Source organism: Streptomyces sp. NBC_00038, assembly GCF_026343635.1.
Lineage (GTDB): Bacteria > Actinomycetota > Actinomycetes > Streptomycetales > Streptomycetaceae > Streptomyces.
The window spans coordinates 5,834,173-6,064,858 of sequence record NZ_JAPELQ010000001.1 but is presented as its reverse complement, the minus strand read 5'-3'; the positions used below and the strand labels follow the sequence as shown (position 1 = coordinate 6,064,858).

Annotated in this window: 190 protein-coding genes, 1 tRNA gene, 3 rRNA genes and 5 pseudogenes (2 of these 199 running past the window's edge); 70 read left to right on the top strand and 129 right to left on the bottom strand. The window is 69.4% G+C overall.

Going from position 1 to position 230,686, the window contains the following annotated elements:
- Window positions 1–1,094: the 3' portion of an amino acid transporter gene (locus OG219_RS27425; protein WP_266830775.1), read on the top strand. Its footprint begins 874 nt before the window's first position; 1,094 of the gene's 1,968 nt are visible here — the last part of the coding sequence; the start codon falls outside the window, past its left edge; its stop codon occupies window positions 1,092–1,094.
- Between the two features lie 139 nt (window positions 1,095–1,233).
- Here the strand turns inward: OG219_RS27425 and OG219_RS27420 are convergent, their stop codons facing one another.
- The 4 genes from OG219_RS27420 to OG219_RS27405 form a co-directional block, all read right to left on the bottom strand.
- Window positions 1,234–2,649, bottom strand: coding sequence for a HAMP domain-containing sensor histidine kinase (locus OG219_RS27420; protein ID WP_323183303.1), 1,416 nt, complete (start codon window positions 2,647–2,649; stop codon window positions 1,234–1,236).
- A gap of 62 nt (window positions 2,650–2,711) precedes the next feature.
- Window positions 2,712–3,443: a response regulator transcription factor gene (locus OG219_RS27415; RefSeq protein WP_266830771.1), complete on the bottom strand. Its 732-nt coding sequence runs from the start codon at window positions 3,441–3,443 to the stop codon at window positions 2,712–2,714.
- A 298-nt stretch (window positions 3,444–3,741) separates the two neighbouring features.
- A complete protein-coding gene (locus OG219_RS27410) occupies window positions 3,742–4,464 on the bottom strand; it encodes a CE1759 family FMN reductase (RefSeq protein ID WP_266830769.1) in 723 nt (240 codons plus the stop codon).
- Window positions 4,461–5,564 (bottom strand): LLM class flavin-dependent oxidoreductase, encoded by a 1,104-nt coding sequence (locus tag OG219_RS27405; protein ID WP_266830767.1) that lies wholly within the window; start codon window positions 5,562–5,564, stop codon window positions 4,461–4,463. The genes OG219_RS27410 and OG219_RS27405 overlap by 4 nt, the downstream gene beginning before the upstream one ends.
- Window positions 5,565–5,692: 128 nt before the next feature.
- Here OG219_RS27405 and OG219_RS27400 point away from each other — a divergent pair, with 128 nt between their 5' ends.
- A complete protein-coding gene (locus OG219_RS27400; RefSeq protein ID WP_266830765.1) occupies window positions 5,693–6,502 on the top strand; it encodes an AraC family transcriptional regulator in 810 nt (269 codons plus the stop codon).
- 122 nt (window positions 6,503–6,624) lie between these two features.
- Here OG219_RS27400 and OG219_RS27395 read toward each other — a convergent pair.
- A pseudogene (locus OG219_RS27395) lies at window positions 6,625–7,520 on the bottom strand (zinc-binding dehydrogenase).
- Between the two features lie 134 nt (window positions 7,521–7,654).
- Between OG219_RS27395 and OG219_RS27390 the strand changes: the two are divergent.
- Complete coding sequence (locus OG219_RS27390) at window positions 7,655–8,056, top strand: helix-turn-helix domain-containing protein (protein WP_266830763.1); 402 nt, start codon at window positions 7,655–7,657, stop codon at window positions 8,054–8,056.
- Between the two features lie 195 nt (window positions 8,057–8,251).
- Here the strand turns inward: OG219_RS27390 and OG219_RS27385 are convergent, their stop codons facing one another.
- Window positions 8,252–8,734 (bottom strand): hypothetical protein, encoded by a 483-nt coding sequence (locus tag OG219_RS27385; RefSeq protein ID WP_266836252.1) that lies wholly within the window; start codon window positions 8,732–8,734, stop codon window positions 8,252–8,254.
- A 156-nt stretch (window positions 8,735–8,890) separates the two neighbouring features.
- On the opposite strand from OG219_RS27385, the gene OG219_RS27380 reads away from it, so the two are divergent.
- The gene (locus OG219_RS27380) at window positions 8,891–9,226 is read left to right on the top strand and encodes a YnfA family protein (protein WP_266456809.1); all 336 of its coding nucleotides are present in this window, start codon (window positions 8,891–8,893) and stop codon (window positions 9,224–9,226) included.
- Between the two features lie 45 nt (window positions 9,227–9,271).
- Here OG219_RS27380 and OG219_RS27375 read toward each other — a convergent pair whose 3' ends face one another.
- Window positions 9,272–9,712, bottom strand: coding sequence for an ester cyclase (locus OG219_RS27375; protein ID WP_266830761.1), 441 nt, complete (start codon window positions 9,710–9,712; stop codon window positions 9,272–9,274).
- 187 nt (window positions 9,713–9,899) lie between these two features.
- Here OG219_RS27375 and OG219_RS27370 point away from each other — a divergent pair, with 187 nt between their 5' ends.
- The 4 genes from OG219_RS27370 (at window position 9,900) to OG219_RS27355 (ending at window position 12,683) form a co-directional block, all read left to right on the top strand.
- Window positions 9,900–10,667 carry an SDR family NAD(P)-dependent oxidoreductase gene (locus OG219_RS27370; RefSeq protein WP_266830759.1) on the top strand — a complete coding sequence of 256 codons (768 nt, stop codon included), beginning with the start codon at window positions 9,900–9,902 and terminating at the stop codon, window positions 10,665–10,667.
- Complete coding sequence (locus OG219_RS27365) at window positions 10,667–10,849, top strand: hypothetical protein (RefSeq protein ID WP_266830757.1); 183 nt, start codon at window positions 10,667–10,669, stop codon at window positions 10,847–10,849. Before OG219_RS27370 ends, OG219_RS27365 begins: the two co-directional genes overlap by 1 nt.
- A gap of 53 nt (window positions 10,850–10,902) precedes the next feature.
- Entirely contained in the window at window positions 10,903–11,664 is a 762-nt protein-coding gene (locus OG219_RS27360; RefSeq protein WP_266830755.1) for a tyrosine-protein phosphatase, read from the top strand.
- A 218-nt stretch (window positions 11,665–11,882) separates the two neighbouring features.
- Complete coding sequence (locus tag OG219_RS27355) at window positions 11,883–12,683, top strand: hypothetical protein (RefSeq protein ID WP_266836251.1); 801 nt, start codon at window positions 11,883–11,885, stop codon at window positions 12,681–12,683.
- A 44-nt stretch (window positions 12,684–12,727) separates the two neighbouring features.
- Here OG219_RS27355 and OG219_RS27350 read toward each other — a convergent pair whose 3' ends face one another.
- Window positions 12,728–13,921, bottom strand: coding sequence for an RtcB family protein (locus tag OG219_RS27350; RefSeq protein ID WP_266836250.1), 1,194 nt, complete (start codon window positions 13,919–13,921; stop codon window positions 12,728–12,730).
- Window positions 13,922–14,090: 169 nt separating this feature from the next.
- Between OG219_RS27350 and OG219_RS27345 the strand changes: the two genes are divergently transcribed.
- From OG219_RS27345 to OG219_RS27335, 3 genes are all read left to right on the top strand, one after another.
- Entirely contained in the window at window positions 14,091–14,945 is an 855-nt protein-coding gene (locus tag OG219_RS27345) for a DUF3558 domain-containing protein (protein ID WP_266830753.1), read from the top strand.
- Window positions 14,946–15,092: 147 nt separating this feature from the next.
- Entirely contained in the window at window positions 15,093–15,953 is an 861-nt protein-coding gene (locus OG219_RS27340) for a DUF3558 domain-containing protein (protein WP_266830751.1), read from the top strand.
- A 164-nt stretch (window positions 15,954–16,117) separates the two neighbouring features.
- Window positions 16,118–17,527, top strand: a complete 1,410-nt coding sequence (locus OG219_RS27335; RefSeq protein ID WP_266830749.1) for a DUF2637 domain-containing protein — start codon at window positions 16,118–16,120, stop codon at window positions 17,525–17,527.
- A 102-nt stretch (window positions 17,528–17,629) separates the two neighbouring features.
- Here OG219_RS27335 and lysS read toward each other — a convergent pair whose 3' ends face one another.
- On the bottom strand, window positions 17,630–19,369 hold the full coding sequence (lysS, locus tag OG219_RS27330) for a lysine--tRNA ligase (protein ID WP_266830747.1): 1,740 nt from the start codon (window positions 19,367–19,369) through the stop codon (window positions 17,630–17,632).
- 177 nt (window positions 19,370–19,546) lie between these two features.
- Between lysS and argS the strand changes: the two genes are divergently transcribed.
- The gene (gene argS / locus OG219_RS27325; protein WP_266830745.1) at window positions 19,547–21,310 is read left to right on the top strand and encodes an arginine--tRNA ligase; all 1,764 of its coding nucleotides are present in this window, start codon (window positions 19,547–19,549) and stop codon (window positions 21,308–21,310) included.
- 40 nt (window positions 21,311–21,350) lie between these two features.
- Window positions 21,351–22,274 carry a DUF4253 domain-containing protein gene (locus OG219_RS27320; protein ID WP_266830743.1) on the top strand — a complete coding sequence of 308 codons (924 nt, stop codon included), beginning with the start codon at window positions 21,351–21,353 and terminating at the stop codon, window positions 22,272–22,274.
- Between the two features lie 24 nt (window positions 22,275–22,298).
- Here the strand turns inward: OG219_RS27320 and OG219_RS27315 are convergent, their stop codons facing one another.
- Together OG219_RS27315 and OG219_RS27310 are read right to left on the bottom strand one after the other, a co-directional pair.
- Entirely contained in the window at window positions 22,299–23,201 is a 903-nt protein-coding gene (locus OG219_RS27315) for an SAM-dependent methyltransferase (RefSeq protein WP_266830741.1), read from the bottom strand.
- 137 nt (window positions 23,202–23,338) lie between these two features.
- A complete protein-coding gene (locus OG219_RS27310) occupies window positions 23,339–24,634 on the bottom strand; it encodes a helix-turn-helix transcriptional regulator (protein ID WP_266830739.1) in 1,296 nt (431 codons plus the stop codon).
- Between the two features lie 215 nt (window positions 24,635–24,849).
- Here OG219_RS27310 and OG219_RS27305 point away from each other — a divergent pair, with 215 nt between their 5' ends.
- Window positions 24,850–25,560: a DUF4232 domain-containing protein gene (locus tag OG219_RS27305; protein ID WP_266830737.1), complete on the top strand. Its 711-nt coding sequence runs from the start codon at window positions 24,850–24,852 to the stop codon at window positions 25,558–25,560.
- Window positions 25,561–25,570: 10 nt separating this feature from the next.
- Here the strand turns inward: OG219_RS27305 and OG219_RS27300 are convergent, their stop codons facing one another.
- Together OG219_RS27300 and hemB are read right to left on the bottom strand one after the other, a co-directional pair.
- Window positions 25,571–26,785: a PLP-dependent aminotransferase family protein gene (locus OG219_RS27300; protein ID WP_266830735.1), complete on the bottom strand. Its 1,215-nt coding sequence runs from the start codon at window positions 26,783–26,785 to the stop codon at window positions 25,571–25,573.
- Window positions 26,786–26,920: 135 nt separating this feature from the next.
- Complete coding sequence (gene hemB / locus OG219_RS27295; protein ID WP_266830733.1) at window positions 26,921–27,913, bottom strand: porphobilinogen synthase; 993 nt, start codon at window positions 27,911–27,913, stop codon at window positions 26,921–26,923.
- A gap of 454 nt (window positions 27,914–28,367) precedes the next feature.
- On the opposite strand from hemB, the gene OG219_RS27290 reads away from it, so the two are divergent.
- Entirely contained in the window at window positions 28,368–29,777 is a 1,410-nt protein-coding gene (locus OG219_RS27290; protein ID WP_266830731.1) for an FAD-binding oxidoreductase, read from the top strand.
- 79 nt (window positions 29,778–29,856) lie between these two features.
- On the opposite strand, the gene OG219_RS27285 is transcribed toward OG219_RS27290, so the two are convergent.
- The 5 genes from OG219_RS27285 to OG219_RS27265 form a co-directional block, all read right to left on the bottom strand.
- Window positions 29,857–31,599, bottom strand: a complete 1,743-nt coding sequence (locus tag OG219_RS27285; RefSeq protein ID WP_266830729.1) for a bifunctional uroporphyrinogen-III C-methyltransferase/uroporphyrinogen-III synthase — start codon at window positions 31,597–31,599, stop codon at window positions 29,857–29,859.
- Complete coding sequence (gene hemC / locus OG219_RS27280; RefSeq protein ID WP_266830727.1) at window positions 31,596–32,555, bottom strand: hydroxymethylbilane synthase; 960 nt, start codon at window positions 32,553–32,555, stop codon at window positions 31,596–31,598. Before hemC ends, OG219_RS27285 begins: the two co-directional genes overlap by 4 nt.
- Window positions 32,552–34,483, bottom strand: a complete 1,932-nt coding sequence (locus tag OG219_RS27275) for a glutamyl-tRNA reductase (RefSeq protein ID WP_266830725.1) — start codon at window positions 34,481–34,483, stop codon at window positions 32,552–32,554. The genes hemC and OG219_RS27275 overlap by 4 nt, the downstream gene beginning before the upstream one ends.
- Window positions 34,480–35,241, bottom strand: a complete 762-nt coding sequence (locus OG219_RS27270) for a redox-sensing transcriptional repressor Rex (RefSeq protein WP_266830723.1) — start codon at window positions 35,239–35,241, stop codon at window positions 34,480–34,482. The genes OG219_RS27275 and OG219_RS27270 overlap by 4 nt, the downstream gene beginning before the upstream one ends.
- A gap of 325 nt (window positions 35,242–35,566) precedes the next feature.
- Window positions 35,567–35,875, bottom strand: a complete 309-nt coding sequence (locus OG219_RS27265; RefSeq protein ID WP_266830721.1) for a glutaredoxin family protein — start codon at window positions 35,873–35,875, stop codon at window positions 35,567–35,569.
- Window positions 35,876–36,034: 159 nt separating this feature from the next.
- On the opposite strand from OG219_RS27265, the gene OG219_RS27260 reads away from it, so the two are divergent.
- The 3 genes from OG219_RS27260 to OG219_RS27250 all read left to right on the top strand — a co-directional run bounded on the left by OG219_RS27260 (window position 36,035) and on the right by OG219_RS27250 (window position 40,061).
- The gene (locus OG219_RS27260; RefSeq protein WP_266830719.1) at window positions 36,035–36,976 is read left to right on the top strand and encodes an HAD family phosphatase; all 942 of its coding nucleotides are present in this window, start codon (window positions 36,035–36,037) and stop codon (window positions 36,974–36,976) included.
- Between the two features lie 820 nt (window positions 36,977–37,796).
- Window positions 37,797–38,567, top strand: a complete 771-nt coding sequence (locus OG219_RS27255) for an ECF subfamily RNA polymerase sigma factor, BldN family (RefSeq protein WP_266456870.1) — start codon at window positions 37,797–37,799, stop codon at window positions 38,565–38,567.
- A gap of 264 nt (window positions 38,568–38,831) precedes the next feature.
- Window positions 38,832–40,061, top strand: a complete 1,230-nt coding sequence (locus OG219_RS27250) for a DUF5667 domain-containing protein (RefSeq protein ID WP_266830716.1) — start codon at window positions 38,832–38,834, stop codon at window positions 40,059–40,061.
- A 127-nt stretch (window positions 40,062–40,188) separates the two neighbouring features.
- On the opposite strand, the gene OG219_RS27245 is transcribed toward OG219_RS27250, so the two are convergent.
- The 11 genes from OG219_RS27245 to OG219_RS27195 form a co-directional block, all read right to left on the bottom strand.
- The gene (locus OG219_RS27245; protein WP_266830714.1) at window positions 40,189–41,238 is read right to left on the bottom strand and encodes a lysophospholipid acyltransferase family protein; all 1,050 of its coding nucleotides are present in this window, start codon (window positions 41,236–41,238) and stop codon (window positions 40,189–40,191) included.
- 14 nt (window positions 41,239–41,252) lie between these two features.
- On the bottom strand, window positions 41,253–42,314 hold the full coding sequence (locus OG219_RS27240) for an NAD-dependent epimerase/dehydratase family protein (RefSeq protein WP_266830712.1): 1,062 nt from the start codon (window positions 42,312–42,314) through the stop codon (window positions 41,253–41,255).
- A 322-nt stretch (window positions 42,315–42,636) separates the two neighbouring features.
- Window positions 42,637–42,735, bottom strand: a complete 99-nt coding sequence (locus OG219_RS27235; protein WP_003948845.1) for an AURKAIP1/COX24 domain-containing protein — start codon at window positions 42,733–42,735, stop codon at window positions 42,637–42,639.
- 184 nt (window positions 42,736–42,919) lie between these two features.
- On the bottom strand, window positions 42,920–43,132 hold the full coding sequence (locus OG219_RS27230; protein ID WP_004984898.1) for a helix-turn-helix domain-containing protein: 213 nt from the start codon (window positions 43,130–43,132) through the stop codon (window positions 42,920–42,922).
- A gap of 129 nt (window positions 43,133–43,261) precedes the next feature.
- Window positions 43,262–44,077: a phosphatase gene (locus OG219_RS27225; protein WP_266830710.1), complete on the bottom strand. Its 816-nt coding sequence runs from the start codon at window positions 44,075–44,077 to the stop codon at window positions 43,262–43,264.
- Window positions 44,078–44,306: 229 nt separating this feature from the next.
- The gene (locus OG219_RS27220; RefSeq protein WP_266830708.1) at window positions 44,307–45,479 is read right to left on the bottom strand and encodes an acetoin utilization protein AcuC; all 1,173 of its coding nucleotides are present in this window, start codon (window positions 45,477–45,479) and stop codon (window positions 44,307–44,309) included.
- Window positions 45,430–46,662: an MFS transporter gene (locus OG219_RS27215; protein WP_266830706.1), complete on the bottom strand. Its 1,233-nt coding sequence runs from the start codon at window positions 46,660–46,662 to the stop codon at window positions 45,430–45,432. Before OG219_RS27215 ends, OG219_RS27220 begins: the two co-directional genes overlap by 50 nt.
- A gap of 135 nt (window positions 46,663–46,797) precedes the next feature.
- On the bottom strand, window positions 46,798–47,442 hold the full coding sequence (locus tag OG219_RS27210; RefSeq protein ID WP_266830704.1) for an HAD family phosphatase: 645 nt from the start codon (window positions 47,440–47,442) through the stop codon (window positions 46,798–46,800).
- Window positions 47,443–47,524: 82 nt separating this feature from the next.
- Window positions 47,525–47,641 (bottom strand): 5S ribosomal RNA (gene rrf, locus OG219_RS27205).
- 88 nt (window positions 47,642–47,729) lie between these two features.
- A 23S ribosomal RNA gene (locus OG219_RS27200) occupies window positions 47,730–50,852 on the bottom strand.
- Between the two features lie 317 nt (window positions 50,853–51,169).
- Window positions 51,170–52,697 (bottom strand): 16S ribosomal RNA (locus tag OG219_RS27195).
- Together the 16S, 23S and 5S rRNA genes form the textbook arrangement of a ribosomal RNA operon.
- Before the next feature lie 830 nt (window positions 52,698–53,527).
- On the opposite strand from OG219_RS27195, the gene trpS reads away from it, so the two are divergent.
- A complete protein-coding gene (trpS, locus tag OG219_RS27190) occupies window positions 53,528–54,526 on the top strand; it encodes a tryptophan--tRNA ligase (protein WP_266830702.1) in 999 nt (332 codons plus the stop codon).
- A 53-nt stretch (window positions 54,527–54,579) separates the two neighbouring features.
- On the opposite strand, the gene proC is transcribed toward trpS, so the two are convergent.
- The 3 genes from proC to OG219_RS27175 form a co-directional block, all read right to left on the bottom strand.
- Complete coding sequence (gene proC, locus OG219_RS27185) at window positions 54,580–55,389, bottom strand: pyrroline-5-carboxylate reductase (protein WP_266830700.1); 810 nt, start codon at window positions 55,387–55,389, stop codon at window positions 54,580–54,582.
- A gap of 110 nt (window positions 55,390–55,499) precedes the next feature.
- Window positions 55,500–56,309 (bottom strand): ABC transporter permease, encoded by an 810-nt coding sequence (locus OG219_RS27180; RefSeq protein ID WP_266830698.1) that lies wholly within the window; start codon window positions 56,307–56,309, stop codon window positions 55,500–55,502.
- Window positions 56,306–57,196, bottom strand: coding sequence for an ABC transporter ATP-binding protein (locus OG219_RS27175; RefSeq protein WP_266830696.1), 891 nt, complete (start codon window positions 57,194–57,196; stop codon window positions 56,306–56,308). Before OG219_RS27175 ends, OG219_RS27180 begins: the two co-directional genes overlap by 4 nt.
- Window positions 57,197–57,464: 268 nt before the next feature.
- On the opposite strand from OG219_RS27175, the gene OG219_RS27170 reads away from it, so the two are divergent.
- Entirely contained in the window at window positions 57,465–58,904 is a 1,440-nt protein-coding gene (locus OG219_RS27170) for a SulP family inorganic anion transporter (protein ID WP_266830694.1), read from the top strand.
- On the opposite strand, the gene OG219_RS27165 is transcribed toward OG219_RS27170, so the two are convergent.
- From OG219_RS27165 to OG219_RS27145, 5 genes are all read right to left on the bottom strand, one after another.
- Window positions 58,868–59,650 (bottom strand): class I SAM-dependent methyltransferase, encoded by a 783-nt coding sequence (locus OG219_RS27165; protein WP_266830692.1) that lies wholly within the window; start codon window positions 59,648–59,650, stop codon window positions 58,868–58,870. The genes OG219_RS27170 and OG219_RS27165 overlap by 37 nt on opposite strands.
- 195 nt (window positions 59,651–59,845) lie before the next feature.
- Window positions 59,846–60,334, bottom strand: a complete 489-nt coding sequence (locus OG219_RS27160; protein ID WP_266830690.1) for an EamA/RhaT family transporter — start codon at window positions 60,332–60,334, stop codon at window positions 59,846–59,848.
- Between the two features lie 49 nt (window positions 60,335–60,383).
- Window positions 60,384–60,665, bottom strand: a complete 282-nt coding sequence (locus OG219_RS27155; RefSeq protein WP_266836249.1) for an SH3 domain-containing protein — start codon at window positions 60,663–60,665, stop codon at window positions 60,384–60,386.
- An 89-nt stretch (window positions 60,666–60,754) separates the two neighbouring features.
- Window positions 60,755–61,033: a peptidase gene (locus tag OG219_RS27150; RefSeq protein ID WP_266836248.1), complete on the bottom strand. Its 279-nt coding sequence runs from the start codon at window positions 61,031–61,033 to the stop codon at window positions 60,755–60,757.
- Window positions 61,034–61,129: 96 nt separating this feature from the next.
- Window positions 61,130–61,468, bottom strand: coding sequence for an SH3 domain-containing protein (locus OG219_RS27145; RefSeq protein ID WP_266830688.1), 339 nt, complete (start codon window positions 61,466–61,468; stop codon window positions 61,130–61,132).
- 180 nt (window positions 61,469–61,648) lie between these two features.
- Between OG219_RS27145 and OG219_RS27140 the strand changes: the two genes are divergently transcribed.
- Window positions 61,649–63,751 carry a serine/threonine-protein kinase gene (locus OG219_RS27140; protein ID WP_266830686.1) on the top strand — a complete coding sequence of 701 codons (2,103 nt, stop codon included), beginning with the start codon at window positions 61,649–61,651 and terminating at the stop codon, window positions 63,749–63,751.
- A gap of 45 nt (window positions 63,752–63,796) precedes the next feature.
- Here the strand turns inward: OG219_RS27140 and ilvD are convergent, their stop codons facing one another.
- From ilvD to OG219_RS27120, 4 genes are all read right to left on the bottom strand, one after another.
- On the bottom strand, window positions 63,797–65,650 hold the full coding sequence (gene ilvD, locus OG219_RS27135) for a dihydroxy-acid dehydratase (protein WP_266830684.1): 1,854 nt from the start codon (window positions 65,648–65,650) through the stop codon (window positions 63,797–63,799).
- A gap of 247 nt (window positions 65,651–65,897) precedes the next feature.
- Entirely contained in the window at window positions 65,898–66,530 is a 633-nt protein-coding gene (locus OG219_RS27130) for a TetR/AcrR family transcriptional regulator (protein WP_266830682.1), read from the bottom strand.
- A complete protein-coding gene (locus tag OG219_RS27125) occupies window positions 66,527–67,351 on the bottom strand; it encodes a sugar phosphate isomerase/epimerase (RefSeq protein ID WP_266830680.1) in 825 nt (274 codons plus the stop codon). The genes OG219_RS27130 and OG219_RS27125 overlap by 4 nt, the downstream gene beginning before the upstream one ends.
- Window positions 67,352–67,553: 202 nt before the next feature.
- A complete protein-coding gene (locus tag OG219_RS27120) occupies window positions 67,554–68,486 on the bottom strand; it encodes a Ppx/GppA phosphatase family protein (RefSeq protein ID WP_266830678.1) in 933 nt (310 codons plus the stop codon).
- Window positions 68,487–68,557: 71 nt separating this feature from the next.
- On the opposite strand from OG219_RS27120, the gene OG219_RS27115 reads away from it, so the two are divergent.
- Complete coding sequence (locus OG219_RS27115; protein ID WP_266830676.1) at window positions 68,558–69,406, top strand: hypothetical protein; 849 nt, start codon at window positions 68,558–68,560, stop codon at window positions 69,404–69,406.
- Between the two features lie 33 nt (window positions 69,407–69,439).
- Here OG219_RS27115 and OG219_RS27110 read toward each other — a convergent pair whose 3' ends face one another.
- Window positions 69,440–71,284 carry a hypothetical protein gene (locus tag OG219_RS27110; protein WP_266830674.1) on the bottom strand — a complete coding sequence of 615 codons (1,845 nt, stop codon included), beginning with the start codon at window positions 71,282–71,284 and terminating at the stop codon, window positions 69,440–69,442.
- Window positions 71,285–71,513: 229 nt separating this feature from the next.
- On the opposite strand from OG219_RS27110, the gene radA reads away from it, so the two are divergent.
- Together radA and disA are read left to right on the top strand one after the other, a co-directional pair.
- A complete protein-coding gene (radA, locus tag OG219_RS27105) occupies window positions 71,514–72,923 on the top strand; it encodes a DNA repair protein RadA (RefSeq protein ID WP_266830672.1) in 1,410 nt (469 codons plus the stop codon).
- A gap of 71 nt (window positions 72,924–72,994) precedes the next feature.
- Entirely contained in the window at window positions 72,995–74,119 is a 1,125-nt protein-coding gene (gene disA / locus OG219_RS27100) for a DNA integrity scanning diadenylate cyclase DisA (RefSeq protein WP_266830670.1), read from the top strand.
- Between the two features lie 78 nt (window positions 74,120–74,197).
- On the opposite strand, the gene OG219_RS27095 is transcribed toward disA, so the two are convergent.
- Window positions 74,198–75,025, bottom strand: a complete 828-nt coding sequence (locus OG219_RS27095) for a hypothetical protein (protein ID WP_266830668.1) — start codon at window positions 75,023–75,025, stop codon at window positions 74,198–74,200.
- Between the two features lie 401 nt (window positions 75,026–75,426).
- On the opposite strand from OG219_RS27095, the gene OG219_RS27090 reads away from it, so the two are divergent.
- The 5 genes from OG219_RS27090 (at window position 75,427) to cseC (ending at window position 79,973) form a co-directional block, all read left to right on the top strand.
- Complete coding sequence (locus OG219_RS27090; RefSeq protein ID WP_266830666.1) at window positions 75,427–76,341, top strand: A/G-specific adenine glycosylase; 915 nt, start codon at window positions 75,427–75,429, stop codon at window positions 76,339–76,341.
- A 244-nt stretch (window positions 76,342–76,585) separates the two neighbouring features.
- The gene (locus tag OG219_RS27085) at window positions 76,586–77,137 is read left to right on the top strand and encodes a SigE family RNA polymerase sigma factor (protein ID WP_266456951.1); all 552 of its coding nucleotides are present in this window, start codon (window positions 76,586–76,588) and stop codon (window positions 77,135–77,137) included.
- 137 nt (window positions 77,138–77,274) lie between these two features.
- A complete protein-coding gene (locus OG219_RS27080; RefSeq protein WP_266836247.1) occupies window positions 77,275–77,838 on the top strand; it encodes a hypothetical protein in 564 nt (187 codons plus the stop codon).
- A 39-nt stretch (window positions 77,839–77,877) separates the two neighbouring features.
- A complete protein-coding gene (gene cseB, locus OG219_RS27075) occupies window positions 77,878–78,594 on the top strand; it encodes a two-component system response regulator CseB (RefSeq protein WP_266830663.1) in 717 nt (238 codons plus the stop codon).
- Window positions 78,595–78,602: 8 nt separating this feature from the next.
- The gene (gene cseC / locus OG219_RS27070) at window positions 78,603–79,973 is read left to right on the top strand and encodes a two-component system sensor histidine kinase CseC (RefSeq protein ID WP_266830661.1); all 1,371 of its coding nucleotides are present in this window, start codon (window positions 78,603–78,605) and stop codon (window positions 79,971–79,973) included.
- A gap of 245 nt (window positions 79,974–80,218) precedes the next feature.
- On the opposite strand, the gene OG219_RS27065 is transcribed toward cseC, so the two are convergent.
- Window positions 80,219–81,808: an MDR family MFS transporter gene (locus tag OG219_RS27065; protein WP_266830659.1), complete on the bottom strand. Its 1,590-nt coding sequence runs from the start codon at window positions 81,806–81,808 to the stop codon at window positions 80,219–80,221.
- A 184-nt stretch (window positions 81,809–81,992) separates the two neighbouring features.
- Between OG219_RS27065 and OG219_RS27060 the strand changes: the two genes are divergently transcribed.
- On the top strand, window positions 81,993–82,589 hold the full coding sequence (locus OG219_RS27060) for a TetR/AcrR family transcriptional regulator (protein ID WP_266830657.1): 597 nt from the start codon (window positions 81,993–81,995) through the stop codon (window positions 82,587–82,589).
- Window positions 82,590–82,595: 6 nt separating this feature from the next.
- Here OG219_RS27060 and OG219_RS27055 read toward each other — a convergent pair whose 3' ends face one another.
- Window positions 82,596–83,201 carry a M23 family metallopeptidase gene (locus tag OG219_RS27055; RefSeq protein WP_266830655.1) on the bottom strand — a complete coding sequence of 202 codons (606 nt, stop codon included), beginning with the start codon at window positions 83,199–83,201 and terminating at the stop codon, window positions 82,596–82,598.
- A gap of 555 nt (window positions 83,202–83,756) precedes the next feature.
- Between OG219_RS27055 and OG219_RS27050 the strand changes: the two genes are divergently transcribed.
- A complete protein-coding gene (locus tag OG219_RS27050; RefSeq protein ID WP_266830653.1) occupies window positions 83,757–84,131 on the top strand; it encodes a trypco2 family protein in 375 nt (124 codons plus the stop codon).
- Window positions 84,128–87,409, top strand: a complete 3,282-nt coding sequence (locus tag OG219_RS27045) for an NACHT domain-containing NTPase (protein WP_266830651.1) — start codon at window positions 84,128–84,130, stop codon at window positions 87,407–87,409. The genes OG219_RS27050 and OG219_RS27045 overlap by 4 nt, the downstream gene beginning before the upstream one ends.
- 76 nt (window positions 87,410–87,485) lie before the next feature.
- Here OG219_RS27045 and OG219_RS27040 read toward each other — a convergent pair whose 3' ends face one another.
- The gene (locus OG219_RS27040) at window positions 87,486–90,011 is read right to left on the bottom strand and encodes an ATP-dependent Clp protease ATP-binding subunit (protein WP_266830649.1); all 2,526 of its coding nucleotides are present in this window, start codon (window positions 90,009–90,011) and stop codon (window positions 87,486–87,488) included.
- Between the two features lie 430 nt (window positions 90,012–90,441).
- On the opposite strand from OG219_RS27040, the gene OG219_RS27035 reads away from it, so the two are divergent.
- Window positions 90,442–91,170 carry an SCO3374 family protein gene (locus tag OG219_RS27035; RefSeq protein ID WP_266830647.1) on the top strand — a complete coding sequence of 243 codons (729 nt, stop codon included), beginning with the start codon at window positions 90,442–90,444 and terminating at the stop codon, window positions 91,168–91,170.
- On the opposite strand, the gene OG219_RS27030 is transcribed toward OG219_RS27035, so the two are convergent.
- The 10 genes from OG219_RS27030 to OG219_RS26985 all read right to left on the bottom strand — a co-directional run bounded on the left by OG219_RS27030 (window position 91,149) and on the right by OG219_RS26985 (window position 99,447).
- Window positions 91,149–91,484, bottom strand: coding sequence for an Lsr2 family protein (locus OG219_RS27030; RefSeq protein WP_266830645.1), 336 nt, complete (start codon window positions 91,482–91,484; stop codon window positions 91,149–91,151). The genes OG219_RS27035 and OG219_RS27030 overlap by 22 nt on opposite strands.
- A gap of 228 nt (window positions 91,485–91,712) precedes the next feature.
- Window positions 91,713–92,282 carry an amino-acid N-acetyltransferase gene (locus tag OG219_RS27025; RefSeq protein ID WP_266830643.1) on the bottom strand — a complete coding sequence of 190 codons (570 nt, stop codon included), beginning with the start codon at window positions 92,280–92,282 and terminating at the stop codon, window positions 91,713–91,715.
- 9 nt (window positions 92,283–92,291) lie between these two features.
- Window positions 92,292–92,708: a BlaI/MecI/CopY family transcriptional regulator gene (locus OG219_RS27020; RefSeq protein ID WP_266830641.1), complete on the bottom strand. Its 417-nt coding sequence runs from the start codon at window positions 92,706–92,708 to the stop codon at window positions 92,292–92,294.
- A 112-nt stretch (window positions 92,709–92,820) separates the two neighbouring features.
- Window positions 92,821–93,000 (bottom strand): hypothetical protein, encoded by a 180-nt coding sequence (locus OG219_RS27015; RefSeq protein ID WP_266830639.1) that lies wholly within the window; start codon window positions 92,998–93,000, stop codon window positions 92,821–92,823.
- A 13-nt stretch (window positions 93,001–93,013) separates the two neighbouring features.
- Complete coding sequence (locus OG219_RS27010) at window positions 93,014–93,613, bottom strand: hypothetical protein (protein ID WP_266836246.1); 600 nt, start codon at window positions 93,611–93,613, stop codon at window positions 93,014–93,016.
- 336 nt (window positions 93,614–93,949) lie between these two features.
- A complete protein-coding gene (locus tag OG219_RS27005; protein ID WP_266456992.1) occupies window positions 93,950–94,747 on the bottom strand; it encodes a type III pantothenate kinase in 798 nt (265 codons plus the stop codon).
- A 5-nt stretch (window positions 94,748–94,752) separates the two neighbouring features.
- Window positions 94,753–95,745, bottom strand: a complete 993-nt coding sequence (nadC, locus tag OG219_RS27000; protein ID WP_266836245.1) for a carboxylating nicotinate-nucleotide diphosphorylase — start codon at window positions 95,743–95,745, stop codon at window positions 94,753–94,755.
- A 5-nt stretch (window positions 95,746–95,750) separates the two neighbouring features.
- Window positions 95,751–97,529: an L-aspartate oxidase gene (locus tag OG219_RS26995; protein WP_266830636.1), complete on the bottom strand. Its 1,779-nt coding sequence runs from the start codon at window positions 97,527–97,529 to the stop codon at window positions 95,751–95,753.
- The gene (gene panC / locus OG219_RS26990; protein ID WP_266830634.1) at window positions 97,526–98,518 is read right to left on the bottom strand and encodes a pantoate--beta-alanine ligase; all 993 of its coding nucleotides are present in this window, start codon (window positions 98,516–98,518) and stop codon (window positions 97,526–97,528) included. Before panC ends, OG219_RS26995 begins: the two co-directional genes overlap by 4 nt.
- Window positions 98,515–99,447 (bottom strand): Rossmann-like and DUF2520 domain-containing protein, encoded by a 933-nt coding sequence (locus OG219_RS26985; RefSeq protein ID WP_266830632.1) that lies wholly within the window; start codon window positions 99,445–99,447, stop codon window positions 98,515–98,517. The genes panC and OG219_RS26985 overlap by 4 nt, the downstream gene beginning before the upstream one ends.
- Before the next feature lie 185 nt (window positions 99,448–99,632).
- On the opposite strand from OG219_RS26985, the gene OG219_RS26980 reads away from it, so the two are divergent.
- Complete coding sequence (locus tag OG219_RS26980; protein WP_266830630.1) at window positions 99,633–100,820, top strand: low specificity L-threonine aldolase; 1,188 nt, start codon at window positions 99,633–99,635, stop codon at window positions 100,818–100,820.
- Between the two features lie 7 nt (window positions 100,821–100,827).
- Here OG219_RS26980 and OG219_RS26975 read toward each other — a convergent pair whose 3' ends face one another.
- Window positions 100,828–101,031, bottom strand: a complete 204-nt coding sequence (locus tag OG219_RS26975; protein ID WP_266830628.1) for a hypothetical protein — start codon at window positions 101,029–101,031, stop codon at window positions 100,828–100,830.
- A gap of 158 nt (window positions 101,032–101,189) precedes the next feature.
- Between OG219_RS26975 and OG219_RS26970 the strand changes: the two genes are divergently transcribed.
- On the top strand, window positions 101,190–102,296 hold the full coding sequence (locus OG219_RS26970; protein ID WP_266830626.1) for a DUF5937 family protein: 1,107 nt from the start codon (window positions 101,190–101,192) through the stop codon (window positions 102,294–102,296).
- A 184-nt stretch (window positions 102,297–102,480) separates the two neighbouring features.
- On the opposite strand, the gene OG219_RS26965 is transcribed toward OG219_RS26970, so the two are convergent.
- From OG219_RS26965 to OG219_RS26955, 3 genes are all read right to left on the bottom strand, one after another.
- The gene (locus tag OG219_RS26965) at window positions 102,481–103,113 is read right to left on the bottom strand and encodes an AAA family ATPase (RefSeq protein WP_266830624.1); all 633 of its coding nucleotides are present in this window, start codon (window positions 103,111–103,113) and stop codon (window positions 102,481–102,483) included.
- A gap of 58 nt (window positions 103,114–103,171) precedes the next feature.
- Window positions 103,172–103,843, bottom strand: coding sequence for a response regulator transcription factor (locus OG219_RS26960; RefSeq protein WP_266830622.1), 672 nt, complete (start codon window positions 103,841–103,843; stop codon window positions 103,172–103,174).
- A 78-nt stretch (window positions 103,844–103,921) separates the two neighbouring features.
- Entirely contained in the window at window positions 103,922–105,127 is a 1,206-nt protein-coding gene (locus tag OG219_RS26955) for a sensor histidine kinase (protein ID WP_266830620.1), read from the bottom strand.
- 386 nt (window positions 105,128–105,513) lie between these two features.
- Here OG219_RS26955 and OG219_RS26950 point away from each other — a divergent pair, with 386 nt between their 5' ends.
- Entirely contained in the window at window positions 105,514–106,593 is a 1,080-nt protein-coding gene (locus OG219_RS26950; protein ID WP_266836244.1) for an SAM-dependent methyltransferase, read from the top strand.
- On the opposite strand, the gene OG219_RS26945 is transcribed toward OG219_RS26950, so the two are convergent.
- Complete coding sequence (locus OG219_RS26945; RefSeq protein WP_266830618.1) at window positions 106,558–107,709, bottom strand: NADH-quinone oxidoreductase subunit D; 1,152 nt, start codon at window positions 107,707–107,709, stop codon at window positions 106,558–106,560. The genes OG219_RS26950 and OG219_RS26945 overlap by 36 nt on opposite strands.
- A gap of 31 nt (window positions 107,710–107,740) precedes the next feature.
- Here OG219_RS26945 and OG219_RS26940 point away from each other — a divergent pair, with 31 nt between their 5' ends.
- Together OG219_RS26940 and OG219_RS26935 are read left to right on the top strand one after the other, a co-directional pair.
- Window positions 107,741–108,244, top strand: a complete 504-nt coding sequence (locus tag OG219_RS26940; RefSeq protein ID WP_266830616.1) for a PH domain-containing protein — start codon at window positions 107,741–107,743, stop codon at window positions 108,242–108,244.
- A gap of 107 nt (window positions 108,245–108,351) precedes the next feature.
- The gene (locus tag OG219_RS26935; RefSeq protein ID WP_266836243.1) at window positions 108,352–109,632 is read left to right on the top strand and encodes a PH domain-containing protein; all 1,281 of its coding nucleotides are present in this window, start codon (window positions 108,352–108,354) and stop codon (window positions 109,630–109,632) included.
- Between the two features lie 111 nt (window positions 109,633–109,743).
- Here OG219_RS26935 and OG219_RS26930 read toward each other — a convergent pair whose 3' ends face one another.
- Together OG219_RS26930 and OG219_RS26925 are read right to left on the bottom strand one after the other, a co-directional pair.
- Window positions 109,744–111,174, bottom strand: coding sequence for a hypothetical protein (locus OG219_RS26930; RefSeq protein ID WP_266830614.1), 1,431 nt, complete (start codon window positions 111,172–111,174; stop codon window positions 109,744–109,746).
- A 127-nt stretch (window positions 111,175–111,301) separates the two neighbouring features.
- Window positions 111,302–112,423, bottom strand: a complete 1,122-nt coding sequence (locus OG219_RS26925; RefSeq protein ID WP_266830612.1) for an esterase family protein — start codon at window positions 112,421–112,423, stop codon at window positions 111,302–111,304.
- Window positions 112,424–112,648: 225 nt separating this feature from the next.
- Here OG219_RS26925 and OG219_RS26920 point away from each other — a divergent pair, with 225 nt between their 5' ends.
- The 6 genes from OG219_RS26920 (at window position 112,649) to OG219_RS26895 (ending at window position 117,942) form a co-directional block, all read left to right on the top strand.
- Window positions 112,649–114,580, top strand: a complete 1,932-nt coding sequence (locus OG219_RS26920; protein ID WP_266830610.1) for a phosphatidylglycerol lysyltransferase domain-containing protein — start codon at window positions 112,649–112,651, stop codon at window positions 114,578–114,580.
- A gap of 70 nt (window positions 114,581–114,650) precedes the next feature.
- Entirely contained in the window at window positions 114,651–115,634 is a 984-nt protein-coding gene (gene folP / locus OG219_RS26915) for a dihydropteroate synthase (protein WP_266830608.1), read from the top strand.
- On the top strand, window positions 115,631–116,155 hold the full coding sequence (locus tag OG219_RS26910; RefSeq protein WP_266830606.1) for a nuclear transport factor 2 family protein: 525 nt from the start codon (window positions 115,631–115,633) through the stop codon (window positions 116,153–116,155). Before folP ends, OG219_RS26910 begins: the two co-directional genes overlap by 4 nt.
- Window positions 116,156–116,441: 286 nt before the next feature.
- Complete coding sequence (gene folB, locus OG219_RS26905; RefSeq protein WP_266830604.1) at window positions 116,442–116,801, top strand: dihydroneopterin aldolase; 360 nt, start codon at window positions 116,442–116,444, stop codon at window positions 116,799–116,801.
- Entirely contained in the window at window positions 116,798–117,409 is a 612-nt protein-coding gene (gene folK / locus OG219_RS26900) for a 2-amino-4-hydroxy-6-hydroxymethyldihydropteridine diphosphokinase (RefSeq protein WP_266830602.1), read from the top strand. The genes folB and folK overlap by 4 nt, the downstream gene beginning before the upstream one ends.
- 47 nt (window positions 117,410–117,456) lie before the next feature.
- A complete protein-coding gene (locus tag OG219_RS26895) occupies window positions 117,457–117,942 on the top strand; it encodes a DUF3180 domain-containing protein (RefSeq protein ID WP_266830600.1) in 486 nt (161 codons plus the stop codon).
- Between the two features lie 119 nt (window positions 117,943–118,061).
- Here the strand turns inward: OG219_RS26895 and folE are convergent, their stop codons facing one another.
- From folE to dacB, 6 genes are all read right to left on the bottom strand, one after another.
- Window positions 118,062–118,667, bottom strand: coding sequence for a GTP cyclohydrolase I FolE (gene folE / locus OG219_RS26890; RefSeq protein ID WP_266830598.1), 606 nt, complete (start codon window positions 118,665–118,667; stop codon window positions 118,062–118,064).
- A gap of 145 nt (window positions 118,668–118,812) precedes the next feature.
- Window positions 118,813–120,840, bottom strand: a complete 2,028-nt coding sequence (gene ftsH, locus OG219_RS26885) for an ATP-dependent zinc metalloprotease FtsH (protein ID WP_266836242.1) — start codon at window positions 120,838–120,840, stop codon at window positions 118,813–118,815.
- 187 nt (window positions 120,841–121,027) lie between these two features.
- Window positions 121,028–121,588, bottom strand: coding sequence for a hypoxanthine phosphoribosyltransferase (gene hpt / locus OG219_RS26880; RefSeq protein ID WP_266830596.1), 561 nt, complete (start codon window positions 121,586–121,588; stop codon window positions 121,028–121,030).
- 108 nt (window positions 121,589–121,696) lie between these two features.
- Window positions 121,697–122,821 (bottom strand): tRNA lysidine(34) synthetase TilS, encoded by a 1,125-nt coding sequence (gene tilS / locus OG219_RS26875; protein WP_266830594.1) that lies wholly within the window; start codon window positions 122,819–122,821, stop codon window positions 121,697–121,699.
- Window positions 122,822–123,012: 191 nt separating this feature from the next.
- Entirely contained in the window at window positions 123,013–124,137 is a 1,125-nt protein-coding gene (locus OG219_RS26870; protein WP_266830592.1) for a zinc-dependent metalloprotease, read from the bottom strand.
- A 257-nt stretch (window positions 124,138–124,394) separates the two neighbouring features.
- Window positions 124,395–125,963, bottom strand: coding sequence for a D-alanyl-D-alanine carboxypeptidase/D-alanyl-D-alanine-endopeptidase (gene dacB, locus OG219_RS26865; RefSeq protein ID WP_266830590.1), 1,569 nt, complete (start codon window positions 125,961–125,963; stop codon window positions 124,395–124,397).
- A 79-nt stretch (window positions 125,964–126,042) separates the two neighbouring features.
- On the opposite strand from dacB, the gene OG219_RS26860 reads away from it, so the two are divergent.
- Both OG219_RS26860 and OG219_RS26855 read left to right on the top strand, forming a co-directional pair.
- Complete coding sequence (locus tag OG219_RS26860; RefSeq protein ID WP_266761211.1) at window positions 126,043–126,534, top strand: inorganic diphosphatase; 492 nt, start codon at window positions 126,043–126,045, stop codon at window positions 126,532–126,534.
- 132 nt (window positions 126,535–126,666) lie between these two features.
- The gene (locus OG219_RS26855; RefSeq protein WP_266830586.1) at window positions 126,667–128,328 is read left to right on the top strand and encodes a threonine/serine exporter ThrE family protein; all 1,662 of its coding nucleotides are present in this window, start codon (window positions 126,667–126,669) and stop codon (window positions 128,326–128,328) included.
- Window positions 128,329–128,343: 15 nt separating this feature from the next.
- Here the strand turns inward: OG219_RS26855 and OG219_RS26850 are convergent, their stop codons facing one another.
- Window positions 128,344–129,150, bottom strand: a complete 807-nt coding sequence (locus OG219_RS26850) for a VTT domain-containing protein (RefSeq protein WP_266830584.1) — start codon at window positions 129,148–129,150, stop codon at window positions 128,344–128,346.
- Between the two features lie 158 nt (window positions 129,151–129,308).
- Here OG219_RS26850 and OG219_RS26845 point away from each other — a divergent pair, with 158 nt between their 5' ends.
- Window positions 129,309–129,674: a YbjQ family protein gene (locus tag OG219_RS26845; protein WP_266830582.1), complete on the top strand. Its 366-nt coding sequence runs from the start codon at window positions 129,309–129,311 to the stop codon at window positions 129,672–129,674.
- A 131-nt stretch (window positions 129,675–129,805) separates the two neighbouring features.
- Here the strand turns inward: OG219_RS26845 and OG219_RS26840 are convergent, their stop codons facing one another.
- Window positions 129,806–130,573 (bottom strand): MerR family transcriptional regulator, encoded by a 768-nt coding sequence (locus tag OG219_RS26840; RefSeq protein WP_266830580.1) that lies wholly within the window; start codon window positions 130,571–130,573, stop codon window positions 129,806–129,808.
- Between the two features lie 132 nt (window positions 130,574–130,705).
- On the opposite strand from OG219_RS26840, the gene OG219_RS26835 reads away from it, so the two are divergent.
- Together OG219_RS26835 and OG219_RS26830 are read left to right on the top strand one after the other, a co-directional pair.
- On the top strand, window positions 130,706–131,980 hold the full coding sequence (locus OG219_RS26835; protein ID WP_266830578.1) for an ion channel protein: 1,275 nt from the start codon (window positions 130,706–130,708) through the stop codon (window positions 131,978–131,980).
- An 8-nt stretch (window positions 131,981–131,988) separates the two neighbouring features.
- Complete coding sequence (locus tag OG219_RS26830) at window positions 131,989–133,395, top strand: glutamate decarboxylase (protein WP_266830576.1); 1,407 nt, start codon at window positions 131,989–131,991, stop codon at window positions 133,393–133,395.
- 47 nt (window positions 133,396–133,442) lie between these two features.
- Here the strand turns inward: OG219_RS26830 and OG219_RS26825 are convergent, their stop codons facing one another.
- The 7 genes from OG219_RS26825 to OG219_RS26795 form a co-directional block, all read right to left on the bottom strand.
- Window positions 133,443–134,675, bottom strand: coding sequence for a sialidase family protein (locus OG219_RS26825; RefSeq protein WP_266830574.1), 1,233 nt, complete (start codon window positions 134,673–134,675; stop codon window positions 133,443–133,445).
- Between the two features lie 125 nt (window positions 134,676–134,800).
- On the bottom strand, window positions 134,801–135,604 hold the full coding sequence (locus tag OG219_RS26820; RefSeq protein ID WP_266830572.1) for an ABC transporter permease: 804 nt from the start codon (window positions 135,602–135,604) through the stop codon (window positions 134,801–134,803).
- Window positions 135,601–136,584 (bottom strand): ATP-binding cassette domain-containing protein, encoded by a 984-nt coding sequence (locus OG219_RS26815; protein WP_266830570.1) that lies wholly within the window; start codon window positions 136,582–136,584, stop codon window positions 135,601–135,603. Before OG219_RS26815 ends, OG219_RS26820 begins: the two co-directional genes overlap by 4 nt.
- Window positions 136,585–136,690: 106 nt before the next feature.
- A complete protein-coding gene (locus OG219_RS26810) occupies window positions 136,691–137,332 on the bottom strand; it encodes a PadR family transcriptional regulator (protein WP_266830568.1) in 642 nt (213 codons plus the stop codon).
- 25 nt (window positions 137,333–137,357) lie between these two features.
- Complete coding sequence (locus OG219_RS26805; protein ID WP_266830566.1) at window positions 137,358–137,903, bottom strand: DinB family protein; 546 nt, start codon at window positions 137,901–137,903, stop codon at window positions 137,358–137,360.
- A gap of 100 nt (window positions 137,904–138,003) precedes the next feature.
- Window positions 138,004–139,464: an aldehyde dehydrogenase family protein gene (locus OG219_RS26800; protein WP_266830564.1), complete on the bottom strand. Its 1,461-nt coding sequence runs from the start codon at window positions 139,462–139,464 to the stop codon at window positions 138,004–138,006.
- 180 nt (window positions 139,465–139,644) lie between these two features.
- On the bottom strand, window positions 139,645–140,469 hold the full coding sequence (locus OG219_RS26795; RefSeq protein WP_266836241.1) for a helix-turn-helix transcriptional regulator: 825 nt from the start codon (window positions 140,467–140,469) through the stop codon (window positions 139,645–139,647).
- Between the two features lie 337 nt (window positions 140,470–140,806).
- Here OG219_RS26795 and OG219_RS26790 point away from each other — a divergent pair, with 337 nt between their 5' ends.
- Window positions 140,807–141,334 carry an ATP-binding protein gene (locus OG219_RS26790; protein ID WP_266830562.1) on the top strand — a complete coding sequence of 176 codons (528 nt, stop codon included), beginning with the start codon at window positions 140,807–140,809 and terminating at the stop codon, window positions 141,332–141,334.
- A gap of 78 nt (window positions 141,335–141,412) precedes the next feature.
- Here OG219_RS26790 and OG219_RS26785 read toward each other — a convergent pair whose 3' ends face one another.
- From OG219_RS26785 to rpmG, 5 genes are all read right to left on the bottom strand, one after another.
- The gene (locus tag OG219_RS26785; RefSeq protein ID WP_266457112.1) at window positions 141,413–141,685 is read right to left on the bottom strand and encodes a DUF397 domain-containing protein; all 273 of its coding nucleotides are present in this window, start codon (window positions 141,683–141,685) and stop codon (window positions 141,413–141,415) included.
- Between the two features lie 319 nt (window positions 141,686–142,004).
- Window positions 142,005–142,238: a 30S ribosomal protein S18 gene (gene rpsR / locus OG219_RS26780; RefSeq protein WP_266830559.1), complete on the bottom strand. Its 234-nt coding sequence runs from the start codon at window positions 142,236–142,238 to the stop codon at window positions 142,005–142,007.
- 4 nt (window positions 142,239–142,242) lie between these two features.
- Window positions 142,243–143,412: a GTP-binding protein gene (locus tag OG219_RS26775; protein WP_266830557.1), complete on the bottom strand. Its 1,170-nt coding sequence runs from the start codon at window positions 143,410–143,412 to the stop codon at window positions 142,243–142,245.
- Complete coding sequence (locus OG219_RS26770; protein WP_266457120.1) at window positions 143,412–143,675, bottom strand: type B 50S ribosomal protein L31; 264 nt, start codon at window positions 143,673–143,675, stop codon at window positions 143,412–143,414. The genes OG219_RS26775 and OG219_RS26770 overlap by 1 nt, the downstream gene beginning before the upstream one ends.
- Before the next feature lie 5 nt (window positions 143,676–143,680).
- Window positions 143,681–143,845, bottom strand: a complete 165-nt coding sequence (gene rpmG, locus OG219_RS26765; RefSeq protein ID WP_266830554.1) for a 50S ribosomal protein L33 — start codon at window positions 143,843–143,845, stop codon at window positions 143,681–143,683.
- 62 nt (window positions 143,846–143,907) lie between these two features.
- On the opposite strand from rpmG, the gene rpmB reads away from it, so the two are divergent.
- From rpmB to OG219_RS26750, 3 genes are read left to right on the top strand one after another with little or no spacing between them, the layout of a single operon-like run.
- The gene (gene rpmB, locus OG219_RS26760) at window positions 143,908–144,144 is read left to right on the top strand and encodes a 50S ribosomal protein L28 (RefSeq protein WP_266830552.1); all 237 of its coding nucleotides are present in this window, start codon (window positions 143,908–143,910) and stop codon (window positions 144,142–144,144) included.
- Window positions 144,144–144,449, top strand: a complete 306-nt coding sequence (gene rpsN / locus OG219_RS26755) for a 30S ribosomal protein S14 (RefSeq protein ID WP_266830550.1) — start codon at window positions 144,144–144,146, stop codon at window positions 144,447–144,449. Before rpmB ends, rpsN begins: the two co-directional genes overlap by 1 nt.
- A gap of 53 nt (window positions 144,450–144,502) precedes the next feature.
- Window positions 144,503–145,012 carry a hypothetical protein gene (locus OG219_RS26750; protein ID WP_266830548.1) on the top strand — a complete coding sequence of 170 codons (510 nt, stop codon included), beginning with the start codon at window positions 144,503–144,505 and terminating at the stop codon, window positions 145,010–145,012.
- A gap of 7 nt (window positions 145,013–145,019) precedes the next feature.
- Here the strand turns inward: OG219_RS26750 and OG219_RS26745 are convergent, their stop codons facing one another.
- Window positions 145,020–147,395, bottom strand: a complete 2,376-nt coding sequence (locus OG219_RS26745) for an FUSC family protein (protein WP_266830546.1) — start codon at window positions 147,393–147,395, stop codon at window positions 145,020–145,022.
- Window positions 147,396–147,553: 158 nt separating this feature from the next.
- Here OG219_RS26745 and OG219_RS26740 point away from each other — a divergent pair, with 158 nt between their 5' ends.
- Window positions 147,554–148,105 (top strand): DUF4232 domain-containing protein, encoded by a 552-nt coding sequence (locus tag OG219_RS26740; protein ID WP_266830544.1) that lies wholly within the window; start codon window positions 147,554–147,556, stop codon window positions 148,103–148,105.
- A gap of 19 nt (window positions 148,106–148,124) precedes the next feature.
- Here the strand turns inward: OG219_RS26740 and OG219_RS26735 are convergent, their stop codons facing one another.
- Complete coding sequence (locus OG219_RS26735) at window positions 148,125–149,249, bottom strand: DUF2786 domain-containing protein (protein WP_266830542.1); 1,125 nt, start codon at window positions 149,247–149,249, stop codon at window positions 148,125–148,127.
- 157 nt (window positions 149,250–149,406) lie between these two features.
- On the opposite strand from OG219_RS26735, the gene OG219_RS26730 reads away from it, so the two are divergent.
- The 4 genes from OG219_RS26730 to OG219_RS26715 all read left to right on the top strand — a co-directional run bounded on the left by OG219_RS26730 (window position 149,407) and on the right by OG219_RS26715 (window position 155,023).
- Entirely contained in the window at window positions 149,407–150,132 is a 726-nt protein-coding gene (locus OG219_RS26730; RefSeq protein ID WP_266830540.1) for an ABC transporter ATP-binding protein, read from the top strand.
- Complete coding sequence (locus tag OG219_RS26725) at window positions 150,126–152,267, top strand: ABC transporter permease (RefSeq protein WP_266830538.1); 2,142 nt, start codon at window positions 150,126–150,128, stop codon at window positions 152,265–152,267. Before OG219_RS26730 ends, OG219_RS26725 begins: the two co-directional genes overlap by 7 nt.
- Before the next feature lie 230 nt (window positions 152,268–152,497).
- Complete coding sequence (locus OG219_RS26720; protein ID WP_266830536.1) at window positions 152,498–153,238, top strand: Clp protease N-terminal domain-containing protein; 741 nt, start codon at window positions 152,498–152,500, stop codon at window positions 153,236–153,238.
- Between the two features lie 78 nt (window positions 153,239–153,316).
- The gene (locus OG219_RS26715) at window positions 153,317–155,023 is read left to right on the top strand and encodes a bifunctional 3'-5' exonuclease/DNA polymerase (RefSeq protein ID WP_266830533.1); all 1,707 of its coding nucleotides are present in this window, start codon (window positions 153,317–153,319) and stop codon (window positions 155,021–155,023) included.
- A 43-nt stretch (window positions 155,024–155,066) separates the two neighbouring features.
- Here the strand turns inward: OG219_RS26715 and OG219_RS26710 are convergent, their stop codons facing one another.
- Together OG219_RS26710 and OG219_RS26705 are read right to left on the bottom strand one after the other, a co-directional pair.
- Window positions 155,067–158,834: a BTAD domain-containing putative transcriptional regulator gene (locus OG219_RS26710; RefSeq protein ID WP_266830531.1), complete on the bottom strand. Its 3,768-nt coding sequence runs from the start codon at window positions 158,832–158,834 to the stop codon at window positions 155,067–155,069.
- A gap of 352 nt (window positions 158,835–159,186) precedes the next feature.
- Window positions 159,187–159,966 carry an SDR family NAD(P)-dependent oxidoreductase gene (locus tag OG219_RS26705; protein ID WP_266830529.1) on the bottom strand — a complete coding sequence of 260 codons (780 nt, stop codon included), beginning with the start codon at window positions 159,964–159,966 and terminating at the stop codon, window positions 159,187–159,189.
- A gap of 210 nt (window positions 159,967–160,176) precedes the next feature.
- Here OG219_RS26705 and OG219_RS26700 point away from each other — a divergent pair, with 210 nt between their 5' ends.
- The 5 genes from OG219_RS26700 to OG219_RS26680 all read left to right on the top strand — a co-directional run bounded on the left by OG219_RS26700 (window position 160,177) and on the right by OG219_RS26680 (window position 167,641).
- Window positions 160,177–161,802: an oleate hydratase gene (locus OG219_RS26700; RefSeq protein WP_266836240.1), complete on the top strand. Its 1,626-nt coding sequence runs from the start codon at window positions 160,177–160,179 to the stop codon at window positions 161,800–161,802.
- Window positions 161,803–162,036: 234 nt separating this feature from the next.
- The gene (locus OG219_RS26695) at window positions 162,037–163,359 is read left to right on the top strand and encodes an extracellular solute-binding protein (RefSeq protein ID WP_266830527.1); all 1,323 of its coding nucleotides are present in this window, start codon (window positions 162,037–162,039) and stop codon (window positions 163,357–163,359) included.
- Window positions 163,360–163,415: 56 nt separating this feature from the next.
- The gene (locus OG219_RS26690) at window positions 163,416–164,267 is read left to right on the top strand and encodes a carbohydrate ABC transporter permease (RefSeq protein ID WP_266836239.1); all 852 of its coding nucleotides are present in this window, start codon (window positions 163,416–163,418) and stop codon (window positions 164,265–164,267) included.
- Complete coding sequence (locus OG219_RS26685) at window positions 164,264–165,187, top strand: carbohydrate ABC transporter permease (RefSeq protein WP_266830525.1); 924 nt, start codon at window positions 164,264–164,266, stop codon at window positions 165,185–165,187. Before OG219_RS26690 ends, OG219_RS26685 begins: the two co-directional genes overlap by 4 nt.
- 96 nt (window positions 165,188–165,283) lie before the next feature.
- Window positions 165,284–167,641 carry a glycoside hydrolase family 3 N-terminal domain-containing protein gene (locus OG219_RS26680; protein ID WP_266830523.1) on the top strand — a complete coding sequence of 786 codons (2,358 nt, stop codon included), beginning with the start codon at window positions 165,284–165,286 and terminating at the stop codon, window positions 167,639–167,641.
- A gap of 57 nt (window positions 167,642–167,698) precedes the next feature.
- Here OG219_RS26680 and OG219_RS26675 read toward each other — a convergent pair whose 3' ends face one another.
- The 4 genes from OG219_RS26675 to OG219_RS26660 form a co-directional block, all read right to left on the bottom strand.
- Window positions 167,699–169,867, bottom strand: a complete 2,169-nt coding sequence (locus OG219_RS26675; protein WP_266830521.1) for an RICIN domain-containing protein — start codon at window positions 169,865–169,867, stop codon at window positions 167,699–167,701.
- Between the two features lie 210 nt (window positions 169,868–170,077).
- A complete protein-coding gene (locus OG219_RS26670) occupies window positions 170,078–171,178 on the bottom strand; it encodes a substrate-binding domain-containing protein (RefSeq protein ID WP_266830519.1) in 1,101 nt (366 codons plus the stop codon).
- Window positions 171,179–171,296: 118 nt separating this feature from the next.
- On the bottom strand, window positions 171,297–172,682 hold the full coding sequence (locus OG219_RS26665; protein ID WP_266830517.1) for a HupE/UreJ family protein: 1,386 nt from the start codon (window positions 172,680–172,682) through the stop codon (window positions 171,297–171,299).
- Window positions 172,679–173,950 carry a DUF3500 domain-containing protein gene (locus tag OG219_RS26660; RefSeq protein ID WP_266830515.1) on the bottom strand — a complete coding sequence of 424 codons (1,272 nt, stop codon included), beginning with the start codon at window positions 173,948–173,950 and terminating at the stop codon, window positions 172,679–172,681. The genes OG219_RS26665 and OG219_RS26660 overlap by 4 nt, the downstream gene beginning before the upstream one ends.
- A 1,159-nt stretch (window positions 173,951–175,109) precedes the next feature.
- Here OG219_RS26660 and OG219_RS48175 point away from each other — a divergent pair.
- Window positions 175,110–175,367 carry a hypothetical protein gene (locus OG219_RS48175; RefSeq protein ID WP_323183302.1) on the top strand — a complete coding sequence of 86 codons (258 nt, stop codon included), beginning with the start codon at window positions 175,110–175,112 and terminating at the stop codon, window positions 175,365–175,367.
- An 11-nt stretch (window positions 175,368–175,378) separates the two neighbouring features.
- On the opposite strand, the gene OG219_RS26650 is transcribed toward OG219_RS48175, so the two are convergent.
- A complete protein-coding gene (locus tag OG219_RS26650) occupies window positions 175,379–177,553 on the bottom strand; it encodes a tetratricopeptide repeat protein (RefSeq protein WP_266830511.1) in 2,175 nt (724 codons plus the stop codon).
- 140 nt (window positions 177,554–177,693) lie between these two features.
- Between OG219_RS26650 and OG219_RS26645 the strand changes: the two genes are divergently transcribed.
- Window positions 177,694–178,263 (top strand): GNAT family N-acetyltransferase, encoded by a 570-nt coding sequence (locus tag OG219_RS26645; RefSeq protein WP_266830509.1) that lies wholly within the window; start codon window positions 177,694–177,696, stop codon window positions 178,261–178,263.
- Between the two features lie 671 nt (window positions 178,264–178,934).
- Here OG219_RS26645 and OG219_RS26640 read toward each other — a convergent pair.
- Entirely contained in the window at window positions 178,935–179,594 is a 660-nt protein-coding gene (locus tag OG219_RS26640; RefSeq protein ID WP_323183301.1) for a 3'-5' exonuclease, read from the bottom strand.
- An 85-nt stretch (window positions 179,595–179,679) separates the two neighbouring features.
- Here OG219_RS26640 and OG219_RS26635 point away from each other — a divergent pair, with 85 nt between their 5' ends.
- A complete protein-coding gene (locus OG219_RS26635) occupies window positions 179,680–179,910 on the top strand; it encodes an antitoxin (RefSeq protein WP_266830507.1) in 231 nt (76 codons plus the stop codon).
- Window positions 179,907–180,329 carry a type II toxin-antitoxin system VapC family toxin gene (locus tag OG219_RS26630; protein WP_266830505.1) on the top strand — a complete coding sequence of 141 codons (423 nt, stop codon included), beginning with the start codon at window positions 179,907–179,909 and terminating at the stop codon, window positions 180,327–180,329. Before OG219_RS26635 ends, OG219_RS26630 begins: the two co-directional genes overlap by 4 nt.
- A gap of 314 nt (window positions 180,330–180,643) precedes the next feature.
- Here the strand turns inward: OG219_RS26630 and OG219_RS26625 are convergent, their stop codons facing one another.
- From OG219_RS26625 to bldG, 18 genes are all read right to left on the bottom strand, one after another.
- Window positions 180,644–180,976: a hypothetical protein gene (locus OG219_RS26625; RefSeq protein WP_266830503.1), complete on the bottom strand. Its 333-nt coding sequence runs from the start codon at window positions 180,974–180,976 to the stop codon at window positions 180,644–180,646.
- Between the two features lie 65 nt (window positions 180,977–181,041).
- Window positions 181,042–181,509, bottom strand: coding sequence for an SRPBCC family protein (locus OG219_RS26620; protein WP_266830501.1), 468 nt, complete (start codon window positions 181,507–181,509; stop codon window positions 181,042–181,044).
- Between the two features lie 1,362 nt (window positions 181,510–182,871).
- A complete protein-coding gene (locus OG219_RS26615; RefSeq protein ID WP_266830499.1) occupies window positions 182,872–183,183 on the bottom strand; it encodes a hypothetical protein in 312 nt (103 codons plus the stop codon).
- A 56-nt stretch (window positions 183,184–183,239) separates the two neighbouring features.
- Window positions 183,240–184,964 carry a SulP family inorganic anion transporter gene (locus OG219_RS26610; RefSeq protein ID WP_266836238.1) on the bottom strand — a complete coding sequence of 575 codons (1,725 nt, stop codon included), beginning with the start codon at window positions 184,962–184,964 and terminating at the stop codon, window positions 183,240–183,242.
- Window positions 184,965–185,111: 147 nt separating this feature from the next.
- The gene (locus tag OG219_RS26605; protein ID WP_266830497.1) at window positions 185,112–185,714 is read right to left on the bottom strand and encodes a carbonic anhydrase; all 603 of its coding nucleotides are present in this window, start codon (window positions 185,712–185,714) and stop codon (window positions 185,112–185,114) included.
- 144 nt (window positions 185,715–185,858) lie between these two features.
- Window positions 185,859–186,518 (bottom strand): response regulator transcription factor, encoded by a 660-nt coding sequence (locus OG219_RS26600; RefSeq protein WP_266830495.1) that lies wholly within the window; start codon window positions 186,516–186,518, stop codon window positions 185,859–185,861.
- The gene (locus OG219_RS26595; protein ID WP_266830493.1) at window positions 186,421–187,944 is read right to left on the bottom strand and encodes a HAMP domain-containing sensor histidine kinase; all 1,524 of its coding nucleotides are present in this window, start codon (window positions 187,942–187,944) and stop codon (window positions 186,421–186,423) included. Before OG219_RS26595 ends, OG219_RS26600 begins: the two co-directional genes overlap by 98 nt.
- A gap of 1,613 nt (window positions 187,945–189,557) precedes the next feature.
- Window positions 189,558–189,631, bottom strand: a tRNA-Thr gene (locus OG219_RS26590).
- A 106-nt stretch (window positions 189,632–189,737) separates the two neighbouring features.
- A complete protein-coding gene (locus tag OG219_RS26585) occupies window positions 189,738–191,366 on the bottom strand; it encodes an alpha/beta hydrolase (protein ID WP_266830491.1) in 1,629 nt (542 codons plus the stop codon).
- A gap of 139 nt (window positions 191,367–191,505) precedes the next feature.
- A complete protein-coding gene (locus tag OG219_RS26580; RefSeq protein ID WP_266830489.1) occupies window positions 191,506–192,711 on the bottom strand; it encodes a DNA polymerase III subunit delta' in 1,206 nt (401 codons plus the stop codon).
- A gap of 368 nt (window positions 192,712–193,079) precedes the next feature.
- On the bottom strand, window positions 193,080–196,466 hold the full coding sequence (gene tmk, locus OG219_RS26575) for a dTMP kinase (protein ID WP_266830487.1): 3,387 nt from the start codon (window positions 196,464–196,466) through the stop codon (window positions 193,080–193,082).
- A gap of 104 nt (window positions 196,467–196,570) precedes the next feature.
- Window positions 196,571–199,396, bottom strand: a complete 2,826-nt coding sequence (gene topA / locus OG219_RS26570; protein WP_266830485.1) for a type I DNA topoisomerase — start codon at window positions 199,394–199,396, stop codon at window positions 196,571–196,573.
- 237 nt (window positions 199,397–199,633) lie between these two features.
- A complete protein-coding gene (locus OG219_RS26565; RefSeq protein ID WP_266830483.1) occupies window positions 199,634–199,831 on the bottom strand; it encodes a hypothetical protein in 198 nt (65 codons plus the stop codon).
- A gap of 293 nt (window positions 199,832–200,124) precedes the next feature.
- Complete coding sequence (locus tag OG219_RS26560) at window positions 200,125–201,651, bottom strand: methyltransferase (RefSeq protein WP_266830481.1); 1,527 nt, start codon at window positions 201,649–201,651, stop codon at window positions 200,125–200,127.
- 194 nt (window positions 201,652–201,845) lie between these two features.
- Window positions 201,846–202,442, bottom strand: a complete 597-nt coding sequence (locus OG219_RS26555) for a small secreted protein (RefSeq protein WP_266830479.1) — start codon at window positions 202,440–202,442, stop codon at window positions 201,846–201,848.
- Between the two features lie 224 nt (window positions 202,443–202,666).
- Entirely contained in the window at window positions 202,667–205,072 is a 2,406-nt protein-coding gene (locus OG219_RS26550) for a sodium-translocating pyrophosphatase (RefSeq protein WP_266830477.1), read from the bottom strand.
- Between the two features lie 354 nt (window positions 205,073–205,426).
- Window positions 205,427–205,864: an ATP-binding protein gene (locus tag OG219_RS26545; protein WP_266830475.1), complete on the bottom strand. Its 438-nt coding sequence runs from the start codon at window positions 205,862–205,864 to the stop codon at window positions 205,427–205,429.
- A 125-nt stretch (window positions 205,865–205,989) separates the two neighbouring features.
- Window positions 205,990–206,343, bottom strand: a complete 354-nt coding sequence (gene bldG / locus OG219_RS26540) for an anti-sigma factor antagonist BldG (RefSeq protein ID WP_266457251.1) — start codon at window positions 206,341–206,343, stop codon at window positions 205,990–205,992.
- A gap of 80 nt (window positions 206,344–206,423) precedes the next feature.
- On the opposite strand from bldG, the gene OG219_RS26535 reads away from it, so the two are divergent.
- Window positions 206,424–208,877: a DEAD/DEAH box helicase gene (locus OG219_RS26535; protein WP_266830472.1), complete on the top strand. Its 2,454-nt coding sequence runs from the start codon at window positions 206,424–206,426 to the stop codon at window positions 208,875–208,877.
- A 224-nt stretch (window positions 208,878–209,101) separates the two neighbouring features.
- Here OG219_RS26535 and OG219_RS26530 read toward each other — a convergent pair.
- The 6 genes and pseudogenes from OG219_RS26530 to OG219_RS26505 form a co-directional block, all read right to left on the bottom strand.
- Window positions 209,102–209,500 (bottom strand): annotated as a pseudogene (locus OG219_RS26530) (Rv3654c family TadE-like protein); the annotation flags it as partial.
- Window positions 209,501–209,682: 182 nt separating this feature from the next.
- Complete coding sequence (locus OG219_RS26525) at window positions 209,683–210,084, bottom strand: TadE family type IV pilus minor pilin (protein ID WP_266830470.1); 402 nt, start codon at window positions 210,082–210,084, stop codon at window positions 209,683–209,685.
- Window positions 210,085–210,118: 34 nt separating this feature from the next.
- Window positions 210,119–210,328, bottom strand: a complete 210-nt coding sequence (locus tag OG219_RS26520; protein ID WP_266830468.1) for a DUF4244 domain-containing protein — start codon at window positions 210,326–210,328, stop codon at window positions 210,119–210,121.
- Between the two features lie 73 nt (window positions 210,329–210,401).
- Complete coding sequence (locus tag OG219_RS26515; protein ID WP_266830465.1) at window positions 210,402–211,184, bottom strand: type II secretion system F family protein; 783 nt, start codon at window positions 211,182–211,184, stop codon at window positions 210,402–210,404.
- Window positions 211,181–212,056, bottom strand: coding sequence for a type II secretion system F family protein (locus OG219_RS26510; protein ID WP_266830463.1), 876 nt, complete (start codon window positions 212,054–212,056; stop codon window positions 211,181–211,183). Before OG219_RS26510 ends, OG219_RS26515 begins: the two co-directional genes overlap by 4 nt.
- Window positions 211,984–212,407, bottom strand: a pseudogene (locus tag OG219_RS26505) (hypothetical protein); the annotation flags it as partial. The gene OG219_RS26510 and the pseudogene OG219_RS26505, both read right to left, overlap by 73 nt.
- A gap of 186 nt (window positions 212,408–212,593) precedes the next feature.
- On the opposite strand from OG219_RS26505, the gene OG219_RS48280 reads away from it, so the two are divergent.
- A complete protein-coding gene (locus OG219_RS48280; protein ID WP_353962408.1) occupies window positions 212,594–213,280 on the top strand; it encodes a trypco2 family protein in 687 nt (228 codons plus the stop codon).
- Between the two features lie 117 nt (window positions 213,281–213,397).
- Complete coding sequence (locus OG219_RS26500) at window positions 213,398–217,447, top strand: trypsin-like peptidase domain-containing protein (protein ID WP_266830460.1); 4,050 nt, start codon at window positions 213,398–213,400, stop codon at window positions 217,445–217,447.
- Window positions 217,448–217,736: 289 nt separating this feature from the next.
- Here the strand turns inward: OG219_RS26500 and OG219_RS26495 are convergent, their stop codons facing one another.
- The 12 genes and pseudogenes from OG219_RS26495 to fxsT form a co-directional block, all read right to left on the bottom strand.
- Entirely contained in the window at window positions 217,737–218,876 is a 1,140-nt protein-coding gene (locus OG219_RS26495; protein WP_266830458.1) for a hypothetical protein, read from the bottom strand.
- Between the two features lie 185 nt (window positions 218,877–219,061).
- Window positions 219,062–219,160 (bottom strand): annotated as a pseudogene (locus tag OG219_RS48275) (TniQ family protein); the annotation flags it as partial.
- A gap of 784 nt (window positions 219,161–219,944) precedes the next feature.
- Window positions 219,945–223,583: an Hsp70 family protein gene (locus tag OG219_RS26490; RefSeq protein ID WP_266830456.1), complete on the bottom strand. Its 3,639-nt coding sequence runs from the start codon at window positions 223,581–223,583 to the stop codon at window positions 219,945–219,947.
- Entirely contained in the window at window positions 223,580–224,416 is an 837-nt protein-coding gene (locus tag OG219_RS26485) for a serine protease (protein ID WP_266830454.1), read from the bottom strand. The genes OG219_RS26490 and OG219_RS26485 overlap by 4 nt, the downstream gene beginning before the upstream one ends.
- Window positions 224,413–224,724, bottom strand: coding sequence for a CU044_2847 family protein (locus OG219_RS26480; RefSeq protein WP_266830452.1), 312 nt, complete (start codon window positions 224,722–224,724; stop codon window positions 224,413–224,415). The genes OG219_RS26485 and OG219_RS26480 overlap by 4 nt, the downstream gene beginning before the upstream one ends.
- Window positions 224,725–224,993: 269 nt before the next feature.
- Window positions 224,994–225,785 (bottom strand): transposase, encoded by a 792-nt coding sequence (locus tag OG219_RS26475; protein ID WP_266830450.1) that lies wholly within the window; start codon window positions 225,783–225,785, stop codon window positions 224,994–224,996.
- Window positions 225,786–225,878: 93 nt separating this feature from the next.
- A pseudogene (locus OG219_RS26470) lies at window positions 225,879–225,983 on the bottom strand (transposase); the annotation flags it as partial.
- Between the two features lie 12 nt (window positions 225,984–225,995).
- Complete coding sequence (locus OG219_RS26465; protein ID WP_266836237.1) at window positions 225,996–226,496, bottom strand: transposase family protein; 501 nt, start codon at window positions 226,494–226,496, stop codon at window positions 225,996–225,998.
- Window positions 226,497–226,732: 236 nt separating this feature from the next.
- Window positions 226,733–227,071, bottom strand: coding sequence for a hypothetical protein (locus OG219_RS26460; protein WP_266830448.1), 339 nt, complete (start codon window positions 227,069–227,071; stop codon window positions 226,733–226,735).
- 528 nt (window positions 227,072–227,599) lie between these two features.
- On the bottom strand, window positions 227,600–228,718 hold the full coding sequence (locus OG219_RS26455; RefSeq protein WP_266830446.1) for a hypothetical protein: 1,119 nt from the start codon (window positions 228,716–228,718) through the stop codon (window positions 227,600–227,602).
- Entirely contained in the window at window positions 228,715–229,278 is a 564-nt protein-coding gene (locus tag OG219_RS26450; protein ID WP_266830444.1) for a hypothetical protein, read from the bottom strand. The genes OG219_RS26455 and OG219_RS26450 overlap by 4 nt, the downstream gene beginning before the upstream one ends.
- Before the next feature lie 393 nt (window positions 229,279–229,671).
- Window positions 229,672–230,686, bottom strand: the final stretch of a protein-coding gene (gene fxsT, locus OG219_RS26445; protein ID WP_266830442.1) for an FxSxx-COOH system tetratricopeptide repeat protein. 1,862 nt of this gene lie beyond the right edge of the window; only the last 1,015 of its 2,877 coding nucleotides appear in the window; its start codon lies beyond the right edge, outside the window; it ends in the stop codon at window positions 229,672–229,674.

Sequence of the window (230,686 nt, the reverse complement as noted above, 5' to 3'; positions counted from 1 at the left end):
TCGCCGCCGTGATCATGAGCGTGTTCCTGATCGCGACCAGCTTCATCACCACGCTGCTCATCCCGGAGAAGGAGTTCGAGTCGGGCGGCGAGGCCAACGGCCGCGCGCTGGCGTACCTGGCGCACGAATACCTCGGCAACGCCTTCGGCACGGTCTACGACGTCTCGACCATCGCCATCCTGTGGTTCGCCGGCGCCTCCGCCATGGCGGGCCTGCTCAACCTCATGCCGCGCTACCTCCCCCGCTACGGCATGGCCCCGCACTGGGCACGCGCCGTCCGCCCCATGGTGATCGTCTTCACCCTCGTCGCGTTCCTGGTCACCTGGATCTTCGACGCCGACGTCGATGCCCAGGGCGGCGCGTACGCCACCGGTGTCCTCGTCCTCATCAGCTCCGCCGCCATCGCGGTCACCATCGCCGCGCGCAAGGCCGGCCAGCGCAACTGGACGATCGCCTTCGCCGTCATCTCGGCGGTCTTCCTCTACACGACCGTCGTGAACATCATCGAACGCCCCGACGGCGTCAAGATCGGCGCCTGCTTCATCGCCGCGATCATCCTCGTCTCGCTCCTCTCCCGACTCGCCCGCGCCTTCGAACTGCGCGTCACCCACGTGACCCTGGACACCATGGCGGAGCGGTTCGTACGGGACATCGCGAGCCGCCGGGCCCGCTTCATCGCCAACGAGCCCGACAACCGCGACATCACCGAGTACCGCGAGAAGATCGAGCAGATCCGGGCCGACAACGACGTCCCCTCCCAAGAGGACTTCGTCTTCGTCGAGGTCACCGTCCTCGACGCCTCGGAGTTCGAGGCGGGCCTGAACGTACGAGGCGAAGTCATGCACGGCCGCTACCGCGTCCTGACCCTGGAGTCCTCCTCCATCCCCAACGCCCTCGCGGCCCTCCTCCTCTACGTCCGCGACACCACAGGCCAGACCCCCCACATCTACTTCGAATGGACCGAGGGCAACCCCTTCACCAACTTCCTCCGCTTCTTCCTCTTCGGCCAGGGCGAGGTGGCCCCGGTAACCAGAGAGGTCCTGAGGGAGGCAGAACCGGACAGGGCACGGCGGCCGAAGGTCCACGTCGGCTAGAGACAAGGTTTCAGCCCGGCCGCAGATCTTTCAGCCCGTCCGGCGTTTGAGGACGAGCGCGCAAGCGCGACAGGGGGGTCTGGGGGCGCAGCCCCCAGGAACGGGACGGGAAGGGGCGGAGGGGGCGAACCCACCCCCGTCACCCCCCACCTCCCGCACCCTCCCCGTCCTCCCCACCCACCGTGAACCCGATAACCACCCCACCCCCGTCCCGCCGATAGGCGAACGGCACTCCCCCATGCCCCGCAGCAACCTCCCGCACGATGGAAAGCCCCAGCCCGGACCCAGGCAGACTCCGCGCATCAGCGGCCCGATAGAACCGGTCGAACACCCGCTCCAGATCCCCCTCACCGATCCCGGGCCCCCGGTCGAGAACCTCAACCCGAACACCCCCAGCCCCAGCCAAGCCCCCAGCGACGACGACCTCGATCACCGCCTCCCCACCCCGATCGAACTTGACCGCGTTCTCCACCAGGTTGGACACCGCCCGCTGCAGCGCGGTGGGCCGCCCGTCCACCTCCACGTCCCCACTCACCCGCACAACGATGTCCCGCCCACTACGCCGCCGCGCAACGACCGCAACATCCTCGGCAAGCTCCCCCAGATCAACCCGCCGCACCGGCTCGGTGTCGGACCGCCCCGCCGCGAGAGCCACCAACTCATTGACGAGATCGGTAAGTTCACGGGACTCGAGGGCAAGGTCGGCGACGAGTTCCTCACGCGCGGCGGGAGGGAGTTCGTCGATGCGCCGGAGCATGGAGATGTTCGTACGGAGCGAGGTCAGCGGCGTACGAAGCTCATGCCCCGCGTCCTGGACCAGCCGCCGCTGATCCTCCTCGGACTGCGCGAGCCGCCCGAGCATCCGGTCGAAGGACCGCCCGAGCCGGGCCACCTCGTCGTACCCGGCGACCGGCACCTGGATCCCCAGCCGCCCGGTCCGCGCCACGTCCTCCGCGGCCCCCGCGAGCCGCACCAGCCGCCGGGTGATCCGCCGGGCCAGCCACCACCCGAACAAACCGGAGGCGATCACGACGGCGGCGACGAGCAGCACGGTCCGCTGCTGAAGCTCGTTCAGGAGGTCCTCGGTGTCACTGAACTCCTGCGCGACCTGGACAGCTCCACGCCCGCCCCCGAGCGCGACGGTCGCGACCCGGTACCAGTTGCCGCCGACCTCGACCTCCTTGTGCTCGGCCAGCGTCCCCGCGGCCGAGGCGTCGGCGGCCTGCCGGTCGACGGCGGCGACGGGCAGCGCAGGATGCCCGCGGTCGACGACGGCACCGCCCGGCCCGAGCACCTGTACGTCCGTACGGCTGGGCCGCACGATCTTGTCGAGCGCCCCGGCATGACCGGGATCGGACTGAGCGAAGTCCCCCGGCTCCAACACCTGCTCGCGCACCTCGACCTGCAGGTCCTGCACGACCCCGGCGAAGACCGTCTGCTGGTCCACGCGTACGAGCCGGGCGGCGGCGTCGTAACTCAGAAACCCGACGAGAACGGTGACGGCGGCGGCCACGGCCGCGAAGGACAGCGTGAAGGTGGCCCGCAGAGAGGACACCCGCCGAAGGCGAACCCGGGACAGCCATGCGGGGATTCGCCCGGGGAATCTCCGAGGCACCCTCAGTCCTCCCTCAGGACGTACCCCACACCCCGCACCGTGTGGATCAGCCCCGGCGCCCCCGGCTCCTCCAGCTTGCGCCGCAGATACCCCACGTACACGGCGAGATTCTTCGAGCCGGGCCCGAAGTCGTACCCCCAGATCCGGTCGTAGATCGTGGAGTGGTCAAGGACTATCCCCGCGTTACGGACGAGCAGCTCAAGCAGCTCGAACTCGGTCCGCGTCAGGTCCACCTCCCGCGCCCCGCGCCAGACCCGCCGCGCCTGAACGTCCATCCGCAGCCCGGCCGCGACGACCTGCCCGGAAGTCACCAGCGGCTCCTGGGGTCCCTTCGCGGCCGGTACGTCCATGAGGGGACCGTCTCCGCCACCCGTACGGCGCAGAAGCGCCCGCAAGCGTGCGAAGACCTCCTCCACGTCGAAAGGCTTGACCACGTAGTCGTCGGCCCCCGCGTCCAGCCCCGCGATACGGTCCGCGGTCTCCACAAGCGCGGTGAGCATCAGAATCGGCGTCCGGTTCCCCTCCGCACGCAGCACCCGGCACACCTGCAGCCCGTCGATCCCGGGCATCATCACGTCAAGAACCAGCACGTCGGGCGGCGTCCGATGGGCCTGCGCAAGAGCCGCCACCCCATCGGCGACGGCCGTCACCTCATACCCCTCCAGCGCGAGCGCCCTCTCCAGCGCATGACGGATGGCACGATCGTCCTCGGCAAGCAGCACATTCTGGGGCACCCCACCAGTCTGCCTGGCACCTGGCCACGCACCACCTGATGAGGGAGGGCAGGGGCCCCTTCTTACCGGCCTCTCACCACGCCGTTCCAGCCCGTCCGGCGTTTGAGGACGAGACGGTGCCATCCCGATCCCCCACCCGCCCGTGGGGGCTGCGCTCTTCAGCGCGGGGTCGGGGAAGGTCCTTTCAGCCCGTCCGGCGTTTGAGGACGAGGCCGTCAGGCCGAATGCGGGGGTCTGGGGGCGCAGCCCCCAGGTACGGGACGGGAAGGGGCGGAGGGGGCGAAAAACCCAGACTTCCCTACGCCCGCAGCGCCGCAAGCTGCTGCTCGAAGGGCACGACTTCGAACCCGCCCCCACTCACACCGGGGCCCGCAGCCCGGACGCCCCCGCTCTGGGCCGGCACTTCCGGGACGGAGGCGGACGCGGACACGGACGCGGACGCAGGCTCGGACTCGGGCGCACCCGCAGCCTCCCCCCGCTCCCCACGCACAGCGCCCCCCGCCAGCCCCACCATCAGCCCCGCCAACTCCCCCGCAGCCCTCTCGATCCGCGAGGCCAGCCCCTCCGCACCCCAGTCCTCCGAAGCCGCATACACAGCGGTCGGCACGACCACGGCCCGCAGATAGGCGAAGAGCGGACGAAGCGCGTGCTCCAGCACGAGCGAATGCCGCGCCGAACCCCCGGTGGCCGCGATCAGCACCGGCTTCCCGGCGAGCGCGTCCTTGTCGCTGACGCTCAGCACATCGAAGAAGGACTTGAACAGCCCGCTGTAGGAGGCGGAGAAGACGGGCGTGACGACAATGACCCCGTCCGCCGCCGACACCGCGTCGAACGCGGCGGCCAGCGCCCGCCCAGGGAACCCGTTCGTGAAGTTGTGGGCGATCTCGACGGCCAGGTCGCGCAGTTCGACGACCTGGACGTCGGCGGAGGTCTCACGAACCGTAGCGGCGGCCAGCCGATCGGCAAGGAGCCGCGTGGAGGACGGAACACTCAGCCCCGCAGAAACAACAACGAGCTTCATACGACACTCACCCCTTCCGAGGTCTCCGAAGCGGCGGCGGCCAGCAGCGACTGGTGGGTCGGCGCGTCCGGCACCCCGGCCGGACGCCCCTTCGCGAACTCCTCGCGCAGCACGGGCACGACCTCCTCGCCCAGCATGTCGAGCTGCTCAAGCACGGACTTCAGCGGCAGCCCCGCGTGGTCCACCAGGAACAACTGCCGCTGGTAGTCACCGGCGTACTCCCGGAAGGCCAGCGTCTTCTCGATCACCTGCTGCGGCGAACCGACGGTCAGCGGCGTCTGGTCGGTGAAGTCCTCGAGGGACGGCCCGTGCCCGTACACCGGTGCGTTGTCGAAGTACGGCCGGAACTCCCGTACCGCGTCCTGCGAGTTGTGCCGCATGAACACCTGACCGCCGAGCCCCACGATCGCCTGCTCGGCCGTCCCGTGCCCGTAGTGCGCGTACCGCTCCCGGTACAGCTCGACCATCCTCTTCGTGTGGTCGGCCGGCCAGAAGATGTTGTTGTGGAAGAAGCCGTCGCCGTAGTACGCGGCCTGCTCGGCGATCTCCGGCGAGCGGATGGAACCGTGCCAGACGAACGGCGGTACGCCGTCCAGCGGCCGCGGGGTCGCGGTGAAGGACTGCAGCGGCGTACGGAACTTGCCCTCCCAGGTCACCACGTCCTCGCGCCAGAGCCTGTGCAGCAGCGCGTAGTTCTCGATGGCGAGGTTGATGCCCTGGCGGATGTCCTTGCCGAACCACGGGTAGACCGGGCCGGTGTTGCCGCGCCCCATCATCAGGTCGACCCGGCCGTCCGCGAGATGCTGGAGCATCGCGAAGTCCTCGGCGATCTTCACCGGGTCGTTGGTGGTGATGAGGGTGGTGGAGGTGGAGAGGATCAGCTTCTCGGTCTTCGCCGCGACATAGCCGAGCATCGTGGTGGGGGACGACGGCACGAACGGCGGGTTGTGGTGCTCACCGGTCGCGAAGACGTCCAGGCCGACCTCCTCGGCCTTCTGCGCGATGGCGACCATGGCCTTGATGCGCTCGTGCTCGGTCGGCGTCCGTCCCGTCGTCGGGTCCGGTGTCACATCGCCGACGCTGAAGATCCCGAACTGCATGGTCGCTCACCCTCCGCAGGTTGTTTACGATTCAACTATACCCGCTAACGGCACCCGCCACCGCCGTATTCCCGCCTCACCCATCCCCTATCAGCATCAATGTCAGTGCCCGGCCCTACGATCCCGACATGGCCGCCCCACGCCGCGACACCAGAGGCATCGTCGACGCCACGGAACTCTTCTCCCGGGTCCACTTCCGGCGCCGCGAACCCGCACCGCCCCTGCGCCCATACCTGGAGCACTACTGGCTGATCGACTGGGACCTGCCCCAGCCGTACGCCTCGCACGTCGTCCCGCACCCGTCCGTGAACATCGTCTTCCAGAAGTACGCAGGTCAGGACCCCTTCTCCGAAGTCGCCGGGATCGGCCTCGACCTGTTCACACAGAAGCTGGAAGGGCGCGGCAGGGTGTGCGGAATCCAGTTCAGGCCGGGCGGTTTCCGCCCCTTCGCACCGGAGCGGCCGGTGACGTCGCTCACGGGACAGCGGATCCGCCTCCCGGAGGTGCTCCCCGACTCCAAGGGCGCCGTCGAGGACGTACTCACCCCGGACGACGAGGAAGCACGCGTGGCCGCACTCGACGCGTTCCTCCTGAGCATGAACCCCCGGCCGGACCCCCAGGCCGACCTCGCCATGGCCCTCGTCGACCACATCCGCGCCGACCGCACGATCCGCCAGGTCGGCGACTTCGCCCACGCCCAGGGCATGACCGTACGCAGCCTGCAACGCCTCTTCGCCGCGTACGTGGGGGTCGGTCCGAAGTGGATCATCCTGCGGTACCGCATCCACGAAGCGCTCGAACAGGCGGAGGCCTCCGACACGGTCGACTGGGCGGGCCTGGCCGCCGACCTGGGCTACGCCGACCAGGCCCACCTGGTCCGGGACTTCACGTCGACGGTGGGGGTGCCGCCGACGGCTTATGCGCGGGGGGTTCGCTGAGGGGTGGGGGGGCGCGCCATGGGGTTTTTCGCCCCCTCCGCCCCTACCCGTCCCGTCCCGTCCTCCTGGGGCTCCGCCCCAGACCCCGCTCCTCAAACGCCGGAGGGGCTGAAATCAGAGGTCTACGGCACGAGAACCAACCGCCCCCGCACCCCACCCTCCGCCAACCGCGCATGCGCCTTCGCCGCGTCCTCCAGCGGAAACGTCTCCGCGACCCGAGTCGTCAGCACCCCCTCATCCACGAGCGCCACCAGCTCCGCGAGCCGAGCCCCATCGGGGGCCACCTCGACGGCATCGGTCCGCACCCCTCGCACGGACGCCGGCTGAGCATGTGGAATGACGCCCACGAAAACGCCCCCGTCCCGCACCCACTCCAACGCCGTCTCCCCCAGAATCGCCGCGTCCAGCACAGCATTCACGCTCCCGGCCGCAAGCTCACCCTCACCCGACACGAAACGGCCCGCCCCCAACGACCGTACGAACTCCTCATCGCCCTCCCGGGCCAGCGCGGTCACGGCCAGCCCCCGCCGGACGGCGAGCTGAACGGCGTAACCGCCCACCGCCCCCGCCGCACCCGTGACGAGCAGGCTCTGCCCCGCTTCCAGGGCCAGCAGATCGAGCGCCTGCACGGCGGTGAGGGCGTTCAACGGCACGGTCGCCGCGTGCGCCGCGTCGACGGAGACAGGCGCGACAGCCACCGCGTCCGCGTCAACGACGACGTAATCAGCATGCGCACCAAGGGACTTGGAAACCCCGTACGAAAGCGCCACCACCTCCTCCCCCACCGTCCACGCCACCGCGACACCCGCCGCGTCGACGGTCCCGGCGACATCCCAGCCGAGCCCGAGCCGCTTGCCCGCACCCCGAAAACGCCCGCGCGCACCCCCGCGTCGGCCGGGTTGAGCGCGGCGGCCGCGACCTTGATCCGTATCTGGCCGGCACCCGGCTCCGGGACGGCCGTCTCGACGATCTCCACGACCTCCGGCCCACCGAACGCCGTAACAACTGCTGCACGCATGTCAACTCTCCCCACCAACAGGCGATTTACCCGGGTAGCTTCCGATATCCACCCGGCAGCAAGAACCCTAGGAAGAGTTACTCTCTTTCAGTAAGTAGGCACTTCAAGGTGCGTACGTCACCCGGAGGTGAGCCATGGCGACCACGACCGCGGCCCAGCGGCGCGAACAGGCACGCGTCGAATACGACGCGTTCATCAAGAGCTGCCCCACCAACCAGCTCCTCGACCGCATCAGTGACAAGTGGGTCAGCCTCGTCGTCTGCGCCCTCACCACCGGCTCGATGCGCTACAGCGACCTCACCCGCAAGATCGCAGGCGTCAGCCCCAAAATGCTCACGCAGACCCTGCGCTCACTGGAACGCGACGGCATCGTGACCCGCACGGTCACCCCGTCCGTACCGGTCCGAGTCGACTACGAACTAACCCCCCTGGGCACCAGCCTCAGCCACCTACTAGCCGCCGTGAAGGCCTGGGCAGAACTACACATCGAGCAGGTCAACAAGGCCAGAGACCAATACGACACCGCCCCGTCCTGACTGCGCGCCCCCACCGCCCCGCACCCGCGACACGACGGAAGGGGTCGTGCCGGTACATCAAATGCCCGTCGCATACGTGGTCACAGCCAACCCAGCCATGCAAGCAACAGAAGTGTCCATCACGCGACGGGCGGATGTACCGGCACGACCCCGACCCCCCACAGACCCGCAGGCGCCCCCGCACAAAGCGCCCCGCTAGAACACGTACGAGTCCCCCGTATCCAGCACCAACACCCGCTGCCGGTCATTCCCGGAATTACGATCCACCGCACCCCCACCCCACACCGTGTCGAACTCCACGGTCACCTCGGCCGGCGCCCCCCGCAGCCGTACCCCCAGCCTGATCTCCTCCCCCAGCCCGTCCGCCGCCAACGCCCCCGTCCGGCACACCACAGCCCGCGCCTCGGCCCGCGCACACCCGTCCGGCAGACTCTGCCGATCCGCGAGAGGGACCGACCAGCGCAGCCGAACGGTCGCATCCGGGACAGCGCTGGGCCCGTGGTTCCGCGGAGTCAGCCGTACGTCGACACGGCCGTCCGCCATGGACACGTCCCCGTGGTAGGCGAGATCGGCCTCCGGAGCGAGGCCCACGGAACCGGCGGCAGCAGCCCAGCCCGCCCCCACCACCAGCCCCGCACCGGCACTCACCGCACACAGCACCCGCGTCAGCGTTCGCATCCCCATGAGATCATTTCCTTCACTCGACCGGTCACCCGTCACGGGATGTATCCCACCTCTGCCCGCTGCCAGGCGCCGTCCATCAGGTGACGTAACCCCCCGCGAACCCACGCGGACCCCGCGAACCTCCGCACACGCCCATGCAAAAGTGACCGCATGCTGATCGCCCGCTCCGCCGCCCTCTTCGTCCTCGCCGCACTCTTCGAGATCGGCGGCGCATGGCTGGTCTGGCAGGGCGTACGCGAGCACCGCGGCTGGCTGTGGATCGGCGCGGGCGTGATGGCCCTAGGCGTGTACGGCTTCGTGGCCACACTCCAGCCGGACGCCGAGTTCGGACGCATCCTCGCCGCGTACGGCGGCATCTTCGTCGCGGGGTCCATCGCATGGGGGATGGTCGCGGACGGCTACCGGCCGGACCGCTGGGACGTCACAGGCGCACTGATCTGCCTCGCGGGCATGGCAGTGATCATGTACGCACCGCGGGGCAACTGAGGAGGCGCCCCTTCACAGATCGCAGGTCTTCAGCGCCCCCAGACCTCAGGACGACGAAGTCAGCTCGGGCAACAACCCCAGCTGCCCCAGGAAATCCATCTGATCGAAGTAGAGCCGATAGCTGACGATCCGACCGTCCTCGACGGTCGCGATGTCGCAGCCGCGGATCCTGACCCTCTTCCCCGTAGCGGGCAGCGACTCCCCGGAGGGCAACGGCAGCGGACCCGTGTTCGTCCCGTTGTAGTACCCCTCGTCGATGGCGGTGTCGCCGACCTCGACCGCGTACACCGACTCGTACGAGGCACCGGTGACCGAGTCCGTCATCTGACGCCAGTAGTCGACGATGTTGTCGCGCCCGTGGATCTCTCCGGCGTCGGGTGTGAAGGCGACCGCGTCCACCGCGTACAACTCGGCGACGGCCTTGAGATCCGGGGTCGAGGTGAGCGCCTCGGTGAGCCGGTCCATGACCTCACGTGCCTGTCCCATGATCCACCTCCTGAGCAGGGGATCACCCACTCCAGTTTCCCACGCGGGGCAGTTCCGGGCCCGTCCGAGAACCGGGCCACCAACCGCCCGGACACCCGGCCCGCCTATCCTGATCCGGGGCGCCCGATCCGCCCCACCTTCACCCCGCCCAGCCAGCCCCACCCCGCACCGCCCGAGGAGCAGCCGTATGAGCCCCGCCGCCGCGTCCCGTATCGCCGTCGTCACCGGTGCCAGCAGCGGCATCGGCGCCGCGACGGCCCGGCAGCTGGCGGCCGCGGGCTACCGCGTCGTCCTGACCGCCCGCCGCAAGGACCGCATCGAGGCGCTCGCGGAGGAGCTCAACGCGACGGGCCACCAGGCGGCGGCATACGCCCTGGACGTCACGGACCGCGCGGCGGTCGACGAGTTCGCCGGCGCCTTCAAGACGATCGGCGTCCTGGTCAACAACGCCGGCGGCGCGCTCGGCGCCGACCCCGTCGCGACGGGCGACCCGGCCGACTGGCGCCAGATGTACGAGACGAACGTCATCGGCACGCTGAACGTCACCCAGGCCCTGCTCCCCGCCCTGACGGCGAGCGGCGACGGAACGGTGGTCGTACTCTCCTCGACCGCCGGATTCAGCACGTACGAGGGCGGCGGCGGCTACGTCGCCGCCAAGCACGCCGAACACGTCCTCGCCGAGACCCTCCGCCTGGAGATCGTCGGCACCCCGGTCCGGGTCATCGAGGTCGCACCCGGCATGGTCAAGACGGACGAGTTCGCCCTGACCCGCTTCGGCGGCGACGAGGAGAAGGCCGCCAAGGTCTACGCGGGCGTAGCCCAGCCCCTCACCGCCGAGGACGTGGCCGACACCATCACCTGGGCCATCACCCGCCCCAGCCACGTCAACATCGACCTCCTCGTGGTCCGCCCCCGCGCCCAGGCATCAAACGCCAAGGTCCACCGGGAGTTGTGATGCCGGACACCCCCTCCAAGGACCAGGAACCAACACAGACCGAGGCCCATGCCCAGGAACAACGCCGCCTGACCCAGGAGAAAAAAGACGAACGCTACGTCTGGTGGTACCTCGCGTACTTCCTCTTCGGCATCCACATCGTGGCCTTCGTAATGATCTACGCGGTCATGCACGCGAAGTAGGCGACACCCGTGAAGTGATCACCGCTGGAGTGCGCCCGACGTACGCTCCCGCGGTGACCAGAACGAACAGACACATACCGTTCCATCGTCTGCACAACTTCCGTGACCTGGGCGGATACGCGACCTCGGACGGCCGAACAGTCCGCCGGGGACTCCTGTTCCGAGCGGACTCGCTGGGCAAACTGACCCCGGGCACGGAGGACTGGGACCGCTTCCTGGACCTCGGCATCCGCACAGTCGTCGACCTCCGCTACCCGTGGGAGATCGAGGCGAAGGGCCGAGTCCCGGAACACCCCTCCCTCAGCTACCACAACCAGAGCATCGAACACCGCCCGTACGACCAGGCGGCGTTGGGGCCGGACGTGACGACCGGCCCGTACCTGGCAGCCCGCTACATGGAGGTGGCCGGGGACGGCACGAAGGAAATCCGCGAGACGCTGGAGCTCATCGCGGAGGCGGCCGATTCGGCGGCCCCCCTCGTCTTCCACTGCGCCTCGGGCAAGGACCGTACGGGCCTGGTGGCAGCCCTGGTCCTGACCCTTCTGGGCGTCCCGGAACCCACAGTCGTCGAGGACTTCACCCTCACGGAGCTCGCCACCGCCCGCCTGATCACGGACTGGAAGACCACCAACCCGGACCGCGAACTCACATGGCCGGGCTACGGCCGGGCTCCCGCCGAGGTCATGACCGGGTTCCTCACCCACCTCAAGAACCGCTACGGCTCACCACAGTCCTACGTCACCAACACTCTCGGCCTGGACGCCACGTTCACGGAATCCCTCCGCGCAACGCTCCTTGAGAAGCAGCCCAAGTAACTCACAAGGGTGAACCGGATAGATCACCCATACGGCACCAGAACTCGCGATCTAGGCTCGCACCACAACATCAAAAACGACGGCCCTCGGCCGGGACTGCCATCCCGACCGAGGGCCTGACCAGCAAGGAAGGGACAAGCTTCCTCATGGCTTACTGCGAGCCTAACGCTCACCAGCTCACGCTGGACGACGCCCTCGGCGCCGACACAACGGGGTTCATGGACCTCGAAGACCCCAACTACGCCTACATGTTCGGTTTCTTGCAGGCCGATGGGCATCTCTCCCAGCAGTCCAGGCAACGAGGGCGCCTGACCGTGGAGATCAACGCGCGGGACATCGAGCTACTACGCGAGTTCCAGCGGCTGACGCCGTACAACAGCAGCATTACCGAGCGAGTCAGGTCCACGAACTTCGCCAAGAACGCCCGCTCGGCAACCTGGAGCCTGTGCTCCCTCGAAGCCAGGACCAAGATCAACCAACTCGGCCTGCCGTACGGCCGTAAGTCGAAGACGATCACGCCGCCTCGGGGCGAGTTCTCACGCCGCGACTACCTCCGGGGCGTCATCGACGCCGACGGTTCGGTGGGCTACACCGGGAAGGGCTTCCCCTTCGTCTCCCTCACCACAGCGAGCACGGCCATCGGCGCCTACCTCTGCCGCTACGCGAAGGGGGTCACGGGTGCCGAGCGGATCATCAAGCGAAATACCCGAGATGACATCTACAACGTCCTCTACACAATGGAGGTGGCCCAGAGCCTGGCAGCCCACCTCTACTACCCCGGCTGCCTATCCTTGGAGCGCAAGCGCACAGCCGCCGACTCGCTCACGACCTGGGTGCGCCCTGCCGACATGAGGGCCGCCTACACAAAGCGAACCTGGAATGAGCGCGAGGACCGCATTCTGCTGGAGCTCAACAGCCCGAAGGCCGCGGCAGAAGCGCTCGGCCGAACTACCCAGAGCTGCAACCTCCGCCTCTGGCGCCTGCGCACTGGTCAGGTACTCAAGCCGCGCGTTCAATGACCCAATGAGCGAGGTCCCCGGCCTCTGACCGGGGACCTCGTGCGTCAGCCCTTCACACAGACAACCTGCTTCAGCTTGGCCACGACCTCCACGAGGTCGCTCTGCTGCTCCATAACCTGCTCGATCGGCTTGTACGCACCTGGAATCTCGTCCACGACGCCCGAGTCCTTGCGGCACTCGACACCCCGCGTCTGCACTTCCAGATCCTTCGTCGAGAAGCGACGCTTGGCCGCGCTGCGGCTCATACGCCGACCCGCGCCGTGCGATGCCGAGTTGAAGGCCTTCTCGTTCCCGAGTCCCTTCACGATGTACGTCGCCGTACCCATGGAACCCGGGATGATCCCGAGGTCACCGGCACCCGCCCGAATCGCGCCCTTGCGCGTCACGAGCAGGTCCATCCCGTCGTAGCGCTCCTCGGAAACGTAATTGTGGTGACAGCTGACCTCCTTCTCGAAAGTCGGCTTCGCCTTCTTGAACTCCTTGCGGATAACGTCCTTCAGGAGCGCCATCATGATCGAGCGGTTGTACTTCGCGTACTCCTGCGCCCAGTAGAGGTCATTCCTGTACGCGGCCATCTGCGGAGTGTCCGAGACGAAGACCGCGAGGTCACGGTCGACCAGGCCCTGATTGTGCGGGAGCTTCTGCGCGACGCCAATGTGGTACTCGGCGAGTTCCTTGCCGATGTTGCGGGACCCGGAGTGGAGCGTCAACCAGATCGAACTGTCCGAATCAACCGATACTTCACAATGGTGATTCCCGGCTCCGAGTGTCCCCATCTGCAAAACGGCCCGCCCCCGCCGGAACTTCACCGCCTCCGCAACCCCATCGAACCGCCCCCAAAAGTCATCCCACCCCGCGGTGGCCAGCCCATGGAACCGCCCGGGCTCGACGGCAGAGTCATGCATCCCCCGCCCCACCGGAATGGCCCGCTCAACCTCCGACCGAAGCCGCGAAAGATCCCCCGGCAGGTCGTTGGCGGTGAGCGACGTCTTGACGGCAGACATCCCGCACCCGATGTCCACCCCCACCGCCGCAGGACACACCGCATCCCGCATGGCGATGACGGACCCGACCGTCGCGCCCTTCCCGTAATGCACATCCGGCATCACGGCGAGCCCCTTGATCCACGGCAGGGTCGCCACGTTCTGGAGCTGACGCAGCGCCACGTCCTCGACCGACGCCGGGTCGGTCCACATGCGGATGGGGACCTTGGCGCCCGGTACCTCTACGTACGACATTTCGTTCTCTTTCCCCCGGAAACAAACAGAAGTCTCAAAACGCAAAACCGGCGCCAAGGTCTACGTATGGGACAACGGACCGGCGTTCACGGCAGTGCGTGCGATACACATTGTCTCCAGGGGCCGCCCCCACGCGGCAACCGAATAACCACAGGAGAGGAGCCTGACCGTGCAGCGGAAGGCGTATGTACCCGGCGTCGCCGTGCTCCTCGCGGCGCTGCTGGCCGGCTGCACGGGCAGTTCGAGCGACGGCGGCGCGACGGACGATTCGAAGCCGGGCGACTCCAGTACGACGGCACCGGCGGCCCAGCCCGGCAGGTACCGCACGCTCCCCGAGGCCTGCGCCGCCGTCGATCACGGCACCCTCGACTCGCTGCTCCCCGGCATCAAGCAGATCAGCGACGAGGAGCAGCGCGACACGGCGTACGAGGGCACGCCGACGCTCACGTACGACACCGACCGGCGCGTCGGCTGCCGTTGGAAGGTGGAGTCGACGGACGCCACCGATCACCTCTTCGTCGATTTCGAGCGCGTGGTCTCGTACGACTCGGTGAGCGACGACAGCAAGGCTTCGGGTCTGTACGCGGGCAAGGAGACGGCGGCGGACCTCCCCGAGCCCTCCGCTTCCGAGAGCTCGGAGAGTGAGGAGAGCGGGGAGAGTCCGGACGCCGGCAGTTCCGCGTCCCCGTCTGACTCCGCCTCCGGCAGCGCGAGCGCGACCCCCTCTTCGACGTCCTCTTCGACGTCCTCCGCCTCGCCCTCCGCGAGCGCGACCCCCACCTCTCTCCAGCCCCGCACCCTCGACGGTCTCGGCGACGAGGCGTACCTGAACGACACGCTCAGCTCCGCTGGCTCGACGGCTCAGCAGCGCACGGTGACTGTGGTGTTCCGCACGTCGAATGTGATCGTGACGATCCAGTACGACGAGCAGCCGGCGGTCACGGGCGAGGTGCCGGACAGCAAGGAAATGCAGGACAGGGCGCGGAATCTGGCGGCGAAGCTGGCTGACACGCTCGACGGTTAGCGGGTCGGGAGGGGGGTTCGGGCCCCGGGCGCAAAGCCCGCGAAGCGGGACCGTCCACCTTGCTCACCGCGTACCGTGGCCCCTCGGACCCGACCGGTCGCACGTTCCATGTGCGGCCGCACCACGAGCGCCACGAGTGAAGGAACCATGCACCGACCAGTACAGCGAGTAGGCCGAGTACCGCGACTCACCCGCATCCTTGTCAGCGCAGCCGCCGTCCCGGTGATGCTTGTCGCCGCGGGCTGTTCGTCGGATTCCGGCTCTGATTCCGCCTCCGGTGACGCGAACAACAGCTCCGGTTCGAGCCCTGACGCGCAGGCGTCCGCGAGTGCTTCGGCGAATGCCGTGCAGGCTGCCGCGTACGCGACGTTGCCCGAGTCCTGCTCGGTGTTGTCGGACAAGACGCTGGGCTCATTGGTCCCGAAGGCGGCCAAGTCGGGCAAGAAGGGCACATCGGACGATGTGTCCGAGCGTGGCAACTGCTACTGGACGAGCCTCGACAGCAACGGCGTGGACGGCTCGCAGTACCGCTGGCTGAACGTGGCTCTGCTGCGTTTCGAGTCGGACTCGCGTGGCTCGGGCGACGAGCAGGCGCACACGTACTTCGAGAAGCAGGTCACGGCCGCGAAGGCGGTGACGGGCGCGAAGAACACGAAGTCGGCGCCGGTGTCCGGTACGGGCGACGAGGCGACGGCCGTGAGCTACGACCTGAAGAAGAAGGAAGGCGCCTTCAAGCAGCAGACGATCGTGGCGCGCGTGGAGAACGTCGTCGTCACGCTCGACTACAACGGTGCCGGTCTGGCGGGCGAGAAGCCCCCGTCCGCCGCCACTCTGCTGAAGTCGGCGGAGAAGGCCGCGAAGGAGGCGGTGGCGGCGGTGACCGCCGCGAACAAGGAGGGCGGCGCCGGGGCGAGCGCGTCCCCCTCGGGGTCGGCCACGAAGTCCGCATCCCCGTCGAAGTCGGCCTCGAAGAGCGCGTCACCTTCCAAGTCGGCTACGAAGAGCTGACCCGGCGAGAGCCGGTCCTGCTGCTCAACTCGTAGTCCCACCAGGCCATTTGCAGGAGCCCGGCCCCTTACAGGGACCGGGCTCGTGCCGTACCGGGCATCCGGGCGACGCACACATGTGCCACCCTGTTGCGCGCAACGACAAGTAAGGGGAGGGAAGTACGGGTGTCCGCGCCGATTCAGCTCACACGCACGCACCGGATTCTCATCGGCGTGGTTGTCGCCGGTGCGGTCGTCATCGCGGGCATCGGCTTCGCCGGCTCGTACGCGGCCGTCCGCGAGCTCGCGATCCAGAAGGGCTTCGGGAACTTCAGTTACGTGTTCCCGATCGGCATCGACGCGGGCATCTGCGTCCTGCTCGCCCTCGACCTTCTCCTGACGTGGATCAGGATCCCCTTCCCGCTGCTGCGCCAGACGGCGTGGCTGCTGACCGTCGCGACGATCGCGTTCAACGGCGCGGCGGCCTGGCCGGACCCGCTGGGTGTCGGCATGCACGCCGTGATCCCGGTGCTCTTCGTGGTCTCGGTGGAGGCGGCCCGGCACGCGATCGGCCGCATAGCGGACATCACGGCGGACAAGCACATGGAGGGGGTCCGCCTCACGCGCTGGCTGCTCTCTCCGATCCCGACGTTCCTCCTGTGGCGCCGTATGAAGCTGTGGGAGCTGCGCTCCTACGAGCAGGTCATCAAGCTGGAGCAGGACCGCCTCGTCTACCAGGCGCGGCTCCATTCCCGCTTCGGGCGCGCGTGGCGCCGCAAGGCCCCGGTGGAGTCCCTGATGCCGCTGCGGCTCGCGAAGTACGGTGTTCCGCTGGCGCAGACGGCCCCCTCGGGTCTCGCTGCGGCGGGCATCGAACCCGTACTGCTGCCCCCCGCGCCGGAGTTGGAGGTAGCCCGCGAGCCGGAGCCGACGGCTCCGGCCCTGGGGAGCAACGGGGCACCTGCCCGGGAACAGCTTCCCGCCGCCGAGGCGAACGAGCCCCCCGAGCAGCTGGACGACTACGCCGAGGCGCAGAGTCAGTGGCTTCAGGCGCGGGACCCCCAGTCCGTCGCGTACGAGGGCGGCTACGACCCGACGTACGACCCGAATGCCGCGGACGAGCAGTGGTACGCGGAGCAGCAGCAGGCCGAGCAGTTCGGGGAACAGCAGCAGTACCAGGCTCGGCAACAGTTCCAGGCACGGCAGCAGTTCGAGGAACAGCAGCAGTTCCAGGCGCGCCAACAGTTCGAGCAGCAGCAGTTCGAGCAGCAGCAGGCGTTCCCGCAGCAGCGGTACGAGGAGCAGCCTGCCCCCGCCCCGGAGCCCTCTCCGGAGGACACCGGTACCTTCCCGATCCCGTCCGGTCCGGGCCGGACCCGTGAGATGGGTGCGGGCGGCGGCTCGGAGCCGACGGAGGAGGACTACTACCTGGTCTTCAAGAAGTCGATAGACGGCAGCTATCCGACCTCGGGCCAGTTCAGGGGTGACGTGGAGGCGACGTTCGGCACCACGCTCCCGCAGCGCGAGGCCGACCGCTTGGTCAAGCGCTTCACGAACCGTCACACGGCGGATCTCCAGGAAGAGCACATCGCGTAAGCGGGTCACAGCAGGTGAGTGCGTACGCCGATGGGGGCGCCCGGTGACTGATCACCGGGCGCCCCCATCCTCGTAGAACCGTAGAGCCGTAGAGCCGTAGCCCTACGCCCCGAGCAGCTTGCGCACCCGGTCCTGGCCCACGGCGAGCAGCAGCGTGGGCAGGCGCGGACCGGTGTCACGCCCGACCAGCAGGTGGTAGAGCAGGGCGAAGAAGGTGCGCTGGGCGACCTTGATCTCGGACGGGAGTTCCTTGGCGGTGGCGTCGGCGGGGAAGCCGGCCTGGACCTTGGGGACGCCGTAGACGAGGTGGGTCAGGCCGTCCAGGGACCAGTTGGCGTCGAGTCCGTCGAGGAGCAGGCGCAGGGATTCGCGGCCCTGGTCGTCGAGGGACTTCAGGAGCTCCGTGTCGGGCTCCTCACGGACGACGGTGCGCTCCTCGGCCGGGACCTGGGTGTTGATCCAGGTCTCGGCCTTGTCGAGCCGCGGCCGGACCTCGTCCAGTGAGCCGAGCGGGTTCTCGGGGTCGAGTTCGCTCAGGATCCGCAGGGTCTGGTCCTCGGCGCCGGCGGTGATGTCGGCGACGGAGGCGAGGGTGCGGTACGGCATCGGGCGGGGTGTCCTGGGGAGCTCACCGGCCGCCGTACCCACGGCTCGCGCGTACGCGGCGGCGTCCGCCGGAAGCACGGAGGCGTCGGTCACCTTGCCCGCGAGCTTGTCCCACTCGTCGTAGAGCCGCTGGATCTCCTGGTCGAAGGCGATCTTGAAGGACTGGTTGGGGCGGCGGCGGGCGTAGAGCCAGCGCAGCAGTTGCGGCTCCATGATCTGGAGGGCGTCGGCCGGGGTGGGGACCCCGCCCTTGCTGCTGGACATCTTGGCCATGCCGCTGATGCCGACGAAGGCGTACATGGGCCCGATGGGCTGCTTGCCGCCGAAGATCCCGACGATCTGGCCGCCGACCTGGAAGCTGGAGCCCGGGGACGAGTGGTCGACTCCGCTCGGCTCGAAGACGACCCCTTCGTACGCCCAGCGCATGGGCCAGTCGACCTTCCAGACCAGCTTGCCGCGGTTGAACTCGTTCAGCCGGACGGTCTCGGAGAAACCGCAGGCCGAGCAGGTGTACGTCAGCTCGGTGCTGTCCTCGTCGTAGGCGGTGACGGTCGTCAGGTCCTTCTCGCAACGCCCGCAGTAGGGCTTGTACGGGAAGTACCCGGCGTCCGAGCTGCCGTCGTCCTCGGCGGCGGCGCCGGAGCCCTCGGCGGCCTCCAGCTCGGCCTCGTCGAGGGGCTTCTGCCCCTGCTTCTTCGCCGGGCCCTTCTTGGTCCGGTACTGCTCGAGGATCGCGTCGATGTCCCCGCGGTGCTTCATCGCGAAGAGAACCTGCTCGCGATAGGTGCCGGAGGTGTACTGCTCGGTCTGACTGATCCCGTCGTACTCCACGCCCAGCTCGGCGAGCGAGGTGGTCATCGCGGCCTTGAAGTGCTCGGCCCAGTTCGGGTACGAGGAGCCGGCGGGCGCGGGGACCGAGGTGAGCGGCTTGCCGATGTGCTCGGCCCAGGAGTCGTCGACGCCGGGGACGCCGGCCGGGACCTTGCGGTAGCGGTCGTAGTCGTCCCAGGAGATCAGGTGGCGTACGACGTGGCCGCGCCGCCGGATCTCGTCGGCGACGAGGTGCGGCGTCATGACCTCGCGGAGGTTCCCGAGGTGGATCGGGCCGGAGGGGGAGAGACCGGACGCGACGACAACGGGTTTGCCCGGGGCCCGACGCTCCGACTCCTCGATGACCTCATCCGCGTAACGGGAGACCCAGTCGGTGGTCTCGGTGCTCTGAGCCACGATCGGCACGTCCTCTTTTTCTGGAGTTCCTTCGGGAGCAGCCGGTACGGTCACACGGCTGACGGGCTCATTCTCCCAGCTCGGCCCTGAACCGCGAAAACGGCTTTTCAGCACATGGGATACTGGGGTTTCGTAGCTCTCTCAGCTGTCGAAACTCCGGAACCCGAGCAGAACGGCACCCACTCCATGGCCTCGGTCACGTCCCTCACCGCTTCCGTCCATCAGCGCCTCGCGGACGCCCTCTCGGCAGCTCTGCCGGAGGCCGGTTCCGCCGACCCGCTGCTGCGCCGAAGCGACCGGGCGGACTTCCAGGCCAACGGGATCCTGGCCCTCGCGAAGAAGGCGAAGGCGAACCCGCGGGAGCTGGCGACGCAGGTCGTGGCGCAGGTGGCGGCCGGTGACGTGATCAAGGACATCGAGGTCTCGGGACCCGGCTTCCTGAACATCACGATCACCGACAAGGCGATCATCGAGACCCTCGCCGCCCGGTACGACGACGACCGGCTCGGCGTACCGCTGAAGGAGAAGCCGGGCGTCACGGTCATCGACTACGCCCAGCCGAACGTCGCGAAGGAGATGCACGTCGGTCATCTGCGCTCGGCCGTCATCGGCGACGCACTGCGCGGCATGCTCGACTTCACCGGCGAGCAGACGATCGGCCGGCACCACATCGGCGACTGGGGCACCCAGTTCGGCATGCTCATCCAGTACCTGATCGAGAACCCGGGCGAGCTGGCCCCCGCCGAAGAGGTCGACGGCGAGCAGGCCATGTCGAACCTGAACCGGGTCTACAAGGCCTCGCGCGCCGTCTTCGACGCCGACGAGGACTTCAAGGAGCGGGCCCGGAAGCGGGTCGTCGCCCTCCAGTCCGGGGACAAGGAAACCCTCGACCTGTGGCAGCAGTTCGTGGACGAGTCGAAGGTCTACTTCAACTCGGTCTTCGAGAAGCTCGACATGGAGATCAGGGACGAGGAGATCGTCGGCGAGTCCGCGTACAACGACCTGATGCCCGAGACAGCGCGACTCCTGGAGGAGTCCGGCGTCGCCGTGCGCTCCGAGGGCGCGCTCGTGGTCTTCTTCGACGAGATCCGGGGCAAGGACGACCAGCCGGTGCCGCTGATCGTGCAGAAGGCGGACGGCGGCTTCGGCTACGCGGCGTCCGACCTCTCCGCGATCCGCAACCGTGTCACCGACCTGAACGCGACGACGCTGATCTACGTCGTGGACGTCCGCCAGTCCCTGCACTTCAAGATGGTCTTCGAGACGGCACGCCGGGCGGGCTGGCTGACCGACGAGGTCACCGCGCACAACATGGGCTACGGCACGGTGCTCGGCGCGGACGGCAAGCCGTTCAAGACCCGTGAGGGCGAGACGGTCAAGCTCGAGGACCTCCTCGACGAGGCCGTCGAGCGGGCCACGGCGGTCGTGCGTGAGAAGGCCCAGAAGGTGGGCCTGACCGAGGAGGAGATCGTCGAGAACGGCCGGTACGTCGGGATCGGCGCCGTGAAGTACGCGGACCTGTCGACGTCGGCGAACCGGGACTACAAGTTCGACCTGGACCAGATGGTCTCGCTCAACGGCGACACGAGCGTGTACCTGCAGTACGCGTACGCCCGGAACAGGTCGATCCTGCGCAAGGCGGAGGGCGCGTCCCCGGTCGCGCACCCGGAGCTGGAACTCGCCCCGGCCGAGCGGGCGTTGGGCCTGCACCTGGACGGGTTCGGCGATCTGCTCACGGAGGCGACGGCAGAGTACGCACCGCACAAGGTGACCGCGTACCTGTACCAACTGGCGTCGCTGTACACGACGTTCTTCGACCAGTGCCCGGTGATCAAGCCCCGCCCGGCACAGGAGATCGCCGAGAACCGCCTGTTCCTCTGCGACCTGACGGCCCGCACGCTCCACCAGGGCATGGCTCTGCTGGGCATCAGGACGCCTGAGCGACTCTGACCCGACCCCGTTGTCAGTGGCTCCCCCTAAAGTCACTGGCATGGCAACACTCCCCAACCCGCTGCCGAAGCTGGCGGCCGACCCGAGCGGCCGCACGCTCGGGCTTGAACTCCCGCCCGGGAAACTGATCGACGCTGGGGGCACCTCCCACGCCCTTAAGGCAGTGGGGGAGGGCGAGGGCGCCTGGCCCGAGCCGCTGCTCTGGCACGCCGACGCACCGGCGGCCCCCGGAGCCTGGTCGGCGCTGGAGCCCGCCCGGCGGACCTCCGGCCTGCTCCCCCTCCTCGTGGACGTCGGCGGCGCCCAAGGCGGCCTGGAGGAGTGGTTGTTGAGGCCGGCCGACGTGTCGTACCCCGGGGATCACGACGCCGAGGAGGTGCTGGCGGAGTTCTGGGAGGAGTACGCGGCGGACGAGCTCGGCGCCGACGAGGACTACCCCGGCAGGCAAGCCGTCGTCGAAGTCTTCGGCGAGCCCAACACCTACGACGAGACGATCGCCCCGCACGGCCCGGAGTGGCCGGGCCTCGCCCCCGCCACCACGCCGGCCACACCCACCACCGACCCCGACGCCCGCGCCGCCGAGATCGCCGACTCGCTCACGGACAGCGGCTCCTGGCTGAAGGAACCGCGCCTCGCCCTGGTCCCCGCCCGCCGCAGCGCGGACATCCCGGCGGCGATCGGCTGGTCCGGTCCCGTGAACTACGAGGGTGACGTCGCGCGCCTGTGCGCAGTACTCCGCTCCTGGGAGGACCGCTTCGGCATACGCGTGGTCGCCCTCACCTTCGACCAGCTCGTCCTGTCGGTGGCCGCCCCGCCGACCACCACGGCGGAGGCGGAGGCGGTCGCCGCCGAGCACTTCGCGTTCTGCCCGGACAACATCACCCAGGGCGACTACGAGGCCCTGCGGGCGTATGCGGCCCACGAGATCCTCGACCAGCAGGTGTGGTCCTTCTGGTGGGACTGACACCGGCCGGCCAGGAGTCCCTACCTAAGCCTTGCGCCCCATCGCCGCGTACACGTTGATGTCCGCGTCCGTGACGTCGTTGATGTCGCGGTAGCGGACCTTCTCGATGTCGTCGAGGGTGGCGAGGTGGGCGGGATCGGCCCGTTCGGGGAGCGGGGCCGCGCCGTCGGGGCGCCAGTGGTGGGCGGGGACGACGCCCGGGTCGTCCGGTTCCAGGCCGTTCTCGGTGAAGAAGCGCTCGACCTCCGCCCTGGAGCGCAGCACGAAGGTGAATCCGCGCTCGGTGTAGGTCCGTTGGACCGCGCGGACGTTCTCGGGGTTGAGGTCCTCGGTGAGGTGGCTGAGGACGAGCCGGCTTCCGGACGACAGCGCGTCGACGAGCTCGCGGACGATCGGGTAGGCCTCCGCGTCCTCGACGAAGTGCAGGGTCGCCACGAGTCCGAGTGCGATCGGCTGGTCGAAGTCGAGGGTCTTGGCGGCCTCTTCGAGGATCTGCGCGGGCTGCTTCAGGTCGGCGTCGAGGTAGTCCGTGAGGCCCTCGGGCCCGCTGGTGAGCAGAGCGCGCGAGTGAGCCAGAACCACCGGGTCGTTGTCGACGTACACGACCCGCGAGTCCGGGATGATCCGCTGGGCGATCTGGTGGACGTTCTCCTGCGTCGGCAGCCCGGTGCCGATGTCCAGGAACTGGCGGATGCCCTCTTCCCTGGCCAGCGTGGTCACGGCGCGCCGCAGGAAGTCGCGGTTGTGCCGGACGTCGAGGTAGCCGCGCGGATTGGCGGCGAGGGCGGCAGCGGCGGCGGCCCGGTCGACCTCGTAGTTGTCCTTGCCGCCGAGGAAGACGTCGTAGACGCGCGCGGGGTGCGCCTTGGTGGTGTCGATCCTCTTTCTCAACTCGGCGGAGTCCTGGCCGAGAGCGTCACCGGGCATGGGCCTCTCCCTGGGGAGTCGCGTCATTCAACGGGCAACAACCCAACTCCCAGGGGGACTTGATAGTGCCCGGAACTCGATCCGCGAACCCGATCCGGGACCGCAGGCCTCAGCCCTCGACCGATCCGCCGGCGTTCTCAGCCCTTGATGTTGGGCTCGTACTCGTCCCTCCACCACTCGGAGTCGCCCAGCGGGTACGCGTACGCGGGCCGCCCCACGTTCCCGCTCGTCCGGAACGGATTGCCGTTGTCGTCGATGCGCACCGTGCCCTTCTCCGTCCCGCTGGACCAGTCCAGCTCCAGGTACCAGCTCACGTCGTGGGCCTTCGAGTCCGCGAACACGTAGAAGACCTCGGGGTCGGACTCACTGACCTTGTAAGGGAAGTCGCGCTGCCCCGCCTTGGCCGCGACCGCGGGACTTCCGGCATCCAGGTCCACGACGAACGACTTCGTCTCCACGCCGCCGCCGCAACCGATGCCCATCGCGAAGTCGTTCCAGGCGAGCGGCGCGCTCTTCGTCACCACGCGCACATGCAGCGCGTCCAGTACGACGGTGGCCTCCCCGGTGCCCTGCACGGTCAGCGCGACCATCTGCTCCCCGGCGGCGACACCGCCGAGCGCGGTGACCCACCCACGCGCCTCCGACTCGCTCGGCGGCGGGGGCACCCGCTCGGCCTTCCGGTTCACCAGGTAGTGCTGGCTGCACGGGCCGTCCCACTTGTACGGGTTGGTGGCGACCGCGGGCGCGGTGGCGCCGTCCATGGAGCCGCCGTTCTGGGCGGCTGCTCCACCGCTCGCCGACGCGGACACCGCAGGACCCGTGGGACTGCCGCTGCGCGAGGCGGACGGCGAGGCCGACTTCCCCTTCGAGCCCTGCGAATCACCGGTATCGGCGCCACTGGGACTGTCGGCGACGGACTCCGAGGCGGCGACCCCCACGGACTGCTTCTTCCCCTGATCGTCATCGCCCTTGCCGGGCACAAGATTCACCACAAGCGCGACCGACACGACGGCCGCTGCCACGGCGGCACCGGCGAGGACGGCGGTACGCCGACGCCGCACCACCGGCGCGTCCGGCACGACCCCGCGCTCGATCTCCGGGACGGCCTCGGACTCCGGCTCAACCCCCGCTCCGGATCCGGCAACCGCCACCGGCGCAGCGACTGCGGAGGCTCCCTTCTGCCCCCGCCGCGCATCCGCCAGCACCCACCGCCGATGCAGCTCCACCAGCTCATCGGGGGTCGCCTTGCACACCCGGGCGAACCGTTCCACGGGCGCGTAATCCGTCGGTACGGCGTCCCCGTTGACGTACCGGTGAAGCGTCGACGCACTCATGTGGAGCCGCTTCCCCAGCACTCCGTAGCTGAGCCCGGACCGCTGCTTCAACTGCCCCAGGAGCTCCGAGAACTCGTCCCCCGCCACGTCCCCCGCCACCGTTCCTCACTTCCCCACGTCCCAGATCCGCGTTCCAGGGGACCATCGTTCCACCAGGTCAGAGGCACTGTGAGCGTTCCAGCGTCCCGGAAACACCGGCAGCTGTGGCGGCTGGGACGGATCACCGCACAAGCTGTGGCCATCAAAGCACGCCGCTCCCGGCACCCGGTCGAGCGGCCTGCATCAACACCCGTTCCACACCAGGGGGATCAGCCATGTCCGCACGCACCACCCGCAACCGCATGCTCGCCGCAGCCGCGATCACGTTCGCCACACTGACACTGGCGGCGTGCAACGACGGAGGGGGCGTCCGCGAGGAGGGCACGTCGACGCAGTCACCCATCACCTCAGCCACCCCATCGTCCCCGTCGTCCCCGTCGGACAAGACGAACGAGGGAACGTCCACGGGAGCCGACCAGGCCGCCAACGGCACGACGGGCTCAAGCGGGGCCACAAACTCCACCGGATCCACCGGATCCACCGGCTCGAACGACTCGAACGACTCGGCCCCCACCTCCGCCCGCTGCTCCAGCACCACCACCCGCACGACCGCCACAGAGGTCTCCCGCCCCCTGAACCACCTGCTCCTCACCGTCACCAACATCGGCTCGGGGAACTGCAACCTCATCGGCTACCCGGCCGTCCGCTTCGAAGAGGCCCAGTCGGTCCCGCCTGCCTTCGAGGACTCCAAGCCGCAGGCGGTGGTCACGCTGGCCCCGGGTGAGTCCGGCTACGCGAGCGTGCTCCTCTCGGCAGCCGACGGCAGCGGCTCCAACGGCTACACGGCCAAGTCCCTCTCGGTCCTCCTCAACAACAGCACGGGGGACGCGTCCCACCCGTCGCTCCCCGCGAAGGGCGTGTACGTCGACGACTCGATCGGCGTCTCGTACTGGCAGTCGACCATGGCCGACGCCCTCACCTGGTGACTCAGCGGGCTCAACCGGCAAGCGCCAGCCCGGCCCCCAGCCGCCGCAGCCCCTCCCCGATCTTCTCCGGCGTCTGCGTCACGAAGCACAGCCGCAGCGTCGACCGGTCGGGCTCGGCCGCGTAGAACGGCGCACCGGGGACGTACGCCACCTCCTGCCGCACCACGGTCGGCAGCAGCGCGGTGGTGTCGTACGTCTCCGGAAGTCGTGCCCAGAGGAACATGCCGCCCTCGGGCCGGTCCCAGACCGAGCCTTCGGGGAGGGCGTCGGCGAGGCCGGCGAGCATGGCGTCCCGGCGTTCGCGGTAGACCGCCGCGACCCGCGTGACGTGCCCGTCCAGGTCGTTGTCCGCCAGGTAGCGGGCCGCGGCGAGCTGGTTGACGGTCGGGGTGTGCAGGTCGGCGGCCTGTTTGGCCACGGCGCACGCGCGGCGCAGTTCGGCCGGGGCGCGCAGCCAGCCGAGCCGCATACCGGGTGCCATGACCTTGGAGAAGGAGCCGAGCAGGACCGTACGGTCCTCGGCGCCGGCGTACGACGCGATCCACGGCACGCGTTCGCCCTCGAAGCGCAGCTCGCCGTACGGGTCGTCCTCGACGATCCACAGCCCGTGCCGGGCGGCGACGGAGGCGACGGCGGCCCGCCGCTCACCCGGCAGCGTACGGCCCGTCGGGTTCTGGAAGGTGGGCACGGTGTAGAGCAGCTTGGGGCGTTCGCGCACCACCAGCTCCTCCAGCGCCTCGGGGTCGACGCCGTGTCCGTCCCCCGGTACGGCCACCACCCGCGCGCCCGCGAAGCCGAAGACCTGGAGGGCCGCCAGATAGCAGGGGTTCTCGACGAGGACCGTGTCCCCGGGTTCGAGCAACGCGGTGGCGAGCAGGGAAAGGGCCTGCTGGGAGCCGGTGGTGACGAGCAGGTCGTCGGGGCCGGTGGCCGGCCCGCGTGCCGAGGTCCGCGCGGCGAGCGCGGCCCGCAGCTCCGGCTCGCCCTCCGTCGTGGAGTACTGCAGCGCCTGCGCGGGCACCTCGGCGAGGACCGCCCGGTAGGCGGCGGCGATCCCGTCGACGTCGAAGAGCTCCGGCGCCGGCAGCCCGCCCGCGAAGTTGATCACCTCGGGCCGCGCGGTGACGGCGAGGATGTCCCGTACCGGCGAACCGCCGATCGAGCGGGCCCGGGCGGCGAGCGGCGGCACGGGGGCAAGGGCAGGGGCGGGCTCGACGACGGTCATGACTCGGCTCCTTCGGCTGCGACAGCGACTCCTGCCGCAGCCTAGGGATGTACGTGCCGTCTACAAGCGGGTTTCCGGGATACGGACGCGGCCACCGGCGGGAAGCAAGAGGAGGCCCCCTCGACATCGGCCGCCTCAGCGCAGCTTCTGCGCGACCTCCGTCGCCCAGTACGTGAGGATGTTCCGCGCCCCGGCCCGCTTGATCCCCGTCAGCGTCTCCAGAATGGCCCTGTCGCGGTCGATCCAGCCCTTCTCAGCGGCGGCCTCGATCATCGAGTACTCGCCGGAGATCTGGTACGCGACCACGGGCACGTCGACCGCGTCCGCGACCCGCGCGAGGATGTCCAGATACGGACCCGCCGGCTTCACCATCACCATGTCGGCGCCCTCTTCGAGGTCGAGCGCCAACTCCCGCATGGATTCCCGGACGTTCGCCGGGTCCTGCTGGTACGTCTTGCGGTCGCCCTTCAGGGACGAGCCCACGGCCTCCCGGAACGGGCCGTAGAAGGCGGAGGAGTACTTGGCGGTGTAGGCGAGGATCGAGACGTCCTCGCGGCCGATCTGGTCCAGGGCGTCACGGACGACGCCGATCTGGCCGTCCATCATCCCGCTCGGCCCGACGACGTGCGCCCCCGCGTCGGCCTGCACCTGGGCCATCTCGGCGTACCGCTCGAGCGTGGCGTCGTTGTCGACGCGCCCCTGCTCGTCGAGCACACCGCAGTGACCGTGGTCGGTGGTCTCGTCCAGACACAGGTCGGACATCACAAGGAGCTCGTCACCGACCTCGGCACGCACATCACGCAACGCGACCTGGAGAATCCCGTCGGGATCGGTACCCGGCGTACCGACCGCGTCCTTCTTCGACTCCTCCGGCACCCCAAAGAGCATGATCCCGGAGACCCCGGCCGCCACCGCGTCCGCGGCCGCCTTCTTCAGACTGTCCCGGGTGTGCTGCACGACGCCCGGCATCGCCGCGATCGGCACAGGCTCACCGATGCCCTCGCGCACGAAGGCCGGAAGAATGAAGTCGGCGGGATGCAGCCGGGTCTCGGCGACCATCCGCCGCATGGCGGGAGTGGTCCGCAGACGCCGCGGCCGCGTACCGGGAAAGGATCCGTACGTCGTCATACACACACGCTACGCCCGCCCCGACACCCCCTTTGCCGACGCGACGTCGGCGCGAACACCTCCCACGTGCAACCCGGAAACCTGGGCCGACACCCCCCGGACACCCCACACCCCACACCCCACACCCCGCAGCCGCCCACCGGCGGGAGGGGGCGTGCCGGTACGTCCAAAGCCCGTCGCGTACGCCCGCGTCACCGGACGTTCCACCACTCGCCCAACGTCTGATCCGGCGGCGACGGGCGGACGTACCGGCACGCCCCCGACCCACCCACCCGGCGCCAGCCCCCACCTACACCCCCGCATGCGAGCCGACCACCACAGGTCCATGCTGGAAATAAGGCCCCCAACGACGGGCCGCAACCAGGACCCCGCAGGCACTGACGCCGGCATCAGACCAGAACCGCCGCCGTCCCTCCCCCGCGCACCCGCCCGGCCCGCGCTCAAGGAGGACGCGATGACCGCCCCCGCACCTCACCACCCGCACGCCACCCCCGACCTCTTCGCCCTCTCCGACATCCGCGGCCCAGTGCTGCGCCCCGGCGACCCGGACTACGCCGCCGAAGTCACCGGCTTCAACCTGGCCGCCCGCCACACCCCCGAAGTGGTCGTCGGCGCGACCGGTGCCGACGACGTCGTGGCCGCGATGCGCTGGGCGACAGCCACCGGCACCCCCGTCGCCGTACAGGCCACCGGCCACGGCGCGAACTTCCCCGTCGAGAACGGCCTGTTGATCAACACCTCGCGCATGACGGACGTACGGATCGACGTGACCGCACGCACCGCGACGGTCGCCGCCGGAGCGAAGTGGCGCCACGTCCTGGAGGCGGCCGCGCCACACGGGTTCGCCGCCCTCAACGGCTCGTCGACGGACGTCGGCGTCATCGGCTACACACTGGGCGGCGGGCTCCCGGTGCTCGGCCGGGCGTACGGCTACGCGGCGGACCACGTCCGCTCGTTCCAGGTCGTGACGCCCGACGGAACGCTGCACGAGGCGGACGCCGACCACGAACCGGAACTCTTCTGGGCCCTGCGCGGCGGCAAGGGCAACGTCGGCGTGGTGACGGCACTGGTCTGCGACCTGCTCCCGCTCTCCCGCGTCCTCGGCGGCGGAATCTACTGCCCCGGCGAGCACGCGGAGGCCCTCCTCAACGCCTTCGCGGCGTGGACCCCCACCCTGCCCCCGCAGATGTGCACGGCGTTCACGATCCTGCGCCTGCCCCCACTCCCACAGATCCCCGAACCCCTGCGCGGCGGCTTCTGGGCCCGGGTCGCGGCGATCTGGACCGGCGACCCCGCGGAGGGCGAGCGCCTGCTCGCGCCGATCCGCGAGGCGGCGCCGGTGGTGGTCGACACGGTGGCGGAGATGGACTACACGGCCGTGGACCAGGTGTACGCGGAGCCCCAGGACCCGCTCCCCGCAAGGGAGTCGTGCGCCCTGATGCGCGACCTGACCCCCGAAGCCGTACGGACCTTCCTGGACCAGGTGGGCCCGGCAGCCCCCACCGACTACCCGCTGCTGTTGGTCGAGCTGCGCCACATGGGCGGCGAACTGGCCCGCCCCGCCGCCGTCGAGGACGCGGTCTGCGCGCGCGACGCGGGGTACCTGCTGGAGACGGTCGGTGTGCTCGCGGGACCGGAGGCCGCCGCGGCGGTCGAGACGGCCACGGTCGCACTGAACGCCGCGATGGCGCCGTACGGCACGGGCAGGACCATGGTCAACATCCACGGCGCCCCGGGCGACGAGGCCGACCGCGCACGAGCCTGGACCCCCGAGGTCTACGCCCGCCTCCGCCGGACGAAGGCCACCTACGACCCGGCGAACCTCCTGCGCTTCGGCCACGCGGTGACGCCCGCAGCCGCATGACCGCGAACGCAGTGACGCCCGCAGCCGCCTAAGCAGCTACGGGCGTCCCCTACTCGAATACGCAAATACGCAAAGGTGCTTACGTCGTACGCCGCCGCCGCGACCCCGGCCGCCGCTCACTCGGCCGCGTAACGGGATCCCCCGCCTCCGTGGCCGCCGCACGACGCCGCAGCCCGAAGTCCGCGAGCGCCTCGGCCAGCTTGAGCACGGACGGCTCGGGAGCCATCACGTCCACCCGGAGACCGTGCTCCTCGGCCGTCTTCGCGGTGGCGGGCCCGATACAGGCGATCACCGTCACGTTGTGCGGCTTGCCCGCGATGCCCACCAGGTTCCGCACGGTGGACGACGAGGTGAAGAGCACGGCGTCGAAACCGCCGCCCTTGATCGCCTCACGCGTCTCGACCGGCGGCGGAGACGCCCGCACGGTCCGGTAGGCCGTGACGTCGTCGACCTCCCAGCCCAGCTCGATCAGCCCGGCGACCAGCGTCTCGGTGGCGATGTCGGCCCGCGGCAGGAACACCCGGTCGATCGGGTCGAACACCGGGTCGTACGGCGGCCAGTCGTCAAGGAGCCCGGCGGCGGACTGCTCCCCGCTCGGCACCAGATCCGGCTTCACACCGAAGGCGATCAGCGCGTTCGCGGTCTGCTCGCCCACCGCCGCCACCTTGATGCCGGCGAATGCGCGCGCGTCGAGCCCGTACTCCTCGAACTTCTCCCGCACCGCCTTCACGGCGTTGACCGAGGTGAAGGCGATCCACTCGTAGCGGCCGGTGACGAGCCCCTTGACCGCACGCTCCATCTGCTGAGGCGTCCGCGGCGGCTCGACGGCGATCGTCGGAACCTCGTGCGGCACGGCCCCGTAGGACCGCAACTGGTCGGAGAGCGAGACCGCCTGCTCCTTCGTACGCGGTACGAGGACCTTCCAGCCGAACAGCGGCTTGGACTCGAACCACGACAACTGGTCGCGCTGGGCGGCGGCGGAACGCTCACCGACCACGGCTATCACCGGGCGGTGACCCTCCGGGGAGGGCAGCACCTTCGCCTGCTTCAGCGTCTGCGCGATGGTGCCGAGGGTGGCGGCCCAGGTCCGCTGCCGCGTCGTCGTTCCGGCGACGGTGACGGTCATCGGCGTATCGGGCTTGCGGCCCGCGGCGACCAGCTCACCGGCCGCCGCACCGACCGAGTCGAGCGTCGAGGAGACGACGACCGTCCCGTCCGATGCCCCGACCTCGGTCCAGCACCGGTCGGAGGCCGTCCGCGCGTCGACGAACCGCACATCCGCGCCCTGCGCGTCCCGCAGCGGCACACCCGCGTACGCGGGCACACCGACGGCGGCCGCGACACCGGGTACGACCTCGAACGGCACACCCGCGGCGACACAGGCGAGCATTTCCTCGGCGGCGTACGTATCTAGTCCGGGGTCCCCGGACACCGCACGCACGACCCGCTTGCCGCCCCGTGCGGCCGTCATGACAAGATTGGCAGCGTCCCTCAACACGGGGTCACCAACGGTTGTTGACGAACCGTCAACAACCGTTAGCTGAGGCGTGCCCGTACCCGAGTACGCACTCACGGATGAAGGCGTGCCCACGGGCGACGCATTACTACCTGTACCAGTTTCGGTATCCGTATTCAGTACGGCGACGCCTGGTCTGGCGTGAGCGCGGACGACGTCGAGCACCTCGTGCTCGGCGACGAGAACATCCGCGTTCGCCAGCGCCTCTACGGCGCGCAGTGTCAGTAGTCCCGGATCCCCGGGTCCGGCACCAAGGAAGGTGACGTGCCCGTGGTCCGGACCGGCGGGAAGGTTGGTGGGGCTCAAAGTGCTCGCTCCCCCATCAGACCGGCCGCGCCCTTGGCAAGCATCTCGGCAGCGAGTTCACGGCCGAGCGCCATTGCTTGGTCGTACGTCTCGGGCACGGGACCGGTGGTGGACAACTGCACCAGCGTCGAGCCGTCGGTCGTGCCGACGACGCCGCGCAGGCGCATTTCCTTGACAATCTGCCCGTCGGCCAGCAGGTCGGCGAGCGCACCCACAGGTGCGCTGCAGCCGGCCTCCAGGGCGGCGAGCAGGGACCGTTCGGCGGTCACGGCGGCCCGGCTGAGCGGGTCGTCGAGTTCACCGAGCGCTGCGACGAGGTCCGCGTTGTCCGCGGCACACTCGATCGCCAGTGCCCCCTGGCCGGGGGCGGGCAAAACAGTGTCGACGGACAGGAAGTCCGTCACTTCCTCGATCCGGCCGAGGCGGCTGAGTCCGGCGGCGGCGAGCACGACAGCGTCCAGCTCGCCCTTCCGCACGTATCCGATCCGGGTGTCGACGTTCCCCCGGATCGCGACCGTCTCGATCGTCATCCCGTGATTGCGCGCGTACGCGTTCAACTGGGCCATGCGGCGCGGCGAACCGGTGCCGACGCGGGCCCCGTTCGGCAGCTGCTCGAAGATGAGCCCGTCGCGGGCGACGAGCACGTCACGCGGGTCCTCGCGCAGCGGTACGGCGGCCAGCGCGAGGCCCTCGGGCTGCGCGGTCGGCAGATCCTTGAGGGAGTGCACGGCGAAGTCGATGTCTCCGGCGAGGAGTGCGTCGCGCAGCGCGGTCACGAACACCCCCGTGCCGCCGATCTGCGCGAGGTTCTCGCGGGAGGTGTCGCCGTACGTCGTGATCTCAACGAGCTCGACTGGCCGTCCGGTCACCTGCCTCACGGCGTCCGCCACCTGCCCGGACTGGGCCATGGCGAGTTTGCTTCGCCTGGTCCCCAGTCTCAAAGCCTGCTCACTCATGCTCGCCCTCGGTTCTCGGCGCTCTCGGCGTTCTCTGTGTTCTCAGCGTTGTCGATGTTGTCGGTGTTGCTTTCCTCGGCCCGTGAGACGGAGGCAACCGTCTCGGGGTCCAGGTCGAACAGGGTCCGCAGCGCGTCCGCGTACCCGGCGCCGCCGGGTTCGGCGGCGAGTTGCTTGACCCGTACGGTCGGCGCGTGCAGCAGCTTGTCGACCACACGTCGCACGGTCTGGGTGATCTCCCCGCGCTGCTTCTCGTCGAGGCCGGGCAGCCGCCCGTCGAGGCGCGCGATCTCGTTCGCGACGACATCGGCGGCCATGGTCCGCAGCGCCACGACGGTGGGGGTGATGTGCGCGGCCCGCAGGGCGGCGCCGAAGGCGGCCACCTCGTCGGAGACGATCCGTTTCACCTGGTCCACATCGGCGGCCATCGGCGCGTCCGCGGACGCGTCGGCGAGCGACTCGATGTCGACGAGCCGCACCCCGAGCAGCCGGTGCACGGCCGCGTCGATGTCGCGGGGCATCGCCAGGTCGAGGAGTGCGAGCACGGGAGCGGGCCGGGGGACCTCGGCGACGGGCTCGGGCTTGCGGCGCTCGGGCACCCGGCCGACGGTGGCCGCGGTGGCGGCGAGCGCGGTGATGAGCTCGGCGTCGAGCGCGACTCCGAAGGTCGCGGCGGTGGCGCCCTGCGGAGCGGTGGCGATGGCACCCGCCGCTTCCGGCGCCCCGGCGAGGCCGGTGGCGTCCAGGCCGCGCGCCCGCTCGGCCGCGGTCTCCGACGTGGCGGCGAGGGCCGCCGTGGAGCCGGCGCCCGTTTCGCGCTGCCCGCGTCCCTGTCCGGCGGCACGTGCCGTGCCCTTGTCCACCCACGCCGCGTGCTGTTCCAGCTCGGCCGCGGCCATTCCGGCCACCGCCGCCTCGCCGAGGACCGAGAAGCCGGCGGTGCCCTGCACGGCGGACAGGTCGAGCGGGCAGCCCTCTTCGCTTCCGACACTGGTCGGCGCGAGGCCGTCCCGTACGCCGACGGAGGCGGCCGTACGACCGGATCCCGCGCCCGGAGCCGCGCGCCGGGAGTCCGCGACCGGAGCCGTACGCCCCTCGATCGCGGTGGCGACGGACTCGGCCGACAGGACAAGCCCCGTCGCGCCCGTACAGGAGACGGCGATGTCGGCACGTGTCAGCTCGACCGGCACCGAGTCGATCGGTACCGCGCGGGCCAGCACGTCCGTTTCGTCGCTGTCGGTCAGGATCTGGGCGAGGCGCTCGGCGCGGTCGAGGGTGCGGTTGGCGACGACGACCTCGGCGACCCCGGCACGCGCGAGCGTCGCGGCGGCCAGCGAGGACATGGAACCGGCACCGAGGACCAGCGCCCGCTTGCCCTTGAGCCAGACGTCGACCGGAGCACCGGACGCCAGCTGCTCCAGGCCGAAGGTGACCAGGGACTGGCCCGCGCGGTCGATGCCGGTCTCGGAGTGGGCGCGCTTGCCGACCCGCAGGGCCTGCTGGAACAGGTCGTTCAGTAGCCGGCCCGCGCTGTGCAGTTCCTGCCCGGTCGCGAGGGCGTCCTTGATCTGGCCGAGGATCTGCCCCTCGCCCACGACCATCGAGTCGAGGCCGCAGGCCACGGAGAACAGATGGTGGACGGCCCGGTCCTCGTAATGCACGTACAGGTAAGGAGTGAGCTCCTCGAGCCCCACCCCGCTGTGCTGGGCGAGCAGCGTGGACAGCTCGGCGACGCCCGCGTGGAACTTGTCCACGTCGGCGTACAGCTCGATGCGGTTGCAGGTCGCGAGTACCGCGGCCTCGGCAGCCGGTTCCGCGGCGATGGTGTCCTGCAACAGCTTGACCTGCGCGTCCGCGGACAGCGTGGCCCGCTCCAGGACGCTGACCGGAGCACTGCGGTGACTCAGCCCCACTACGAGGAGACTCATGCCGGCATCACGGCGGGGACATCCCCGTCAGGCCCTTTGCCGGAGTTCTCCTGGGCGGCCGGATGAACGGCGGCCGCGGCCTGCGCCTCGGCCTCCTCGCCGGCCTTGCGCTGCTCGTGGAAGGCGAGGATCTGCAGCTCGATGGAGAGATCGACCTTGCGTACGTCGACACCGTCCGGGACGGACAGGACGGTCGGCGCGAAGTTGAGGATGGAGGTGACCCCGGCGGCGACGAGCCGGTCGCACACCGCCTGGGCGACGCCCGGCGGGGTCGTGATGACCCCGATGGAGACGCCGTTCTCGTCGATGATCTTCTCCAGGCCGTCGCTGTGCTGCACGGCGATCCCGGCGACCTGCTTGCCCGACATCTCGGGATCGGCGTCGATCAGCGCGGCGACCCGGAACCCACGGGAGGCGAACCCGCCGTAGTTGGCCAGCGCGGCGCCGAGGTTACCGATACCGACGATCACGACCGGCCAGTCCTGGGTCAGGCCCAGCTCGCGGGAGATCTGGTAGACGAGATACTCGACGTCGTACCCCACACCACGTGTCCCGTAGGAGCCGAGGTAGGAGAAATCCTTGCGCAGCTTCGCGGAGTTGACCCCCGCGGCGGCCGCGAGCTCCTCGGAGGAGACCGTGGGTACCGAGCGCTCCGACAGTGCGGTGAGGGCTCGGAGGTACAGCGGAAGCCGGGCGACGGTGGCCTCGGGAATCCCTCGGCTGCGGGTCGCCGGTCGGTGAGTTCGGCCAGTTGCCACGGTGCTCCTGCGGGTAGCGCGGGGCTGCAGGCGGTCACACTTACCTAGACCGCCCCGTCGAATGCAGGCTATGTCTTTGTGAACGCGTGCACAAAGATGGTGTCCGATTTGCCCGGCCAACGTGACCGGGGTCACGCACGCCCGGCGCGTGGTTATGGAACCGGCGCGCGGACGCTTTCGTTCCTCGCCTGAAGGGGGCAAAACCGCACACTCTCCTCAACGCATCCCGCCCCCGAGACCAATCGCCGTCGATCCTAGGCGACTTTCCGGACCACTTGGACTACTCAGTCAGGCCACGATGGGGCCACGATCTCGCCTCCCGTCACTATGTGAGGGCTTTGCGAAGGCGCTCCTCGTTCACCCTCCAGAACGTGTGCTGTGCACCATCGACCAGCACGACCGGGATCTGCTCCCAGTACGCGCGGTACAACTCCTCGTCCGTACTGATGTCCTTCTGCTCCCAGACGACCCCGAGCTCGTCGCAGACCCTCGCGACCACCTCCTGTGCGTCATCGCACAGATGACATCCGGGCTTCCTGATCAGCGTGACCAGCCGCTGTTCGCCAGGAACCCCGGCCTCCGCCTTCTCCGTACGACGCCCACCGCGCCGGAACATGGGACTCATACCTGCCATTCTCCCGCCGCCCGGGAGCTGCGTGACCCCATCGGCGCCCCCACCGCCCCGCCCGACACACCGCCCAGATCACTTCTTTAACGACTCGGTCGCGGAGAGTTCACAGCCTCGAATCCTCACGACTCCGGAACCACCGAACAAACTGGCTATGCTCACGACATGGCCGCTCTCGGATGGCTCACTCCCCGTAGGCGCTCCGCCACCGCGCGGAGCGTGTTGGCAGGCGAGGCCTCGGCGGAGGCAGCGCGCAAAACCTCCCAGGAGCAGGAGGAACTCGCGCACGAAGCCGCGCCCGACGTCCCCGCCGAACCGGACTTCCCGGTGCTCGGCGACGACAAGGCAGCCGCCTTCTTCGACCTCGACAACACCGTGATGCAGGGCGCCGCGCTCTTCCACTTCGGCCGCGGCCTGCACAAGCGGAAGTTCTTCGAGACGCGCGACCTCGCCAAATTCGCCTGGCAGCAGGCGTGGTTCAGACTGGCGGGCGTCGAGGACCCGGAGCACATGCAGGAGGCCCGCGACTCCGCCCTGTCGATCGTGAAGGGCCACCGTGTCGCCGAGCTGATGTCCATCGGCGAGGAGATCTACGACGAGTACATGGCCGAGCGCATCTGGCCGGGTACGCGCGCACTGGCCGAAGCGCACCTGGACGCCGGCCAGAAGGTGTGGCTCGTCACAGCCGCCCCGGTCGAGATCGCGACGGTGATCGCCCGCCGCCTGGGCCTGACCGGCGCGCTCGGCACGGTCGCCGAGTCGGTCAACGGCGTCTACACCGGCAAGCTCGTCGGCGAACCGCTGCACGGCCCCGCCAAGGCAGAGGCAGTACGCGCCCTGGCCGCCGCAGAGGGCCTAGACCTCTCCCGCTGCGCCGCCTACAGCGACTCCCACAACGACATCCCCATGCTCTCCCTGGTAGGCCACCCCTACGCCATCAACCCGGACACCAAACTCCGCAAACACGCCCGCAACCTGGAATGGCGCCTACGCGACTACCGCACAGGCCGCAAAGCAGCCAAGGTAGGCATCCCAGCCGCAGCAGGAGTCGGCGCAGTAGCAGGCGGCACAGCAGCAGCAATCGCCTTGCACCGCCGCCGCCGCTGAAGCGGCGTAGAGCGTCCGGCATTTGAGGAGCGGGGCGGTGCCGCCCGCTTACCCGCGGTGCTGCACTCGCCAACCCCGGCCGAAGACCCAACAGCGCACCGGGCATTTGAGGACGGTGCGACGCCACCCCAATCCCCCACCCACCCGCCGGGGCTGCACTCTTCAGCCCGACCCGGCAACACCCGCGTCCGACTTTTGAGTACAAGACGGTGCCGCCCCGCTCCTCCACGGTGCTGCACTCGCCAACCCCGGCCAGAGATCCATCAGCCCGTCCGGTGTTCGACGACGAGGCGACGCCATCCCGACCCCCCACCCACCCCCGGGGGGCTGCGCTCTCCAGCCCCGGGCCGGGGAAGGTCTTTTCAGCCCGTCCGGCGTTTGAGGACGAGCGCGTCAGCGCGATGCGGGGGTCTGGGGGCGGCAGCCCCCAGGGGCAAGGGACGGGTAGGGGCGGAGGGGGCGAACAACCCACGCCCCAGCCCACGCGCCTCCGGATGCTCATGACACGGCCGAAACCCGGCAATCCCACGTTCCTACCCGCACAACGCCCCCGCCAGTCCCGTTAACCGCAGACGACCACAACACGCCCCGCACTCAAACGGAACCCGGACCAAAACGATCAACAAACGGTCACCGTCCGGCACTTGAACCGGCGTCAATAGGCAACAGAAGCGACGCAACCGGTGATTTGAGCAACTCGGTGTAGCGCTGCCTGTACGAAGCGTTATTCTCCTCAGACGCAAACCGCCACCCCTCCGTCGCTACGACGGGTGAACGGTTCCGCACTGAACGTGATGGAAGCTCTGCCTCTGGGAGTCCCGTGTACTCACACGTCGGGGTTGACGCCTCGGGCCTGGCTACGCTGCGCGCAACGGTCCTGGACCGCTTGCGCGGCTTCGTCCCCACCGCGTACGCCGTCCCCGCCTTCGCCGGCCCCGCGCCCGTCGGCCCTTGCTACGCCCTGGCCGACGGAAGCGCGGCGGTCGGCAGACGGGGCCGCTCGAGCTCGGCCACCACCGCACGCCGCCCGGCCGCAGACAGTGACAGCGCCCGGATGATGGAACTCGTGGAGCGCGCCCAAGCGGGCGAGGCCGATGCCTTCGGCCGTCTCTACGACCAGTACAGCGACACCGTGTACCGCTACATCTACTACCGCGTCGGCGGAAAGGCGACCGCGGAAGACCTCACCAGCGAGACGTTCCTGCGCGCCCTGCGCCGCATCGGAACCTTCACCTGGCAGGGCCGCGACTTCGGCGCCTGGCTGGTGACCATCGCCCGCAACCTGGTCGCCGACCACTTCAAGTCCAGCCGCTTCCGACTGGAAGTGACCACCGGCGACATGCTCGACTCGAACGATGTCGAGCGCAGCCCCGAGGACTCCGTCCTGGAGTCACTGTCGAACGCGGCACTGCTGGATGCCGTACGGCGCCTCAATCCCCAGCAGCAGGAGTGCGTCACCCTGCGCTTCCTCCAGGGGCTCTCGGTCGCCGAGACCGCCCGCGTGATGGGCAAGAACGAGGGCGCGATCAAGACCCTCCAGTACCGGGCGGTCCGCACGCTGGCCAGACTCCTCCCGGACGACGCTCGCTGAAGCCCGTACACCGGTACAAACGCCATAGCGATCCCACACGCTCAGCGACGCTCAACTCACCTTCCGTAAAAGTCTGTTGACTTCGCGGTCCGATCATCCGTCGTCCGTAACCCAAGTGCCGCGACGCTCGTTGTGCGGGATACAGGCTCCCTGTGGTCACTCCTTGGCCACCACCGATCACTCGATCGTGTGGATGTGGTCAGGGAGTGCAACCCTCAGGACCCCCTGGGGAGTCGACCGTCATGATGAGAGGAGGTGCCGCCAGTGATCGCGAACGTATCGGCACACCGGCGGGCGAACGCCTTCGCCCTGGCCCTGGAGGACCAGTCCGACCAGGGCACGGCGGCCGAGCAGCCCGATGGGTCGGCACCGTCCCAGGCTGCGTCGGAACAGACCGAGCAGGGCCTGCTGTTGGCCCTCGCCACCGGTCTCGGCGAGCTGCCCAAACCGGGGCTGGACCCCGGAGTCAAAGTCGTACAGCGAGCCCAGCTCGTGGCCGCGATGGAGGCGATGCTGCTGGAGGGCACCGCGTCGGGAGGCGAGGGTTTGGGGCCTTCGGTGCCCGAGCAGCGCTCCCGGCGGGGCGCGCACCGGGCGACCGGGCTGGGGAAGTTGCGGCCCCGTTCCCGGCTGTCGAAGGGCCTCGCCGCGGGCGGGCTCACCGTCGGTGTGGCCGCGGGAGCCTTCGGCGGCGTGGCCGCTGCCAGCTCCGACGCCCTCCCCGGTGACTCGCTCTACGGGCTGAAGCGCGGCATGGAGGACGTCAAGCTGGGCCTGGCCCACGGGGACAGCGACCGGGGCGAGGTCTACCTCGACCAGGCCTCGACCCGGCTCAGCGAGGCACGCCGCCTGATGGAGCGCGACCGTTCCGGGCAGCTCGACCACGAGTCCCTGGGCGAGATCCGCCGCGCCCTGTCGGGCATGCAGCACGACGCGGCCGAGGGCCACCGCCTGCTGCACGAGGCGTACGAGCGGGACGGCTCACTGGGCCCCATCCAGGCCCTGTCCGCCTTCTCGCAGTCCCACCGCGAAGCCTGGGGTGTGCTGCGTGACCGGCTGCCCGTGCAGCTCGGCGACGTGAGCAGCCAGGTCTCGTCGGTCTTCGACGCCATAGACGACGAGGTCGACCCGCTGCGCTCGCTGCTCCCACAGCCGCCCGTGCAGGAGGGCACGGGCCGCCACCGCGGCTCCAGTTCCGACTCCACCGGCTCCTCCGGTACGGACCGTCCGGCGCCCAGCGCCACCAGCGGCGGTTCCTCCACCGGCGGCCAGAGCAGCGGCAAACCCAAGCCGTCCACCTCGGACAGCCAGGACGAGGGCCTGCTCGGCGGCAACACGGGCGGCCTCCTGGATCCGCCCGAGGACACCACCGGCTCCGCCTCCCCGTCCACCGGCAACGGCACTCCGTCCGTCGACGAACCGGACGTCACCCTGCCACCGCTCCTCCCGGGCCTGCTCCCGGGCCTGGGCATCGACAGCGAGGATGCGGGCTAGACGCAGATGCTGTACGGCGGTGGGGGCGCCCTTCTCAGGAAGGGCGCCCCCACCGCCGTACAGGCGCGTAATCAGAAGAAACGTATGTGCATGATCAGAAGAACGCTGGCCGGTTCAACTGGCCGGCTCAGAAGAACACTGATCGCCGCTGCACCAGCAGCTTGTACAGCGTGTGCTGGATCTGCTCCCGCACCTGATCCGTCAGGTTGAACATCAGCATCGGATCCTCCGCCGCCTCCGGCGGATAGCCGTCCGTCCGGATCGGCTCGCCGAACTGGATCGTCCACTTCGTGGGGAGCGGGACCGCGCCGAGCGGGCCCAGCCACGGGAAGGTCGGGGTGATCGGGAAGTACGGGATGCCCAGCACACGCGCCAGAGTCTTCGCGTTGCCGATCATCGGGTAGATCTCCTCCGCGCCGACGATCGAGCACGGGATGATCGGGGTGCCCTGCTTCAGGGCCGTGGAGACGAAGCCGCCGCGGCCGAAGCGCTGGAGCTTGTAGCGCTCACTGAAGGGCTTGCCGATGCCCTTGAAGCCCTCGGGCATCACACCGACCAGTTCGCCGCGTTCGAGCAGGCGCTCCGCGTCCTCGGCGCAGGCGAGGGTGTGACCGGCCTTGCGGGCCAGCTCGTTGACGACCGGCAGCATGAAGACCAGGTCGGCCGCCAGGAGCCGGAGGTGGCGGCCAGCGGGATGGTTGTCGTGGACGGCGACCTGCATCATCAGGCCGTCCAGCGGCAGCGTCCCGGAGTGGTTGGCGACGATCAGCGCCCCGCCCTCGGCCGAGATGTTCTCGATGCCCTTCACCTCGACCCGGAAGTACTTCTCGTAGACCGGGCGGACCAGGGACATCAGTACCTGGTCGGTGAGTTCGGCGTCGTAACCGAAGTCGTCGACCTCGTAGTCGCCCGTGAGCCGCCGGCGCAGGAAGGCCAGGCCCCCGGCGATACGCCGTTCCAGACCACCGCTCTCCTGCGGCTCCTGGGGCGGCTGTTCCTCACGCGTCACGGGAACATCATCCCGCTGTACGGCCCGGCCGGGCAGGGGCTGGACCTCACGTACCACCACGGGATCGCCCGTGCGCCGGCTACCCGCGCTCCGGCGACGCGGCGGGCGCTGCACCGCACCCCCGCGCGACCGGTCGTCGTCGAACGGAATGACCTTGGCGTCCGCCATCGTTGATGCGCTCCTCAGTTGGCGCTCTGCGTCGGGGGGTGGCCGCCGCCCAGGTAGGGCAGCGCGGCGATCCGGTCGACCGCTCCCGCAACGGCCTCGGGGGGCAGGAGTCCGGGCCCCCGGCTGCGGGCGAAGTCCGCGAAGGTCTCCGCCGTCGTGAACTTCGGCTGGAATCCAAGCGTCTCGCGCATCTGCTTCGTCGCCACGACCCGGCCGTGCGTGAGCAGCCGCAGCTGCTCCGGCGAGAAGTCCGTCACGCCCAGGGTACGCACCGCCGTGCCCGCCCAGGTGAGCGCGGGCAGCAGCAGCGGCACCGTCGGGCGCCCGAGGCGCCGCGAGCACTGGGAGAGCAACAGGACGCCGTCGCCCGCGATGTTGAACGTGCCGCTGTTGAGCGTCCCGCGCTCCGGCTCGTGCGAGGCGATCCGCAGCACCTCGATCACGTCGTCCTCGTGCACGAACTGCAGCCGCGGGTCGTAGCCGAACACGGTCGGCAGCACCGGCAGCGAGAAGTACGAGGCGAGCGGCGAATCCGCGCTCGGCCCCAGGATGTTCGCGAACCGCAGCACACACACGGCGACGTCGGGCCGCCGGCGCGCGAACCCTCGTACGTACCCCTCGACCTCGACCGTGTCCTTCGCGAAGCCGCCGCTGGGCAGCGACTTGGGCGGGGTGTTCTCGGTGAAGACGGCCGGATCGCGCGGCGCGGACCCGTACACGTTCGTACTGGACTTCACGACGAGCCGCTTGACCGTCGGGGACTTCTGGCAGGCGCCCAGGAGCTGCATGGTGCCGATGACGTTGGTCTCCTTGACCGTCGTCCGGCTGCCGCTGCCCAGCGCGGTGCCCGTCACATCCATGTGCACGACCGTGTCGGCGTTCGTCTCGGCGAGCACGCGCGCGATGGTGGGGTGCCGGATGTCGGCCTGGATGAAGTCGGCACCGCCGAGATGATGCTCGGGCGGGACCGCGTCCACGGCGATCACCCGGTCCACCTGTGGGTCACGCTGGATCCGCCGTACGAACCGGCCGCCCAGCCGACGGGCCACCCCGGTCACGAGCACGACCTTCCCCAAGATCAGCGCCTTCCTTCCAGACCTGCAACGTAGCTCTGCTCGTACCCTGCCGTGTTCCCCGTGTGCCGCCAACCTAGCGGGTTGATGTTGCGCTGTGATGACCGCCCGATGCACGAAGTGACGACAGCCACAGACGTACGACCAGACCAAGCCATTCGGCGCACAGACATACGCTCATACACGCTCAGCAATGAAAAGGCTTTCTGCCGCCGGCGACGGGCTGAATTCGGCCCGGAAATGGCAAAGCCTTTCGTGGCCGGATACGCCTGTGGCCCCCCACCAGTCGGTGGAGGGCCACAGTACGCGCTTCTAGCGGCGCCGCTTACTTCTTGTTGCGACGCTGAACGCGAGTGCGCTTGAGCAGCTTGCGGTGCTTCTTCTTCGCCATCCGCTTGCGCCGCTTCTTGATAACAGAGCCCACGACTACCCTCGCTCACTTCTCTTTACTCGCTGCTGGGCTGCATGGGCCCACACGACTATGAGGGGCCAGCCTACCCGTCCGAGCGCTGAGGTCGTAATCGAGGGGATCCGGGAGATCTCCAGGCGATCTCCGGGTGATCCCTGAGGATCTCCCGGAGCCTCCCGGCCGGTCTCCCGGACCGCCGTCAGGCTGTCTCCACCCCCACGTAGCTCTCGCGGAGGTACTCGTGAACCGCTTGCTCCGGCACCCGGAAGGACCTCCCCACCCGGATCGCCGGCAGATGACCGCTGTGCACCAAGCGGTACACGGTCATCTTCGACACTCGCATCACCGAGGCGACTTCCGCCACGGTCAGGAACTGAACCTCGTTCAGAGGCCTCTCGCCAGCTGCAGCCATGACACACCTGAACCTTCCGCACTCGACGGTCACCGGCTTCCCCTTCCGGTGACACTTCGTCGTTGCGTGCTCACTCCCCAGAGTAGGGGCGGGTGATGCGAGTGGGGAAGAGGAGCTGCCATCGGCCGCCTACTGTGACAGACACGCTCGATTGAGTACATAGCGAGTAAGCGGTCGGTAGTAATCAGACCGCACAGCGTCATCAAGCGGAACGACGACGGACACCCGCCCCTCTGCCTCCCCGACGAAGAGCGCAGGATCGTCCGTATCCGCCAGCCCCATCGCCTCGAACCCCAGCTGACCTGCTCCGCAGACCCATCCGTGGTCCCCGATCACCAGCTCCGGGAGCGGTCCGCCGGCCTCCGCAGCGGCGGCCAGAACGGTACGAACCGGGAGGGGTGAGTGGGAGTGTGCGCCGGTCGCACTACCGGGGGCTCGCGCGCCGGGTTCGCGCACCAGCGCGACGCCTTGTACGTAGTCAAGGTTGTACGTGCGTAGACCGAACCGGGTCGTTATGTCGACAGAGCTACCCTGCGCGGGGGTGAGGACGGCACACCCCGCCGCCGACAGCGCGTCCGCGAGGGCGGCGTAGAAACTGATCAGGCGGTGCGGGTGCCCGGTACCGAGAAGCACCGGTTCGCGGTTCCGGGCCGCCTCTCCGAGCCGCGCCGCGAAGGCGTCGAGGGCCGCCAGCGTCCGCTCGGGATCGATCACATCATGCCCCGAAGTGTGCGCCGGGTCGGCAGAAACCCCGCACTTGTCCGCCATCAACTCGATCAAGTCCCGCTGCCGCCAGCTCCATTCGGGATCAAGCCCGAGCAGAACGCGAGGATCACGGGCGGCGAAGAGCCGATAACTGCGCAGGCTCTCCTCACGCGAGGTGGCCACAGGCCCGGCCAACCGGGCAGCCAACAGGTGTGCACGCAACGCTCCGGTGCTCAACACACCAGCGATGCTGACGCATTTGCCGGGTCTTCACCCCGAAAATCCCGAAAAGGCCGCACAGTTGGCGTAATGGGTGCCATCGGGCTCCGGCCGGGAAGGTCTTTCAGCCCGTCCGGCGTTTGAGGACGAGCCCTTCGGGCGACCGGGGGTCTGGGGGCGGAGCCCCCAGAAGCAAGGGACGGGCAGGGGCGGAGGGGGCGAAAAACCCTCACGGCCACCCCACCCCCACCTACGGCAACAACCCCCGCAACGGAAACACGGCCCGCCGAGTAGCCAAAACCGCCTGATCAAGCCGATCCGCCGGGTCGTACCCGGCGTCCCACCCCTTCCAGGACACAGGCCACCGCCCATCAGTCATCCGCCCCGGCGCCAACTGCCGCGCACGAGCGAACACTTCCTGCCGCCACCCCTCAGGAACAACCGTCTCGGGCGCAATCTCCCGCCCCGCCGCGATGGCGACCAGATGCGTCCACGACCGAGGCACCACATCCACCACCGCGTACCCACCCCCACCCAGCGCGACCCACCGCCCCTCGGCGTACTCGTGCGCCAGCTCATGACAAGCAACCTGCACAGCCCGCTGCGCGTCCAGCGACACCGCGAGATGCGCGAGCGGATCCTCGAAATGCGTGTCGGCCCCGTGCTGAGTCACCAGCACCTGCGGCCGAAAGTCGGCGATCAGCTCAGGCACCACGGAATGAAAGGCCCGCAGCCACCCCGCATCCCCGGTCCCCGCAGGCAGCGCGACATTGACGGCGGACCCCTCCGCGCTGTCGGCCCCCGTCTCCTCCGGCCACCCGGTCTGCGGGAACAAGGTCCGCGGATGCTCATGCAGCGAGATCGTCAGAACCCGCGGATCCTCCCAGAACGCCGCCTGCACCCCGTCCCCGTGATGCACATCCACATCGATGTAGGCGACCCGCTCGGCCCCCAGCTCCAGCAGCCGCGCGATGGCCAGCGAAGCGTCGTTGTAGATACAGAACCCGGACGCACTCCCGGGCATCGCATGATGCAGCCCACCCGCGAAGTTCACGGCGTGCACGGCGTCCCCGCGCCACACCGCCTCCGCCGCCCCCACCGACTGCCCGGCGATCATCGCGGACACCTCATGCATCCCGGCGAAGGCGGGATCGTCCATGGTCCCGAGCCCGTACGAGGTGTCGGCAGCCTCCGGATCCACGGAAGCGGCCTTCACCGCCTCCACGTAGTCCTCGCGATGCACGAGCCGCAACGTCGACTCCCCGGCCGGCTTCGCCGCAACCACATCAACGTCGCGATCAAGCCCGAAAGCGTCGACGAGCTTCCTCGTCAACACCAGCCGGACCGGATCCATCGGATGGTCCGGACCGAAGTCATAGCCCGTTACTGCCTCGTCCCACATCAGCTGTGCGCGGCCGCTCATGACCATCACCGTATCGGTCCGGTTCAACGGCGAACGACTGGGCGTACCTCAGGATCAGCAGAACCAGCACCATGGGTACGAGCATGGCGCCCCGGTAGTTCCAGGCGTCCCCCAGCGCCCCCACCAAGGGCGAACCGATCAGGAACCCCACATAGTTGAAGATATTGAGCCGCGCGATGGCCGTATCCGAAGCCCCGGGGAAGAGCCGCCCGGCAGCCGCGAAGGTCTGCGGCACGATCACACACAACCCCAGCCCCAGCAGGGTGAACCCGAGCATCCCCACCCAAGCACCAGGCGCCACCGCCACCACACCGAACCCCAGCGCCGCGACCATCGCCCCCAGCCGCACAACCGCCACGGCCCCGAACCGCCGCACCCCGAAGTCCCCGATGGCCCGCCCCAGCAGCGTCGTGACCATATACACGTTGTACGGAACGGTCGCGAGCTGCTCCGAACTGCCCAGCACGTCCTGCAGATACTTCGCACTCCAGTTGGAGACGGTCGAGTCCCCGATGTAGGCGAAGGTCATCACCAGACACAGCGGCAGCAGCAACTTGAAGACGACGGGCGAGGCCTCGCCCACCTCCCCCTTCGCGGGAGAAGCGTCAGCCACACCGACGCCGGCACCCCCGTCGACGTACCACCGACTCCCGACAAGCGCCGCCGGCACCAGCACCACCACGACCGGCAGATACGACACGAACAGCGACAGATGCCAGTGCGCCCCCGCCCACGCGAGCGAGGCCCCCAGGATCCCGCCCAAGCTGTACGCGGCATGAAACCCGAGCATGATGCTGCGCCCGTACGTCCGCTGAAGGCTCACCCCCAGCATGTTCATGGAGGCGTCGAGCGCACCGACAGCGAGCCCGAAGGCGCCGAGCGAGACAGCCACCTCGGCCACATGGTCACCGGACCCGACACCCAGCAGGGCAAGGAGTACGACGGGCTGAGACCACCTCAGTACGCGGCTGGGGGGTATTCGCTTGACCAACTTCTCGGTGGCCACGCTCCCCACCCCGGCCAGGACCGGCACGGCGGCGAGGAACACCGGCAGCAACGCGTCGGAGATGCCGTAGCGGTCCTGGATCGCGGGTATACGCGTCACGAGCAGCGCGAAGGCGACGCCCTGGGCGAAGAAACTGAAGGCGAGCGAGGCCCTACCGCGCCGCAGCACATCTGTCATGGCGGCGAGCGTAGAGCCCCGGCTTACCCGTGGGTAGATCCAACCGAAGATGAATTTTGCTCAGCTCTCCAGCTCAGCACGCCCCGGCTGATGCCGAACAAGAAGATCGAGCCGGAAACGCACCAGGCGCCCAGGTCATACGAGCAGGTCAGCCAACTCCCCCATGTCGGAGAAGAGTCGAGTGGCCCCGGCCAGCCGGTCGGCGGGCGTCATGGCCGTGAACCCGTACACATCCATCCCGGCCGCGACTGCCGCCTGCACCCCCAGCGGACTGTCCTCCACGACGACACACTTCTCCGGCGCTACGCCCATCCGCTCGGCCGCGTACAGAAACAGATCCGGCGCCGGCTTTCCCCGCCCCACATCCTGCGAACTGAAGACGCGCCCCTCGTCGAACCACCGGTCGAGCCCGGTCTTCCGATGCCCCACACGAATCCGCTCATGACTCCCGGAAGAGGCCACGCAGTACGGCACCCGGTCCGCAGCCAGCTTCTCCAGCACCTGCACAGCGCCGGGTACCGGCTCCAACTCCCGCTCGAAGGCGGCGAAGACGCGAGCATGGAAAACCTCGTCGAAGTCCGCGGGCAACCGCTGCCCGGTCCGCTCCTCGACAAGATCGTGTACGCGATGCATGGCGGCCCCCATGTAGTCGCGGAGCGACTCCTCGTACGAGGTGGGGTGCCCGAGCTCGGTGAGGTACGCGGCAAGGAGCGCGTTGGAGATCGGCTCACTGTCCACGAGGACACCGTCGTTGTCGAAGATGATCAATTCGTAGCGCATACTGCGACATTAGAACGAAGAGACCCTAAACGCAGAAAACCCCTGTACCGGATTCCCGGTACAGGGGTTTTCTCTACAATTAGTTCGGCGGCGTCCTACTCTCCCACAGGGTCCCCCCTGCAGTACCATCGGCGCTGTGAGGCTTAGCTTCCGGGTTCGGAATGTAACCGGGCGTTTCCCTCACGCTATGACCACCGAAACACGGTGAAACTTCTCAAACCGGAGCCGTGGCATGGCTACAACGGTTGTTCGTGGTTTCAGAACCAACACAGTGGACGCGAGCAACTGAGGACAAGCCCTCGGCCTATTAGTACCAGTCAGCTTCGCCCATTACTGGGCTTCCACATCTGGCCTATCAACCCAGTCGTCTACTGGGAGCCTTAACCCATCTAGTGGGTGGGAATACTCATCTCGAAGCAGGCTTCCCGCTTAGATGCTTTCAGCGGTTATCCCTCCCGAACGTAGCCAACCAGCCATGCCCTTGGCAGGACAACTGGCACACCAGAGGTTCGTCCGTCCCGGTCCTCTCGTACTAGGGACAGCCCTTCTCAATATTCCTGCGCGCGCAGCGGATAGGGACCGAACTGTCTCACGACGTTCTAAACCCAGCTCGCGTACCGCTTTAATGGGCGAACAGCCCAACCCTTGGGACCGACTCCAGCCCCAGGATGCGACGAGCCGACATCGAGGTGCCAAACCATCCCGTCGATATGGACTCTTGGGGAAGATCAGCCTGTTATCCCCGGGGTACCTTTTATCCGTTGAGCGACGGCGCTTCCACAAGCCACCGCCGGATCACTAGTCCCGACTTTCGTCCCTGCTCGACCCGTCGGTCTCACAGTCAAGCTCCCTTGTGCACTTACACTCAACACCTGATTACCAACCAGGCTGAGGGAACCTTTGGGCGCCTCCGTTACTCTTTAGGAGGCAACCGCCCCAGTTAAACTACCCATCAGACACTGTCCCTGATCCGGATCACGGACCCAGGTTAGACATCCAGCACGACCAGACTGGTATTTCAACGACGACTCCACCCGAGCTGGCGCTCGAACTTCACAGTCTCCCAGCTATCCTACACAAGCCGAACCGAACACCAATATCAAACTGTAGTAAAGGTCCCGGGGTCTTTCCGTCCTGCTGCGCGAAACGAGCATCTTTACTCGTAGTGCAATTTCACCGGGCCTATGGTTGAGACAGTCGAGAAGTCGTTACGCCATTCGTGCAGGTCGGAACTTACCCGACAAGGAATTTCGCTACCTTAGGATGGTTATAGTTACCACCGCCGTTTACTGGCGCTTAAGTTCTCAGCTTCGCCACCCCGAAGAGTGACTAACCGGTCCCCTTAACGTTCCAGCACCGGGCAGGCGTCAGTCCGTATACATCGCCTTACGGCTTCGCACGGACCTGTGTTTTTAGTAAACAGTCGCTTCTCGCTGGTCTCTGCGGCCACCCCCAGCTCAAGCAGCAAGTGCTATCACCGGTGATGGCCCCCCTTCTCCCGAAGTTACGGGGGCATTTTGCCGAGTTCCTTAACCATAGTTCACCCGAACGCCTCGGTATTCTCTACCTGACCACCTGAGTCGGTTTAGGGTACGGGCCGCCATGAAACTCGCTAGAGGCTTTTCTCGACAGCATAGGATCATCCACTTCACCACAATCGGCTCGGCATCAGGTCTCACCCTCGTGTCATCCGGATTTGCCTAGATGACGGGCTACACCCTTACCCCGGGACAACCACCGCCCGGGATGGACTACCTTCCTGCGTCACCCCATCACTCACCTACTGCAGGTCTGGTCCGTCGGCTCCACCACTTCCCTTTCCCCGAAGGGTCCGGGACGGCTTCACGGACTTAGCATCGCCTGGTTCAATGTTTGACGCTTCACAGCGGGTACCGGAATATCAACCGGTTATCCATCGACTACGCCTGTCGGCCTCGCCTTAGGTCCCGACTTACCCTGGGCAGATCAGCTTGACCCAGGAACCCTTAGTCAATCGGCGCACACGTTTCTCACGTGTGTATCGCTACTCATGCCTGCATTCTCACTCGTGAACCGTCCACCACTAGCTTCCGCTGCGGCTTCACCCGGCACACGACGCTCCCCTACCCATCCCAGCCCCCGTTGGGGGTATGTGCTGGAATGACACGACTTCGGCGGTACGCTTGAGCCCCGCTACATTGTCGGCGCGGAATCACTAGACCAGTGAGCTATTACGCACTCTTTCAAGGGTGGCTGCTTCTAAGCCAACCTCCTGGTTGTCTGTGCGACTCCACATCCTTTCCCACTTAGCGTACGCTTAGGGGCCTTAGTCGATGCTCTGGGCTGTTTCCCTCTCGACCATGGAGCTTATCCCCCACAGTCTCACTGCCGCGCTCTCACTTACCGGCATTCGGAGTTTGGCTAAGGTCAGTAACCCGGTAGGGCCCATCGCCTATCCAGTGCTCTACCTCCGGCAAGAAACACACGACGCTGCACCTAAATGCATTTCGGGGAGAACCAGCTATCACGGAGTTTGATTGGCCTTTCACCCCTAACCACAGGTCATCCCCCAGGTTTTCAACCCTGGTGGGTTCGGTCCTCCACGACCTCTTACAGCCGCTTCAACCTGCCCATGGCTAGATCACTCCGCTTCGGGTCTTGAGCGCGCTACTAAAACGCCCTATTCGGACTCGCTTTCGCTACGGCTTCCCCACACGGGTTAACCTCGCAACACACCGCAAACTCGCAGGCTCATTCTTCAAAAGGCACGCAGTCACGAGAACAAGAGCAAGCTCTTGTTCCGACGCTCCCACGGCTTGTAGGCACACGGTTTCAGGTACTATTTCACTCCGCTCCCGCGGTACTTTTCACCATTCCCTCACGGTACTATCCGCTATCGGTCACCAGGGAATATTTAGGCTTAGCGGGTGGTCCCGCCAGATTCACACGGGATTTCTCGGGCCCCGTGCTACTTGGGTGTTTCTCAAACGAGCCGTTGACGTTTCGACTACGGGGGTCTTACCCTCTACGCCGGACCTTTCGCATGTCCTTCGCCTACATCAACGGTTTCTGACTCGTCTCACGATCGGCAGACCGTGAAAGAGAAATCCCACAACCCCACATACGCAACCCCTGCCGGGTCTCACACGCATATGGTTTAGCCTCATCCAGTTTCGCTCGCCACTACTCCCGGAATCACGGTTGTTTTCTCTTCCTGCGGGTACTGAGATGTTTCACTTCCCCGCGTTCCCTCCACATACCCTATGTGTTCAGGTATGGGTGACAGCCCATGACGACTGCCGGGTTTCCCCATTCGGAAACCCCCGGATCAAAGCCTGGTTGACGGCTCCCCGGGGACTATCGTGGCCTCCCACGTCCTTCATCGGTTCCTGGTGCCAAGGCATCCACCGTGCGCCCTTAAAAACTTGGCCACAGATGCTCGCGTCCACTGTGCAGTTCTCAAACAACGACCAACCACCCACCACCCCACCCTCACGGGCGAGTTCACTGGGGCCGGCAACTGAAGATCCAGACTCAAAGTCCGTACCCTCAGATACCCAACAGCGTGCCCGACACCCCTCGCCGCTTCCCTCAACGATCCACACTCTTGCGAGCAGTACTGGAAGGAGAAGACGATCAAGTGTGCCGAATAATCAACGTTCCACCCATGAGCAACCAGCACCGGACGTGTGCCGATGTACTGGCCTCTGACCTCACCCCGGAGGGATCGGTAAGAAGTGCTCCTTAGAAAGGAGGTGATCCAGCCGCACCTTCCGGTACGGCTACCTTGTTACGACTTCGTCCCAATCGCCAGTCCCACCTTCGACAGCTCCCTCCCCACAAGGGGGTTGGGCCACCGGCTTCGGGTGTTACCGACTTTCGTGACGTGACGGGCGGTGTGTACAAGGCCCGGGAACGTATTCACCGCAGCAATGCTGATCTGCGATTACTAGCAACTCCGACTTCATGGGGTCGAGTTGCAGACCCCAATCCGAACTGAGACAGGCTTTTTGAGATTCGCTCCGCCTCGCGGCATCGCAGCTCATTGTACCTGCCATTGTAGCACGTGTGCAGCCCAAGACATAAGGGGCATGATGACTTGACGTCGTCCCCACCTTCCTCCGAGTTGACCCCGGCAGTCTCCTGTGAGTCCCCATCACCCCGAAGGGCATGCTGGCAACACAGAACAAGGGTTGCGCTCGTTGCGGGACTTAACCCAACATCTCACGACACGAGCTGACGACAGCCATGCACCACCTGTACACCGACCACAAGGGGGGCACCATCTCTGATGCTTTCCGGCGTATGTCAAGCCTTGGTAAGGTTCTTCGCGTTGCGTCGAATTAAGCCACATGCTCCGCTGCTTGTGCGGGCCCCCGTCAATTCCTTTGAGTTTTAGCCTTGCGGCCGTACTCCCCAGGCGGGGAACTTAATGCGTTAGCTGCGGCACCGACGACGTGGAATGTCGCCAACACCTAGTTCCCACCGTTTACGGCGTGGACTACCAGGGTATCTAATCCTGTTCGCTCCCCACGCTTTCGCTCCTCAGCGTCAGTAATGGCCCAGAGATCCGCCTTCGCCACCGGTGTTCCTCCTGATATCTGCGCATTTCACCGCTACACCAGGAATTCCGATCTCCCCTACCACACTCTAGCCTGCCCGTATCGACTGCAGACCCGGGGTTAAGCCCCGGGCTTTCACAACCGACGCGACAAGCCGCCTACGAGCTCTTTACGCCCAATAATTCCGGACAACGCTTGCGCCCTACGTATTACCGCGGCTGCTGGCACGTAGTTAGCCGGCGCTTCTTCTGCAGGTACCGTCACTTTCGCTTCTTCCCTGCTGAAAGAGGTTTACAACCCGAAGGCCGTCATCCCTCACGCGGCGTCGCTGCATCAGGCTTTCGCCCATTGTGCAATATTCCCCACTGCTGCCTCCCGTAGGAGTCTGGGCCGTGTCTCAGTCCCAGTGTGGCCGGTCGCCCTCTCAGGCCGGCTACCCGTCGTCGCCTTGGTGAGCCACTACCTCACCAACAAGCTGATAGGCCGCGGGCTCATCCTTCACCGCCGGAGCTTTCAACCCCCCTGGATGCCCAGAGGAGTGTTATCCGGTATTAGACCCCGTTTCCAGGGCTTGTCCCAGAGTGAAGGGCAGATTGCCCACGTGTTACTCACCCGTTCGCCACTAATCCACCCCGAAAGGCTTCATCGTTCGACTTGCATGTGTTAAGCACGCCGCCAGCGTTCGTCCTGAGCCAGGATCAAACTCTCCGTGAATGTGTACCGGTAATCCGGTGCGACATCACGAGAGCGGAACCGAAGGGAGGAATAATCCCCACGGTCCACAGCGTCCTCGCTGATGTTTTTCTTCAAAGGAACCTCGCCCCGGCCGATCGGCCGGAGACGGGGTATCAACAAACTTGGCGTTGATTTTTGGCACGCTGTTGAGTTCTCAAGGAACGGACGCTTCCTTTGTACTCACCCGAGAGACTCTCTCAGGCTTTCCTCCGGGCAGTTTCCCTTCGGTCTTGCGTTTCCGACTCTATCAGACCGTTTCCGATCCGATTTCCTCGGCGCTTTCCAGGTTTCCGCTTTCGCGTTTCCCTTTCCTGCGGTTCCGACTCTATCAGATCCTTTCGGGCCTGATTCCCAGTCAGTGGGGCTTGTCTTCCCGGCTGTTGGGCCGTTCCGACGAGTGAGACTTTAGCGGAATCTCGGCTCCCGAGCTAATCGGGGTGGCGTCCTTTCGAACGCGGATTCCTCATTTCACAAACGCGCACGAAAACGATCCGACGACAGGTCGTCGTTCGTTGAGTGCTTGTTGCGGAATGGCCATCCGGGGACCGACCGGAGTCGGCACTCACGTCGGACAGCTCGGAGAACATTACGTACGAGGTGGAGGTGTGTCAACTTCGCTCCAGGAGGCGCCTGGGAGGCGTAGCTTGGAGGCGTGACTACGCATACGTGCACCCAGCAGTGGTGGGCCGCCTGACGGCGGCCGTACTCACGTATGTAATCAACGGCCGCCGCCCTCGGCGGCCGTTTCTGTATCTCCCTCCTGGAGAGCCGGCCGGCGGGTGCGGCGGCCTCGACCAGGAGGTTGAGAGATGACGCGGATCTTCAGTGGGGTCAAGCCGACCGGGCATCTGACGCTGGGGAACTATCTGGGGGCCGTACGACGGTGGGCCGACGTCGATCAGCACCGGGCCGATGCCCTGTTCTGCATCGTCGATCTGCACGCACTGACCGTGGACCACGATCCGGGGCGGGTGCGCAGGCTCAGTCGGCAGGCGGCGACGTTGTTGCTGGCGTCGGGGCTCGACCCGGAGCTGTGCACCGTGTTCGTACAGAGTCATGTGGACGAGCACGCGCGGCTGTCGTATCTGCTGGAGTGCGTCGCTACCGACGGGGAGATGCGGCGGATGATCCAGTACAAGGAGAAGTCCGTGCGGGAGCGGGAGCGGGGCGGGAGTGTGCGGCTGTCGTTGCTGACGTATCCCGTGCTGATGGCGGCGGACATCCTGGCGTACGGGACCGATGAGGTGCCGGTGGGTGATGACCAGACACAGCATGTGGAGCTGACTCGGGATCTGGCCGAGCGGTTCAACCAGCGGTACGGGCACACGTTCGTGGTGCCTCGGGCCACGCGTCCGGAGGTTGCCGCGCGGGTCATGAATCTGCAGGAGCCGACGTCGAAGATGGGGAAGACCGATGACGTCGGGCCGGGGGTCGTCTATCTGCTCGACGAGCCGGATGTCGTGCGGAAGAAGATCATGCGGGCCGTGACCGACAGTGGGCTGGACGTCGTGTACGACCGGGAGGCCCGGCCGGGGATCTCGAATCTGCTGGAGATTCTCGCGGCCTGTGAGGGTGGGAACCCCGAGGCCTTGGGCGGTGTATATGAGTCGTACGGAGCTTTGAAGAAGGACACCGCCGAGGCCGTGGTCGAGCTCCTCAGGCCCGTACAGGAGAGGCACAAGGAGTTGTGCGCGGATCCTGCGTACGTGGAGGGGGTGTTGCGGGACGGTGCGGAGAAGGCCAGAGGGATGGCGCGGCCGAGGGTGGACGCGGCTTATCGGGCGATCGGTTTGCTGGCGGCGGGCTGAGGGCTGATGGCTGAAGGACGGTGGGGCCGGGGGTGGGCCCGGCCCCGGTTCTTCTAGCTGTTGCCGGAGGCGAGTTCGCGGCTGCGGTCGCGGGCTGCTTCCAGCGCGGCGATCAGTGCGGCGCGCACGCCGTGGTTCTCCAGTTCGCGGATGGCGTTGATCGTGGTGCCCGCGGGGGACGTGACGTTCTCGCGGAGCTTCACGGGGTGCTCGCCGCTGTCGCGGAGCATCACTGCGGCGCCGATCGCGGACTGGACGATGAGGTCGTGGGCCTTGTCGCGGGGCAGGCCGAGGAGGATGCCCGCGTCCGTCATGGCCTCGACGAGGTAGAAGAAGTACGCCGGTCCCGAGCCGGAGAGGGCGGTGCAGGCGTCCTGCTGGGACTCGGGGACGCGGAGCGTCTTGCCGACGGCGCCGAAGATCTCCTCGGCGTGGGCGAGGTGCTCGGCGGTGGCGTGGCTGCCGGCGGAGATGACGGACATGGCCTCGTCGACGAGGGCGGGGGTGTTCGTCATGACACGGACGACGGGGGTGCCCGCGGACAGGCGCTCCTCGATGAAGGAGGTGGGGATGCCTGCCGCGCCGCTGATGACCAGGCGGTCGGCGGGGATGTGCGGGGCGAGTTCGTCGAGGAGGGTGCCCATGTCCTGCGGCTTGACCGTGAGGATCAGGGTGTCGGCGGTCTTGGCGGCTTCGGCGTTGGTGACCGCTGTGACTCCGTGGCGCTCCTGGAGTTCCTTGGCGCGTTCGGGGCGGCGGGCGGTGACCAGCAGGTCGGAGAGGGGCCAGCCGGCCCTGATCACTCCGCTGAGCAGGGCTTCGCCGATCTTGCCGGTGCCGAGGACTGCGACTTTCTGGGTCATGGTGCGGTGCCCTCCGGGGGTTGCGTCGTCCGGTGTCCATCCTCGCACCGGGGGTGCGGGACGGGGTGGGCTGTCCGTTGGGCGGGACGCTGCCCAGGGGTACGGCGGTTCTACGCCGTCCTGCGCCTCAGGGTCGCCGCGCCGAGGGTCAGGACCAGCAGTGCGCAGCCCGCGACGATCAGGGCGTCGCGGACGAAGGTGGCTGTCATGTCGGTGTGTTTGAGGACTTCGTTCATGCCGTCGACCGCGTAGGACATGGGGAGGACGTTGGAGATCGCTTCGAGGACCGGGTGCATGTTGGAGCGGGGGGTGAAGAGGCCGCAGAGGAGGAGTTGGGGGAAGATCACGGCCGGCATGAACTGGACGGCCTGGAATTCCGAGGACGCGAAGGCCGAGACGAAGAGGCCGAGGGCTGTGCCCAGGAGGGCGTCCAGGAGGGCGACCAGGAGGAGCAGCCAGGGGGAGCCGGTGACGTCGAGGCCGAGGAACCAGATCGCCAGGCCGGTGGCCAGGGCCGACTGGACGATGGCGAGGGCTCCGAAGGCCAGGGCGTAGCCGGCGATGAGATCGCCCTTGCCGAGGGGCATGGCGAGGAGGCGTTCCAGGGTGCCGGATGTGCGTTCGCGGAGGGTGGCGATGGAGGTGACCAGGAACATCGTGATCAGCGGGAAGATCCCGAGGAGGGAGGCGCCGATGGAGTCGAAGGTGCGTGGGCTGCCGTCGAAGACGTAGCGGAGCAGTACGAGCATCACGCACGGGATGAGGATCATCAGCGCGATGGAGCGCGGGTCGTGGCGGAGCTGGCGTAGTACGCGGGCGGCGGTGGCGGTCGTGCGGGCGAGGTTGATCGCGCTCGGGCGTGGGCCCGTGTGGGTGCTGGTGGGCCGGGGTGCGGTGGTGGGTGTGGTCGTCGTGCTCATCGGACGGTCTCCTTGCGGGGCTGGTCGCCGGACGGGGACTCGTTGTCGGCCGGTTCGCCCGTCGCGGACCGGTTGTGCGCGGCGATCGCCTCGTCGACCAGGTGGAGGAAGGCGGCCTCGACGGTGTCGGAGCCGGTGCGTTCGCGCAGGGCGTCGGGGGTGTCGTCGGCGAGGATCTCGCCCTCGCGCATCAGGAGGAGGCGGTGGCAGCGCTCGGCCTCGTCCATGACGTGGGAGGAGACCAGCAGGGTGGCCTCGCGTTCGGCGGCGATGGCGTGGAAGAGGTTCCAGAGGTCGCGGCGCAGGACCGGGTCGAGGCCGACGGTCGGTTCGTCGAGGACGAGGAGTTCCGGGGTGCCGAGGAGGGCCACGGCGAGGGAGACGCGGCTGCGCTGGCCGCCAGAGAGGTTGCCGGCGAGGGAGTCGGCGTGGGAGGTGAGGTCGACGTCGGTGATGGCCTGGGTGACGTTGGTGTGGCGGCGTTCGGAGGAGGCGTGGCCGGGGTCGAGGATCGCGGCGAAGTAGTCGAGGTTCTGGCGGACGGTCAGGTCGTCGTAGACGGAGGGGGCTTGGGTGACGTAACCGATGCGGGAGCGGAGTGCGGCGTCGCTTGAGGGGCGGCCGAGGACTTCGAGCGTGCCGGTCACCTTGGCCTGGGTGCCGACGATCGAGCGCATCAGGGTCGACTTGCCGCAGCCGGAGGGGCCGAGCAGTCCGGTGATCTGGCCGCGCGGTACGGCGAAGTCGAGTCCGCGCAGAACGGTGCGGGTGCCGCGTACGACGGTGAGTCCCTCGGCGCGGATGGCGGGCTGCCCCGTGGGGTCGGGTGGCTCCGTGGCGCCGGGAGGTTCTGCGGCTGCGGGTGAGCCGGGAAGAATATTCATCATGTGATGAATATTGCTCCTGCGGGGTGGGCTCGTCAAGCCCCGTCGCATCCGGCGGCGCAGGCGCACGGCGGCGTGATCGGAACGGGGCGGTCCGGGGCTGCGCGCTTCCGTGTTCACGCGGTGGTTACGCAAAAGGGGTGCGTGTCCAACTCCCCTTCCTGACAATGGATTTCAGTGCACGGTCATATGCCGCGCCAGTTGGTCCGCCGTGCCCTCCCCCGGCTCGGCGCCCACGCATCTCCCGCTTGTCACCGGAGGTGCTGCTGTCATGCGTAAAGCGGATCTGCTCGCGTCCTTTGTCGTGTTTCTCGTCGCGCTGCCCCTGTGCGTGGGGGTCGCCATAGCCTCCGGGGTGCCCGCCGAGCTGGGGCTGGTGACCGGGATCGTCGGCGGTCTTGTGGCCGGAGTGATGCCTGGCAGCAGCCTGCAGGTGAGCGGGCCCGCGGCGGGGCTGACGGTGCTGGTGTACGAGGCGGTGCAGTCGTACGGGGTCCAGGCGCTGGGGGTGCTGGTGCTCGGGGCCGGGCTGGTGCAGCTTGCGCTCGGGGCGCTGCGGCTCGGGCGGTGGTTCCGGGCCGTGTCCGTGGCCGTGGTGCAGGGGATGCTGGCCGGGATCGGGCTCGTGCTGATCGCGGGGCAGGTGTACGCGATGGGGGACGCGGCCGCGCCCGCGAGCGGGGTCGGGAAGGTCGCCGGGCTCGGCTCGCTGGTGACGGACGCCGACCCGGTGGCCCTGGTGATCGGGGGCGCCACCATGGTCGTACTCCTGCTGTGGCCGCGTTGGCGGCGGGGGGCGCGGCTGGTGCCCGCGCCGCTCCTTGCGGTGGGGCTCGCGTCGGTCGTGACCGGGGTGTTCGATCTGTCCGTGCGGCGGGTCGAGGTGCGCGGGCTGCTGGATGCCGTACGGCCCCCGGGGTTGCAGGATTTCGGGCGGCTCACGGAAGTGGGCGTGATCGGGACGGTGTTGGCGTTCGCGCTGATCGCCTCGGCCGAGTCACTCTTCAGCGCGGCGGCGGTGGACCGGCTGCATCGGGGACGGCGTACCGACTACGACCGGGAGTTGATCGCGCAGGGCGCCGGGAATGCCGTGTGCGGAGTGCTGGGTGCGTTGCCGATGACCGCGGTGATCGTGCGGAGTGCGGCTGGGGGCACCCCCTCTGGGGGAGTGGGGGCGGGGGCGCGTACGAAGGTGTCGCGGGTGCTGCACGGGGTGTGGTTGCTGGTCTTCACCGCGGTGCTGCCCGGGGTGCTCGGGGTGATTCCGGTGGCCGCACTGGCCGGGCTGCTGGTGCACGCGGGCTGCAAGCTCGTGCCCGTACGGGAGTTGGGGCCGCTGTGGCGGGAGCATCGCGGGGAGCTGGTGGTGCTCGTCGTGACGGCGGTGGCGATCGCGGTCGGGAGTCTGTTCGAGGGGGTGCTGGTGGGGCTCGCGCTTGCCGTCGCCAAGACCGCGTGGGACATCAGCCATGTGCAGGTGGAGACAGAGGACCGGGGGGACGCGGGGATGGTCGTACGGGTCGTCGGGCATGCGACGTTCCTACGGCTGCCGAAGTTGCTGGACGCGTTGGAGGCGTTGCCTCACGACCGGGACGTACGGCTGGAGTTGGGCGGGTTGCGGCACCTGGATCACGCGTGTGCGGCGGCCCTTGAGGGGTGGGCCGCCGGGCGGGATCACGAACGTGTGGCGACGATCAGTTCGACGTCGTAGACCTCCTCGACCACACCGTCAGGGAAGGCGCCGAGCAGATGCGCGCGCTCCTCGGTGAGGAAGGCCTTCGCGCCCTTCTCACCGAGGACCAGGAAGGCCGAGTGGCTTCCGAGGTTGGCGAGGTGGGTGTCGACGGGGACGCGGCGGCTCCAGCGGACCTGGTCGCGGTCGACGTGCAAGGGGCCGGCCGGGGTGGTGGAGAGGGTTGCTGCGGCACTGGCGCCGCTGCCGTTCTTCGCCACGACCGCGTCCAGGCCGAGGAAGCGTTCCACCCGGTCGGCTGCCGACGCGATCCAGGGGATGTCCAGGGCTTCGGTGTTCCACCAGAGGGCGAGTGCGCCGGTGTCCGGGCGCAGCACGCGGAACGCCTCCGGGATGGAGTGGGCCGGGTCGGTCCAGTGCCAGGACTGGGCGTACGTGAGGAAGTCGGCGGAGGCGGTGGCCAGGGGGAGGGTGTTGCCGTTGCCCCGGACGACGGGGGTGTCGGGGAGCGTGCGGCGGAACTCGGCCGCCATGCCCTCGCCGGGTTCGACGGCCAGCACGTTCGCGCCCCTTGCCTTGAGGAGGGCGGTCGCGATGCCGGTGCCGGCGCCTACGTCGACGACCCTTGCGCCGGTGAGGGGGCGGTGCGCGAGGTTTTCGATCGCGTCGAAGAGGGTGGAGGGGTACGAGGGGCGGTTCGCGGCGTACTGGGCTGCGGCGGTGTTGAATGAGTGGGCTCGGGTGGTGTGGGAGTGGGGCGGCATACGGTCATGGTGGCGGGTGGGGGCGGGGGTAGGGGCTGGGGGTGGGTGGTTTGGTGAGAGGTTGGGGTGGGTGACTGGGGAGGTTTTCGCCCCCTCCGCCCCTGCCCGTCCCGTTTCTGGGGGCTGCCGCCCCCAGACCCCCGCTTCGGCCTGGACGGCCTCGTCCTCAAACGCCGGACGGGCTGAAAATACTGGTTACGAGTTGCGGCGCTTCTTCGAAGGGTTGCCCGTGCGGCGCTTGCTGCGGCGCTCGTACTGTTCGCGGGCCGCCTCGTACTCCTCGCGGTTCAGCTTCTCGCCCGGGGCCTCGACCAGGGCACGGAAAAAGTAGGCGAGGAGGGAGCCGATGAAGCCGATCGCGAGGAGGCCGCGGAGGGAGGACTGGCGGTCCGGGTCGGGGCGCTTGGTGAACGCGCCCGAGGTGTGGCGGAACGCGAGGGCGCTGCACACCGCGAACATCACGACGACCATGAGGTTCACCAGCCCGCCCACGTCTGCGACCTCCAGGCCCTCGTAGGCGAAGCGGAGGACGAAGCAGGCGGCCACCGCGGCGGCCAGCGAACCGACGGCCACGGCGGCTCGGCGGGCCGCGTAGCCGGCGGTGTGGTCCACCCAGGTCGTGCCGAAGAAGCGGATGGGTTCGGGCTGGGGCCCCGCGGGGGTGCCGGTGGTTTCGTCGCTCACGGGTTGATTATCGCTCCGGGGTGGCGCGGGGTTCCTTGTCGGTGGTTGGTCAGGCGCAGAGGGGGGCGATGTAGCCGTCGCTGCCTGTGTTCACGTAGGCGTCCGAGACGTACTCGCCGTTGGCGATCCCGTCCCAGATGTTCGACGTGCCGTACGGGCCGGTGACCGACTGCCCCGCCTTCTGGCAGAAGATCGGCACCTGGGAACCCTCGGGCAGGACACGGACGATGCGGTAGGTGGTGCTCGGGCCGCTGCGGACGTTGAGACTGACACCCGGCGCGACTGGGTAGTAGCGCACAGCCGCCTCGGCCGAAGGCGAGCTCATCACCATGAGAAGTGCCCCTGTGGCACCGGCGAGCAGGATGGATCTGCGTCTTGGGGATGTCATTTCTGTCCTCTCGGAAGCAGCTCTCGGGTGGGTCAGGCGCAGCGCGCGGCTACGTAGCCGTCGCTGCCGGTATTCACGTAGGCGTCCGAGACGTATTCGCCATTGGCGACGTTGTCCCAGATGTTCGACGTGCCGTACGGGCCTGTCACCGTCGTACCCGGGCGCTGGCAGAAGATCGGAACCATTGAGCCCTCGGGCAGGACACGGACGACCCCATAGCCCGTACCCGGACCGCTGCGGACGTTGAGACTGACACCCGGCGCGATCGAGTAGTAGTGCAGCGAGGCCGCCTCGGCCGCAGGCGAACTCATCACCGTGAGAAGGGCTGCTGTGGCACCCGCGAGCAGGATGGATCTGCGTCTCCGGAGTGTCATTTCTGTCCTCTCGGTAGCCGTACGTGTGCAGGGTCAGGCACAGCGCGGTGCGACATAGCCGTCGCTGCCCGTCTTCACATAGGCGTCCGAGACGTACTCGCCGACGCCGATGTTGTCCCAGATGTTCGACGTGCCGTACGGGCCCGTGACCGACTCCCCCGGCTTCTGGCAGAAGATCGGGACGTAGGCCCCCTTGGGCAGGACGCGGACGATGCGGTAGCCGGTGCCGGGGCCGCTGCGGACATTCAAATTGACGCCGGGTGCGACCGGGTAATAGGTCTGGGCCGCCGTCGCAGTTGCGCTCACGGCCGCCTTCGCTGCGACGGTTTCCTCGTCGCTGCTCTCGACTTCCTCAGTTCGGTCAACAGACATGAAAAGCCTCCCCCGTTGAACCCCATGACTGCCATGAGGCCCCTTTGATTCCCCTGAAACGCGCCACGCACACATGTACGTAACTCGCACTCGGAGGCTAGCAAGCCGCCTCCGTCCCGTACGAGTCATCGACTAGGCTCCGTGCGTCGCGCGCGGCGGACGAACAGCACGGGGGTTCCCATGGCGCCACAGCGGAACAACGGAGCGGGCGCGGAAGCGGAACTTCCCGAGTACGCCGGTCACTACCGGCTGGAGTCGTGCCTGGGCTCCGGCGGCATGGGTGTCGTGCATCTTGCCCGGAGTACGTCGGGGATGCGGGTGGCCGTGAAGGTCGTGCACGCCCAGTACGCCAGGGATCCCGAGTTCAGGGGACGCTTCCGGCAGGAGGTGGCGGCGGCTCGACGAGTGAGCGGTGCCTTTACCGCGTCCGTCGTCGACGCCGATCCCGAGGCCGAACGTCCTTGGATGGCAACGCTCTTCATTCCGGGGCCCACTCTCGCCGACCAGGTGAAGCGGAACGGGGCCATGCCTTCCGGGGAGTTGCGCCGCCTGATGGCCGGGCTCGCCGAAGCGCTGCGCGACATACATCGCGTGGGAGTCGTGCACCGGGATCTGAAGCCGAGCAACGTCCTGCTCGCCGAGGATGGCCCGAAGGTCATCGACTTCGGCATTTCCCGGCCAAAAGACAGCGAACTACGCACCGAGACAGGCAAATTGATCGGTACGCCACCATTCATGGCGCCCGAGCAGTTCCGACGGCCGCGAGAGGTGGGACCCGCCGCCGACATCTTCGCGCTCGGTTCGGTGATGGTGCACGCCGCCACCGGGCGCGGGCCGTTCGACTCCGACAGTCCGTACGTCGTCGCCTATCAAGTCGTGCACGACGAGCCTGACTTGACCGGCGTACCGGAGAATCTCGCGCCGCTCGTGCTGCGTTGTCTCGCCAAGGAGCCCGAGGACCGGCCCACTCCCGACGAGTTGATGCGGGAACTGCGGTCGGTGGCGGCCTCGTACGACACCCAGGCGTTCATTCCGGCCCAGCGGACCACCGGTGATCCGAAGCCGGGCGGCGGCGCCCGGTCAGCCGGTCCGCGTCCCGCGAGAGCCATGAGCCGCCTCCGTAAGCGGGGGGCCCTCGCGGCCGGAGCGCTCCTCCTCACCGCGGGCGCGGCTTTCGCATCGGTTCAACTGCTCGACGGCAGCGGCGGCATACCCGAGGACAGCAGCACACGGTCCGCACCGGCAGGGTTCGACGCCTGGGACGCCAAGCCCGGCTCCGGCAGCCAAGGCATGCCCCAATGCTCGTACGGTGCAGGGAAGTTGCTCTGCGCCCAGGTGGGGCTGCTCTCCGCGCTGGACCCTGCCGACGGCACGGTGTCGTGGCGGCGCACCCTTGCTGGTCGAGATGCTCCGGACGGACCGCCGGTCGCGGCGGGCGGGTTGGTGCACGCTCTGACGAACGGGGGAAAGGATCTGGTGGCTCTCGACCCCGCCTCGGACGCAACGCGCTGGACGATGGACATCTCCGCGTACGGGCGAGTTCAGTACGCGGGCGGCATGGTGCTCCTCACCGGCACCGACGGAACAGCCACCGGGGTGGACGGCGCGTCGGGCAAGCAGGTCTGGAGCCATCGGATCGCCGGCCAGAGCGCACCGAAATTCTCCTCGTTCGGCGCGGACGGACTGACCTACGCCACGAGTAAGACTGAGGACGACTCGCATACACGGGTGAGCGCGGTGGACCCGCAAACCGGTGACGTGCGGTGGGACGCCCAGCTGAAGGGCCTGCTCGAGCCGGTCGGCGAGAACGACGGCACACTCTTCTTCACATCGGTCGACGTCTACAGCAAGACTGACGCGCTGGTCCAGTACGACCCGGAGAGCACTGTGACGCAGCGCGTGGCGCTCACGACGGCCCTCCCCCAGGCCGTAGCCGCCTCACACGGAAGCGTCGTCTACCTTCTGGCCGCCGGCGGCGGCCTGGTGGCCATGGACATGGAGCACCGGGTGGAGAAGTGGCGGCTTGAGACATCCGTCAGCCGAGGTTCCGCGCCCGTCGCCGACGACAAACACGTGTACTTCACTGCCCCCGACGGCCGACTGCTGGCGGTGGACGCCTCCAATGGAAAACTCGTCGGGCAGACGCCTGCACGACTCGGGTCGGACTCCGATCGCGTGGTGGCCGAGTTGCCCGCACCCATGCTCATCGACGGTCACGTCCACGCCGCCGCCCCCGACGGAACCGTCTTCGCAGTAGACAGCCGCAACCCGACAGCCTGGTGACAAGCAAAGAGGCCGCCCCCGAAGGAGCGGCCCCGCGCACAAACCTCAGCCCAGCAGCGAAACGTCCCGCACCGCACCCTTGTCCGCGCTGGTCGCCATCGCGGCGTACGCGCGAAGGGCGGCCGAGACCTTGCGGTCGCGGTTCGCGGGAGCGTAGACGCCGTTCAGGGCGTCGCGGCGGGTGGCCAGCTCGTCGTCGGAGACGAGGAGCTCGATCGTGCGGTTCGGGATGTCGATGCGGATGCGGTCGCCGTCCTTGACCAGGGCGATCGTGCCGCCGGAGGCCGCTTCCGGGGAGGCGTGGCCGATGGACAGGCCGGAGGTGCCGCCGGAGAAGCGGCCGTCGGTGACCAGGGCGCAGGTCTTGCCGAGGCCTCGGCCCTTGAGGAAGGAGGTCGGGTAGAGCATCTCCTGCATGCCGGGGCCGCCCTTGGGGCCCTCGTAGCGGATGACGACGACGTCGCCGTGGGTGATCTCCTTGCGGAGGATCTTGTCGACGGCCTCGTCCTGGGACTCGCAGACGACCGCGGGACCCTCGAAGGTCCAGATCGACTCGTCGACGCCGGCCGTCTTCACGACGCAGCCGTCGACGGCCAGGTTGCCCTTGAGGACGGCCAGGCCGCCGTCCTTGGAGTACGCGTGCTCGGCGGAGCGGATGCAGCCGCCCTCCGCGTCCTCGTCGAGGGCCTCCCAGCGCTCGGACTGGGAGAAGGCCTCGGAGGAGCGGACGCCGCCGGGGGCCGCGTACCACAGTTCGAGGGCCTCGGGGGACGGGGAGCCGGCGCGCACGTCCCAGGTCTTCAGCCAGTCGGAGAGGGACGGGCTGTGCACCGAGTGGACGTCCTCGTTCAGGTGGCCGCCGCGGTGCAGTTCGCCAAGGAGGGCCGGGATGCCGCCCGCGCGGTGCACGTCCTCCATGTAGTACGTGCGGTCCTTGGCGACGTTCGGCGCGACCTTGGCGAGGCAGGGCACACGGCGCGAGACCTCGTTGATCTCGTCCAGGCCGAAGGGGACGCCCGCTTCCTGGGCGGCGGCCAGCAGGTGCAGGATCGTGTTGGTGGAGCCGCCCATCGCGATGTCCAGGGCCATGGCGTTCTCGAAGGCCGCGATGGTGGCGATGTTGCGGGGCAGGACCGACTCGTCGTCCTGGTCGTAGTAGCGGCGCGTGATGTCCACGACCGTGCGGGCCGCGTCCTCGTACAGGCCCTTGCGGGCCGTGTGGGTGGCGAGGACCGAGCCGTTGCCGGGGAGGGACAGGCCGATGGCCTCGGTCAGGCAGTTCATGGAGTTGGCCGTGAACATGCCGGAGCAGGAGCCACAGGTCGGACAGGCGTTCTCCTCGATACGGAGGATGTCCTCGTCCGAGATCTTGTCGTTCACGGCGTCGGAGATCGCGTCGACCAGGTCGAGCGTGCGGACCGTGCCGTCGACCAGCGTGGCCCGGCCGGACTCCATGGGGCCGCCGGAGACGAAGACCGTCGGGATGTTGAGGCGCAGGGCCGCCATCAGCATGCCGGGGGTGATCTTGTCGCAGTTCGAGATGCAGATCAGGGCGTCGGCGCAGTGGGCCTCCACCATGTACTCGACCGAGTCCGCGATCAGGTCGCGGGAGGGCAGGGAGTACAGCATTCCGCCGTGGCCCATCGCGATGCCGTCGTCGACCGCGATCGTGTTGAACTCGCGCGCGATGCCTCCGGCGGCGGTGATCGCCTCGCTGACGATCCGGCCGACCGGCTGAAGGTGGGTGTGACCCGGCACGAACTCCGTGAAGGAGTTGGCGACCGCGATGATCGGCTTGCGGCCGATGTCCGCGCCCGGTACACCGGAGGCGCGCATAAGGGCGCGTGCGCCCGCCATGTTGCGGCCGTGGGTGACTGTGCGGGACCTCAGCTCGGGCATCGTCGCTCGCTCCTTCGGAGGGATACCGGCTCGTACGGGCCGGCAGTCGTGACTGCTGGTCGTGACTGATTCGAGCGTACGCCGGTGCTCCAAGGGCCGGACAGGGTGTCCGGTATTCGGGACAGGTGTCTCGGTCGGCGGGCACACACGGGCGGCGGGCAAGCAGTCGTCCCACGGTCGCCCAACGGTCGTCCAAGCGGACACGTAAACGCTTGCGTAAGCGTTTACGCAGACACCTGCGTCGCCGTCACGGCGCCGTGAGATGCCCCTGCACCACCGGCGCCACCCGCTCGATGATCCGCTCCACGTCCGCCGAGGCCAGCGGCTCCAGCTTGATCACGTACCGCAGCATCGCGACCCCCACCAGCTGGGCCGCCGCAAGTTCGGCACGCAGTTCCGCGTCGGGAAAGTCGAGCTGCTGCGCGATGCGGCGCATCAGCTGGGCGACGAGAAGGCGGCGGAAGACGGCGGCCGCGGCCTCGTTGTTGAAGGCGGAGCGGACGATCGCGAGCAACGGCGTACGGGTCGTCGGGTTCTCCCAGACCCCGAACAGGAAGCGGGTCAGGCGCTCCCCCACACCGTCGAGCGGGCCGTCCCCCACCGCCGTCGACGCGGCCAGGGCGGGCGCGACGGCGATCTCGATGGCCGCCTCGAAGACCTGCTCCTTGGTGCCGAAGTAGTGGTGCACGAGCGCCGAGTCCACACCCGCGGCCTTGGCGATACCGCGCACCGACGTCTTCTCGTACCCCCGCTCGGAGAACTCCTCGCGGGCCGCGTCGAGGATGCGGTCGCGGGTGGCGGGGGCCGCCTCCGTCTGCGTACGGGAAGGGCGTCCCCTGCGTCGCGGGGCGGCCGCGTCCCGGGGGCCGGCGGCCGTCACCGGCGTGGCACCTTCACCGCGGAGGCGAGGTGGAGCCGGGTGAAGGCCAGGGCCTCCGCCAGGTCGGCCTCGCGTTCGGCGCTGGACATGGCGCGGCGGGTGTTGACCTCGATGACGACATGGCCGTCGAAGCCGGTGAGTGCGAGGCGTTCGAGCAGTTCGGCGCATGGCTGGGTGCCGCGGCCGGGGACCAGGTGCTCGTCCTTGTTGGAGCCGTTGCCGTCGGCGAGGTGGACGTGGCCGAGTCGGTCGCCCATGCGGTCGATCATGTGCAGGGCGTCGGTGCGGGCCGTCGCCGTGTGACTGAGGTCGATCGTGAAGTGACGGTAGTCCTCCTTCGTCACGTCCCAGTCGGGGGCGTACGCCAGCATCTCGCGGTCGCGGTACCGCCAGGGGTACATGTTTTCGACAGCGAACCGTACGTCCGTCTCGTTCGCCATCCGCCATATCCCGGTGACGAAGTCGCGGGCGTACTGGCGCTGCCAGCGGAAGGGGGGATGCACGACGACCGTGCTCGCGCCGAGCTTCTCCGCCGCCGCCTGTGCGCGCTGGAGCTTGATCCACGGGTCGGTGGACCACACGCGCTGGGTGATCAGCAGGCAGGGAGCGTGGACGGCGAGGATCGGGACCTGGTGGTAGTCGCTGAGCCTGCGCAGCGCCTCGATGTCCTGGCTGACGGGGTCGGTCCACACCATGACCTCGACGCCGTCGTACCCGAGGCGCGCGGCGATCTCGAAGGCCGTCGCCGTCGACTCCGGATACACGGACGCCGTGGACAGCGCGACCTTCGCATCCGGGATGCGCACAACTGGTTCTGCCACGAGGGACAGCGTACGGGTTGCCTCCGGCGGTTTGCGGGGGGTGGTGGACGTTGGCTGGGGGCCACCGGGTCCCCGGCCCTCGCGCCTGTTCGCCGTTTTTGGGAGCCCCGTGGGCGGGTGCGGGTTCCATGTGGCTGAGCGCGCAGTTCCCCGCGCCCCTAGCGGGACGTGCCCCTGGCGGGGCGCGGTCCCGATGGCCGGCTTACGTCGATGCCATCTGGTCCAGGCGGCGCAGGATCACGCCCTCTCGGAGTGCCCAGGGGCAGATTTCCAGGGTTTCGACGCCGAAGAGGTCCATCGCGCCCTCGGCCACCAGGGCGCCTGCTAGGAGCTGGCCCGCGCGGCCCTCGGAGACTCCGGGGAGTTCGCCGCGTTCGTCGGTGGTCATCGCGGCGAGGCGGGGGACCCAGTCCTGCAGGGAGCGGCGCTTGAGTTCGCGCTGTACGTAGAGGCCGTCGGCGGAGCGGGCGGCGCCGGCGATACGGGCCAGCTGCCGGAAGGTCTTGGACGTGGCGACCACGTGGTCGGGCGCCCCGAAGCGGCTGAACTCCCCGACCGTACGGGCGATCTGGGCCCGCACATGGCGGCGTAGCGCCCTGACGTCGGCGGGATCGGCGGGGTCGTTCGGCAGCCAGCCCGCGGTCAGCCGGCCCGCGCCGAGCGGCAGCGACGCGACGGCGTCCGGTTCCTCGTCGATGCCGTACGCGATCTCCAGGGAGCCGCCGCCGATGTCGAGGACGAGGAGCTTGCCCGCCGACCACCCGAACCAGCGGCGGACGGCGAGGAAGGTGAGCCGGGCCTCCTCGGCGCCGGTGAGAACCTGGAGCTCGACGCCGGTCTCGGCCTGCACACGGGCGAGTACGTCGTCGGCGTTGCTGGCCTCGCGCACGGCGGAGGTCGCGAAGGGCAGCAGGGCCTCGACGCCCTTGTCCTCGGCCGCCTCCAGCGCGGCCTGGACGGTCTCGATCAGTTTGTCGACGCCTTCGCGGTCGATCGCCCCGCTCGTGTCGAGCAGTTGAGCGAGCCGCAAATCGGCCTTGTGCGAGTGCGCGGGCAGCGGTCGTGCACCGGGGTGCGCGTCCACCACCAGCAGATGCACCGTGTTCGAACCCACGTCGAGGACACCGAGTCTCATGTACGGAACGCTACTGCGCGTTCGACGCTCGGCCGTCCCCGGAGCGGCCTTGGGCGACTTACCCTGGACAAGTGCCAAAGACGAAAAAGGCGAAGCCCGACAAATCGGCCAAGGGTTCTTCGCAGGCGAAGGCCACCAAGCCCCCGAAGTCTCTGAAGTCTCCGGACAAGAGCGACGAGAAGGGGATCGACTTCGCTCGTGCGTGGGTGGAGTTCCCTGATCCCGCAGACGACGAGCAGCTCTTCCGGTGCGATCTGACATGGCTGACCTCTCGCTGGAACTGCATCTTCGGAAGCGGCTGCCAGGGCATCCAGGCGGGTCGCGCCGACGACGGCTGCTGCACGCTAGGGGCCCACTTCTCGGACGAGGACGACGAGAAGCGGGTGGCCGGGCATGTGGCGAGGCTCACGCCGGACGTCTGGCAGCACCATGACGTGGGCACCAAGACCGGCTGGGTCTCGGAGGACGAGGACGGGGAGCGGCAGACCCGTCCGTACAAGGGGTCCTGCATCTTCCAGAACCGGCCCGGCTTCGAGGGTGGCGCGGGCTGCTCGCTGCACATCCTCGCCGTGAAGGAGGGCCGCGAACCGCTGGAGACCAAGCCGGACGTCTGCTGGCAGCTGCCCGTGCGACGGACGTACGAGTGGATCGACCGGCCCGACGACACCCGCGTGCTCCAGGTCTCCATCGGTGAGTACGACCGCCGCGGCTGGGGTCCTGGCGGCCACGACCTGCACTGGTGGTGCACGTCGGCGACCTCGGCGCACGGCGCGGGCGACCCGGTGTACGTCTCGTACCGCCCGGAGCTCGTCGAGCTGATGGGCAAGGCGGGGTACGACCGGTTGGTCGAGCTCTGCGAGGAGCGGCTGTCCTCGCAGCTGCCCCTGCTGGCGCCGCATCCGGCCGACCCGGTCCACTGAGGCACCGACACCGAAGTCCGGCGGACGCCGGGGTTACGAGGACGGGCTCGGGTCGCCGCTGTCGCCGGGCGGCGGGGTCGAGCCCCCGGGGTCGGAGGGCGCCGGGTCGGTGGGCGTGGGTTCGGGGTCGGACGGGGTCGGGTCGGTGGGCGTGGGATCCGGGTCGGACGGAGTCGGGTCGCTCGGCGTGGGTTCGGGGTCGGACGGGGTCGGGGTGGTGGGACGCGGGCCGGGGTGGTGGCTTCCGGGCCCCCCGGGGTTGGTCGGGCGCGCCGTCCCGTACCCCTCGATCGTGACCATGGAGCCCGCCGGTGCGATCGACACCCGTGCGCTCCAGGGGCCCACCGGCTCGCGAAGATGGTCGACGTACACCTTGATCGTCAACGATTCGCCGGGTTCGAGGGTTCCCGAGGACTGGCTCAGATAGAGCCAGTGGGCGCCGGTGTGCGCGGACCAGTGAACCGGTGAACTCCCGGACGCGGTCAGCGTGATGAGGGTCGTGTCGCCGCTGTTGCCGGCCAGTACGGAGAGCCGTCCCGCGCCCGGGGCCTGGCTGCTCCCGGGGGCGCTGACGACCTCCACGGAGACGTCGGGCGAGCGGCTGCCCTTGGTGAAGCGGCCTTCGGGTTCGGTGCTGGCGTTGCCCGCGTTCTCGTAACCGCCCGTCTCCTCGCCGTCGATGCCGTCGGCGTCCTGCGCCTCGCTCGCGGTGACCGGGCGGCCGTCCGTGCCCTCGCCGGTGAGGGGCGCGCCCCGGTAGGCCGCCCAGAGGGCGAGTACGGGGGCGGCGACGACGGTCGCGACGACGGTGGTCGTGACGGCACGCGCGCGTAGCCGGTCCCTTCGGGCGGCACGGTCCTTGGGGTCCATCGGGAAACCGCGCCGGTCGAAGCGCGGAGCGCTGCCCCGCGCGCGTGGGACGTGCGCCATCGCGACGTGCAGGGCCGCGCGGGGGGCTTCCAGGACGGGGAGCGCGGCGGGCGTGACGCTGGTGCCGGGCCAGGTGCCGGGGACCGCGCGCTCGGCGGTACGGCGGCAGCGCGGGCAGTCGTCGACATGCCGGACCAGCTCCCGGCGCAGGGCGGTGCCGAGCACGAGCTGGTTGTCGCCGGTGAGGCGGGCGACGCTCGGGCAGGTGCCGGTCTCCACGACGGCGAGCGCGGCACGGGTGCGTTCGACCTCGCAGGCGGCGGAGCCGAGCAGCTCACGCGCGGAGGCGAGGTCCATGCCGAGGACGGCGGCCACTTCGTGGGCGGCGAGCTGGTGGCGCACGGCGAGTTCGAGCGCCTCGCGCTGCTCGGGGGTGGTGCCGGCGGCCTCCGGCCAAGCCAGCAGGGCGAGTTCACGCCGACGCTGCGCCTGGGTCTCTTCGGAGACGGGGGCGCTCAGCGCCTCGGCCGCGCGCCGGTCGGCGGCGTCCTTGTCCGCCGCCTTGTGCCGCGTCCTGCCCGCCGTCTTGTGCGCGGGCTTGGAGTCGCTCTCGTGGGCCCCTTTGTGACTCGCACGCCCCCGGACGGAGGCGTGTGCTCCCTGACGCCTGCGCCTCGTCTCGGCGAGCTTGCGCAGACAGGCCCAGCGCGCCAGCGCATACAGCCAGGCCCTGCGGTCGTCCGCGGCCTCCGGGGCGCGCGCGCCCCGGCGCTCGGCCAGCGCGAGAACATCTCCGAGGGCGGCGGTCGCCGCGTCGTGGTCGCACAGGACGGACAGGCAGTAGGTGAACAGGCCGTCCAGATAGGGCTCGTAGCGCGCGGGTGGGCGCTGAGCCATGGTGGTGCGGGTCGACGCGCCACGGGGCGCGGCCGCCCGCTTGCGCGCGTCTCCGTGCGCCCGGTGTGCGCCGGTGGTGTGCGTGGAGGTCTCCGGACTGCTGCTCATCACCCGTGCGACCGTAGGTGCCAATCGGTGGCCCCTTCCTCCCCCTTGAGCACATTTAATCCGTACGGGTGAAACGATCCCTCATAAGGGGACAGGAACCTCCGATTCCATGGCCTGGGCCGTCACGGCGGGCGATGGCAATGCCATACAGGGGCGCGTGCCGGGCACCCTTCGGGGCACCCCGTGCACAGCGCCGACAGCGCTGTCAGTGGCCTCGGCTACGGTTCGGTTCATGGCTGCCCGTACGAAAACCGCGAAGGACCGGCCGTCCTACCGCTGCACCGAGTGCGGCTGGCAGACGGCCAAATGGCTCGGCCGTTGCTCCGAGTGCCAGGCGTGGGGGACGGTCGAGGAGTACGGCGCGCCCGCCGTCCGTACGACGGCACCGGGCCGGGTCACCACGTCCGCGGTCCCCATCGGGCAGGTCGACGGCCGCCAGGCAACCGCACGCTCCACCGGAGTGCCCGAGCTGGACCGCGTCCTCGGCGGCGGTCTCGTACCCGGCGCGGTCGTCCTCCTCGCGGGCGAGCCCGGCGTCGGCAAGTCCACCCTGCTCCTCGACGTGGCGGCGAAGGCGGCGAGCGACGAGCACCGCACGTTGTACGTGACCGGGGAGGAATCGGCCAGCCAGGTGCGGCTCCGCGCCGACCGCATCAAGGCCATCGACGACCACCTCTATCTCGCCGCCGAGACCGATCTGGCCGCCGTTCTCGGCCACTTGGACGCGGTGAAGCCGTCCCTGCTCATCGTGGACTCCGTACAGACCGTCGCCTCACCGGAGATCGACGGCGCACCGGGCGGCATGGCCCAGGTCAGGGAGGTCGCCGGCGCGCTCATCCGTGCCTCCAAGGAGCGCGGCATGTCCACCCTCCTCGTCGGCCATGTCACCAAGGACGGCGCGATCGCGGGCCCCCGCCTCCTCGAACACCTCGTGGACGTCGTCCTGAGCTTCGAGGGCGACCGGCACGCGCGCCTCAGGCTCGTACGAGGCGTCAAGAACCGTTACGGGACGACGGACGAGGTCGGCTGCTTCGAACTGCACGACGAGGGAATCACGGGCCTTGCCGACCCCTCGGGCCTGTTCCTGACCCGTCGCGCCGAGGCGGTCCCCGGCACCTGTCTGACGGTCACTCTGGAGGGCCGCCGCCCCCTGGTGGCCGAAGTGCAGGCGCTCACGGTCGACTCGCAGATCCCCTCCCCCCGTCGCACGACCTCCGGTCTGGAGACCTCCCGCGTCTCGATGATGCTCGCCGTCCTGGAGCAGCGCGGCCGGATCACCGCCCTGGGGAAGCGGGACATCTACTCGGCGACGGTCGGCGGCGTGAAGCTCTCCGAGCCCGCCGCGGACCTCGCGATCGCGCTCGCCCTCGCCTCCGCCGCGAGCGACACCCCGCTCCCCAAGAACCTCGTGGCGATCGGCGAAGTGGGGCTCGCCGGGGAGGTCAGACGGGTCACGGGCGTTCAGCGCCGGCTCGCGGAAGCCCACCGGCTGGGCTTCACTCACGCCCTCGTCCCGAGCGATCCCGGCAAGATCCCTCCCGGTATGAAGGTCCTGGAAGTCGCCGACATGGGGGCCGCGCTGAGCGTCCTGCCGAGGTCGCGTCGTCGAGAGGCCCCACGGGAGGAGGAAGAGCGCCGGTAGACTTTGCCCTGGTCTCGCCCATCCGTACGAACCAAGGGCGGCCGGAAACCCCCCGCGACCCGAGGAGTGCAGTGGCAGCCAACGACCGGGCAGCAGCTCCCGGAAAGTCCGGTGGGAGCTCCGGTGCCGATGGCCTGATGCGCGCCGCACTGAGCGCCGTGGCACCTGGCACGGCCCTGCGCGACGGGCTCGAGCGGATCCTCCGCGGCAACACCGGCGGACTCATCGTGCTCGGGTCCGACAAGACCGTCGAGGCGATGTGCACCGGCGGCTTCGTGCTGGACGTCGAGTTCACCGCGACGCGGCTGCGCGAGCTGTGCAAGCTCGACGGCGGCATCGTGATCGACAAGGACATCACCAAGATCCTGCGGGCGGGCGTGCAACTGGTGCCCGACCCGACCATCCCGACGGAGGAGACCGGCACCCGGCACCGCACCGCGGACCGGGTCAGCAAGCAGGTCGACTTCACGGTCGTCTCGGTCTCCCAGTCGATGCGCCTGATCGCCCTCTACGTGGACGGCCAGCGCCGCGTCCTCGAAGACTCCGCCGCGATCCTCTCCCGCGCCAACCAGGCCCTGGCGACCCTGGAGCGCTACAAGCTCCGCCTCGACGAGGTCGCGGGCACCCTGTCAGCCCTCGAGATCGAGGACCTGGTCACGGTCCGCGATGTCTCCGCGGTGGCCCAGCGGCTGGAGATGGTGCGCCGGATCGCCACCGAGATCGCCGAGTACGTGGTGGAGCTGGGCACCGACGGGCGCCTTCTCGCGCTCCAGCTCGACGAGTTGATCGCCGGCGTCGAGCCCGAGCGTGAACTCGTCGTACGGGACTATGTGCCCGAGCCGACCGCCAAGCGCTCCCGCACGGTCGACGAGGCGCTCTCCGAGCTGCACGCACTCACCCACGCCGAGCTGCTCGAACTCCCCACGGTGGCACGGGCGTTGGGCTACACCGGCTCCCCCGAGGCACTCGACTCCGCCGTCTCCCCGCGCGGCTACCGTCTCCTCGCCAAGGTGCCCCGCCTGCCCGGCGCGATCATCGACCGCCTGGTGGAGCACTTCGGGGGCCTGCAGAAGCTCCTCGCCGCCAGTGTCGACGACCTCCAGACGGTCGACGGCGTGGGCGAGGCACGGGCGCGCAGCGTCCGGGAGGGACTGTCGCGGCTGGCGGAGTCGTCGATTCTGGAGCGGTACGTCTGACGTACCGCGGCACCGCGGTTCAGTCCTTGGCCCAGAGGCTCAGATCTGAAACTCAGGTCTGGGGCTCAGACCTGAAACTCAATCCTTGGACAGTACGAACGACGTCTGCGCCTTCGTCAGTCCGGGCGCCTGCGCCTCCACCAAGTACGTGCCCGCGGTCGCCGAAATCGCGGGCGGGGTGGCGCACTCGGGGGCGCTTGCCTTGCGGTCCCACTCCACCGTGTGGGTCACCTGCCCGTTGGCCGCGACGCGGAAGAGGAGACTGCCGGAACCCGTCGGGCAGTCGCCGGAGGACCAGATGTCGTCGTCGCTGCCGGCCTGAGTGATCGTCAGGACGGCGGTCTTCGGGCCGAGGTCGACCTTGCAGTCGCTGCCGGAGGAGTTCGTGGCGGTGAGCTCGATCGTGGGCTTCTCGCCGGGCGCATAGGTGTTGCGCACGCTGCGCAGCGTCAACTTGACGGCGCTCGCGGTGCAGTTGGGGAGAGTGGATCCGGCCGGGAGCTGGTCCGCCGATCCTCCGGCGCCGTTGGAACCGTCGTCGGACCCGGTACCGCTGCTCGTACCGGAGTCGCCGGAACCGGAAGTGGAACCGGAACCGGAACCGTCACCGGAGCCGCCGTCGGATCCGTCGCCTGAGCCGCTGTCGCCCGTGCCGGCGGTCGACTCGTCGCGCCCGCCCGGGTTTTCGCTGATCGCCGGGCCGGACCCGGAGGGCCCCGGTGTGATCGAGGCCGTGGGGTTCTTCCCGTTGGACCCGTCGCCGTTGTTCGTGCCGCCTCCGCCGCCGGGGCCGACCACCCACACGATGAGCAGCGCCAACAGAGCGACCAGGGACAGCAGAACGGCCCTCCGACGCCAGTAGATGGTGGAGGGGAGCGGCCCGACCGGATTGCGCATTGATCCCACGGCGCAAACTGTACGAGAGATCCGTCCCGGCGCTTGCCCCACCCGCCGCCCTGGCGCAACTTTTCCGGATCATCATCCTGGCCGACGCGCTTACGCGGCAGCGGGGTTGGGTTTTTTCGCCCCCTCCGCCCCTACCCGTCCCTTGTCCCTGGGGCTCCGCCCCAGACCCCGCCAAGGGGCTCCGCCCCCTGGACCCCCGCTCCTCAAACGCCGGAGGGGCTGAAAATCTTCAGCCCGTCCGGCGTTTGAGGACGAGCGCGTCAGCGCGACACGGGGGTCTGGGGGCGGAGCCCCCAGGAGCAAGGGACGGGTAGGGGCGGAGGGGGCGAAAAACCCACCCCACCCGACCGGCACCAGCAGACATCCCCAGCCACCCCCAACATGGCAGGATCAACCCCGTCATGACTGCACCCACGAAGCCCACCTCCCAGCCCACCGCCCCCGGCGAGCCCCTCCACACCCCCGTCATCGCCTGGTTCGACTCGCACGCCCGCGACCTCCCGTGGCGCCGCCCGGACGCCGGCCCCTGGGGCGTGATGGTCAGCGAGTTCATGCTGCAGCAGACGCCGGTGAACCGCGTGCTGCCCGTGTACGAGCAGTGGCTCGCCCGCTGGCCCCGCCCCGCCGACCTGGCCAAGGAGGCACCGGGCGAAGCGGTCCGCGCCTGGGGCCGCCTCGGCTACCCCCGCCGCGCACTGCGCCTGCACGGCGCCGCGGTGGCCATAACGGAACGGCACGGCGGCGACGTACCCGCGGAGCACGCGCAGCTCCTCGCGCTGCCCGGCATCGGCGAGTACACGGCGGCGGCGGTGACGTCGTTCGCGTACGGCCAGCGCCACCCCGTACTGGACACGAACGTGCGACGGGTGTTCGCCCGCGCGGTCACCGGCGTGCGGTACCCCCCGAACGCGACGACCGCCGCGGAGCGCAAGCTCGCCCGTGCGCTGCTGCCCGACAGCGAGCGGACGGCCTCCCGCTGGGCCGCCGCCTCCATGGAGCTGGGCGCACTCGTCTGCACGGCGAAGAACGAGAGTTGTGACCGCTGTCCGATCGCGGCGCAGTGCGCATGGCGCCTGGCGGGCAAGCCCGAGCACGAGGGTCCGCCCCGCCGCGGCCAGACATACGCCGGTACGGACCGCCAGGTCCGCGGCAAGCTGCTCGCCGTACTCAGGGAGGCCGTCGCCCCGGTCCCGCAGTCCGTCCTGGACCGCGTGTGGGACGAGCCGGTTCAGCGGGCCCGCGCGCTGGACGGCCTCGTCGCGGACGGGCTGGTGGAGCCACTCCAGGGCGGTTTGTATCGGCTCCCGTTGACGTAACCGCTGTGACCGGTTGACGTAACTGACGCAACCGGCACGGCAAATCAAGACCAACCCGGACACAACAGCACCCCGTCTTACCCACCCCCTACATCCGTTACACAACCGACGGACAGCCGAGCGTTCCCCGCATGCTGTCTCGGACAACCCCGTGACAACCCCTCCGTAGCTTCATCTCAGGCAACGGAACACCGGCGGCAGGCGACAGCAGGCAGGTCGGACACGGGGATGGAGGCGGTTGATCATGGCGCACGGCGAGGTGCTCGAATTCGAGGAGTACGTCCGCACTCGGCAGGACGCGCTGCTGCGCAGTGCCCGCCGCCTGGTCCCCGACCCCGTCGACGCCCAGGACCTGCTGCAGACCGCGCTCGTACGGACGTACGGCCGCTGGGACGGCATCGCGGACAAGCGGCTGGCCGATGCCTACCTGCGGCGCGTGATGATCAACACGCGGACCGAGTGGTGGCGGGCCCGGAAGCTCGAAGAGGTACCGACCGAGCAGCTTCCGGACGCCTCCGTCGACGACTCCACGGAGCAGCACGCGGACCGCGCGCTCCTGATGGACATCATGAAGGTGCTGGCTCCCAAGCAGCGCAGCGTCGTGGTGCTGCGACACTGGGAGCAGATGTCCACGGAGGAGACGGCTGCCGCCCTCGGTATGTCGGCCGGGACGGTCAAGAGCACGCTGCACCGGGCGCTGGCCCGGCTCCGCGAGGAGCTGGAGAACCGCGACTACGAGGAGCGCGGCGCACGCGCGCTCGAACCGAGTGAGGAGCGGGAGCGTTGCGCGGCCTAGAAAAACGGGCCAGGGGGGCCGGGTCGGCCGGGCAGGCCGGAACGGCCGGGCGGGTTCCGAAGCAGGTCTTCAAGGCGAAGCAGGTCTTCAAGGCGGGGAGTGCGGCGGTTGCCGCGCTCGCCGCCCTCGGGCTTTTCCTGACCGCCTGCGCGACGGGCGGCACGGGCGCTCGCGACGAGGGCCCGGCGGGCAGCGACGCCGTCGCCGGCAAAGTGCAGACCTCCGCCTCCGCCGCTGCCTCCAAGGCGCCCCAACGCGTCGACGCCGTCAAGCTCGTCCAGGACGACCCGGAGGTCAGTCCCTCGGTCAAGAGTGCCCTCAAGCCGTGCGTCGCCGACGAGTACCCGATCGACGTGTCCTACGGGAATCTGACCGGGGGATCCGCGAACGACGTCGTGGTCAACGTGATGACCTGTGCCGATGCCGTCGGAGTCGGCTCGTACGTGTACCGGGAGAAGGACGGCAGGTACGAGAACGTCTTCAAGGCCGAGGAGCCTCCGGTCTACGCCGAGATCGACCGGGGGGACCTGGTGGTCACCCAGCAGCTGTACGCGAAGGGCGACCCGGTGTCGTATCCCTCCAGCGAAGAAGTGATCACCTACGGCTGGTCCGCGACCCGCTTCATCGAGGAGTCCCGGATCCACAGCGACTACAGCAAGGCGGTGGGCGGCGCGGACGTGCCGACCCCCGCCCAGAGCTGAGAACAAGGGATGGCAGAGCAGCGGATGGCGGAGCACCGGATGGCAGAACAGACCCACGTCCTGTTCGTCGAGGACGACGACGTCATCCGCGAGGCCACGCAACTTGCGCTGGAGCGCGACGGCTTCGCGGTCACCGCGATGCCCGACGGCCTGTCGGGCCTGGAGTCGTTCCGCGCGAACCGCCCCGACATCGCGCTCCTGGACGTCATGGTTCCCGGCCTGGACGGCGTCAGCCTGTGCCGCCGTATCCGCGACGAGTCGACCGTCCCCGTGATCATGCTGTCCGCGCGCGCCGACTCGATCGACGTCGTCCTGGGCCTGGAGGCGGGCGCCGACGACTACGTGACCAAGCCCTTCGACGGCGCCGTCCTCGTCGCCCGCATCCGCGCTGTGCTGCGCCGCTTCGGACACGCGAGCGGTTCGACGAGCGGCGCGGCCGCGGAGGGGCACTCCCCGGTGGCCGGCGGTGTGCTCGTCTTCGGCGACGGCGACCTGGAGATCGACACGGAGGGCATGGAGGTCCGCAGAGGCGGTACGCCGGTGGCGCTGACGCCCACCGAGATGCGGCTGCTGCTGGAGTTCTCGTCGGCTCCGGGCACGGTGCTGAGCCGTGACAAGCTGCTCGAACGCGTGTGGGACTACGGCTGGGGCGGTGACACCCGCGTCGTCGACGTCCATGTGCAGCGGCTGCGTACGAAGATCGGCCAGGACCGGATCGAGACGGTCCGTGGCTTCGGCTACAAGTTGAAGGCCTGAGCAGGGGTATGCGGGGGATATTTCGACGCCGGGGACCGGGCGACGCCAGAGCAACGGGCGCGGACGGCGTTAGGGCGAGGGCCGGCGGCATTCGTACGGGCATCCGGTGGAAGCTCAGCGCCGCGATCGCGTTCGTCGGCGCGCTGGTGGCGCTCGCGCTGAGCCTGGTCGTGCACAACGCGGCGCGGGTGTCGATGCTCGACAACTCGCGCGATCTGGCGGACGAGCGCATCCAGGTCGCGCAGCGCATGTACGAGTCGGGGCGGACGCAGGCCTTCGGGGTCGAGGTGGACGACCCGTCCATCCCGAAGGACCTGCTGGCGAAGGTCGCGCAGGGGCGGCGGGCCACGTACGTGTCGGACAACGCGAGCGGGGTGGCCGACATCTGGGCCGCCGTGCCGCTCAAGGACGGCCGCGTCCTCTCGCTCCACACCGGTTTCACGGACCGCAACACCGACGTCATGACCGACCTTGACCAGGCGCTGATCATCGGCTCGATCGCGGTCGTCTTCGGCGGCAGCGCGCTCGGCGTGCTCATCGGCGGCCAGTTGTCGCGCCGGCTGCGCAAGGCCGCGGCGGCGGCGAACCAGGTCGCCAAGGGCGACACCGACGTACGGGTGGGCAACGCCATCAGCGGGGTCGTACGCGACGAGACCGACGACCTCGCGCGGGCGGTGGACGCGATGGCGGACGCGCTCCAGCAGCGCATCGAGGCCGAGCGCCGGGTGACCGCCGACATCGCGCACGAGCTGCGGACGCCGGTGACGGGACTGCTGACGGCGGCGGAACTCCTTCCCCCCGGCCGCCCGACCGAGCTCGTCCGCGACCGCGCCCAGGCCATGCGCACCCTCGTCGAGGACGTCCTGGAGGTCGCGCGGCTCGACGGCGCCTCCGAGCGGGCCGAGTTGCAGGACATCATGCTCGGCGAGTTCGTGTCCCGGCGCGTGGCGGCCAAGGACGCGGGCGTCGACGTACGCGTCGTGCACGAGTCGGAGGTCACGACGGACCCGCGCCGCCTGGAGCGCGTCCTGTTCAACCTCCTCGCCAACGCGGCCCGGCACGGCAAGCCGCCCATCGAGGTCACCGTCGAGGGCCGCGTCATCCGCGTACGCGACCACGGCCCCGGCTTCCCCGGGGCCCTCCTCGCCGACGGCCCAAGCCGCTTCCGCACCGGCAGCACCGACCGCGCAGGCCACGGCCACGGCCTGGGCCTCACCATCGCAGCAGGCCAGGCCCGAGTACTCGGCGCCCGCCTCACCTTCCGCAACATCCGCCCCCCGGGCGCCCCGGACGACGTACCCGCCGAGGGCGCGGTCGCAGTCCTGTGGCTACCGGAACACGCACCGACGGATACGGGCAGCTATCCGATGCTGCCGTAACCGGGAGATCGTGGGCGCTCCGCTCTTCACCCCGGCCGGGGTGAAGATCTTCAGCCCGTCCGGCGTTTGAGGACGAGGCCGTTCAGGCCGAAAGCGGGGGTCTGGGGGCGGCAGCCCCCAGGAACGGGACGGGAAGGGGCGGAGGGGGCGAAAAAACCCGCCCCCAGCCCCGTACACGTACAGGCGAAGGCCCCCGGGGCGGACAACACCGGGGGCCTTCGGACCAAGGAGGATCAGGACGCGGCTCAGACGGCCTCTGCAACCGCCCGCTGCGCCCCCGCGGCGTCCCCAGCCGCCCCCTCCTCGGCCGCCTTCGAGGATCCCGCCCCCTTCAGCGGAACCTCCTTCACGAACACGGCGGCGACGAGCGCGACCACAGCCACCACCGCCCCCAGCAGGAACGCCGAGTGCGTCCCGGAGGACACCGCGAACTGATACGCCTCCCGCGCCGCAGCCGGCAGCTTCGCCAGACTCGCCGCGTCGAGCTGCGCGGACTGCTCGGTCACCTTGGACCCGATCGCCCCGGCCCGCTCGGCCATCTCGTGCTGCACCCGGTTGTTGAACAGCGCGCCCATGATCGCGACGCCGAAGGAGGAGCCGAGCGTACGGGCGAGCGTGCTCGTAGAGGACGCGACGCCCATGTCCTTCATCTCGACGCTGTTCTGCGCGACCAGCATGGTGATCTGCATCAGGCATCCCATGCCGGCGCCGAGAACGGCCATGTACACCCCGGACGTCAGCCGGGTCGTGTCCGTGTCCATCTGCGAGAGCAGGAAGAGACCCACCGCCATCAGCACACTGCCTGCGACCGGAAACACCTTGTACCGACCGGAGTTGGTGGTGACCCGCCCCGCCACCATCGAGGTGACGAGCATCGCGCCGAGCATCGGGAGCAGCAGCAGACCGGAGTTGGTCGCGGAAGCGCCCTGCACCGACTGCTGGTAGAGCGGAAGGAAGAGCGTCGCCCCGAACATCACGAAGCCGGTGATGAAGGCGATGATCGACATGAGGGTGAAGTTGCGGCTGCGGAAGATGTGCAGCGGCACGACCGGCGCCGCGGCCTTGGTCTGCACGAACACGAACCCGACGAGCGCGGCGACACCGATGCCGATGAGCTCCATGATCCGGGCGGAGCCCCAGGCGTACTCGCTGCCGCCCCAGGTGGTGACGAGCACGATGGACGTGATGCCGACAGTCAGCAGCCCCGCGCCCAGATAGTCGATCCGCCCCTCGACCCGCTTCTTCGGCAGGTGCAGTACGGCGCTGATCGCGAGGAGCGCGACGACACCGAGCGGCAGGTTGATGTAGAAGGACCAGCGCCAGCCCCAGTGGTCGGTGATGGTGCCGCCGACGAGCGGTCCGGCGATCATGGCGAGTGCCATCACGCCGGCCATCATGCCCTGGTACTTACCGCGCTCCCGCGGCGGAATGAGGTCCCCGATGATCGCCATGACGCCGACCATCAGACCGCCGGCGCCGAGCCCCTGAATCGCACGGAACCCGATCAACTGCCCCATGTCCTGGGCCATACCGCTCAGCGCGGACCCGATCAGGAAGATCACGATCGAGGTCATGAAGGCGCCCTTGCGCCCGTACATGTCGCCGAGCTTGCCCCAGATGGGGGTGGAGGCCGCGGTCGCGAGGGTGTACGCCGTCACCACCCACGACAGGTGTTCAAGTCCCCCCAGTTCGCCGACGATCGTCGGCATCGCGGTGCCCACGATCATGTTGTCGAGCATCGCCAGCATCATCGCGACCATGAGCGCGAACAGGACGACGCGCACGCTGCGAGGTTGTTTCTCGGGTTCTACTGCCACTTCGGTCTTGTCCGCCATCGTTCCCACTCCCCTGGTACAGCCGCGCCAGATGCAGCTGCCTCCGCCGACTACTTACTTGCCGCCCGGCAAGTTGACTACACTGGGAAAGTAGCCTCGCAACTAGCCGGTCGTCAAGTAAGTTTTGCTGGGCTTTACCAGCCGGTCGACCGGTAAGTTTTCAGGGAGCGCGAGGACCACGAGAATGGGCGGCACCATGGACGGCATCAAGCGACAGCGCCGCGGGGACACCCGCCAGCGCATCCAGGACGTGGCCCTCGAACTCTTCTCCGAGCAGGGCTACGAGAAGACCTCGCTGCGCGAGATCGCCGAGCACCTCGACGTCACGAAGGCGGCGCTCTACTACCACTTCAAGACCAAGGAAGAGATCCTCATCAGCCTCTTCCAGGACCTGACGCGACCGCTGGACGAACTGATCGAGTGGGGCGCGCAGCAGCCGCACACCCTGGAGACCAAGACGGAGGTCCTGCGCCGCTACAGCGAGGCCCTCACCGGCGCCGCCCCGCTCTTCCGCTTCATGCAGGAGAACCAGGCGACGGTACGGGAGCTCAGCATCGGCGAGTCGTTCAAGGACCGCATGCTCAGCATGCTCGACATCATCAAGGAGCCGGAGTCACCGCTGACCGACCAGGTCCGCTGCATCAGCGCGCTGTTCACGATGCACGCCGGGATGTTCGTCCTCAAGGACGTCGAAGGCGACCCCGAGGACAAGCGCAAGGCGGTCCTAGAGGTCGCGATCGATCTGGTGACGCGGGCGCACGGAGGCGCTGCCGCTTCCTGACGTGTCCTAGACGGTGACGCCCTTGGCGCGCAGGAAGGCGACGGGGTCGACGGCGGACCCGTAGTTGGCGGTCGTACGGATCTCGAAGTGCAGGTGGGGTCCGCTGGAGTTGCCGGTGTTGCCGGAAAGCGCGATGCGCTGACCGGTGGCTACGACCTGACCGACCTTCACGTTGATCTTCGACAGGTGGGCGTACTGCGAGTAGGTCCCGTTGCCGTGCTTGATCACGATGGCGTTGCCGTACGCGGATCCGTCACCGGCGCCGTTGGCACCGGCCTTGACGACGGTACCGCCGTGCGCGGCGACGACCTTGGTACCGCTGGCCACGGCGAAGTCCTGCCCGGAGTGGGTGGACGACCACATGTTGCCGGCCTGGTTGAAGCTGGCGGACAGGGTGTACTTCTTCACCGGGTCGACCCAGGTGGCGGCCGTGGCCTTGGCGGCGGCGGTCTTCACCTGCGTGACGCTCGCCGCCGTGACGGCGCTGCTGCCGGCGGCGGCCGCGACTCCGGCGCCCAGCACGACCGAGGCGCCGAGACCGACGGCCAGGACGGCCGCCCGCGAGCGGATCAGGGACGTACGGGAGTGACGGGACGTGGCGCGCTTCGACATGGAGACCTCACGGGGAACGGGGACAGAAAGCCCACCCGAGGCACAGGCACCAACCGGATGGACCACACCTTGGTAACCCGCACCCCTGCCGACCCCCAAACAGCCGATCTACGATGGAAGGTCGTACTTGACCCTGAAACTTCCTGGTTCTTGACAGACGCCCCGCCACGTCGCGAATCTTCCGTATTTTTTCCCAGAAGGGTGGTTTAACCCCACTTCGAGCAGTCGCAGCCCATGGGAACGGCCACACTCGCCCGGCCCGGCCAGGGGTGCCGAAAGCCCTATCCGACCCCGAGACCAAAGGTCCGTTTTGTCCGCATGGCCCTCTCTACTATCCACCTTAGTAACGGACAAATCGCCTGTGCGTCATGTCACCGGGTACAGCAATCCGGGACCTCGGAAATGTGATGGGGGCCACGCGGCACGGGGTCACCGACGCACAGCCGTGAAACCTCGACCGGTTCGCCCACTCCCCCCAAAAAAACCACTCACCCCTCCCCCAACACCCCGTAAAATCGGTCTACTTGCGCCATGCCTGAGAGGTCCGGGGGGATCATGACCGCTACTACGCCGCGCACCGCATCCGATCTTGACGGCATCGAACTCGCCGACGCCATCGCCTCGGTCCGTGACCAGCTCATGGAAGCCGCGACACGGGCATCGGGCCAGCCCGTGTCTTTCGAAGTCGGCGCCATCGAGATGGAATTCACCCTCGAACTGCGCAAGGAGTCGAAGGGAAGCGGCAAGGTCAAGGCCTGGGTCGTCGAGGCGGGAGCCGACGCCTCACGCGCGACGGGCCGAACACATCGGGTCGCCTTCACCCTCACACCACGAGACGCGCGTACCAACGCCCCCTGGCAGGTCGGCAACGAGCGGCAGGGCAGCACCTCGGCATTCGGCCAGGTACCCAACCCACCCGCGGCACGATGACCCCGGCCGCCGGTCCGGCCGACCGGGCGGTGGTCGTGCTGGGGGAGACGCAGGGCAGCGGAGTCGCGCTCAACAGCCGTCTGGTCCTCACCTGCGCCCACGTCATCGGTGGCAGCGCGACGGCTGAGATCGCCCACCCGGACCGCCCGGAGCCGATCAACGCCCACGTCATCTGGCGCCACCCCGGGCTGGACGCGGCCCTGCTGCTCGCGGACGCCGTTCTGCCCTGCACCTCCCACGTCCGCATCGGGCACCTGGACACCACCCAGCCGCTTCCCCACTGCGAGGCCATCGGATATCCGGACATCCAGCGCCGGGGCACGGAGGGCCACCTCGCCTCCGATCAGTACGCGGGCACGGTACTGCCGGCCGCGGCCCGCCCCCGCTCCGTCCTCACCTTCGCCTTCGACCAGCCGCCCGCCGCCGAACTCCCCGACGGCCCCTCCCCGTTGGCAGGCCTGTCCGGGGCGCCCGTCTTCGCGGGCGACGTCCTGCTCGGCATCGTCACGGCCATTCCCCGGGGCCGCGGTCACCTCCGCGCCGAGGGCACCCTGATCAGTGACCTGGCAGAGATGCCGTACGACCAGCCGCACAGCGAGCTGATCAGTCACCACCATCCGCTGGACCGCCAGTACGAGACGGAGTACGCGCAGGCCATCAGCGCCGCCTACCGCAACACCAAGATCTTCGGCCTCGACGATCTCACTCGGCGCGAATCCGAATGGGACCTGGACACCGCGTATCTGAGCCTGGAGGCGACGACCCGCATCTCCGAGGCCGAAGCACGCAACCTGAACACCACAACGACGCGGCAGCGGTCGTCCCGGACGGACCGCACCCCGCAGCGCGTCGACACGCTCCTGTCCACCCGCCCCCGCGTCCTGCTGCGCGGTGACGCGGGTGCCGGCAAGACCACCCTGGTCTGGTGGCTGGCCGCCCACGCCGCCGCGGGCACCCACGGCCCCGGCCTGGCCGGGCTCAACGGCCTCGTGCCCCTCGTGGTGCCCCTGCGAACCCTGCGGGCCCATCGGGCCGACTTCCCTTCGCCGTCCCAACTCCCGCACGCCGCACGGCTGATGGTCGACGAGCCGCCGGACGGATGGGCGGGCCGAGTCCTGCACGCGGGACGCGCCCTGCTGCTCGTCGACGGACTCGACGAGGTCCCGCAGGCCGACCGCGACGAAGCGCATCGCTGGCTGTCCAGCCTGCTGCGGCGCTACCCGGGCACGCGCTGCGTCGCCACCGTACGCCCGCACGCCGTCGAGCCCGACTGGCTGGAGTCGGAGCAGTTCGAGGAGCTGCGCCTCCTGCCGATGCGCGACGACGACATCCAGACCTTCATCAAGGCCTGGCACCGCGCCGCCCGCCTGAACAAGGACGACCACAGGCTGCTGCGCGAGCTGGAGAAGGACCTGTCCCAGCAGTTCCGCCACAACGCCGCCCTCAGCGACCTGGCCCGCACCCCGCTCCTCTGCGCGGTCATCTGCGCGCTCCACCGCCGCCTTCAGGGCTTTCTGCCGGAGACCCGCTTCAAGCTGTACGAGTCGGCCCTGGAGATGCTCCTCGGCAACCGCGACAAGCGCCGACGAGTGGAAGCACCTGACGGCATCACCATGTCCGTCGAGGAGCATCATCAGATCCTCCAGCGCATCGCGGTCTGGCTGGTCCGCTGCGGCCAGTCCGAGTTCACCCGCGCCCAGGCCCGCCCCCAGCTCGAAGTCGCCCTCAAGGGCATGGAACGCGTACGTGAACAAGGCACCGTAGAGGCCGTCTTCACCCACCTCCTCAACCGCTCGGGTCTACTCCAGGAACGCGCCGAAGACTCCTACCAGTTCATCCACCGCACCTTCCAGGACTACCTCGCCGCAAAGGAACTCGTCGAGGGCAGCTACCTGAAAGAACTCGTCCGCAATGCCGACGACGAACTGTGGCAGGACGTCATCCTCCTGGCGTCGGGCCATTGCCGCCGCGAAATCCGGGAGTTGCTCACCGGACTCCTCGCCAAGGCGGAAGCCCTGGCCCCTTCCGATCGCCTGCGCACCCAGCTCCTCGTCCTCTCCGCCCTCTGTTCCGAACACGCGGCATGGCTGGAGACGGATCTGCGCGATCGCATCCGCGACCACATCATCGACGTCTTCTCGTCCTACAGCTCCGGCAGCTCCGCGGTGGAGGGCGGCCAACTGGTCCGGCTGGGGCCGTACCTCCTGCCGCTCCTGCCCCGGGCCGAGGAAATGGACGCCGCTCAGCAATACCGGGTCGCAAACCTTGTGGGCAGAATCGGGGGATCCGAGGCCATTCCCTATGCGCGTCACTTCGCCGCCGATCCACGGACGAGCACTGTGGCGATCTACAGGCTCAACGGCATGTGGGACAACTTCCCGGCCGAGGAGTACGCGCGCGAGGTCCTCGCACACGTCCCTCGGCTGTCCGCTCGTCCCTTGCCCGTGACGACCAAGGAGCAGCTGTCCCTGCTGCACCTGTTGCCCGGCGCCCAGAACCTTCGGCTCACCGGCCCCTTCTTCTCCGAGGAAATCCAGGCAGCGCGGCTCCCGGAGGTCCGGATACTGACCCTGCGCAAAATGCCGGTCCTGGAAGACCTGGCCTTCCTCGGCGATCAGACAGAGTCCCTCAGGGCGCTGAGCCTGTCTTTGTGCCCCTCGCTCACAGACATCTCGCTGCTGGCCCGGATGTCTGCTCTGAGCTCCATCGATCTCCAACTCCCGCAGCTCCCCGCCCACGCACTGGAGTACGTACAAGCCGTCCCCGGTCTCAGGTCTCTGACGCTCACCACGGCCCACCTCACCGCGGTCGACTCCATCCCCGTCCACCCGACCGTCACCCGTCTCGAACTCCCCGTCGAACGACTGCTGGACACGACAGGCCTTGAAGCATGGGAGTCGCTCACCGACATCACCCTGCCCTTCCCGCTGTACCTCACCAAGTTCTGGGACTGCGTACGCGAGATGGACCGGGTCACTCACGTCAACACATCGGTTCACTCTCTGTCCGACCTGCGCCATCTGCGCCCGCTGCCCCGAGTCACGAACGTTTCGCTCACGGGGATCGTGGACTGGAGCGACACCGCCGTCCTGCCCTCGATGTTTCCGACACTCTCCAACCTGTCGCTCAGACTTCTTCCGAAGGGGCGCGGCGAGGAAGTGGATCTGCGCCCACTGCACTCACTGCCGGACCTCCAGTTGTCCCTCTCAAGTGCCTCCCCCGTGCACGTCATCGGAGGCGAACCCTTTGACATCCCGGCAGGTTTCACTGCGCGCTGACACGAAAAAGGGGACTGCCCCAGAACCGAAGTCCCAGGGCAGCCCCTCTGTTCCGTTCAGGCGAGCGCCGTAGCGCCTACGCCTCCTTGCTCAGGTTCGGCCCAGCACCGCCGGCCGCCTGCTCGATCGGCGGGACGTCGGGGAGCGCGGACTTCTCCTCGCCGCGGAAGGTGAACTTCTTCGCGTCACCCTCGCCCTCCGTGTCGACGACCACGATCTGGCCGGGGCGCAGCTCGCCGAAGAGGATCTTCTCGGAGAGCAGGTCCTCGATCTCGCGCTGGATCGTCCGGCGCAGCGGCCGGGCGCCCATGACGGGGTCGTAACCCTTCTTCGCGAGGAGCGACTTGGCGGTCGGGCTGAGCTCGAGGCCCATGTCCCGGTCCTTCAGCCGCTCGTCCACCTTGGCGATCATGAGGTCGACGATCTGGATGATGTCTTCCTCGGTGAGCTGGTGGAAGACCACCGTGTCGTCGACACGGTTCAGGAACTCCGGGCGGAAGTGCTGCTTCAGCTCGTCGTTGACCTTGACCTTCATGCGCTCGTAGTTGCTCTTGACGTCACCCGAGGCCGCGAAGCCGAGGTTGAAGCCCTTGGAGATGTCCCGGGTGCCGAGGTTGGTCGTCATGATGATGACCGTGTTCTTGAAGTCCACAACCCGGCCCTGGGAGTCGGTCAGGCGACCGTCCTCCAGGATCTGGAGAAGCGAGTTGAAGATGTCCGGGTGAGCCTTTTCGACCTCGTCGAAGAGAACCACCGAGAACGGCTTCCGACGCACCTTCTCCGTCAGCTGGCCACCCTCTTCGTAACCCACGTAACCGGGGGGCGAACCGAAGAGACGTGACACCGTGTGCTTCTCGCTGAACTCCGACATGTCGAGGGAGATCAGCGCGTCCTCGTCACCGAAGAGGAACTCGGCCAGGGTCTTGGAGAGTTCCGTCTTACCGACACCCGACGGGCCCGCGAAGATGAACGAACCACCGGGACGCTTCGGGTCCTTCAGACCCGCTCGCGTACGACGGATCGCCTGCGAGAGCGCCTTGATGGCGTCCTTCTGGCCGATGACCCGCTTGTGGAGCTCGTCCTCCATGCGCAGCAGACGCGAGGACTCCTCCTCGGTCAGCTTGAAGACCGGGATGCCGGTGGCGGTCGCGAGGACCTCGGCGATCAGCTCGCCGTCGACCTCGGCGACGACGTCCATGTCGCCGGCCTTCCACTCCTTCTCCCGCTTGGCCTTGGCGGCCAGGAGCTGCTTCTCCTTGTCGCGGAGGGAGGCGGCCTTCTCGAAGTCCTGCGAATCGATCGCGGACTCCTTGTCGCGGCGCACGCCCGCGATCTTCTCGTCGAACTCGCGGAGGTCCGGCGGAGCGGTCATCCGGCGGATGCGCATCCGGGAGCCCGCCTCGTCGATCAGGTCGATCGCCTTGTCCGGGAGGAACCGGTCGGAGATGTAGCGGTCCGCGAGCGTCGCGGCCTGCACCAGAGCCTCGTCCGTGATGGAGACGCGGTGGTGGGCCTCGTAGCGGTCCCGCAGTCCCTTGAGGATCTCGATCGTGTGGGGGAGGGAAGGCTCCGCCACCTGGATCGGCTGGAAGCGGCGCTCGAGGGCCGCGTCCTTCTCGAGGTGCTTGCGGTACTCGTCCAGAGTCGTCGCACCGATGGTCTGCAGCTCGCCACGGGCCAGCATCGGCTTCAGGATCGAAGCCGCGTCGATGGCGCCCTCGGCGGCACCCGCACCGACCAGCGTGTGCAGCTCGTCGATGAACAGGATGATGTCGCCGCGGGTGCGGATCTCCTTGAGCACCTTCTTGAGGCGCTCCTCGAAGTCACCGCGGTAGCGGGAGCCGGCGACCAGCGCGCCGAGGTCCAGGGTGTAGAGGTGCTTGTCCTTGAGGGTCTCGGGCACCTCGCCCTTGACGATGGCCTGGGCGAGGCCCTCGACGACGGCGGTCTTGCCGACGCCGGGCTCACCGATCAGGACCGGGTTGTTCTTCGTACGGCGGGACAGCACCTGCATGACCCGCTCGATCTCCTTCTCGCGCCCGATGACCGGGTCGAGCTTGGACTCACGAGCGGCCTGGGTGAGGTTCCGGCCGAACTGGTCGAGGACCAGGGACGTGGAGGGGGTGCCCTCGGCAGGACCGCCTGCGGTGGCGGTCTCCTTGCCCTGGTAGCCGGAGAGCAGCTGGATGACCTGCTGCCGCACCCGGTTGAGGTCTGCGCCCAGCTTGACCAGGACCTGGGCGGCGACGCCCTCGCCCTCACGGATCAGGCCGAGCAGGATGTGCTCCGTGCCGATGTAGTTGTGGCCCAGCTGAAGGGCCTCGCGGAGCGACAGCTCCAGGACCTTCTTGGCACGGGGGGTGAAGGGGATGTGCCCGGACGGGGCCTGCTGACCCTGCCCGATGATCTCCTCCACCTGCTGGCGGACCGCCTCGAGCGAAATCCCGAGGCTCTCCAGGGCCTTAGCGGCGACACCCTCACCCTCGTGGATCAGGCCCAGGAGGATGTGCTCGGTGCCGATGTAGTTGTGGTTGAGCATCCGGGCTTCTTCCTGAGCCAGGACGACAACCCGCCGCGCGCGGTCGGTGAACCTCTCGAACATCGTTAATCGCTCCTCAGAGCGGTCAGGCAGTAAGGGGACGCTCCCCTCCCTGTCCTTCCGCAGCTTAGTCCCGCAAGCGGGGACCGCTCATTCCAACTGCCGACACCGTCCTTGGCCTCCTGACCCCGAACGCCGACATCTGCTCCAACCTGATGGTGCGAGACGATGTTCCCGCAGGCCAGGCAGATACCCTCTCCAGCTGTACGCCGATGGCGAACGTGAGATGCCCGAGCCATGCGTGTCGCCCCTCCCACTAGGGATGTCTTACCCGTACGCACTGACACTCCATGCCACGCACGCCGGTTCCCTCCGCTACGGGCGAACACCCTTGCGCCGCCGATCACCCCCGCACGCCCCTTTTTCCCGCACTCTGTGCGTTCACCGGAACACCCAGCGTAACTCCGGAGCCTTTCCGGCGGTTGCTCCTGGCATGGTTCACACCGTTCCCCTCCCCCGTCGGCCGCTCGACGATCCGAGCGATGCGGTGCAGCAGTGGTACGAGAACGAACTCGGCTGGGCGACAGTGCCCGGGACACCGGTACGGCTTGCCACCGGCCTGCGCTTCGACGTCCTGGACGTGCCGGCGGAGGCGGGGTACGCGGCGCTGCGGCACCTGGGCCCCGGGTCTCCGGTGGCGCTTGACCGAGGGCACCGCGCGCGTGGGGAGCGGATGCGGTTCCTGGTGGCCGCGGGGAGCGCGGACGAGCTGCCGGGGCTGCTCGACTGGCTGGAGTGGGGAGCCCTCACGCTGGACCTCAGGGCGATCGGCGCGGGCGGGAGCATTCAGGCTCCACCGCCACCTGCTGTTCGACCGCCGGGAATGCCCGAGGATTCACCGGGTCCGGGTTGTTCACGGAGGCCCAGTACTCAAGAAGCCGGTCCACGGGGGCCGGGTAGGAAAGAGGCCGGTCCGCAGAGGCCCGACACACAAGAGGCCAGTCCACAGGGGGCCGCTGTCTGGCTGCGGCCCCCCGAGCCTGGCTGCGAGGTCGAAGCCTCGCTGCCGACACTGTCGGCGTTTTCGGCGCTGCCGGCATGGCCGGCCGTGGGGGGCGTTGGGGGCGCCCCCAACCTCGTACGACTCGTCGACACGATGGCGACGCAATGCCACCGGGTACGGCTGCGGCGCGCGTGCGCTCAGCCGTTGGCCTTCTCGTAGGCCTCACGAATGGTCGCGGGAACTCGGCCACGGTCATTGACCTCGAAGCCGTTCTCCTTCGCCCACGCGCGGATCTGCGCGGTGTCCTGGCTGCCACCGGAAGCGACGCGGGTCTTTCCGCGCGCCCCCGAAGCGCGGCCTCCGGTACGGCGGCCACCCTTCACGTAGGCGTCGAGAAGACCACGGAGCTTGTCCGCATTGGCGGTCGTGAGATCGATTTCGTACGTCTTGCCGTCCAACGCGAACGTCACGGTCTCGTCCGCCTCGCCACCGTCGAGGTCGTCGACAAGAAGGACCTGAACCTTCTGTGCCACCGGATTTCCTTTCATCGATAACTTCAGGGCCGAGGGACTACAGCGTCTGCCGCTGTTTCACGGCCCCTGTTATATGCAGTACTGCAGTACGTCGGAAAGCAAACCGCTTTTGCTGGAAAAACACAAACCCCTGGAGGAGACCGACAGGGCAGTGGTAGACCGGAAACGTGCGCGTTTCGGACATAGGGAACCTGGGCAGGGCGTTCAAACCGGAATAGTTGTCGGCGATCACAGATGCAGAAGCATCCGGCTGTTGCCCAAGGTGTTCGGTTTCACTCGTTCGAGACCGAGGAACTCCGCCACGCCCTCGTCATAGGAACGCAGTAGCTCGGCGTAGACATCGGTGTCAACGGGTGTCTCACCGATCTCCACGAAGCCGTGCTTCGCGAAGAAGTCCACTTCGAAGGTCAGACAGAAAACGCGTCGAACGCCGAGCCAGCGGGCGGTCTGCAGCAACTTCTCCAGCAACTGATGACCGACACCGGCACCCTTGACCACGGGGTTCACGGCGAGAGTGCGGACTTCCGCGAGGTCTTCCCACATCACGTGCAGCGCACCGCAGCCGACCACCTCGGCGTTGTCGTCCCGTTCCGCGACCCAGAACTCCTGGATGTCCTCGTAAAGCGTCACCGTCGCTTTGTCGAGCAGGATGCGGCGCCGGACGTTCGCGTCAAGGAGCCGGCGCACGGCCGGGACATCGCTGGTCCTGGCCCGCCGGACGGTGATGGCTTTCGAGACGGCTACGGGGAGTTCTGACGGAGGCTTCGCCGGAAGCTCCGCGGGATGCTCTGCTGGCATGAGCGGACGCTATCGCCCGCTGTCGTCCCGGTCGGAGCCGGGGTTCTCGCCGGGCGACTTCTCCGCCTCGGGCGTTTCCGGTCCTTGGACCATACGCACGGCGTCGCGCAGCGCATGTCGCTGTTCCTCGCTCATCATGCCGAAGAACGCGACGAGAGCGGCCGCCGGGTTGTCGCTCTGTGACCAGGCGTCGTTCATCAACGCCGCCGCGTAGGCGGCACGTGTGGAGACCGCCTCATATCGATAGGCCCGGCCTTCGGCTTCGCGGCGCACCCAGCCCTTCTGATGGAGATTGTCCAAAACGGTCATCACCGTGGTGTAGGCGATGGACCGTTCCTGCTGAAGGTCTTCCAGGACTTCTCGAACGGTCACCGGGCGGTTCCACTTCCACACCCGCGTCATGACCGAGTCTTCGAGTTCTCCCAATGGGCGAGGCACAGCTCAGAACAATAGTGGGAGATCGGCAACAAAAAGGGCGTACGACTCGAAAAACGTATGAGTCGTACGCCGATGAGTTGTCCCGGTGTGGGCCGGGTGTTCAGTTCTCGGTGTCCCGGGAGGCCTGACGGGCGCTCTCCGCGCGCGCGAGGGCGGCGTCGACGACCCCGTCCTCCTTGGCCTTGTTGGCCCCGCCCTGGCTCTTCACGATCGTCACGATCAGCCCGATGAAGAACGCGGCCATCACTACGGGGGGCACGAGCGCGGAGACATAGTCCATGCCCCCAGCGTAGCTACCCCGCCGCGAGCTGTTGAGGGGGGTTCGCCGGTGGTGGTGCGGGTTTGCGCTTCGGGGGGAAGACCTCGCCCGGGGTGGGGATGGGGCGATCCGGGCTCGGGGTCTTGGCCGGAGGCCGGGACCCTGGGCCGGTGGCCGGTTTCTCCGCGGGTTTCTTGGCGCCCTCCTCCGAGGCCAGGCCGCCGGGGAGGGCGAGGAGGCGGGTGCGGGACGGCGGGACGGCGAGGGCGGACAGGCGGGCGCGTACGTCCTGCTCGGCGAGCATGCGGCAGCGGTCCAGGAGGGTGGCCGCGGCGGGGTTGCCGCGCAGGGCCCGGAGAGCGGCGAGGTCGTCGGGGTTCGGGCGGTAGCCGCTGCCGAGCGCCTCCTCCAGGAGCAGGAGGTAGCCGGCCGCGGTGCCGGGCAGCGCGGCCCGGTAGCGGGCGAGGTCGGCCACCAGGAAGGCCCGGAGCCTGGCTCCCTCGCGGGCCGCCTCGTCGACGGACTCTGCGAGACGGAGACAGTCCTGGACGTCCTCGGCCGAGACGGGGCTGGGGTGAAGGGCGAGGGCGAGAGCGCGACGGAGCACACGCAGCTCCTCCGCACCGAACGCCATGCCGCCGCGGGATCCGTATGGCGTGGGCATGCGGCGACGATACGCGCTAATCAGACAAAACGCGCATAAGGCGTGGGTGTGGCGCGCCTCCCCTGGCCGGGGCTGCAGTCTTCAGCCCGGGCCGGGAGAGGAATCTTCAGCCCATCCGGCGTTTGAGGACGAGGCGGCGCCATCCCGATCCCCCACCCACCCGCGGGGGCGGCCGTTTCAGTCCGTCCGGCGTTCGAGGGCGAGCGCGTCAGCGCGATACGGGGGTCTGGGGGCGGCAGCCCCCAGGTACGGGACGGGTAGGGGCGGAGGGGGCGAAAAAACCCGACAGCGGCTCGGCCGCAGGCACTACGTACGCGACACGTTCCGCTCGTACACCAGCCGCAGCCCGATCAGCGTCAGCCACGGCTCGTGCTCGTCGATGACCGACGCCTCGCCGAGAACCATCGGCGCCAGGCCGCCCGTGGCGATGACGGTGACGTCGTCGGGATCGTCGGCGAGCTCGCGGGCCATGCGGTTGACGACGCCGTCGACCTGGCCGGCGAAGCCGTAGATGATGCCCGACTGCATGGCCTCGACGGTGTTCTTGCCGATGACGGTCCGCGGGCGGGCGATCTCGATCTTGCGGAGCTGGGCGCCCTTGACGCCGAGCGCCTCGACCGAGATCTCGATGCCCGGAGCGATCACACCACCCGCGTACTCGCCGCGCGCGGACACCGCGTCGAACGTCGTCGCCGTACCGAAGTCCACGACGATCGCCGGCCCCCCGTAGAGCTCGACCGCCGCCACCGCGTTGATGATGCGGTCGGCGCCGACCTCCTTGGGGTTGTCCATCAGGATCGGGACGCCGGTCTTGATGCCGGGTTCGACCAGCACGGCGGGCACGTCGCCGTAGTAGCGGCGCGTCACCTCCCGCAGCTCGTGCAGGACGGACGGGACCGTGGAGCAGATGGCGATGCCGTCGATGCCGTCGCCGAGTTCCTCGCCCAGGAGCGGGTGCATGCCCATCAGGCCCTGGAGGAGCACGGCGAGCTCATCGGCCGTGCGGCGGGCGTCCGTGGAGATGCGCCAGTGCTCGACGATCTCCTCCCCGTCGAAGAGGCCGAGGACGGTGTGCGTGTTGCCGACGTCGATCGTGAGCAGCATGGGTCCTACGCCGCCTCGTCCGTCGACGCTTCGCGCAGGTCCAGGCCGATGTCCAGGATCGGCGAGGAGTGCGTGAGGGCGCCCACCGCCAGGAAGTCGACGCCCGTCTTGGCGTACGCCTCGGCGTTGCCCAGGGTGAGGCGGCCCGAGGCCTCCAGGAGCGCGCGGCCGTCGACGAGCGCGACGGCCTCCTCGCACTCGACGGGCGTGAAGTTGTCCAGAAGGATCAGATCGGCGCCCGAGTCCAGGACCTCGCGGAGCTGGTCAAGGGTGTCGACCTCGACCTCGATCGGCACATCCGGGAAGGCCTCGCGTACGGCCTTGAAGGCCTGTGCCACGCCGCCCGCCGCGACCACGTGGTTGTCCTTGACCAGTGCCGCGTCCGAGAGGGACATGCGGTGGTTGACGCCGCCGCCGCAGCGCACCGCGAACTTCTCCAGGGAGCGCAGGCCCGGCGTCGTCTTGCGGGTGTCCCGCACACGGGCCTTGGTGCCCTCCAAGGCGTCCGCCCACGCGCGCGTGGCGGTCGCGATGCCGGACAGGCGGCACAGGAGGTTCAGCGCGCTGCGCTCGGCCGTCAGGAGGTCACGGGTGAGCGTGGTGACGGTCAGGAGCTTCTGGCCCGCCTCCACCCGGTCGCCGTCCTCGACGTGCCGCTCGACCGCGAACTCGTCCGTGCAGACCACGGAGATGACCGCCTCGGCCACCCGCAGGCCCGCGACGACACCGGCGTCGCGGGCGGTGAAGTCGGCGGTGGAGACGGCGTCCTCGGGGATGGTCGCGACGGTCGTCACGTCCACGCCGTGGTCGAGGTCCTCCTGGATGGCCACGTTCGCGATGTCCTCGACCTCCAGGGGGTCGAGTCCCGACTCGGCGAGGAGCTGGGCGAGCGCGGGGTCGAGGCCGCACTCCAGGTACGTCTCGTCCGCGTCGGCGCCGCAGCCGCAGCCGTCGCCGCAGCCGCCGCTCTGGACGAGGGGAAGGTCGGGGGTGCTCACTTCGGTCACTGCTCCTGGGGACGGGGCCGGCGATCCTGGCGGTTCTGCCGGGTCGGGGGGAAGTCTGCGGTGTCTGTGGTGTGTACGGCGAGCGTCCGGTCGGGATTCAGCCGTACGACGATGTGGCGGCGCCAGTCCGTGTCGTCCCGGTCGGCGTGGTCCTCGCGCCAGTGGCAGCCGCGGGTCTCCTCGCGGAGGTGGGCGGCGGTGACGAGGACGCGGGCCACGCACAGGAGGTTGGTGGCCTCCCAGGTGTCGACGCCGGGCTCGGCGGTCTTGCCGTTCTCGTCGAGGGCGTCGCGGGCGTCGGTGTGCAGCCGCTGGAGCCGCTCGGCGGCGGTGGCGAGGGACTCGGCCGAGCGCAGGACACCCGCGCCGTCCGTCATGATCCGCTGGATCGCGAACCGGGCCTCCGGGGCGAGCAGCGGGTGCGCGGGTTTCTCGGGGTGCGGGACCGGTTCCGGCACGCGCGCGTGGAGGCGGTTCTCCTCGTGACGGGTGGGTATGTCCGCCGCTATGCGCTCGGCGTAGACCAGGCCCTCCAGGAGGGAGTTGGAGGCGAGCCGGTTCGCGCCGTGCACGCCGGTGCAGGCGACCTCGCCGCACGCGTACAGGCCCGGCACCGTGGTGCGGCCCCGGGCGTCCGTGCGGACCCCTCCGGAGGCGTAGTGGGCGGCCGGGGCCACGGGGACTGGCTCGGTCACCGGGTCGATGCCGTGGGCGCGGCAGGCGGCCAGGATCGTCGGGAAGCGGTGCTCCCACATGTCGGCGCCGAAGTGCCTGGCGTCGAGGAACATGTGCTCGGCGTCCTGCTCCTGCATGCGGCGCATGATGCCCTTGGCGACGATGTCCCGGGGCGCCAGCTCGGCCAGCTCGTGCTGGCCCACCATGAAGCGCACGCCGTCCGCGTCGACCAGGTGGGCGCCCTCGCCGCGTACCGCCTCGGAGACGAGCGGCTGCTGGCCCTCCGCGTCCGCGCCCAGGAAGAGCACGGTCGGGTGGAACTGCACGAATTCGAGGTCGGAGACCTCGGCGCCGGCGCGCAGGGCGAGCGCCACTCCGTCCCCCGTCGACACGGACGGGTTGGTGGTCGCCGAGAAGACCTGGCCCATGCCGCCGGTCGCGAGGACCACGGTGGGGGCGTGCACGGCGCCCACGCCGTCGTGCTGGCCCTCTCCCATGACGTGCAGGGTCACGCCCGCGGTGCGGCCGTCGGCGTCCGTGAGGAGGTCCAGGACGAGCGCGTTCTCGACGGTACGGAGGCCACGCGCGCGTACCGCCTCGACGAGCGCCCGGGAGATCTCGGCGCCGGTCGCGTCGCCGCCGGCGTGCGCGATGCGGCGCCTGTGGTGACCGCCCTCGCGGGTCAGTTCCAGGTCGCCTCCGGCGGACTCGTCGAAGTGGGCGCCGGTCGCGATGAGGCGGCGTACGGCGTCGGGGCCCTCGGTGACGAGGATGCGTACGGCCTCCTCGTCGCACAGGCCCGCGCCCGCCACCAGGGTGTCGTCCAGGTGCTGCTCGGGGGTGTCGCCCTCGCCGAGGGCCGCGGCGATGCCGCCCTGCGCCCAGCGCGTGGAGCCGTCGTCCAGGCGGGCCTTGGTGACGACGACGGTCCGCAGGCCCGCGGCCTCGCAGCGGAGCGCGGTGGTCAGGCCCGCGACGCCGGAGCCGACGACCACGACGTCGGCGGTGAGGGCCCAGCCGGGGGCGGGGGCGTGCAGTCGTATGCCGGTACCGGTGCTCGTACCTGCACCTGTACCCGTACCTGTGCCTTTGCCGGTCACGGGGCGGCTCCGAAGATGAGGGGGATGTTGTCGATCAGGCGGGTCGTCCCGACCCGGGCGGCGACGGCGAGGACCGCCTCGCCGGTGAAGTCCTCGCCGACCTCGGTGAAGTCGGACGGATCGACCAGGGCCAGGTAGTCCAGGGCCAGCGGGGGCTGCATGCGCGCCGCCTCGTCGAGAACGAGCCGGGCCGTGGCGCGGACGCCGGCGGGACCGCCGGGGACGGACTTCGCGACCGCGTGCGCGTCGGCCGCCGCGCGGGACTCGCCGATCGCGCTGAGGGCCTCGGCACGCGCGCGCGTGGCGGGCACTTCACGGGCACGCGCGCGCAGGGCCTCCTGGGCGGCGTGCCGGTCGCGGCCCGCGAACAGGGCCCCCGAGAGCGCGAGCGCCGTGCGCCGCTCCTGGGGCGAGAGGTAGCGGTTGCGGCTGGAGAGGGCGAGCCCGTCCTCCTCGCGCACGGTGGGTACGCCGACGATCTCCACGCCGAAGTTCAGGTCGCGCGCCATGCGCCGGATCAGGGCCAGCTGCTGGGCGTCCTTCTGCCCGAAGAGAGCCATGTCGGGCCGGGTGAGGTGCAGCAGTTTGGCGACGACGGTGAGCATGCCGTCGAAGTGCCCGGGGCGGGTGGCTCCTTCGAGGAGCCCGCCCATGGGGCCCGCGCTGATGCGGACCTGGGGTTCGCCGCCCGGGTAGACCTCGTCCACGGAGGGGGCGAACACGGCGTCCGCGCCCGCCTCTTCGGCGATCTTGAGGTCGGCGTCGAGGGTGCGCGGATAGCGGTCGAGGTCCTCGCCCTTGCCGAACTGGAGGGGGTTCACGAAGACGGTGACGACCACTTCGCCCTCTGCGCCGGCGATCTCGCGGGCGGTGCGGATCAGCGTGGCGTGGCCCTCGTGCAGGGCGCCCATGGTCATGACGACGGCTCGGCGGCCGTCGCGTACGCGCGCGTGCAGTTCGTCGGCGGTGCGCAGGAGGGCGGTGGTCATCGGTCGCTCCCGTCGTCCGGCAGGGGCGCGCCGTCGGCGAGTACGCCCAGGAGGTCCTCGGCGAGTTCCGGCTTGAGCAGCCCGTGGGCGAGCGCGCGGTCGGCGGTCGCGCGGGCCATCGCGAGGTAGCCGGCGACGGTCCCCGGGGCGTGCTTGCGCAGCTCCGCGACGTGCGCGGCGACCGTGCCCGCGTCCCCGCGTGCGACGGGCCCGGTGAGGGCCGCGTCGCCCGACCTGAGGGCGTTGTCCAGGGCGGCGCCGAGGAGCGGGCCCAGCATCCGGTCGGGGGCCTCCACGCCTGCGGCGCGCAGCAGTTCCATGGACTCGGCGACCAGGGTCACCAGGTGGTTGGCGCCGAGCGCGAGGGCCGCGTGGTAGAGCGGCCGGTTCTCCTCGGCGATCCACTCGGGCTCGCCGCCCATCTCGATCACCAGGGCCTCGGCCGCGAGCCGCAGCTCCGCGGGCGCGGTGACTCCGAAGGAGCAGCCGACGAGCCGCTGTACGTCCACGGCGGTGCCGGTGAACGTCATCGCGGGGTGCAGCGCGAGCGGCAGCGCGCCCGCCCTGAGCGCCGGGTCGAGCACTCGCGCGCCGTACCGTCCGGAGGTGTGCACGAGCAGCTGTCCGGGCCGCACGGCCCCGGTCTCGGCGAGCCCCTCCACGAGGCCCGGCAGGGCGTCGTCCGGGACGGTCAGCAGCACCAGATCCGACCGCTCCATGACCTGGGCCGGGGTCACCAGCGGCACGTCGGGCAGCAGCTGCGCGGCCCTCCGTACGGAGGCCTCGGAGACTCCGGAGACGGCCACCGGGCGGTGCCCGGCGAGCTGGAGAGCCGCGGCGAGGGCGGGGCCCACGCGGCCTGCGCCGACGACGCCGACGTTGAGCCGCGCGGGGCGGTCCCTGGGATCCGGCTGTTGGAATGTACTCACTCGACGGCGGCCTTCCCGTTCCAGTCCGCTCTGGGTACCGGACGATGTACCGAACGATTTCTCGTCATGTTAACGCGATTGGTTCCAGGGCCGTTTTCGTTGTCCACAGGCTGTGGGTTTCCGCAGGTCGCGAGGGCGCGGAAATCGAGGTGTCGCGGCCAACCCTCGCGCGGCATCATCCAGGGATGAGCGATGCGGCGGAAGAAGCGGTGGAAGACGCGGCCGAGCAGGCCTCGGACGAGACGGCCGACCAGAAGCGGGAGCGGCGCGTTGCCGCCTGGCGGGCGGCGCGGCGGGTGTTGTGGCGCCCCAGCCACCAGAACACGGTCCGCGACCGGTTGGCGTGGCTGAACGAGGGGGCCGAGGGCGTGTACGACCTCGACCAGCCGGTCGACATGTACGGCGACCGGCTGGTGGAGACCCTGGAGGAGCGGGTCGCGGGCCTGCTCGGCAAGGAGGCCGCCGCCTTCTTCCCCACCGGCACCATGGCCCAGCAGATCGCCCTGCGCTGCTGGGCGGGCCGCACCGGGAACCCGACCGTCGCCATGCATCCGCTCAGCCATCCAGAGGTCCATGAGCGGCATGCGTTCAGCCAGGTCAGCGGCTTGCGCCCGGTCCATGTGACGGACGAGCCCCGGCTGCCGACCGCCGAGGAGATACGCGATTTCCCGGAGCCCTTCGGCGCGCTGATGCTCGAACTGCCGCTCAGGGACGCCGGTTTCCTGCTGCCCTCCTGGGAGGAGCTTTCCGAGACCGTCGAAGCCGCGCGGGAACGTGACGCGGTGGTCCACTTCGACGGGGCCCGGCTGTGGGAGTGCACCACGCACCTGGGCCGCCCCCTGGACGAGATCGCGGGCCTCGCGGACAGCGTCTACGTGTCGTTCTACAAGTCGCTCGGCGGATTCGGCGGGGCGGCGATCGCGGGCCCGCAGACGCTGATCGACGAGGCGAAGACCTGGCGGCACCGGTACGGCGGCATGGTCCTCCAGCAGTTCCCGACCGTACTGGCGGCGCTCATCGGTCTGGAGCGGGAGCTGCCCCGGCTGCCGGAATACGTGGCCCACGCGCGCGTGGTCGCCGCCGCCCTGCACGAGGGGTTCACGGAGGCCGGGGTCCCCTGGGCACGCGTCCACCCCGAGGTACCGCACACCCACCAGTTCCAGATCTGGCTGCCGTACGACCCCGACGTCCTCGGGGACACCGGGTTGCGGCAGACCGAGGAGACGAAGACCGGCCTGTTCGCGCAGGGCTGGCTGCGTGGCGGCCCGGGACTGGCGTACACCGAGGTCACGGTGGCGGCGCCGGGCCTGGAGTGGACGGCCGAGGACGTCAAGGCGGCCGTCCGGGACTTCGTGGAGCGGCTGCCCCGCTGACCGCCGGTCACCAACGGGGGTGCAGCCACCGGCCCAGGGCTCCTCGTATCCGCCCATGGGCCGGGCGCTCCGCCACGACCGCGCGGAAGCGCCGGTAGTCGCGCAGCTCGCGTACGACCTGCCGGTCGTGCGTGCCGGGTGCCGGAGGGGCGGGCTCGCCGTGCTGCCGGGCCCGGTAGGTGTCGAGGAGGTACTGCTGGGTGATGCTCATGGCGGATCGCCTCTCGGGACGGGGAATGGGATCCGTAGGCCCCGCGCGGTGTGCCCCGGTCATCCCAGCCTGCGCCTGCTCACGCCATACGTCGCCTCGATTGACGGGCGCAGTCAATCGACGACGGCGTTGTCAGTGGCCGGGTGCACCATGAGGTCATGAGCGTGCACATCGACATCACCGGGCTGCGGCGGGAGGACATCGCCGTCGTGCCGTCGCCGCTGGCCGAGCTCGGGATGGCGCTGCACGCCCTCTCCGAGTCGGGGCACCACCCCGGGCTGCAGGGCTGGGCGACGGGGGTGACCGCACGCCTCGAGCCCGATCTCGCGGACCGGATGTGCGAGGCGGACTTCCTCTGGCGGACGACGTTCTCGGACCTGTTCCTGCCCGCCGCCGGGATTCCGGGCGGGACCACGCTGCCGGGCGCGACGCTCGCCGAGGACTTGGATCTGCTGGACAAGCTGTCGGACGAGCAGTTCGTGGACGCCGCCCTGGAGTTCACGTGCGCGCTGGCGTACGACTCGCACGGACCCGACGCGCTCGCCGACCCTCAGGTGCGCCGCCGCGCGGTGGACCTGGCCGCCTCGCGCGGGCCGCAGCAGGCGCGGTTCACCGCGCGGCTGCTCGACGATCCACCGAGCGTCCGGGCCTGGCTGAGGCGGTTCCTGGAGGACTGCGACGAGGCCTTCTTCGCCGAGGCCTGGTCCCGGCTGCGCCACCAGCTCGCGGCGGACGCCCGGCACAAGACGGACCTGCTCCGGCACAAAGGCCTTGGCGCGGCGCTGGCCTCGGCGTCCTCCGCTCTGACGCTGGACGAGGCGGCCGGGCGGCTCACCGTCGACAAGCTGGCCGAGGGCCGCACGGTCACCGCGGACGGCGGGCTCCTGCTCGTGCCCACCAGTCTCGGCTGGCCGCACCTCCTGGTGCTGCACCGGTACCGGTGGCAGCCGGTGCTGCACTACCCGATCAGCTCGCCCGAGCTCGCCGCCCCGCCCTCGGTCGAGCAGCTGACCCTGCGGATGACCGCGCTGTCCCACCCGGTCCGGATGCGGATCTGCCGCCACCTGGCCCGCAGCGCGTACACCACGGGCGAGCTGGCGCAGGTCCACGGGATGAGTGCTCCGGAGATATCCCGGCATCTGAGCGTGCTCAAGAAGGCGGGCCTGATCACCACGCGGCGCCGGGGCCGGTATGTACTGCACCAACTGGACGTCACTGTGGTGGCTCGGCTGGGGAGCGACTTCTTGGAGGGGATCCTGCGCTGAGCGCTTCGCTGGATTCCGGTTGCGTCGTCTGCGGGTCCGTCGTCTGCGGGTGTCGTCTGCGGGTCCGTCGTGGCTGGTCGCGCAGTTCCCCGCGCCCCTTTGGGGCGCTGCCGAACCGCACCGGACTTCGCCAGGCCCGCTCAGCGCCCGCGGCGGGCACGGTCGCACCGCCAGTCACTGACCCTCAGTCGAACCGGATGTGCCGCACGCTCGTCCACGCCCGGCGAAGTCGCCCCCGCACCGCCCCGTCCCGGTTGGGTGTGAGGGTGAGGCCCGCCAGGACCGCGATCCGGTCCGCCGTCTTGGCGACCGTCGTGTGGTCGGTCCACAGGTGCTCGGCGAACTCCGGCTCGCGCAGCCGCTCCAGGCAGTCGTCGAGCTGCTGCACGGCCCAACTCTCGCGGCGCAGCGGGGCGTCCTTGCCGGCGACGTACTGGAGGAGGTGTCCGAAGCCGCGCTCGCGGAGCCGCTTCAGTACGGTCTCGCGTTCGGCGAGGAGCGCGAAGTGGCGTACGTCGTGGCCCAGTTCGCGCAGCCGTCCGACGGTCTCCTCGAAGTAGAGGGGGTTGGTGACCGTCATGGGGGCGATCACGACGCCGTCCTGCTTGCTGAGGGCGAGGTCGAGCACCTCGACGACGCCCTGCCGCCAGGACGCCAAGTCCTGGAAGTCGCCCCGCAGTTCGGGCGGCAGCATGCGGCGCAGACCGAAGCCTGCGTGTTCCGGGTCGCAGACGACGCTGCCGGGCAGCCGTCGCTGGATCTCGTGTGCGGTCTGTGTCTTGCCGCCCCCGAAGGGGCCGTTGATCCACAGGAGCATGCGCAGACCCTAGTGGGCGCCGGTCACGCGCCGGTCACGCCCCCCGGCGTCCACACCGTCAGCCGTGCCCGCCCGCCCGCACCAGCCCCGTCTCGTACGCGAGGACGACCACCTGGACCCGGTCGCGCAGCCCCAGCTTCGTCAGGATGCGGCCCACGTGCGTCTTCACGGTCGCCTCGGAGAGCACGAGGCGGGCCGCGATCTCCCCGTTGGAGAGGCCCTGCGCGACCAGGATCATGACCTCGCGCTCGCGGCCGGTGAGCCGCTCCAGCTCCTTGTGCTGGGGCTCCTTGCCCGCGTGCGGCAGCAGCGGCGCGAACCGGTCGAGCAGGCGCCGGGTGGTGGAGGGCGCGACCACGGCGTCGCCGCTGTGCACGGAGCGGATGGCGGTGAGGAGCTCGGCGGGCGGCACGTCCTTGAGCATGAAGCCGGAGGCGCCGGCCTTCAGCCCGGAGAAGGCGTACTCGTCGAGGTCGAAGGTGGTGAGGATCAGCACCTTCGGCGGGTTGGGGTCCGAGCAGATGCGGCGGGTCGCCTCGACGCCGTCCAGCTTCGGCATGCGTACGTCCATCAGCACGACGTCGACCTCGGTCGCGCGCAGCACCTGGAGAGCCTCCACGCCGTCGCCCGCCTCGGCCACGACCTCCATGTCCGGCTGGGCGTCGAGCACCATCCGGAAACCGGTGCGCAGCAGCACCTGGTCGTCGACGAGCATCACGCGGATCGCCATCGGGGTCTCTTCCGTTCCGTCTGAGTCAAAATCCGGCCAAGTCAAAAAAGCGGGGGCGCTAAGCGGGCGTTACAGGTGTCAGTGAGCGGGCTTGAGCGGGAGCAGGGCGCTGATCCGGAAGCCTCCGCCCGGACGCGGCCCCGCGTCCAGCGTGCCGCCGACCATGCCGACGCGCTCGCGCATACCGATCAGACCGTGTCCCTGCCCGTCGGCGCCCCCCTCCTCGTACAGCTCGTGGGGCGCGCCCTTGCCGTCGTCCTCGACCAGGAGTCCGAGGCCGTCGTCGAAGTAGACCAGGCGCACGCTGGCGCCCGTGTTCGGGCCCCCGTGCTTGCGCGTGTTGGTGAGCGCCTCCTGCACGATGCGGTACGCCGTGAGTTCCACGCCGCTGGGGAGGGGGCGCGGGGTGCCCTCCACCTTGAAGTCGACGGGGAGGCCCGAGGTGCGGCACTGCTCGATGAGGTCGGCGAGCTGCTCGACGTCGGGCTGCGGCACGTACTCGCCGACCTCCTGGTGCTCGCCGGTGCGCAGTACGCCGAGCAGGCGGCGCATCTCGGCGAGGGCCTGGCGGCCGGTTCCGGAGATGGTCTCCAGGGCCTTCCTGGCCTGCTCGGGGGCGGTGTCCATGACGTAGGCGGCGCCGTCGGCCTGGACCACCATCACCGAGACGTTGTGCGCGACGACGTCGTGCAGTTCGCGGGCGATCCGGGCTCGCTCGGCGGCGACGGCGACCTTGGACTGCGCCTCGCGCTCCTTCTCCAGACGGGCGGCGCGCTCCTCGAGCTGGGCAAGGTAGGCACGGCGGGTGCGGATGGAGTCGCCGAGCACCCAGGCGAGCGCGAAGGGCACCGTCTGGAAGACGGCTATCAGGACGACACCCAGTGCGCTCGTGTCCGTCTGGGGCCAGCGGATCTGCGAGAAGGTGCCCGCGCACAGGCCGCCGATCAGCCCCAGGCGTGAGGCCCAGCGGGCGCCGTCCGCGGCGACGGTGTAGATGATCACCATCATCGCGAAGTCGGCGGGAATCACCTCGACGTCGGCGATCAGCTGCACGACGCCCATCAGGGCGGCCAGCAGCAGCATCTTCTCGGGCATCCGGCGGCGCAGCGCGACGACCAGGCACAGGACGACGGCGATCGGGAGAGCCACGGCGGGCGACCCGTGGTTCTCCTGCCCCCCGGTGACACTGCTGAGACTCACGCCGGTGATCCCGAGCAGGACGACGGCCCAGAAGGTGTCGACCCATGTCGGGTGCCTGCGGAGAAAGTCATAGAGGCGCTGCACGTAACCCAGAGTAGGGAAGCGTGCAGTGTGCAGGGGTCAACCGGAGGATCGATCCCTGGCCGCCGCGCGTACTCCCCAAGGTGGAGGCTCGGTTGTCCGCGCCGCCTAGGACCTGTCCAGCGGATCATGCCGGAGACGCGGGGTCTGGCACGCACATCTGCCGCGTTGTCGTCAGTCGCCGACTCCCCCACTCTCGACTTCGCTCGAGCGGGGGGACCCCCATCGCGTCGACTCCCTCCTCCGCCTTGCAGCTGCACGCACCAGACCCCGCTCACCTCGGCTTACACGGCGCCGTTGCTTCCCTCCGGCCTGATCCGCCGGACAGGTCCTAGCCTGGCCCGGTGAGACGTGAGGAAACGGACGGGTTCCGGGGTTGGCGCGAGGCGATGGAGGAGTCGCTGTACGGGCCCGACGGCTTCTATCGCAGGCCCGAGGGGCCCGCGGGTCACTTCCGCACCTCGGTGCACGCCTCCCCGCTCTTCGCGCAGGCCGTCGCCCGGCTGCTGTGCCGCGTCGACGAGGCCCTCGACCGCCCGGCCCCGCTCGCCTTCGTCGACATGGCGGCGGGCCGCGGTGAGCTGGTGACCGCCGTCCTCGCCGCACTCCCCGCCGAAGTGGCCTCCCGCGCGCGCGGGTACGCCGTCGAACGCGCCGCCCGCCCCGCCGGTCTTGATCACCGGATCGAGTGGCTCACGGAGCCCCCGCAGGGCGTCACCGGGCTGCTGTTCGCCAACGAGTGGCTGGACAACGTGCCGCTGGAGGTCGCCGAGGTGGACTCGGAGGGCGTGGCGCGCGTGGTCCTCGTACGACGGGACGGCACCGAACGCCTCGGGGCGCCCGTCTCGGGTGCGGAAGCGGAGTGGCTGCGGAAGTGGTGGCCGCTGTCCTCCGAAGGAGCCGGCGTGGCCTCCGAAGGAACCCCTGTGTCCTCCGAAGAAGCCCGAGTGCCCTCCGATGGAGCTCGTGCCGAGATCGGGCTCCCCAGGGATGCCGCCTGGGCCTCCGCGGTCGCCTCCCTCGGACGCGGCCTCGCCGTGGCCGTCGACTACGCGCACGTCGCCGGCGCACGGCCCCCGTTCGGGACGCTCACCGGCTTCCGGGACGGCCGGGAGACGGTGCCCGTCCCGGACGGCTCGTGCGACATCACCGCGCACGTGGCGCTCGACGCATGCGCGGTGTCCGGGGCGCGTACCGCGTCCGGAGAGCGCGCGCTACCCGGGGGGCGCGTGGTCACCCAGCGGAACGCGCTGCGCGCGCTGGGCGTGAGCGGCGCACGCCCAGCGCTCACGCTCGCGTCCACGGACCCCGCCGCATACGTACGTGCCCTCGCGAGCGCCGGCGCGGCGGCCGAACTGACCGCGCCAGGCGGCCTGGGCGACTTCGGCTGGCTGCTCCAGCCGGTTGGAATTCCAGACTGGCCGTCCAGTGGCCTACTTGTCGATGTCCCCGACCACGAAGAACAGTGACCCCAGGATCGCCACCATGTCCGCGACCAACGTGCCCGGCAGCAGTTCGGTGAGCGCCTGGATGTTGTTGAACGAGGCCGAGCGCAGCTTCAGCCGGTACGGGGTCTTCTCGCCCTTGCTGACCAGGTAGTAGCCGTTGATGCCGAGGGGGTTCTCGGTCCAGGCGTACGTGTGGCCCTCGGGCGCCTTCAGGACCTTGGGCAGCCGCTGGTTGATCGGTCCTGGCGGAAGGTCCGCGAGCCGGTCGAGGCAGGCGTCCGCGAGGTCGAGGGCGTTGTGGGTCTGCTCCAGGAGGCACTCGAAGCGGGCCAGGCAGTCGCCCTCCTGGCGTGTGACGACCTTCAGGGTGTCCTGGAGCTCGCCGTACGCGAGATACGGCTCGTCGCGGCGCAGGTCGAAGTCGACCCCGGAGGCGCGCGCGATCGGCCCGCTCACGCCGTACGCGTGCACGGCCTCCGGCGAAAGCGTCCCCACGCCCCGCGTGCGCCCCCGGAAGATCTCGTTGCCGAGCACCAGGTCGTCGAACCGGTCCATACGGGAGCGCAGGGACGCGACGGAAGCACGCGCGCGCGTGGTCCATCCGGCCGGAAGGTCCTCCTTGAGGCCGCCGACCCGGTTGAACATGTAGTGCATGCGCCCGCCGGAGACCTCCTCCATGACGTGCTGGAGCTCCTCGCGCTCCGTGAAGGCATAGAAGATCGGCGTGATCCCGCCCAGCTCCAGGGGGTAGGAGCCCAGGAACATCAGGTGGTTCAGGACCCGGTTCAGCTCCGCGAGCAGCGTGCGCGTCCAGACCGCTCGTTCCGGGACCTCCATGCCGAGCATCCGCTCCACGGCGAGGACGACGCCCAGCTCGTTCGCGAAGGCGGAGAGCCAGTCGTGGCGGTTGGCGAGCATGATGATCTGGCGGTAGTCGCGCGCCTCGAAGAGCTTTTCCGCGCCGCGGTGCATATAGCCGATGACCGGCTCCGCGTGCTGGATCCGCTCGCCGTCCAGGACGAGCTTCAACCGCAGTACACCGTGCGTGGACGGGTGCTGGGGCCCGATGTTGAGCACCATGTCGGTGCTCTCCGCGGCGCCGCCGATGCCGACCATGGTCTCCGTCGTGGGAGTCATGGGCACAGTCTCTCGTACGTACGCTTGCCACATGGAGACGGGGAGCATGGAGACCACCGGAAACTCGGCGACCGAGCCGGTCTGGAACGGGCTGCCCCGTGGGCTGCTGCGGATGCGACGGCTGTTGCTGGTGGTGTGGCTGGGGTTGCTGACGATCGTCGTGGGGCTGGTGCTCGAGACGTTCGCCGGGCTCGTCTGGGCCTCGTTCGCCCTGCTGCCGCTGGCTCTGCTGGTGTGGGGCTGGCGGATGCTGGGCCGCAACTGGCAGTCCTGGCGGTACGCCGAGCGCGCGGACGACCTGCTGATCAGCAAGGGTGTGCTGTGGCGTGAGGAGACCGTGGTGCCGTACGGGCGGATGCAGCTGGTCGAGGTGACCTCCGGGCCCGTCGAGCGGCACTTCGGGCTCGCGAGCGTGCAGCTGCACACGGCGGCCGCGGCGACCGACGCGCGCATCCCCGGTCTCGACCCGGACGAGGCCGAGCGGCTGCGCGACCGGCTCACCGAGCTGGGCGAGGCACGATCGGCAGGCCTGTGAGCACGCCTTCCGCGGCGACCCCCGGCGCGGACAACACGACCGCGGGCGCCGACAAGGCCGTACGGACTCCGGGCGCCGACAACCCCGTACAGGAGCCGAAACCGCTCCTGGAGCGGCGCCTGCACCCCGTGACGCCCCTGCGGCGCGCATGGGCGCCGATCGCGGTGATCGCCGGGTGGGCCGTGCACGACCCCAACCAGGCACAGGAGCAGCTGGCCAAACTCGCGGCGACCACGCTGCTGCTCGCCTTCGCCGTGGCCGTCACGGGCGGCGCCCTCTACGGCTTTCTGACCTGGTGGTTCACGCACTTCGCGGTGACCGACACCGAACTGCGCATCCGTACGGGCCTGTTGTTCCGGCGCACCGCGCACATCCGGCTCGACCGGCTCCAGGCGGTCGACGTCACCCAGCCGCTGCTGGCGCGCGTCGCCGGCGTTGCCAAGCTCAAACTCGACGTCATCGGGACGGACAAGAAGGACGAACTGGCATATCTGGGTGAGGACGAGGCCCGTGTCCTGCGCGCCGAACTCCTCGCCCGCGCGGCCGGTTTCGCCCCCGAGACGGCACACGAGGTCGGCGAGGCGCCGGTACGACAGCTGCTGCACGTCCCCGCGGGCAAGCTCGCCGTCTCCCTGGTGCTGACCGGCGCCACCTGGGGCACGCTGGCGGCCGCGCTCGTCGTACCGTCGCTGCTGTGGTGGGCGACCCACAGCGTGTGGACGGTCCTCGCGACCGCTCTGCCGCTGCTCGGCGCGGCGGGTGCTAGCAGCCTGGGGCGGTTCGTCAGCGAGTACGACTGGACGGTGGGCGAGTCTCCGGACGGGCTCCGGATCGACCACGGGCTCCTGGACCGTACGCACGAGACGGTGCCGCCCGGGCGCGTGCAGACCGTACGGATCGTGGAGCCGCTGCTGTGGCGGCGGCGCGGGTGGGTACGGGTGGAGCTGGACGTGGCCGGGTCCGCCAACTCCGTGCTCGTGCCGGTCGCTCCGCGCGAGGTCGCCGAGTCGGTGATCGCGCGGGTGCTGCCTGGGGTGACGGTGCCGACTCCGCTGTCGCGGCCGCCGCGCCGGGCCGGATGGTGCGTGCCGTTCTGGTGGCGGGGTTACGGCCTCGCGGTCACCGACACCGTCTTCGTGGCCCGCCACGGGCTGCTGCGCCGCAGTCTCTCGCTGGTGCCGCACGCGAAGGTCCAGAGCGTACGGCTCGAGCAGGGGCCCTGGGCGCGCTTCAAGCGGCTCGCCGACGTCCATGTGGACACGGGGGCCAACAAGACGGTGACGGCGCGGCTGCGGGACGCCTCCGAGGCGGCGGAGCTGCTGGAGTCCCAGGCGGACCGGTCACGGACGGGGCGGCGGGAGGCCCGGCCGGATCGGTGGATGGCGTGAGTGGACTTGGGGCGCAGGACGTGACGTGACGTGACGTGAGGGCGGGCGGTGGCTTGTGCCACCGCCCTCACGTTCTGCGTTCTGCGCGTTCCGCGTTCTGGGGCCGCCGGGTCAGGAAACCGCGCTCCGCAGCTCCGCCACGTCGATCCGCTCGGTCTCGTCGTGGACGGTCAGGTCGATGACCTGGCCGACTCCGCGGGAGTCCTCGTCCGCCGGCTTGAAGCCGGCCTCGGCCTCGGCCTTGTGAAGAGCGAGCGCCTCCTGGCCGACCACGTCCGCGAGGTCCTCGTTCTGTACGGCCTCCAGCGCGGTCGCCGACGGCTCCTGCTGCGTACCGAAGAAGTCGAAGCCGCCCTCGACCGACGGACGCCGCACGGGCGCTGCCGGTACGACGGCCACCGCGGTCGGCACGGTGAAGTGCCCCGAGGACGGGGAGGGCTTCACCGGCTTGACGGGCTTCGGCGGCTTCGCGGGGGCCGGGAGATTCGAGGGCTCCGCCGGGGCCGAGTGGGCAGAGGGCTTCGCCGGGTGCGAGTGATCCGCGGGATGCGAGGGCTGCGGGTCCACAGGGTCTTCGGGATCCGCGGGGTCCGGGCTCTGGGGCGACTTGGAGGACGGTTCCTGCGACGGGTCCTGCGACAGGTCCTGAGGGGACGAGGACTGGGAGGGCTTCGTCTCGGCGGCCGCGCGCTCATGACCGCCGACCGCCTCGGGCTTCCCCTCGGCCTCGCCCTCCTCCGCGGCGGCGCCGTCGGACGCGCTCGCCTCGGCCTCCGCGGAACCGGCCTGCACCGACTCGGTCTTCACCGGATCGGACTTCACCGGATCGCTCGGTGCCGATCCGTCCGGCTCCGGAGCGATGTTCGAGATCCGGTTCAGCGCCGCGTAGGCCCGCAGGAAGAGCGACGACCCGGCCGGGGAGAAGACCTCGGGAGACTTCTGAACAACCGTTGCCTCGACCGCCTCGACGGCGTCCGTGTCCGCGTCGGATCCGGGTGAAACCACCTCGGACGCCTCGGGTTCCTCAGAAACCTCCGGCTCCTCCGAAGCAGCCGTCAGCGCGGCAGGCAGCGCGCGAGCGGGCGCCGTCGTCTCTATCGCGAGCAGTCGGCGCCCCTCCAGGGCGCTCGCCCGCTCCGTCTCCGCGGTGGCGTACCGCCTCAGCAGCGCCGCGTGTTCGTTGCGCAGGCCCGCCAGCTCGGTCCGCTTCGCGCGCAGCTTGTGCTCCAGCTTGACGCGCAGTTCACGGGACTCGTCGAGGTCGGTCTCCAGTTCGGCGACGCGCTCCTCGTAACGCCACTCGTCGCTTGCACGCGCGCGCGTGAGGTCCGCGACCTGTTTGCCCGCGGACGAGTCCCAGCGGCGCATGACGACCGCGCCGAGGACCGCCGTCACCGCGGCACCCGCGGCCAGGCCGCGGAGCACCGCCGTTTCCGTGAACAGCCAGGGCCCCGCGGCGCAGACGAGCGAGACGCCGGCGATCGCCGAAGGAGGCAGCAGCCTGTGCAGAGGCGGGGAATGACGGTGACGTCCACGTGGCATGGCCAGAAACTTACCGCGCGTAGGCGAATCTTGGAGCCCCGCCCGGTAAAAACACAGCCACCTCGCAGCGTTCACACGCCTCGGCGCCCTCTGCGGACCCACACTCGCTTATCCGAAAGCAAATGGATCAGCGGTCGCTCAGCCGCCCGCTCATCCATTCCAGCGTCCCCGGGATCTCGCGCCGCCAGGTGTTGAAGTTGTGGCCGCCGCTGTCGAGGATGATCGACGAGATCCGGGTGTGCCGATTCGACTTCACCAGGTCTATGAACTCCAAGGTGTCCTGGTAGTTGGCCTCGCCCACCTTGCTGCTGCTGACGAGCAGTGAGGTGTCGGGGGCGGGCCTGTGTTTCAGGTACCACCTCAGGTCGGCGCTGTTGCGCAGCTCCTCGTTCCCTTGGAAGAGATCGCCCGTCGTGGGGTCGATCGGCGCCTTGTAGTACGCGGACAGGCCCGCTCCCGCGGCGTACACCTCGGGGTGGTGGACTGCGATTTTCAGGGCGCAGTAACCGCCTGTGGAGTCGCCGATGATTCCCCAGCTGCCGGGTTTTTCGCCCACCCTGTAGTGGGCCGATACGGCGTCGGGGAGGTCCTTGGCGAAGAACGACTCGGTCTGCGGGCCGCCCGGGATGTCAACGCATTCGGTGTCCCGCGGGGGCGCGACGGTCGGCCGCAGCATGACCAGGATCATCGGCTGCATCGTGCCGTCCCTGGCCAACTCATGGGCCGTCTGCGGGTAATGCAGGCTCTTGATGAGCGCTTCGGCGGTGCCCGGATATCCGGTGAGGACGACGGCGGCCGGGAAGGTGCGGGTGCGATACCGCGACTGGAAGTACTCCGGGGGCAGATAGACGTACGCCGGAGTGGCGATGTGCGTCGTACGGCCCACGATGTCGATCTTCTGGATCTGGCCGCCGACCCGCGGCCGCGAACCGCCCGCCACCTTCACCTGCTGGGTGTCGACCACCTGGAGGGGCCCGCCGCCGGCGAAGTCGTGGTCGACGACCACGCCCTCGCCGCTCTCCTTTCCGAAGAGGTCGGCCCAACTGGCGTAGAAGCCGAACGACTGGTTGGCGCAGAGCCCGACCGAGACGAAGACCGCCACCTGGGTGGCCAGCAGCAGGCCGACCCGTCCGCTGACGGCCCGCCAGCCGCGCCGCGCCAGCCTCGGCCACAGCCACACCGTGCCGACGAACAACAGCACGGCGAGCAGGACCGCCGACACCAGTAACTCGTTACTCGTGAGACCCATGTGCTGTTCTGCCCGCGCTTTCCGTCCCAGGGCCGCCCCGCTCCTTCGCGAGTGCTTGCCCGGCACTTTCCTTGTCTTTTGAACCGCCTTTCCCGCGGGGAGTGAACCTGTCTCCCGAAGACACCGTCCTAGAGGGCGCAATGTCGCCGGATGCCGGAATGGCGCCGGAATTCAAGGTCTCTCACCGAACTGCGGGATGCGATGTCTGTCAGGGTAGATGGTGAAATGTCGGCCGGGGTTCCGGGCCGAACAGGGCGCGCGCGGCGCACAGTCCGTGGTGCGCGCACCGTCCGCGCGCCGCGCATGGCCCGCGGTCCGCACGCAGTCCGTGGTCCTCGCCCCGACGCCGTCCCCGCCCTGATCGCCAGTGCCTGCACGCTCGTAGGGCTCCTGGACATCGCCGCAGGTGTCTTCCCGCGCTTCCGGCACAGCCGTATGCACACCGTCGCCGAGGTACTCCCGGGTGCGCTCGGCCCGTTCGCCGCCGCGCTCTCGCTGAGCACCGGCGTGCTCCTGCTGCTGCTCGCGCACGGGCTGCGCCGCCGCAAGCGCCGGGCGTGGCGGGCCGCCGTCATCCTGCTCCCGGCGGGCGCCGTCGCGCAGTTCGCGTACCGTCACTCGCTCATCGGGGTCGCCATCTCGCTGGCCCTGCTCGCGCCGCTACTGCGCCACCGCAGCGAATTCGAGGCCCTGCCCGATCCGCGCAGCCGCTGGCGCGCGCTCGCCAACTTCGTGCTCATGGGCGCCGGTTCGCTCGTCCTCGGACTGGTCATCGTCAGCGTCCACGCGAACCGGATGATCGGCAGCCCGAGCCTGGCCGACCGCATCACCCACGTCCTGTACGGCCTGTTCGGCTTCGAAGGGCCCCTCGACTACACGGGCCCCACCTCTTGGACGGTCGCCGTCTCGCTCGGCGCGCTCGGCCTGCTGACCGCGATCACCACGATCTACCTCGCCTTCCGCCCCGAACACCCGGCCGCACGCCTCACCGAGGACGACGAAGCCCGCCTGCGCGCCCTCCTGGACAAGCACGGCGGCCGCGACTCGCTCGGCCACTTCGCGCTCCGCCGCGACAAGGGGGTCGTCTTCTCGCCCAGCGGCAAGGCGGCGGTGACGTACCGCGTCGTGTCGGGAGTGATGCTGGCGAGCGGCGACCCCGTCGGCGACGTGGAGGCCTGGCCCGGCGCCATCGAGCGCTTCATGGACGAGGCGAAGGCACACTCCTGGACACCCGCCGTCATGGGCTGCTCCGAGACGGGCGGCGAGGTGTGGACCCGCGAGACCGGTCTCGACGCCCTCGAACTGGGGGACGAGGCGGTGGTGGACGTCGCGGATTTCTCCCTGGCCGGGCGCGCGATGCGGAACGTGCGCCAGATGGTGAAGCGCATCGAGCGGGCCGGTTACGAGACCCGCGTCCGGCGCGTCCGCGATCTGAGCGAGGGTGAGCTGGACCGGATCCGGCGCGCCACGGAGGACTGGCGCGGCACGGACACCGAGCGCGGCTTCTCCATGGCGCTCGGCCGCATCGGCGACCCGGCAGACGGCGACTGCCTGATCGCGACCGCCCACAAGGCCGACGACGATCCCGGCCCGCACGCCGAGCCCGGCCGCCACGGCGAATCCGGCCCGTCCGCCGAGCCCGGCCCGCACAGCCCCTACGGCCCCTACGGCGACCTGAAGGCCGTACTCCACTTCGTCCCGTGGGGCACCGACGGCGTGTCTCTGGACCTCATGCGCCGCGATCGCTCCGCGGACCCCGGCATGAACGAACTTCTCATCGTGGCCGCCCTCCAGGCCGCCCCCCGCCTCGGGATCGAGCGGGTCTCCCTGAACTTCGCGATGTTCCGCGCGGCGCTCGCGCGCGGCGAGAAGATCGGCGCGGGCCCCGTGCTGCGCGCCTGGCGGAGCCTGCTGGTCTTCCTCTCCCGCTGGTTCCAGATCGAGTCCCTGTACAAGTTCAACGCCAAGTTCCGCCCTCGCTGGGAGCCCCGTTTCGTCGTCTACGGCTCCTCCCGCGATCTCCCCCGCATCGGCCTCGCCGCCATGCAGGCGGAGGGCTTCGTGAGCCTCGCCCTGCCACGCCTGCTGCGCCGCCGGAGGACTGCTGCACGGCCTTGCGCACACGCGGTGGCGGAGCGGGGGGTGCGGGCGGCGTAGGGCCCGTGAACCGACCGGGACGGGTGGGCGGGGGCGGATCGGCTCCCCGCCAGAGGCCTAGGCTGGACGTATGAGCATTGAGCGCGGGCGCGGCCGAGTCGCGGGACTGCCGACGTGGGACCGCTGCGCGGTCATGGGAGTCGTCAACGTAACCCCCGATTCCTTCTCCGACGGGGGCCGCTGGTTCGACACGACGGCCGCCGTCAAACACGGCCTCGGCCTGGTCACCGAGGGCGCCGACCTCGTGGACGTCGGCGGCGAGTCCACCCGCCCGGGCGCCACCCGCGTCGACGAGGCGGAGGAGCTCAAGCGCGTCATCCCCGTCGTCCGCGGCCTCGCCTCCGAGGGCGTCACCGTCTCCGTGGACACCATGCGTGCCAGCGTCGCCGAGCAGTCGCTCGCCGCGGGTGCCGTCCTGGTCAACGACGTCAGCGGCGGCCTCGCCGACCCCGCGATGATCCCGGCCGTCGCGGCGACGGGCGCCCCCTTCGTGGTCATGCACTGGCGCGGCTTCCTGGAGGGCGGCAACGTGAAGGGGACGTACGAGAACGTCGTCTCCGAAGTCGTCGACGAGCTGCACGCACGCGTGGAGGCCGTTCTGGCGGGCGGCATCGCCCCGGACCGGATCGTCGTCGACCCGGGCCTCGGCTTCTCCAAGGACCCCGAGCACGACCTGATGCTCCTGGCGCACCTCGACCGCCTGCGCGAACTCGGCCACCCCCTGCTGGTCGCCGCGTCCCGCAAGCGCTTCCTGGGCCGCGTACTGGCCGGCGCGGAAGGCGCCCCGCCGCCCGCGCGCGAGCGCGACGCCGCCACCGCCGCCGTCTCCGCCCTGGCCGCACAGCAGGGCGCGTGGGCGGTCCGCGTCCACGAGGTGCGGGCCACGGCCGACGCCGTACGCGTAGCCAGGGCCGTGGAAGGAGCGCGTACGGCGGGAACGCGTACGGCCGGAGCACGTACGACAGGAGCCCGTGCCTCGGAGGAATCCGGGACCGCCGGAGCCCCGACCGCAGACGGAGCCGCCGGAGCCCCGACCGCAGAGGGAGCCCGGTGAGCGCCCCCCGCACCGACGTCGAGCAGGTCGAACTCGCCAACACCGCCTTCTACGAGGCCTTGGAGCGGGGCGACTTCGAAGAGCTGTCGTCGCTCTGGCTGGCCCCGCTGGACACGGCAGACGATGCCGTCGCGAGCGTGGGCGGTGGCGAGGGCGAGGGCGAGGACGAAGGCCCGGTGATCTCCTGCGTCCACCCCGGCTGGCCCGTCCTCAACGGCCGCGGCGAGGTGCTCCGCTCGTACGCGCTGATCATGGCGAACACCGAGTACATCCAGTTCTTCCTCACCGACGTACACGTCTCCGTCGTCGGCGACACCGCGCTGGTCACCTGCACCGAGAACATCCTCAGCGGCGGCCCCGCCCCGGACGACAGCGACGAGCTCGGCCCGCTCGTCGGCCAGCTGGTCGTCGCCACGAACGTGTTCCGCCGCACGGCCTACGGCTGGAAGCTCTGGACGCACCACGCCTCCCCCGTCCTCGCCGAATCGGGCGAGGAGGAGGACGAGGACACTCCCGGTTAGAGGCGAGTCCCGGTTAGAGACGAGTCCACCCGGATCGAGTGGGTAAGCGGTCCGTGAGCACCAAGGCGTGGTTGGAATCACGTACCCCTGGGTAGGGGCGGCTACCAACCCGTGAGCCGCCGTGTTCCCCAAGGGAAACGCCCGATGAAGCCTCGTGCCGATCGCCAGGGCGCGCGCTCCTGCGGGCAGGGACTGTCAGTGCCCGCAGGTAGATTCGTTTGAGGCCGGTTCACCGACCGCACTCGGTACGTGCCTGCCACCAACGACGATTGCAGGAGTGATTCGCGTGGATCGTGTCGCGCTGCGCGGCCTCAAGGCTCGCGGGCACCATGGCGTCTTTGCCAGGGAACGCGAAGAGGGCCAGACCTTCATCGTGGACCTGACGCTGGGCCTGGACACCCGAGCGGCCGCGGCCGACGACGACCTGACGAAGACCGTGCACTACGGAGTCGTGGCCGAGGAGGTCGTGGCCGTCGTCGAGGGCGAGCCCGTCGATCTCATCGAGACGCTCGCCGAGCGCATCGCCCAGACGTGCCTGAAGCACGACGGGGTCAAGGAGGTCGAGGTCTGCGTCCACAAACCGGACGCGCCGATCACGGTGCCCTTCGACGACGTGACCGTCACCATCACCCGGAGCCGAGTATGACCGCCTTCTTCACCGAGGGTCAGAGCGACCCGACCGTACAGCCGGTGCCTGCCTCCGTGGTGGAACAGGTGGACGCCGCCGACACGACCCTGCAGAACCCGAAGCGAGCGGTGATCTCCCTCGGTTCGAACCTGGGCAACCGCCTGGAGACCCTCCAGGGCGCCATCGACGCCCTGGAGGACACCCCCGGCGTCCGGATCAAAGCGGTCTCCCCCGTCTACGAGACGGAGCCCTGGGGCGTCGCCCCGGACAGCCAGCCCTCGTACTTCAACGCGGTGGTGGTCCTCAGGACGACCCTGCCCCCCTCCTCCCTCCTGGAGCGGGCACACGCGGTCGAGGAGGCCTTCCACCGGGTACGCGACGACCGCTGGGGCCCCCGCACGATCGACGTGGACATCGTGGCGTACGCCGATGTGGTCTCCGACGACCCGGTCCTGACCCTCCCTCACCCGCGCGCCCACGAGCGGGCCTTCGTCCTCGCCCCCTGGCACGACGTGGAACCCGAGGCGCAGCTCCCCGGCCGCGGCCCCGTGGCCCAGCTCCTCGCGACGGTCACGCGAGACGGAGTCGCGCCCCGCGCCGACCTGGAACTCAGGCTGCCCGAGTAGTCGTTAAGGTCAGGACGACCACCAGGCGGTTTGACCGAAGGGGCATTGTGAAAGAGCTGCGCATCAGGACGCTGGCCGCGGTGTTCCTCATCGCCGGAGTGCTGTCCTGGGCAGGTGCCCGCCTGTGGAGCTCCGTGGGCACGCTCCCCTCGGTCCCGCTGGCCGCCCCCATCGTCCTCGCCCTGATCGCGGTCGTCCTGCTGGCCACGGCGCTCTCGCTGCGCGCCCGCCTCAAGGCCCAGCGCGAGCGCCGCCCCGGCGCCAAGGGAGTCGATCCCCTGATGGCGGCCCGCGCCGTCGTCTTCGGCCAGGCCAGCGCCCTGGTCGCCGCCCTGGTGGCCGGTATGTACGGCGGCACGGGTGTGTTCCTGCTCGAATCCCTGGACATCCCCGCCCGCCGCGACCAGGCCATCTACGCCGGCTTCTCGGTCCTCGCCGGCCTCGGCGTCATAGCGGCCGCCTTCTTCCTCGAGCGCGTCTGCAAACTCCCGGAGGACGACGACGAGAACGGCGGCACGGCCCCGGCGCTGTGACCGCGAGGAGGCGCCCCGCAGGGGCGCGGGGAACTGCGCGACCAGCCACAGCGCACCCGCAGACGAAGCACCGGCAGGCAACGCACCCGCAGGTAACGCACCCGGATTCCAGCGGAGCGCTACCGCGCCATGATGAGACTCATCGCCTCGTTGCGAGTAGCTGCATCCCGCAGCTGCCCCCGCACCGCTGACGTGATCGTCTTCGCGCCCGGCTTGCGTATGCCGCGCATCGACATGCACATGTGCTCGCACTCGACGACCACGATCACACCGCGCGGCTCCAGGATCTCCATCAGGGAGTCGGCGATCTGGGTCGTCAGCCGCTCCTGCACCTGAGGACGTCGCGCGTAGACGTCGACCAGCCGCGCCAGCTTGGACAGGCCCGTGATCTTGCCGCTTGTGGCCGGAATGTAACCGACGTGGGCGACACCCCGGAACGGCACCAGGTGATGTTCGCAGGTGCTGAAGACCTCGATGTCCTTCACCAGGACCATCTCGTCGTGCCCCAGGTCGAACGTCGTCGTCAGGACGTCCTCCGGCTGCTGCCACAGACCCGCGAATATCTCCCGGTACGCCCTGGCGACCCGCCCCGGCGTCTCCCGCAGACCCTCACGGTCCGGGTCCTCGCCGACGGCGATGAGGAGCTCTCGTACGGCGTTCTCGGCGCGCTTCTCGTCGAACTCGCCGATTACTCCGTCGCCGTCCAGCGTCACGGGGTCGGTCATGTGGTCCTCGTTCCTGTGCCTCTCACGCGTGCGGGTCGACGCGTCAAACGTACGAGCATACGAAAATGCCGCGCCCCCCAGGCTAGAACCTGGGGGGCGCGGCATCCATTCCGGGCCTGGTGAGGCCACCGGGAGCCGGGATGGGTCAGCTCTCGGTGCGGTCCTCGGTGACGGCTTCCGTCGCGGGGACGGACTCCGTCGCACCGGCGATGGCCGGCGTCGAGCCGTTCGCCCCGTTCGTCAGTGACAGCTCCTTGGGGGAGAGCACCGGCGGGCGGGTGGACGGGGTACGCCTGGAGGAGCCGGTCCACGCGGGGCGGGCCGGGCGCTTGATGATGGGAGCGAAGACCTCGGCGATCTGCTCCTTGCTCAGCGTCTCCTTCTCCAGCAGCTGGAGCACCAGCGCGTCGAGGACGTCACGGTTCTCGACCAGGATTTCCCAGGCCTCGTTGTGCGCGTTCTCGATGAGCTTCTTGACCTCTTCGTCGACGAGCGCGGCGACCTCTTCCGAGTAGTCGCGCGGGTGCGACATCTCCCGGCCCAGGAAGGGCTCGGTGTTGTCGCCGCCGAACTTGATCGCGCCGAGACGCTCGGTCATGCCGTACTGCGTGACCATCGCGCGGGCCGTCGTGGTGGCCTTCTCGATGTCGTTCGCAGCGCCCGTGGTCGGGTCGTGGAAGACAAGCTCCTCGGCCGCGCGCCCGCCCAGCATGTACGCCAGCTGGTCGAGCATTTCGTTGCGGGTCGTGGAGTACCTGTCCTCGTCCGGCAGGACCATCGTGTAGCCGAGGGCACGGCCACGCGACAGGATCGTGATCTTGTGGACCGGGTCGGAGTTCGGAGACGCCGCCGCGACCAGGGCGTGGCCGCCCTCGTGGTACGCGGTGATCTTCTTCTCCTTGTCCGACATGATCCGGGTCCGCTTCTGCGGGCCCGCAACCACGCGGTCGATCGCCTCGTCGAGCATGTCGTTGTCGATCAGCTTCCCGTTGTTGCGCGCGGTGAGCAGCGCAGCTTCGTTCAGCACGTTCGACAGGTCCGCACCCGTGAAGCCCGGCGTACGCCGTGCGACCGCGCCCAGGTCGACGCCCGGGGCGACCGGCTTGCCCTTCTGGTGAACCTTGAGGATCTCCAGACGGCCCTGCATGTCCGGGCGGTCGACCGCGATCTGGCGGTCGAAGCGGCCGGGGCGCAGGAGGGCCGGGTCGAGAATGTCGGGCCGGTTCGTGGCGGCGATCAGGATGACGCCGCCCTTCACGTCGAAGCCGTCCATCTCGACGAGCAGCTGGTTGAGCGTCTGCTCGCGCTCGTCGTGACCGCCGCCGAGGCCGGCGCCGCGATGACGGCCGACCGCGTCGATCTCGTCGACGAAGACGATCGCCGGAGCGTTCGCCTTGGCCTGCTCGAACAGGTCACGGACTCGGGAGGCACCGACACCGACGAACATCTCGACGAAGTCGGAACCCGAGATCGAGTAGAAGGGGACGCCGGCCTCACCCGCGACAGCACGCGCGAGCAGCGTCTTACCGGTTCCAGGAGGCCCGTAGAGGAGCACGCCCTTGGGGATCTTCGCCCCGACGGCCTGGAACTTCGCCGGCTCCTGGAGGAACTCCTTGATCTCGTGGAGCTCCTCGACCGCCTCGTCCGAGCCCGCCACATCGGCGAACGTCGTCTTCGGGGTGTCCTTGGTGATGAGCTTCGCCTTGGACTTCCCGAAGTTCATGACCCGGGAGCCGCCGCCCTGCATCTGGTTCATCAGGAACAAGAAGACGACGACGATGAGGACGAAGGGGAGCAGAGACAGCAGGATGCCCAGGAACGGGTTCTGCTTGGACGGCGAGACGGTGTAGCCGTCCGGAATCTGCTTGTTCTGGTACTTGTCCTGCAATGAGTTGGCCAGGTCCACGCCCTGGTCGCCGATGTAGCTCGCCTGGATCTTGGAGCTGCCGTCGACCTTCTCGCCATCCTTGAGAGAGACCTTGATGATCTGCTCGTCGCCGGTGGTGATCTTGGCCGACTCGACCTTGTTGTCATTGATCGCCTGGACGACCTGACCGGTGTCCACTGTCTTGTAGCCGCCGGACGAGCCGACGACCTGCATCAACACGACCACGGCAAGGACGGCCAGCACGATCCACATGACCGGCCCACGGAAGTATCGCTTCACGTCCATCCATACGGAGCGGTGACGCCCCGTCCCTCCTGCCATAGTGAGTTTGATAAAGACTTATAAAGACTGTTCTTCGGACGGTACCCCAGCATTGTCACCCGAAGACGCAGGGGACGACTGCCAATCCCGCCCACGCATGCTCCAACGGCGCGAAACCCGCTGAGGTTCCCGATCGTCCTACACGGCTGTGCTAGCCGCCGTAGACATGAGGCGCGAGCGTACCGACGAACGGGAGGTTGCGGTACTTCTCCGCGTAGTCGAGGCCGTACCCGATGACGAACTCGTTCGGGATGTCGAAGCCGACCCACTCCACGTCGATCGCGACCTTGGCAGCGTCCGGCTTGCGCAGCAGCGTGCACACCTTCAGCGACTCCGGCTCACGCGAGCCGAGGTTGGACAGCAGCCAGGACAGGGTCAGCCCGGAGTCGATGATGTCCTCGACGATCAGGACGTGCTTGCCCTTGATGTCGGTGTCGAGGTCCTTGAGGATCCGCACCACACCGGAGGACTGGGTGCCCGCGCCGTACGAGGACACCGCCATCCAGTCCATGGTGACGGGGGTGGACAGCGCACGCGCGAGGTCCGCCATGACCATCACGGCGCCCTTGAGGACACCGACGATCAGCAGGTCCTTGCCCGCGTACTCCGCGTCGATCTTCGCGGCCAGCTCAGCCAGCTTGGCGTCGATCTCTTCCTTGGTGATGAGCACCGACTTGAGGTCGGTGCCCATGTCTTTCGCGTCCACCCGCATCACTTTCGGTCGTCCGTCCGAACCTTTTCGGCAGCCGCTCGAACCGCCCGCGACCCGCGTGAGAGGGCCCGGAGAACCGCGTGAGCGGTCTCGGTGGAGGGTCCGGTTTCAGCCTTGCCGAATCACCAGTCTGCCACCCTGCCGCTGGGCGACGACTTTGCCCGGGAGATTGATGGCCCCCTGGCCGCGCCAGCCGGTGATCAGCCGGTCGACTTCCTCGATGTGACGGGCGAACAGCGAACCGGCCGGGGCGCCCGCCTCGATGGCGGCGCGGCGCAGGATGCGGCGGCGTACGGCGGGCGGCAGGGCGTAGAGCTTGGCGCATTCCAGGAGGCCCGCCGCGTCCCGTACGGAGGCTTCGGCCTGGCTGGCCCAGGCGTCGAGGGCGTCGGCGTCGTCGCGGGAGAGCTGGGCCGTACGGGCGAGCGCCTCGACGACTCCCTTGCCGAGCGCCTTCTCCAGGGCGGGCAGGCCCTCGTGGCGGAGCCGGGAGCGGGTGTAGGCCGGGTCGGCGTTGTGCGGGTCGTCCCAGACGGGCAGCGACTGGACCATGCAGGCCTTGCGGGCGGTCTGCCGGTCCAGGTACAGGAACGGGCGGCGGTAACGGCCGTCGGCCCCCGAGACCGCGGCCATTCCGGACAGGGAGCGGATGCCGGAGCCGCGGGCGAGGCCGAGCAAAACGGTTTCGGCTTGGTCGTCGCGGGTGTGGCCGAGCAGGATCGCGGTGGCGCCGTGGCGTTCGACGGCGGAGTCCAGGGCGGAGTACCGGGCGTCACGGGCGGCGGCCTCGGGCCCGCCGTCGCGGCCCACGGTGACGGCGATGGACTCGACCGGGGACAGCCCCAGCTCGGTGAGGCGCAACACGACCTCGTCGGCGCGCAGGTCGGACCCGGGCTGCAGACCGTGGTCGACGGTGATGCCGCCGGCGCGGATGCCGAGTTTGGGGGCTTCGAAGGCGAGGGCGGAGGCGAGCGCCATCGAGTCGGCGCCACCGGAGCACGCGACGAGCACGAGCGGCGTCGACGGCTGCTCGTGCGGGGTCGGTGCGGGGAGGTCGGGGGCGGGCGAGCGCCTGGTACCCGGCGCGGGTACGCGCTCGGAGGCGGGCGGACGCGCGGCGTCTGCCGCGGGCGTGCGCCTGGTGTCGGGGGCGGGCGTGTGCTCGGTGAGGATGTCGTGGAGTACGCGGCGAACCGCCAGGCGTATCGCCGCGACCGCAGGATGGGGACCCATGTCCGGTTCCCTTCATGAAGTTTTCGGGGGTGAACCCGGTTCCGGTCACTCAGAGTGTGTAGATGGTGACAGAACCGGGCCGTTCCCCGAGCATTGCACGCCTACCCATGCCCCACGGTCCCTCGGACGGGTGATTGGAGGGGCGTTTACCTGCCGTCGGCCGGATTCACTTCACGACCCGCCCGCGGCGTTCACGACTCTGCCTTGCGGTGCACCCGCGCGACCCAGTCCGCCGGTTTGGCGATCTCCGTCTTGGTCGGGAGCGTGTTCGGGGAGGTCCACACCCGGTTGAAGCCGTCCATGCCGACCTCACCGACGACCGCCCGTACGAACCGCTCGCCGTCCTTGTACTGCCTCAGTTTGGCATCCAGACCGAGCAGCTTGCGCAGGGCCAGGTCCAGGCGGGAGGCCCCCTTGGCCCGACGCTGCTGGAACTTCTCGCGGATCTCGGCGACGGACGGGACGACGTCGGGCCCCACTCCGTCCATCACGAAGTCCGCGTGGCCCTCCAGGAGTGACATGACGGCGGTCAGCCGGCCGAGGATCTCCCGCTGGGCGGGCGTCTGCACGATTTCGACGAGTGAGCGGCCGCCGTCGTCCTCCTCGCCCTCGGGCCGTCCGCCCGCCAAGGACTGGGCGGCTTCGCGGATGCGTTCGAGGACTGTCATGGGGTCGACCTCGGTCTCCCCCAAGAACGACTGGATTTCGCCCTCGAGGTGGGCCTGCAGCCAGGGCACGGCCGTGAACTGGGTGCGGTGCGTCTCTTCGTGCAGGCACACCCACAGGCGGAAGTCGTGGGGCTGTACGTCGAGTTCGCGCTCCACGTGGACGATGTTCGGCGCGACCAGGAGGAGCCTGCCGCCGCCGTTCGCCCCCGCCGGGAGCTCACGCGTCGCCGGGGCGAAGGTCTCGTACTGGCCGAGGACCCTCGACGACAGGAACGACAGCAGCATGCCCAGCTCGACGCCGGTGACCTTGCCGCCGACCGCGCCGAGGACGGCTCCGCCGGGGGTGCTCCCCCTGCGCTCCTGCATCTTGTCCAGCAGGGGCTTGAGGATCTCCCTGAACCCGGCGACGTTCGCCCGCACCCAGCCGGGGCGGTCCACCACCAGTACGGGGGTGTCGTGGGTGTCCTCCGTGCCCATCCGGGTGAAGCCCCGGACGTGTCCTTCCGAGGCCTTGGCGTGCCGGCGCAGCTCCGCGACGACGTCCCTGGCCTCGTCGCGGCTGACCTCTGGGCCCGGCCGCACGAGTCGTGTCGCGGTTGCCACCGCGAGATTCCAGTCGACCATCTCGGCACCACCGATGCTCGTCATGCGTCAACCGTACGTGAGCGTGTCCGGCTGCGGTTAGAGGTACGGGGTCCTGGTCGCCCTCTGCCTTGGGGCGGGCGGTGCACTTGGCGCCCCCTGGGTCGGCGGGGGCCGGGGCCTGTTTGATCGGGCGCCCGGCGCTGTCGGCTGTGCCCACCCGTCCCGCCCTGCGGGACGATTGCCCACAGCGGTAGGTGGCGACTGCGGCCCGCCGCCCGGCAGCGGTTGCCCCTGCGGGTGCCGTCCCGCGGGGAACCCAACTACCTGCAGCCGCACGCCGCCAGTGCTGTCGCCGTGCGGTCCAGGGCCGCCTGGGCCGCTGTCGGCTCCGGGGGGTGGGCCTCGTCGGAGGTGAGGAAGGCGAAGGCCAGTAGGCGGCCGTCTGTGTCGACGACTGTGCCTGCCAGGGTGTTGACGCCTGTCAGGGTGCCGGTTTTGGCGCGTACGACGCCGGTGGCCGAGGCGTCGGTGGTGTAGCGGTCGCTGAGGGTGCCGGTGAAGCCGGCGATGGGGAGGCCGGTCAGGGCGGGGCGGAGTTCGGGGTGGGCGGGGTCGCCGGCCTTCGCCAGCAGGGCGGTGAGCAGGTCGGCGGTCAGCTTGTCGGCACGGTTCAGGCCGCTTCCGTCGGCGAACCGCACGCCGGCGAGGGGAAGTCCGAGCTTCTTCAGCTGCGCGCCGATCGCCGTCGCGCCTCCGCTGAAACTCGCCTGACCGCCCGTCACGAGGGCCACCTGACGGGCCAGGGCCTCCGCGATGTCGTTGTCGCTGTTCGTCAGCATCCGCTCGACGAGGGCGGACAGGGGCGGCGAGGAGACCGAGGCGAGGTCCTGCGAACGGCTCGTCGCCTTGGAGAGGCCGGGGGACGTCGTCTTGATGCCCTTGGCCTGGAGCAGCTCCGCGAACTTCCTGGCCGCGTCCCCCGCCGGGTCCGTACTGCGCGTGGCCGTGCCGCTGTCCGAGTCGTCGATGCGGCCCTCGTCGACCATCAGGGCGCTGACCGGGGCGAGGTTGGGGTTGGCGCCGATGGGGTGCACGGTGGGACCCGCGTACAGCGAGGTGTCGTACGAGAGCGTCACCTGGTCCAGGTGACGGGCCTTCAGGGCGGTCGCCGTCTCGTCGGCGAGGGTGCGCAGGCTCGCGTAGCCCTTCGCGTCCTCGCGGGCGGTCAGGGTCGGGTCGCCCGCGCCGACGAGGACGACCTCCTTGGTGTCGGGCTCGAGGACCGCGCGCGTGGTGATGCGGTGGTCGGTGCCCGCTGCCGAGAGCACGGCGACGGCGGTGGCGATCTTCGTGGTGGAAGCCGGGGTCTGGGCCTGGTCGGCCCCCTTGCCGTACAGCCGCTTGCCGGTCGCCACGTCGACGACCACGGCGGTGCGCTGCGCGCCGAGGGCGGGGTCGTTCAGGAGCGGGTCCAGGACGTCCGCGAGGGCCTTCTCGGCGGGGGCGGGCACCGCCCCCCCTGAGGTGGAGTCGGTGGAGCCGAGTCCGGCCAGTACGGTGGCGGCGCTCGGCGCGGGGCGGGGCGCCTTCACGGACGTACCGGACGTAAGGCCGTGATCTGTGCCACCCTCGCCCTCCCGCGATGCGGCCCAGTCGCGCTCGGCCGTACGCTGACCGGTGGAGTCCCAGGGACCGGCCGCGGCCACCAGCCCGGCCGCGAGCGCCAGGCCCACGGTGGCGGCGACCGCTGTGAGCTGCGGAGTCGTGAACTTGACGGAACGCGGCCGCACGGCTTGGGTGATCCGCGCCACGTGCGGTTTCACCGAGCCCGCGACCCGCACCACATGCGGTCTCGCGGCCCGCCAAGCCTTCAGCTCTGGCACGACCACCAGCCCCTTTCGCGATCACACACCTGCGTGAGGGACACTTAACCACCAGAACTATGTGCTGATCATGGAGGAGCCACCGGTGGAGTTCGACGTCACGATCGAGATTCCGAAGGGTTCGCGGAACAAGTACGAGGTGGACCACGAGACCGGTCGGATCCGCTTGGACCGTCGACTCTTCACTTCGACCAGTTACCCGGCCGACTACGGCTTCGTCGAGAACACTCTCGGCGAGGACGGCGACCCGCTGGACGCGCTGGTCATCCTGGACGAGCCGACCTTCCCCGGTTGCCTCATCCAGTGCCGCACGATCGGCATGTTCCGTATGACGGACGAGGCCGGCGGCGACGACAAGCTGCTGTGCGTCCCGGCGCACGACCCGCGGGTGGAGCACCTGCGCGACATCCACCACGTGTCGGAGTTCGACCGCCTGGAGATCCAGCACTTCTTCGAGGTCTACAAGGACCTGGAGCCCGGCAAGTCCGTCGAGGGCGCCAACTGGGTGGGCCGCACGGAGGCCGAGGCCGAGATCGAGCGTTCTTACAAGCGCCTGAAGGACCAGGGCGGCCACTGAGTACCCGCGCTTCCGTTCGGGCCGCGTGATCCTGATGGGGTCGCGCGGCCCGTTCGTGTGTCCGTACGCATACTGAGGGCATACGGCAGCTACGCAGGAGACGCACGCGTACGAGAGGTGAGGCAGGAGCTGGTGGCGGACCCGGAGGCGGAAGACCGCAAGCCGCAGTCGGACGAGGCGAGGAGCGCCTTCGCTCAGCCGGCCGGTGTGGCGCCGCCGCAGATCCCGGTGGTCGATGACGAGTCGTCGACGACGTCGGAGTTCGCGCTCCCCAAGGGGCTCGGCGCGCCGCAGCCGTCCGCGGCCGACTCCGAGGGTTCGGCGTTCAGCACCCCGGCCTCGTACAGCGCGCATCACGCCTATCCCGCGTTCACGCCGCCGACCGGCATCCCCATGGTCAAGCTGACCAAGGACGTGCCGTGGCAGGACCGGATGCGCGAGATGCTGCGCATGCCGGTGACCGAGCGGCCGGCGCCCGAACTGGTCCACAAGGAGGACGAGTCGGGGCCCGCCATCCCGCGCGTGCTCGACCTGACCCTGCGTATCGGCGAGTTGCTCCTTGCCGGCGGTGAGGGCGCCGAGGACGTGGAGGCGGCGATGTTCGCCGTGTGCCGCAGCTACGGCCTGGACCGCTGCGAGCCGAACGTCACCTTCACGCTGCTGTCCATCTCGCACCAGCCGTCCCTGGTGGACGACCCGGTGACGGCGTCCCGGACCGTGCGCCGCCGGGGCACCGACTACACGCGCCTTGCGGCCGTTTTCCAGCTCGTGGACGACCTGAGCGACCCGGAGGCCGCGATCTCGCTGGAGGAGGCGTACGGGCGGCTCGCAGAGATGCGGCGCAACCGGCACCCGTACCCCGGCTGGGTGTTGACCTCGGCGACCGGGCTGCTGGCCGGCGCGGCCTCGGTGCTCGTCGGCGGTGACGCCCTCGTCTTCATCGCCGCCGCGCTCGGCGCGATGCTGGGCGACCGGCTCGCGTGGCTGTGCGCGGGGCGCGGGCTGCCGGAGTTCTACCAGTTCACGGTGGCCGCGACGCCCCCCGCCGCGATCGGCGTCGCCATCCAGCTCGCGCACATGGACGTGAAGGCGTCCGCGGTGATCACCGGTGGGCTGTTCGCGCTGCTGCCCGGGCGGGCGCTCGTCGCGGGCGTGCAGGACGGTCTGACCGGCTTCTACATCACCGCGTCCGCGCGCCTGCTGGAAGTCATGTACTTCTTCGTCGGCATCGTCGTCGGCGTACTTCTGGTGCTCTATTTCGGTGTGAAGCTCGGCGCCGAACTCAATCCCGACCAGGCCCTGAGCATCTCCGAGCGGCCGCTGCTGCAGATCGCCGCGTCCATGCTGCTGTCGCTCACCTTCGCGGTCCTGCTCCAGCAGGAGCGGTCCACCGTGCTCGCGGTGACGCTCAACGGGGGCGTGGCCTGGTCGGTGTACGGGGCGATGCACTACGCGGGCGACATCTCACCGGTCGCCTCCACGGCCGTGGCGGCGGGTCTGGTGGGCCTGTTCGGGCAGCTGCTGTCCCGCTACCGGTTCGCGTCCGCCCTCCCGTACACGACGGCCGCGATCGGACCGCTGCTGCCGGGTTCGGCCACCTACTTCGGCCTGCTGTCCATCGCCCAGAACGAGGTCGACGAGGGGCTCGTGTCCCTCACCAAGGCCGCCGCCCTCGCGATGGCCATCGCGATCGGCGTGAACCTGGGGTCCGAGATCTCGCGGCTGTTCCTGCGGATCCCGGGCGCGAGTACGGCGGGCGGCCGCCGCGCGGCCAAGCGGACGCGCGGCTTCTAGGCGTACGGGCGCTGTCTACCGCTTGGCGTGACGGCCGCCGCGCGGCGGCTGCTGCGGGTCCTGGTGCTGATTCGGGTTCGGGTTCGGGTACTGGTGCTGGTTCGGGTTCTGGTGCGGGTCCTGGTGCTGCTGGAGCGGGGGTACCCGCAGCTGGGCCGTCTCGTCGAGAGCGGGGGCCTCGGGAGCCTGGGCGGCTTCCTTCTTGGCCTTGCCGCGCGCGCGGAGGTACTCGATGACGATCGGGACCACCGAGATGAGGACGATCAGGATCAGGATCGCCTCGATGTTCTTGTGCACGAACTCGATGTTGCCGAGCCAGGCACCGAGCGCCGTGACGCCGGCGCCCCAGAGGACACCACCGATGATGTTGTACGTGATGAACGAGCGGTACCGCATGCCGCTGACGCCGGCGATGATCGGCGTGAACGTGCGCACGATGGGCACGAAGCGGGCCAGGACCAGGGACTTGGGCCCGTGCTTCTCGAAGAACTCGTGGGCCTTGACCACGTTCTCCTGCTTGAAGAGGCGGGAGTCCGGGCGGGTGAAGAGCGAGGGCCCGACCTTCTTGCCGAACAGATAGCCCGCCTGGTCACCGAGGATCGCCGCGACGCAGATCAGCGCGATCGCCGCCCACAGCGGGAAGTCCAGCGTGCCCGCGGTGATCAGCAGACCGGCGGTGAACAGCAGCGAGTCACCCGGCAGGAAGAAGCCGATGAGCAGGCCGGACTCGGCGAAGACGATGAGGAGCAGGCCCCAGATACCGAAGTTGTCCAGGAGCGTGTTCGGATCCAGCCAGCTTGGTCCGAGGGCAAGCGTCGTCACGGTTCCGGGCTCCTGAGGGGTGAAGGAAGGGACGGCGGTCCACATACGGCCGACCAAAACTATCAACGCAATGGGGCTCCGCCAGGTTCCACCGGTGTCCAGAGGGTGCACTGTGTGCCAACTGGTACAAAGCTGTGAGCCGTACAAAGCTGTCAGCCATGGGCATCGAAGAGTACGGCGGCGGTCAGGTCCCCCAGTCGGACGTGCTGGTCGTGACGACGAACGACGCACCCGGTCACCGCGTCCAGGAGGTCATCGGTGAGGTCTTCGGCCTCACCGTGCGCTCCCGGCATCTGGGCAGCCAGATCGGCGCGGGTCTGAAGTCGATGATCGGCGGTGAGCTCAAGGGGCTCACCAAGACCCTCGTGGAGACCCGCAACCAGGCCATGGAGCGGCTCGTCGAGCAGGCACGCGCGCGTGGCGCCAATGGCGTGCTGATGTTCCGCTTCGACGTGACGGAGGCGGCGGACGTGGGCACGGAGGTGTGCGCCTACGGGACGGCGGTGGTCCTGGTCAAAGAATAGGGAACAGAGAACCAAGAACGGGGCACAAGGCACAGTGCACAGGGCACAGGCGGTGGCGCACGCCAACACCCCTGCGCCGAGGATCAGCGCATGCGGTAAGGGGCGTCCGCTGTTGCGGGCGCCCCTTACCGTCACGCTCCTTGGGAGTGCCTGGCCGCGTTCGCCCCGATCGCGTCCCTCAGATGCTCGGCGAGCCCCGGTCGCATGGAGTCGTAGAACTCCTTGAAGCGCTCGTCGGAGACGTACATCTCGGCGAGCCCCTGGTGGGTCTCGTACGAGCACGCGTAGAACCACTTGGTGATGTGCTGCCGGTGTTCCTCGGCCATGTCCATGGCGCGCTCACCGGTCGGCGGCTCACCGGACTCCATCAGGGCGTCGTAGCGCTCGCCCCAGGAGGCCACTTCGGCCTGCATGCGCTTCCAGTCGTCCTTGGTGTAGCGGGCGGCGCGGCGCTGCGACTCGGCGTACGCATCCGTGCCGCCCCAGCGCCGCTCGGCCTCTTCGGCGTGTGCTTCCGGATCCTTGTCCCCGAAGACCTCGAACTTCTCCTCGGGCGTGAGGTTGATGCCCATCGTGCGTGCCTCCATGGCGTGTTCCACGGCCGCGGCCATCTTCTGCAGCTTCTCGATCCGGTCGGTCAGCAGCTCGTGCTGGCGGCGCAGATGCGCGCGCGGGTCCGTATCCGGGTCGTCGAGCAGGGCGGCGACCTCGTCGAGGGGGAAGCCGAGCTCCCGGTAGAACAGGATCTGCTGCAGCCGGTCGAGGTCGGCGTCGCTGTAGCGCCGGTGGCCCGCGTGGCTGCGCCCGCTCGGCACGAGCAGGCCGATCTCGTCGTAGTGGTGCAGCGTGCGCACCGTGACCCCGGCGAAACCGGCGACCTGGCCCACTGGATAGCCCACTTCCGCTCCTTTCTCCGTACGCCTCTCAGGCTGAGGCCTCACGTGACGTGAGGTGCAAGTCCGAAATCCCGGGGATTCCGGGGACCGATCCCTCGGGGTGTTATGTCGCTTTCGCCCACTTAGGGTGAGCGCGTGAGCACCGAAGCCCCGGCGGAGCCGGAACAGGGCCCCGCACGGCGTCTGCTGCCGTTGATCGTGCCCGCCGCCGTGGTCGGTGTGGCCGCGGCGCTCGTCCTGCTGGGCGTCAGTCTGCTGGCCGAGCAGCTCCAGGACGTCCTGTGGGAGACCCTTCCGGACGCGCTGGACGTGGGCCGCTACTCCGTGCTCTGGATGATCGTGATGCTTACGGCGACCGGGATCGCGGTGGGCCTGGTGGTGTGGAAGGTGCCGGGGCACGCGGGTCCGGACCCGGCGACCACCGGCCTGGTCGACGCGCCGCTGCCGCCCCGCGTGCTGCCCGGGCTGCTCCTCGCCACGGTCCTGGCGCTGGCGGGCGGGGTGAGCCTGGGCCCCGAGAACCCGATCACGGCCGCCAACATCGCCCTCGCGTACTGGCTGGGCAGGAAGGCCGCCCCCCGCTCCCCCGCCGCCCTGTGGATGATGCTGGCCGCCGCCGGCACGATCGGCGCGCTGTTCGGGACGCCGGTGGCGGCGGCGCTGATCTTCTCCGAGGTGCTGGCCGGGCGGCCGGGACCCGGCGCCCTCTGGGACCGGCTGCTGCCACCGCTCCTTGCGGGCGGCACCGGCGCGCTGACCATGGACCTGCTCGAGCACCCCAGCTTCAACCTGTCCCTGCCCGACTACACCGGGCCACACTGGGGCGACCTGCTGTCCGCCCTGGTGGTCGCCTCGGTCGCGGCGGTGGCCGGGATGGCCGCGGTGTACGCCTTCCCTTACCTCCACGGCGCCTTCTCCCGGCTCGGGCACCCCATGCTGGCGATTCCCGTTGGCGGGCTCGTCCTCGGGCTGCTCGGCGCCCTCGGCGGGCATCTGACGCTCTTCAAGGGGCTGGACGAGGTGAAGGTGCTGGCCGCGGACCCGGACGGCTGGTCGGCGGGGCGGTTCGCTCTGATGGCCGTGGTGAAGCTGGCCGCCCTCGCGGTCGCCGCCGCGTGCGGCTTCCGGGGCGGCCGGATCTTTCCCGCCGTCTTCGTGGGGGTAGCCCTCGGACTGTGTGCGCACGCGCTGGTGCCCCAGGTGCATCCCACGGTCGGCGTGGTGTGCGGGGTCCTCGGCGTACTGCTCGCCGTCACCCGGCAGGGCTGGATCAGCCTGTTCACCGCGGCCGTCCTGGTGTCCGACCCCGCCGTGCTGCCGCTGCTCGTACTGGCGTCGGTGCCGGCCTGGCTGCTGGTCACCGGACGCCCCCAGATGAAGCTTGACGAAGACGGAACCCCGACCCGCTAGGAGAAGTCATGCCGCTCCACCGAGGCCCCGAGAAGCGCGACGAGCGCCCGATGTCCGTGAACCCCTTCTTCGGGGAGACCAACCCGGTCGGCGGCATGACCGAGGCCCCGCCCAAGCACCGGCTCCCGGACGGGCCGCTGCCGCCCACCACGGCATATCAACTCGTCCATGACGAACTGATGCTGGACGGCAACTCGCGGCTGAACCTCGCCACCTTCGTCACCACCTGGATGGAGCCACAGGCCGGGATCCTGATGGCCGAGTGCCGTGACAAGAACATGATCGACAAGGACGAGTACCCGCGCACCGCCGAGTTGGAGCGACGCTGCGTGGCCATGCTCGCCGACCTGTGGAACGCGCCTGATCCCTCGGCCGCCGTGGGCTGTTCGACGACCGGGTCCAGCGAGGCGTGCATGCTCGCGGGGATGGCCCTGAAGCGGCGCTGGGCCCAGCGCAACGCCGACCGCTATCCCGGGGCCCGCCCGAACCTCGTCATGGGCGTCAACGTCCAGGTCTGCTGGGACAAGTTCTGCAACTTCTGGGAGGTCGAGGCTCGCCAAGTCCCCATGGAGGGCGACCGGTTCCACCTCGACCCCCAGGCCGCCGCCGAGCTGTGCGACGAGAACACCATCGGGGTCGTGGGCATCCTCGGGTCCACCTTCGACGGATCGTACGAGCCGATCGCCGACCTGTGCGCGGCCCTCGACGCCCTTCAGGAGCGGACCGGGCTCGACATCCCGGTGCATGTCGACGGAGCGTCCGGCGCGATGGTCGCCCCCTTCCTCGACGAGGACCTGGCCTGGGACTTCCGGCTCCCGAGGGTGTCGTCCATCAACGCCTCGGGTCACAAGTACGGCCTCGTCTACCCGGGCGTCGGCTGGGCTCTGTGGCGGTCGGCGGCCGAGCTGCCGGAGGAACTCGTCTTCCGGGTCAACTACCTGGGCGGCGACATGCCGACCTTCGCGCTCAACTTCTCCCGGCCCGGCGCCCAGGTGGTGGCGCAGTACTACACGTTCCTGCGGCTGGGCCGCGAGGGCTACCGGGCCGTACAGCAGACGACCCGGGACGTGGCACTCGCGCTCTCCGAGCGTGTCGAGGCACTGGACGACTTCCAACTCCTCACCCGAGGTGACGAGTTGCCGGTCTTCGCCTTCACGACGGGACCCGACGTGACCGCCTACGACGTCTTCGACGTGTCCCGGCGGATGCGCGAGCGGGGTTGGCTGCTGCCCGCGTACACCTTCCCCGCCAACCGCGAGGACCTGTCCGTGCTGCGGGTGGTGTGCCGCAACGGCTTCTCGACGGATCTCGCCGAGTTGTTCGTGGAGGACCTCGGGCAGCTGGTGCCTGAACTGCGCCGGCAGTCGCATCCGTTGACGCGCGACAAGAGTGCGGCCACCGGATTCCACCACTGAGCCGGCTGTCCGGGCCGCCGCCGTCAGGGCCGTCGTCAGGGCCGTCGTCAGGTGCCGTCGCCCAGTTCGAAGCTGTGCCAGTGCACGCCGTCGGCGGATATGCGATAGCTCCCGGCACCGAAGCTGTCGCCCGCCAGGTAGCCGAGCGGCGTCACGGTCGCCGACCCCCCCAGGCCTTGCGAGCCGCTGGCCTCCGTGAAGGAGCGGCCGCCGTCGGTGCTGCGCCAGACGGCGTCCTCGCCGTGGATGGTGAGGCTCCCGTCGACGGCGGCGACCGGATCGCCGAGCGAGGAGAGCGGGTCCACGCCCTCGTGGTACTTCCAGACCTGCTCCCAGGTGCGGCCGCCGTCCGCGCTGCGGTGCAGGGCGAGCAGCCCGTTCTTCACACCCTCCTCCTCGGGCAGCTGGCCCGGATGAACCGCGTACAGCACATCTCCGGACGCGACCACGCGCATGCCCCAGCCGTACTCCTCGAACGGGGCGATCAGGGCCGTACGCCATGTGCGCCCGCGGTCCTCACTGACGGCGAGAGCGGCGGCGCCGGTGCTCGGGTCGGCGCCGGAGGCGAAGAGCCGTCCGCCTGCGGTCTCCCCCGCCGGGCTCAGCACACCCGCCAGCGGAGGCTGGTGGGCCAGGACCTGGAACCTGCCCGTGCCGGGGTGGACCACGAGAAGGCGGGACGGCGCGCATCCGTTCCCCTCTTTGTCCGGCCGCGAGCAGTCCGGGACCAGGGCGCCTCCTTCGGGCACCGCCGCCGCCGTGCCCGAAGGAGCGGTGGAGCCGCGCTGCCAGCTGCGACCGCCGTCACCGGAGAACCAGGTCCCGTCCGGCGGCGGCCACTTGCCCTCGGTGATCAGCGCGCGGCCGGGTCCCAGCACCACGAGCCCGGCCGTGATGCCGAGGTCGCCCCGCACGTCCGCCAGCGGGGAGCGCGCGAGGCGCCAGGAGTCGGCGCCCTTGTCGAGCACGGCGACGTACTGCCGGCAGCGCGTCTTCCCGCACCGCGCGAGCAGCGCGAACCCGCTGGCGTCCGATGCGAAGCCCACCGCGTGCGGACCCCCGGGCAGGTCCGTCGACGAGGGGATACGGGGAGGCGAGACCCCCGTCGGGGCGGGGGCGCTTCTGCTCGCACTCGGATCCGCACCCGTGGTCGTATCCGCGCCGGAGCCGGAGCCGGAGCCGGAGCATCCGGCCAACAGCGCCAATACACCCAGCACGCCCAGTACGGCGGCCACGACCGCCTTGCCATCGCGCTTGCCATCGCCCCTGCCCCACCTCATGAGAATCCCCCGATCCGCCCGCCCGCTCCGCGATGCACCGTCATTTCTGGTACACCGCTCGCCGCGCTCGGGTTCCCACTTCCTCGCGACGACTTTTCAGGCGCAGGCCCGAGGGCGCCGTACGGCTACTTGCTGAGCCCCCCGAACCTCCGCACCGCCAGCGGCAGGAACACCGCCAGCAGTGCCAACGGCCAGATCACGGCCGCCCAGACGTGCCCCGGCTCCCCGCCAGGCCCGCCGAACAGGTCCCGTACCGCCGTCGCCGTCTGGGACATCGGGTTCCACTCGACCACCGTGCCCAGCCAGCCCGGCATGGAGTCCGGGGTCGCGAACGCGTTGGACAGGAAGCCGACCGGCCAGACCAGGATCTGCACGGCCTGCACCATCTCCGGCTTCCCGGCGACCATCGCGAGGTGGATGCCGATCCACAGCATGGCGAACCGGAAGAGCAGGAGCAGTCCGACGGCTCCCAGGAACGCCGCGAACGTGCCGTGCGCGCGCCAGCCGATGGCGTACCCGACGCCGATCAGCACGGCCAGGCCCAGCGCCGACTGGAGCATGTCGGCGGCCGAACGGCCCACCAGGACCGCGCCGTTGGCCATCGGCATCGACCGGAAGCGGTCGATCACCCCCTTGTCGAGGTCCTGGGTGACGGCCAGCATCGTGCCCTCCAGGCCGAAGGCCATGGTCAGCGCGAGCATGCCGGGCACCAGGAAGTCGACGTAGTCCCCCTGGACGCCACGGCCGCCGCCGATCAGATAGCCGAACATCAGCAGCAGCATCACGGGGAAGACCAGGCCGACGAGCACCTGGACGGGTTGCCGTGCCCAGTGGGCGAGTTCGCGGCGGGTCATGGTCCAGCAGTCGGTCAGGAGGTACGCCCCCGGAACGGCAGGACCGCCCGCACGGCTCATCTCGTACGTACTCATACGGTCTCCTCCATACGGTGCTCGTCGCCGCGGTGCTCGTCCACTCGGTGCTCGCCCCCCGTCAGATCCAGGAACACCTCGTCCAGCGTCGGCCGCCGCAGCGCGATGTCCTCCGCCTCGATGCCGCCCTCCTCCAGGGCGCGTACGGCCCCGGCGAGCGCCGCCATGCGGTCGGTGACCGGGGCGCTGAGGAGACGGCGGTCGGTGTCGACCGAGACACCGTCGGCGGGGAACGGCAACAGGGCGACGGCGGCGCCCAGTTGGCCGGCGTCGCGGAGCACGACGTCGATCCGGTCGCCGCCGGTGCGCGCCTTCAGCTCGTCGGCCGTGCCGTCCGCGATGACCCGGCCGTGGTCGACGACGGAGATGCGGTGGGCGAGTTGGTCGGCCTCCTCCAGGTACTGCGTGGTGAGCAGGACCGTGGTGCCGCCGCCGACCAGGGAGCGGACGGCGGCCCACACCTCCGCCCGGCCGCGCGGGTCGAGCCCGGTCGTCGGTTCGTCCAGGAACAGCACCTCCGGCTCGGTGATGAGGGACGCGGCGAGGTCCAGGCGGCGCCGCATGCCGCCGCTGTACTCCTTGACCGCCTTGCGCCCGGTGTCCGCGAGGCCGAAGCGCTCCAGGAGCTCGTCGGCCCGCACGCGCGCGTGGCGGGCGCCCAGGTGGTGGAGCCGGCCGAACATCTCCAGGTTCTGGTGTCCGCCGAGCTTCTCGTCGAGCGCGGCGTGCTGGCCGAGCAGGCCGATGCGGTGCCGTACCCGGCCGGCCTCGCGCAGCACGTCGTACCCGGCGACCTCCACCCGGCCCTCGTCGGGCCGCAGCAGGGTGGTCAGCACCCGCACCATGGTGGTCTTGCCCGCGCCGTTCGGACCGAGCAGACCGTGGACGGTGCCGCGCCGCACCGCCAGATCCAGTCCGTCCAGTGCCGCCTTGTCGCCGTACCTCTTCCGTACGCCCTCAGCGACGATCGCGTCGGTCATCCGATTCCCTTCACCCAGCAAGTCACCCAGCAAGCCGGCCATTCCCAGTAATCAAACTTGACTACTTCTAGAAAGTAACCCCGGAGAGGTCATTCGTCAAACTTGATTAGCCGCGGTCCCCGGGATGCGGTGTCCCCGTCGCGTACGGGTTCTCCTCGCCCTCGGCCAGGACGCCGACGAACGGTTCGCCCTCACCCGCGAAGGTGTACGCCCCGCGCTCGATCCGCGCGATCAGGCCGCGCGTCCACTCGGCGTCGGAGTCGGCGGTGTGCACCCAGAGGTTCATGATCTCGCCGATGTGGCCTAGCTGTTCGGGGCCGTCCTCGGGCACATAGTGCTCGGTGACGGCCCCCCGCCACTCCTCGATCTTCCGGATCCGCTCCTTCAGGAGGCCCACCGCCTCGTCCCTCGGCAGCTCGACGATGAAGCCGATGCCCGCCGACTGGACGTCCATCTTCTGGTCGTACGAGGTCAGGGACTCGCGCAGGAGCGCCAGGAACTCCTCGGTGCCCTGGTCCGTGATCTCGTACTCGGTGCGCGGCGGGCCGCCCGCCGTGGACGGCGCGATCTCGTGGGCGTGCAGCAGCCCTTGCTTCGCCATCTGCTTGAGCGCGTGGTAGATCGAGCCGGGCTTGGCGTTGGACCACTCGTGCGCGCCCCAGTACTCCAGGTCGTTGCGCACCTGGTAGCCGTGGGCCCGCCCGTGCTGGCGGACGGCGCCGAGCACGAGGAGACGGATCGCTGACATGTGGTCCACATTAGGACCCGCCGCCTCACCCCCAGGACGTGCCCTGCTCCTGGGCCACCAGCTCGAAGGCGGTTTTGCCGTCAAGGGACTCCCGGATGATGTCGGCGTGGCCGGCGTGCCGGGCGATCTCCTCGACCAGGTGGAGCATGAGCCAGCGCATCGAGACCTCGCCCTTGGGGAACCAGGGCGCCTCGGGCAGCGGGAAGGTGTCGTCAAGGGATCCGACGGACCGGATGAACTCCTCGGTCTCGTGCGCCACTCCGTCCCAGAAGGCGAGGGTCCCGGCCACCGTCTCGCCCTCGGCGAGCCGGAAGCCGTCCCCCCAGGTCTCCTGGGTACGCGCCCGCTCGTTGGGCTTCTGCTGGGCCAGCCGCAGCCAGTTCAGCTCGCACTCGGCGACGTGCTTGACGAGCCCGGACAGGGACAGCTCGCTGGCGCTGGGCCGCAGCGCCGCCTGCTCGTCGTCCAGCCCGAGCACCGCGCGCCGGAGGCCGCCGCGCTGTGCCTCCACGAAGGCCAGGAGCGCGCCGCGCTCGTCGCCGTGCGCCTCTGCGGGAACGTGAGTGACCATGTCGGGCCGCCTTTCATCGGGTCCTCTTGCCTGACACCGATGAAGTTACGGGCCCTTGCGGTCAGCTTCTGTCCGCAAGGGCCCGCCACTGCTGAGCGGGTCAGAACGGGAAGAAGCTCCGGCCGTGCTGCACCGAGATCCACTTCTGCGTGGTGAAGGCCTCGACGGTCGCCTCGCCGTTCAGGCGGCCGATGCCCGAGTGCTTCTCGCCGCCGAAGGCGACGAGGGGCTCGTCGTGGACGGTGCCGTCGTTGACGTGGAACATGCCGGTGTCGATCTGCTTGGCGAAGGACACTCCGCGCTCGACGTCGGCGGTGTGGACGGCGCCGCTGAGCCCGTACGGGGTGTTGTTGACCAGGCGTACGGCCTCCTCCTCGCCGTCGAAGGGGATGAGGAGGGCGACCGGGCCGAAGATCTCCTGCTGGAGGATGGCCGAGTCGGCCGGCAGACCGGTCAGGACACTCGGCTCGACGAGGTTGTCGGTGGTGGTGCCGTGCACGAGGGCGGTGGCGCCCTCGGCGATCGCCTGGTCGACCACGCCGGTGAGCGCGTCCGCCTGGGAGGAGTTGATGACCGGGCCGATGACCGTCGTCGGGTCGGTCGGGTCGCCGACCTTCAGCGTCTTGACCTTGGCGACGAACTTCTCGGTGAACTCGGCCTCGACCGAACGGTCCACGAGGACGCGGTTGGCGGCCATGCAGACCTGGCCCTGGTGGACGTACCGGCTGAAGACCGCGGCGTCGACCGCGTAGTCGATGTCCGCGTCGTCCAGGACCACCAGCGCGCTGTTGCCGCCCAGTTCGAGGATCGCGCTCTTGAACTGCGAGGCGCAGACGGTGGCCACATGGCGGCCGACCTTGTCGGATCCGGTGAAGGAGATGACCTTCGGGACCGGGTGCTCGATGAACGCGTCGCCGATCTCGGCGATGTCGGTGATGACGACGTTCAGCAGGCCGCCGGGCAGGCCCGCGTCCTCGAAGATCTTGGCGACCAGGGAACCGCCGACGATCGGGGTGTTCTGGTGCGGCTTCAGCACCACGCCGTTGCCGAGCGCCAGCGCCGGGGCGACGGACTTCAGGGACAGCAGGAAGGGGAAGTTGAAGGGGCTGATCACGCCGACGACACCGACGGGGACGCGGTAGACGCGGTTCTCCTTGCCGTCGACCGGCGAGGGGAGGATCTTGCCCTCGGGGCGCAGCGCCAGATTGACCGACTCGCGCAGGAACTCCCTGACGAGGTGCAGTTCGAAGCCGGCCTTGAGGTACGTGCCGCCGAGCTCGGCGATGATCACCTCGGTGATCTCCGCCTCGCGCTCGTCGATGATCTTCAGAGCGCGCTCGAAGACGGCACGGCGCGCGTACGGGTTGGTGGCGGCCCATTCCTTCTGGGCGCGCTCGGCCGCGCGGTAGGCCTCGTCGACCTCGTCGACCGTCGCTATCGTGATCGACGCCAGCTTTTCGCCGTTGTACGGGTTGAAGTCGATGATGTCCCAGGACCCGGTCCCTGGGCGCCACTCACCGTCGATGTACTGCTGGGCCAGGTCGGTGAAGTAGGACGACATGTGCTCCCTCAAATCCCTGTGCTGCCGAGGCAGACATCCGAGTCTGAGTCAGCAGACATCAACACAACCGATCAACGCCTGATCAGATGTCATCGTACTTGTGTCTCAAGGGAGTTGGAGAACAACTCTGGAGAGTCTGTGAAGACTCCACCCAGATCCACAGGAGGGCTCACAAGGGGCTCAGGAGAGCTGGAGCAGCCCCCTGAGCAGGTCACGGCTCTCCGACGGGCCCGGGCTGTCCTGCTGCAACTGCTTCAGCGCGCTCTCGTACTGCGTGACGTCCTCGCGTTTGTCCAGGTAGAGCGCGCTGGTGAGCTGCTCCAGGTAGACGACGTCGGAGAGGTCGGACTCGGGGAAGCTGAGGATCGTGAAGGAGCCGCTCTCTCCCGAGTGGCCGCCGAAGCTGAACGGCATGACCTGAAGTCGTACGTTGGGACGCTCCGACACCTCGATCAGATGCTGGAGTTGGCCGCGCATCACCTCGCGGTCGCCGTACGGGCGGCGCAGGGCCGCCTCGTCGAGAACGAAGTGGAACTCGGGGGAGCTCTCGGCGACGAGGTACTTCTGCCGCTCCAGACGCAGTGCCACGCGCCGGTCGATGTCGGCGACGCTCGCGCCCTTCATGCCGCGTGTGACGACCGCGTGCGCGTACGCCTCGGTCTGCAACAGGCCGTGCACGAACTGCACTTCGTACGCCCGGATCAGATGGGCGGCGCCTTCCAGGCCGACGTAGGTCGGGAACCAGCTGGGCAGGACGTCCGAGTAACTGTGCCACCAGCCCGCGACGTTGGCTTCCTTCGCGAGGGACACCAGGGAGGTTCGCTCGGCCTCGTCCATGATCCCGTAGAGCGTCAGCAGATCCTCGACGTCGCGCGTCTTGAAGCTCACCCGTCCCAACTCCATGCGGCTGATCTTCGATTCGGAGGCACGGATCGAGTAACCGGCCGCTTCCCGGGTGATTCCACGCGCCTCTCGCAGGCGCCTGAGATGCGATCCCAGCAGCATGCGGCGCACCACCGAGCCGCTCGACTCACCAGCGCTCACGTTCGTCCGCCTCCCCAACCGTCTCCAGGGCCCGCAGTCTGCCACTAAAACACTTCGAGCTGTACTCGTTCGGTTACAGAAACGGAAAGCTTCCGAAGCGGCGCCACAGGAAAAGACCACTGGAGGGTCAACAAGAGTGAAGAAGGTGACAGAAGAAATGAGCAAGAACTGGTAGAGGAAGGTCCAATTCGGGCGCGTGCACGTGCATCTGCCCTTGCATCTGCTCTACGCATTCGGAACCATGGTCCTCGCGCCACCGCTGCATCGCAACGACCGCGAACACCCGGGAGTGCCTCGCATGGGGACGAATGGATCGACCATGCTCGAGCCCTTACGGCAGGGACTTCCGCCGCTCGATCCCGCGGCCGTGTCCAACGCCGCTTCCTGCGCCTTGCCCGCCCGCTACGAAGCGGTGCGTGAGGCGCGGCAGTTCACCCGCAGAACGCTCGACCAGTGGGACGTCGGCGACCGTTTCGACGATGTCTGCCTGGTGGTCTCCGAGCTCGTCACCAACGCACTGCGGCACGCACTGCCCTCGGACAAGCCGCGCGTCTGCGACCAAGGCCCGCCCGTACGGCTGCACTTGATGCGGTGGACCGAGCGTCTGGTGTGCGCGGTGCGCGACCCCAGTCACGACAGCCCGGTCGCGGGAGACTCCGAGGACTTCTCGGCGGAGTCGGGCCGCGGCCTCTTCCTGGTCGACTCGTTCGCCGACAGCTGGGGCTGGCACCCGCTCGCGGGCACCCTCAGCGGCAAGGTCGTGTGGGCGCTGTTCCGGCTGCCGCCGGCTTCGGGCGCGACACCCGGCACCGTTCCGGGCGAATAGAGAACCGCGGCGCCTTTTGGCGCCGCGGTTCTACGCGCGTTACTCACCGCCAGGCGGCGGTCACACTCGGTTCGGTACTCAGGCGCCTGCCACCAGGTGGTCGAACTCGCCGTCCTTGATACCCAGGAGCATGGCTTCGATCTCGGCGCGCGTGTAGACGAGCGCGGGCCCGGTGGGGAACCGCGAGTTCCGCACGGCGACGTCGCCGCCCGGCAGCCGCGCGAACTCCACGCAGGAACCCTGCGAGTTGCTGTGCCGGCTCTTCTGCCAGGCCACTCCGTTCAGCTCTGTCGCAGCCATGCCGTTGTACACGTCATCCACGAAATCCACGTCGTACACGTCGTGGTCCACAGGTCGCTCCCCGGTCGTGCAGTGGCTGATGTGGCCATTGATGCAGTGGTCAACTGACCCGGATCATAGCTCTGTTCATGTGCAGATGCATGGGCAGATGCACGTGCACGCGGGGTGGTCCTGTGGTTACAGCTTTTGCCGCCCTTTTTGACTACAGGCGGTCGTCCAGACGACTACAGCTGGTCCAGCGCATTCCCAGGAGATCGCATTACACGCGACCTCCGGCCCCCGTGCTTGTAAGAAGAGACGCACACGGCGGCCACGGTGTTCCAATCTCCGTGAAATCTCGACAAATTGGGGGCGAAAACAGACGGGCCGTTCAACGGCCGGCGTACGGCAGCAGCCCCATCTCCCGTGCGTTCTTGATCGCACGGGCCAGCATCCGCTGCTGCTGCGCCGTCACGCGCGTGACCCGGCGGCTGCGGATCTTGCCCCGGTCGGAGATGAAGCGGCGCAGCAGGTCCGTGTCCTTGTAGTCGATGTACGTGATCTTTTCGCGGTCCAGCGGGTTGGGGCGGGACTTGGCGGGCTTGCGCTCGGGCTTGCGAGCCATGGGGTCAGACCTCCAGGAGGGTGTCGAAGGCGGGCGGCAACCGCTTCCAGGCGGTGCGTCCGGCGGCGTACTCGGCATCGGTCAACAGGCAGGACTCCAGGAGCAGTTCGAGTCCGTCGCGGTCCAGGCCCGGGGAGGTGAAGACCAGGTGCTGGCAGCAGTCGCCGTGCTCCGGGTGCCAGTCGAGGGCGGCGGCGGCCCGGCGCACCGGCGGGACCAGGTCCCACGCCGCGTCCGGCAGCGAGGCCAGCCACGGGCCCGCACTCTCCACACACAGCGCGCCCCCGGCCGCGTCCCAGTGCAGCAGCGTGTCGGGCCGGTCGGCGAGCCAGAACCGCCCCCGGCTGCGCGCGGCCGCGCAGGTCAGATCCTCCAGCGCCTCGTACAGCCGCTCCGGGTGGAACGGACGGCACCGGTGCCATACGAGGGTGGCGACCCCGCACTCGTCGGCATCGGCCGGCAGCAGCGCACAGGCGGGGTGCTGGGCGGCGGCGGCCGCTTCGACGTCGAACCCGGCGAGGGCGGCTTCGGCGAGGGGAGAGCGGGGAGTCGGCAGCGGCCAGGCGAAGTCGCCCTCCCCGATCGGCACTTGCCTGGCCGTCGGATGCAACTGGGCCAGCAGCGCGCGATCCTCGTCGTCCGCTTCCTCGGAGGGGGTGATGGCGAGGACGGGCGCGTACTCCAGCTGGCGGGCGAAGGTGTCCGCGACCGTCCGCTGGTCGGTGGTGGCAGCGGCGAGGCCGCCGTCGGCGAGGTCGTCGCCGTTGCCGAGGTAGGGCAGCAGGAGGGCGGGGTCGACGGCGGTGATCACGCCGGTCAGCGTGAGACCGCTGGAGGCCACGACCTCGGCCATGGCCCTCGGCTCGACCGAGTCCCACAGCTCGACGACGGCGAGCCGGGTGAGCCCGGCGTCCGCGAGCCGCTCCAGCTCGGGCACCAGGTCCTCGCGCAGGGCGCAGCACGCGCAGTCGTTGACGAGGGGAGCCTCGCCGACGGACAGCAGGCCGGTGGCGTCGCGGATCGTACGGACGACCGTGCCCGCCGCGGCCGTCGCGAGGTCGTGGTGGAGCGCGACGCTGCCCGGGACGTCCGCGAGGAGGCGCTCGACGGCCGCCCTGCGGGCATCGGCGTGCAGTCCGCCGACGATCGCGACGGACAGCCCCCCGCCTTCCATCAGCGGCCCCCGCGCTTGCCGAACCGTCGCTCGAAGCGCTCCACGCGGCCCGCGGTGTCCAGTACGCGCGCGTTGCCCGTGTAGAAGGGGTGGCTGACGTTCGAGATCTCGACGTCGAAGACCGGGTAGGTGTTGCCGTCCTCCCACTCGATCGTCTTCTCCCCCGCCGTGGCGGAGAGCGTCGAGCGGGTGAGGAAGGCGTGGTTCGCGGCACGGTCCCGGAAGACGACCGGGCCGTACGACGGGTGGATTCCTTCGCGCATGACGGTCAGCGCTCCTCTCGGAAGTCGACGTGCAGGCGGACGACCGGGTCGAACTTGCGCAGGACCATCCGGTCCGGGTCGTTCCGGCGGTTCTTGCGGGTGACGTACGTGTAGCCGGTCCCGGCCGTCGACCGGAGTTTGACGACCGGACGGAGTTCGTTGCGTGCCATGCTGATACCTTACTGAAAATGACTCCCATTACCAACCAGCGAACTGGAGAGGTGCGTCACCCTTGTCGGCCCACTGCATGCTGACCGGCGCCCAGCCGGGCTTCGGCAATCGGATCTCCCACTCCCACCGGCGCACCTCACGCCGCTTCGACCCCAACATCCAGCGCAAGCGCTACTGGCTGCCGAGCGAGGGCCGTTACGTACGGCTGCGGCTGAGCGCACGCGGGATCAAGACCGTCGACACGATCGGCGTCGAGGCGGCCGTGGCGCGGATCCGCGCCCGAGGAGGGAAGGTCTGATGGCGAAGAAGAGCAAGATCGCGAAGAACGACAGGCGCCAGGAGATCGTCGCGCGGTACGCCGCCCGGCGGGCCGAGCTGAAGGAGATCATCCGCCGGCCCTCGTCGAGCGGGGCCGAACGGCTCGCCGCCCAGGAGGAGTTGCGCAGGCAGCCGCGCGACGCCAGCGCCACCCGCGTACGCAACCGGGACAGTGTGGACGGCCGGCCGCGCGGCTACCTCCGTACCTTCGGCCTCTCCCGGGTGAATCTGCGTGAGCAAGCGCACGCCGGATTCCTTCCGGGGGTTCGCAAGTCCTCCTGGTAACTTGCTGCGGTCATTCCGGTGACCCGGCATCTTCACCACACTTGGGGGCTTCAGTGGCTTCGGCGACCTTCGCGCGACGTCCGGCACGTATCGCGGCTTCGTCCGCGGTCACGGCCCTGGCGGCCGCGCTCGTGCTGACCGGTTGCAGCGGCGACGACGGTTCCGCGGACGAGTCCGCGAGCCCCAGCGCGTCCGCGAGCGGGTCGGCCGACACGGGCGGCGGTTCGGGATCCCCGTCCGCCTCCTCCGGCGGCCAGTTGGAGGGCAGTTGGCTGGCGACCACGGACGGCAAGGCCGTGGCGCTGGTGATCACCGGCACGCAGGCGGGGCTCTTCGAGACCGGCGGCACGGTGTGCAGCGGTACGGCGGGCGAGGAGTCGGGCATGCGGATGATCCGGCTCACCTGCACGGACGGCAACAAGGACCGCGCGGTCGGGATGGTCGACTCCGTGAGCGGCACTGCCATGAAGGTCACGTGGGAGAGCGATCTCGGCGCGGAGTCGTACACGAGGTCCGAGGGCGGGCAGCTGCCCAGCGGGTTGCCCACGGGGAGCCTGGGCTGACGTTCCCTCACTGCCGGGTCGCGGGATCCTTCGGGTTCCGCGGCCCGTTCGTGTTCTTGGACCCGTTCGTCTTCGCGGACCCGGCCGTCTTCGCGGATCCTCCGGCCGTCATCGGGGGTACGGCGGTGTCGAGGGCCTCGGAGAGTTCGGTGAGGGAGTTCAGGAGCAGGCCCGCGCCCTGGCGGACTACCGCTTCCGGCCCGCCCTCGGGGACGCCCGCGCCGTCCCAGGCCTCCAGCGCCTCGCGTACGGCGTCCCAGCGCGGGACGCGACGCTCTCGTATCGCCTTCGCGCCCTGTTCGGTGGCCGTGCGCAGGGCTTCGGCGAAGCGGGCGGCGGCCGGGGCGGGGGGCGCTTCCCGGTTCGGGAAGTGGGCCTCCATGAGCATGGCGACGCGGCCCAGTTGGGCGAGGGCGTCCTCGGCGTCCTCGGCCGCGGTTCTGGACAGGCCGCGGTGGCGTACCGGCTCGTCCTGGGCTCGGGCCACGGCCGCGTGCCAGGAGGCGCGGGCTGCGCGGGAGCGGAGGAGTGCCTCGCGGACGTCGGAGGTGGCGGTGGCGCCGGTGCTGGGGTCGGCGGTGGCGCCGGTGGTGGGGTCTGCGTACCTGGTGACCACCGCTGCCGCGTAACTGCCCAGCGCGGACAGCCAGTCGGCGAGGCGGGTGCGCAGTCTCGGGGTCTCCCAGGCCGGGTAGACCGCGTACGCGATCACCGCGAGCAGGCCGCCCAGCAGGGTGAGCAGTACGCGTTCGGGGACCGTCTGCGTCCACTCCTCGCCGCCCATGCCGAGCAGGAAGACGACGTACGCGGCGGTGCAAGCCTGGGCGGCGATCTGGCCGGTGCGCATCAGCAGGTACATGAACGCCGCGCTGATCACGGCGAGGGTGGCCGAGAGGTTCGTGTCCGGGTGCGCCGCCTGTACGACGCCGGTGGCGAGGGCGACGCCTACGAGGGTGCCGCCGAAGCGGGCGACTGCGCGGCTGTACGTCTGTGAGAAGTCGGGGCGCATGACCATGACCGAGGTCAGCGGGGCCCAGTAGCCGTGGCCCAAGGGGAGCCACGTGCCGAGGAGGTAGCCGGTGGCTGCTACCGCCGTCACGCGGGTCGCGTGGCGGGTGATGGGAGAGCCTCGGTGGAGTTCTCTTCTCATGGAGCGGAGGGCCACGGGGATTAGTTGGGGGAGGGTGGGGCGGAGCTTGGGAGGGGTGGGGGTGGGTTTTCCTGTGCCCGGGGTGGGGGCTGGGGTCGGGGTGGGTGCGCTTGCCTGCGCTTGCAGGGTGCCGCTGTGCCCACCCGTGCCGCCCCTAGCGGCACGCATGCCCACAGCTAGGACAGTTGTAAGGGCGCGCATGCCCGCAGCGGTGGCAGTGGTTCGGAGGCGGCTCGGCGGGTCCTCCTGTGTGCCTCCCGCCGTTTCCGCCACGTCCTCCAAGAGGGTTTTCAGGCGTCTCGCCGCGCGGTACGGGGGGCCGGTCAGGATGGAGCCCGTGTCGGGGGTTCTGAAGGTGGAGACCGCGTTCGGGGGGAGGGAGACCGGGGTTCCGTGGCGGATGGCGTGGGCGGTGGCGTCGAGGATGGTGGCGGCTGCGGCGAGGAGTTCGCGGACTCGGTCGCGGGCTCGGCCCTCGGGTGGGACGCCCATCGCAGGGTCGGCGAGGGAGGCGAGGACGGGGCGGATGCGTTCGGCGAGGCCGCGGGTGCCGTGGAGTTCGGCGGGGCGGGTGCGGGCCTGGCGCGGAGTGACGGCCGCCGCGTTGCGGGCCTCCATCAGCGGGAGCGGGTCGAAGGGAGTCACCGGGTCCTCGTGGAGGCGGCGCGCGTAGTCCGCCTCGGAGGCCAGGGCGTCGGCCAGCGCGTCACGGTGGGCGCCCCATCGCCGTACCGGAAAAAGCACGACGAGCACCGCCTGCACAAGGCCGCCCACGACCATCATCGCCGCGTGGCCCGCCGCCTGCGCGACCGATGTCGGCAGCGTGACCGTGACCAGCATGATCGCGACGTTCGAGGAGGCGATGAGGCCGATGGTCGGGCCCGCCGCCCAGCTCATCCCCGCCAGGAACGTCCACACCACCAGCAGTGCCAGGAACAGGACCAGGTGGGAGATGGTGAGGTAGCCGAGGAACGTGGAGACGGCGAGGCTCGTGCCGGAGGCCAGGGCGAGTTCGGGGCGCGGGCGCCAGCTGCGCTGGAACGTGGCGATCGCCGCCTGGAACGCCCCGAACGCCGAGCTCGCCGCCGCCCCCGGCCCGAACGCCCACAGGCTCACCGCGATCACCAGCGCGAGCCCCACCGCGCCGCGCAGGGCGATCAGCGGTTCGAGACGCTTCCGCTCGACCCGCAGACCCGAGCGTGTGGTCTCCCTCAGCGCCCGGAGCCAGCTCATTCCGCCAGCGTACGGAGGTTTCGGGGGGTTCGCGGTCCGGAGAGGAGGCCGGGCGGAAGGGGCGGGGATGAGCTGGGCGGCCGGGGTGGTGGAACGGGAGCACAGCGATATGCGTGATGATCCTGGGAGCACCGTCACGATCTCAGGGGAACCAGAACATGCGCGCCATACCGATCGCCGTCACCGCCCTCGTGGCGGCCCTCACCCTGACCGCCTGCAGCGACAGCGGTGACACCAGTGGCGGTGACAGCGACACGAAGGCCACCGCCTCCGCCACGGCTGCCGCCGCCACCGCCTGCGAGATCGGCCAGGTCGGCCTGGAGGCCGGCCCCGCCAGCGAGGCCCCGGCCGCCGGCGACACCGGCATCGTGCCCTTCACGATCACCAACAGCGGCGACCAGTGCACGCTGGAGGGCTTCCCCGTCATCGACCTGAACGCCGGCGAGGCCTCCGCGACCGTGGCCGGGGACGAGGCCGCGCAGCCGGAGAAGCTGACCCTGGCGAAGGACGACACCGCGACCTTCACCATCACCTATGTACGGGGTGACGCGGCCGACGCGAAGAGCCTCGACGCGAAGACGGTGAAGATCAGCCTGCCCGGCGCCACCGCGACCAAGGACTTCCCGTGGTCGTACGGCCCTGTCGCGGGGAAGACCGAGGCGAGCGACCCGGACGCCTCCGTGAGCCCGTTCCAGCACGCGGGCGACTGAGCCCCGGAGCAGGCGAGGGTCACGGGATCGGGCGTCGTCCCCTGACCTGCGCCCGGTCCGCCGCCGCGGCCCCTTCTTCCCAGCCGGCCGCGTCGGTCACCCCGCGCAGCCGGGTGGTCACCGTCTGAGGGAACATGCGCTCCGTGTGGTCCGCGACCGCCACGTCGCGGGCCACCAGGACCGGCAGCAACTCCCCCTCGGCAGCTGTCACTTGGCTCGCCTGGCTCTCCGCGGCGGACGCGAGCCGGTCGCCGATCCGGTGCGCGTACGCGGCCAGGAACGACTGCCGGAAGGTCTTCGTACGCTTCCGCCCGCCCGCGCGCTGCGCCGCCTCCGCCTTCGTCATCGCGGCCGTGGCCTGCACGAGCAGTGAGGTGTAGAGGAGTTCGACCGCCTCCAGATCGGGTTCGAAACCGACGACGGTCGAGAAGCCGAGGGCGTCGTTCCACACGGCGCGACAGCGGTTCGCCCCGGCCACCGCGTCCAGGAGCACCGCCTTGGCCGTCTCGTACGGCGCCTCGACCCCGATCCGGCAGGCCCCGGGCGCGTCCTTGGCATGCGTACGGGCCGCAAGGAGCGCCTCGTCGATACTGTGCCGCGCCATCAGCTCCTGCGCCTTGGCGCTCAACGCCTCCGCCTCCTCCGGGAACCCGGTCGCCTCGGCCTTCGCCAGCAGGGCGCGGATGCGGGTGAGCATGCGGGAGTCCTGCGGGGCGGCGGCCGCTGTTCCCCCGGGGGCGTCCAGTGGCTCGATGGAGGGGAGGCGGAGGAGCAGCCGGTACAGCTCCAGCGCGGCCGTGGCGTAGGAGAAGCGGTCGGTACGGGGCGGCTGCGCGTCCAGTTCTTCGAGCTGTGCCGCCCAGCGCGGGCCCCGGGGCTCCCGGCTCCCGCTCACGATCAGCGTCGACACCAGGCGTACGTGTACGTCCTCCAGCTCGCGCCGCACGAACCGTACGAGATCGGCGGGCTGCCAGCCGCGCCGCCACGCCCCGGCGACGAACTCCTCGCCGCGCCGGGCGAGTTCGGTGTCCGCCGCGGGGTCGGCCGCGAGCATCGAGGCGCCGGTGTCGAGGGCCGCGTCGGAGTCGGCGTAGAGGGCGGCCTCGAAGGCGCGCTCCACGGTGCTGGGCGTACTGCTGCTCATTCCTCGATCGTGTCACGGGGCGCCTGGTGGTATGGCCCGGCCTGCGGGTATGGCCCGGCCAGCAGGTGAGGCCCGGCCTGCGGTATGGCTGGCCCTACCCGCAGGAGACCCCCTGGTGGTCGTGTCCTGGCGGCCCCCGGACGGTTCGCTGGAGGGCATGGACACCACAGCGGTACGTATCCGATCCCTGCGCCGTGACTACGGTGCCGTCGCCGCCCTGGACGGGGTCGACCTGGACTTCGACGCCGGGACCTTCACCGCCGTGATGGGCCCGTCGGGGTCGGGGAAGTCGACCTTGCTGCAGTGCGCGGCCGGGCTGGAGCGGCCGAGTTCCGGGACCGTGGCCGTCGACGGGGTCGAGCTGGCCGGGCTGAGTGAGCGGCGGCGGACGCTGCTGCGGCGGGAGCGGATCGGGTTCGTGTTCCAGTCGTTCAATCTGCTGCCGTCGCTCACGGCGGCGCAGAACGTGGCACTGCCGTTGCGGCTGGCCGGGCGGCGGCCCGCGCGCGGGGCGGTGCGGGATGCGCTGGCCCGGGTGGGTCTCGCGGACCGCTCCGGACACCGGCCGTCACAGCTGTCCGGCGGGCAGCAGCAACGGGTGGCACTCGCCCGGGCGTTGATCACCCGCCCGTCCGTACTCTTCGGCGACGAGCCGACGGGCGCGCTGGACACCGGCACGAGCCATGAAGTGCTGTCCCTGCTACGGGAGTTGGTGGACCGCGAGGGCCAGACGACGGTCATGGTCACGCACGACCCGGTGGCCGCTTCGTACGCGGACCGGGTGGTGTTCCTGGTCGACGGGCGGGTGAGCGGGGAGCTGGCGGCTCCTTCGGCGGGGGAGATCGCCGGGCACATGGCCGGGCTGGGGGGCGTGAAGTGCTGATCTTGGCCTCCTTGCGTACGCGCTGGGCGTCCCTGCTCGGCTCCTTCGTCGCCGTCGCGCTCGGGGTCGCCGTGATGACGGCGATGGGGCTCGGCCTCGCCGCCTCCCTCGACGCACCCTCACTGGCGCCGGAGAGGTTCGCCTCGTCGCCGGTCGTGGTGATGGGCCGGGACACGCTCTCGGTGGAGGTCCGGCGGGGGCCGGACACCGCCCAGGTGTCGAAGAAGCTGGCGCATCCACACCCTGTGGACAGTGAACTGATCGCCGAGCTGCGGGAATTGGGACAGGTACGGGTGGACGGGGACGTACGGGACGCGGTGGGCGTGGATGCGCCCGTCGCGGCCGTACGAGGCCTTGTCGGCGACCGCGGCCGCGTCCTGACCGGCGACGACCGCCACCAGGCCGACCCCTCCGCCGCTCGCGACGCCGAGGCTCTGGTCGGGGTCAACTCCCTGCTGGGCACCGCCGCCGGGGTCACGGCCTTCGTGTCGGTCTTCGTGACGGCGTCGACGTTCGCGTTCGTAGTCGCCCTGCGGCGGCGGGAGTTCGGGCTGCTCCGGATGGCCGGGGCGACGCCCGGGCAGGTGCGGCGCATGGTGCTCGGGGAGGCGGTCGCGGTGGGGCTCGTGGCCTCGGCGGTGGGATGCGTGCTGGGGTCCTGGTCAGCGCCGTGGCTGGTGCGGGCGCTGGTGGACGGCGGCGTGGCACCTTCGTGGTTCGCGCTGCCGGGATCGGTGAGCTGGCCGTACCAAGTCGCTTACGGCACGGGGGTGTTGGTTGCCGTCGCCGGAGCGTGGGCGGCCTCGCGGCGGGCGGCTCGTATCGGTCCCGTCGAGGCGTTGCGCGAGGCGTCGGTCGACACGGGGGTGATGCCGTGGTCGCGGCGGGCGGTCGGTTTCACGCTGCTCGCGGCCGGACTCGGCCTGCTGGCCTGGACGTTGGGCACGGATCCGGCGGCGCTGCTGAAGCGGAAGACGTACGTGACGCAGCCGATGGTGCTGATCACGGGGGTGGCGGCGCTGGCTCCGGTCCTGGTGCGTCCGGTCGTACGGCTGATCCGGCTGCCCGGAGCCGCCGGGCTCCTCATCCGCGAGAACGCGGCCACGTCCGTGCGCCGAACCGCCGCCGTGGCGGCTCCCGTTCTGGTGACGGTGGCGCTGGCGGGTTCGCTGCTGGGGTCGGCGGCGACGGTGACGGGGGCGCGGGCGACGGAGGCGCGGGAGCAGACTCGGGGGGAGTTCGTGGTCACTGGGGAGGGGTTGGGAGACGGCTCCGTGGTAGCGGGGGCCACAGTGTCGGCCAGCGCCTCCACCGCGGTTTTCGTACGGGAGGAAGGGACCGCTCTCGTACGGTCCGACGCGCGGGCGGTGAGCGACGTGGCGGCGTTCGCCTCGGTGGCCCGGCTTCCGGTGGTGGCGGGCGACGTGCGCGATCTCGACGACAGCTCGATCGTCGTGAACGAGGAGTGGGAGCGGCACGAGGTGGGCTCGTGGGTCCGGGTTTGGCTCGGGGACGGACGGCCCGCCCGGCTGCGTATCGCGGCGGTCCTTGCGCAGGGGACGGGGGACAACGGGGCGTACGTGACTGCGGCGAACGCGCCGGGCGCCACGGTCGACCGGCTCGACGTGCGGGTGGCGCACGGTGCGGACCGGGCGGCGGTCGCCGAGGCGCTGCGGTCGACCGGCGGGACGGTCCGGCCCACCTCGGCATGGCTGACCGCCACCCATCCGCACACCAGCCCACAGACCCGGCTCGGTCTCCTGGTCGTCCTCGGCATAGCCCTCGTCTACACCGGGATCTCACTCGCCGGGACACTCCTGATGGCCACGTCCGCGCGGGGTGCGGAACTGCGGTCACTGCGGCTCGCGGGGGCCACTCACGGGCAGGTGCTGCGCGTGGTCGCGGGCGAGACGGTGGTGGGCGTCGGCGTCGGAGCGCTGCTCGGGGGCGCTGTCGCCGGGGTGAACCTCGCGGGATTGGCGGTGGCGTTGGGGAGGTTGTCGGCGCCGGTGGGGGTGGGGGTGCCGTGGGGGGTGGTGGCCGGGTGCGTGGGGGTGTGCTTGGTGATCGGGGTGGGGGCTTCGGGGGCGGGCGCGATGACCCTGCAGTCCGTCCGGCTCCGGCGGGCGAAGTAGTGCCCCCCACTCACAAGGCCGCACTTTCAACCCCCGGGGAGGCATATCCAGCCCGTCCGGCGTTTGAGGACGAGCCCTTCGGGCGAGCGGGGGTCTGGGGGCGGAGCCCCCAGGTACGGGACGGGTAGGGGCGGAGGGGGCGAAAAACCCCTCCCCACACCGGCGGACACCCACCCCAGACGTGTCAACTTCGGGTTGACACTCCCCCACTGCCAACCTACGGTTGACACATGACGACGAACCCACCCGGCACGGCATCCGTACGTCTCGACGACCTCATCGACGCCATCAAGAAGGTCCACACAGACGCCCTCGACCAACTCCAGGACGCGGTGATCGCCGCGGACCACCTGGGCGAAGTCGCCGACCACCTGATCGGCCACTTCGTGGACCAGGCCCGGCGTTCGGGCGCGTCCTGGACGGACATCGGCAAGAGCATGGGAGTCACCCGGCAGGCAGCCCAGAAGCGCTTCGTCCCGAAGGCCGACGCAGACCTCGACCCCAGCCAGGAGGGCTTCGGCCGCTTCACCGAGCGCGCCCGGAAGGTGGTGATGGCCGCGCACACCGAGGGCAAGGCCGCAGGCAACACCGAGGGTCTCCCCGTACACCTCGTCCTCGGCCTCCTCGCCGAACCCGACGCCCTCGCCGCGCAGGCGATCACCGCACAGGGCGTGACCCTGGACGCCCTACGCGAGGCGGCGACGGCAGCGCTCCCACCGGCCGCCGCCGAGGTACCGGAACTCATCCCGTACGGCCCCGCCGCCAAGAAGGTCCTCGAACTCACATTCCGCGAGGCCCTCCGCCTCGGCCACAACTACGTCGGTACGGAACACATCCTGCTGGCTCTGCTGGAGTTCGAGAACGGTGAGGGAGTCCTCAGCGGAGTCGGCGTGAACAAGGCGGCGGCCGAGGAAACCATCGTCCACATGATCGCGGAGATCGTGAAGGCGCGGACGGAGACCACCGGCTGACCGGGGCGGCCGGGGCAGGGGCCGGCCGACGCGCCGCGCTCGACGCGATTGTCAGACCCCCCTGCGAGACTCGCAATCATGACCGACCGGTGGGCTCTCGCACCGGCCGAGGACGGCGGCGCGGAGATCGCCCCCCTCGGCCCGGACGGGCTGCCCGCAGGTCCGGTGCGCAGGGAACCGGATCTCGTCGACGCCGTGCGGACACGGCCGGACGTGACCCGGTGGGTCTGGCGGTCCACGGCCGACGTATATCCGCGACTGCTCGCCACGGGGGTGCGAGTGGAGCGGTGTTACGACATCGAGGCCGCCGAGACGCTGCTCCTCGGCCACGAGGGACGGCTCGGCGAACCCAGGTCGGCGGCCGCCGCGCTCGCGAGACTGCGCGGCGGCCCCGTACCGCCGGACCCGCCCCAGCGCTCCGCCGAACCCGGCTCGCAGTCCTCCCTCTTCGAACCGCGCCCGGTGCACGTACCCCTGAAAGACCTCCTGGAGGTGTACGCGGACCAGCGCCGCCGCCACGAAGCGACCGCCTTCCCGGAGCGGATGCACCTGCTGACGACGGCCGAGTCGGCGGGGACGCTGGTGGCCGCCGAGATGAACGAGTCGGGGCTGCCCTGGAGCGCGGACGTCCACCGGGAGGTACTGCACGAACTGCTCGGCGAGCGGTATGCGGGCGGGGGCGAACCCCGGCGCCTTGCCGAGCTCGCCGAAGAGGTCTCGGCGGCCTTCGGGAGGCGGGTCAGGCCCGACCTGCCCGCGGACGTCATAAAGGCCTTCGCGCAGGCCGGGATCAAGGTCAAGTCCACCCGGCGCTGGGAGATCGAGTCCATCGACCATCCGGCCGTGAAGCCGCTGGTCGAGTACAAGAAGCTGTACCGGATCTGGGTGGCGCACGGCTGGTCCTGGCTCCAGGACTGGGTGCGGGACGGGCGGTTCAGACCGGAGTACCTGCCGGGCGGGACGGTCACCGGGCGGTGGGTGACCAATGGCGGCGGGGCGCTGCAGATCCCCAAGGTGATCCGCCGCGCGGTGGTCGCCGACCCCGGCTGGCGGCTCGTCGTGGCCGACGCCGACCAGATGGAGCCCCGGGTGCTCGCGGCGATCTCGCGCGATCCGGGGCTGATGGAGGTCGCGGGCCGTGAGAGCGACCTGTACCAGTCGGTGTCGGACCGGGCGTTCTCCGGCGACCGGGCGCAGGCCAAGCTCGCCGTGCTGGGGGCCGTGTACGGGCAGACGTCCGGCGACGGGCTGAAGAACCTCGCCCTGCTGCGGCGCCGCTTCCCCAAGGCCGTCGCCTACGTGGACGACGCGGCGCGCGCGGGCGAGGAGGGGCGGCTCGTCAGGACCTGGCTCGGGCGCACGTGCCCTCCGGCGGTCGGCGCGTCCGACGATGCCGCATCCGCGTCGGAGGAGGCGGGGCTGCCGCAGGACGACCCCGCCGAGACCACCGGCGACCAGACGTCCGCCTGGGTCCCCGGCTACGCCTCCTCCAACTCCCGCGCCCGCGGCCGCTTCGCCCGCAACTTCGTCGTCCAGGGCAGCGCCGCCGAATGGACCCTGCTGGTGCTCGCCGCCCTCCGGCGCACCTGCAAGGACCTGGCGGCCGAGCTGGTCTTCTTCCAGCACGACGAGGTGATAGTTCACTGCCCGGCCGAGGAGGCCGACACCGTGGTGACCGCGATCCGCGAGGCGGCCGACCTCGCGGGCCGCCTCACGTTCGGCGAGACACCGGTGCGCTTTCCGTTCACGACGGCGGTGGTGGAGTGCTATGCGGATGCGAAGTGAGCTCGCTAGGGCTGGTACATCTCGCTACGGCCGGGACTTCTTGCTACGGCTGGGACTTGAGGAGTTCCCTCAGCTCCCCCACCACCGGGGTGTCCGTCCCGTCCAGCGCTTCGAGAGCCGACCGCCACTGCCCGTACGCTCCCTCGGCGTCACCCTCCATGCTCAGCAGCAACCCGCGCTGATGGCGGGCGAGACCTCCGCTGTACCCGTCGGCGCGGCTGTCGGCACGGCCGAGGAGCAGGTCGCACTCGCGCGCGGCCCGCGCGCCGAGCCCCACTCCGCGCAGGGCGCGCACCAGCCCGAGCCGGGTCTGGGCCTCGCCGTGCCAGTCGCCGTGGCTGCCGAGAATGCGCAGGCTCTCCTCGAAGTGCGGCAGGGCGGCGACCGGTTCACCGAGGGTGAGGTGGGCGTAGCCGATGTTGCAGTGCGCGGAGTGCCGGATGATCACGTCGTCCAGCGCGTCGCCGAGCGCGAGGCTCCGCTTGTGGTGGTCGATGGCGGCCCGGGGGTCCGTGTGCTCGTACAGGTTGCCGAGGTTGCTGTAGGTGATGGCCTCGGTGTGCTGGTCCCCCAGCCTCCGTGAGAGTTCGAGGCTTTGCAGGAGCGCCTCGCTGGACTCGTCGTGCCGGCCGAGCCCTTCGAGGAGCATGCCGCGGTTGTTCAGGCCCCGCCGCACCCACGACAGGACCCCGAGCCGACGCCAGATCGCCAGCGCCTCGTCGTTCAGTGCGAGCGCCTCGCCCGCGCGCCCGGTCATGAAGTGCAGCCCCGCGAGGTCTCCGAGCGCGTACGCCTCGGCGGCCTCGTCCCCGAGCCGTCGCGCGGCACAGAGCGCGGACCGCTGGAGCACCTCGGCCTCGGCGACGCGGCCACTGCGTTGGGCGTACGGGTGGAGCAGGCGCACCAGCACGGGAACGTACGAGCACACCTGCGCGTACCGCTCCACCAGCACGACCACGTTCTCCAGCTCCAGATCACCCCAGGCGAAGGCCTCCTTCGCGGAGCCGAACGGCTGCGTGGCCGCGACGTCCGCCACGTGCGAGGCCGGCTGCGACGATGTCGGCCTGCCGCGGTCGTCGCGGTCGAGGCCCGGCTCGACGATCGCGGCGAGGGTGCGTGCGGCTACGGCGGCGTACCAGCGGAGGGCGCGTTCCGCGGGGACGGGGGTTTCGGGCTCGGCGTCTGCCTCTGAGTCGGTCTGGGCGTCTGTCTCCGTGCCGGCCTCCGGGCCCGCCATCTCGGCGGCCGCCGCGGTGGGTGCGTCGCTGGGCGGCGCGGGGGTCTGCGCTGGGGCCGTCTCGCTTGCCGTCGCGGGGGGTGCGTCGCTGGCCAGCGCGGGGATCGGCGCTGGGGCCGTCTCACTTTCCTTTGCGATGACTGTCTCGGTGGCCGACGCAGGAGCCGTCGGGGAGACCGGCATGGGATCCGGCGCGGGGGCCGTTGCGGAGACCAGCGCGGGCGCCGTTGCGGTGGCCGACGCAGGGGCCGCCGCGGAGACCCGCATGGAATCCGGCGCGGAGGCCGTCACAGAGACCGGCGCGGAGACCGCGTCGGTCTCCCTCCCGGCGTCCGGTGTCGCCGCGATCTCGCGGGCGAAGTCGCGGACGAGGTCGTGGGGTGCGTAGCGGGCGTAGGCCGTCTCCTCCAGGAGGGCGACGTCGACGAGGCGGTCGAGGGCGGCCTCGGCACGGCGCTGGTCCGTGCCGGTGAGCCGAGCGAGGAGGGGTGCCCCGTACGCGGGGAGGTCGAGCGCACCGATACGGCGCAGGGCGAGCGCCGCGTCCCGGTCGGCCTGCCGCTCCGAGGCGTGCAGCGCGTCATGGGCGACGGCCAGCGACCTTCGTACGCTCAGGTCGTCGTACTCGAGATGGTGCAACCGCCCTTCCGTGGCGGCCAGTTGACCGGCCAGCGCGTCCGGCGTGAGCGCGCGGCGCGCGGCGAGGCGGGCCGCGACGATACGGAGGGCGAGCGGCAGCCGGCCGGTGAGTTCGACGAGAGGGTGTCCGCCGTCGAGCCCCTCCACTCGTCCGGAGACCGCGCGGAGCAGCACCGCGCTGTCCTCGTCCGACAGCGGGGCCAGAGGGAAACGGTGCGCGCCGTCCAGTGCCGTGAGCGGCGAACGGCTCGTCACGATCACCGCGCACCCCGAGCCCGCGGGCAGCAACGGCCGTACCTGCCCGGCGTGCGCGGCGTCATCGAGCACCATCAGCGTGCGGGTGGGCGCGAGCATCGACCGGAGCAACGCGGCGGCCGCGTCCGGGTGTTCGGGGATGCGGCGCGGCTCCGTACCGAGGTCACGCAGCAGCGCGGCGAGCGCCTGACCGGGCGTGAGCGGGGTCATTCCGGGTGTGGCCCCGTGCAGGTTGAAGTACAGCTGCCCGTCAGGGAAACGCTCCCTGAGCCCATGCGCCACATGCAGCGCGAGCGCGCTCTTGCCGACGCCTGCCATGCCGCTGATGACGGCGACGCGGGGGCCGGTGGTGGTGTGGTGATCGTGATCCGCGTCCAGGACCGGGCGCAACGCTTCCTGTACGTCGCTTCGGCCGGTGAAGTGTGCGGGGGGAGGCGGAAGTTGAGCGGGTCGAGGCGGGGTCGGGTGGGTGAGGGTGGTGGGCTCTGAGGGGGTGCGGGCCGACGGGGCGGAGGACGAATGGGCGGAGCCTGGAGGGGCGGAACCAGCAGGTACGGAGCCAGCGACACCGGACTCCGCAGCACCGGACTCCGGGGATCTTGGCTCCTGAGAGCGTGACTCCGGGTGACCTGGCTCTGAGGAAACGGACTGCTCGGAGCGGGACCCTGCGGAGCGGGAGCCCGCAGGACCGAACCCAGTGGAGCGCGCCCCAGCGGAGCGAGACCCTGCAGAGCCGAACCCAGCGGAGCGCGACCCCGAGCCTCCCGCCCCTTCGACCTCGGCCGCATCGCGCGCCGCCCCGCCGGAGCTCCCAAGAAACTCCCCCGCGCTCCCCCCATCCCCCTCCCGAAGGATCTCCAGGTGCGCCTCCCGCACCGCGGTCCCCGGTTCGACGCCGAGTTCCTCGACCAGGCGGGCCCGCAGGTCACGGTGGACGGCCAGGGCTTCGGCCCGGCGGCCGGTGCGGTGCAGCACGAGCATCAGCAGCCGGTGGAAGGCCTCACGGAGCGGATGCTCGGCGACGAGCGCGGCCAACTCCGGTGCGAGACGGTCCAGTCGAGCCGCTCCGGAACAGCCGCCCACCCCAAGACCCTCGGAACCCCCACCCACCCCAAGGCCCCCGGAACCCCGGGCCCCCGCCCCCACAAGGCCCAACTCAGCCTCGTACCGCCACTCCAGAACAAGCAGCCGCGCCTCCGTGAGCCTTTGAACGAGGGCGTATCCGCCGCTCTCGGGCGGGAGCCCGCTCAGGGGCGTGCCGCGCCACAGCGCGAGCGCGGTCGCGGACTCGCTCAGCGCGCGCTCCCAGTCGCGCCCGGCGTGCGCGGCACGTGCGGCCGTGACGTGGTTCTCGAAGACTCGGACGTCCAACTCGCCCTCGCCGACGCGCAGGACGTACCCCGGCGGCACGGCGCGCAGCCGCTCCGGTTCGTCGAGGAGGCGCCGCAGCCGCGTCACATGGTTCTGCAGGGAGGCCTGCGCGGACGCCGGTGGCGCCCCGCCCCACAACGCGTCCTTGAGCACTTCGACCGAGACGACCCGGCCCGGCTCAAGCAGCAGCGCGACCAGCAGGGCGCGCATCTTCCCGCTACCGACCGAACGGACCTCGCCGTCGGCGTCGTACAGAACCGGTGGCCCCAGCAGCCCGAACCGCAGTCCACGCCGCAGCCCGTACCGCATAACGCCGCCCCACTGCCTTCCCGCACACCAACCCGACCGCGCCGACGGCGACTTCCGGCCGCCCGGCGCTCGGCTCCCCGTGGAACCGTTGGTCACTACCGTTGGCCATTATGTTAGCGATCCGTTGGCGTGGCCTGATGTGATCACTACATCGGATCTGGCCCGACGGCGCGCGCGTTCAACGCGCAACTCGGGGGAGTGTCACCGCCGTGGCCGGATCCGGGGACGCGAGAGGCCCCAGTCGTCGAGGTGAGCGACCGGGGCCTCCGTCTGTCGTGTCAGCCCGAGTACGAGCCCCTGGCCTCGAACCGCTCGGCCGACGGCGGCCCGGCCAGCAGTCCTTGAGACCGGTTCAGTGCACCGAGAACCCACCGTCGACGAAGATCGACTGCCCGGTGACGTACGCGGAAGCGCCGCTCGCGAGGAACACCGCGGCACCCGCGAAGTCCTCGGCGAGACCGTTGCGCCCGATCATCGTGCGCGCGGCGAGCGCCGCCACCTTCTCCGGGTCGGACGACAGCCGCGCGTTGAGCGCTGTCATCACGAAGCCCGGCACCAGCGTGTTGCAGGTGACGCCGTGCGGCGACCACGCCTCGGCCTGGGAGCGGGCCAGCGACTCCAACGCACCCTTGGAGACTCCGTACGCACCACTCTGGACGAACGCCCGGTGCGCCTGCTGGGAGGTGATGTGGATGATCCGCCCGAAGCCGCGCTCGGCCATGCCGGGCCCGAACCGCCGGCCCAGCAGGTAGGGCGCCTCCAGGTTCACCGCCATCGTGGTGTCCCACACGTCCTCGCCGAGCTCGCCCATCGGCGGCCGGAGGTTGACCCCGGCGCTGTTGACGAGAATGTCGGGCTCACCGAACACCTCGGCCACCTGCTCCGCCCCCGCGCGCACCCCGTCGCGAGTACTCAGATCGGCACTCACCCAGGCCGCCCGGCAGCCCTCCGCCACCAACTCCTCGACCGTGGCGACGAGTTCCGGCTCCTTGCGCGCCACGACCACGACACTCGCGCCCGCCCGCCCGAGCGCCCCGGCGATGGCCCGCCCGATGCCGGAACTACCCCCCGTCACCACGGCAACCCGGCCGTCGAGCGAAAACAGTTCAGAAAGGTAGGTCTGCGAGGTCATGTCCGCACCCTAGATGGCACACCCAAGGTGACAGCGCGCGGGGCGGAACACGACGCGTTGAGGTGATCATGACCGCCCGAGGCTGGGCCGAACCGGCGACCCGAGGTTCCCGCCGGTGTCGGGCGCGGCTCGGCAGGGGACCCATGGAGGGCTCCTTCAGCCTCGGGAAAGCCGTGTGCCGGGCCGATGCCGGGCCGGTGCCGGTGTCCGATCGCGGCTGTCTTTGGCAAAGGCAAACACGGAACGACGGAACGAGGGATGGCTGTGGCCAAGGCATATCTGGTGGGCAGTGGGATCGCGTCGCTGTCGGCGGCGGCGTTCCTGATCCGCGAGGGCGGGTTCGCGGGGGACGACATCGTGATCCTGGAGGAGCAGCACCGCGAGGGCGGCAGCCTGGACGCGGCGGGTTCGCCCGAGACCGGGTACACCATGCGCGGCGGGCGGATGTTCGAGGTCCACTTCGACTGCACCTACGACCTGCTGTCCTCGATCCCCTCGCTGGACGACCCGGCCAAGTCGGTCACCGAGGACACGTTCGCGTTCCACGAGGACTTCGCCTGGGACGACCACGCCCGCCTGGTCGACGGACACGGGAACATCATCGACGCGCACTCGATGACGTTCTCCGAGCGGGACCGACTTGAGCTCGTGAAGTGCGTGGCCACCCCGGAGAAGCTGCTGGACGGCAAGCGGATCGCGGACCTGTTCCACGAGGAGTTCTTCACCACCAACTTCTGGGCGATGTGGTGCACGACCTTCGCGTTCGAGCCCTGGCACAGCGCGATCGAGTTCCGCCGCTACCTCAACCGCTTCGTCCACCTGTTCAAGACTTTCGACACCATGTCGGGGATCTACCGCACCCGGTTCAACCAGTTCGACTCGATCGTGCGCCCGCTCCTTGCCTGGCTGACGGCCCAGGGAGTGACCCTCCAGCTGGGGACCCGCGTCACCGACCTGCGCCTGGCCGACGGTGACGCACTGACGGTGGAAGCCCTCACCTGGGACCGCGGTGGGAAGTCCGGGGAGACGGCCGTCGGTCCGGACGACCTGGTCTTCGTCACCAACGGCTCGATGACCGCGAACTCCACCCTGGGCTCGACCGACACGGTCCCCGCCCTGGACACCACCTCTGCCAGCGGCGCCTGGCAGCTGTGGGAGACCCTGGCCGCCAAACGCCCCGGAGCCGGCCTCGGTGACCCGAAGGTGTTCGACTCCTCGACGAAGGACTCCACCTGGGAGTCGTTCACCGTCACCACCAAGGACCCGCTCCTCTTCAAGCTGATGGAGGAGTTCAGCGGCAGCGAGGCCGGCAAGGGCGGCCTGATCACCTTCAAGGAGTCGAGCTGGCTGCTGACCATCGTGCTGAACCACCAGCCGCACTTCCGTGAGCAGCCCGAGGACACGTTCGTGTGGTGGGGCTACGCCCTGTTCCCGGACCGGCAGGGCGACTTCGTCGGCAAGCCGATGTCGGAGTGCACGGGCCGCGAGATCCTCGACGAGGTGCTCCAGCACCTGCCGTTCGCCGAGCGCGAGCGGATCCTGGACGGCTCCATCGTGATCCCGGCGAAGATGCCCTACATCACCAGCCAGTTCCTGGTCCGCAAGGCCGGCGACCGCCCCCAGGTCGTCCCCCAGGGCTCCACCAACCTGGCGTTCATCGGCCAGTACGCCGAGGTCCCCGACGACGTGGTCTTCACCGTCGAGTACTCCGTGCGCACCGCCTGGACCGCGGTGGCCCAACTCCTCAAACTCGACAGGCAGCCCCCGCCCGTCTACAAGGGCCGGTACGACCCGAAGATCCTCGTCGAGGCCCTGGAGACCCTGCACCGCCGCTGACGCAGGCGCACGGATCGCCGAAGCAGCTCTGTACCCCGCCGTACCCCGCGCACGTATACGAAAGTCTTTCGTAACCGAGGAATTTCCCGTCCTTGTCCTGGGCGTGAATTCCGTGTCAGTGTCCCGGCCAGCAGGCAGGCCACCCGCGGTGGGGCACCCGAAAGCCTTTCGGACCGGATTCCGTTTCCGATCTGCCTCGCTCACCATCGGCATGCCGAAGAAGAGAGGCACACCATGCGGGGAATCCCGGTCATAGGAAATCTCGGAAGTCCGAGAATTCGACGCGTCGTCGCGTCCGCCGTCACCCTGGCGGCGGCCGCGAGCCTCGCCGCCTGCGGGTCCTCGGGTCCGTCCACGACCTCGTCGGCAAAGGGCCTGACGATGTGGGCGCTCAACGACCAGACGATCCTCAAGGAGTCGGTCGACGCCTACAACAAGGACCACTCGGACGCGAAGATCACGCTGCGGCTGTTCGCCAACGACGACTACAAGCAGAAGCTGCGCGTGGCCTTCGGCGCGAACCAGGCCCCGGACCTCTTCTTCAGCTGGGGCGGCGGCGCCCTCAACGACTACGTCAAGGCGGGCAAGGTCGACGCGCTGACCGCGTCCGAGGTGAACTCGGACCGGTACACCCCGAGCGTGATGCAGAGCGCCACCTTCGACGAGAAGGTCTACGGCGTGCCCGTCAACGGCCTGGCCCCGGTCGTCCTCTACTACAACAAGAAGGTGCTGGCCGACGCGGGCGTGGAGCCGCCGAAGACGTACGAAGACCTGCTCGCGGCCGTGCAGAAGCTGAAGTCCAAGGACGTCGCGCCGCTGTCGCTCGCGGCCGGCTCCAAGTGGCCGACGCTGATGTACCTGGAGTACCTGCTCGACCGCACCGGCGGCTCCCGGGTGTTCGCGAACATAGCCGCCGGTGACGCCTCCGCCTGGACGGACCCGTCGGTCACCAAGGCCAACCAGAAGCTCCAGGACCTGGTGAAGGCCGGCGCCTTCGGCGACAGCGCCTCCTCCGTCATCTACGACCAGGGCGCCTCCACCGCCCTGCTCTACACGGGCAAGGCGGCGATGGAGGTGATGGGCACCTGGGAGTACGCCAACATCGTCAAGGCCGCACCGGACTTCGCCAAGAAGGACCTGGGCTACGTCGCCTTCCCGGCACTGTCCGACGGCGCCGGCAGCCCGGAGAACATCGTCGGCAACCCGTCGAACTTCCTGTCGCTGAACTCGTCCTCCAAGCACAAGTCGGAGGCGCTGGGCTACCTGAAGGACTACATCCTCAACGACTCCCAGATCGACGCCTACCTCGCGGCCGGCAGCGTGCCGCCGGTCAAGGGCCTGGACTCGAAGCTCGCGGCCGTGAAGTCGACGACCGACAAGGACTGGCTCACGTTCGTCTACGACCTGGTGGACCAGGCACCGAGCTTCCAGCTCTCCTGGGACCAGGCCCTGCCGTCCGACCAGGCCGACCCGCTGCTGACCAACACCGACAAGTCGTTCCTGCGGCAGATCTCGCCCACCGAGTTCGGTGTGAACATGAGCAAGGCGGCGTCGTGACCGTCACCGTCCCGACGAGCACCCGCACACGCCGGAGAGGGGGCAGCGGCCTCCTCATGGCCGCCCCCGCCCTGCTTCTCTTCGGCCTGTTCGGTCTCGTCCCCCTGGTGGGCGTGGCTGCACTCAGCCTCGCCCGCTGGGACGGCCTGGGCTCCGTCGGCTGGGCCGGCGGCGGCAACTGGAGCGGCGTCCTGACCGACGGCGCCACCTGGCAGTCGCTGTGGCTCACCGTCAAGGTGATGCTGGTCAGCTGGCTGATCCAGACGCCCATCGCCCTGGCGCTCGGCGTCTTCCAGGCGCCCCGGGGGCGGCTGCGCGCGCTGCTCTCCGTGCTGTTCTTCCTCCCGCTGCTGCTGTCCGCAGTGGCGATCGGCCTGACCTGGCAGGCGCTGCTCGACCCGTCCTTCGGCATCGGCGCCACACCCGGCCTGCACTGGCTGGCCAAGCCGCTGCTCGGCTCGCCCGAACTGGCCCTGTACACAGTGATCTTCGTGATCGCCTGGCAGTTCGTGCCGTTCCACGCCCTGCTCTACCAAGCGGGGATACGACAGATCCCGACCGCCCTGTACGAGGCCGCCGCCCTCGACGGCGCCGGGCCCCTGACCCGCTTCCGGCACATCACCCTGCCGCAGCTGAAGTACACGATGGTCACGTCCAGCACGCTCATGCTCGTCGGTTCACTGACGTACTTCGACCTGATCTTCGTCCTGTCCGGCGGCACCGGCGGACCGGGCACCGCCACCCGCGTCCTCCCCCTGTCCATGTACATCACCGGTTTCCAGGCCCACGACATGGGCCGCGCCAGCACCGTCGCCACCCTCCTGGTGGTCTTCGGCCTCGGCCTGTCGCTGCTGATGACCCGCCTGTCCGGCTTCACCCGGATGGACAGCCAGCAGGAGGGCATGTGAGCACCACCGTGACCAAGACCCGCCCCGCCGCCAAACGGCAGGGACACGTCCCGACCCACAGAGCGGTCACCCCCAGGCCCGTCCGGCCGAACCCCGTGGCAGGGATCCTCCGCCGCGCCCTCACCGGCGGCGCCGCGCTCTTCTGGACCGCGCTCGTCGTCGTACCCGTCTACTGGCTGGTCGTCACCAGCCTGCGCAGCAGGGCCGACTTCACCACCGACAGCCCGCTCGCACTGCCCGGCCACCCGACGCTCGACAGCTACCGGACCGTGCTGGACGGCGACTTCACGACCTATCTGCTCAACAGCGTCGTCGTCACCGCGGGGACGGTGGTGCTGGCCGTCGCGTTCGCCCTCATGGCCGCGTTCGCGATCGTCCGCAACGCGGGCAGCCGCTTCTCCCGGCTGTCCTTCCGGCTGTTCCTGCTGGGCCTGGCGATCCCACTGCAGGCGGTGATCATCCCCGTGTACCTGCTGATCATCAAGATGCAGCTGTACGACAGCCTGCTCGCGATCGTCCTGCCCTCGGCGGCGTTCGCGCTGCCGATCACCGTGATGATCCTGGTGAGCTTCCTGCGCGATGTGCCCCGGTCGCTGTTCGAGGCGATGATCGTGGACGGCGCCGGAGACTGGCGCATGCTCTGGTCCCTTGCGGCGCCGCTGGCCCGCCCGGCGCTGATGACCGTCGCCGTCTACGACGGACTGCAGGTCTGGAACGGCTTCCTCTTCCCGCTCATCCTCACGCAGAGCGGCGACAGGGCGGTGCTGCCACTGGCGTTGACCCTCTACCGGGGCCAGTTCGGCATCGACGTACCGGCCACAATGGCCGCCGTGGTGCTCTCCACCCTTCCGATGCTGGCGCTGTTCATCCTCGCCCGCCGTCAGCTCGTCGCCGGTCTCACCGCCGGTTTCTCCAAGTAGCCCGCACCACCGGGCAGTTCACCCCACCCGTTACGACGGCCGGGCCCCGCGCCCGGCCCCGTCGGCGTGCCCGCGCACATCCCCGAGGAGTCGTGAATGACGACCACCATGCCCGGCCACGGCGGCCTCCCCCAGCGGGAGGGCGACCGCCCCTGGACCGACCCCGCCCTCTCGACCGCCGAGCGCGTCGAGGCGCTGCTCGCCCGGCTCACCCTGCCGGAGAAGGTCGCGCAGCTCAGCAGCACCTGGGAGGACATCGAGGCCGACGGCCCGGAAGTGGCCCCGGGGAGCAACCACTTCGGCCGGGTCGGCGACCTCGACGCGACCGCCCGGCACGGCCTCGGCCAGCTCACCCGCCCCTACGGCACGCTGCCCCGGCCCGCGCTCGAACACTCCCGTCTCCTCGCCCGGCACCAGCGGCAGGTGATGGCGCAGAGCAGATTCGACATCCCGGCCATGGCACACGACGAGTGCCTGACCGGCTTCACCGCCTACGGCGCCACCATCTATCCCACCTCTCTGGGCATGGCGGCCACCTTCGACCCCGAGCTGATCCGCAAGGTCGGCGAGGCCATCGGCTCCGACATGGCCGAGGCCGGGGTCCACCAGGGGCTCTCCCCCGTCGTCGACGTCATCCGCGACTACCGCTGGGGCCGCTGCGAGGAGACCTTCGGCGAAGACCCTTACCTGGTCGGCGAGTTGGCCGAGGCGTACGTCACCGGTCTGCAGAGCGCCGGTGTGTACGCCACCCTCAAGCACTTCGCCGGGTACTCCACTTCGATGGGCGGCCGCAACCACGCCCCGGCGCAACTCGGCCGCCGCGAACTCTTCGACGTCATCCTGCCGCCCTTCGAACGGCTCGTCGCCGCGGGCGTGCGGTCGGTCATGAACTCGTACGCCGAGATCGACGGCGAGGCGCCCGCCGCGAGCCGCTGGCTGCTGACCGAAGTACTGCGCGAGCAGTGGGGTTTCGAGGGCACCGTCGTCTCCGACTACTGGTCCCTGCCGTTCCTGGTGAACGCCCACCGGGTCGCGGCCGACCTGCCCGGCGCGGGCGCACTCGCCCTGCGGGCCGGGATGGACGTCGAACTGCCCGACCAGCGGGGCTTCGGCGACGCGCTCGTCCACGCCGTCGAGCAGGGTTCGGTGGCCGAGGACCTGGTCGACCGGGCGGTGCGCCGGGTGCTGCGGCAGAAGGTCGAGCTCGGGCTCCTCGACCCCGACTGGGACCCGCGACCGCCCGCCCTGCGCGCGGGCGAGCTGGACCTGGACAAGCCGGAGAGCCGTCAACTCGCGCACAAGGTTGCCCAGTCGAGCGCGGTCCTGCTGTCGAACGACGGGATCCTGCCCCTCCAGGACGCCGCCGGCCGGATCGCACTGATCGGCCCGTGCGCCGACGACGTACGCACCATGTTCGGCTGCTACAGCTTCCCCAACCACGTCCTCGCCGAACGCGACGACCTCGGCAACGGCGTCGAGGCGGCATCCCTGCGCACCGCGCTGACCGAGGAACTGCCCTCCGTGAACTGGGAGTTCGCCGAGGGCTGCCCGATCCGGGACGAGGACCGCTCCGGTATCCCCGCCGCGGTGGAAGCCTGCGCGGCGGCCGACCTCACCGTGCTGGTCGTCGGCGACAAGCCGGGGATGTTCGGCATCGGCACCTCGGGCGAGGGCTGCGACGTGGAGGACCTGCGTCTGCCCGGCGTCCAGGAGGAGTTGGTCGAGGCGGTCCTTGCGACGGGCCGGCCGGTCGTCCTGGTCGTCAGCAGCGGCCGCCCTTACGCGGTGGGCCGGTTCGCGTCCTCCGCCGCGGCCATGGTGCAGGTCTTCCTGCCCGGCGAGGAGGGCGGCCGGGCGGTGGCCCAACTCCTCGCCGGGAAGGCGAACTTCAGCGGCAAGCTGCCGGTGCAGATCCCGACCACGCCCGGCGGCCAGCCGTACACCTATCTCCACCCGCCGCTCGGCGACCGGCAGAGCTGGCTGTCCAACCTCGATCCGACGCCCGCGTTCCCCTTCGGCCACGGACTCTCGTACACGAGCTTCGAGATCGACCTGGGGACCGTCGACCGCGAACTGGTGCCGGTGGACGGGGAGTTCACGGTCAGCGCGCGCGTGCGGAACACCGGGACGGTCGCGGGCGCCGAAACCGTCCAGCTGTACGCCGTCGACCCGGTCGCGCAGGTCACCCGGCCGGTGCGTTCCCTGCTGGGCTTCGCCAAGATCGGCCTCGCCCCCGGCGAGCAGGCGACGGTCCGCTTCCACGTCCACACCGACCGCCTGGCCTTCACGGGCCTGGACGGCAGGCGCATCGTCGAGCCCGGCGAGATCCTGCTGCAGGCGGGCTCCTCCAGCCTGGACACACCGGTGCGGGAGGCCGTCCGGCTCGTCGGTGAGGAGCGGGACGCGACGGTCGTACGGCATCACGCGGTGGCGGTGACGGTCGAGCGGGAGTGACTCACAGGGGCGGGCGGCGCCACCGGTCAGTCGGTGGCGCCGCCCTCTTTTGGTCTGTTATGCCCGGCTCCACCTCTGGGTGGCGTTGCCGAGAGCCGACCACAGTTGCACCGGCGATCCGTTCGCCGTCGCCCAGTTATTGACGTCGATGGCGAGACCGTTGGAGCGGTTGACGACGGACCCGTCCAGACGGAACCACCACTTCTGGCTCTGCTTCCCGTTGCAGGCCCAGAGGATGAGCGTGGTGCCCGCGGTGGTGCCGTCGCCGTTGGCGGCAAGGCAGTTGCCTGCGATGCGGAGTTCACCCGCGGCGGTCTGCGTGATCAGCTGGTTCGCGTTGCCGGAGCAGTCCCAGATCTGCACCTGAACACCCGTCGCGGCGTTCGGCACGTCCAGGCAGCGACCGGAGTTGGCGCCCTTCAGCGTGAAGGACGCGGCGGTCGGCAGCGGGTCCTGGACGAGCTGCCAGTCCTGTGAGCCGTCGGTGGCCGACGCCGCCACGGTGACGGAGCCGCCCGCCGTCGCACCCGTCATGAACAGACTCGTGTTACGGACCGAGCGGATCTTGTAGTACCCGTCGGTCGAGGAGACGAGGGTCCACTGCTTGTCGGTGGCACCGTCGTCGACCCACTGGGCCAGCTTCTGCCCGGCCGTCGCGGTGCCGGTCCAGATGGCGACCGAGCGGCCACCGGTCTTGTTGAGCAGCGTCACGTTGGCGCCCTTGGCCGTCAGATGCCAGCGCTGCGAATCGTCCGCGGCGGCCCGGGGCTTGAGGACCAGGTCGGGGACGTTTCCGGTGAGGTTCGCGTCCTGCGTCTTTCCGGTGTCGGGGCTGAGGACCTGCCCGGTCAGGCGGTTGACGAGGGTGGTGTAGGCGCCGTCGGACCGGCCGAGGTCGACCTCGCCGTATTTCACGGGCCCGGTGCTCCCGCCGCTCCACGAGGCCTGGAGGATGAGGACGCGTCCCGTGCCCTCGACGTACTGGAGAGTGCGGCTGTAACCGCTGGGCATCGTCGTCTGGTACTCCTTCCAGGTCCCGGTGCTCAGACCGGACTCGTTCACCCAGACGTTGCCGCTGCCGGACGCGTTGTAGACGATCCGCCCGTCCGGCATCGGGAGGAGCACCGGGCTGCCGCCCGTGGACAGCGTGCGGCCGCCCGAGGGCACCGGCAGTGCGGTGATCGCGGCGTCACCGGCCGCGTAGAACTTCAGCGGGTCGTCCGCGATCCGGTAGCGGACGTTCGTTCCGCCGCCCCAGTACTCGTACGTGAGAAGCCACTTGCCGTCGGTGGTCGGGGCGATCGTCGTCATGCCCGGGCGGCCGCCGCCGATCTCCGTCTTGCCGCCGTTGTTCACGGTGGCGCCGGGGATGTCGACGACCGGCTGGCTCCAGGACGTGCTGCTGCCGTCCCAGGTCTTGTGCACGAGGAGCTGGCCGCCCGAGTCCGGCGCCGTGTCGTTGGCCGGGTCGATGGTGGGTATTCCGGTGGTGGTGTTGTAGCCGAGGTAGTCGTTCTCGTCGGAGTAGTAGGCGACGAGCTGGCCGCCCCGGGCGACCAGGTGCGGCTCCCAGAGCGGATCGACCTGGGCGGAGGTGTTGGCGTTCGAGACACGGCCGATGGCGCCCGCGCTCCCGCCCTGCCATCCGCCGGTGGCGATGATGTTCTGGATGCTCCAGGACGCGCCCTGGTCGGTGCTGGAGTACAGCGCGAGCGCCACGTCCTTGCGGTCGCCGTCACCGGTCGGCGTCCAGCTGGAGTTGGCGGCCTTCTGCTCCTGGTAGTAGTAGTCGTCCCCCGAGACGATGCTCGCGAGAAGCAGCGTGCCGGCGCTCAGGTTTCCGACGTTCTGCGGGAGCACGTAGAGATACGGGTTGGTCCAGTTGCTCGTGTACTTCGCGTACTTGGCGTCGCTGGACAGGTAGGCGGGGGCTTTGACGTCGGCCAGCTTCTGCCAGGTCGTACCGGCGTCGTCGCTCTTGTGGATGGGCATCGTCTGCCCCACCGGAGCGGTCTGGCTGTTCTCGAACGTCGCCACCAGCCGGCCGCCCGGGAGTTGGGCCGACTTCGGGTAGAGAACGCAGGGATTCTTGTTGCAGGCGGCGGGATTGTCCGCGACATACAAATTCGCTGGGGTCGGCTGATATGCCTGCGCACTGGTCGCGGAGGCAATGGCGAATACCAGGCCGACGCCGAAGGCCGACACTGCCGCAACTGCCTTACTCATGAAGGGTTTTGTCATTGCGGTTCGTCTGAGCCTGACGGCGGCGGCCGGAGGGCGGGCTGTCGCGAGCACGGCGTTCCTTTCACCCGGGGGAAGCGCACGCCTCGTTTCATAAAAGGGGAGTTGAGGGTGCGCTGGGTAGGACGCCCAGTATTCGGAGCCGACACCGCAATGTCACCGCCGCGTTTCGAAAGTGTTTCGCACAGTGGCGGGCTACGTGGTATTGACGCGTCGGCGAACAGACGTCGAGGTCCGCAGCACGAGCTCCGTGGCCAGCTCGATACGCGGTGACGCGGGCGCCCGGCCCTGGGCGAGCTCCAGGAGCACCCTGGTCGCCTCGCGTCCCAGTTCCTCGAAGGGCTGGCGTACGGCGCTCAGCGGCGGGCAGGCCATGGCCGCGACCAGCGTGTCGTCGAAGGACATCACCGCCAGGTCGTCCGGCACGGCGAGCCCCTGCTGACGGGCCGCCTCCAGGACGCCGAGCGCCTGTGCGTCGCTGGCCGCGAAGACGGCCGTGGGCGGGTCGTCCGCCCGCAGGATCTGCGCGCTGGTGGCGAGCGCCTCGGCGTAGTCGAAGTCGGTCGAGCGGACGATCGCCGGGTCGTAGGCCAGCCCGGCCTCCTCCAGCGCGGCCCGGTAACCGTGCACCCGCGCCGCCCCGGCCAGGGAGTGGGAGCGGCCCGCGACCATGCCGATACGGGTGTGCCCGAGGTCCAGCAGATGCTTCACGGCGTCCCTGGCACCGCTCCAGTTCGTCACCCCGATGCTGGGAATGTCCTCCGAGGGCGCGCTGAGCGGATCGATCAGGACGACCGGGAGTCGCTGTTCGACGATGCGGCGCTGGTCCTCCTCGGACAGCATCGAGATCACGATGACGATCCCGGCCGCGCCGAGCGCCACACACTCCTGCAGCCACCCGGAGATCGACCGCCGGCTCGTCGTCCCGGTGACCACGTCGATCCCGAGCCCGCCGGCCGCGTCCACGATGCCGCGGACCACCTCAAGGGTGTACGGCCCCGACAGGTCCCGGAACACCGCGATGATCTGCCGGGGCGTCGCCGGATCCCGCTCCCATGGGCGGACGAACCCGTGCCGTGCCAGCAGTTCCTCGACCCGCTCACGCGTCGCCGCGCCGACGTCCCGGCGCCGGTGCACCACCTTCGACACCGTGCTGAGCGAGACCCCCGCCTCACCGGCGATGCTCGTCAGAAGGCCGTACTGCGCCTCCAGCTGCCCCTTGCCGCGACCTGTCACTCGATGCCCGTTCCGCTCGCCGAACACCGATACGCCGGACCGCACCGCGTATCTGTCCACAAACTTCGCCGCAAGGTAACGGGGCGCGGCGGGCGTAGGCAAGACCGATGCACACGCCGCCGTCCGTCCAGCCGCCCGAGGAGCCGCCTCTGAACTCCCGGCTCCCAGCTCTCAGCTCTCAGCTCTCAGCTCTCAACCGTCGGAGCCGGAGACGGACACCCTCGCCCGGTTCGGACAGCGCGGGCCGACGGGTGGCCAGTGTCCAGCCGACGGCGGCGACCGCGGCCAGCGCGAGGGCGGACAGCATCAGCGTGGTGTGGGATCCGGCGCTGTCGGCGGCCCGGGCGACCGGGTTGGGCGCACCGAGGCGGTCGACCAGCCAGCCGAGGGCCGCCGTGCCGGTGAGCAGCGCGCCGCCCACCCGCAGCGTGGGCTGTACCCGCATCCGCGCGATCACGAGCAGCGTGGGCAGGGCGAGGCAGACCAGCAGGAGTTGGACCAGCTCGATGCCCAGGTTGAAGCCGAGGAGGCTGAACACGAGCTGCCCGGTGGACAGTTGCATCTCGGCGAGCACGAAGGAGAACGCCATGCCGTGGCCGAGGCCGAACACGCCGGCCACGACCGCTTCCCGGCCGGGGAAGAGGGGGCGGACCGCGTGTACGGCGCCGACCAGGATGCTGGCGGCGATGAACGCCTCGACCGGCCAGCTGGGAATCTCCAGACGGCCGAGGGCGGTGGCGGCCAGCGCGACGGAGTGGCCGATGGTGAAGGCGAGCGTGATGCGGCCGATGCGCCCGAGCGCGGAACGGGCGCCGACCAGCCCGTCCCAGCGCCGCCCGACGGCCAGCAGCGGTGCGGGCAGCAGCAGGATGAGCAGGAACAGCAGGTGGTCGGTGCCGGTGAGGATGTGGTCGCCACCGAGCTTGACCATGGCGATGAAGCCGCGCCAGGCGCTGCCTTCACCGAGGTCGACGGTCAGGGGCTCGACGCTCATCTTCCGGACGTCGAGGCGCACGGTGCCGACCTGGGTGGTCCCGACTTCGCCGACCCGGCCGGCGGCCCAGTCCTGACGTACCGTCACTAGCGCCACGTGCGTGACGACTTGGTGCACGATCACGTCGTAGTCGAGTGTGAAGTGCCGTACGTCGGCGCCTGCCGGCGGCGTGAACACGGCCTTGGCGACCAGCTCGCGGTACGGGCCGGTGGAGGTCTGCTGGGTGCGGCCCAGGCTCAGCGCGCCGATGCTGACCTGCCAGGCCTCGCCCTTGAGCGTGGTCGGGCGGATGTGCTGGGCGAGGTAGGCGCGGACGGCCTCGGCCTTGGTGGGCAGGGCGGCCGACTTGATGGTGGTCAGGTCGATGCCGCTGGCCGTGGCGAGGTCACCGACGGGCAGTTCAAGGCGCGCGGTGACCGAGTCCTTGTACACGTCGAGCTGGACCACTGAGTGCGGCATCGGATGCGCGGCGGCCGGCGACGCTCCGAGGAGGAGCGTCGCCGGTACCGCGATCGCGATCCCGGCCACCAGGCGAAGTGCTGTGGTCAGCCAGTTTCGCGGTCGGGTCATGAGAAGGAGAACTCGCTGCCGTAGTCGCGGGTGTGGTCGCGGTACACCGTGTGGTAGTGGACCTTGCCCTGGATGACGAGGCCGTTCTGGCAGACGAACTCGACCCAGACGCCGGGGCCGTCGATGCGCACGTAGTCGCCCTGGGTGTCGAGGGCGGTGCCGCCGGAGACGGCCACGTAGGTCTCGTTCAGCTCACGCTCGTACGTCTTCATGAGCTTCTTCGCGGTGGCGTCGTCCACGTTGGAGACCCAGGGGTAGATGGCCTTCAGAACCAGCTTCTGCTGCTTGGGCGACAGCTCGCTGACCTTGATGCCTTCCTTGGTCTCCGGGAACTGGCCGTCCTCGCCCGGGCCGAGCAGCACGTCGTTGTACGTCCCGGACAGCTTGGCGGTGGCCAGCTGCTCGGTGCTCAGGCTGCTGGTCAGCGCGAGCATGCCGCTGCGCTGCTCCTCCAGCGGCGAGTACGTGGTGCCGTCTTCGGCGGTCCAGCTGGTCGGCTCGACTCCGATGAAGAAGGGGCTGGCGCCTGCCACCTTGCCCTTCTTGTAGGTGAGGTTCACGGCGAGGTGGTGGCCGCCGAAGTGCATCTGCCAGGTGCCGTCCGCCGAGGGGGTGCCCAGGAACGCCATGTAGTAGAGGCCGCTGCCGTAGCCGAACGAGCCGCCACCGCCGGTGCCGCCGGAGGGCGGAGCGCCCGTCGGGGCGTCGGTGGCCGTGGAACTCGCCGTGGCCGACGGGTCCGCCGAGGCGGTGCTCGACGCGGCGTCCGAGGGCGCCGCCGGCCCTGCACCCGCGGAGCTGGTGGCCTGCACCGAGGCGAGCACGTCGTCGGCCTTGATGATCTGGGTGATCTGGTCGTACCCGCTGCCCTTGCCGGTACCCGTGGCCACCTTCAGCAGCTGCTGGGCAGCGGCCAGCTGAGTGTCGGTCAGGGAGCCGAGCTCGATGCCGGGACGGCAGGTGGAGCCGCACGGCAGGTTCGACCACGCCGTGGCGTTCTCCTCCGTGAGGTCGAGCAGCACCTCCGCCTGCTGGTCGGCGTCCAACGTGTTCAGGAACGCGTTTGCGGCACTGACCACGGCCTTGGTGCCGGTGGCCTTCTTGTCGACCGGGCGCTGGACGCCTGCGGCCGATTTACTCGTCGACACATCCGTCGACGCATTCGCTATGGCAAAGCCACCGCCGACAAGGACGATCGCCGTGATGGCACCGGCCACATTCCGCGTATTCCGTCGCATGCGCACTCGACGGGTTCTTTCTCTGCTCATGAACCACTCCTTCAAGCCTGGGAACGACGCCCCCGGCCATGAGGGCAGCACCTATCGACCGGCTCCGATATCGCCGCATCCAAATAGATACTGGACATTTCTCCACACCCAACGACCGCTCGTCAGCGGCCGTGGGCAGGACTGAAACGCACGACAGGCGCCTGGACACCCCGTGCGATTGTTGACAAGATTATCGACACTCTTACCGGAATCTCAATGCCTCTTCAGAAGAAGAAAAACATTCTTGAGTCGCACCCCCGCACGGCGCGAATTCACGGCATTCGCTTATGTATTTGACAGGTCACGCTTATCGCGTAAATAGAAATTCCTGCTATCGCCGATACCCGGCCGAGGGGGCAGGCCGCGCGAACACGGCGCGGCACGTCGATCACCGCCCCGCCGTTGAGACCGCAAGTGGGACCACAGACGACAAGGCGGCACACGCCCAGCACCGTCGTCACGTCCGGAAAAAGCAAAAGCCCCAGGTCACGGCGAGTGAGTCCTGAGGCTTCTACAGAGCCGCCTTCGGGATTCGAACCCGACACCTACGCGCTACGAGTTGTCCGATCTTGGTCCGGGGGCATCCGTGGGCCTCCACGGACCCAGCTTCCTTCATGGTCACAGGCCCTATGAGACTTGAGCGGAGGTAACCGAACGACCATGGAATGAACGGCCTTTGAGACCACGATTGAGACCACTCGAAGCCCAGCCCGCTTACGTGAGATGCCCGTTCGGGCCGCTCGCACAGCACGCCCGATGCGCCGCCGCCACGGACATGGCTGCACTCCGGGCGGGTTGGCCAGCCGGCCTTGCAAGGCTGCGAACACCCATCCCGTCCCCGAGCAGAAATGCAACTTCAGCATCACTTCGGCCGGCCTCTGTCAGGCCGTCCTGCTACGCAGCACCGTGCCACCACGGCCGTACTGCCCACTGTGCGGTCCTGACCCGACTGCTACAGGCTACCGCTGGGTAGAAGTCTCGGCACAGAGGAGGCCCAGTGGATCCAGTATCGGTCGGGTTGTTGGTCGCGTTGGCAGGCGGTGCCGGTGGAGAGGTTGGCCGGCAAGCCTGGACGGGGCTGACCGCATTGGTTCGGCGTCCGCTGCGACGTGGCGAGGACGGTCGTGGATCCTCTGTATTCAGTTCAGGAGAAGCAGAGTTGGTTCGGCTGGGACAGGCTCCGGGCGACGCGAGTCGTGCGCAGGCACTGAGCACGGCGCTCGCCGTACGGGCGGCCATGGACGAGGACTTCCATGCGCTGCTACGGCAGTGGTACGAGGGAGCCAAGCTCGTGCGCACGGGTGACGGTGGCACGCACAACACCGTCACTGGTGGCACATTCAGCGGGCCGGTACTCCAAGGCCGGGACTTTTCCGGCAACTCCTTCGGCGTTCCGCCAGCGTCCTCAGACTCGTGACCCGAGGTACTTCATATTCGAGGTAGCGGCGTTGCTGGAGGCTGGTCGGGCCGGGAGAGCTGTGCACGCAAGCGGGCGGCGGCATCGTCGTTCATGAGCCGTTCGTACAGGGCGAGCGCACCCAGCCATTCTTCCTGGGCTGTGTTCTTGTCGTCGGCCTGGTGCAGCGCGGTCCCCAGCGTCTCCAGAAACCATGCTTCTCCGGGCCGGTCGCCGATGTCACGTGCGTTGTCCAGTCCCTGCCGAAGGAATTCGATCGCTTGCGGCAGTTCTTTCTGACGCATGTGGGCATAGGCCAGCCGTGATAGCGCGATGCTGAGGCCGAAGCGGTCGTCGATCTCGCGGAAGACTTCAATCGCCTGCCTGCAGTACGGTGCCGACTCCTTGAAACTTTCTAGCCGCTGATATGTGGCCCCCAGGCCCTGCAGCGCGAAGCCCTCGGCACTTCGGTATCCGGTTCGGCGCGCTGTCACTAGCGCTTCCTGGAGGTAGTTGAAAGCTTGGTCGTAGCGGCCAAGGTTGGCGCAGGCACCGCCCAGGTTGACCAAGATCATCTCTCCCTCGCGTCCCAGGGAGCGATAGCAGTCCAGGGCCAGGCGTTGATGGTCCAAAGCTTCCTGGTAGCGGCCCTGGTAGTAGTAGGCCCCACCCAGGCCCCGGTGCAGCTCTGCTTCGGCGCGCAGGTCGCCCACCGCCCGAGCCGCTTCCAGCCCTGCTGTGTGAGTGGCCGTCCAGGAGCCGAAGGGATTACGGCGTTGGAAATACGGGTGCATCGCCACAGGCAACCAGCACGCCACATCATGGCGTTCGTCTTGCCTGGCCTTCCTTACCACTGCCTCGAAGTTGTCGAGTTCGCCATCGCACCACGCAAGCGTCTGCTGGTGGTCGGCGAACACGGGAACGGGAGTGAGTGGCACCCCAAGGGTCGACGGCAGCATAAACGGGGTATCAGGATCGCCCACCAACAGGGCTGTCCTGGCTGCGGCCGCCGCATGCACATACCAAAGGAGCACGCGATCCACGGCCTGCTTGCGGGTTTCTGGACGCTCGTCCGCAGCAGCGCACTCCAGGGCGTAAACGCGCAGGAGATCATGAAAGCGGTAGCGACCCTCGATGGGTTCTGCGATGAGGTGGTGGCCGGTCAATTTGTCCATGAGCCGGCGTGCGGCTGCTGGTGATGTGTCGTTGAGCGCTGCGGCGGCTTCCACGGACATGTCAGAGCCGGGGTGCAGGCTCAACAGCCTGAACTGGCGTGCCAGTTCATCAGGCAGGGCGCGGTAGGACCACGAGAAGACGGTGCGCACCGTCGTCAGCTCGTCCTCGCCGGTGGACATCGCATCCAATCGGCCGTTCTCGTCGGCGAGTGCCTGCGCGAGTTCGGACAGCGACCTGCGTGGATGTGTCACCGCGTACTCTGCCATGATCCGCAGCGCCAGCGGCAGGTGGGAGCAAAATTGGGCAATACATGCGGACGCATCGGGCTCGGCGACGATGCGGTCCTTGCCAACGATCTTGCCCATCAGGGTCTGAGCTTCGCCAGGAGACAGCATGTCCAGGACCACCCTGCGGGCGCCGTCGCGCGCGACGAGGCCGGGCAGCAGACTCCGACTTGTGACCACCACCTGCGACCCTGGCGAGTCGGGCAACAAAGGCCTCACTTGCTCGGCCGTGTTGGCGTTGTCCAGGATGATGAGCACCCGGCGGCCGCTCAGCAACGTACGGTACAGAGCTGCTCGCGATTCGACTTCGCGCGGGATCCGCTCGGGCGGTACGCCCATGGCCCTCAAGAAGCCCTCAAGCACCTGACCAGGCGCCAAAGGCAGGCCAGGCCCGTACCCCTGAAGATTCACATACAGGTCACCGTCCGGGAACCGATCCCTGACTCGGTGGGCCCAGTGCACGGCGAGCGCCGTTTTCCCGACGCCGGCCGTACCCGCAAGGGCCGACACGATCAGCGCCTGTGACCCAGCCGGCTGGTCACCGAGCAGCGCGTCCAACCGATCAACATCGCTGTGCCGGCCCGTGAAGTACGCAACATCACGAGGCAGTTGCCGGGGCCCGGGGAGCTCCGCGCCGGCACCGGAGAAGTGGAAGGTATTGCCTTGGAAATCTCGTCCTTGCAGGACGCCTCCGGCGACGTCGGCCGCCTGGTTGCGTGTCTCCTGACCCGGTAACGAGTCCGCCATCAGCGTCCCCTCGCACGTTCTTCCCCAGAGCCTATGCCACGTATCGCCTAAGGCAGAAGGTCGCATCCCCCGGGCGGGGCAAACAGCCGCCTCTCACAGACTCTCGATTCCTGCCCACGTGGGCGCGTACAATCCTCCCGGTGAGTCTCGAACCTGATCGGCTATCACAGGTGACACTCCGGCCGGTATCAGCCGATGACGAGGGAAGATTTCTCGAACTGGCCAGCCTAAGCGCCGGTCTGCATCATCCATGGGTGGGGCTGCCCCGTACGCCCAGCGCATTCTCGGATTACCTGAAGAAGTCCGATCAGGGCACCGCCGTCTGCATGGTCCTTTGCCTCAAGGACGGCGGCGACCTGGTGGGCATGATCAACATAAACGACATCGTGCGTGGGCCATACCAACGGGGTGTACTCGGATATGCCGCGTTCCTGCCCTACGCGGGTCAGGGCTACATGTCAGCGGGTGTCGCGCTGGCGGTGCACTACGCCTTCGAACGACTTGACCTGAACCGTGTGGAAGCTGATATCCAGCCGGAGAACGAGGCCTCCCTGAGTCTGGTGCGGCGGCTCGGCTTCCGCAGAGAGGGCCTCTCGCCTGGCTTCATCAGGATCAGGGAGGTCTGGCGCGACCACGAACGCTGGGCGATTACCCGAGACATGGAACTCCCGGTCGCCCCCAGCGAGTTACAGCCACCTGCAGGCAGTTGACTCTTGGATCATCACCCCGAGCTCGCGGTCACAGCACTAGGCGTTACGGCGCCAGACACCTACGTCCTGCCGCGCCAGACACTCGTCCACTTCGGAATATGGCTGGACGCAGTTGGCACTTGATCTTGAGTCCAGGGAGAGGAGTCCAGACGGGGACCTACACGTACCTGGCGGAGTTCCGGGCCGACGCGGTGGCGTTGGTCCGTTCGTCGGGCCGTCTGGTCTCATAGATCGCCGCCGAGCTCCGGGTGAACCACAAGACGCTGCGACGGTGGGTTGAATGCTGCGGACAGGACCGAGCGGCCCGAGGCCGCCGCTGGGTCGGCGAAGCTGGGCCCACAAAAGAGCAGCCTTCGGGATTCGAACCCGAGACCTACGCATTACGAGACCATGAGTGATCGTGTTGCGTCGTGCTTCGTCGTGCTGCCTGGTGATGTTTTGCCTGATCAGAGCACGCGTAACAGGTTGACCCGTGCCACCCCGTGATGCAACGTCCAAAGGCGTCTGTCCACCGGCTGTCCACCGGTGGGGGTCTCACCAGCCCGCCGGTGAGACTGCCGCTTGGGACTGCCAGCGATGCTGCCGACCGGTCGGAGAGACGAGCGAAGGTCACTGTGGGACCTCTACAAGCTATCCGCCAGTGGGTTCCTCCCTGGTAGCACCTCATCCTCTCAGCTGCCTGCCCGGTCCTGGCTCGGATGTGTTCCACCAGGGTTGCAGTCGGGGTACTGGTTGATCCAGCCCGGGCCGCCGATGTCGAGTTGGTGGCGGGCGCGGGTGACGGCGACGTAGGCGAGGCGGGCTTCGGCGTCGATGTCGCCGGGCAGCGGATCGCCGTTCTCGTCCGCCTCTTCCTGGTCCATCGGCTCGGTGAAGTCCTCGCCGATGCGGACGGAGGCCCATTCGCGGCCCTTGGCCTTGTGGGCGGTGGAGACCACGATCTCAGCACCCTGCTCGACGGAGCGTTTGTCCACCGCGTCGAGGATGACGTCGACGCCGTGTTCGTCGACGAGGTCGACGAGCGGCAGCAGGTCGCGGCCGGACGGATCGTATTCGGCGCATTCCTGGAGCTCGCCCCAGGAGTCGAAGAGGATCAGCCCGGGGTGGGTACTGCGCTTGCCGGCCTTGAGGTCTCGGGCGGCGCGGGCAAGGGCCCGCAGTGCCTCGCCCCCGCCGACGAGGGCGACACGGCGGCCTTCCTCCAGCAAGTGCACGACTTCGAGCTTCGCGCCGACGTTGGACCGGCACAGGATCGCGTCCGGTTCCTGGACACGTTCGAGGCGGGTGCTGACCGCCGGGGCGCCGGTCAGCACCCTCTGGCCGTGTCGCACGCCGCACGGTTGGGTGAGCACCGGTGCTCAGTGCGACCAACCCCTGGCGACTGCACATCGCCTGCATTGCCGCTAAAATGAAGGCATGACCGCGATCACGATCCGGGACGTCCCGGACGACACAGTCAACGCCCTGAAGGTCCGCGCCGCACAGGCGGGCAAGTCGCTCCAGGCGTACACCCTGGACCTCCTCGCCCGGGAAGCCGCCAAGCCCACCCTCGCGGAGATGGCCAACCGCCTGGAGCGTGAAACCCGCACCGAGCTCAGTACGACCGACATCCTCGACGCCATCGAGGACGGGCGGAGCCGACGTTGATCGTCATTGACTGCTCCAGCCTTGTGCACTTCCTCCTCGACCACGGCAAGACCGGTACCGCGATCCGTGAGCGCGTGAGCCGCGCCGACACCCTCGCAGCGCCGGGCCTGCTGGACTACGAGATCACCTCGGCCGTCTACGGGCTGGCCCGCGGCCGGCGAGGGGGCAAGCCGAAGATCACGGAAAAGGAGGCGCTGAAGGCGATCACCGACTACCAGGCCCTCGCTCTCGACCTGCACCCAACGCTGGTCCTGTGGCAGCGCGTACGCGAGCTGTCGAACAACCTCTCCGTCTACGACGCGCATTACGTGGCCCTCGCCGAGAGCTTCGGTGTTCCGCTGATCACCAGCGACGCCAGGATCGAGCGCAGCGGGGCGGCACGCTGCACGATCGAGACCTTTGAGGCATCCAGCACCTGACCCCGGCAGCACCAACGCGCAGGGTTCCACAACCCACGAACGGTCTGTGAGGTTCCGTAACTGTCGCACTGGGTCTGACCTTGACGGCTTGGGCGCGATTCTCGGCTGAGCAGGGTGGGACTGTAGGCAGTCGGCAAGGCCCGGCTTGGCACTGGAACTCCGGGCAAGCGCAGACGGTACAGGCGATGGTCGGCTACGACCATCGCGGCGCCCGGGTCGGCGCCCACACTCTCGGCCTCGCACCGTGCGGGTTCGGCGGGCCTCCCGCTGCGACAGAGCCGTACGGGGGCCAGTTCCTCCCACCCCATGGACCGTCAGCGCCCCACCGTCCACCGCGGTACAGGAAGACTCGGGCAGTAGCCCTCCTCGGCCAGCCAGGCTCGTGCCCGGCCACGCTGTCGCTCATCGCAGAAACGGTGGTACCGGCGCCAGGCGCGCTCGTCACGGGCAAGGGTGTCCTTGAAGCGCCGGAAGGCGCCCCGCCCGCCCGTGGGGATCCGCAGCCGGTCGGCGAGGACGGCGTCGCCAAGCCCGTCGATGAACAGCTCCATGTCCCGGTAACCGGCCCGGGAACCCTGCCCCGGCACATACAGCCATCGCTCCGGATCATCCGCCTCCGCGGCCTCGGGCCGACAGGCGGCCTCCATCCGGTGGCGGGAGCGCTTCGTCCGGCTCCGTCAGCGAGCAGGCCTGGCCCTGGAACTGCCGATTGTCAGCGCCCTTCCGGTATCTCGACGAAATTCTGGAGGCGCTTGAGGATCGTTCGCTGGGTGTGGTGGAACCTGAACCCGATCCAGGGGCTCATCAGCCAGACGAGGACGTTGTTCGGCCGGAATGTGCTGTGCGCCGTCACCAGGGTCCCGCCTTCACGGTGTTCGAGGTTGAAGCCGGCCCGCCAGTCGGAGACCCGGCGGCTGAAGCCGGAGGTGTCGTTGTCGATCGCCCAGGTGATCCGCCACTGCTCGTCCTCTTCGATTTCGATGCAGCGCTCCTGGGTCGCGCCGGGTTTCCCGCCGAGTACGACCGAGCAGATCCGCATCGCTCCGAGACGGTGATCGCCGGTGATGCGAATGATGTACGGGTGCCAGCGGGCCTGTGCATCCGGGTTCTTGATCACCTGCCAGACGGCGCTTAACGGGGCGTGGATGAGAACCTCGTCCTCGATTCTCACTTCGGGCATGTGGCCTCCTCCGACGTTGTCCGAACCGCCGGTGTCTCAGCTGACCTTGTGCCAGACCTCGCAGCCGGTGTCTCGAAGGCTCCGCCGGTTGCCTTGACGGTGGTCGTGGTCTGCCTGGTCGTGGTGCCGTTGGCGATGATCTCGTCGAAGTCGGCGGACGTACCCTCCCGGGGCCCAGCATGCGAGAGGCAAGCCCGGGTCCGAGGCGCCGAGGTTCTGTTGGCGCCGGACTCGATGTCGGTGCCGACCATGTGGGTGCCTTCGCCGGGGATGTCCGCCACGGCCGGCTTCGGCCTGACGGTCACGGTCGGTGCGGTCGGCATGGTGGTGACGAATCCTGGGTCCTGCGGTCTGTCGCCGACCTCAACGCGTGCGGTGCTCTCGGATGCGCGAGACCCGCTCCGGCCGTGTCCCCCCAAGGACAGTGCGGCCGGAGCGGGCGCCCCGGACCGGGTCCTCCCGCCTCGGGGGAGCGGCGGAAAGACCCGGCGTCAACGGCCCGCATCAGGGCCGCCATTCCGTCGGTGCCTCCACACACCGAACGGGGGTCCGCGTCAGCACGCATGGTCGCGGCAGTGCACCTCCATGCCGACGGTGTCTCTCCGGCGCGGCCACTGCGAATTCCCGCCGACAGAACACTTCACCGGGATTGAGTGGCCGCAGGCGCGGCGGGTCGGCGTCCCGTTCGCGGCTACCGGGCGGTGGCCGCCGCTGTAGATGCGTCCCGACACGCCACGCCCGAAGCCAGGGTCCTCGGACGGCGATTCGATGGACCTCCATCCAGCCTTGAACACCCCCAGTGGATATCGCATGTGACGATTCTGTCGGGTTTACGTGAGTCCTCTGTGAGGCCGCAGTGAGAGAGTTCTCATGCGTGTGTCGCATTGGGGTGGAGCGGCGGGTGGGCCGGGCAAGCGGTTGCCGACGCCAAGCCTGTGGTGTTGCTGCCGGTTGATTTGGGGTGCTCGCGCGCACGAACGCTTGATCCATGAGTTCGCTGCACTCGAAGAGCCATGCCCACGGCGGAGCGTACGGAACTCCTGGGGCCGCGTGGCCCCAGGTACCGCTGGATCCCGGCCAGACTGATCCGGGCAGCTGCTCAGTGCGGCGTGCTGCATGACGGAATCCTTGAGCGATCGCGGAGAAGGGACGTACGAGGGGGCACGACAACCGCCTCCGCAGGGTGCGAGGTGAGGGGCGCAGCCGCTCTGTCGGCGGCGGATCGGAGGCCCAGTGGTCCCGTGTGCCTCCTCGGGCGAGAGCCCCTCCTCGTGCGTCAGGAGGAGGGGCTCCCGCGGCCCGGCTGGGGGAGTTGAGTGAGACAACCGGGCCTGGCCGCCTGCATGGACCTGCGCGGGAGGGTCAGGTCCGCAGGCGGAGATTCGGATGGCCGCCAGGAGGCGTCGGGCTATCGGTTTCGGAGCGGGTCGGGGCCCGGAGGGCGGATGCCTTCGCCACCGATCCCGCTGCGTGTTCGGGTGCGGTGAACAGCTGATGCATGCCGCACAGCAGCAGGAAGAACCTGTCGTCTTCTGACACGTCGGGGTGCTTGCGGCCGCCCGTCTGGAAGCGGCGGCGCCCCGGCAGCCGGAGGACTGCGGGTGGGGGCTGCTGAGGCCCCGCGTAGCCGGCCAGCTGCGGCCGGTTCCAGGGACGGATCCTCGTCGAGCCCACAGCGAGGCTCCTGTTGGCATTCCACGCCTTGGTGAGAGCGATCCTCACAAACCACCTCACCTCTGGGTTCCTTCCCAGTAGGCCTGCGCGGCACGGTCGTCCTCCGGGGTCCAGTGCGCGGTCTCCGGCGCGATGCCGTGGCTGTACGGGTAGTAGTGCGGAGGAGCGGCGTGTTGCTGCACATGCACCGGAACCTGCGCGGCATACCCGTGCTCGGGGGCCCCGGCGTGGTCGTACGGGCCCGGTGCCGTGGGGGGCCTGACGTCCTGTGGCCGGCGGGGCCCGGGAATGGGCTGGAACTCCGCAGTGTCCGCTTCCTGTTCGGAATGCCGGGCAGGTGCGTCCGTCTGCGGTTCGGCACCCGGCAGCAGCACTTGAACTTCTTCGGCGCCCGCCTTGCGGCGCTGCTGCGCCCATTCCTCCACCTGGCTGCGGCAGGCGAGATCGAGGTGCTGCACACGCGTCAGATCCACATGGACCCTTCGCTCGTTCGCGACCGACTCCAGGGCTTCGATCAGGCGCGGCAGCCGCAGGAAGGTCGCGTTGCCGTGCATCTCCAGGCGCACGGTGCCGCTGTGCGATGTCTTGTGGATGGTGATCCGGGACATGCGCAGGGCGACCAGCACGATGGCGACGGCCAGGCCCGCCACCACTCCTTCGAGGAGATTCGCGACCATGATGGCGAGAGTCGTGATGATCATGACGATGCCCTCGCCGCGGTCGGTCTTCCACATCTTCGGGAAGGCAGGGGGGTCGAAGAGCTTCCAGCCGGCGTGGACGAGGATCCCGGCGAGCACGGCCACGGGGATGAGCCCGAGCAGAGCGGGAACCAGGAGCCCGAATCCGAGCAGCCAGCCGCCGTGCAGAATGCGGGAGACCTTGGTTCTGGCTCCGGCCTGTACGTTGGCGGCGCTGCGGGCGATGACCGCGGTCATGGGCAGCGAGCCCAGAAGTCCGCACAGGGTGTTGCCGACGCCCTGCGAGAACAGCTCCGCGTTGTACTGGGTACGCGGCCCGTCGTGCATCTTGTCGACGGCTGCGGCGCTGAAGAGGCTTTCGGCGGAGGCGATGACCGCGAAGGTGATGACCATGGTGATCACCTCGGGGTCGGCGAGTGAGGCGAACTCACTCGGCCCCGCGAAATGCACCGCCCCCAGCAGGTTGCCGACCTCCACGCGCTTGACGTCGAACCCGGGCAGGGAGGCGAGCACCGAGCCGAGCATGACCGCGACCAGGGGGGCGGGCACCCTGCCGAGGGGAGCGGGAACCTTCTTCCACAGGAAGCACAGGCCCAGGGAGAGGACTCCGAGGACGAGGGCGGCGCGCTTCTGCGGCGCGGCGAGAATGGAAGTCATCAGGTCGGGCAGGCCGGCGATGTTCTTCAGGGCCGAGCCGAGCTGCTTGGAGTCCGTGAGGGCGTAGGTCTGGCTGAGGATGAGGGGGAGCCCGATCCCGGCGAGCATGCCTTGCACCACGGCGAGTGAGATGGACTGGAACAGGCGTCCCATGCGGAGCGCGCCGAGCGCCATCTGGATCAGACCGGAGACCAGGACGACGGGGCCGAGCAGGGCCAGACCGTGCGCGCCGACGAATTCCAGGACGAGCGCGGCGAGTCCGGCGGCCGGTCCACTGACCTGGAGGTTGCTGCCGGGCAGAAAGCCGACAACCAGGCCGCCGATGATCCCGGAGATGATGCCGAGGGCGACCGGGACACCGGAGGCGGCCGCGACGCCGATGCACAGCGGGAGGGCGACCAGGAAGACGACGAGTGAGGCGACGATGTCCGTGCCGAAGGAGCTGGAGGCGGCCGGCTGGCCGGGAGCCCTTCTTGCATGGCGTGCACTGCGATGTCGTGCGTTCGACACAATGCTCCTTTCACTCACACCGGTCACCCGGTGCGGGTGGGAGTGGCAGGTGGGGGCGCGGTGTCAGTGCCGGCCGAAGGTCCCCTGTATGTCGTCGCGCTCCCAGATCTCTCCGGTGTCCACCCGGTAGAACCAGCCGTGCAGGTTCAGCAGGCCGTCGGCCCTCCTGCGCTCGACTTGGGGGTAGCCGCGCAGCGTCTCCAGTTGGGCGGTGACGTGCCGTTGCACGATCTTCGCCATTGCCGCGTCCTCGGGCGGGGCGGCCAGCAGTGGGGCCAGCGAGGGCCGGGCGAACGCCACCCAGTTCGCCACGCTGGGCAGCTTGGTCAGATCCTCGTCGCGGGCCAGGGCTCCCACGGCGCCGCAGTGCGAATGCCCGCAGACGATGATGTGGGAGACCTCGAGTACTTGCACCGCGTACTCGATGGTGGCGGCCTCTCCCGACCGCCGGCTCGGCCGGTACGGCGGAATGATGTTGCCCGCGTTGCGCAGTTCGAAGAGTTCGCCCGGGGCGGCGTGCGTGATGAGGGTGGGGACCACGCGCGAGTCCGAGCAGCTGATGAACAGGGTCGTGGGGGCCTGTCCGGCGGCGAATCGCCGGAACAGTTCGCCGTTGGGGTCTATTCGATGCCGAAAGGAGCGGGCCTGTTGGAAAAGGTCGCTCATCCTCACGTCTCCTGACTCTGGGCATCCCCGACGGATGCCGTTCGGTGAAGAGACTGTGAGGTTGACGTGAGTTACCCGTGAGGCCACGGTGAGAGTGTTCCCATGGGCACGACGAAGAGGTTTGTTCGGCAGACAGCCCGCTGGTCAGGCGCGCAGCCGGTAGCCGACGCCGCGGATGGTCTCCACCCGGCCGGCACCGACCTTGCGGCGCAGGTAGCGCACGTAGACGTCGACGATGTTCGACCCCGGGTCGTAGTCGAATCCCCAGACGCGGCTGAGCAGCTGTTCGCGGGTCAGCACCTGGTCGGGGTTGCGCAGGAACACCTCGGCCAGGGCGAACTCCCGCGAGGACAGCTCCGCCACCCGCCCGTCCACATGCGCACGGCGAGTGCGCAGATCGAGGACGAGGTCACCGACCCTCAGCAGTGACGCCTCCGGGGCGCCTTCCCCGCGCAGGCGCAGGCGCACCCGTGCCAGCAGCTCCTCGAAGGCGAACGGCTTGGAGATATAGTCGTCGGCTCCGCCCTCCAGCCCGGCGACGACGTCGGACACGCTGTCGCGGGCCGTCAGGATGATCACCGGAATGGCCACCCGGGCCTCGCGGAGTTTGCGTAACACAGTGAACCCGTCGCAGGCCGGGAGCCCCAGGTCCAGGATCAGCAGGGCGCAGTCGCCCACCCGCGCCTGCTCGTACGCGGACAGCCCGTCAGTGACGACCGTGGGGACGAAGCCGTTGCTGCGCAGGCCCTTCGCTACGAAGGCGGCGATCCTGATCTCGTCCTCCGCTATGAGAATGCGGTTCATGGTGTCCTCTCTGCCAAGGAAAGTGAGCGGGCAGGTCGATCACGAATCGGGCACCCCCGCCCTCGGCGTCCTCCACCCAGGCGGTGCCGCCGTGCGCCTGCGCGATCTCGCGGACGATGGCAAGCCCGAGGCCGATCCCCGTGCCCGCGGGATCGGGTGAAGCGGCACGGCCCGCCTGAGCGAAGCGGCCGAAGATGCGCTCCCGGTCCTCGGGCCCGACGCCCGGCCCGGTATCCCGCACCCACAGCAGTACGCGGCCCTCACGCACCGCGGAACCCATCTCCACCAGGTCACCGTCCCGCGTGTGCCGCACCGCGTTCGCCGCGAGCTGGATCAGCCCCTGCGTGAGCCGCTGGCCATCGACGAGCACGGTGGCCTCTGCCACCGCCGCGACTCTCCAGTGCCGGTCCCCCAGGGCCCGAGCCTTGGCGACCACATCCACGACCAGATCGGTGAGGTTTGTCTCGCCGAAGGTCAGGAAGTCCGGGTGTTCCGCTTTGGCCAGCAGAAGCAGGTCCCCCACGATGCGGGTCATCCGGTCGAGTTCGTCCACGACCAGGGCCCGTGTCCCGGCGCGGGCCTCCTCGTCTCCGTCCATCAGCTCCAGGTGCCCGCGGACCACCGTGATCGGGGTGCGCAGCTCGTGCGCCACCTCGTCCAGGAACCGGCGCTGCGTGGTGAAGGCGCTCTCCAGACGGTCCAGCATGTTGTTGAAGGTGTGTGCCAGCGCCGCCACGTCGTCGGTACCCGTAACCGTCAGCCGCCGTGTCAGGTCGGACTCGCTGATCCGTTCGGCGGTCTGCCGGACCAGCCGGATCGGCGCCAGGACCCGGCCGGCCACCAGCCAGCTGGCCAGGCCCGCACAGAGCAGCGCAGCGCCGCCGGTGACCAGCAACAGCTTCCCGACCTGGCGCTCCTCGCGCAGCTGACGGTCCCGGAACTCCAGCACCACCAGCCGCACGTCGTGCGGGTCGCCCTCCACGCGCACCGGTATGACTCCGTAACGCACCTTCCCGGCCGGGGAGTCGAGCCAGCCGATCTCCGTGCCACGGACTTCGGCCAGCCGGGCGATCACGGCCTCTTCGCGGTCCAGCCGGGCCGGTACCTCATTCGGGCTGCGCCGGTCGGCACGGCCGTCCACGATGCTGAAGAACGTCTCCTCGCGGCTCGGCAGATTGACCGTCATGAACGCGGTCAGCAGCGAAGCAGCATCGGGAAAGGGCCGCCCGGTGGCCGGCTCGCGCGCCGTCTTGGCGAACCGGCGCAGTTTGTCCGCCTCCCGCCGGAGCTGCTCATCCACCTGTCTGTCGAGCTGTGCCTGCCAGATCACCGTGATACCGAAGGTGGGCGCGGCCAGGGCCGCACCGACCAGGAGCAGCATCCATCCCACGATGCGTGACCGCGCGCTCGGCGTGCGCCTGCGCATTACTCAACCGTCCCCACCACCACCGCCGTTGCCGTCGTCACCGCCGTCGTCGTCGCTCCCAGCAGAGGTGCTCGCGCTGCTGCTCGGTCCGGAAGTTGTCGGGCTGGGAAGGGTGCCGGTGTCATCGGTGCTGTGGGGTGGGGGCAGTGTGCTGACGGGCTGCCCCCCGGGCTCCGACGACGCAGCCTTGGACGGAGCCGGTGACGCTGGAGACGGCGTTGATCCGGAGGCAGGAGCGGACGACCTCGACGTATCGCCCGGTAACGGCTCATCACCGCTGTTTCCCGGCACGACGATTCCCGGGCCGAGTTCCAGCGGATCGCCATCACCGGCCCACAGACGCCCGACCGCCATTCCCGCGGCTGCCAGTGCGCACACCGCAGCGATCGCCACACTCACCCTCCGAAGCGTCATCAGGCCAGTCTGCTTCCCGCTCGAACACGTTGATGAAAGAGGAGAACTTTCTCATCTCCCACATCGGCCGGATACACCGCCCGATTCGGGAACCAGGCGACAACTCGACGACGGTGCCCGGCTCGCGGGCCGGGTCTGCGCCTCCGGACGCAGAGGCCCCCCGGGGCAACGGTGGCCCCCGGCGCGGGCCCCGGACGCGGGTCTCCATGGCCGGAAGGCCACAGCGACATCGTCTTGCGCCCCACCGGGCGTCAGCCGGCTCGGCGAAGCCAGGCGGGCGAAAATTTGGGAAGGCGCTGACTCCGCCGTCGCGCCGAGCACTGGGAGCACCCCGATCACCCGCCTCGTAAGAGGCAAATGCCTATAGCACCCCAAGAATTGCATATTCCAGAAGCACCCACAGAGCTTTGGAAATTCAACTGCCATGAGGGGCGAGGAAGTCGGTCAGGTGCCGTTGGCCTGGCCAACCGACCTGCATGCCTCCCAGGCCAGCCGGGCACGGCACCCGCACCAGGTTGCCGTGGACGCACTGCCGGAAGGCGTTGCCGTCATCGGGATTGGCCGCAACGTCGTCGCCCGCCTGCACACCGGAGAATCTGCGAACGCGGGGTTCGCTGCTGCGAGCAGCACCGCGGCGGACGCGGTGAGAAAGACAGAGCGGTGAAGGTCCTTGGCCACATGGCGCTGAACAAGTCGGGCACCCAACGGTTGCCGCAGGCACCGAGCCGCACCCGCCTCACAGGGGCGCGAGCCACCCGGAGGGGGCGAATCGGCAGTCATTCACTCGCCGTGGTAGCGCGACAACATCGCCCCGGAGTCCCGCCGAGCATTTGTGGGACCTCAACAGAAACGGATACAGCACCCAGGGTGCCCACAGCCAGGACGACGACGCCGCGCGAATTGCTGCTCACGCCTAGGATCCGGTGCGCGGCTCTCCGACCGACCCGTTCCCTGATGAAGTGTCACGCACGCCTGTCCACCGGTTGTCCACCGAGACTCATCACGCATTCCTGCCCCATCCCTCTTGGATGAGCAAAAGACCAGGTCGGAGGCTCGCATCGTCTGTACGGGCACAGAAACCACACCTCCGACCTACGCATTGCGATGCATAGACCACCCATGTCCGATTGACCCGGATTCCAAGGTCAACAGAAACAAGAAACCCCAGGTCACGGCGAGTGAGTCCTGGGGTTCCTCAGAGCCGCCTTCGGGATTCGAACCCGAGACCTACGCATTACGAGTGCGTTGCTCTGGCCATCTGAGCTAAGGCGGCGCGCCGTCCGCACTATGGTGCGATCAGCAACGCGGGTAAGTCTACACAGTTTCGAGGGGTGCTCCGAACACGCCCCGGGAGACCGCCTCCGGGGGGTGCGGCAGGGTTATGAGCAGCGCTTTCCCTTGGTGGCGGGGGTGCCCTTGAGGAGGTAGCGGTTGATCGTGGAGTCGATGCAGTCGCTGCCGCGGCCGTAGGCCGTGTGGCCGTCTCCGACGTAGGTGAGAAGGGTGGCGGAGGAGAGCTGGGAGGCGAGGCCCTGGGCCCAGGGGTACGGGGTCGCGGGGTCGCGGGTGGTGCCGACCACGAGGATCGGGGCGGCGCCCTTCGCCTCGATGCGGTGGGGCTCGCCCGTGGGCTTCACCGGCCAGTACGCGCAGTTCAGGGAGGCCCAGGCCAGGCCCTCGCCGAAGACGGGGGACATCTTCTCGAAGGAGGGGAGGGCCTTCTCCACCTGGTCGGGGCGGGAGAAGGCGGCCGGTAGGTCTAGGCAGTTCACGGCCGCGTTGGCGAACATCAGGTTGGCGTACCTCCCGTCGGCGTCCCGCTCGTAGTAACTGTCGGAGAGGGAGAGCAGACCCGCGCCGTCCTTCTCCTTCATCGCCGCGGTGAGGGCCTCGCGCAGCTGCTGCCAGGCCGCCTCGTCGTACATCGCCGCGATCACACCGGTCGTCGCGAGCGCCTCGCCGAGTTCGCGGCCGTCCGCGTCGCCCGCCGGGATCGGGGCCGCGTCGAGCTGCTGGAAGAAGGCCTTGAGGTTCTTGCCCGCCTGGTCCGCACTGGTGCCCGTGCCGCCCAGTGGGCAGTCGCTTCGGCTCACGCAGTCCTTCGCGAACGACTGGAAGGCCGTCTCGAAGCCCGCCGTCTGGCCCTCGGTCAGCTTGCGGGCACTGAGCGACGGATCCATCGCGCCGTCCAGGACCAGCCGGCCCGCCCGGTCGGGAAAGAGCCCGGCGTACGTCGCCCCGAGGAACGTTCCGTACGACGCCCCGACGTACGTCAGCTTCTTGTCGCCAAGGACGGCCCGCAGCATGTCCATGTCGCGGGCCGTCTCCACCGTGGACACGTGCCTCAGCAGGTCGGGCGAGCGCTGCCCGCACCCCTCGGCGAACTGCTTGTAGGCATCGACCAGTTGGTCCGTCTCCTGCACGTCGTCGGGGGTGGTGTCCGTCTGCGTGTACGTGTCCATCTCACGGCCGGTGAGGCACTCGACCGGCTCGCTGCGGGCCACGCCGCGCGGGTCGACGGCGACCATGTCGTAGCGGGCGCGGACCTCCGCGGGGTAGCCGATACCGGCGTACGCCTGGAGGTAGCCGACCGCAGAGCCGCCCGGCCCTCCCGGGTTGACCAGCAGCGAACCGAGACGCTTCCCCGGGCCCGTGGCCTTCTTCCGGGAGACGGCCAGCCGGATGTCGCCCGAAGCCGGCTTCGCGTAGTCCAGCGGCGCCTTCATCGTGGCGCACTCGAAGCCGGGGACACCGCAGGTACGCCAGGTCAGCTTCTGCCCGTAGTACGGCGACAGTGCCGACGGCGTCGAACTGGGCAGCGCGGCCAGCGCCGAGTCCGCCGTCGACGCCGTGGTCGAACTCCCCGAGGAGCAGGCCGAGACGAGCAGCGCGGTGGCGGCCAGCAGCACGCCGCCCACCCGGAGCGACCGGGGCTGCGTACGGAACGGACTAGGGGAACTGATCGGCCGGCCGGACCGGGCCGGCCGAGGAGCGCGCCTGATGTACATCCAGCGAGCGTAACCTTACGCGATCAATTGATCACCATCAGTTGCCCAAGCGCCTCGTTCGAGTGACGCGGTCAACCAGTCACACCAGCCAGGCCGACGTCTCTGGACACACGGACCACGCCTCGATGCCCGAACGCCGTCAGCCCGCCCGCAGCGCCATCGTCATCGCCTCCACCGCGAGCAGCGGAGCCACATTGCGGTCGAGGGCCTCGCGGCACGCGGCGATCGCGTCGATGCGGCGCAGGGTCGCCTCCGGTGGGCCGCCGCGGGCCAGCCTCTCCAGGATGTCCTCGGACTCCGTGTTGGCGAGGGCCACACGCGAGCCGAGCTGGAGGGCGAGGACGTCGCGGTAGAACCCGGTGAGGTCGATCAGGGCCAGGTCCAGTGCATCGCGCTGCGTACGCGTTCTTCGGCGCTTCTGGTTGTCCTCGAGCTCCTTCATGACGCCCGCGGTACCGCGGGGCATGCGGCCGCCCTGGGCCGCACCGAGCGCGGCCTTCATGTCCTCGGTCTCCTTGACGTCGACTTCCTCGGCGAGCTGCTTGGCGTCCTCGGACGCCGTGTCGATCAGCTCCTGGGCCGCCTTGAGGCAGCCGCCGATGTCGTCGATCCGGAGGGGCAGCTTGAGGACGGCGGCCCGGCGCTCGCGGGCACGCGGGTCCGTGGCAAGGCGACGGGCGCGACCGATGTGGCCCTGCGTCGCGCGCGCGGCAACCGCCGCCACGCCGGGCTCGATGCCGTCACGGCGTACGAGGATGTCGGCCACCGCGTCCACGGGCGGGGTGCGGAGTGTGAGCAGGCGGCAGCGGGAGCGGATGGTGGGCAGGACGTCCTCGATGGACGGGGCGCACAGGAGCCAGACCGTACGGGGAGCCGGTTCCTCCACAGCCTTTAGCAGGACGTTGCCCGCGCCCTCGGTGAGGCGGTCGGCATCCTCCAGGACGATGACCTGCCAGCGGCCGGTCGCCGGGGACATCTGGGCGCGGCGGACCAGGTCACGGGTCTCCTTCACCCCGATGGAAAGCATGTCGGTGCGGACGATCTGCACATCGGCGTGGGTACCGACCAGACTGGTGTGGCAGCCGTCGCAGAAGCCACAGCCGGGGACACCGCCCAGCGCGCGGTCGGGGCTCACGCACTGGAGGGCGGCCGCGAACGCCCGCGCCGCCGTGGAACGGCCCGAACCGGGCGGGCCGGTGAACAGCCAGGCGTGCGTCATCTTGGACGCCTCGGGCGGCGGGGTGTCCGAGGCGATCGCCGTGACGAGGGCGTCGGCGTCACGGGCAGCGGCGGCAAGCTGCTCGCTCACCTTCTCCTGACCCACCAGGTCGTCCCACACGGGCACGGGGCACCGCCCTTCCGTCGCATTTCGCCTTGCCGCGTCCATTGTGCGGGTCGCCACTGACAACGGGTCCCCCGGCCGGGGGCCCGCGGCTGCAACCGGGGGCCGGCAGCCGCGACCGCCGCCCTTCCGCTGCCGCGGCCACCGGTTCCAAGAACTCCGGCCGACAGTCCCGACAACTGCAGCCGGTGGTCCCGACAACTGCAACCGACAGTCCCAACAGCTGCAGCCGCCGGTCCCATCAGCTGCGACCGCCGGTCTCAACAGCTGCGGCCGGTAGTCCCGACAGCAACAGCCGCAGGTCTCAACAGCTCCGGCCAGTGGCCCCGACAGCAGCAGCCGCAGGTTCCCCCACCGCAGCCCACCGGATGTCAGCGGTGGCGGCCGCCCCGCCCCTCGTCCCAGTCGTCGTCCTCGCGCGGGCCCAGCAGCTCGTCCGCCAGCGTCGGGAGATCGTCGAGCGGTGTCTCCTCCGCCCAGTCGGAGCGAGGGCGTCGACGCGGGGTGCCCTCGGCGTCGACCTGGGGCAGTTCGCGCGTACGGTCGCCGGAATCGTCGGACCCCTGCGCGGCGCGCTCGTCGCGGAAGAAGCCCGGCGGCACCCGATCCGAGGGATCACCCGCGGACGTGCCCGCAGCGGCGTCCCGCACCGGGGGCAGCACAGCCGTCTCATCGGCAGCACCCGAGGTCACCGGCGGCAGCACGGCCGTCTCGTCCGCAGCCCGACCACGCACAGGCGGCAGCACAGCCGTTTCGTCCGCAGCCCGGTCAGACACAGGCGGCAGCACAGCGGTCTCGTCCGCCGGCCCCGAAGTCACCGGCGGCAGCACCGCCGTTTCGTCCGCAGCCCGCTCGGGCACCGGCGGCTGCGGCAGCTTGGCCGTCTCCTCGGAGTCGGAACGCGCAGCAGAACGAGCACCCGCCCCGGAGCCGGACCGCGCACCGCCCCGGCCCTCATCACCCCGCACCGGCCGCAGCACCGCCGTGTCATCCACCGCCCGGGCCGACCCGCCCGACGGCGCCACGACCGGCGTAGGCACGGTGGTCTCGTTGTCGGGCGCCGCCGGAGCAGAAGCCGACGAACCCGCAGCCGACTCAGAACCTGAGGCCGAGGCCGAGGCCGAAGCGGCAGCCTCCACCGCCGCAGCTTCTGCAGCCGCCGCGGCTGCAGAAGCCGCCGCCGCCTCCGCCGCCCCCCGCCGAGCCTCCTCAGCCCGCAGCAACGCCTCCTCGGCCTTCCGCTGCTTCTCCAAGCGGCGCGCCTCCGCCTCGGCGCGCAGCCGCGCCTCCTCGGCGGCCTGCCTGCGCAGACGCTCCTGCTCGGCGGCCCTCACCTGCTCCTCCGCCAGCCGGCGGGCCTGCTCCTCCTCGGCGCGGCGGCGGGCCTCCTCGGCGCGCTGCCGGGCCTCCTCCGCCTGGCGCTCGGCCTCGCGCCGCTGGGCCTCCTCCAGCTCGCGCTGCTTGCGCTCCTCTTCCTCCGCACGCAGCCGGGCGAGCTGCTCCTGGCGCTCGCGCTCCAGGCGCTCCTCCTCGGCCTTGCGCGCGGCCTCCTCCTCGGCCTTCCGCCGGGCCTCTTCCTCAGCCGCCTTGCGAGCCTCCTCCTGGGCCTTCACCTCGGCCTCGGAGAGGGGCAGCATCACGTCGAGCCGGTGCCGTACGACGGTGGTGACCGCCTCGGGCTCCTGCGCCGCGTCGACGACGAGGTAGCGCCCCGGGTCGGCGGCGGCGAGCGTCAGGAAACCGGACCGCACGCGCGCGTGGAACTCGGCGGGCTCCGACTCCAGCCGGTCCGGCGCCTCCGTGAACCGCTCACGCGCCGCTTCCGGCGAGACGTCCAGCAGCACCGTCAGATGCGGAACGAGTCCGTCCGTGGCCCATCGCGAGATCCGCGCGATCTCGGTCGGCGACAGATCACGGCCCGCCCCCTGGTACGCCACCGAGGAGTCGATGTACCGGTCGGAGATCACGACGGCTCCCCGCTCCAGCGCGGGCCGCACCACCGTGTCGACGTGCTCCGCTCGGTCGGCGGCGTACAGCAGCGCCTCCGCCCGGTGCGAAAGGCCGGCCGACGACACGTCAAGGAGGATCGACCGCAGCCGCTTGCCCACCGGCGTGGCTCCCGGCTCCCGGGTCACCACGACCTCGTGGCCCTTGGCGCGGATCCACTCCGCGAGCGCCTCCGCCTGCGTCGACTTCCCGGCCCCGTCGCCGCCCTCCAGGGCGATGAAGAACCCGGAGACGGCCGTGGCCTGCACGGGGTCGTCGCCGCCGCGCAGCGCGTCCCTCAGGTCGTGCCGCAGGGGCACTCCGGAGCGGTCGTCGGCCTTGGCGAGCACCAGGGCGGCGACCGGCAGCAGCAGCGCGCCGACCAGCATCAGCGTGAAGGCGGCGCCGCCGTGCGCGAACACGAACTTGCCGCTCTCCAGGCGGTGCGGACCGATCAAGGCCGCCACCAGGGGCGCCACCAACGCGCCGAGCGCCACGAACACTCGTACGACCGCGTGCAGATGCTCGGTCGTACGCGCGCGCCGGTACTCCTCGGTCTCCTGGTCGAGCAGCGCGTGCCCGGTGTTGGCGGCGACGCCCGCGCCGACGCCCGCGAAGCCGACGATCAGGAGCACGGTGGTGACGTCCGGGACCAGTCCGGCGGCCAGCAGCGCGATGCCGGTGAAGGCGATCGCCAGCGCGAGCAGCCTGCGACGGGACAGCGAGGGCACCACCGAGGAGGCCGTACGGATGCCGATGACGACACCGCCGGTCAGCGCCAGCACCAGCAGCCCGTACGTCACCGGTCCGCCGCCCAGGTCCTTGGCGTGCAGCACGGAGACGGCGACGGCGGCCGAGATCGCCGCGGCGACGGCGGCGCAGGCCAGCACAAGGAGCGGAATCGCGCCCGTACGGCCCGTCTCGACGCCCGTGCCCGTCTTGGGGCGGCGCAGGCCCTCCAGCGGCGACCTGGCGCGCGGGGTGCGCGCGTCCGGCAGTTCGAGGAAGGTCAGCACCGACAGCGAGGCGGCGAACAGCCCGGCGGCGACGTACGACGCGAGCGCCGCCTGGTGCAGACCGAACCAGGCGATCCCGGCGCCCAGCAGGTTGTTGACGAGGGATACGACCACGAGCGCGGCGGCCGCGATCGGCACCGCCAGGAATGCCGTACGCAGCGACAGGCGCCGCAGCGCGTCCATGTGGTCCGGCAGGGGGCGCACCGTGGCGCCCTCCAGCGGCGGGGCGGGCAGCAGCGCGGGCGCCGCACTCTCCCGGCAGACCGTCCAGAACCGCTCGGCGACACCGGTCACGAAGGCGACGACCAGGATGACGGCGAGCGCGTCGTCCGGGGTCCAGTCGATCCACAGTGGCGCGACGATCATGAGCGCGGCGCGCACGCCGTCCGCCCCGACCATGGTCCAGCGCCGGTCGAGCAGCCCCTCCTGGGAGGTCAGCGAGGTGAGCGGTCCCAGAAGTACGGCCCCGAAGAGCAGCGTCGCGAGGACACGTGCCCCGAAAACGGCCGCCACGGCGAGGGCGACTCCGCGGTAGCCACCGCCGAAGGAACCCTCGGAGATCGCCGCCTGCAGAGCCAGGACGACCAGGACCAGCAGGGCCAGGGCATCACCGACACCGCCCACGAGCTGGGCGCTCCACAGCCGTTTCAACTGCGGCTGGCGCAGCAGAGCGCGCACGGCGCGCTCCCGGGAATCTGCGACCAGGGCGTCGTCGGGGGCCGGATTGTGGGCCGTTGGCTGCTCGGCTCGCGTCATCCTGACAGCCTATCCGGACCCACTGACTCCCCGAAGGGGTGCCCGAACATACGGACGCCCCCACACCAAAAGGTGTAGGGGCGCACACGCGTCAGACACAGGCCCTAGCCCTCGGAACCGACTTCCGAAGCCGCCGTCTTCTTCGCGACGGCCTTCTTGGCGGGTGCCTTCTTGGCAGCCGTCTTCGAAGTCGTGGTCTTCTTGGCAGCCGTTTTCTTGGCAGGGGCCTTCTTGGTGGCCGTTTTCTTGGCGGGAGCCTTCTTCGCGGTCTTCTTGGCCGGCGCCTTGGCACGCTTCTCGGCGAGCAGCTCGAAGCCCCGCTCCGGGGTGATCTCCTCGACACTGTCGTCGGACCGCAGGGTCGCGTTGGTCTCGCCGTCGGTCACGTACGCCCCGAAACGGCCGTCCTTGACGACGACGGGCTTCCCGCTGACCGGGTCCTCGCCCAGCTCCTTCAGCGGCGGCTTGGCGGCCGCACGCCCGCGCTGCTTGGGCTGGGAGTAGATCTCCAGCGCCTCTTCGAGGGTGATCGTGAAGAGCTGGTCCTCGGCGGTGAGGGACCGCGAGTCCGTGCCCTTCTTGAGGTACGGCCCGTAGCGCCCGTTCTGCGCGGTGATCTCCACGCCCTCGGCGTCCTTGCCCACCACACGCGGCAGCGACATCAGCTTCAGCGCGTCGTCCAGCGTCACCGTGTCGAGCGACATCGCCTTGAAGAGCGAGGCCGTACGCGGCTTGACGGCGTTCTTGCCCGTCTTCGGGGTGCCCTCGGGGAGCACCTCGGTGACGTACGGGCCGTAGCGGCCGTCGCGAGCGATGATCTGGTGGCCGGTCACCGGGTCGGCACCGAGCTCGAAGTCGCCGCTCGGCTTGGCGAGCAGTTCCTCGGCGAGCTCGATCGTCAGCTCGTCGGGGGCCAGGTCCTCGGGCACGTCCGCCCGCTGGTGGTTCTCGGAGTCCTTCTCGCCGCGCTCGATGTAGGGGCCGTAGCGCCCGACTCGCAGCGTGATGTCGTTGCCGACGGGGAAGGACGACACCTCGCGGGCGTCGATGGCGCCCAGGTCGGTGACGAGTTCCTTGAGGCCGCCGAGGTGGTCGCCGTCGCCGTTCCCGGCCTCGGCGGCACCCCTCGCCTCGCCCTCGCCGAAGTAGAACCGCCGCAGCCACGGGATGGACTGCGCCTCGCCCCGCGCGATGCGGTCGAGGTCGTCCTCCATCTTGGCCGTGAAGTCGTAGTCGACGAGCCGCCCGAAGTGCTTCTCCAGCAGGTTGACCACGGCGAAGGACAGGAAGGACGGCACGAGGGCCGTGCCCTTCTTGAACACATAACCCCGGTCGAGGATCGTGCCGATGATCGACGCGTACGTCGACGGGCGGCCGATCTCGCGCTCTTCGAGCTCCTTGACCAGCGACGCCTCGGTGTAGCGGGCCGGGGGCTTGGTGGCGTGCCCGTCGACCGTGATCTCCTCGGCGGACAGCGGGTCGCCCTCGGCCACCTGCGGCAGCCGGCGCTCGCGGTCGTCGAGTTCGGCGTTCGGGTCGTCCGCGCCCTCGACGTACGCCTTGAGGAAGCCGTGGAAGGTGATCGTCTTGCCGGACGCGCTGAACTCGGCGTCGCGGCCGTCGGCGGACCTGCCCGCGATCTTGACGGTGACGGAGTTGCCGACCGCGTCCTTCATCTGGGAGGCGACGGTCCGCTTCCAGATCAGCTCGTACAGCCGGAACTGGTCGCCGGTCAGGCCCGTCTCGGCCGGGGTACGGAAACGGTCGCCCGAGGGACGGATCGCCTCGTGCGCCTCCTGGGCGTTCTTGACCTTCCCGGCGTACGTGCGCGGCTTGTCCGGCAGGTAGTCGGCGCCGTACAGCTGCGTGACCTGGGTGCGGGCGGCGGTGATCGCCGTGTCCGACAGGGTCGTGGAGTCCGTACGCATGTAGGTGATGAAGCCGTTCTCGTACAGCTTCTGCGCCACCTGCATGGTGGCCTTCGCGCCGAAGCCGAGCTTGCGCGAGGCCTCCTGCTGGAGCGTCGTCGTACGGAACGGGGCGTAGGGCGAGCGGCGGTACGGCTTGGACTCGACCGAGCGGACCGCGAAGTTCGTGTTCTCCAGGGCGGCGGCGAGCGCACGGGCGTTCGTCTCGTCCAGGTGGAGCGTGTTGGCGCCCTTGATCTGGCCGAGGGAGTCGAAGTCGCGTCCCTGGGCGACGCGCTTGCCGTCGACGGCCGTGAGGCGGGCGACCAGCTGCGACGGGTCCGAGGCGTCTCCCGTGCGGCCGGTGCCGAAGGTGCCCGTCAGGTCCCAGTACTCGGCGGAGCGGAAGGCGATGCGCTCGCGCTCCCGCTCGACGACGAGGCGGGTCGCCACGGACTGCACTCGGCCCGCGGACAGGCGGGGCATGACCTTCTTCCACAGGACCGGCGAGACCTCGTAGCCGTAGAGACGGTCGAGGATGCGGCGGGTCTCCTGGGCGTCGACCATCCGCTGGTTGAGCTCGCGCGGGTTGGCGACGGCGGCGCGGATCGCGTCCTTGGTGATCTCGTGGAAGACCATCCGGTGGACGGGGACCTTGGGCTTCAGGACCTCGAGGAGGTGCCACGCGATGGCCTCGCCCTCGCGGTCCTCATCGGTGGCGAGGAAGAGTTCGTCGGAGTCCTTCAGCAGGTCCTTGAGCTTCTTGACCTGAGCCTTCTTGTCAGCGTTGACCACGTAGATCGGCTGGAAGTCGTTCTCGACGTCCACGCCGAGGCGGCGCACCTCGCCGGTGTACTCCTCGGGTACTTCCGCAGCGCCGTTGGGAAGGTCACGGATGTGCCCGACGCTCGCTTCGACGACATAGCCGGGGCCCAGATAGCCCTTGATCGTCTTCGCCTTGGCAGGCGACTCGACGATGACGAGTCGGCGGCCGCCGTGTGCGGTGTCGCTGGTCGGGGACAACTTCGCTCTTCTCTCCGGTCGACGCGGGGGATCTCCCCAGGCCTTTGCTCCCGGGGGTCGGGTCGTGCTGACGCTGCGGAGTGTGACGGTACATCCCGCCCCCGTGTCAAACGGGAAAAGCCCGCAACGGCCACTCGAACGGTAACCCGACTACCGCCATTCCTGCCGCCCGGAGTGTCGACCAGCCGTTTCGGCCCTATCCGGAGTGTGACCTCCCAGTTACCGAAGTCGATGCCCTCACGCGCGCGTGATGCACCAGATCGCGAGCGCCAGTGCCCCTGCTCCGGCGACGCTCGCGAGCGTCGCCGATGCGACGCGGTTCACACCGACGGCGACGGGCTCGCCACGGCGCACCCTGGTCGCGGTCCAGGCCAGCAGTCCGCCTCCGAACAGTGCGAACACCGCCCCCGTGAAGATCGCCGGTCCGCTTTCCACGTCTCTGTCCTTCCGCCCGGGTCTTCAGGGTCGGGACGCTGACAGGCCCCGGCGGCGAGCACGCGAACCCATGGTGAACACCAGGCGGCCGACACCCCATGAGCCCCTGTGATCGCCCAGGTGCGGGCGCCTTCCCACTCGTTTTCTCGTGCGGTCGCTTCGGACCGGTTCGGATCCGGGCGCCCAACTCGACTCGAACTTGTCGCTGCCCGGCTTCGGGATGCCAGGAGTCGTACGCAATCGGCGGTACGAATACGTCTCGGGGACGATGCCGCCGGGACGCCCTCACCACTTCATCCCGCAGGCTCGATGAACCCCTGCTCCACCAGCAGCCGGATCTGCGCGGGTGTCCGGTCCCGCAACAACACCGGATCCTCGCCGACCAGTTGGGCGATGGCGTCCAGAATCCGGCCGGCGCTCAGCGTGCCGTCGCACACGCCGGCGAAGCCCGCGCCGACCGTGTCCACCTTCGTCGCCCGGCGCATCCCACGGTTCTGACGGAGCACCACGTGCTCCGGGTCCTCGGCGCCGGGCAGCCCGACCTGTTCCTGGACGACCTCGGCCGCGAGCGTGAAGTGCCCGGCGAGCAGGGCGGCATCGTCGTGCGCCCGCAGATAGTCGACGCGCTCGAAATGCGCGCGCACGGCGTCCCCGAGCGGCTGTTCGACGGAGTGCGGCCACTCCTCGACGGTGATCGAGGGCTGGGCGGCCGCCGAACTGCGCAGCGTGATCCACCCGAAGCCGACCGCTTTCACCTTGCGCGCCTCGAACTCGTCCAGCCAGGCGTCGTACCGCGCCTGGTACTCGGCGGGATCCACCCGGTGGTCGCCCGCGTCGCGCAGCCACAACTCGGCGTACTGCGTGACGTCCTGGACCTCGCGCTGCACGATCCACGCGTCACAGCCGCGCGGCACCCACGACCGGAGCCGGTCCTGCCAGTCCTCCCCCTCCACGTGCTGCCAGTTGGCCAGAAACTGCGCGTACCCCCCAACCCTGAGACGTGCCCCCGCCTGCTGAACGAGCGTCCGGCACAGATCGTCCCCGCCCATTCCACCGTCGCGGTAGGTGAGCCGGGCGCCCGGCGAGATCACGAAGGGCGGGTTCGAGACGATCAGGTCGTACGTGTCGTCGGCGACCGGTTCGAAGAGGGACCCCTCGCGCAGGTCGGCGGCCGGGGCGCCGGACAGCGCCAGGGTCAGTGCCGTGATGTGCAGCGCGCGCGGGTTGAGGTCGGTCGCGGTCACGCGTGTGGCGTGCTGTGCGGCGTGCAGAGCCTGGATCCCGGAGCCGGTGCCGAGGTCGAGGGCCGACGCCACCGGCCTACGTACGGTGATGCCCGCGAGGGTCGTGGAGGCGCCGCCCACGCCGAGCACGACGCCTTCGTCCCGGCTGCCGATGCCGCCCGCACCACCGACGGCACACCCCAGGTCGGACACGATGAACCAGTCCTGCCCGTCGCTGCCGCCGTAGGGCCGGATGTCCACGCTCGCGGCGACCTCGTCCCCGCCCACCCGCGCCAGCCAGCCGGCCTCCACACAGTCCTCGACCGGCAGAACATCCGCCACACGCGCGTGCGGCACGGGCTGCTGCAGCAGGAACAGCCGTACGAGCGTCTCCAGCGGGGTGTCCCCCCGGGTGGCCCGGAGCGCCGGCACGGTCTCACTGCGCGCCAGCGCGGCGTACGCGGGGGCGCCGAGCAGGTCGAGCAGGCCGTCAACGGTGAAGGAAGCCCCGAGCAGGGCGTCCCGCAACCGGGCGGCGACATCGAGGCGACCGGGCGAGGGCAGGAGTGACTGGCTGGTGTGGCTCACATCCCCCATTGTGTCCGCTTCCGGCGACGCGGGCGTGCACCTGTGGACAAGCCCGCGCCCACTCTCGTAGGCCTGTGGACAAGTCCACCCCGTGAGCCGCGCAGGACACACCGAAGGCCCGGCACGCGCGCGTACCGGGCCCTCTTTCGGTTGACGAACGATCGCCCTCCCGGGGTCGGCCCAGGAGAGTCGGCGCGTCCGGATCAGCCCTGGGTCGCCGAAGCCGAGGCCGACGCGGACGCCGACTTGCAGCTCTCCTGCGTCGCCATCGCCTTGCCGACGTCTCCCTCTTCGAGCTTCTTCAGGGCGTCGTTGCCGCTCTTGCTCAGCTTGCCCAACTGCTCGGCGACACCGCTGAGTCCGTCCGCGAACTTCGCCTGGTCCTTCGTGTTGAGCGCATCCGACTGCTTCACCAGGTCGGCGTAGGACGCGGAGAGGGCGTTGAGCTCCTTGACCGCGTCCTCCTGCTTCTTCTTGCCGTCGTCGACGTCCGGCGGCCCGACGTTCTCGATGCCGGTCGCCATCGTCTTGTAGGCGTCGGAGATGTCCTGGAAGCCCGTGGAGTCGGCCTTCTGGACCTCTTCCGGGGTGCTGTCGTCCGAGGTCTCCTTCTGGATCTGGGCATTGGCCGCCGCGATCTTCTGGATCTGCGGCTGCACCGCGTCACAGACCTGCTTGGCCCAGGAGTTCAGCTTGTCGTTGCTGTCGTCGCTGCTGCATCCCGACAGCGCCAGTACCAGTACCGCACCGCCGGACAGTGCGGCCGCGAGCTTCTTGTTCACCGGATTGGTCCCTTCCATGGCTCTCGGCCCCGGAACATACACGCCATGCGCGCAACATTCGTACGCTGAATGTCTGCTTGGTCACCTTTTATAGCCGTTTGCACCAAGCGAGAGAAGGCTCACGGAGAAGGTGTGAACACACACAAGGCGGGCGGACGGCACGTGTGCACGCGCCGTCCGCCCGCCCATTGAGTGGAGCCTTCGGAACCCTGACCAGGTGCGAGGCCGGGCCCCTGTGACCCCTACGACACCGTTGCGGGGTCGGCCGACTTGGCCACCCTTTCCGCGTTGCCTTCGTCACCCACGGCGATCCCGCGCCGCTTGGAGATGTACACCGCGCCCACGATGACAGCGATCGAGAGCACCGCGATCAGCACGCGCATCCCGACGCTCTTGTCGTCGCCGTACGAGAACTTGACGACCGCGGGTGCGATCAGCAACGCCACCAGGTTCATCACCTTCAGCAGCGGGTTGATCGCGGGTCCGGCGGTGTCCTTGAAGGGGTCGCCGACCGTGTCGCCGATCACCGTCGCGGCATGGGCTTCGCTGCCCTTGCCGCCGTGGTGGCCGTCCTCGACGAGTTTCTTCGCGTTGTCCCAGGCACCGCCCGAGTTCGCGAGGAAGACCGCCATCAGCGTGCCGGTGCCGATCGCTCCCGCGAGGAACGATCCGAGCGCGCCGACCCCGAGCGAGAAGCCGATCGCGATCGGAGTGAGTACGGCGAGCAGACCGGGCGTGGCCAGTTCGCGCAGCGCGTCCTTGGTGCAGATGTCGACGACGCGCCCGTACTCGGGCTTCTCGGTGTAGTCCATGATCCCGGGGTGCTCGCGGAACTGCCGCCGCACCTCGTAGACCACGGCCCCGGCGGACCGCGAGACCGCGTTGATCGCCAGCCCCGAGAAGAGGAAGACGACCGCGGCGCCCGCGATGAGACCCACCAGGTTGTTGGGCTGCGAGATGTCCATCATCAGGTTCATCGGCGCGCCCGGCCCCGAGACCTTCTCGCCGACTTCGTTCGCGGCCGTGAGGATCGCGTCGCGGTACGAGCCGAAGAGCGCCGAGGCCGCGAGTACGGCGGTGGCGATGGCGATGCCCTTGGTGATGGCCTTGGTGGTGTTGCCCACGGCGTCCAGGTCGGTGAGCACCTGCGCGCCCGCGCCCTCGACGTCACCGGACATCTCGGCGATGCCCTGGGCGTTGTCGGAGACCGGCCCGAAGGTGTCCATCGCCACGATCACGCCGACGGTGGTGAGCAGGCCGGTGCCGGCGAGGGCCACGGCGAAGAGCGCCAGCATGATCGACGTACCGCCGAGCAGGAAGGCCCCGTACACGCCGAGGCCGATCAACAGGGCGGTGTAGACGGCCGATTCGAGACCGATGGAGATACCGGCGAGGACGACGGTGGCCGCGCCGGTGAGCGAACTCTTGCCGATGTCCCGCACGGGACGGCGGGTGGTCTCGGTGAAGTAGCCGGTCAGCTGCTGGATCAGCGCGGCCATGACGATGCCGATGGCGACGGCGATGACCGCGAGGATCCGCGGGTCGCCTTCCTTGGCGGCGATGGCTACGTCCGTCACGCCGTCGAGGTCGGCGTACGTCCCCGGCAGATAGGCGTAGACGGCCACGGCCACCAGCACCAGCGAGATCACCGCGGAGATGAAGAACCCGCGGTTGATCGCGGACATGCCGCTGCGGTCGGAGCGCCGGGGCGCCACCGCGAAGATGCCGACCATCGCGGTGAGTACGCCGATCGCGGGCACGATCAGCGGGAACGCGAGCCCGGCGTCGCCGAACGCGGCCTTGCCGAGGATCAGCGCGGCGACGAGCGTCACGGCGTAGGACTCGAAGAGGTCCGCGGCCATACCGGCGCAGTCGCCGACGTTGTCGCCCACGTTGTCGGCGATGGTCGCGGCATTGCGCGGATCGTCCTCCGGAATGCCCTGCTCGACCTTTCCGACCAGGTCGGCGCCGACGTCGGCGGCCTTGGTGAAGATGCCGCCGCCGACACGCATGAACATCGCGATCAGCGCGGCACCGAGACCGAAGCCCTCCAGGACCTTCGGTGCGTCGGCCGCGTAGACCAGCACCACACAGGAGGCGCCCAGCAGACCGAGCCCCACCGTGAACATGCCGACGACGCCGCCCGTGCGGAAAGCGATCTTCATGGCTTTGTGCGAGACGGCGGTGAGATCCTTTTCGGGCTCACCCTCCGCCGGAGTCGCTTCCCTTGCCGCGGCGGCCACGCGGACATTGCTCCGTACGGCGAGCCACATACCGATATAGCCGGTGGTCGCCGAGAACGCCGCGCCGATCAAGAAGAAGATCGACCGTCCGGCACGCTGATTCCAGTCGTCCGCCGGAAGCAGCATGAGCAGGAAGAACACCACGGCGGCGAATACCGCGAGGGTGCGCATCTGCCGTCCAAGGTAGGCATTGGCGCCCTCCTGGATCGCCCTGGCGATCTCCTTCATGCTGTCGGTGCCCTCGCCCGCCGCGAGTACCTGGCGTACCAGGACCCCGGCGACCACGAGCGCCGCGAGCGCGACGACCCCGATGACCATCACGATCAGACGGTTGTCGTCCGTCAGTACTGCGGCTGCGAAGGTTGTGGGGTGGTCAAACTGCTGAGGGGTAGAAAGCCCCGCCATTCGTCCTCCTTGACGCCTGTGCTGAGCTCAAGATGTGGACGGATTGTAGGTACCGGAACCTGATCAAAACAGTGGGCGGTAAGCGGAATTCGCCTTCACATGCTCTTCAGCAAATGATCGCCGGGTATCCATGGGGCCCGAAGGAGGTAATGCCCCAAAACCGTTGACGCTTGATCAAATAATCGCGTGAATGATCGTGAATGAATTCACGAAAAGGGGCCGGAGTGGCGAGTGAGCCGGGTGCGCGAGTGCCGGACATGCAGAAGGGCCCTGCTCAGCAGGGCCCTTCTGATTACCCACGTCGTCACTCACGAGTGATGCGGGTGGGGTGGAGTCAGTGGCGAGACGGGGATGTCAGGGAACGAGCGGGGCCGGCGGCGTGGTCGGCCAGCTCATCCTGATCAGTCCGCCGTTCTCCCCGGCGGTGACCTCGACGTCGTCGACGAGGCCGCTGATGACCGCGAGCCCCATCTCGTCCTCCTCGGTCTCCACGTCCGGGTCGCCGGGGGAGGCGCCGGGCACCGACTCACCGGGAGCCGTGCGCGGCGCTTCGTCGCCGACCTCGATGGAGAACTGCTTCTCCTCCTCGATCAGCAGCACCCGCACCGGCGCCGAGATACCGCTGCTCTGGTGCAGTCCGACGGCACGGGTGCAGGCCTCGCCGACAGCGAGTCTGACCTCGTCGAGTACGGCCTCGTCCACTCCGGCCCTGCGCGCCACCGCTGCCGCCACCAGTCGGGCGGTCCTGACGTGCTCGGGCAGCGCGCTGAAGCGGAGCTCAACGGTGGCCATGCATCCCCCTCAGCTACGGGCGTGCTGTCGGAGGGCCGGGCCACCGGGCCCGGTCCCCCCTCCTTGCTTCTGCCGTCATGGGCGCGCGACTTGTGCCGTTCTTCGGCTCGCGGCCCGCGGACGGGTCAGTCGGTGGCGTTCACCGCTTCCTCGACCGAGGTGTGGATCGGGAACACCTTGGTGAGGCCGGTGATACGGAAGATCTTCAGAATGCGCTCCTGGTTGCAGACCAGCCGCAGCGAGCCCTCGTGGGCACGCACGCGCTTCAGGCCGCCCACCAGAACGCCGAGCCCGGTGGAGTCGAGGAAGTCGACGCCCTCCATGTCGACGACAAGGTGGAAACTGCCGTCGTTCACCAGCTCGACCAGCTGCTCGCGCAGCTTGGGCGCGGTATATACATCGATTTCGCCACCGACCTCGACGACCGTACGGTCGCCGTTAGGGCCGGACACACTGCGAGTCGACAGAGACAGGTCCACGAATCCTCCAGCACCTTGCTATCGAGCGGTCGCCCCACGGGACACCTCGGCAGAGCCCCCGGGACGGTTCGCCAGCCGCGATGGCATTCAATCACTTACCGGCAGGCGTGCACGACGCCTTGGCCCCATTGTCCGTCACGCCAGTGACACACTCGGTGCCGATGGCCAAGAATCACCGATCCGATCGACCCTCGACGGACACCGTTTCCCGCCCCTCGCCGAGCACGGTCCTGGACCGGCTGGCCTCGGGGCCGAGTCGGGCTTCGCGCATCACTCATACGGAGCACTTGCCCCCACGCGAGGGCCGCCATGCAGTCTGGCCCGACCGGATCCGCTCGGAGGTCATCGCCGCGGTACAGGCCGCGGGCATCGAGCACCCCTGGGCCCACCAGGCACTGGCCGCCGAGCACGCCCTGGACGGCGAGTCGGTGATCGTCGCCACCGGCACGGCCTCCGGCAAGTCCCTGGCATATCTCGCCCCCGTCCTGACAGCCCTCCTGGACGGCTCCGAGGCCCCGAACGGCCGCGGCGCGACCGCCCTCTACCTCGCCCCGACGAAGGCCCTCGCCGCAGATCAGCGTCGATCTGTGAAGGAACTTTCACAACCTCTGGGGAACGCGGTACGCCCAGCCGTGTACGACGGGGACACCCCCTTCGAGGAACGCGAATGGGTACGTCAGTACGCCAACTACGTCCTGACCAACCCCGACATGCTGCACCGCGGGATATTGCCCTCCCACCCCCGCTGGTCCTCCTTCCTCCGTGCCCTGCGCTATGTCGTCATCGACGAGTGCCACACCTACCGCGGCGTCTTCGGCTCCCATGTCGCCCAGGTCCTGCGCCGCCTGCGCCGCCTCTGCGCCCACTACGGCGCCTCTCCCGTCTTCCTGCTGGCCTCCGCGACCGCCGCCGAGCCCTCGGTGGCCGCGCGCCGCCTGACCGGCCTCCCGGTGGTCGAGGTCGCCGACGACGCCTCCCCGCGCGGCGAACTGGTCTTCGCCCTCTGGGAGCCCCCTCTCACCGAACTGCACGGCGAGAAGGGCGCCCCCGTCCGCCGTACCGCCACCGCCGAGACCGCGGACCTCCTCACCGACCTCACCGTCCAGGGCATGCGCTCGATCGCCTTCGTACGTTCCCGCCGCGGCGCCGAACTGATCGCGGTGATCGCCCAGGAACGCCTCGCCGAGATCGACCGCTCACTGGCCCGGCGCGTGGCCGCGTACCGCGGCGGCTACCTCCCCGAAGAACGCCGCGCCCTCGAACGCGCCCTCCACTCCGGCGAACTCCTCGGCCTCGCCGCCACCACCGCCCTCGAACTCGGCCTCGACGTCTCCGGGTTGGACGCCGTCGTCATCGCGGGCTACCCGGGCACCCGGGCCTCCCTGTGGCAGCAGGCGGGCCGCGCCGGACGCTCCGGACAGGGCGCGCTGGCGATCCTCGTCGCCCGCGACGACCCGCTGGACACCTTCCTCGTCCACCACCCCGAGGCCCTCTTCGACCAGCCGGTGGAGTCCACCGTCCTCGACCCGGACAACCCGTACGTCCTTGCCCCGCACCTGTGCGCTGCCGCCGCCGAAATCCCGCTCACGGACGACGACTTGGAGCTGTTCGGCCCGGCAGCCCCGGGCCTGCTGCCGCAGCTGGAGGCCGCGAAGCTGCTGCGCCGCCGGACGAAGGCCTGGCACTGGACGCGCCGGGAGCGGGCCGCGGACCTGACCGACATCCGCGGTGAGGGCAGCAGCCCCGTGCAGATCGTCGAGGCCGGAACCGGCCGGCTGCTCGGCACGGTCGACGCGAGCGCCTCGCACACGACGGTCCACGAGGGCGCGGTCCACCTGCACCAGGGCCGTACGTACCTGGTGCGCAAACTGGACCTGGAGGACTCCGTCGCCCTGGTCGAGGAGGCCAACCCGCCGTATTCGACGGTCGCCCGCGACACGACCGCCATCTCCGTCCTGGAGACGGACATCGAACTCCCCTGGGGCCAGGGCCGGTTGTGCTACGGCTCCGTCGAAGTCACCAACCAGGTCGTCTCCTTCCTGCGTCGACGTGTCATCACTGGTGAAGTGCTGGGCGAGACGAAACTCGACCTCCCTCCTCGCACGCTCCGTACGCGCGCCGTGTGGTGGACGGTCACCGAGGACCAGTTGGACGCGGCCCGGATCAACCCGGAGATCCTCGGCGGCGCCCTGCACGCCGCGGAGCACGCGTCCATCGGCATGCTCCCGCTCTTCGCCACGTGCGACCGCTGGGACATCGGCGGCGTCTCCGTCCCGCTGCACCCGGACACCCTGCTGCCCACGGTCTTCGTGTACGACGGCCACCCCGGCGGCGCGGGCTTCGCCGAGCGTGCCTTCCACACCGCCCGCAACTGGCTCACCGCCACCCGCCAAGCCATCGCCTCCTGCGAGTGCGACGCCGGCTGCCCGTCCTGCATCCAGTCCCCCAAGTGCGGCAACGGGAACGACCCGTTGCACAAGCGGGGGGCTGTGCGGTTGCTCGCGGAGCTGCTGCGGGGGGCGCCGGAGGGCTAGCCGGGCGGGGCACCGACGTCACCTGGTCGGTGTTGCGGCGGGTCGGGCGGAACCTGTCGCGGTCCCGGTCCCGGTCCCGCCGGCTCGACCGGTCCCAGAGGATCGACCGGCTGCGCGGGGCTCGTCAGCTGCGCAAGACTCGCCGACTCCGTAGGTCCTGGTCCTGCCAGCTCCTCAAACCCCACCAACTGCCCCGTCGACTCCGCAGGTCCCGTCGACTGCACGGGTCCCGCCGGTCCCGCTCTCGACCTGACCTCCGCCGCGAACGGCTCCCGGCCCGACGCCGCCGTGACGTCCGAGATCTCGCCGCCGATCGCGCACCGGACGAGCCGTGCATGCTGAGCCCGTGCCACTCGATCCGCCTCGGCGCAGGCCGCCGTCGTGCCGTCCATCCAGTGGTCCGCCGCGGCGAGCGCCACCAAGTCGGCCGCTCCCGCCGCCCGGTGACGGACCAGGACGACCTGCCCCATGGCCAGAACCGCCCCGAACACAACGCACAGCACGGCGATCACTCCGACCGACCAGACGGTCGCCGAGCCTCTGTCCGACCGGACTGCTCTGTCGGGTCTGGCTTGCCCGGCGGGCCTGGCGGGCCTGGCCGGGCTGGCGGGCCAAGCAGGCATTTCGGGCCTCGCAAGCCTGTCCGACCGAGCCGGCCGCTCCGACCTGGCAGGCCTGCCGGACCGGGCGGACCCACCAGACCCGGCCGATGCGCTCGGCGAGTCCGATGTACTCAGCGAACTCGACCAACCCGACCTCCGAGCAGCGCAGTTGCGGCCCACTGCACCTGACCAACCACCTCCCGTCATCCCCCGCTCACCCCCACCGTCTCCTCCGCCAGAGCCACTGCCTCATCGCTCAGCTCCAGGGTCAGCGCGTCGGGACCGGGCGCGCTCGCGGTGACCGTCACCCGGACCAGGTCGCCCTCCCGGCTCACCTCGACTCGTGCGCCCCGCGGTGCCGCTCGGCGCGTGGTCGTCAGGACGGCTTCGGGCGGGTCCTGGCGAGCCGCCGCTCGGGCACCCGCCCTCGCCGCGTCCTGGCACTGGATCTGCGCGGACGCGGCGAGCAGGGCCCAGACCAGCGACATCGCGACGAGCACCAGCGCGGGCAGCACCACGGCCGCCTCGGCGGTCACGTAACCCTGGTCCCGGCGGCGGAGTGGGCCGACGGCCCCTCGTTCTGCCCGAGCCGGCCCGCTCGTCACCGGCGTCACCCGCCCCGGATCCCCTGTCCTCCGTTCACATCTGGACATTGAGCGCCCGCTCCACAATCCCCTGCAACTCCGCGCTGACCTGTCCACTCGTCAACACCTTGTAGAGCGCGGCCGCGAAGGCGACCGCCGCGATGATCCCCACCGCGTACTCGGAGGTGACCATTCCCGCGTCCCTCCGCACCAGCCCGAGCAACCACGCCCGCACCCGTACCTGCACTCGTACTGCCTTGCTCATCTCAACCCCCGTAAGGTCCAAGCCCATTGGTCGATTGCCGTTCACCGAACACCGTCACCGCCGCCCTCACACCTCATCCATCACCCCCTCCCAACAGCCCGCCCGCCAGCCCGATCACCACGGGCAGCACGCCGATCGCGAGGAACGCGGGCAGAAAGCACAGCCCCACAGGCGCGGTGACCATGACGGCCGCCCGGCGCGCCCGTGCAGTGGCGGTGCGCCCCCACTCGGCGCGGGCCTCGGCGGCGAGGCGCCCGACGGGCACGGCCGCCGGTACACCCGCCTCACCCGCGCGCTCCAAGAGCCTGGCCAGCGGCCCGGCGCCCGGTATCGACGCCAACTTCCGCCACGCCGCAACCGGTTCACTCCCGAGCCGCATCTCCGCCGCACCTCGCGCGAGCCGCTCACCCACAGGCCCTCCCAGTGCCTCACCCACGGCCTGAGCCGCCACTACGGGGCCCGCGCCTGCCGCGATACACGCCGCCACCAGATCGGCGGCAAGCGGAAGTTGTCGCGCGGCCCGCGCCCTGTCGTACTCCTCGACAGGCCCAGGTCCCCGCCGCTGCCGCCACCGCCAGACCCCGAACCCGGCCGCCAGCCCCACCAGACCCCCAGCGAGCCCCCCGACCAGCACCCAGCCGGCACACACAGCACCCGCCACCGGCAGCCACCGTCGTCCGACGCCCCGCAACTCCAAGCGCCGCCCGCTCGACGCCGCCTCCAGGGCCAGCAACTCGGCCAGCCTCCGACGCACCCTCCGTCGACGCCGCGCCGCCCAGAGCGACCGCGCCAGCCATCCGAGCGTCAGCGCTCCCCACACGGCCACCCCCAGCCTGTGGACAACCTCCGTACTCATGCCGACTCCGCTCCTCTCACGATCCGCATCGCCCACCACAGCCCCACGCCCTCCAGCACCCCGCCGATCAGCAGGCAGGCCAAGCCGGGTCCGGTGTGCAGCAGCACGTGCAGCGGATCGGCGCCCAAGGCGGTACCGAGCAGAAGCCCCAGCACCGGCAGCCCCGCGAGCATCACCGCCGTGGACCGCGAACCGGCCAACTGCGCCCGCAGATCAGCCCTTTGGTCCCTCTCGGCACGCAACGCCCCCTCCAGCCGGTCGAGCCCCGCGGCAAGCCCCGCACCCCGGTCCACAGCCACGCGCCAGCACGCGGCGAGCCCCACCAGCCCGTCGGCCCCCGGCTGCCGTGCCACGTCGGTGAGCGCGCCCGGCACATCCCCGCCGAACCGCGCCGCCGCCAGCACCACCGCCTGCGCCTCACCGAGCCCGGCCGAGTCACGCGCGGCCCGGAGCAGTGCCTCACCCGGCTGCCTCCCGGCCCGCACCTCACCGGCGAGCGCCCCGCACAGGGCGATCACCGCGTCCCCCCGCCGCTCCAGCTCCCGCCGAGCCTCCGCGGCCCGCCGCACCCGCCCGAACAAGGGCACCCCGGCCAGCCCGAGTAACAGCGGCACCACAGACGCGCCGATCAACGCGACCACCAACCCGGCGACCAACGACCACCCTTCGGGCCTCAGGCGCCCACGCAGCCGCCGCCATCCGACGAGCGCCTTCTCCCAAGACGGCGGACCAGCCCCCACCACTCCCCCACTCGCCACCAGCAACCTCGCCCTGCGCACCCCCGAGTCCCACCCGCCCATCAACCAGGCCGCCGCCCCGGCACACACCATGGCCGCCCCGACCGACATCCCGGACATCTCACCGATCGCCATCCCGCTCCCCGTTCGCATCCAGGCCTTCCGTCCCCGTCACAGCAGTCCGCCCCCATTGCTCCCGTCCCGAAGCAGCCCCTCCAGCCGCTCCCACCCCCGCTCGTACGCGAAGGCCTCCGCACCCCACCGCAGCGCGGGCATCGTCACCACCAGCCCCGAGGGGTCCCGTTCGAGCACATGCACTTCGGCGATCCGCCGCCGCCCGGCCCGGTCGCGTACGAGATGCACGACCACCGACAACGCCGCCGCCAACTGACTGTGCAGCGCGGCCCGGTCGAGCCCTGCTGCCGTGCCCAGCGCCTCCAGGCGGGCCGGAACCTGCGCCGCAGCGTTCGCGTGCACCGTTCCGCAGCTGTCGGATGGCAGGAAAGATTTCAGTCGGCATGTCGCCTACCAGGGCGCTGAAATCTTTTGTGCAGTGATCTCCATCACATACGTCGCACGAAAGATTTCAGTGTCCGCTCCGCGTACAGGCCACGCCCCGCATGCCTGTCGCTCACCGTGAAAGAAGCAGGTCGGTGCGGGTCAACGAGCTTGATGCACCGAAGCCAACACGTAGCGGGCCTGACCGTCGTGCCGCCACCTCCCGCGCCGCCACCCCGCCCGGTACGGGCAGCGGTTGCGGTGGACGACAAGTCGCTGAGCGGAGCAATTCGCACCGACGTCCGCTGCGTCCACCTGATGCTGAGCCCGACCATCCAAGATCCCCGACAGAGTCAAGCTAGAGCTGAGGGCGGGCAAGCAACAGGGTGGCCGCGCCGGCTAACACATCTGGATCAACCACGACGAGGACCCGCGCGACGTCACCGTCCGCGACGAAAGCGGCCACGGTGTCCGTCTTCGACGTGGGCGGGTTTCACGCCCGCAGAGAGCGAGCAGGATCAGTCATCGAGCGCAACCGAACCGTGCGAGACGGGGGGAACGGTGGCGAAAGGTCACGAGCCCGTTCGGCTGGCCGAGTGGATCCAGGCTCTGCGGGAGGAGCTGCAAGCAGCTCAGCAATCTGCGGCGAATCAGCCAATGTTCGTCATGGGCCCGCTCGAGCTGGAGATCGACCTGTGCACGACGAGAGAGACAACCGGCCGGGCCGGCCTCCGCTTCTGGGTCGTGGATGGCGGGACCGAGGGTAAGCGGGGCGCGTCGGCAACACAGCGGGTACGCGTGACCCTGACGCCCCTGCAGAGCACTCTGGTGAAGTCCGTCGGAGACGAAGAAGCGCTCTAGACCGTCAGCAGCCGCTGTGCTGCCGAAGATCGCACATGCTGACCGGTGAGCCGGAGCTGCTCCGGCCAGATGGTGTGGGGGGCGGTCGGCATCGAGACATACCCAGCACAACACGTCGTGGCCATCGACGCTTTGAGTCCCGACGGCTCGCGCGCCGTCGGAACGGGTGCACTCATCGCCGACGGCCTCATTCTCACGGCACGCCACGTGGTGAACGCTGCTGTCGCCATCGACGTGCGGTTCGGCCTTGTGGCCGGCAGCCCACGCCTCGCAGCACAAATCCGCTGGTGCGGTCAAGGCCAGTTCACAGACATCGCCGTGCTCGGCCTGTGCGAAGCCACGCCGGACGCCTTGCTGCCGGTGCCTCCGATCATGCCAGGCCGAGTCGCACGCGATCCCAGGCAGTCCTACCGCCTGCACTGCACCGCCCTGGGATACCCCGACCACGCCCGGCAACGGATAGAGGCAACAGGACAGCCCTACCTCAACTCCTTCGAGGTGCAAGCCCAGATACCGCTCGCCACAGCCTGGCGGGACGGCGTCCTGCACTTGGGCGTCGATGCGACCACGGGGAGCCTCGGTCCATGGAACGGCATGTCCGGAGCCCCCGTCTTCGCACATGGTTTTCTCGTCGCCGTCGTGACACGCACGGCACAACCCGGCGCCAGCCCCCACCTTCAGGCCGTACCTCTCTCTGTGGCGACCGGCCACGACGCCCCCACGCTGGGAGCCCCGATTGCGGCGGGCGAGCCCCAGGAAAACAGCCGCAAACTGCGCCGCTTGCTCGCAAATGCACAGCTCATGATTCCCGACGCGGACGATGTCGCCGCACCACTGCCCTTCGTCCACCGCGAGTCCCTGTACACGGAGGTGGTCAGGCGGCTGGCCGACAGCACCGGCCCGGTCAGACAGCGGGACGAGGAACTGCGCGAGCTCATGCGCTGGTGCCGCTCAGGTGGCAGGCGCGCGGTGTGGGCCGGCGAGTCCTGGGTCGGGAAGACCACGCTCGCCTCGTCGTTCGCCGCCTCTCCACCGCCCGACTTGGATGTCGTGTCCTTCTTCTGCTCCCGAACCGGATCCCGTCAGCAGGCGGACTTTTGGTGGCCCGTGTCCGATCAACTCGCCGCCTTGCTCGACATGGCCCTCCCACCGGGCCCTCCCAGTATGACCTTCACCGCCCTGTGGACGCAGGCTGCGCAGCGTGCGCAGCGGCTAAAGAGAGATCTGGTGCTCCTGGTCGACGGGCTGGACGAACTGGCGGAACAGCAGGAGTTGTTGATGCACCTGCCGGACGGTTCCCTTCCGCGCACGCACGTAGTGATCTTCAGTCGTTCGGTGCCGGAGCCTTCAGCATGGGGAGCGAACGAAGCCGCATGTGATGTGTACAAACTGCTCGCAAACGCGGTCTCGGCCGCATCCCGGCAGCGGGCCGAGGCGGAGCTCTCCCACCTGCTGGCCGACCCCGCTTCCGCGATCCATGGATTGCTCTCGCTCATCGCGCTCCTGGGCCCTCTCACAGTGGCGGATCTGGAGGCTCTCACCAAGCAGGCCGGGTCGGAGCTCGTCCTCACCCGGCACCGGATCACGCACCTGCTGACGGACGTCGCCGTCCGTTCGATCGTGCGGCGCGAGGGCGAGCCGACTGACGCCGCCTATGTCTTCACGCATACCACGCTCAAAGTCACCTTCACGGCGGAGATGTTCGAGTCGGTGCGGTCGTACTGGCAGGACGTCATCACGCGCTGTGCCAGCCGCTGGGCCGCCGCGGAGTGGCCCGACGAGACTCCTCAGTGGATCACCGACGAATACACGGCGTACCTGGAGAGCACAGGAGAGACCGCGGCATGGGGCCAACTGCTCGACTCCGATCGCTGGGCCGCTCTGCTGCTGCGTCGCACCGGAGCCGACCTCCGGCTTCGCTTGGACAGTGAACGCCACCTACGGGCTTTGAGCCAAGAGCCCAACCCGCCCCTCAAAGCCATCGTGGACCGCGGCAGCCGGCTGGAAAGCCTCAGGCGCCCGGCTCTGGGGCTGCCGGCCTCCATGGCGGTGGCCTGGGCCGACGCCGGATTCCCCGAGCGCGCTGAGCGCATCGCTCGAGAACAGCCGCCAACTTCGCTGCGTTCCTGGTTGTTTCGCCGTCTAGGGCTGGCTGCGCACGAGTACTCCCAGCATCGTGACGCACTGCGGTTGCTGGACCTCGCTGTCGAAGACGCCACACACCATCCCGGCGATGACGCACGGCGCCTGAACAGCGCTCTGGCCGACCTCGCCCGGACCGTGGGAGGGGAGGGTCTGAGGTGGGCCGTGCTGCAGCAACTCCGGGTGGATGAGGAGGACGTCCGAACAGTAACTTCCGGCGGCTTGCCCGACGGCACAACGATGCCGAGCTTCTATGCGGATCTCCTCTCCCGCCCCAGAGGACGACCTCGGCAACGGCTGTGGTCCTACGCTCGAGAAGCCGCTGACCGGGGAGAACTTTTCGCTCTGCCGGGCATGATCTACGCCCTGGACATGGAAGAAGCCCTGGGCATCGCCAACATCGAGAGCGAAGCGCAACTCGCTGCCTTGTCGGGCATCGCTATGACTGCTGCCAGAAAGCATCCACAACATCCATCCCTGGTAGCGGTACTGGAGGCGGCCGAGGACCGGTGCGTCGAAGCCCTCAAGGCCCATCGGGCCGGCGCCTGGTGCGAGTCAGAGGAAGCGATCTCCGGGCTGGCCGACGTGGTCACGGTCCTGGTCAGACGAGAGGAGTGGGACAGCAACGGGTTCATGCTGGCTGAGAGTGGTGCTCAGGCCGTCGTCGAGCGGGCAGCGGCAGGCGCCCGGCTGTCCGCCTGCGCTCTGGGCGCCGCCAGGGCAAGCCGACCGGACCTTGCGCAGTGGCTGCTGCAGCAAGCGGGACAAGGGGTGTCGACGGTCATTGCACGGCGAGCGCTTGTGCGCCACTGGGCCGAAGAGCCGGACGTATGGCCCCAGGCCATCGCCGTCATGAACACCATGAACTACGGCAGATACGAGGAGGCCGAGACCGTGGCAGCCTGCCTGCGGACCGGCCTCGACAGCGGCATGGACGACCAAGCCTTGCAACTGCTTGTCGACTACATCGAGCAACGCAGCCCTGACGAAGGCGACGACACCATGTACGCCGCGCGCGTCACGAACTTCATCATCATGGCCGTACGCGGTTGTGTCCGCATCGACCGCGACCGCAGCGCCCGCCTGCTCTCGGACAGTCTGCTGCATGCGGACGCACAGGCCTTCGCCTGGATCGCCTACGCAGAAGAATATGCGCGTCGGCGGCTGATGCCGCTGGCTATGGAAGGTATGGACCGCGCCCAACGGCTCTGCAGCGACCCGGAGATGTCGCGCAAGCAGCATCTGCAGGCGCTGTGCGATCTGTTGAGGATTTCGTTGCGCATCAATGATCAGGCACGCGCTTCATGGCTGTTGCAGTCGATCGAGGATCTGGCCCGCGCCGGGCACCGCGTGCCCGTGCGCCTGATGGCGTTCCTCGTCCGTGTTCATCGCAAGCGGGCAGGCGGTTCATTGCGGGCCAGCGAACTATTGCTAGAGCTTGAGACTGCCTCGGCGAACGAACAGGACCAGGAGCGCCAGGCCCTGGGGCAACTCCTCATCGCCACGCTGCACGCGGAGACCGACGATCTGCAAGCCGCCGCGGAATCGGCGAACGGTCCAGACAGCCCCGTATGGGCCTCGGCGACCTCCCACCAGCCGGAGGTGTACAAACTCCTGCGCGTCACCGTCCGCAAGGACAGAGAGCTTGCGGGGGCTTTGTACAGCCGTTTCGCCAAGCAGGTGGCGGATGAGGAACGTACGGGGGAATCGTGGTGGGTGAGGCAGCACTGGGAGCGGGAACGGCAGGGGCGCGTCCTTGATCTTGCAGGCGAGCTTGGCCTGTGGGACGCGGGTGTCGAATTCATCGAACGGCTTCCGGACGACAGACGCGCTCAGCGTCTCGGCCAGTTGGCGGCCGCAGCCCTCGACGGTGCACCGGAGAGAGTCCCGTCGCTCTTGGCGAAGGGCTTCGGCTACGGGGTGGCCCCATCCCTCCTGGCCGCCGCTGGGCGCGCCGACATCTTGGTGACGGGGACGTGCTTCGTGGCTTTCATCGATCGGATGACGCACGCAAGTCGGCACTGAGTGCTAGCGGGCATGTCTTCAAAGATCACCGGATGATGGATCATGGTGGGGTGATACGTCGTCATGAACTCGCCGGCGTGGAGTGGGAGTCACTCACTCCGTTGATGACACGGGCCGTCACTGGCCAGCCTCGCGTGTCGGACCGGTGGCTTCGACTCTGTGTTCTGGCGCCAGTTGGCTGTTTGGGTTTTAAAGGTGGTCGCAACACCAGACCCTGAGGCGTGTTTCAAAGACCAGGCCGCACCGAACGCCGGAAAAGTAGCATTTCGTCTGTTAACGCCACAGGGGTTCAGGACGTTCGGCTTGCTTCACCATCAAGGAGACTCCGTCCGAAGTCGACCAGTTGCTGGGCGACAGGGTCGGGGATCCAGGCGGCAAATCGGCGCCAGCCTGCCCGGACGGACTTAGTACTGGTGCCCGGCCACAGTTCGGGCGCGTAGGCGGGAGCCTCGTACCCGTCTCCGCCTGTGAGGTGCTGCCATACCCAGGCAGCCGCGTTTCGACGGCGCTGAAAGGTGACGTCGCGTCCGACCTGGCGGCATACCGGGAAGAGCACAACATACGGCACAGCGGTCAGACCAGCCAGGGACCTGCGGCGGGCGGCATAGTCGACCAGGCCCCGTTGCTCAGCCCTGAAGGCGAGTTCCTCGACTGCTTGCCAGAAGGCATCCGGATCGTTGATCCGCTGGACCACGACGTTGGCGGAGCGTTCCCCTTCGCGCGGATCCATTCCAAGGTCGGCGGCAGCTTCCTGCCAGCTGGTGGCGCCGGCGATCCGGGCCAGAGCCAGGGCTCCGACGCGCCTGCCCGTAAGCGGGGCCGTGCCGGGAAGGTGGGTAGCGAGCACCTGTGTGTAGTCGGTCTCGTCCACCAGTTGGGGCAGATGGCGTGCCGTCATCCGGGTGGGGAAGGCGGCGCGGGCGGCGAGGGCACCCGCTACGCGAGACTTGCGCGGTGCTGCGGCTCGCACCAGCGGTTCCAGACAGGGCGGGAGGGTGACGAGTCGGAGCGGCTCGGGTTTGTGCTCTGCACGTCGGAGGACCGCTGCTCGTTCCATCCACGGGGCCAGTGCCGCGCGGCAACTGCGGGCGTCGGGGGTGGACGGCACCTGATCGGCCAGTGCAAGGACGGCGGCGGCTTGGGGAGCACTCAGCGGGCACCGACTCAACTGCACGTCGGCTCCGCCGCGTTTCTTTTGTTGCCGAACGTATTGGTCATCGGCGAACTCCTCGGCTGCCGTAGGAGGCAGCAGGGGGTTGTCGGCGAGATCGTCGTGGGAAGCCGCGCGGCGGGCGAGCGCCGCGGTGAAGCGCAATGCGGAGAAGTACTGCGCCGGATCGACCTTGTTGCCGGCGACCTGGGCCGCTTGCCCGCCTGCGATATCCAGCACGCGGCGTTGAAGATCGGCGAGCGCTGCCGGAACCGACATGGTGGGCAGGGCTGCCAGCTTCTGGTCGCACAGGTCAGGTTTTCGGCGTTCGCCCGGCAGCCAGCGGTTGTTGCATCGCGCGGGTCCAAGACACCTTGACGGGTGATCAGTCCTCCGGGCTGGCCGAGGTAACTGCGGCCCAAGCGCTGCCTGCAACGTGGGCAGGTGTCCACCAGCAGCACTCGGTGGACCGGGCAAACCGCTGCGACGCCCAGGCGCCACCACAGCGGCCACACGATCCGCTCTGCCAGACACCTTGGGCAAACGCGGCTGGAGGTGAACAGTGCCCACTACTGTCGGGCCATCGGTACAACTGAGACAGTCGAGGCCAGGTCCAGCCGTGTGAAGTCCAGAGCTGTCCCTGCGTATCGGGACAAGTGCATTGCCTTCAGGCTCTGCGCATCCAGGCCTGTTGCTGCCTCGGCAGCTCGCAGGCTACGCAAGGTCAGCGCGGTGCCGAGGAACCGCGGGTGCACCATCGTGCCCGGGCGGCATTCGAGCCCCAGTGCCTGCGCGGCTTGCCCAGGAGCAATGACCAGGTCGGTGGCTGCTCGGGTCAGCCAGGAGGCGAATGCTTCGCCGTCAGCTGGGGCGAGCAGCGCCGGGAGCCGACGCGGTAGCCGACTGCTTTCCACACGCCCCTCCCCATGCCGCAGGCCTGTTGGGGATCTCCTGCCGGTGCGTGACGGTACTACGGTTGCCGCCCGTGGTGATCGGGCCACCGACGAAGTGCTGTGGCCTGTGTGTCAGCGGCCAGTTGTTTTGGCTCATCCAAGATTTCCGTGAAGCCAGCCGATGTCTCCGTGCGCCCGTGACGCTCCGTAATAGGGTCGGGACACTCAGATAGTGTGAGGAGCTACTGAAGTCCCTGCTGCCGCACCTGGCCGGGGTGCTGGTGGAGCAAGTGAGCGTGGAGAGCGGGGTACTGCGCGTCCTGGCGCGTACCCGCGACGAGGTGGCGCTGCCGAGGCTGGCTTGCTCGTCCCCATCTACGCCGAAGTCCTGGCGGCGGCACGTTCTCCTTGCGGCACAGGACCACGGGGCAGCGGACGGTCGTTGTCGCGGCCGTCATCCCAGAGCCTCGGGGATGCCAACGCCGCCCGGTTCGTCGGACGAACCCGTGAGGATGGTCTTGAGCCGGATCAGGCGCTGGCGGTCCTGCGCGGCCTCCTGCTGGACCCGGTGCGGGTCCTGGGCGATGACGGCCTGGAGGGCGTCGAGGCGCTGCCCGATGTCCGCCACCTGCCGGCGGTGATCGGCCGTGGCGTTGCGGGAGCCCTGGGCCAGGTTGCGTACGTGGCGCAGCATCTCCAGGGCGCTCTGCAGCCGGGACGCGGCCACCTCGGCCGGGGCGACCGGCTCGTTCTCCTGCTGGTGCCGGTACGCCACCGTCCGCAGGTGGTCGAAGATGTGCTGCAGCTGGGTGATGACCTCCGAGTACGACCTTTGGTCGCCCGCGCTCAGCGCCCGCTCGCCATGGTCCCGCTGGACCTCGACGGCCTGGGTGATCTCCCGATCGTCGTGCGGGATTTCGGCCTCGGCGCTGATCGAGGCCACGTACCGGTTGAGCTGGCCGCAGTCCTTGACGAGCTTCTCAAAGTCCGCCCGGGGCGGCTGAAGATCCCCGGTCGGGGCGTTGCCGGTGACATCGGCGATCGCCTGCATCTCCTCGAACTCGTGACCCGCGACCGCGTTCTCGCCGCGTGAGAGGGCCTCGGTGAAGGCTGCTTTCGCCATCTCCATCTTGGCCTTCTGCACGTTCTGTTCGCCGGCCGGCAGGAACTCGACGCTCTGCCCGAAGGCGCGCAGCAGCTCGGCCACCTTGTCGTCGCTCGGCAGTTCCGTCTCCGGCGGTACCTCGACGAGTGCCTCGAAGGGGTGGTCGCCGATGGAGCCTCGCACGGTGATCAGCGAGTGCATGTCCATCTCCACATCGAGGTCGATGGCCGTGCCCCTGGGGGTGGAGGACGGCACCGGCACCCTGATGACCTGGATCGGGCGGGCCTGCTGGAACAGCCGGAACTCCACGGTCGACTTGTCACCGGGGTGGCTGAAGCCGTAGCGGTTCTTGAACGGCAGCGACCGTAGTGCCGGGATCAGCGGATCGCGCACCGTCCGCCCCTCGCGTTTCACCTCCAGCAGGATCTCCTTGGCGTTGATGGCCGCGCTGGTTGGATTGCCCACCGGCTTGGCTCCGGCGTCACGGTCGTGGACCACCGCGCGTCCGACGGTCGCCAGCAACTCCTCCTCGGCGTCGAAGACTTCGAGGGTGAGCAGGCTCTGCGCGTCCGGCTGGATGGGAATGCGGGTGAACGCGAAGCTGCCGCCGGCCTTGAGCTGGGCCTCGTCCTCGTACTCCTCGGTGGTCAGCCGCACCGAGCCGTCGGTGAGGTCGAGGTCGGGGTCGAGGGCCTCGACCGTGCCGCCGACCACGGTACGGTCCGCGGCCGTGACCCCGGTGCCGCGGAAGCCCACCTGGACCGTCCGCTCTTCGTTCAGGATGTCCAGGCCGCCCACCGCCGAGGCGCGCACGGCGGCGCCCAGCGCGACGACCGTGTCCACCTGCTCGTAGACCGGTTCCGTGCACCTGGCCCGCGGTGAGTCGGGGGCGGGAGATCCGGGGGCGGGGGAGCACAGCCGGCTGCGCACCATCTCCCGGACCAGGGGCAGATGCGTCGATCCGCCGGCCAGGATGACCTGGTCGATGTCGGCGAGGGTGACCCCGGCCTCCCTGGTCGCCTGGTCGAGCGCCTCGTCGCAGTACTGGAAGGTGCGCTCCAGAAGGGGCCGGGCGATCTGCTCCAGCTGGGCGCGCTCCATCACGGTGTCGATGACGACCCGCTGCCCGTCCTTGTCACTCAGCCCGCCGGAGTCACGGAGCATGAACTCCGCACGGTCCGACAGGCCCTTCTTCACGGACTCGGCGAGGGTCTTCAACTGCCGGAAGCGCAGCCGGTCCTCCGCGCTGTTCTTCAGGTCCAGGTCCATCGCCCAGTCGTCGGCCCGGAGCAGCTGCTGGAGGTGACCGGCCAGGGCGGTGTCGATGTCGTCGCCGCCGAGCATGGTGTTGCCGCTGATGCCGAGCACCCTGAAGTCGGCCGCCTTGCAGCGCACCACGCTGACGTCGAAGGTCCCGCCGCCGAGGTCGTAGACCAGGAAGGTGCCGTCGCGGGTGCCGGTGCGCCAGCAGTAGTAGATCGCGGCGGCCGTCGGCTCGTGCAGCAGGTCCACCACCCGCAGTCCGGCGGCCTCGGCCGCCTGGCGGGTGGCGTCGATCTGCGGCTGGTCGAAGTACGCGGGTACGGTGATGACGGCCCGGTCGACGACCCAGCGCACGTCCGGGGTCCCGAAGCCCGTCACGTCCTGCTCGATCTGCCGCTTCATCTCGCGCAGGATCTCCGCCGAGATCTCGACGGGGGTGCGCTCCTCGTTCTCCGCGAGCTTCACCGTGCCCGGTGAGCCCATGAGGCGTTTGACGGAGGTGACCGGCTCCGGGGTGCTGCCCACGCGCGCGAACGCCTTGCGGCCGACGACCAGTTCACCGTTGTTCGGGTTGCGCCACACACAGCTCGGCGTCGTGCGGGCGTTCATCGCGTCCCGGTGGATCACGATGTCGGTGTCGGTCGGATTCATCACCGCCACCGCGCTGTTGGTGGTCCCCAGGTCGATCCCGACGGCCTTGCTCACATACTGTGTCACCCCGAAGAGCGCGGTCGCGTGGTGGGAGTCCGACTCGCGGGCCGCGAGGAAGTGGTCCGGGGCTGCGTCGAGTTCCTGGACTTCGGGTGATACCCGGGGCTGCCAAACAGCCGCTCGCTGTGTTGCGGTGGCTACGAGTGCACGCGCACTGTGAAGACCTCGGCGCGCGGCGAGTGCCTGTACGGACTCGTACTCCACCGTTGCCAGGCTTCGTAGCGCGGAGATCGAGCGGGGGTGATGAATCCCCAATGTGGCAGACATCCGCTGTGCGGCGATGGCGATGACATCGGCTGCGCGTTCCATGCGCTCAAGATCGCCTGCGGCCTTGGCTGACTCGAACTCGGCCGAGGCCAGTGTGACCAGGGCAGAGACGGACTTGGGATGGTCATTGCCGAGCAGGCGGACGAGGTCCCGGGCGAAGCCTTCGAGCTCCTCCACCAGTTGGTCTGCCTCCGCGTGCCGATCGGCCCTGCGGGCTGTGGCAACAAGGAGCCCAGTCGCCAGCAGTTGGATGTCCAGCCACTCCTCTGAGCCTTGGTCGCCCTCGGCAGGGCCTGCTGCACGGCGGGCGCGGGCTGCACAGTCGGCGGCCCCTGCGGAATCGTCCTGGCTTAACATCACAGATGCCAGGTTCACCAGCGTTGTGGCCGACGCGGAGCCGGATCGGGCCGAGTCCGCGAGCAGCTTTGCCGCAGTCGCGAGATGCCCCCGGTCAGCGAGCGTTACCGCGAGTTGATTGCACCCGGCTTCGTCCATATCCAGCGCGCGGGGATTTTGGACGAGATCCGAGGTCAGATGCTCCAGCAACGCCTGTGACGCGTTGTATAGGCCGAGGGCGTCGAGCAGGGAGACGAGGTAGGCGAAGTCCTTGCCCATCGTCGGCCGATCGAGTGGCAGCCGCTCCGTGCAGAGAGGCTCGACCGCGCGAGCCGCCTGGGAGCGGGCCGAGTTCTCGCCCTGTAGTGCGCGCTCGGCGAAGGCGATCGCTTCCTGCCACGTGTTGCTCATGCTTCACCCACGCCCGGGTCCTGTTGCATGATCAGTTTCACGGCAAGGAACTTGACCCGCTCTGTGGACGTGGGGTCCATGACGCCATGATCGGAGAGTTGTTGGATGTGGTGGATCACGGTCTCGATGCGCGTTATGAGGTCCGTCTGCGCGAGAGGCGACAGGCCCTCCTCGGAGTCGCGTTGCGGAACGCGCTCGGGGCGGCCGGGGCGCAGTTTATCCATGAGATGTTCAACATCTAACTGGGGGAAGCGCCGCATCGCCTCCCCCATGGTGGCGGCGAACAGCACATTGGTATTGCGGCCGCTGCGCGGGTCGGCGCGGTCTGGTACCTGCTCCAGGAGGATTCCGACGAGCGTCGGCTCCCGATCCTGAGGGATGCCCTCAACGGGGCCGCCGGAGTATCCGGAATAGCGGCCAAGCTGCTGGTTGGCAGTCAACTGGAGGGCCTTGATTTCGGCACCGCCCTCGCAGAGATAGGGCAATGCCCCGTTGTCGATGCGGCCGCTGAGCTCTACCTCGTTCCCGGCCGGCCGATAGGGGCTGCGCCAACGGTCGCCGCCCTGAGCGACTCCGGTCACGGGGATGGGCTGGGCGACCTCGAAATGGGGAAAGATCTCGATCAGCGCCAGGTCTGCCTCTTTGTCTTGGCTGCAGACCTTCCCCTCCACCCGGGTGCCGTCGGCCAGCACGATGATGAGGTCCGCGTCGAACGCGGTCAGTTCGCTCAGACAGTGGAGTGCGGTGAGGACATATTGGCGGTTCACAAGGAAGCCTCCCCCGAGTCGCTGCTGTCCCTGGTAGAGGTCGACCCAGTATCCCGCGCTGGTCATGGCCTGCCCGAAACCCGTTCCACCGTGAGCGTCACCTCGAACGAAGCTTCTGCGGAGGCTTTGGAGAGGATGACGCCAGCCTCTGCTGCGAGAGTCAGCCCGAAGGTGACGTCCATGCTGGTGACCTGCCAGCCGTCACGTTCGGGGACCTGAGCCAGCGACTGCTGGGCGATTGATGAAGCCTGCACGATGGCCTCTTCCACCTCGCTGGCTCGGTCGCCCAGAGACGACGTCGGCCGTGTCCTGGCGGCGATTTGGCGGCTTCCCGCGGCATCGAGGACGACCGTCTCGACTCTGACCTCGGCCATGACCGTGAAATCCCCCGTCTACGTCTTGCACCTTCCGGAAGCGTAGCCACGCAGGATGTCGCACGCGATGGCTTCTCCGAACAAGATCTGTCTGTAACACGGAAGTTGATGGTCGAGGCGTTGATCCGGAGTACACGAATCTGGGCGAGCGCCATGAATGGCGGTCAGTCGCGTATCCTCGCTCGGCGAGCTCCGATTCGGCTGCCCTGTTTCGTGATCTCTGACGGCGGTCAGTGGATACGGCTCATCCAAGATTTCCATGAAGCCGGTCAGGAGGCCGTCGGCTTCGTGACTCTGGGCACTCGGCGGCTGGCGGCCACGAGCAGGACGCGTTTTCGCAGCAGTGGGAAGCCCGCCCGTCCTGCCATCTGCCTCTTGATCGATTTCAGGTCCGTGACTCTGCCTTCGACGATGCCTGAGTTGAAGGGGCTGGTCAGCCCTTGGATGACGGCGTCGAGGTCGTTGCGGAGGTTGCGGGCGAAGGCGCGGATCATCGGGAGCTCGGCATCTTCGGCTCTGTCGATCCAGCCGGGAAGTTTCCGGGTGCCGTCCAGCCGGTCCATGATCTTGGCGAACTCCCGCACGTGAGCGGCGGTGTCGGCCAATTCCGGGCAACGCTCCAAGAGTTGTTTGAGGCGGAGCGATTCCTCGCTGGTCAGGCCGTCGGGGTGACGGGTGAACCAGGTGGTGGCCTGGCGAACGGTCGGCGCTTCGGGCAGGCCGCCCAGCGGCGGATCGGTTCCGCGCAGGGGCTCCAGCCAGCGGCGCACGCTACGGGCGCTGCCGAGGTAGCCGAGCTCGCGCAGTTCGCGGTGCAGCCGTCCGCTGTCGGTGCAGCCCTCGTTCCACCGTTGGTTGAGATAGGGGGCGTAGCGGGCGATCCCGTGGCGGCCGCGGCGCGGGTACTGGGCGATCATGTCGTCGGCGGTGGCGGCCTGGGCGTAGCGGCGTACCGTCTTGCGGTCCAGGCCGAGCTGGGCGGCGATGCGGTCGATGCCGACGCCCTTGTCGTACAGGGCGTGGCCCTCGGCGTGCCGACGCCTGGTCTGGGCCGCCTGCACTCCCTCCGGCCTGCCGCCCTCGACCGGGGCGGGCCGGGGCTCGTTCGGTGGGTCGAGGCAGCTGCGGTGTGCGCCGATGGCCTTCTCGACGGTGTCGCAGAGGTTCTTCCAGACATGCCACCGATCTGCGATCTGGACGGCATGGGGGGCCGCGGCGGATGCCGCCGAAGCGTAAGCACCGGCCCGGTCGCGGCAGATCGCCTCGATGCCCTAGCGGCCGGTGAGCCATCGGGCGAAGGTATCCGCTTCCCGGTCTTCCAGCAGGTCAACGGACGCGCCGGTCTCGCAGTCGACCAGCACACTGCCATACACATGGGACCGTTTGAAGGCGAAGTCGTCCACGCCAAGCACCCGTGGTGTCGGCGCGGGTGGATCCGGCGTCATCATGACCAGGCGCAGCATGGTGGTCCTGCTCACCGGCGCGGGCAGCAGCGCCGCGAGTCTCGCGCCCGGCAGGCCCGACAGCACGATGCCGATCGCCGCGAGCAGCCGGTGGAGAAGTGGCGTGCGCCTTTGGTATCGCTGGGTCAGCCCCTCGACCTGCTCGGCGAACGTCACACGCTCACAATGGGAGTTGTCGCAGAACAGGCGCCGCACCTCCAGATCGATCACGACCCTGCGCCCGCCGACCGCCCCGTCGGCCAACATCCGCCCGTATCCGCTGTGCCGGCGTCTCGATCGTGCCCCGCAGTCCGGGCACGTCGGCGCCACCTCACTGCGGGTACACGCCCGGATGTGTAACACCCCGCTCTCCACGCTCACTTGCTCCACCAGCACCCCGGCCAGGTGCGGCAGCAGGGACTTCAGCAGATCCTCACACGCCCCGAGTGTCCTCGGCCCCTTCACGGAGCGTCACGGGCGCGCAGGAGCATCGACCGGCTTCACGGAAATCTTGGATGAGCCCTTCGATTCCCCACCGGCGGCCACTTTGTGTACGCAGCGTGAGATCATCCTCGGCGGTGCTCGCCCCACCACGGCAGGATCGGAGGCAGGTCGCTGAGCCCGCGGGCCGGCCCGTTCGGCATCGGCGACTGGCCGTCGTCGCCGTCCCAGCGGCGTGCATATTGGTCCGGGAGGTTGCCCCAGCCCCAGTAGGGAACCGGGCGGTCGGGTGCCTCGCCGAGTTCGTCGAGGGGATCGATGCGCTTTTCCGCCACAGTGCAGAGGTGGGCCCAGTCGTCGCCCACGTCGAAGACGTAGGCGAACTGCTCGCCGGCCTGCAGCCTGCTCAGCGTGGTGGCATAGCCATCCACGGTGCCGTTTCGACCCGCAGCCCGGGTGGGCATTTTGCTGATCGGACAGAATCGTGGCGATCTCGGGGTGCATCCCACAGCGGTCGTTGTGCACGAACACGAACGCGTCGAACTGATCACGCCGTTTGACGAGCGCCTTCGCAAGATCGAACTCGACCTTGCGCTTGATCTCCGAGGTGTCCACGGTCCGTGGCGCATAGCAGGCATACAGCTTGCGGTCGTACAACATGAGACCGTCTGCACCCTGATCACCCAACCGACCGTGCGTCCGCACGTCCAGGAACTGCGGGTACCGCGCGCACATGATCCGGTGGAAGAAGTCCTCGAACGCGGACTCGTACAGCTCAGCGATCAGCTCCAAGAACTTCAGCCGCGCGTACATCCGCTGCTCGTATCGCATTGTCCCCTCCCCGCCACACACGGTAGCTCCCCGCGATCAACAGAGACAGCCCTGTGCGGCGCAGCTTCCGGGTCTCGAGCGGCGGTTCGTGGCCATCGTCAGATGAACGCCAGGCCACCGCCTACGGTCACACCTCTCGCCTTTGCAGTCGGCGTGCGGCGTCAGGACATGACGGTCGGCGATACGGGATCGGTGAAGTCGTGGCCCCCCTCGGCAACGACGATGAAGGTTCCGGATTGAGGAGGGTCCTCCACGGACGACACGCGGATGCGATCCGCCCAGCCGGGTGGCCACCGGGTGGTGCCGTCCCAGCGGATCCCCGTGAGGTCGACCCCGTCCAGGTCGACACTGGACAGGTCGGCGCCACCAAAGCCCTCTGCCGTCTCAGCAAGGTTGTTGCAAGCATCGCGCAGGTCGCCGGCGAGGCTGAGAGAGCGCGCAGGGTCCAGGGCGAGGGCAAAGGTGAAGTACGTGTCCGACCTGATGATGTGGAGGAAATCTTCAATGAAGAAGTGGGGCCAGTGCCAGCCGCGGTCACGGTCGAAGCTTTCGGCGTCGTGATCGAGTACGCCGACAAGTCGCTGCAGAGCCCTCAAGCCATGCTCGAGGGCTCGGCCCCGTTTGCGGTTGTTGACTGGAGCCACGCCGTCGGCGAAGAGAAAGAGGCTGGCGACGATGCCCTGCGCACGTTCGAGTTCACGCTCAAGGGCAGGATCACGCCCACGTGGAGCGCCGACCCGGTAGCCAAGCCTTTGGGCCTCCTCGACGATGCGCTCTAGCTCCTGGAAGAACAACCGGGCTTCATCACCGGAGGACCCTTCCCACGTGTCAACGGGGACCTGCAAGAGTCGAAGCGCATCCTGGAGGAGGCCCTCAAGGCTGACCACCACCTCGGGCGCCGAAAGAGCGCGACTCTCATCTTGGACGATCACCAGAGCCTGCTCAAGCGCGCTGCGGAGCTCACGGTTGAAGGTGTAGTCGAAGGGGTTGTCGGAAGAGAGATCGAGCTCCCCGGCCTTCTCGATGAACGTGGCGGAAGACTCCAGGTAGGTCGCCAGATGCAACAACTCGCGGCGATGAGTGATCCGTTTCTCCGCGGGAACAGACGTCCACCGCGCCGATACCTCAACCAGCCTCCGCCCCGGATCGCTGCCAGTCGCGGCAGCACTGCCCGGTCCGTCCAGCTGCCCGGATACCGTCGATGGGGGCCGGAAGGCAGGAGAGCGACGTGAGAACACTGCCAGGACGCGACCTACGAAAGACTCCGCGGCAACCGTCATGGCGCACCTCCTCCGCCCGCAGGATCCTGCTGTGCGGCCAATCCAGGATCCGCCTGCAGCACCCCTGTTGAAGGACTCGTCTCGGCCCCCGGCACGGCATCACCCGAAACCCCAGCACCAGATTGCTGTCCGCCTTGCTGAGGGGCCAGCGTCTGCTGCTGCGCCTGATCCACCACTCCACCCAGAGCAGCCCGGCCCGTGCTCTTCACCATCAACGGCACCAGCGTGCTGACCTGCTGAACCGCCGACAATGCGCCCAACCCGACCAAGAACGCCACCAGCGGATTCGTACGCTGCGGAAAACTGGAAGCCACGACCCCCGTCAACGCTCCACTGACGAGCAGCCGCAGCACCCCGGCAACGCAGTACGCTTTCCACCCCGGCGCGGGCAGCCGCTCCTCACCAGGCCGAAGATCAGCCCTTCGCTGCGGCGGATCGATCGTGTCGGAGCGGACATCCCACGGCATTTGCCGGTGCCACCTGATGGACTTGATGACATCGACCGCCTCCATGGACGCGCCCCCGGCCGCGCCGACCATCGCAGCCATGAACCAGTCCATGAGCCGAGGCTAGAGGCAATCCGGCGGCCGGGATACGGCTGCGCCCAAACCGCCATGAACAGCCCAGGCTGACCCTTTGGCCCTACGGAGAGGACCGTGAAGGTAACCGCCGCGCTGCATGTCTACGCGACTGGCGGGGTGTTCGACTCACCCGCCTCACCGCGGATACGCCACGTGCCCGAAGCCCGGTGATGGGTTACAGATGCCGAGACGACAGGCGTCCATCGGACGATCTCTTCGTTGCAGCCCATGCCGCCCAGCAGGACGTGTTGGACGGCGCCTTGATGCGAGGCGACGGCGGTGGCATCGCACTGGCGGGAGAGTCCCCCCTATGCGCCGCGCGGCTGCGTACAGGTGAGCCGCTGCGCTGGTCGCCGCTGCTCGACTTCGCTGTCATCGCGGACCTGGGCCGTCAGCTCGGGCCCTCGGTTCGACCTCGACCTCGACCTCACCCCTGCGGTGGTAGGTGGTCACGGTCCTGTTCTCCATGCGGGCGTACGGCGGAAGCGTGTCTCCAGCAGTGAGGGTGTCGGGGCGATTGCTTCCCAGAGCGCGGATGGAGCGAGACAGAAGGGCAGCGAGGGCGCTACCGGACGTGGACGGATCCCCTGAAGTGCCCTGACAGATGGCGAGGTTGTCCCGGGCACTGATGGTACGTGGATGGTCCTCGCCCACGGTGCGCTCCATGCGGGCTACGACGTCTGTGAGCATCGCGACGGCTTCCGCCGGACTGCCCGCCTCTCGGATCCACTGGGCGAGTTCACTCAGGGCGGTGAGTGTGTCGGGGTGATTGTCGCCGAGGACACGCTGCATGTTCCGATGCGTATACGCGAGGACATCAACCGCTTGACTGGGATTGCCCGCTTCTCCCAGCCAGTGGCCAAGGAGGAGGTGGTTGATGAAGACGTCGGGGTGGTTAGGCCCGAGAATGCGCCTCATGGCGTACTCGACGTCAGAAAGAACAGCAACGGCAGTGCCGGGATCGCCAGCTTCACCTTGCCAGTGGGCAAGGCTGCGTCGGGTCCGGAGGGTGTCGGGGTGATCGTCGCCCAGGCGTTGAACTGTGCGCTCAAGGAGGTCTTGCAGAGTGCCGAGAGCAGTGGTCACGTCTCCTGTTTCTCCCATATAGCGGGCGAGTTCGTGTCGTGTGGCCAGAGTGTCCGGGTGATCAGGGCCCAATACCCGGAGTTGGTCACCGGCCAGTTCCGAGAGCATGGTGGCAGCCTCAGCCTCACTCCCTGCTTCCCGGCTCCAGCGTGCCCGTTCGAATCGGGCAGCAAGTGCGTCGGGGTGGTCAGCTCCGAGCTGGGAGGCAATGCGGTCGGTGAGGTGGGTGAAGTAGGCGCGCGCCTCGACAACTTGCCCGCTTTGGCCGAGGCTGCGTCCAGCGCGAAACATCACGGAGTGC

Excerpts from the sequence above, each read along its gene's own strand:
- OG219_RS27410 (WP_266830769.1), bottom strand. The coding sequence starts at position 4,464 with ATGAAGCTCGTTGTTGTTTCTGCGGGGCTGAGTGTTCCGTCCTCCACG.
- OG219_RS27405 (WP_266830767.1), bottom strand. The coding sequence starts at position 5,564 with ATGCAGTTCGGGATCTTCAGCGTCGGCGATGTGACACCGGACCCGACG.
- OG219_RS27400 (WP_266830765.1), top strand. The coding sequence starts at position 5,693 with ATGGCCGCCCCACGCCGCGACACCAGAGGCATCGTCGACGCCACGGAA.
- OG219_RS27390 (WP_266830763.1), top strand. The coding sequence starts at position 7,655 with ATGGCGACCACGACCGCGGCCCAGCGGCGCGAACAGGCACGCGTCGAA.
- OG219_RS27385 (WP_266836252.1), bottom strand. The coding sequence starts at position 8,734 with ATGCGAACGCTGACGCGGGTGCTGTGTGCGGTGAGTGCCGGTGCGGGG.
- OG219_RS27380 (WP_266456809.1), top strand. The coding sequence starts at position 8,891 with ATGCTGATCGCCCGCTCCGCCGCCCTCTTCGTCCTCGCCGCACTCTTC.
- OG219_RS27375 (WP_266830761.1), bottom strand. The coding sequence starts at position 9,712 with ATGGGACAGGCACGTGAGGTCATGGACCGGCTCACCGAGGCGCTCACC.
- OG219_RS27370 (WP_266830759.1), top strand. The coding sequence starts at position 9,900 with ATGAGCCCCGCCGCCGCGTCCCGTATCGCCGTCGTCACCGGTGCCAGC.
- OG219_RS27365 (WP_266830757.1), top strand. The coding sequence starts at position 10,667 with ATGCCGGACACCCCCTCCAAGGACCAGGAACCAACACAGACCGAGGCC.
- OG219_RS27355 (WP_266836251.1), top strand. The coding sequence starts at position 11,883 with ATGGACCTCGAAGACCCCAACTACGCCTACATGTTCGGTTTCTTGCAG.
- OG219_RS27350 (WP_266836250.1), bottom strand. The coding sequence starts at position 13,921 with ATGTCGTACGTAGAGGTACCGGGCGCCAAGGTCCCCATCCGCATGTGG.
- OG219_RS27340 (WP_266830751.1), top strand. The coding sequence starts at position 15,093 with ATGCACCGACCAGTACAGCGAGTAGGCCGAGTACCGCGACTCACCCGC.
- argS (WP_266830745.1), top strand. The coding sequence starts at position 19,547 with ATGGCCTCGGTCACGTCCCTCACCGCTTCCGTCCATCAGCGCCTCGCG.
- OG219_RS27320 (WP_266830743.1), top strand. The coding sequence starts at position 21,351 with ATGGCAACACTCCCCAACCCGCTGCCGAAGCTGGCGGCCGACCCGAGC.
- OG219_RS27315 (WP_266830741.1), bottom strand. The coding sequence starts at position 23,201 with ATGCCCGGTGACGCTCTCGGCCAGGACTCCGCCGAGTTGAGAAAGAGG.
- OG219_RS27305 (WP_266830737.1), top strand. The coding sequence starts at position 24,850 with ATGTCCGCACGCACCACCCGCAACCGCATGCTCGCCGCAGCCGCGATC.
- OG219_RS27300 (WP_266830735.1), bottom strand. The coding sequence starts at position 26,785 with ATGACCGTCGTCGAGCCCGCCCCTGCCCTTGCCCCCGTGCCGCCGCTC.
- hemB (WP_266830733.1), bottom strand. The coding sequence starts at position 27,913 with ATGACGACGTACGGATCCTTTCCCGGTACGCGGCCGCGGCGTCTGCGG.
- OG219_RS27290 (WP_266830731.1), top strand. The coding sequence starts at position 28,368 with ATGACCGCCCCCGCACCTCACCACCCGCACGCCACCCCCGACCTCTTC.
- hemC (WP_266830727.1), bottom strand. The coding sequence starts at position 32,555 with ATGAGTGAGCAGGCTTTGAGACTGGGGACCAGGCGAAGCAAACTCGCC.
- OG219_RS27275 (WP_266830725.1), bottom strand. The coding sequence starts at position 34,483 with ATGAGTCTCCTCGTAGTGGGGCTGAGTCACCGCAGTGCTCCGGTCAGC.
- OG219_RS27265 (WP_266830721.1), bottom strand. The coding sequence starts at position 35,875 with ATGGCAGGTATGAGTCCCATGTTCCGGCGCGGTGGGCGTCGTACGGAG.
- OG219_RS27260 (WP_266830719.1), top strand. The coding sequence starts at position 36,035 with ATGGCCGCTCTCGGATGGCTCACTCCCCGTAGGCGCTCCGCCACCGCG.
- OG219_RS27245 (WP_266830714.1), bottom strand. The coding sequence starts at position 41,238 with ATGGCGGACGCCAAGGTCATTCCGTTCGACGACGACCGGTCGCGCGGG.
- OG219_RS27230 (WP_004984898.1), bottom strand. The coding sequence starts at position 43,132 with ATGGCTGCAGCTGGCGAGAGGCCTCTGAACGAGGTTCAGTTCCTGACC.
- OG219_RS27220 (WP_266830708.1), bottom strand. The coding sequence starts at position 45,479 with ATGAGCGGCCGCGCACAGCTGATGTGGGACGAGGCAGTAACGGGCTAT.
- OG219_RS27215 (WP_266830706.1), bottom strand. The coding sequence starts at position 46,662 with ATGACAGATGTGCTGCGGCGCGGTAGGGCCTCGCTCGCCTTCAGTTTC.
- OG219_RS27210 (WP_266830704.1), bottom strand. The coding sequence starts at position 47,442 with ATGCGCTACGAATTGATCATCTTCGACAACGACGGTGTCCTCGTGGAC.
- trpS (WP_266830702.1), top strand. The coding sequence starts at position 53,528 with ATGACGCGGATCTTCAGTGGGGTCAAGCCGACCGGGCATCTGACGCTG.
- proC (WP_266830700.1), bottom strand. The coding sequence starts at position 55,389 with ATGACCCAGAAAGTCGCAGTCCTCGGCACCGGCAAGATCGGCGAAGCC.
- OG219_RS27180 (WP_266830698.1), bottom strand. The coding sequence starts at position 56,309 with ATGAGCACGACGACCACACCCACCACCGCACCCCGGCCCACCAGCACC.
- OG219_RS27175 (WP_266830696.1), bottom strand. The coding sequence starts at position 57,196 with ATGATGAATATTCTTCCCGGCTCACCCGCAGCCGCAGAACCTCCCGGC.
- OG219_RS27170 (WP_266830694.1), top strand. The coding sequence starts at position 57,465 with ATGCGTAAAGCGGATCTGCTCGCGTCCTTTGTCGTGTTTCTCGTCGCG.
- OG219_RS27165 (WP_266830692.1), bottom strand. The coding sequence starts at position 59,650 with ATGCCGCCCCACTCCCACACCACCCGAGCCCACTCATTCAACACCGCC.
- OG219_RS27155 (WP_266836249.1), bottom strand. The coding sequence starts at position 60,665 with ATGGTGATGAGCTCGCCTTCGGCCGAGGCGGCTGTGCGCTACTACCCA.
- OG219_RS27150 (WP_266836248.1), bottom strand. The coding sequence starts at position 61,033 with ATGAGTTCGCCTGCGGCCGAGGCGGCCTCGCTGCACTACTACTCGATC.
- OG219_RS27145 (WP_266830688.1), bottom strand. The coding sequence starts at position 61,468 with ATGTCTGTTGACCGAACTGAGGAAGTCGAGAGCAGCGACGAGGAAACC.
- OG219_RS27140 (WP_266830686.1), top strand. The coding sequence starts at position 61,649 with ATGGCGCCACAGCGGAACAACGGAGCGGGCGCGGAAGCGGAACTTCCC.
- ilvD (WP_266830684.1), bottom strand. The coding sequence starts at position 65,650 with ATGCCCGAGCTGAGGTCCCGCACAGTCACCCACGGCCGCAACATGGCG.
- OG219_RS27120 (WP_266830678.1), bottom strand. The coding sequence starts at position 68,486 with ATGAGACTCGGTGTCCTCGACGTGGGTTCGAACACGGTGCATCTGCTG.
- radA (WP_266830672.1), top strand. The coding sequence starts at position 71,514 with ATGGCTGCCCGTACGAAAACCGCGAAGGACCGGCCGTCCTACCGCTGC.
- OG219_RS27090 (WP_266830666.1), top strand. The coding sequence starts at position 75,427 with ATGACTGCACCCACGAAGCCCACCTCCCAGCCCACCGCCCCCGGCGAG.
- OG219_RS27085 (WP_266456951.1), top strand. The coding sequence starts at position 76,586 with ATGGCGCACGGCGAGGTGCTCGAATTCGAGGAGTACGTCCGCACTCGG.
- cseB (WP_266830663.1), top strand. The coding sequence starts at position 77,878 with ATGGCAGAACAGACCCACGTCCTGTTCGTCGAGGACGACGACGTCATC.
- cseC (WP_266830661.1), top strand. The coding sequence starts at position 78,603 with ATGCGGGGGATATTTCGACGCCGGGGACCGGGCGACGCCAGAGCAACG.
- OG219_RS27065 (WP_266830659.1), bottom strand. The coding sequence starts at position 81,808 with ATGGCGGACAAGACCGAAGTGGCAGTAGAACCCGAGAAACAACCTCGC.
- OG219_RS27060 (WP_266830657.1), top strand. The coding sequence starts at position 81,993 with ATGGGCGGCACCATGGACGGCATCAAGCGACAGCGCCGCGGGGACACC.
- OG219_RS27055 (WP_266830655.1), bottom strand. The coding sequence starts at position 83,201 with ATGTCGAAGCGCGCCACGTCCCGTCACTCCCGTACGTCCCTGATCCGC.
- OG219_RS27050 (WP_266830653.1), top strand. The coding sequence starts at position 83,757 with ATGACCGCTACTACGCCGCGCACCGCATCCGATCTTGACGGCATCGAA.
- OG219_RS27045 (WP_266830651.1), top strand. The coding sequence starts at position 84,128 with ATGACCCCGGCCGCCGGTCCGGCCGACCGGGCGGTGGTCGTGCTGGGG.
- OG219_RS27040 (WP_266830649.1), bottom strand. The coding sequence starts at position 90,011 with ATGTTCGAGAGGTTCACCGACCGCGCGCGGCGGGTTGTCGTCCTGGCT.
- OG219_RS27035 (WP_266830647.1), top strand. The coding sequence starts at position 90,442 with ATGGTTCACACCGTTCCCCTCCCCCGTCGGCCGCTCGACGATCCGAGC.
- OG219_RS27025 (WP_266830643.1), bottom strand. The coding sequence starts at position 92,282 with ATGCCAGCAGAGCATCCCGCGGAGCTTCCGGCGAAGCCTCCGTCAGAA.
- OG219_RS27015 (WP_266830639.1), bottom strand. The coding sequence starts at position 93,000 with ATGGACTATGTCTCCGCGCTCGTGCCCCCCGTAGTGATGGCCGCGTTC.
- OG219_RS27010 (WP_266836246.1), bottom strand. The coding sequence starts at position 93,613 with ATGGCGTTCGGTGCGGAGGAGCTGCGTGTGCTCCGTCGCGCTCTCGCC.
- OG219_RS27005 (WP_266456992.1), bottom strand. The coding sequence starts at position 94,747 with ATGCTGCTCACGATCGACGTCGGCAACACGCACACCGTCCTCGGCCTC.
- panC (WP_266830634.1), bottom strand. The coding sequence starts at position 98,518 with ATGACCACCGCCCTCCTGCGCACCGCCGACGAACTGCACGCGCGCGTA.
- OG219_RS26980 (WP_266830630.1), top strand. The coding sequence starts at position 99,633 with ATGAGCGATGCGGCGGAAGAAGCGGTGGAAGACGCGGCCGAGCAGGCC.
- OG219_RS26975 (WP_266830628.1), bottom strand. The coding sequence starts at position 101,031 with ATGAGCATCACCCAGCAGTACCTCCTCGACACCTACCGGGCCCGGCAG.
- OG219_RS26970 (WP_266830626.1), top strand. The coding sequence starts at position 101,190 with ATGAGCGTGCACATCGACATCACCGGGCTGCGGCGGGAGGACATCGCC.
- OG219_RS26965 (WP_266830624.1), bottom strand. The coding sequence starts at position 103,113 with ATGCTCCTGTGGATCAACGGCCCCTTCGGGGGCGGCAAGACACAGACC.
- OG219_RS26960 (WP_266830622.1), bottom strand. The coding sequence starts at position 103,843 with ATGGCGATCCGCGTGATGCTCGTCGACGACCAGGTGCTGCTGCGCACC.
- OG219_RS26950 (WP_266836244.1), top strand. The coding sequence starts at position 105,514 with ATGGAGGAGTCGCTGTACGGGCCCGACGGCTTCTATCGCAGGCCCGAG.
- OG219_RS26945 (WP_266830618.1), bottom strand. The coding sequence starts at position 107,709 with ATGACTCCCACGACGGAGACCATGGTCGGCATCGGCGGCGCCGCGGAG.
- OG219_RS26940 (WP_266830616.1), top strand. The coding sequence starts at position 107,741 with ATGGAGACGGGGAGCATGGAGACCACCGGAAACTCGGCGACCGAGCCG.
- OG219_RS26930 (WP_266830614.1), bottom strand. The coding sequence starts at position 111,174 with ATGCCACGTGGACGTCACCGTCATTCCCCGCCTCTGCACAGGCTGCTG.
- OG219_RS26925 (WP_266830612.1), bottom strand. The coding sequence starts at position 112,423 with ATGGGTCTCACGAGTAACGAGTTACTGGTGTCGGCGGTCCTGCTCGCC.
- OG219_RS26920 (WP_266830610.1), top strand. The coding sequence starts at position 112,649 with ATGTCGGCCGGGGTTCCGGGCCGAACAGGGCGCGCGCGGCGCACAGTC.
- folP (WP_266830608.1), top strand. The coding sequence starts at position 114,651 with ATGAGCATTGAGCGCGGGCGCGGCCGAGTCGCGGGACTGCCGACGTGG.
- folK (WP_266830602.1), top strand. The coding sequence starts at position 116,798 with ATGACCGCCTTCTTCACCGAGGGTCAGAGCGACCCGACCGTACAGCCG.
- folE (WP_266830598.1), bottom strand. The coding sequence starts at position 118,667 with ATGACCGACCCCGTGACGCTGGACGGCGACGGAGTAATCGGCGAGTTC.
- ftsH (WP_266836242.1), bottom strand. The coding sequence starts at position 120,840 with ATGGACGTGAAGCGATACTTCCGTGGGCCGGTCATGTGGATCGTGCTG.
- hpt (WP_266830596.1), bottom strand. The coding sequence starts at position 121,588 with ATGCGGGTGGACGCGAAAGACATGGGCACCGACCTCAAGTCGGTGCTC.
- tilS (WP_266830594.1), bottom strand. The coding sequence starts at position 122,821 with ATGGGTCCCCATCCTGCGGTCGCGGCGATACGCCTGGCGGTTCGCCGC.
- OG219_RS26870 (WP_266830592.1), bottom strand. The coding sequence starts at position 124,137 with ATGACGAGCATCGGTGGTGCCGAGATGGTCGACTGGAATCTCGCGGTG.
- OG219_RS26845 (WP_266830582.1), top strand. The coding sequence starts at position 129,309 with ATGGGCATCGAAGAGTACGGCGGCGGTCAGGTCCCCCAGTCGGACGTG.
- OG219_RS26830 (WP_266830576.1), top strand. The coding sequence starts at position 131,989 with ATGCCGCTCCACCGAGGCCCCGAGAAGCGCGACGAGCGCCCGATGTCC.
- OG219_RS26825 (WP_266830574.1), bottom strand. The coding sequence starts at position 134,675 with ATGAGGTGGGGCAGGGGCGATGGCAAGCGCGATGGCAAGGCGGTCGTG.
- OG219_RS26820 (WP_266830572.1), bottom strand. The coding sequence starts at position 135,604 with ATGAGTACGTACGAGATGAGCCGTGCGGGCGGTCCTGCCGTTCCGGGG.
- OG219_RS26815 (WP_266830570.1), bottom strand. The coding sequence starts at position 136,584 with ATGACCGACGCGATCGTCGCTGAGGGCGTACGGAAGAGGTACGGCGAC.
- OG219_RS26810 (WP_266830568.1), bottom strand. The coding sequence starts at position 137,332 with ATGTCAGCGATCCGTCTCCTCGTGCTCGGCGCCGTCCGCCAGCACGGG.
- OG219_RS26805 (WP_266830566.1), bottom strand. The coding sequence starts at position 137,903 with ATGGTCACTCACGTTCCCGCAGAGGCGCACGGCGACGAGCGCGGCGCG.
- OG219_RS26800 (WP_266830564.1), bottom strand. The coding sequence starts at position 139,464 with ATGTCGTCCTACTTCACCGACCTGGCCCAGCAGTACATCGACGGTGAG.
- OG219_RS26795 (WP_266836241.1), bottom strand. The coding sequence starts at position 140,469 with ATGCTGCTGGGATCGCATCTCAGGCGCCTGCGAGAGGCGCGTGGAATC.
- OG219_RS26790 (WP_266830562.1), top strand. The coding sequence starts at position 140,807 with ATGGGGACGAATGGATCGACCATGCTCGAGCCCTTACGGCAGGGACTT.
- rpsR (WP_266830559.1), bottom strand. The coding sequence starts at position 142,238 with ATGGCTCGCAAGCCCGAGCGCAAGCCCGCCAAGTCCCGCCCCAACCCG.
- OG219_RS26775 (WP_266830557.1), bottom strand. The coding sequence starts at position 143,412 with ATGGAAGGCGGGGGGCTGTCCGTCGCGATCGTCGGCGGACTGCACGCC.
- OG219_RS26770 (WP_266457120.1), bottom strand. The coding sequence starts at position 143,675 with ATGCGCGAAGGAATCCACCCGTCGTACGGCCCGGTCGTCTTCCGGGAC.
- rpmG (WP_266830554.1), bottom strand. The coding sequence starts at position 143,845 with ATGGCACGCAACGAACTCCGTCCGGTCGTCAAACTCCGGTCGACGGCC.
- rpsN (WP_266830550.1), top strand. The coding sequence starts at position 144,144 with ATGGCGAAGAAGAGCAAGATCGCGAAGAACGACAGGCGCCAGGAGATC.
- OG219_RS26745 (WP_266830546.1), bottom strand. The coding sequence starts at position 147,395 with ATGAGCTGGCTCCGGGCGCTGAGGGAGACCACACGCTCGGGTCTGCGG.
- OG219_RS26740 (WP_266830544.1), top strand. The coding sequence starts at position 147,554 with ATGCGCGCCATACCGATCGCCGTCACCGCCCTCGTGGCGGCCCTCACC.
- OG219_RS26735 (WP_266830542.1), bottom strand. The coding sequence starts at position 149,249 with ATGAGCAGCAGTACGCCCAGCACCGTGGAGCGCGCCTTCGAGGCCGCC.
- OG219_RS26730 (WP_266830540.1), top strand. The coding sequence starts at position 149,407 with ATGGACACCACAGCGGTACGTATCCGATCCCTGCGCCGTGACTACGGT.
- OG219_RS26720 (WP_266830536.1), top strand. The coding sequence starts at position 152,498 with ATGACGACGAACCCACCCGGCACGGCATCCGTACGTCTCGACGACCTC.
- OG219_RS26715 (WP_266830533.1), top strand. The coding sequence starts at position 153,317 with ATGACCGACCGGTGGGCTCTCGCACCGGCCGAGGACGGCGGCGCGGAG.
- OG219_RS26710 (WP_266830531.1), bottom strand. The coding sequence starts at position 158,834 with ATGCGGTACGGGCTGCGGCGTGGACTGCGGTTCGGGCTGCTGGGGCCA.
- OG219_RS26705 (WP_266830529.1), bottom strand. The coding sequence starts at position 159,966 with ATGACCTCGCAGACCTACCTTTCTGAACTGTTTTCGCTCGACGGCCGG.
- OG219_RS26695 (WP_266830527.1), top strand. The coding sequence starts at position 162,037 with ATGCGGGGAATCCCGGTCATAGGAAATCTCGGAAGTCCGAGAATTCGA.
- OG219_RS26690 (WP_266836239.1), top strand. The coding sequence starts at position 163,416 with ATGGCCGCCCCCGCCCTGCTTCTCTTCGGCCTGTTCGGTCTCGTCCCC.
- OG219_RS26680 (WP_266830523.1), top strand. The coding sequence starts at position 165,284 with ATGACGACCACCATGCCCGGCCACGGCGGCCTCCCCCAGCGGGAGGGC.
- OG219_RS26675 (WP_266830521.1), bottom strand. The coding sequence starts at position 169,867 with ATGAGTAAGGCAGTTGCGGCAGTGTCGGCCTTCGGCGTCGGCCTGGTA.
- OG219_RS26665 (WP_266830517.1), bottom strand. The coding sequence starts at position 172,682 with ATGACCCGACCGCGAAACTGGCTGACCACAGCACTTCGCCTGGTGGCC.
- OG219_RS26660 (WP_266830515.1), bottom strand. The coding sequence starts at position 173,950 with ATGAGCAGAGAAAGAACCCGTCGAGTGCGCATGCGACGGAATACGCGG.
- OG219_RS26650 (WP_266830511.1), bottom strand. The coding sequence starts at position 177,553 with ATGGCGGACTCGTTACCGGGTCAGGAGACACGCAACCAGGCGGCCGAC.
- OG219_RS26635 (WP_266830507.1), top strand. The coding sequence starts at position 179,680 with ATGACCGCGATCACGATCCGGGACGTCCCGGACGACACAGTCAACGCC.
- OG219_RS26625 (WP_266830503.1), bottom strand. The coding sequence starts at position 180,976 with ATGGAGGCCGCCTGTCGGCCCGAGGCCGCGGAGGCGGATGATCCGGAG.
- OG219_RS26620 (WP_266830501.1), bottom strand. The coding sequence starts at position 181,509 with ATGCCCGAAGTGAGAATCGAGGACGAGGTTCTCATCCACGCCCCGTTA.
- OG219_RS26605 (WP_266830497.1), bottom strand. The coding sequence starts at position 185,714 with ATGAGCGACCTTTTCCAACAGGCCCGCTCCTTTCGGCATCGAATAGAC.
- OG219_RS26600 (WP_266830495.1), bottom strand. The coding sequence starts at position 186,518 with ATGAACCGCATTCTCATAGCGGAGGACGAGATCAGGATCGCCGCCTTC.
- OG219_RS26595 (WP_266830493.1), bottom strand. The coding sequence starts at position 187,944 with ATGCGCAGGCGCACGCCGAGCGCGCGGTCACGCATCGTGGGATGGATG.
- OG219_RS26585 (WP_266830491.1), bottom strand. The coding sequence starts at position 191,366 with ATGTACATCAGGCGCGCTCCTCGGCCGGCCCGGTCCGGCCGGCCGATC.
- tmk (WP_266830487.1), bottom strand. The coding sequence starts at position 196,466 with ATGACGCGAGCCGAGCAGCCAACGGCCCACAATCCGGCCCCCGACGAC.
- OG219_RS26560 (WP_266830481.1), bottom strand. The coding sequence starts at position 201,651 with ATGGGGGATGTGAGCCACACCAGCCAGTCACTCCTGCCCTCGCCCGGT.
- OG219_RS26555 (WP_266830479.1), bottom strand. The coding sequence starts at position 202,442 with ATGGAAGGGACCAATCCGGTGAACAAGAAGCTCGCGGCCGCACTGTCC.
- OG219_RS26550 (WP_266830477.1), bottom strand. The coding sequence starts at position 205,072 with ATGGCGGGGCTTTCTACCCCTCAGCAGTTTGACCACCCCACAACCTTC.
- OG219_RS26545 (WP_266830475.1), bottom strand. The coding sequence starts at position 205,864 with ATGGCCACCGTTGAGCTCCGCTTCAGCGCGCTGCCCGAGCACGTCAGG.
- OG219_RS26535 (WP_266830472.1), top strand. The coding sequence starts at position 206,424 with ATGGCATTCAATCACTTACCGGCAGGCGTGCACGACGCCTTGGCCCCA.
- OG219_RS26520 (WP_266830468.1), bottom strand. The coding sequence starts at position 210,328 with ATGAGCAAGGCAGTACGAGTGCAGGTACGGGTGCGGGCGTGGTTGCTC.
- OG219_RS26515 (WP_266830465.1), bottom strand. The coding sequence starts at position 211,184 with ATGAGTACGGAGGTTGTCCACAGGCTGGGGGTGGCCGTGTGGGGAGCG.
- OG219_RS26510 (WP_266830463.1), bottom strand. The coding sequence starts at position 212,056 with ATGGCGATCGGTGAGATGTCCGGGATGTCGGTCGGGGCGGCCATGGTG.
- OG219_RS48280 (WP_353962408.1), top strand. The coding sequence starts at position 212,594 with ATGCACCGAAGCCAACACGTAGCGGGCCTGACCGTCGTGCCGCCACCT.
- OG219_RS26495 (WP_266830458.1), bottom strand. The coding sequence starts at position 218,876 with ATGTCGGTTCCGGCAGCGCTCGCCGATCTTCAACGCCGCGTGCTGGAT.
- OG219_RS26490 (WP_266830456.1), bottom strand. The coding sequence starts at position 223,583 with ATGAGCAACACGTGGCAGGAAGCGATCGCCTTCGCCGAGCGCGCACTA.
- OG219_RS26485 (WP_266830454.1), bottom strand. The coding sequence starts at position 224,416 with ATGACCAGCGCGGGATACTGGGTCGACCTCTACCAGGGACAGCAGCGA.
- OG219_RS26480 (WP_266830452.1), bottom strand. The coding sequence starts at position 224,724 with ATGGCCGAGGTCAGAGTCGAGACGGTCGTCCTCGATGCCGCGGGAAGC.
- OG219_RS26460 (WP_266830448.1), bottom strand. The coding sequence starts at position 227,071 with ATGCCCACCCGGGCTGCGGGTCGAAACGGCACCGTGGATGGCTATGCC.
- OG219_RS26455 (WP_266830446.1), bottom strand. The coding sequence starts at position 228,718 with ATGACGGTTGCCGCGGAGTCTTTCGTAGGTCGCGTCCTGGCAGTGTTC.
- OG219_RS26450 (WP_266830444.1), bottom strand. The coding sequence starts at position 229,278 with ATGGACTGGTTCATGGCTGCGATGGTCGGCGCGGCCGGGGGCGCGTCC.